This window comes from Roseateles sp. P1_C1_2, assembly GCF_056406535.1.
The window spans coordinates 55,365-218,274 of sequence record NZ_JBFUAB010000007.1; the positions used below are offsets into that span (position 1 = coordinate 55,365).

General features: G+C 67.7%; 142 protein-coding genes, 7 tRNA genes and 1 pseudogene (1 of these 150 running past the window's edge). 62 read left to right on the forward strand and 88 right to left on the reverse strand.

Annotated features, from left to right (window positions below):
* From tpiA to rpsO, 4 genes are all read right to left on the reverse strand, one after another.
* Nucleotides 1-508, reverse strand: the 5' portion of a protein-coding gene (gene tpiA / locus AC1D2H_RS08445) for a triose-phosphate isomerase (RefSeq protein ID WP_478010624.1). The gene continues 236 nt to the left of window position 1, outside the view; 508 of the gene's 744 nt are visible here — the first part of the coding sequence; it begins with the start codon at nt 506-508; its stop codon lies beyond the left edge, outside the window.
* 10 nt (nt 509-518) lie between these two features.
* A complete protein-coding gene (locus tag AC1D2H_RS08450; protein ID WP_478010625.1) occupies nt 519-1,505 on the reverse strand; it encodes an NAD(P)H-quinone oxidoreductase in 987 nt (328 codons plus the stop codon).
* 11 nt (nt 1,506-1,516) lie between these two features.
* The gene (pnp, locus tag AC1D2H_RS08455) at nt 1,517-3,661 is read right to left on the reverse strand and encodes a polyribonucleotide nucleotidyltransferase (protein ID WP_478010626.1); all 2,145 of its coding nucleotides are present in this window, start codon (nt 3,659-3,661) and stop codon (nt 1,517-1,519) included.
* 205 nt (nt 3,662-3,866) lie between these two features.
* A complete protein-coding gene (gene rpsO, locus AC1D2H_RS08460; protein WP_477934120.1) occupies nt 3,867-4,133 on the reverse strand; it encodes a 30S ribosomal protein S15 in 267 nt (88 codons plus the stop codon).
* A 378-nt stretch (nt 4,134-4,511) separates the two neighbouring features.
* On the opposite strand from rpsO, the gene AC1D2H_RS08465 reads away from it, so the two are divergent.
* Nucleotides 4,512-4,907, forward strand: a complete 396-nt coding sequence (locus AC1D2H_RS08465) for an Hsp20/alpha crystallin family protein (protein ID WP_477934118.1) — start codon at nt 4,512-4,514, stop codon at nt 4,905-4,907.
* Here the strand turns inward: AC1D2H_RS08465 and tsaD are convergent.
* The 9 genes from tsaD to uvrB form a co-directional block, all read right to left on the reverse strand.
* Nucleotides 4,904-5,938 carry a tRNA (adenosine(37)-N6)-threonylcarbamoyltransferase complex transferase subunit TsaD gene (tsaD, locus tag AC1D2H_RS08470; RefSeq protein ID WP_478010719.1) on the reverse strand — a complete coding sequence of 345 codons (1,035 nt, stop codon included), beginning with the start codon at nt 5,936-5,938 and terminating at the stop codon, nt 4,904-4,906. The two genes, AC1D2H_RS08465 and tsaD, sit on opposite strands and share 4 nt — an antisense overlap.
* Before the next feature lie 5 nt (nt 5,939-5,943).
* Nucleotides 5,944-6,282 carry an ISC system 2Fe-2S type ferredoxin gene (gene fdx / locus AC1D2H_RS08475; RefSeq protein ID WP_056196904.1) on the reverse strand — a complete coding sequence of 113 codons (339 nt, stop codon included), beginning with the start codon at nt 6,280-6,282 and terminating at the stop codon, nt 5,944-5,946.
* 8 nt (nt 6,283-6,290) lie between these two features.
* Entirely contained in the window at nt 6,291-8,135 is a 1,845-nt protein-coding gene (hscA, locus tag AC1D2H_RS08480; protein WP_478010627.1) for a Fe-S protein assembly chaperone HscA, read from the reverse strand.
* A gap of 5 nt (nt 8,136-8,140) precedes the next feature.
* Nucleotides 8,141-8,659 (reverse strand): Fe-S protein assembly co-chaperone HscB, encoded by a 519-nt coding sequence (gene hscB / locus AC1D2H_RS08485; protein WP_477934114.1) that lies wholly within the window; start codon nt 8,657-8,659, stop codon nt 8,141-8,143.
* 59 nt (nt 8,660-8,718) lie between these two features.
* Nucleotides 8,719-9,042 carry an iron-sulfur cluster assembly protein IscA gene (iscA, locus tag AC1D2H_RS08490; protein WP_057299626.1) on the reverse strand — a complete coding sequence of 108 codons (324 nt, stop codon included), beginning with the start codon at nt 9,040-9,042 and terminating at the stop codon, nt 8,719-8,721.
* 1 nt (nt 9,043) lies between these two features.
* Nucleotides 9,044-9,430 (reverse strand): Fe-S cluster assembly scaffold IscU, encoded by a 387-nt coding sequence (gene iscU / locus AC1D2H_RS08495; protein WP_477934112.1) that lies wholly within the window; start codon nt 9,428-9,430, stop codon nt 9,044-9,046.
* A 21-nt stretch (nt 9,431-9,451) separates the two neighbouring features.
* On the reverse strand, nt 9,452-10,672 hold the full coding sequence (locus AC1D2H_RS08500; RefSeq protein WP_478010628.1) for an IscS subfamily cysteine desulfurase: 1,221 nt from the start codon (nt 10,670-10,672) through the stop codon (nt 9,452-9,454).
* Nucleotides 10,673-10,704: 32 nt separating this feature from the next.
* Entirely contained in the window at nt 10,705-11,238 is a 534-nt protein-coding gene (iscR, locus tag AC1D2H_RS08505) for a Fe-S cluster assembly transcriptional regulator IscR (RefSeq protein ID WP_025563988.1), read from the reverse strand.
* 189 nt (nt 11,239-11,427) lie between these two features.
* Nucleotides 11,428-13,554, reverse strand: coding sequence for an excinuclease ABC subunit UvrB (gene uvrB / locus AC1D2H_RS08510; protein ID WP_477934108.1), 2,127 nt, complete (start codon nt 13,552-13,554; stop codon nt 11,428-11,430).
* 115 nt (nt 13,555-13,669) lie between these two features.
* On the opposite strand from uvrB, the gene AC1D2H_RS08515 reads away from it, so the two are divergent.
* The 8 genes from AC1D2H_RS08515 (at nt 13,670) to AC1D2H_RS08550 (ending at nt 19,602) form a co-directional block, all read left to right on the forward strand.
* On the forward strand, nt 13,670-14,857 hold the full coding sequence (locus AC1D2H_RS08515; protein ID WP_478010629.1) for an amino acid aminotransferase: 1,188 nt from the start codon (nt 13,670-13,672) through the stop codon (nt 14,855-14,857).
* Nucleotides 14,858-14,979: 122 nt separating this feature from the next.
* Nucleotides 14,980-16,302 carry a polyhydroxyalkanoate depolymerase gene (locus AC1D2H_RS08520; protein WP_478010630.1) on the forward strand — a complete coding sequence of 441 codons (1,323 nt, stop codon included), beginning with the start codon at nt 14,980-14,982 and terminating at the stop codon, nt 16,300-16,302.
* Nucleotides 16,299-16,943, forward strand: coding sequence for an electron transport complex subunit RsxB (gene rsxB / locus AC1D2H_RS08525; RefSeq protein WP_478010631.1), 645 nt, complete (start codon nt 16,299-16,301; stop codon nt 16,941-16,943). Before AC1D2H_RS08520 ends, rsxB begins: the two co-directional genes overlap by 4 nt.
* Before the next feature lie 10 nt (nt 16,944-16,953).
* Entirely contained in the window at nt 16,954-17,598 is a 645-nt protein-coding gene (gene nth / locus AC1D2H_RS08530) for an endonuclease III (protein ID WP_478010632.1), read from the forward strand.
* A 13-nt stretch (nt 17,599-17,611) separates the two neighbouring features.
* A complete protein-coding gene (locus tag AC1D2H_RS08535; protein ID WP_477934098.1) occupies nt 17,612-17,821 on the forward strand; it encodes a DUF904 domain-containing protein in 210 nt (69 codons plus the stop codon).
* Entirely contained in the window at nt 17,818-18,105 is a 288-nt protein-coding gene (locus AC1D2H_RS08540; protein WP_477934096.1) for a cell division protein ZapA, read from the forward strand. Before AC1D2H_RS08535 ends, AC1D2H_RS08540 begins: the two co-directional genes overlap by 4 nt.
* A 229-nt stretch (nt 18,106-18,334) precedes the next feature.
* On the forward strand, nt 18,335-18,793 hold the full coding sequence (locus tag AC1D2H_RS08545; RefSeq protein WP_478010633.1) for an EVE domain-containing protein: 459 nt from the start codon (nt 18,335-18,337) through the stop codon (nt 18,791-18,793).
* Complete coding sequence (locus AC1D2H_RS08550) at nt 18,790-19,602, forward strand: sulfite exporter TauE/SafE family protein (protein WP_478010634.1); 813 nt, start codon at nt 18,790-18,792, stop codon at nt 19,600-19,602. Before AC1D2H_RS08545 ends, AC1D2H_RS08550 begins: the two co-directional genes overlap by 4 nt.
* On the opposite strand, the gene AC1D2H_RS08555 is transcribed toward AC1D2H_RS08550, so the two are convergent.
* The gene (locus AC1D2H_RS08555) at nt 19,599-20,612 is read right to left on the reverse strand and encodes a GGDEF domain-containing protein (protein WP_477934090.1); all 1,014 of its coding nucleotides are present in this window, start codon (nt 20,610-20,612) and stop codon (nt 19,599-19,601) included. The two genes, AC1D2H_RS08550 and AC1D2H_RS08555, sit on opposite strands and share 4 nt — an antisense overlap.
* 214 nt (nt 20,613-20,826) lie before the next feature.
* Between AC1D2H_RS08555 and AC1D2H_RS08560 the strand changes: the two genes are divergently transcribed.
* The 6 genes from AC1D2H_RS08560 (at nt 20,827) to AC1D2H_RS08585 (ending at nt 25,602) form a co-directional block, all read left to right on the forward strand.
* Nucleotides 20,827-22,056, forward strand: a complete 1,230-nt coding sequence (locus tag AC1D2H_RS08560) for a BaiN/RdsA family NAD(P)/FAD-dependent oxidoreductase (protein WP_478010635.1) — start codon at nt 20,827-20,829, stop codon at nt 22,054-22,056.
* A gap of 165 nt (nt 22,057-22,221) precedes the next feature.
* Nucleotides 22,222-22,434: a 30S ribosomal protein S21 gene (rpsU, locus tag AC1D2H_RS08565; protein WP_012346814.1), complete on the forward strand. Its 213-nt coding sequence runs from the start codon at nt 22,222-22,224 to the stop codon at nt 22,432-22,434.
* Between the two features lie 99 nt (nt 22,435-22,533).
* Entirely contained in the window at nt 22,534-22,980 is a 447-nt protein-coding gene (locus AC1D2H_RS08570; protein WP_478010636.1) for a GatB/YqeY domain-containing protein, read from the forward strand.
* A gap of 9 nt (nt 22,981-22,989) precedes the next feature.
* Nucleotides 22,990-23,334: a TIGR01244 family sulfur transferase gene (locus AC1D2H_RS08575; protein ID WP_477934082.1), complete on the forward strand. Its 345-nt coding sequence runs from the start codon at nt 22,990-22,992 to the stop codon at nt 23,332-23,334.
* A 100-nt stretch (nt 23,335-23,434) separates the two neighbouring features.
* Nucleotides 23,435-24,043 (forward strand): TRAP transporter small permease subunit, encoded by a 609-nt coding sequence (locus tag AC1D2H_RS08580; protein WP_478010637.1) that lies wholly within the window; start codon nt 23,435-23,437, stop codon nt 24,041-24,043.
* On the forward strand, nt 24,043-25,602 hold the full coding sequence (locus AC1D2H_RS08585) for a TRAP transporter large permease (protein ID WP_478010720.1): 1,560 nt from the start codon (nt 24,043-24,045) through the stop codon (nt 25,600-25,602). Before AC1D2H_RS08580 ends, AC1D2H_RS08585 begins: the two co-directional genes overlap by 1 nt.
* Nucleotides 25,603-25,663: 61 nt before the next feature.
* Here AC1D2H_RS08585 and AC1D2H_RS08590 read toward each other — a convergent pair whose 3' ends face one another.
* Both AC1D2H_RS08590 and pmbA read right to left on the reverse strand, forming a co-directional pair.
* Nucleotides 25,664-26,746, reverse strand: coding sequence for a TRAP transporter substrate-binding protein (locus tag AC1D2H_RS08590; protein WP_477934078.1), 1,083 nt, complete (start codon nt 26,744-26,746; stop codon nt 25,664-25,666).
* 117 nt (nt 26,747-26,863) lie between these two features.
* Entirely contained in the window at nt 26,864-28,231 is a 1,368-nt protein-coding gene (gene pmbA / locus AC1D2H_RS08595) for a metalloprotease PmbA (protein WP_477934076.1), read from the reverse strand.
* Between the two features lie 58 nt (nt 28,232-28,289).
* On the opposite strand from pmbA, the gene yjgA reads away from it, so the two are divergent.
* Nucleotides 28,290-28,826 (forward strand): ribosome biogenesis factor YjgA, encoded by a 537-nt coding sequence (yjgA, locus tag AC1D2H_RS08600; protein WP_477934074.1) that lies wholly within the window; start codon nt 28,290-28,292, stop codon nt 28,824-28,826.
* Entirely contained in the window at nt 28,819-29,385 is a 567-nt protein-coding gene (gene mog / locus AC1D2H_RS08605; RefSeq protein ID WP_478010638.1) for a molybdopterin adenylyltransferase, read from the forward strand. Before yjgA ends, mog begins: the two co-directional genes overlap by 8 nt.
* Here the strand turns inward: mog and AC1D2H_RS08610 are convergent.
* From AC1D2H_RS08610 to AC1D2H_RS08625, 4 genes are all read right to left on the reverse strand, one after another.
* Entirely contained in the window at nt 29,382-32,594 is a 3,213-nt protein-coding gene (locus AC1D2H_RS08610; protein ID WP_478010639.1) for a two-component regulator propeller domain-containing protein, read from the reverse strand. The two genes, mog and AC1D2H_RS08610, sit on opposite strands and share 4 nt — an antisense overlap.
* Before the next feature lie 174 nt (nt 32,595-32,768).
* On the reverse strand, nt 32,769-33,416 hold the full coding sequence (locus AC1D2H_RS08615) for a hypothetical protein (protein WP_478010640.1): 648 nt from the start codon (nt 33,414-33,416) through the stop codon (nt 32,769-32,771).
* 29 nt (nt 33,417-33,445) lie between these two features.
* On the reverse strand, nt 33,446-34,222 hold the full coding sequence (gene cysE / locus AC1D2H_RS08620; RefSeq protein WP_477934066.1) for a serine O-acetyltransferase: 777 nt from the start codon (nt 34,220-34,222) through the stop codon (nt 33,446-33,448).
* Nucleotides 34,223-34,232: 10 nt separating this feature from the next.
* Complete coding sequence (locus tag AC1D2H_RS08625) at nt 34,233-34,979, reverse strand: RNA methyltransferase (RefSeq protein WP_477934064.1); 747 nt, start codon at nt 34,977-34,979, stop codon at nt 34,233-34,235.
* 109 nt (nt 34,980-35,088) lie between these two features.
* Here AC1D2H_RS08625 and AC1D2H_RS08630 point away from each other — a divergent pair, with 109 nt between their 5' ends.
* On the forward strand, nt 35,089-36,021 hold the full coding sequence (locus AC1D2H_RS08630) for an inositol monophosphatase family protein (protein ID WP_477934062.1): 933 nt from the start codon (nt 35,089-35,091) through the stop codon (nt 36,019-36,021).
* Between the two features lie 229 nt (nt 36,022-36,250).
* Nucleotides 36,251-36,565 carry an energy transducer TonB gene (locus AC1D2H_RS08635; RefSeq protein WP_477934060.1) on the forward strand — a complete coding sequence of 105 codons (315 nt, stop codon included), beginning with the start codon at nt 36,251-36,253 and terminating at the stop codon, nt 36,563-36,565.
* Between the two features lie 65 nt (nt 36,566-36,630).
* Here AC1D2H_RS08635 and AC1D2H_RS08640 read toward each other — a convergent pair whose 3' ends face one another.
* Together AC1D2H_RS08640 and AC1D2H_RS08645 are read right to left on the reverse strand one after the other, a co-directional pair.
* A complete protein-coding gene (locus AC1D2H_RS08640) occupies nt 36,631-37,923 on the reverse strand; it encodes a hypothetical protein (RefSeq protein ID WP_478010721.1) in 1,293 nt (430 codons plus the stop codon).
* Between the two features lie 52 nt (nt 37,924-37,975).
* Nucleotides 37,976-39,046 (reverse strand): porin, encoded by a 1,071-nt coding sequence (locus AC1D2H_RS08645; RefSeq protein WP_478010641.1) that lies wholly within the window; start codon nt 39,044-39,046, stop codon nt 37,976-37,978.
* Between the two features lie 114 nt (nt 39,047-39,160).
* On the opposite strand from AC1D2H_RS08645, the gene AC1D2H_RS08650 reads away from it, so the two are divergent.
* Both AC1D2H_RS08650 and AC1D2H_RS08655 read left to right on the forward strand, forming a co-directional pair.
* Nucleotides 39,161-40,081, forward strand: a complete 921-nt coding sequence (locus tag AC1D2H_RS08650) for a LysR family transcriptional regulator (RefSeq protein WP_477934057.1) — start codon at nt 39,161-39,163, stop codon at nt 40,079-40,081.
* A complete protein-coding gene (locus tag AC1D2H_RS08655) occupies nt 40,074-41,042 on the forward strand; it encodes a Bug family tripartite tricarboxylate transporter substrate binding protein (RefSeq protein ID WP_478010642.1) in 969 nt (322 codons plus the stop codon). The genes AC1D2H_RS08650 and AC1D2H_RS08655 overlap by 8 nt, the downstream gene beginning before the upstream one ends.
* On the opposite strand, the gene AC1D2H_RS08660 is transcribed toward AC1D2H_RS08655, so the two are convergent.
* Nucleotides 41,039-42,091: a hypothetical protein gene (locus AC1D2H_RS08660; protein WP_478010643.1), complete on the reverse strand. Its 1,053-nt coding sequence runs from the start codon at nt 42,089-42,091 to the stop codon at nt 41,039-41,041. The two genes, AC1D2H_RS08655 and AC1D2H_RS08660, sit on opposite strands and share 4 nt — an antisense overlap.
* A 93-nt stretch (nt 42,092-42,184) precedes the next feature.
* Here AC1D2H_RS08660 and mutS point away from each other — a divergent pair, with 93 nt between their 5' ends.
* From mutS to AC1D2H_RS08720, 12 genes are all read left to right on the forward strand, one after another.
* The gene (gene mutS, locus AC1D2H_RS08665; protein WP_478010644.1) at nt 42,185-44,746 is read left to right on the forward strand and encodes a DNA mismatch repair protein MutS; all 2,562 of its coding nucleotides are present in this window, start codon (nt 42,185-42,187) and stop codon (nt 44,744-44,746) included.
* A gap of 5 nt (nt 44,747-44,751) precedes the next feature.
* The gene (locus AC1D2H_RS08670; protein WP_478010645.1) at nt 44,752-45,570 is read left to right on the forward strand and encodes a substrate-binding periplasmic protein; all 819 of its coding nucleotides are present in this window, start codon (nt 44,752-44,754) and stop codon (nt 45,568-45,570) included.
* A 58-nt stretch (nt 45,571-45,628) separates the two neighbouring features.
* The gene (locus AC1D2H_RS08675) at nt 45,629-46,426 is read left to right on the forward strand and encodes an alpha/beta fold hydrolase (RefSeq protein ID WP_478010646.1); all 798 of its coding nucleotides are present in this window, start codon (nt 45,629-45,631) and stop codon (nt 46,424-46,426) included.
* Nucleotides 46,427-46,621: 195 nt separating this feature from the next.
* Complete coding sequence (locus AC1D2H_RS08680) at nt 46,622-48,253, forward strand: CTP synthase (protein ID WP_478010647.1); 1,632 nt, start codon at nt 46,622-46,624, stop codon at nt 48,251-48,253.
* Nucleotides 48,254-48,264: 11 nt separating this feature from the next.
* Complete coding sequence (gene kdsA, locus AC1D2H_RS08685) at nt 48,265-49,122, forward strand: 3-deoxy-8-phosphooctulonate synthase (protein WP_478010648.1); 858 nt, start codon at nt 48,265-48,267, stop codon at nt 49,120-49,122.
* A gap of 73 nt (nt 49,123-49,195) precedes the next feature.
* Complete coding sequence (locus AC1D2H_RS08690; RefSeq protein WP_478010649.1) at nt 49,196-49,483, forward strand: DUF1330 domain-containing protein; 288 nt, start codon at nt 49,196-49,198, stop codon at nt 49,481-49,483.
* Nucleotides 49,484-49,488: 5 nt separating this feature from the next.
* Nucleotides 49,489-52,206: a DUF2339 domain-containing protein gene (locus AC1D2H_RS08695; protein WP_478010650.1), complete on the forward strand. Its 2,718-nt coding sequence runs from the start codon at nt 49,489-49,491 to the stop codon at nt 52,204-52,206.
* A complete protein-coding gene (locus tag AC1D2H_RS08700; RefSeq protein ID WP_478010651.1) occupies nt 52,199-53,455 on the forward strand; it encodes a DUF3999 family protein in 1,257 nt (418 codons plus the stop codon). Before AC1D2H_RS08695 ends, AC1D2H_RS08700 begins: the two co-directional genes overlap by 8 nt.
* A gap of 96 nt (nt 53,456-53,551) precedes the next feature.
* Entirely contained in the window at nt 53,552-54,838 is a 1,287-nt protein-coding gene (gene eno / locus AC1D2H_RS08705) for a phosphopyruvate hydratase (protein WP_478010652.1), read from the forward strand.
* 3 nt (nt 54,839-54,841) lie between these two features.
* Nucleotides 54,842-55,147 (forward strand): septum formation initiator family protein, encoded by a 306-nt coding sequence (locus tag AC1D2H_RS08710; RefSeq protein WP_478010653.1) that lies wholly within the window; start codon nt 54,842-54,844, stop codon nt 55,145-55,147.
* Nucleotides 55,147-55,755, forward strand: coding sequence for a nicotinamide riboside transporter PnuC (pnuC, locus tag AC1D2H_RS08715; RefSeq protein WP_477934031.1), 609 nt, complete (start codon nt 55,147-55,149; stop codon nt 55,753-55,755). Before AC1D2H_RS08710 ends, pnuC begins: the two co-directional genes overlap by 1 nt.
* Nucleotides 55,756-55,888: 133 nt before the next feature.
* Entirely contained in the window at nt 55,889-56,407 is a 519-nt protein-coding gene (locus tag AC1D2H_RS08720; RefSeq protein WP_477934029.1) for an AAA family ATPase, read from the forward strand.
* Nucleotides 56,408-56,422: 15 nt separating this feature from the next.
* Here AC1D2H_RS08720 and AC1D2H_RS08725 read toward each other — a convergent pair whose 3' ends face one another.
* Together AC1D2H_RS08725 and AC1D2H_RS08730 are read right to left on the reverse strand one after the other, a co-directional pair.
* Nucleotides 56,423-56,893: a hypothetical protein gene (locus AC1D2H_RS08725; RefSeq protein ID WP_477934027.1), complete on the reverse strand. Its 471-nt coding sequence runs from the start codon at nt 56,891-56,893 to the stop codon at nt 56,423-56,425.
* A 438-nt stretch (nt 56,894-57,331) separates the two neighbouring features.
* Nucleotides 57,332-58,183 carry an NAD(P)H-binding protein gene (locus AC1D2H_RS08730; RefSeq protein WP_478010654.1) on the reverse strand — a complete coding sequence of 284 codons (852 nt, stop codon included), beginning with the start codon at nt 58,181-58,183 and terminating at the stop codon, nt 57,332-57,334.
* A 109-nt stretch (nt 58,184-58,292) separates the two neighbouring features.
* Here AC1D2H_RS08730 and AC1D2H_RS08735 point away from each other — a divergent pair, with 109 nt between their 5' ends.
* On the forward strand, nt 58,293-59,279 hold the full coding sequence (locus tag AC1D2H_RS08735; protein WP_477934023.1) for a LysR family transcriptional regulator: 987 nt from the start codon (nt 58,293-58,295) through the stop codon (nt 59,277-59,279).
* On the opposite strand, the gene AC1D2H_RS08740 is transcribed toward AC1D2H_RS08735, so the two are convergent.
* The 3 genes from AC1D2H_RS08740 to AC1D2H_RS08750 form a co-directional block, all read right to left on the reverse strand.
* A complete protein-coding gene (locus tag AC1D2H_RS08740; RefSeq protein WP_478010655.1) occupies nt 59,206-62,712 on the reverse strand; it encodes a hypothetical protein in 3,507 nt (1,168 codons plus the stop codon). The genes AC1D2H_RS08735 and AC1D2H_RS08740 overlap by 74 nt on opposite strands.
* Before the next feature lie 130 nt (nt 62,713-62,842).
* Entirely contained in the window at nt 62,843-63,877 is a 1,035-nt protein-coding gene (hslO, locus tag AC1D2H_RS08745; RefSeq protein WP_478010656.1) for an Hsp33 family molecular chaperone HslO, read from the reverse strand.
* Nucleotides 63,874-64,398, reverse strand: coding sequence for a gamma carbonic anhydrase family protein (locus AC1D2H_RS08750; protein ID WP_478010657.1), 525 nt, complete (start codon nt 64,396-64,398; stop codon nt 63,874-63,876). Before AC1D2H_RS08750 ends, hslO begins: the two co-directional genes overlap by 4 nt.
* Before the next feature lie 42 nt (nt 64,399-64,440).
* Between AC1D2H_RS08750 and AC1D2H_RS08755 the strand changes: the two genes are divergently transcribed.
* Genes AC1D2H_RS08755 through AC1D2H_RS08795 form a run of 9 tightly spaced genes read left to right on the forward strand, consistent with a single transcriptional unit; the run spans nt 64,441 to nt 72,810 of the window.
* Nucleotides 64,441-65,229, forward strand: coding sequence for a ferritin-like domain-containing protein (locus tag AC1D2H_RS08755; RefSeq protein WP_478010658.1), 789 nt, complete (start codon nt 64,441-64,443; stop codon nt 65,227-65,229).
* A complete protein-coding gene (locus AC1D2H_RS08760) occupies nt 65,229-66,146 on the forward strand; it encodes a DMT family transporter (protein WP_478010659.1) in 918 nt (305 codons plus the stop codon). The genes AC1D2H_RS08755 and AC1D2H_RS08760 overlap by 1 nt, the downstream gene beginning before the upstream one ends.
* A gap of 35 nt (nt 66,147-66,181) precedes the next feature.
* The gene (gene aptA / locus AC1D2H_RS08765) at nt 66,182-67,498 is read left to right on the forward strand and encodes an omega-aminotransferase AptA (protein WP_478010660.1); all 1,317 of its coding nucleotides are present in this window, start codon (nt 66,182-66,184) and stop codon (nt 67,496-67,498) included.
* Between the two features lie 60 nt (nt 67,499-67,558).
* The gene (locus AC1D2H_RS08770; protein WP_478010661.1) at nt 67,559-68,740 is read left to right on the forward strand and encodes an esterase-like activity of phytase family protein; all 1,182 of its coding nucleotides are present in this window, start codon (nt 67,559-67,561) and stop codon (nt 68,738-68,740) included.
* A 2-nt stretch (nt 68,741-68,742) separates the two neighbouring features.
* Nucleotides 68,743-69,630, forward strand: coding sequence for a DMT family transporter (locus AC1D2H_RS08775; RefSeq protein ID WP_477936875.1), 888 nt, complete (start codon nt 68,743-68,745; stop codon nt 69,628-69,630).
* Between the two features lie 9 nt (nt 69,631-69,639).
* On the forward strand, nt 69,640-70,491 hold the full coding sequence (locus tag AC1D2H_RS08780; protein WP_478010662.1) for a PIG-L deacetylase family protein: 852 nt from the start codon (nt 69,640-69,642) through the stop codon (nt 70,489-70,491).
* Nucleotides 70,488-71,465 carry a succinylglutamate desuccinylase/aspartoacylase family protein gene (locus tag AC1D2H_RS08785; RefSeq protein ID WP_478010663.1) on the forward strand — a complete coding sequence of 326 codons (978 nt, stop codon included), beginning with the start codon at nt 70,488-70,490 and terminating at the stop codon, nt 71,463-71,465. The genes AC1D2H_RS08780 and AC1D2H_RS08785 overlap by 4 nt, the downstream gene beginning before the upstream one ends.
* 26 nt (nt 71,466-71,491) lie before the next feature.
* Nucleotides 71,492-72,388, forward strand: coding sequence for a hypothetical protein (locus AC1D2H_RS08790; protein WP_477936869.1), 897 nt, complete (start codon nt 71,492-71,494; stop codon nt 72,386-72,388).
* A 26-nt stretch (nt 72,389-72,414) separates the two neighbouring features.
* On the forward strand, nt 72,415-72,810 hold the full coding sequence (locus AC1D2H_RS08795) for a ribosomal maturation YjgA family protein (protein ID WP_478010664.1): 396 nt from the start codon (nt 72,415-72,417) through the stop codon (nt 72,808-72,810).
* Here AC1D2H_RS08795 and AC1D2H_RS08800 read toward each other — a convergent pair.
* Complete coding sequence (locus tag AC1D2H_RS08800; protein ID WP_478010665.1) at nt 72,794-73,132, reverse strand: hypothetical protein; 339 nt, start codon at nt 73,130-73,132, stop codon at nt 72,794-72,796. The two genes, AC1D2H_RS08795 and AC1D2H_RS08800, sit on opposite strands and share 17 nt — an antisense overlap.
* A gap of 492 nt (nt 73,133-73,624) precedes the next feature.
* Here AC1D2H_RS08800 and AC1D2H_RS08805 point away from each other — a divergent pair, with 492 nt between their 5' ends.
* Nucleotides 73,625-73,807, forward strand: coding sequence for a hypothetical protein (locus AC1D2H_RS08805; protein WP_477936864.1), 183 nt, complete (start codon nt 73,625-73,627; stop codon nt 73,805-73,807).
* A 99-nt stretch (nt 73,808-73,906) separates the two neighbouring features.
* Here the strand turns inward: AC1D2H_RS08805 and AC1D2H_RS08810 are convergent, their stop codons facing one another.
* The 5 genes from AC1D2H_RS08810 to AC1D2H_RS08830 all read right to left on the reverse strand — a co-directional run bounded on the left by AC1D2H_RS08810 (nt 73,907) and on the right by AC1D2H_RS08830 (nt 78,866).
* A complete protein-coding gene (locus tag AC1D2H_RS08810) occupies nt 73,907-74,536 on the reverse strand; it encodes a glutathione S-transferase family protein (RefSeq protein ID WP_478010666.1) in 630 nt (209 codons plus the stop codon).
* The gene (gene yghU / locus AC1D2H_RS08815) at nt 74,533-75,396 is read right to left on the reverse strand and encodes a glutathione-dependent disulfide-bond oxidoreductase (RefSeq protein ID WP_478010667.1); all 864 of its coding nucleotides are present in this window, start codon (nt 75,394-75,396) and stop codon (nt 74,533-74,535) included. The genes AC1D2H_RS08810 and yghU overlap by 4 nt, the downstream gene beginning before the upstream one ends.
* Nucleotides 75,397-75,568: 172 nt before the next feature.
* Nucleotides 75,569-77,182: a diguanylate cyclase domain-containing protein gene (locus tag AC1D2H_RS08820; RefSeq protein ID WP_478010668.1), complete on the reverse strand. Its 1,614-nt coding sequence runs from the start codon at nt 77,180-77,182 to the stop codon at nt 75,569-75,571.
* Nucleotides 77,179-77,625 (reverse strand): hypothetical protein, encoded by a 447-nt coding sequence (locus AC1D2H_RS08825; protein ID WP_478010669.1) that lies wholly within the window; start codon nt 77,623-77,625, stop codon nt 77,179-77,181. Before AC1D2H_RS08825 ends, AC1D2H_RS08820 begins: the two co-directional genes overlap by 4 nt.
* Nucleotides 77,626-77,630: 5 nt before the next feature.
* Nucleotides 77,631-78,866, reverse strand: coding sequence for a hypothetical protein (locus AC1D2H_RS08830; protein WP_478010670.1), 1,236 nt, complete (start codon nt 78,864-78,866; stop codon nt 77,631-77,633).
* 210 nt (nt 78,867-79,076) lie between these two features.
* Between AC1D2H_RS08830 and AC1D2H_RS08835 the strand changes: the two genes are divergently transcribed.
* The 3 genes from AC1D2H_RS08835 to AC1D2H_RS08845 all read left to right on the forward strand — a co-directional run bounded on the left by AC1D2H_RS08835 (nt 79,077) and on the right by AC1D2H_RS08845 (nt 82,182).
* Nucleotides 79,077-79,727, forward strand: a complete 651-nt coding sequence (locus AC1D2H_RS08835; RefSeq protein WP_478010671.1) for a DsbA family oxidoreductase — start codon at nt 79,077-79,079, stop codon at nt 79,725-79,727.
* 81 nt (nt 79,728-79,808) lie between these two features.
* Nucleotides 79,809-81,140: a PEP-CTERM sorting domain-containing protein gene (locus AC1D2H_RS08840; protein ID WP_478010672.1), complete on the forward strand. Its 1,332-nt coding sequence runs from the start codon at nt 79,809-79,811 to the stop codon at nt 81,138-81,140.
* Between the two features lie 61 nt (nt 81,141-81,201).
* On the forward strand, nt 81,202-82,182 hold the full coding sequence (locus AC1D2H_RS08845) for a recombination-associated protein RdgC (RefSeq protein ID WP_478010673.1): 981 nt from the start codon (nt 81,202-81,204) through the stop codon (nt 82,180-82,182).
* Here AC1D2H_RS08845 and AC1D2H_RS08850 read toward each other — a convergent pair.
* On the reverse strand, nt 82,168-83,619 hold the full coding sequence (locus tag AC1D2H_RS08850) for a heavy metal sensor histidine kinase (protein ID WP_478010674.1): 1,452 nt from the start codon (nt 83,617-83,619) through the stop codon (nt 82,168-82,170). The genes AC1D2H_RS08845 and AC1D2H_RS08850 overlap by 15 nt on opposite strands.
* Nucleotides 83,619-84,308 (reverse strand): heavy metal response regulator transcription factor, encoded by a 690-nt coding sequence (locus AC1D2H_RS08855; protein ID WP_478010675.1) that lies wholly within the window; start codon nt 84,306-84,308, stop codon nt 83,619-83,621. The genes AC1D2H_RS08850 and AC1D2H_RS08855 overlap by 1 nt, the downstream gene beginning before the upstream one ends.
* 120 nt (nt 84,309-84,428) lie before the next feature.
* Between AC1D2H_RS08855 and AC1D2H_RS08860 the strand changes: the two genes are divergently transcribed.
* Nucleotides 84,429-84,929, forward strand: a complete 501-nt coding sequence (locus AC1D2H_RS08860; RefSeq protein WP_477936843.1) for a DUF2306 domain-containing protein — start codon at nt 84,429-84,431, stop codon at nt 84,927-84,929.
* On the opposite strand, the gene AC1D2H_RS08865 is transcribed toward AC1D2H_RS08860, so the two are convergent.
* The 17 genes and pseudogenes from AC1D2H_RS08865 to rimP all read right to left on the reverse strand — a co-directional run.
* A complete protein-coding gene (locus AC1D2H_RS08865) occupies nt 84,913-87,006 on the reverse strand; it encodes a TonB-dependent receptor (RefSeq protein WP_478010676.1) in 2,094 nt (697 codons plus the stop codon). The two genes, AC1D2H_RS08860 and AC1D2H_RS08865, sit on opposite strands and share 17 nt — an antisense overlap.
* A gap of 94 nt (nt 87,007-87,100) precedes the next feature.
* Entirely contained in the window at nt 87,101-87,601 is a 501-nt protein-coding gene (locus AC1D2H_RS08870) for a hypothetical protein (protein WP_478010677.1), read from the reverse strand.
* A gap of 158 nt (nt 87,602-87,759) precedes the next feature.
* The gene (locus AC1D2H_RS08875; protein WP_478010678.1) at nt 87,760-89,592 is read right to left on the reverse strand and encodes a M23 family metallopeptidase; all 1,833 of its coding nucleotides are present in this window, start codon (nt 89,590-89,592) and stop codon (nt 87,760-87,762) included.
* An 89-nt stretch (nt 89,593-89,681) separates the two neighbouring features.
* The gene (locus AC1D2H_RS08880) at nt 89,682-90,146 is read right to left on the reverse strand and encodes a CYTH domain-containing protein (protein ID WP_478010679.1); all 465 of its coding nucleotides are present in this window, start codon (nt 90,144-90,146) and stop codon (nt 89,682-89,684) included.
* A gap of 3 nt (nt 90,147-90,149) precedes the next feature.
* Entirely contained in the window at nt 90,150-91,382 is a 1,233-nt protein-coding gene (locus tag AC1D2H_RS08885; RefSeq protein ID WP_478010680.1) for a DEAD/DEAH box helicase, read from the reverse strand.
* A 59-nt stretch (nt 91,383-91,441) separates the two neighbouring features.
* Nucleotides 91,442-92,032: a methylated-DNA--[protein]-cysteine S-methyltransferase gene (locus AC1D2H_RS08890; RefSeq protein ID WP_478010681.1), complete on the reverse strand. Its 591-nt coding sequence runs from the start codon at nt 92,030-92,032 to the stop codon at nt 91,442-91,444.
* Nucleotides 92,029-93,543, reverse strand: a complete 1,515-nt coding sequence (locus AC1D2H_RS08895; RefSeq protein ID WP_478010682.1) for a serine hydrolase domain-containing protein — start codon at nt 93,541-93,543, stop codon at nt 92,029-92,031. The genes AC1D2H_RS08890 and AC1D2H_RS08895 overlap by 4 nt, the downstream gene beginning before the upstream one ends.
* Before the next feature lie 2 nt (nt 93,544-93,545).
* Nucleotides 93,546-94,559 carry a tRNA dihydrouridine(20/20a) synthase DusA gene (gene dusA, locus AC1D2H_RS08900; protein WP_478010722.1) on the reverse strand — a complete coding sequence of 338 codons (1,014 nt, stop codon included), beginning with the start codon at nt 94,557-94,559 and terminating at the stop codon, nt 93,546-93,548.
* Nucleotides 94,560-94,631: 72 nt separating this feature from the next.
* Entirely contained in the window at nt 94,632-95,210 is a 579-nt protein-coding gene (locus AC1D2H_RS08905; protein ID WP_477936828.1) for a C-type lectin domain-containing protein, read from the reverse strand.
* Nucleotides 95,211-95,290: 80 nt separating this feature from the next.
* Complete coding sequence (locus AC1D2H_RS08910; RefSeq protein ID WP_478010683.1) at nt 95,291-96,406, reverse strand: enoyl-CoA hydratase/isomerase family protein; 1,116 nt, start codon at nt 96,404-96,406, stop codon at nt 95,291-95,293.
* A complete protein-coding gene (locus tag AC1D2H_RS08915; RefSeq protein ID WP_478010684.1) occupies nt 96,403-97,275 on the reverse strand; it encodes a DMT family transporter in 873 nt (290 codons plus the stop codon). Before AC1D2H_RS08915 ends, AC1D2H_RS08910 begins: the two co-directional genes overlap by 4 nt.
* A 178-nt stretch (nt 97,276-97,453) precedes the next feature.
* Nucleotides 97,454-99,277, reverse strand: coding sequence for a translational GTPase TypA (typA, locus tag AC1D2H_RS08920; protein WP_477936822.1), 1,824 nt, complete (start codon nt 99,275-99,277; stop codon nt 97,454-97,456).
* Nucleotides 99,278-99,302: 25 nt separating this feature from the next.
* Nucleotides 99,303-100,268, reverse strand: coding sequence for a tRNA pseudouridine(55) synthase TruB (truB, locus tag AC1D2H_RS08925; protein WP_477936820.1), 966 nt, complete (start codon nt 100,266-100,268; stop codon nt 99,303-99,305).
* A complete protein-coding gene (gene rbfA, locus AC1D2H_RS08930; RefSeq protein ID WP_477936818.1) occupies nt 100,261-100,641 on the reverse strand; it encodes a 30S ribosome-binding factor RbfA in 381 nt (126 codons plus the stop codon). The genes truB and rbfA overlap by 8 nt, the downstream gene beginning before the upstream one ends.
* Before the next feature lie 62 nt (nt 100,642-100,703).
* Nucleotides 100,704-103,721 carry a translation initiation factor IF-2 gene (gene infB, locus AC1D2H_RS08935; protein WP_478010685.1) on the reverse strand — a complete coding sequence of 1,006 codons (3,018 nt, stop codon included), beginning with the start codon at nt 103,719-103,721 and terminating at the stop codon, nt 100,704-100,706.
* A 47-nt stretch (nt 103,722-103,768) separates the two neighbouring features.
* Nucleotides 103,769-105,247 carry a transcription termination factor NusA gene (gene nusA / locus AC1D2H_RS08940; protein ID WP_477936814.1) on the reverse strand — a complete coding sequence of 493 codons (1,479 nt, stop codon included), beginning with the start codon at nt 105,245-105,247 and terminating at the stop codon, nt 103,769-103,771.
* A gap of 128 nt (nt 105,248-105,375) precedes the next feature.
* Nucleotides 105,376-105,882 (reverse strand): annotated as a pseudogene (rimP, locus tag AC1D2H_RS08945) (ribosome maturation factor RimP); the annotation flags it as partial.
* A gap of 248 nt (nt 105,883-106,130) precedes the next feature.
* Here rimP and fabI point away from each other — a divergent pair.
* The 5 genes from fabI to AC1D2H_RS08970 all read left to right on the forward strand — a co-directional run bounded on the left by fabI (nt 106,131) and on the right by AC1D2H_RS08970 (nt 112,728).
* On the forward strand, nt 106,131-106,910 hold the full coding sequence (gene fabI, locus AC1D2H_RS08950; RefSeq protein WP_478010686.1) for an enoyl-ACP reductase FabI: 780 nt from the start codon (nt 106,131-106,133) through the stop codon (nt 106,908-106,910).
* 217 nt (nt 106,911-107,127) lie between these two features.
* Complete coding sequence (locus AC1D2H_RS08955) at nt 107,128-109,290, forward strand: DUF1800 domain-containing protein (protein WP_478010687.1); 2,163 nt, start codon at nt 107,128-107,130, stop codon at nt 109,288-109,290.
* A 10-nt stretch (nt 109,291-109,300) separates the two neighbouring features.
* On the forward strand, nt 109,301-110,632 hold the full coding sequence (locus AC1D2H_RS08960; protein WP_478010688.1) for a DUF1501 domain-containing protein: 1,332 nt from the start codon (nt 109,301-109,303) through the stop codon (nt 110,630-110,632).
* Nucleotides 110,632-111,456 carry an AraC family transcriptional regulator gene (locus AC1D2H_RS08965; protein WP_478010689.1) on the forward strand — a complete coding sequence of 275 codons (825 nt, stop codon included), beginning with the start codon at nt 110,632-110,634 and terminating at the stop codon, nt 111,454-111,456. Before AC1D2H_RS08960 ends, AC1D2H_RS08965 begins: the two co-directional genes overlap by 1 nt.
* 66 nt (nt 111,457-111,522) lie before the next feature.
* Nucleotides 111,523-112,728 (forward strand): glycoside hydrolase family 88/105 protein, encoded by a 1,206-nt coding sequence (locus tag AC1D2H_RS08970; RefSeq protein ID WP_478010690.1) that lies wholly within the window; start codon nt 111,523-111,525, stop codon nt 112,726-112,728.
* Nucleotides 112,729-112,735: 7 nt separating this feature from the next.
* On the opposite strand, the gene AC1D2H_RS08975 is transcribed toward AC1D2H_RS08970, so the two are convergent.
* A complete protein-coding gene (locus tag AC1D2H_RS08975) occupies nt 112,736-115,009 on the reverse strand; it encodes an Orn/Lys/Arg family decarboxylase (RefSeq protein ID WP_477937860.1) in 2,274 nt (757 codons plus the stop codon).
* Between the two features lie 119 nt (nt 115,010-115,128).
* On the opposite strand from AC1D2H_RS08975, the gene AC1D2H_RS08980 reads away from it, so the two are divergent.
* Both AC1D2H_RS08980 and AC1D2H_RS08985 read left to right on the forward strand, forming a co-directional pair.
* The gene (locus tag AC1D2H_RS08980; RefSeq protein ID WP_478010691.1) at nt 115,129-115,557 is read left to right on the forward strand and encodes an NfeD family protein; all 429 of its coding nucleotides are present in this window, start codon (nt 115,129-115,131) and stop codon (nt 115,555-115,557) included.
* A gap of 37 nt (nt 115,558-115,594) precedes the next feature.
* Nucleotides 115,595-116,506 carry an SPFH domain-containing protein gene (locus AC1D2H_RS08985; RefSeq protein WP_478010692.1) on the forward strand — a complete coding sequence of 304 codons (912 nt, stop codon included), beginning with the start codon at nt 115,595-115,597 and terminating at the stop codon, nt 116,504-116,506.
* Nucleotides 116,507-116,785: 279 nt separating this feature from the next.
* Here AC1D2H_RS08985 and AC1D2H_RS08990 read toward each other — a convergent pair whose 3' ends face one another.
* Nucleotides 116,786-117,496 carry an autoinducer binding domain-containing protein gene (locus AC1D2H_RS08990; RefSeq protein ID WP_477937866.1) on the reverse strand — a complete coding sequence of 237 codons (711 nt, stop codon included), beginning with the start codon at nt 117,494-117,496 and terminating at the stop codon, nt 116,786-116,788.
* Between the two features lie 78 nt (nt 117,497-117,574).
* On the opposite strand from AC1D2H_RS08990, the gene AC1D2H_RS08995 reads away from it, so the two are divergent.
* From AC1D2H_RS08995 to AC1D2H_RS09005, 3 genes are all read left to right on the forward strand, one after another.
* Nucleotides 117,575-117,949, forward strand: a complete 375-nt coding sequence (locus AC1D2H_RS08995) for a hypothetical protein (RefSeq protein WP_477937868.1) — start codon at nt 117,575-117,577, stop codon at nt 117,947-117,949.
* A gap of 51 nt (nt 117,950-118,000) precedes the next feature.
* A tRNA-Ser gene (locus AC1D2H_RS09000) sits at nt 118,001-118,090 on the forward strand.
* Nucleotides 118,091-118,293: 203 nt separating this feature from the next.
* A complete protein-coding gene (locus tag AC1D2H_RS09005) occupies nt 118,294-118,518 on the forward strand; it encodes a hypothetical protein (RefSeq protein WP_478010693.1) in 225 nt (74 codons plus the stop codon).
* 53 nt (nt 118,519-118,571) lie between these two features.
* Here the strand turns inward: AC1D2H_RS09005 and AC1D2H_RS09010 are convergent.
* From AC1D2H_RS09010 to AC1D2H_RS09125, 24 genes are all read right to left on the reverse strand, one after another.
* Nucleotides 118,572-118,648 (reverse strand) — tRNA-Asp (locus AC1D2H_RS09010).
* A gap of 109 nt (nt 118,649-118,757) precedes the next feature.
* Nucleotides 118,758-118,833 (reverse strand) — tRNA-Glu (locus AC1D2H_RS09015).
* A 50-nt stretch (nt 118,834-118,883) separates the two neighbouring features.
* Nucleotides 118,884-118,959, reverse strand: a tRNA-Ala gene (locus AC1D2H_RS09020).
* A gap of 75 nt (nt 118,960-119,034) precedes the next feature.
* Nucleotides 119,035-119,111 (reverse strand) — tRNA-Asp (locus AC1D2H_RS09025).
* A 52-nt stretch (nt 119,112-119,163) separates the two neighbouring features.
* Nucleotides 119,164-119,239, reverse strand: a tRNA-Glu gene (locus AC1D2H_RS09030).
* 48 nt (nt 119,240-119,287) lie between these two features.
* Nucleotides 119,288-119,363 (reverse strand) — tRNA-Ala (locus AC1D2H_RS09035).
* A gap of 88 nt (nt 119,364-119,451) precedes the next feature.
* Nucleotides 119,452-120,855, reverse strand: a complete 1,404-nt coding sequence (gltX, locus tag AC1D2H_RS09040; RefSeq protein ID WP_478010694.1) for a glutamate--tRNA ligase — start codon at nt 120,853-120,855, stop codon at nt 119,452-119,454.
* A complete protein-coding gene (locus AC1D2H_RS09045) occupies nt 120,855-122,081 on the reverse strand; it encodes an O-succinylhomoserine sulfhydrylase (protein ID WP_478010695.1) in 1,227 nt (408 codons plus the stop codon). The genes gltX and AC1D2H_RS09045 overlap by 1 nt, the downstream gene beginning before the upstream one ends.
* A 4-nt stretch (nt 122,082-122,085) precedes the next feature.
* Entirely contained in the window at nt 122,086-123,597 is a 1,512-nt protein-coding gene (gene purF / locus AC1D2H_RS09050; protein ID WP_477937846.1) for an amidophosphoribosyltransferase, read from the reverse strand.
* A gap of 11 nt (nt 123,598-123,608) precedes the next feature.
* A complete protein-coding gene (locus AC1D2H_RS09055) occupies nt 123,609-124,151 on the reverse strand; it encodes a CvpA family protein (RefSeq protein ID WP_477937844.1) in 543 nt (180 codons plus the stop codon).
* A gap of 11 nt (nt 124,152-124,162) precedes the next feature.
* Nucleotides 124,163-124,933: an SPOR domain-containing protein gene (locus AC1D2H_RS09060; RefSeq protein WP_478010696.1), complete on the reverse strand. Its 771-nt coding sequence runs from the start codon at nt 124,931-124,933 to the stop codon at nt 124,163-124,165.
* 15 nt (nt 124,934-124,948) lie between these two features.
* A complete protein-coding gene (folC, locus tag AC1D2H_RS09065; protein ID WP_478010697.1) occupies nt 124,949-126,259 on the reverse strand; it encodes a bifunctional tetrahydrofolate synthase/dihydrofolate synthase in 1,311 nt (436 codons plus the stop codon).
* Between the two features lie 60 nt (nt 126,260-126,319).
* Nucleotides 126,320-127,192, reverse strand: a complete 873-nt coding sequence (gene accD, locus AC1D2H_RS09070) for an acetyl-CoA carboxylase, carboxyltransferase subunit beta (protein ID WP_477937838.1) — start codon at nt 127,190-127,192, stop codon at nt 126,320-126,322.
* Between the two features lie 3 nt (nt 127,193-127,195).
* Nucleotides 127,196-127,996, reverse strand: coding sequence for a tryptophan synthase subunit alpha (gene trpA, locus AC1D2H_RS09075; RefSeq protein ID WP_477937836.1), 801 nt, complete (start codon nt 127,994-127,996; stop codon nt 127,196-127,198).
* Nucleotides 127,993-129,246 carry a tryptophan synthase subunit beta gene (gene trpB, locus AC1D2H_RS09080; RefSeq protein WP_478010698.1) on the reverse strand — a complete coding sequence of 418 codons (1,254 nt, stop codon included), beginning with the start codon at nt 129,244-129,246 and terminating at the stop codon, nt 127,993-127,995. Before trpB ends, trpA begins: the two co-directional genes overlap by 4 nt.
* 9 nt (nt 129,247-129,255) lie before the next feature.
* Complete coding sequence (locus AC1D2H_RS09085; RefSeq protein WP_478010723.1) at nt 129,256-129,894, reverse strand: phosphoribosylanthranilate isomerase; 639 nt, start codon at nt 129,892-129,894, stop codon at nt 129,256-129,258.
* Between the two features lie 79 nt (nt 129,895-129,973).
* Nucleotides 129,974-130,756 carry a tRNA pseudouridine(38-40) synthase TruA gene (gene truA / locus AC1D2H_RS09090; RefSeq protein ID WP_478010699.1) on the reverse strand — a complete coding sequence of 261 codons (783 nt, stop codon included), beginning with the start codon at nt 130,754-130,756 and terminating at the stop codon, nt 129,974-129,976.
* Between the two features lie 58 nt (nt 130,757-130,814).
* Complete coding sequence (locus AC1D2H_RS09095) at nt 130,815-133,328, reverse strand: FimV/HubP family polar landmark protein (RefSeq protein ID WP_478010700.1); 2,514 nt, start codon at nt 133,326-133,328, stop codon at nt 130,815-130,817.
* A 325-nt stretch (nt 133,329-133,653) separates the two neighbouring features.
* Nucleotides 133,654-134,766 carry an aspartate-semialdehyde dehydrogenase gene (asd, locus tag AC1D2H_RS09100; RefSeq protein ID WP_478010701.1) on the reverse strand — a complete coding sequence of 371 codons (1,113 nt, stop codon included), beginning with the start codon at nt 134,764-134,766 and terminating at the stop codon, nt 133,654-133,656.
* Between the two features lie 87 nt (nt 134,767-134,853).
* Nucleotides 134,854-135,948, reverse strand: a complete 1,095-nt coding sequence (gene leuB, locus AC1D2H_RS09105) for a 3-isopropylmalate dehydrogenase (protein WP_478010702.1) — start codon at nt 135,946-135,948, stop codon at nt 134,854-134,856.
* A gap of 1 nt (nt 135,949) precedes the next feature.
* Entirely contained in the window at nt 135,950-136,597 is a 648-nt protein-coding gene (gene leuD, locus AC1D2H_RS09110; RefSeq protein WP_478010703.1) for a 3-isopropylmalate dehydratase small subunit, read from the reverse strand.
* 5 nt (nt 136,598-136,602) lie between these two features.
* Nucleotides 136,603-138,018, reverse strand: coding sequence for a 3-isopropylmalate dehydratase large subunit (leuC, locus tag AC1D2H_RS09115; protein WP_478010704.1), 1,416 nt, complete (start codon nt 138,016-138,018; stop codon nt 136,603-136,605).
* A 112-nt stretch (nt 138,019-138,130) separates the two neighbouring features.
* Nucleotides 138,131-139,024, reverse strand: coding sequence for a LysR family transcriptional regulator (locus tag AC1D2H_RS09120; protein ID WP_477934002.1), 894 nt, complete (start codon nt 139,022-139,024; stop codon nt 138,131-138,133).
* An 84-nt stretch (nt 139,025-139,108) separates the two neighbouring features.
* On the reverse strand, nt 139,109-140,443 hold the full coding sequence (locus AC1D2H_RS09125) for a hypothetical protein (protein ID WP_478010705.1): 1,335 nt from the start codon (nt 140,441-140,443) through the stop codon (nt 139,109-139,111).
* Between the two features lie 308 nt (nt 140,444-140,751).
* On the opposite strand from AC1D2H_RS09125, the gene AC1D2H_RS09130 reads away from it, so the two are divergent.
* Together AC1D2H_RS09130 and AC1D2H_RS09135 are read left to right on the forward strand one after the other, a co-directional pair.
* Nucleotides 140,752-141,984, forward strand: coding sequence for a Yip1 family protein (locus AC1D2H_RS09130; protein ID WP_478010706.1), 1,233 nt, complete (start codon nt 140,752-140,754; stop codon nt 141,982-141,984).
* A gap of 109 nt (nt 141,985-142,093) precedes the next feature.
* Nucleotides 142,094-142,864 carry a substrate-binding periplasmic protein gene (locus AC1D2H_RS09135; RefSeq protein ID WP_478010707.1) on the forward strand — a complete coding sequence of 257 codons (771 nt, stop codon included), beginning with the start codon at nt 142,094-142,096 and terminating at the stop codon, nt 142,862-142,864.
* On the opposite strand, the gene AC1D2H_RS09140 is transcribed toward AC1D2H_RS09135, so the two are convergent.
* Genes AC1D2H_RS09140 through scpA form a run of 9 tightly spaced genes read right to left on the reverse strand, consistent with a single transcriptional unit; the run spans nt 142,845 to nt 151,862 of the window.
* Complete coding sequence (locus AC1D2H_RS09140) at nt 142,845-143,309, reverse strand: VOC family protein (RefSeq protein WP_478010708.1); 465 nt, start codon at nt 143,307-143,309, stop codon at nt 142,845-142,847. The genes AC1D2H_RS09135 and AC1D2H_RS09140 overlap by 20 nt on opposite strands.
* Complete coding sequence (gene accC / locus AC1D2H_RS09145; RefSeq protein ID WP_478010709.1) at nt 143,309-145,354, reverse strand: acetyl-CoA carboxylase biotin carboxylase subunit; 2,046 nt, start codon at nt 145,352-145,354, stop codon at nt 143,309-143,311. The genes AC1D2H_RS09140 and accC overlap by 1 nt, the downstream gene beginning before the upstream one ends.
* A gap of 11 nt (nt 145,355-145,365) precedes the next feature.
* Nucleotides 145,366-145,656, reverse strand: coding sequence for a helix-hairpin-helix domain-containing protein (locus tag AC1D2H_RS09150; protein ID WP_478010710.1), 291 nt, complete (start codon nt 145,654-145,656; stop codon nt 145,366-145,368).
* A 1-nt stretch (nt 145,657) separates the two neighbouring features.
* Nucleotides 145,658-146,350 (reverse strand): YwqG family protein, encoded by a 693-nt coding sequence (locus AC1D2H_RS09155; protein WP_478010711.1) that lies wholly within the window; start codon nt 146,348-146,350, stop codon nt 145,658-145,660.
* Nucleotides 146,351-146,357: 7 nt separating this feature from the next.
* Entirely contained in the window at nt 146,358-147,890 is a 1,533-nt protein-coding gene (locus tag AC1D2H_RS09160; protein WP_478010712.1) for an acyl-CoA carboxylase subunit beta, read from the reverse strand.
* A 6-nt stretch (nt 147,891-147,896) separates the two neighbouring features.
* A complete protein-coding gene (locus tag AC1D2H_RS09165; protein ID WP_478010713.1) occupies nt 147,897-148,292 on the reverse strand; it encodes a VOC family protein in 396 nt (131 codons plus the stop codon).
* Nucleotides 148,289-149,254 carry a methylmalonyl Co-A mutase-associated GTPase MeaB gene (gene meaB / locus AC1D2H_RS09170; RefSeq protein ID WP_478010714.1) on the reverse strand — a complete coding sequence of 322 codons (966 nt, stop codon included), beginning with the start codon at nt 149,252-149,254 and terminating at the stop codon, nt 148,289-148,291. Before meaB ends, AC1D2H_RS09165 begins: the two co-directional genes overlap by 4 nt.
* The gene (locus AC1D2H_RS09175) at nt 149,251-149,676 is read right to left on the reverse strand and encodes a GNAT family N-acetyltransferase (protein WP_477933980.1); all 426 of its coding nucleotides are present in this window, start codon (nt 149,674-149,676) and stop codon (nt 149,251-149,253) included. The genes meaB and AC1D2H_RS09175 overlap by 4 nt, the downstream gene beginning before the upstream one ends.
* On the reverse strand, nt 149,676-151,862 hold the full coding sequence (gene scpA / locus AC1D2H_RS09180; RefSeq protein WP_478010715.1) for a methylmalonyl-CoA mutase: 2,187 nt from the start codon (nt 151,860-151,862) through the stop codon (nt 149,676-149,678). The genes AC1D2H_RS09175 and scpA overlap by 1 nt, the downstream gene beginning before the upstream one ends.
* Before the next feature lie 83 nt (nt 151,863-151,945).
* On the opposite strand from scpA, the gene AC1D2H_RS09185 reads away from it, so the two are divergent.
* Nucleotides 151,946-152,599 carry a GntR family transcriptional regulator gene (locus AC1D2H_RS09185; protein WP_478010716.1) on the forward strand — a complete coding sequence of 218 codons (654 nt, stop codon included), beginning with the start codon at nt 151,946-151,948 and terminating at the stop codon, nt 152,597-152,599.
* A 408-nt stretch (nt 152,600-153,007) separates the two neighbouring features.
* Nucleotides 153,008-162,910: hypothetical protein (locus AC1D2H_RS09190; RefSeq protein WP_478010717.1), on the forward strand; the 9,903-nt coding region annotated here is incomplete at its 3' end.

Genomic DNA, 162,910 nt, shown 5'->3' on the forward strand with positions numbered 1-162,910 from the left:
CGATGGCCCAGACGGGCTCGTAGGCGACGACCATTTCGCCGGTGCAGTGACCCAGCGTGTGGATGACCGCCGCCAGCTGGCGCTTGACGACGGCTTCAGTCTGGCCAGCCTCGCGCTCGGCGCGGGTTTCGCCGACGCAGACGATGGGCGTCACGCCATGGGCCAGCGCAGCCTTGGCCTTGTCGGCAACGAGCTGGTCACTCTCCGCGTGATAGGCACGGCGCTCCGAATGACCCACGATGGCGTAGCGGCAGCCGACGTCGGCCAGCATCGCGCTGGACACCTCGCCGGTGTAGGCGCCCTGCTCGTGCGAGGAGCAGTCCTGCGAGCCGTAGGCAATGGACGCGCCGGTCAGCGCGAGCGCCGTCTCGGCGATGTAGAGAAACGGCACGCAGACGGCGACGTCGGCGTTCCAGGGGCCGGCTTCCTTGAGGCCGGCGAGCAGCTGGGCATTGGCAGCGCGGCTGCCATGCATCTTCCAGTTACCCACGACGAGTTTTCTTCTCATGTCGACTCCATCACCAGTTCAGCACGATCTTGCCGACGTGCTGGTTCGATTCCATCAGCGCATGCGCCTCGGCCGCGTTGGCAGCCGGCAGCTCGCGATACACCACGGGTTTGACAAGCCCCGCCTCGATCAGCGGCCAGACCTTGTCGCGCAACGAGCGCGCGAGCTGGGCCTTGAAGGCCGCGGAACGCGGGCGCAGCGTCGAGCCGGTGATCGTGAGGCGCTTGCGAAGCACGAGGCCGGCATCGATCTCAGCCTTCACACCGCCCTGCACGGCGATCAATGCCAGGCGACCATCCTCGGCCAGCGCCTGCACGCCGCGGCCAATGTAGTCGCCAGCCACCATGTCCAGGATCACGTCGACACCGCGACCGCCGGTGGCGGCCTTGGCTTCGGCGACGAAATCATGTTCGCGGTAGTTGATCGCCACATCGGCACCCAGCGCCTTGCAGGCTTCGGCCTTGTCGGCGCTGCCCACCGTCACCAGCACACGCGCACCCAGCGCCTTGGCGATCTGGATGGCCGTCACGCCGATGCCGCTGGAGCCGCCATGGATCAGCAGCGTCTCGCCCGATTGCAGACCCGCGCGGTCGAACACGTTCGCCCAGACGGTGAAGCAGGTTTCAGGCAGCGTCGCCGCCTGCGTCAGCGTCCAACCCTTGGGCGCCGGCAGGCATTGGCCGACAGGCGCGGTGCACAGCTCGGCATAGCCGCCGCCGTTGACCAGCGCGCAGACTTTGTCACCCAGCTTGAAGCCATGCGCGGCCAGCGCCTGGACATCGCCCGCGACGATCTCGCCAGCAACCTCCAGCCCTGGCAGATCGCTCGCGCCGGGCGGCGGCGGGTAAGCGCCCTTGCGCTGCAGCACGTCCGGCCGATTGATGCCGGAAGCTGCAACGCGGATCAGGCACTCGCCCGAGCCCGCGACTGGATCTGGCCGTTCGGCCAGTTCCAGCACCTCGGGCCCGCCGGGGCGGGTGATCGCGATGGCTTTCATCGCTGCAGCGTTTACTCCGCGGCCGGGGCGTCAGCAGCCGGAGCCGCCGGAGCCGGTGCGGCCTCGCGGTCGATCAGCGCCTTCATCGACAGCTTGATGCGACCCTTCTCGTCCGTCTCCAGCACCTTGACCTTGACGATCTGGCCTTCGCTCAGGAAGTCCGTGACCTTCTCGACGCGCTGGTGGGCGATCTGGCTGATGTGCAGCAGGCCGTCCTTGCCGGGCAGCAGGTTCACGAGAGCACCGAAGTCCAGGATCTTGGTGATCGGGCCTTCGTAGACCTTGCCGACTTCGACTTCGGCCGTGATTTCCTGGATGCGCTTCTTGGCCAGTTCGGCCTTGTCAGCGTCCGTCGAGGCGATGGTGATGGTGCCGTCTTCGCCGATGTCGATGGTCGTGCCGGTCTCTTCGGTCAGCGCACGGATGGTCGAGCCGCCCTTGCCGATGACGTCACGGATCTTCTCCGGGTTGATCTTCATCGTGTACAGACGCGGCGCGAACTGCGACACCTCGGTATTGGCGCTGCCCATGGCTTCGGTCATCTTGCCGAGGATGTGCAGGCGGGCTTCCTTGGCTTGCGCCAGGGCGACCTGCATGATTTCCTTGGTGATGCCCTGGATCTTGATGTCCATCTGCAGGGCGGTGATGCCGGTCGTCGTGCCGGCCACCTTGAAGTCCATGTCGCCCAGGTGATCTTCGTCACCCAGGATGTCGGTCAGCACGGCGAAGCGGTTGGCGTCCTTGATCAGGCCCATGGCGATGCCGGCCACGTGGGCCTTCATCGGCACGCCGGCGTCCATCAGTGCCAGGCAGCCGCCGCAGACGGAAGCCATCGACGAAGAGCCGTTGGACTCGGTGATTTCGGAGACGACGCGCAGCGAGTAGGGGAAGTCTTCCTTGCTCGGCAGCGCGGCGATCAGCGCGCGCTTGGCCAGGCGGCCGTGGCCGATTTCGCGGCGCTTCGGCGAACCCACACGACCCGTCTCGCCGGTGGCGAAGGGGGGCATGTTGTAGTGCATCATGAAGCGGTCTTCGAACTCGCCGTCCAGCGCGTCGATGCGCTGGGCGTCACGGTCTGTGCCCAGGGTCGCGATGACCAGGGCCTGCGTCTCGCCGCGCGTGAACAGCGCCGAGCCGTGGGTGCGCGGCAGGATGCCGTTGCGGATTTCGATGGGACGCACGGTGCGGGTGTCGCGGCCGTCGATGCGCGGCTCGCCGGCCAGGATCTGGCTGCGGACGATGCGGGCTTCGATCTCGAACAGCAGACCTTCGACCTCGACCTTGTCGAAAGCGACGCCTTCGTCCTTCAGCGCGGCGAAGACGCTGGACGTCACGGCGCGGCAGGCTTGCGTGCGGGCCTGCTTGGAGCGGATCTGGTAGGCCTCGCGCAGCGGGCCTTCGGCGAGGCCGTTGACCTTGGCGATGAAGGCTTCGTCCTTGGCGGGCGCGGTCCAGGTCCAGGTCGGCTTGCCGGCGTCGCGCACCAGGTCGTTGATCGCGGCGATGGCGACATTGCCTTGCTCGTGACCGAAGACAACGGCGCCGAGCATGATTTCTTCCGACAGGCCCGAAGCTTCGGATTCAACCATCAGCACGGCGCTTTGCGTGCCGGCGACGACCAGGTCCATCTGGCTGTTGACCAGCTCCGACTTGGCGGGGTTCAGCAGGTACTCGCCGTTCACATAGCCCACGCGGGCGGCGCCGATCGGGCCGTTGAACGGGATGCCGGAGATGGCCAGCGCGGCGGACGTGCCGATCAGGGCGGCGATGTCGGCCTGCACTTCAGGGTTCAGGCTCACCACGTGGATGACGACCTGGACTTCATTGAAGAAGCCTTCCGGGAACAGCGGGCGGATCGGGCGGTCGATCAAGCGGCTGGTCAGCGTCTCATGCTCGCTGGGGCGGCCTTCACGCTTGAAGAAGCTGCCGGGGATCTTGCCGGCGGCGTAGGTCTTTTCGAGGTAGTCGACGGTCAGCGGGAAGAAGTCCTGGCCGGCCTTGGCTTCGGTCTTGGCGACCACGGTGGCCAGCACGACGGTGCCTTCGATGTTGACGAGGACGGCGCCGGTGGACTGGCGGGCGACTTCACCCGTTTCCAGCACGACGTTGTGGCGGCCCCATTGGAAGGACTTCGTGACCTTGTTGAAAATGGACATGCTCATCTCCTGGTTGTGGTGGGTGCGGGGGCACCCGAGGGAACCGGGAACGAGACTGGGTTTGGTCCAGATGCCATTCCAGGGCGGCTCAACAAACCGTCTTGGAATGATCCGACACCACGTCAGCTCGGTTCCGGCAGATAGATGGACAAAGAGCCTGTACTGGGCTAATGGACCAGACAGGCTCCTCGTGGATTGGCGGGAATTACTTGCGCAGGCCCAGCTTGGCGATCAGCGCGACATAACGGCTGGAGTCAACGCGCTTCAGGTAGGCCAGCAGGCTCTTGCGGGTGTTGACCATCTTCAGCAGACCGCGACGACCGTGGTGGTCCTTGGCGTGGGTCTTGAAGTGGGGGGTCAGATCGTTGATGCGGGCGGTCAGCAGGGCGACCTGGACTTCCGGCGAGCCGGTGTCATTGGCGCTGCGCGCGTTGGCCTTGACGATTTCGGCCTTCTTGTCGGCGACGGACATTTTGTTTTCCAAAAGGTTTCGGAAGTCCGGCCGGGCAAGGCACAACTGCTGGTGCTGCCGCAGACGGTTTCCGGGGTTGACTTGCGGACAAGGGGGAAACCGCCCCTAGCCGTGCTAAATGTTCTGCACCGTGAAGCGCAAAACCTGCGGATTCTAGCCCAAAGCGGCAGGAGACCCAAACCGCGGCAGGCCAAGCGGGCGGACGTGGGGCAGCCAACGAGGGTTTCAAGAGCCCAAACCGCCCTGCCCTGCAAATGCGTGACATCTCTGCGCCAACGCAAAAACAGGCCTTGAAGCGCCCTCGCATCGCCACATCTCTGGGTCATCGGGTGCTGCTCCCGACTGGTTCAGCAGCGCAACCACTGGAGTTTCTTCACCATGTTCTATCTGACCCACCCCCGCCACGTTGCCCGCGCCCTGCGCCAGTTCGACGCCGACAGCAATGCCGCCCGCAGCCCGGCGCTGGACGTTTCTGAGGACGACAAGGCCTACCGCGTCACCGTCGACATGCCCGGCGTGGCCAAGGAGGCCGTCAAGGTTCGCATCGAAGGCCGCCGCGTGAACGTCGAAACCGTCACGCCGGAGAGCGAAGCCGCCACCGACGGCTCGCGCCTGCTGTACAGCGAGCGCCGCGCCGCCCGCTACGCCCGCAGCTTCTCGCTGCCGGTCGAGATCGACCAGACGCAATCGGAAGCCCGCTTCGAGAACGGCGTGCTGACGCTGAACCTGGTCAAGCGTGTCGCCGAGAACGGCGGCCAGCTGACGGTCAACTAAGCCGACGTCAGTTCCCAGCGCGGACGGACTTCAAAGCCGCCGTCCTGCCTCGGGTTGGCCATGCCGCGCTGCACCCGCAGCGCGGCGGCCATCGCGATCATGGCGCCGTTGTCGGTGCACAGAGCCAGCTCGGGGTAGTGCACACGCACGCCCCGTTTGGCACAGGCGGCGTTCAGTTGCTCACGCAGCTTCGTGTTTGCACCGACACCGCCGGCAACGACGAGGCGCTTCAGGCCGGTCATCTTCAAGGCCAGCAGCGATTTCTTCACCAGCACCTCGACGATGGCTTCCTGCGTCGCCGCAGCGAGATCGGCCTTGGTCTGCTCGCAGGGTGAATCACCGATCTTCTTCACCTGCGTCAGCACTGCCGTCTTCAGGCCGGCAAAGCTGAAGTCCGGCTTGCCGCTGTGCAGCAGCGGGCGCGGCAGCGTGAAAGCCGCGGGGTTGCCGAACTCGGCCATGCGCGCCAGGTGCGGGCCACCCGGGTAAGGCAGGCCGAGCAGCTTGGCGCTCTTGTCAAAGGCCTCGCCGGCGGCGTCATCGATGGTTTCGCCAAGGATCTCGTAGCTGCCCACATCGTCCACGCGCATCAACTGCGTGTGACCGCCGCTGACGAGCAGCGCGACGAAAGGGAATTCCGGCGGATCGGCCGACAGGAAGGGCGACAGCAGATGCCCTTCCAGGTGATGGATGGGCAAGGCCGGCACGTCCAGCGCGGCGGCCAGCGACACGGCCACGCCAGCGCCGACAAGCAAAGCGCCTGCGAGGCCAGGGCCCTGCGTGTAGGCGATCAGGTCGATGTCATGCAGCGCCAGGCCGGCCTGCGACAGCACCTCGCGCGTCAGCGGCAGCACGCGGCGCACATGGTCGCGCGAGGCGAGCTCCGGCACGACGCCGCCATAGGCCTGGTGCATCGTGATCTGGCTGTGCAGCGCCTGCGCCACCAGCTTCGGCGGCACATTGCCATCGATCTCGACAAGCGCAACCCCGGTCTCGTCGCAGGACGACTCGAACCCGAGGATGCGCCGCACGGAGGTCACTTGCCTTCCTTGGCGTGGTTGATCGAGTACTTGGGAATCTCGACCGTCACATCCTGCTGGCGCAGCAGCGCCTGGCAGGACAGGCGCGAGTCGGGCTCAAGCCCCCAGGCGCGGTCGAGCATGTCCTCTTCGTCTTCTTCCATCTCGCTCAGCGAACGGCCGCCTTCACGCACGATGACGTGGCAGGTCGTGCAGGCGCAGACCTGGTCGCAGGCATGCTCGATGTGGATATCGTTGGCCAGCAGGGCTTCGCAGATCGACGTGCCGGGCGTCGCCGTGATGCTGGCGCCGTCGGGGCAGTACTCAGCGTGGGGAAGGATCTTGATGACGGGCATGTCAGTTCTCAAATCTGGTTGACGGCACGGCCGGTCAGCGCGCGGGCGATGGAGCGGTTCATGCGCTCGGCGGCAAAGCCTTCGGTCGCCTCGGCCAGCGCCTTGACGGCGGCGTCGAGGGCATCGGCATCGCCGTCCATCGCGGCCAGGTCCTTGAGGCGCGCTTCCAGCGCGTCGCGCTCCGCCGCCGGCAGCAGGTCGCCATCGGCAGCCAGCGCGCTGCGCGTCGCCAGGACCATGCGCTCGGCCTCGACCTTGGCTTCGCGCAGCTTGCGCGCCGCCATGTCGCCCTCGGCGCTGGCAAAACCATCCTTCAGCATGTTGGCAATCTCGTCGTCGCCAAGGCCGTAGCTCGGCTTGACGGTGATGGCTGCCTGCACGCCCGAGGTCAGCTCCTCGGCGGACACGCTGAGCAACCCGTCCGCGTCGACCTGGAAGCTGACACGGATGCGGGCCGCACCGGCCACCATGGGCGGGATGCCGCGCAACTCGAAGCGCGCCAGCGAACGGCATTCGCTGACCAGCTCGCGCTCGCCCTGCACGACATGGATGGCCAGCGCGGTCTGGCCATCCTTGAAGGTCGTGAAGTCCTGGGCCTTGGCGACGGGGATGGTCGAGTTGCGCTCGATGACACGCTCGGCCAGGCCGCCCATGGTTTCGAGGCCGAGGGACAGCGGGATCACGTCCAGCAGCAGGATTTCGCCGTCGGCGGCATTGCCTGCCAGCTGGTTGGCCTGGATGGCGGCGCCCAGCGCGACGACCTCATCCGGGTTCAGGTTGGTCAGCACCTCGCGGCCGAACAGCTCGCTCACCGCGCCGCGAACGACGGGCATGCGCGTGGAGCCGCCAACCATGACCGTGCCCACCACGTCGACTGCCTTGACCTTGGCGTCGCGCAGCACGCGCTTCACGGACGACAGCGTCTTGGCGATCAGCGGCTGGACGAGCTCTTCGAATTGAGCGCGGGTGACGGCCACACGCAGCTCGCCGGCATCCAGCGCGGCCACCAGCTCGGTCGAGTCCGCGTCAGACAGGGCCTCCTTGGCGGCACGCGCCGCGACGAGGACAGCGCGCTTGTCGTGGGCCGATTCCATGGCACGGCCCGCGAGCGCCCAGTCGGCCAACACGCGATCGAAGTCGTCGCCCCCCAGGGCCGCATCGCCGCCCGTCGCGACAACCTCGAACACGCCGCGCGTCAGGCGCAGCAGCGAGATGTCAAAGGTGCCGCCGCCCAGGTCGTAGACGGCGTAGAGGCCTTCGCTGGCGTTGTCCAGCCCATAGGCGATGGCCGCTGCCGTGGGTTCGTTGATGAGGCGCAGCACCTTGAGGCCGGCCAGTTCGGCGGCGTCCTTGGTGGCCTGGCGCTGGGCGTCGTCGAAATAGGCCGGCACCGTGATGACGGCGCCGAACAGGTCGTCGACGAAGCTGTCCTCGGCGCGAAAGCGCAGCGTGGCCAGGATCTCGGCGGACACCTCGACCGGGCTCTTCACGCCATCGCGCGTGGCGATGGCCAGCATGCCGGGACGGTCTTCGAACTGGTAGGGCAGCTGCTCACGGTTGGCCACGTCAGCCAGGCCACGGCCCATGAAGCGCTTGACCGAGACGATGGTGTTCTCGGGRTCGTCGGCCTGCGCGGCGAGCGCGTCGGCACCAATCTGGCGACGGCCTTCGGGCAGGTAGCGCACGGCGGACGGCAGGATCACCCTGCCCTGTTCGTCGGGCAGGCATTCGGCCACGCCGTGACGCACGGCGGCGACGAGGGAGTGCGTCGTGCCGAGGTCGATGCCGACGGCGATGCGGCGCTGGTGCGGGTCGGGCGACGCGCCGGGTTCGGAAATCTGGAGAAGGGCCATGGTGTTCAGGCATCCAGCGCGGCGAGGCGCTGGTCGATATCGGCACGGAAGCGCTGGATGAACATCAGCGCGCGGACCTGGGATGCGGCAGCCGGCGCGTTGCCGGCTTCATCGAGCAGGCGCTGCACGGTGGCGAGCGCAGTGGTTTCGGCTTGCGCCGCGTCGTCGTCCAGCGCCTGGAGAGCGGCTTCGCCATCGGCGTCGTCAAGCGCCTCTCGCCATTCCATCTGCTGCATCAGGAAGGCCGCGGGCATCTGCGTGTTGTTCTCGGCTTGAACCGGCGCACCACGCAGCTCGCACAGATAGGCGGCGCGCCTGAGCGGGTCGCGCAGGCGCTGGTGGGCTTCGTTGACACGCATGGCCCACTGCATGGCCACGCGCTGGGCGGCGGCGCCTTCCGATGCGAAGCGGTCGGGGTGGACCTCGGCTTGCAGCGACTTCCAGCGCGCATCGATGTCGGCGCGCACCTGGGCTTGCCGTTCAGGCAGGCCAAAGAGCTGGAAGTCGTTGTCGGTGAGGCGCATGGCGGGTGGAAAAGCAAAAGGCGCGGTTCACACCGCGCCTGTCATGGAGTCAGCGAGTTTCAGACACGGAAGGACTCGCCGCAACCGCACTTGTCCTTCTCGCGCGGATTGCGGAACTTGAAGCCTTCGTTCAGGCCTTCGCGAACGAAGTCCAGCTCGGTGCCGTCGAGGTAGGGCAGGCTCTTGGGGTCGATGAGGATCTTGACCTCATGACCTTCGAAGACCACATCCTCGGGCGCCACGTCGTCGGCGTATTCGAGCTTGTAGGCCAGGCCCGAGCAGCCGGTCGTCTTCACGCCCAGCCGCACGCCCACGCCCTTGCCGCGCTTGGCGATGTAGCGCTTGACGTGGCGGGCCGCAGCTTCGGTCAGCGTGACGGACATGTCAGTTGGCGTGCTTGGCGCGGTAGTCGTCCACCGCGGCTTTGATGGCGTCTTCGGCCAGGATGGAGCAGTGGATCTTGACCGGTGGCAGGGCCAGCTCCTCGGCGATCTGCGTGTTCTTGATCGTCAGCGCCTGATCCAGCGTCTTGCCCTTGACCCATTCGGTCACGAGGGAGCTGGAGGCGATGGCCGAGCCGCAGCCATAGGTCTTGAACTTGGCGTCCTCGATGAGGCCGGTCGCCGGGTTGACCTTGATCTGCAGTTTCATCACGTCGCCGCAGGCCGGTGCGCCGACCATGCCGGTGCCGATGTCGTCATCGCCGTTGTCGAACTTGCCGACGTTGCGGGGGTTCTCGTAGTGGTCAACGACCTTTTCGCTGTATGCCATGGTGTTCTCCTGTGTCGACGCTCAGTGGGCAGCCCACTGGATGGTCGAGATGTCGATGCCGTCCTTGTACATGTCCCAAAGCGGGGACAGTTCGCGCAGCTTGGCCACGCGGTCGGTCAGCACGCTGATCGCGTAGTCGATTTCTTCTTCGGTCGTGAAGCGGCCGATGGTCATGCGCAGCGAGCTGTGGGCCAGCTCGTCGCTGCGGCCCAGCGCGCGCAGCACATAGCTGGGCTCCAGGCTGGCCGAGGTGCAGGCCGAACCCGACGACACCGCCAGGCCCTTCACGCCCATGATCAGGGACTCACCCTCGACGTAATTGAACGAGATGTTCAGGTTGTGCGGCACACGGTGCTCGAGGTCACCGTTGATGAAGGTCTGCTCGATACCGGACAGGCCCTTGATCAGCTTGTTGTGCAGCGCGCGGATGCGTTCGTTCTCGGCACCCATCTCCTCGCGGGCGATGCGGAAGGCCTCGCCCATGCCGACGATCTGGTGCACGGGCAGCGTGCCGGAGCGCATGCCGCGCTCGTGGCCACCGCCGTGCATCTGCGCTTCCAGGCGGATGCGCGGCTTGCGGCGCACGTAGAGGGCGCCGATGCCCTTGGGACCATAGCTCTTGTGCGAGGCCAGGCTCATCAGGTCGATGGGCAGCTTGGCCATGTCGATCTCGACCTTGCCGGTGGCCTGGGCCGCATCGACGTGGAAGATGATGCCGCGCTCGCGGCACAGATTGCCCAGCGCGACGACGTCCTGGACGACACCGATCTCGTTGTTCACGAACATGACCGAAGCCAGGATGGTGTCGGCGCGCAGCGCGGCCTTGAAGGCTTCCAGGTCGACGAGGCCGTTCTCCAGCACATCGAGATAGGTCACGTCGAAGCCCTGGCGCTCCAGTTCACGCATGGTGTCGAGCACGGCCTTGTGCTCGGTCTTCACGGTGATCAGGTGCTTGCCGCGGGTCTTGTAGAACTGGGCGGCGCCCTTGAGTGCCAGGTTGTTCGACTCGGTGGCGCCGGACGTCCAGACGATCTCGCGCGGGTCGGCGCCGATCAGCTCGGCGACCTGCACACGCGCCTTCTCAACCGCCTCTTCCGCTTCCCAGCCCCAGGCGTGGCTGCGCGATGCCGGGTTGCCGAAATGCTCGCGCAACCAGGGAATCATCGCGTCCACCACGCGGGGATCGCACGGCGTCGTTGCGCCGTAGTCGAGGTAGATCGGGAAGTGCGGGGTCATGTCCATGGAACGACTTCTTTTGAGTTCTTCTGAAAGACTTACTTGCTGAACGCGCCACCCAGGGCAAAGACCGAATTCGGCGCCGTCACGCGGATGGGCTTGAGCACCGGCTGGCTGGAGATGGCCCGCTTGACCGGCGCCGCCTCGACCTCGAAGCCCTTGGCGAGTTGCTCGTCGGCGAGCTTGCGCAGCGAGACCGAATCGAGGTACTCGATCATCTTGGCGTTCAGATTGGTCCAGAGTTCATGGGTGATGCAGCGACCGCTGTCCTCACCCATGCAGTTTTCCTTGCCGCCACAGCCGGTGGCGTCCAGCGCCTCGTCCACGGCGACGATGATGTCGGCAACGGTGATGTCCTCGGCCTTGCGACCGAGCGAGTAACCGCCGCCCGGGCCGCGGGTGCTTTCCACCAGCTCATGGCGGCGCAGCTTGCCGAACAGCTGCTCCAGGTAGGAGAGGGAAATCTGCTGGCGTTGGCTGATCGCCGCCAGCGCGACCGGACCCGTGTTCTCGCGCAGCGCCAAGTCCAACATCGCGGTGACTGCAAACCGGCCTTTGGTGGTGAGACGCATACGAAACTCCTTTGCGAGGTGCCTGAACACGATTTGTCCAGGTCAAATGATTGGGGGTTAACCCGGAATAACCGGGACAATAGCCGAGCAAATCATTTCCGATCATTTTACTCGACTAATCGAGCCTCTCCCAGGGTTACTCACTAGCCCCTAGGTTTGGACGGGTTTCTTTGCTGCGCCGCAGCAGCCTCAGCGCGCCCCCACCTTGCGAGCACTGTCCAGAGGCACGATGTTGTCGTGGACGCGGGCCCCGAAGGCCTGCTCGCGAAGTTGCCCCAGTTGATCCCGAATGCGGGCCGCCTGCTCGAACTCCAGGTTGCGGGCGTGCTCCAGCATCTGCTTTTCGAGCTGGGCAATACGTTTGGCCAGATCCTTCTCCGACAAGTCCTCGATCTTGGCCGCTGCCAGCAATTTCGCGTCGTCGCGGCCGGATTCGGCGGAGTACACCCCGTCGATGAGGTCCTTGATGCGCTTGGTCACGCTGCGCGGCGTGATGCCGTTTTCCTCGTTGAAAGCCACCTGCTTGGCGCGGCGACGTTCGGTCTCGCCGATGGCCTTGCGCATCGACTCGGTGATGCGGTCGCCGTAGAGGATGGCCTTGCCGTTCAGGTTGCGGGCTGCGCGGCCAATGGTCTGGATCAGGCTGCGCTCGGCGCGCAGAAAGCCTTCCTTGTCGGCATCCAGGATGGCGACCAGCGACACCTCGGGGATGTCCAGGCCTTCGCGCAGCAGGTTGATGCCCACCAGCACGTCAAAGGCGCCCAGGCGCAAGTCGCGCAGGATCTCGACCCGCTCCACCGTGTCCACGTCGGAGTGCAGATAGCGCACCTTGACGCCGTTGTCGCTGAGGTAGTCTGTCAATTGTTCGGCCATGCGCTTGGTCAGCGTCGTGATCAGCACCCGCTCATTAACCTCGACGCGCAGGCGGATCTCCTGCAGCACATCGTCCACCTGCTGGGTGGCCGGGCGAACCTCGACGATGGGGTCGACGAGGCCGGTCGGCCGCACCACCTGCTCGACCACCTGGCCGGCGTTGTCCTGCTCGTATTGGGCCGGCGTGGCCGACACGAACACGGCCTGGCGCATCTTGCGTTCGAACTCGGCGAACTTCAGCGGCCGGTTGTCCAGCGCCGACGGCAGGCGGAAGCCGTACTCCACCAGCGTCGTCTTGCGCGCCCGGTCGCCGTTGTACATGCCGCCGAACTGGCCGATCAGCACATGGCTCTCGTCCAGGAACATGATGGCGTCCTTGGGCAGGTAGTCCACCAGCGTCGGCGGTGGGTCGCCAGGCTGGGCGCCGGACAGGTGCCGGGTGTAGTTCTCGATGCCCTTGCAGTGCCCCACCTCCTGCAGCATCTCGAGGTCGAAGCGAGTGCGCTGCTCGACGCGCTGCGCCTCGACCAGCTTGCCCTCCTTGACGAAGAAGTCGACGCGCTCGCGCAGCTCCGCCTTGATCGCGTCCGTCGCCGCCAGCACGCGGTCCCGCGGCGTCACGTAGTGGCTGCTCGGGTAGACGGTGAAACGCGGGATCTTCTGGCGGATCTGGCCCGTCAACGGGTCGAACAGCGACAGCGCCTCGATCTCGTCATCGAACAGCTCGATGCGGATGGCCAGCTCGGAGTGCTCGGCCGGAAACACGTCGATGGTGTCGCCGCGCACGCGGAAATGCCCACGCACGAACTCCATCTCGTTGCGCGTGTACTGCATGCGGATCAGGTGGGCGATGACGTCACGCTGGCCCATCTTGTCGCCCACGCGCAGCGTCATCACCATCTGGTGGTAGTCGCTGGGGTTGCCGATACCGTAGATGGCCGACACCGAGGCCACGATGATCACGTCGCGCCGCTCCAGCAGGCTCTTGGTGCAGGACAGGCGCAACTGCTCGATGTGCTCGTTGATCGCGCTGTCCTTCTCGATGAAGAGGTCGCGCTGCGGCACATAGGCCTCGGGCTGGTAATAGTCGTAATAGCTGACGAAGTATTCGACCGCGTTGTTCGGAAAGAAGTCCCGGAACTCGCTGTAGAGCTGCGCCGCCAGCGTCTTGTTGGGCGCAAAGATGATGGCCGGGCGGCCCAGGCGGGCGATGACATTGGCCATCGTGAAGGTCTTGCCCGAGCCCGTCACGCCCAGCAGCGTCTGGTAGCTGAGGCCATCGTTGATGCCCTCGATCAGCTGGGCAATGGCCGTGGGTTGATCCCCCGCCGGAGGGAAAGGCTGGAACAGTTGGAACGGCGAGCCTTCGAAGCTGACGAATTCGCCCTTGCGTTCCTCCGAGTCACTTTCGGAGCCGGGCATGGCGTTCAAGGCTTCTTGCATGGGGAATTCCCTGGGTTCACGGGCAAAATTGCTGCGCTGCGAAACCAAACAGGTTAGCGCAGACCCTGATTCTTCAAGCCTCCCCTCCTGCCAACGTCCTTTCAGGAATGCCGTCATGTCTTTGTTCGCCGATGTCGCCCTTGCCCCTCGTGATCCCATCCTCGGCCTGAACGAGCAGTTCAATGCCGACACCCGCCCGGGCAAGGTCAACCTCGGCGTCGGCGTCTATTACGACGAGAACGGCAAGCTCCCGCTGCTGAAATGCGTTCGCGAGGCCGAAGCCGCCATGGCCGCCGCCCCCAAGCCGCGCGGCTACCTGCCCATCGACGGCATCGCCGCCTATGACAAGGCCGTGCAGAAGCTGGTCTTCGGCGCTGAGCTGAAGAAGGTCGCCACCGTGCAGGCCATCGGCGGCACCGGCGCGCTGAAGATCGGTGCCGACTTCCTGAAGCAGCTCAACCCCGGCGCCAAGGTGCTGATCTCTGACCCGAGCTGGGAGAACCACCGCGCGCTGTTCACCCAGGCCGGCTTCACGGTCGAAACCTACCCCTATTACGACGCCACCAACAAGGGCGTCAACTTCGACGGCATGCTGGCCGCGCTGAACAGCGCGCCGGCCGGCACGGTCGTGGTGTTGCATGCCTGCTGCCACAACCCGACCGGCTATGACATCACCGCCGCCCAATGGGCCCAGGTCGTCACCGCCGTCAAGGCCAAGGGCCTGACGCCCTTCCTGGACATGGCCTACCAGGGCTTCGGTTTCGGCCTGAAGGAAGACGGCGAGGCCGTGCGCCAGTTCATGGCGGCCGGCGTGGGCTTCTTCGTGTCGACCAGTTTCTCCAAGAGCTTCTCGCTGTACGGCGAGCGCTGCGGTGCGCTGAGCGTCGTCTGCAGCAGCGACGAGGAAGCCGTGCGCGTGCTGTCGCAGCTGAAGATCATGATCCGCACCAACTATTCCAATCCGCCCACCCATGGTGCTCAGGTCGTCGCCCAGGTGCTGTCCGACGACAAGCTGCGCGGCCTGTGGGAGGAGGAACTGGCCGGCATGCGCGTGCGCATCAAGGCGATGCGCGGTGCACTGGTGGCGGCGCTGAAGGCTGCCGGTGTGACCCAGGACCTCTCCTTCGTCACCGAACAGCTGGGCATGTTCAGCTATTCGGGCCTCACCGCCGCCCAGATGCAGCGGCTGCGCGATGAGTTCGGTGTCTATGGCGTGGACTCGGGCCGCATCTGCGTCGCCRCACTGAACGAGGGCAATTTGCCCACTGTCGCCAGTGCGATGGCGGCCGTCATCAAGGGCTGAATGCACCTTTGAAGTGCGCAGGATTGGCGGTTTGACCGGCAATCGAATGTTGCAGCGCACAAGGCCGAAAGCGTTTTCTGGCACCATCGGGGCATCCCAGGCCCCCTAGTTCAAGGTTTGCCATGCTGTATCAGTTCTTCGAAACCCAGCGCGCGCTGATGAGTCCCTTCTCGGAATTCGCAGCCGCGTCGGCCAAGCTTTACAGCCATCCACTGTCGCCGTTTGCGCACACGCCGATGGCGCAGCGCCTGTCGGCCGGCCTGGACCTGATGCACCGTCTGGCAAAGGACTACGAGAAGCCCGAGTTCGACATCAAGTCGGTCGAGGTCGATGGTGTCGACGTGGCGGTGCAGGAGCTGGTGGCGCTGGAGAAGCCCTTCTGCCGCCTGCTGCGCTTCAAGCGCTACACGGACGATCTGAAGGTGCTGTCCAAGATGAAGGACCAGCCCACCGTCCTGGTCGTGGCGCCGCTGTCGGGCCACCACAGCACGCTGCTGCGCGAGACCGTCAAGCAGCTGCTGAAGGACCACAAGGTCTACATCACCGACTGGACCGACGCCCGCATGGTGCCGCTGGACGTCGGCCCCTTCCATCTGGACGACTACATCGCCTATGTGCGTGAGTTCATCGGCCACGTCGGCGGTGCCGACTGCCATGTGATGTCCGTCTGCCAGCCCACCGTGCCCGTGCTGGCCGCCATCTCGCTGATGGCCAGCGCCGGCGAGCCCACGCCGCGCAGCATGACCATGATGGGCGGCCCCATCGACGCCCGCAAGAGCCCGACGGCCGTCAACAACCTGGCCATGAACCGCAGCTACAGCTGGTTCGAGAACAACGTCATCTACCGCGTGCCGACCAACTTTCCCGGCGCCGGCCGCGAGGTCTACCCCGGCTTCCTGCAGCACACCGGCTTCGTTGCGATGAACCCGGACCGCCACCTGTCCTCGCACTACGACTACTTCCTGGACCTGGTGCGCGGCGACGATGACAGCGCTGAAGCCCACCGCAAGTTCTACGACGAGTACAACGCCGTGCTGGACATGCCTGCCGAGTACTACCTCGACACCATCAAGACGGTGTTCCAGGACTTCGCGCTGGTCAACGGCACCTGGGAGGTCGACGGCCACTTCGTGCGCCCGCAGGACATCACGACCACGGCACTGTTCACCGTCGAAGGCGAGCTGGACGACATTTCCGGCGCCGGCCAGACCAAGGCGGCGCACGACATCTGCTCCGGCGTGCCCAAGGCCCACCAGTTCCACTACGACGCCATCGGCGCGGGTCACTACGGCATCTTCTCGGGCCGCCGCTGGCGCGAGAAGGTCTACCCCGAGGTGCGCGACTTCATCGCCAAGTACGAGGCTGCGCCGCTGAAGAAGACCGCCAAGGTCACCGTGGCCAAGACCGCAGCCAAGCCGGCCGCCAAGCGAACACGCAAGGCGTGAAGCTCGCCGAGCTGATCGACGCCGCACTGCCGCAGACCCAATGCACGCGCTGCGGCTACCCGGACTGCCGCCGCTACGCCGATGCCATTGCCGCGGGTGAGGCCGAGATCAACCAATGCCCGCCCGGCGGAGCCGAGGGCGTGGTCAGGCTTTCCGAAATCACCGGCCGCCCTGCCCTGGCCCTGAATCCCGCCAACGGCATCGAAGCCACGCGCGGCGTCGCCGTCATCGACGAAGCCTGGTGCATAGGCTGCACGCTGTGCATCAAGGCCTGCCCGGCGGACTGCATCGTCGGCGCCCCCAAGGCCATGCATGTCGTCGTCACCGCCCAGTGCACGGGCTGTGAGCTCTGCGTGCCGGCCTGCCCGGTGGACTGCATCTCCATGCCCGAGGTGACGGCCACGACGGGATGGGCGGCCTGGAGCCCGCCCCAGGCCAGCGAGGCCCGCGAGCGCTACGCCTTCCGCCAGTTCCGCCGCCATCGCGAGGCCGAAGAGAACGAAGCACGCCTGGCCGAGAAGGCTCAAGCCAAGCTGGCTGATCTCCCGGCAGCGTCGGCAATCACCGACCCTGCCCAACTCGACCGCAAGCGCGCCGCCATCGAAGCCGCCCTGGCCCGTGCGAGAGCTAAACGGACATGACAATCGCGGCATGAACGCTGCGCAAGTCGAACGCTTCTTCGCTACCCTGAAGGCCGCCAATCCGGCTCCGCAGACCGAGCTGGAGTTCTCCAGCGTCTTCGAACTGCTGACCGCCGTGCTGCTGTCCGCCCAGGCCACCGACGTCGGCGTCAACAAGGCGACAAAACGCCTCTTCGCCGTCGCCAACACGCCGGCCCGGATCCTGGCGCTGGGCACCGCAGGCCTGGAGAGCTACATCAAGACCATCGGCCTGTACCGCAGCAAGGCCAAGCATCTGCTGCAGACCTGCCAGAGGCTGATCGATCTGCATGGCGGCGAGGTGCCGCGCTCGCGCGCCGAACTGGAAGCCCTGCCCGGCGTCGGCCGCAAGACGGCCAATGTCGTGCTCAACGTCGCCTTCGGCGAGCCGACGATGGCCGTCGACACCCACATCTTCCGCGTCAGCAACCGCACGGGCCTGGCGCCCGGCAAGACGCCGCTGGCCGTCGAGCTCGGCCTGCTGGACCGTGTGCCGACGGACTATCTCGTCGACGCCCATCACTGGCTGATCCTGCACGGCCGCTACATCTGCCAGGCGCGCAAGCCGCTGTGCAATGTTTGCGCCGTCGTCAACGAATGTGACTACGGCCGGAACCTAAAATCCGCCGCTGCCTGAACCCTCACACGCCATGGCCCAACTCAGCGATCTCCTTGAACGCGTCGAACGCCTGCTGTTGCGCCACGACGAGTTGACCCGCACCAACACCCTGCTGCTCGAGCAGGTGGCGGCCCTGACTCAGGAGCGCGACAGCCTGCGCTCGCGCCTGAACGCAGCGCGCGCCCGCGTGGACGCGCTGTTGGAGCGCCTGCCCGTCGAGACGCCCAAGGAAGACGCATGAAGCAGATGGAAGTAACCATCATGGGCCAGAGCTATCTGCTCGGCTGCCCCGAAGGCGGCGAGGCCGCCCTGACCTCGGCCGTGGCCCAGGTGGACCGCGAGATGAGCGCCATCCGCGACGCCGGCAAGGTCAAGGCGCGCGAGCGCATCGCCGTGCTGGCGGCCTTGAACCTCGCTTATCAGCTCGCCGACACCTCGCGCGAAACGCCAATGTCAACGCCCGAGCTCGATGCCCTCGTCAAGCGCCTGGATGAAGCACTCGGACACGATGGGCAACTGCTCTGAGTCGTAGAATTGCCCCCGTCCATCGCTTTCCCCGGGGCTTTATTTCCTTCATCCGATGCTCTATGAGCAAGGGCTTGGAAAATGCCGGACGGGCGTGATCGTCTCGCGTCAGATGAACCCGAAGTCCGGTTGACCTCGCCCACCTGATTACCCCTGGGTGTTCAGGATCTCGGCCCCCAGGATTGCGGTGGACACCTTCTTCTCAGCGGCTCGCCGTTAGCATCAGCGCATGAACTACTGGCTGATGAAGTCGGAGCCCGACGAGGCTTCCATCCTCGATCTGCAGCGCGCCGGCACCCTGCCCTGGACGGGTGTGCGCAACTACCAGGCGCGCAACTTCATGCGCGATGACATGCAGCTCGGCGACGGCGTGCTCTTCTATCACTCGTCATGCCCCGAGCCCGGCATCGCCGGCCTCGCCGAGGTCTGCAGCGCGGCCTATCCGGATGCGACGCAGTTCGATCCCGAAAGCCATTACTACGATCCCAAGTCCAAGCGCGAAACGCCACGCTGGGTGCATGTCGACGTGCGCTGGCGCGAGACAACGAGGCTGCTGAGCCTGAAGGAAATGCGCGAGGCGCCCGAGCTTGCATCCATGCGGGTGCTGGAACGCGGCAGCCGCTTGTCGATCACGCCGGTCACGCCGGCCGAATGGCAGGCGGTGCTGAAGCGACTGCACGTCAAATGACGCTCACCCTCGTCGCGGAGCTGCTCGCTCTCGGGCTGGCGGCCGGCTTCCTCGCGGGCCTGCTCGGCATCGGCGGCGGCATGCTGATGGTGCCCATCCTGACCTTCATCCTGAGTGGGCGCGGCGTCGAGCCGAGCCTGGCGGTGAAGATGGCCATTGCCACGTCGATGGCCACCATCATCTTCACGTCGTTGTCCAGCGTGCGCGCCCACCACCAGCGCGGCGCGGTGCGCTGGGATCTGGTCAAGGGCCTGGCGCCTGGCATCCTGATCGGTGGCCTGCTGGCGGGAGCGGGTCTGTTCGCCCTTCTCAAGGGCGCCTGGCTGGCCCTGCTCTTCGCGGCCTTCGTCAGTTTTTCGGGCTGGCAGATGCTGCGCAACAGGCGACCGGCGCCCAGCCGCCAGATGCCCGGCACGGCGGGCCAGTTCGGCGCCGGCGCGGGCATCGGCCTGCTGTCGGGCATGGTGGGCGCCGGAGGCGGCTTTGTCAGCGTGCCCTTCATGGTCTGGTGCAATGTGCCGGTGCACCTCGCCGTCGCGACCAGCGCCGCGCTGGGCTTCCCGATCGCGGTCGCCAACACGCTGGGCTATGTCATCGGTGGCTGGGGGCTGACGCCGGCCTTGCCCGGCACGGTGGGCTATCTCTATCTGCCGGCGCTGGGGTTGATTGCCGCCACCAGCGTGACGATGGCGCCGCTGGGCGCCCGCGCGGCGCATGCGATGGACGTGGCCCAGCTGAAGAAGGTCTTCGCGATGCTGCTGTTCGCGCTCGCGGCCTACATGCTCTACAAAGGACTCAGCGAGATCTAGCCGAAGGCGATGGAAGCCAGCACGACCTGGTTGCCGCCACGGCGCTGGGCTTCATGCACAGCGGCTTCGCTGGCGGCCATCAGCTCGTCCTGGCGCGAAGCCGTGTGCGGGAAGCTGGACACGCCCATCGAGATGGACAAGCCCAGGTCCTGGCCGTTCAGCACGACGATCTGGGCCGCGCACTGCCGGCGCAGTTGCTCCATGCGGGCATGGGCCGTGGCCAGACCCACGCCGGACAGCAGCACGGCAAAGCGCTGCGGCCCGATGCGGCAGGCCGAGTCCATCGCCCGCGTGTTGGCGCGCAGCATGCGGCCAATGCCTTCCAGCAGGCGCTGCTGGGCATCGTCACCCAGGCCGGTGATGACCGATGAGGCGTCCAACGCGATGATGACGAGGGCGAACTCCCGGTGCTCGCGCGACGACAGGTCGATCTCGCGCAGCAACTGGTCGTCGAACTGGGCCCGCATATAGAGGCCCGAGACGTCGTCGCGGCCCGAGCCCTGCTGCAGCTCGCGGCGGATCTGCTCGATGGAGGACTGCTGCTGCTCGATCTGGGCCAGGGCGCGCTGCAGATGCGCTTCGCGGTGGCGCTCCTCGGTGCGTTCATGCCAGACCGAAAGCAGGAAATCCTGACTCAAGGCCAGACGGGTCACGCTGAACTCGCGGCGGCGGTTGTTGATTTCCAGCTTGTGCTCGCTGACCACCGGATGGCGCTGGGCCATGACCGTCTGCTCGACGCGACGCAAGGCCGTCGTCTCGTCGGCCTTGAGCAGTTCGGCGTCCGTGTGGCCGACGACGGCTTCACGCTCGAACAGCTGCGCCAGGCCCGCCGTGGCGAACACATAGCGACCGGTGGACACCGCCTTGATGGCCGCCTGGCTGCCCAGCGGCTCGATCAGGGACACCAGGCCAACGAGCGTCTCGCCGCCCAACTCGCCGTGGTCCGCCAGCCAATGCGCCAGGCTGCCTGGTGGCGGCTGCATCGCGGTCTGGTCAGCGGTCATGTCCATGAAATCGTTTTGATGCGATCGCGCATTCGCAACAAAAAGTAGCGAATGCCAAGGGTGTCGGGGGACTGTAGTGGGGGCCAAGCAGCGCCAGCAAGACCGCGCCACCCCATGAATCGGGCCTCCCCCCTAGAAGACCCGTTTGCCGGCTGAGCTGAATCCTAACGAGTTTCGATGCGCTCACCTACGACAATGCCGCCCCATTCACGGGAGGTCTATGCAGGGATTCGATGCGGTGGTGGTGGGCGCCGGGGCGGCAGGCCTTTTCTGCGCTGCCCTCGCGGGCCAGCGCGGGCTCAAGGTGCTGCTGGTCGACCACTCGCCCAAGCTGGCAGAAAAGATTCGTATATCGGGTGGCGGGCGGTGCAATTTCACGAATCGCGAAGCCGGCCCGGCCAATTTCCTGTCCGAGAACCCGGCCTTCTGCCGCTCGGCCCTGGCTCGCTACACGCCCCAGGACTTCATCAAGCTCGTCCAGAGCCACGGCATCGCCTTCCATGAAAAGCACAAGGGCCAGTTGTTCTGCGACGACTCCGCCGAGCAGATCATCCAGATGCTGGTCAGGGAATGCGAAGCCGGCGGCGTGATCCGCTGGCAACCCTGCACGGTGGCCGACGTGCGAAGGCTTGCAGACGGCGGCTTCGAGCTGGACACCAGCCAGGGTCCCGTCAGCGCGCCGCGTGTCGTCGTCGCAACAGGTGGCCTCCCGGTCCCCAAGATCGGCGCCAGCGACTGGGGACTGCGGCTGGCCAAGCGCTTCGAACACGCCATCGTCGAGCCGCGCCCCGCGCTGGTGCCATTGACCTTCGATGCCGAGGCCTGGAGTCCCTTCGCCGCGCTGGCCGGCCTGTCGCTGCCGGTGGAGGTCAGCGTCGGCAGCGGCAAGGCCCGCATGCGCTTCCTCGAGGACCTGCTGTTCACGCATAGAGGCCTCAGCGGCCCGGCCATCCTGCAGATTTCCAGCTATCGCGCCGATGGACAGGCGCTGCAACTCAACCTGGCGCCCGATCTGCAGTTGGACAAGGCCCTCGTCGACGCCAAGAGCACCTCGCGCCGCCAGCTCGGCAATGAATTCGCCAACCGGCTGCCCCAGCGCCTTGCAGCGGCCTGGCTGGAGCGCGCCGGCCTGGACGCCGCCCGCTCCTTGCCGGATTGCCGCGACGCCGACCTGCAACGCCTGGGCCGCAGCGTGCATGACTGGCAATTGATGCCCAGCGGCGACGAGGGCTGGCGCAAGGCCGAAGTCATGCGGGGCGGCGTCTCGACCCGCGACCTGAGCTCGCAGACGCTGGAAAGCAAGCGCGTGCCGGGCCTGTACTTCATCGGCGAGGTGGTCGATGTGACCGGCTGGCTGGGGGGCTACAACTTCCAGTGGGCCTGGGCCAGCGCCGCCGCCTGCGCCGAGGCCATGGCCACCGCCTCAAGAGAGGCTTCAATCAGGGCCTGAGCAAATCTTGGCAAGTCCTTGATTTCCCGGCTACAATCCTTGGCTTTGCTGGCAAACCCGCGCGTCGATTCGCTGCACTTCTCGAAGAAGATTGAAGAGAAGCAGTAATCCGGAACCTGCTGCTGATCTCAGCCGCGAATACCGAGCGCAATCTGAAGGAAATACATGACCACCATCCGCGTCAAGGAAAACGAGCCGTTCGACGTCGCCCTGCGTCGCTTCAAGCGCACCATCGAAAAGCTGGGCCTGCTGACCGAACTCCGCGCCCGCGAGTTCTACGAGAAGCCCACCGCCGAGCGCAAGCGCAAGAAGGCTGCCGCCGTCAAGCGCCACTACAAGCGCGTGCGCAGCATGCAGCTGCCCAAGAAGCTGTACTGATCGTTTCTGACGCCATCCGGAGCCTCGGCTCTGGTTGAACTCCAAGACCCGCCACAGGACGCTGTTGCGGGTTTTTGTCTTTTTGAACCGGATCTCCCCATGAGCCTGAAAGACCGCATCACCGAAGACATGAAGGCCGCGATGCGCGCCAAGGAAGCCGACCGCCTGCTGACCATCCGTGGCCTGCTGGCTGCCGTCAAGCAGAAGGAAGTGGACGAGCGCGTCGTCGTGGACGACACCGCCCTCGTCGCCATCGTCGACAAGCTGATCAAGCAGCGCAAGGACTCGATCAGCCAGTTCGCCGCCGCCGGCCGCGACGACCTCGTCGCCAAGGAAACCGCCGAGCTGGCCATCCTGCAGGTCTATCTGCCCGAGCGCCTGTCCGCCGAGGCGGTGGCCGAGAAGGTGGCCGCCATCGTGGCCGAGCTGGGTGCCAGCGGCCCCGGCGACATGGGCAAAGTCATGGCAGCTGCCAAGGCCGCACTCGGCGGCGTGGCCGAGATGAGCACGGTCTCCAGCGCGGTCAAGGCCGCGCTGGCCAAGTAAGGAGGCACCATGAGCCTGCCCATGCAATCCATCGCCCCCGACATCTGCGCCGCCCCCCAATTGACGCCCGAAGCCATGGCTGAAGCCGCGGCCATGGGCTTCAAGAGCGTTGTCAACAACCGGCCCGACTTCGAACACGGCCCCGACCAGCCCACATCGGCCGCCATCCAGGCCGCCGCCGAGGCCGCTGGCATGGAGTACCGCCACCTGCCCGTCGCCGGCGGCTACCAGTCGCCCGCGGAGATCGAAGCCTTCGCCCAACTGCTGGAAGAACTGCCGCGCCCGCTGCTGCTGTTCTGCCGTTCGGGCGCGCGCTCGACGCGCCTCTTCCTGCAGGCCCAGCAACTGGGCTGAACCCACCCGGGGCTTACCCTGAACGACGGCTCAAAGAAGCCGACGCCCCTCCAGCGGTCGCTACATTGGCGGCCGCTTCGCTTTTCTCCTGCCCAGTCCCATGAACGCCCTGCTCTCCCTGGCGCGGCGCATCGACAGCCTCAACGACCGCTTCGGCAAGCTTGCCGCCTGGGCCGTCTTGCTGTCCTGCTTCATCAGTGCCGCCAACGCCGTCGTCCGCTACAGCCTCGACTACAGCTCCAACTCCTTCCTCGAAATCCAGTGGTATCTGTTCGCGGCCTGCGTGATGCTGGGCGCCGCGCAGGTCCTCAGGCTCAACGAGCATGTGCGCGTCGACCTGGTCTACAGCCGGCTCACGGGCCATGGCAAGGTCTACGTCGACCTGTTCGGCCTCGTCGTCTTCCTGATGCCGGTCATCTGCTATCTGGCCTGGCTGTCCTGGGGCTTCTTCTACGTCAAGCTCAGCACCGGCATGGCGCCTGGTGATTMCGTCGCCAGCCTGGGCTTCATGCGCTACGCCACCAAGCTGCTGACGTCGGGTGAGCTGTCAAGCAACGCCGGCGGCCTGATCCGGTGGCCGGCTGCAATGGTGCTGCCGCTAGGCTTCGCCCTCGTCGCGCTCCAGGGGTGCGCCGAAATCATCAAGCGCGTGGCCTGGCTCGCGCACAAGTTCGACATGGACATCCATTACGAGAGGCCCCTGCAATGATCTCGATGGAGAGCTTCCCGCCGCTGATGTTCGCGGGGCTGATCGTGATCATGCTGATCGGCTTCCCCGTCGCCTTCTCACTGGCGGCGCTGGGCCTGGCTTGCGGCTTCTTCGCGGTGAGCCAGGGCTGGTTCCCGCCGGAGTTCATGAGCGCGCTGCCGCAGAACGTCTTCGGCATCCTGTCAAACGACCTGCTGCTGGCCATCCCCTTCTTCACGCTGATGGGCTCGCTGCTGGAAAAGTGCGGCCTCGCGGAGGACATGCTCGACTCCATGGGCCAGCTCTTCGGCCCGGTGCGCGGTGGCCTGGGCTACTCGGTCATCATCGTCGGCTTCATCCTCGGCGCCATCACCGGCACCGTGGCCGGCCAGGTCATCGCGATGGCGATGATCTCGCTGCCGGTGATGATGCGCTACGGCTACAACATGCGCTACGCGACCGGCGTGCTGGCCGCGTCGGGCACGATCACGCAACTCGTGCCGCCCTCGCTCGTGCTCGTCGTGCTGGCCGACCAGCTCGGCCGCTCGGTGGGCGATATGTACAAGGGCGCCTGGGGCCCTTCCATCCTGCAGGTGCTGATCTTCGCCCTCTACACCTTCGTGCTGAGCCGCGTGAAGCCCCACCACGTGCCGGGCGTGCCCAAGGAGGCGCGCACGCTGCAGGGCTGGGCGCTGTGGAAGAAGTGCCTGCGCGGCATCGTCCCGTCGGCCGTGCTGATCTTTGCGGTGCTGGGCTCCATGGGCGGCCTGCCCGGCATCAACACCGCCATCTGCACGCCGACCGAAGCCGGTGCGATGGGCGCGGTGGGCGCCTTCATCCTGGCCGGCCTGCACAAGCGGCTGAACTGGCCGCTGATCAAGGAGACCATGCTGGGCACCATGCGCATCACGGCCATGGTGGTCTTCATCCTGATCGGCTCGCGCACCTTCTCGCTGGTGTTCCAGGGCGTGGAAGGCGGCCGCTGGATCGAGCACATGCTCAGCGACCTGCCAGGCGGCCAGATCGGCTTCCTCATCGTCGTCAACCTCTTCATCTTCTTCCTGGCCTTCTTCCTCGACTTCTTCGAGATCGCCTTCATCATCCTGCCGCTGCTGGGGCCTGTGGCGGACAAGATGGGCATCGACCTGGTCTGGTTCGGCGTCATGCTGTGCGTGAACATGCAGACAAGCTTCATGCACCCGCCCTTCGGCTTCGCGTTGTTCTATCTGCGCGGCATCTCGGACACGCTGTTCAAGAACGGCTCGATCCCGAAGAAGGTCCTCTCCAGCGACATCTACCTGGGCTCCATCCCCTGGGTGTTCATGCAGCTCATCCTCGTGGCCATCGTCATCTTCTTCCCGCAGACCGTGACGGTCTTCCTCGACAAGGAGAAGGCGGTCGACCTGAACCAGGCGTCGGAGCTGCTGCAGCAGATGGGCGGCCACGACAAGCCGGCGGACATGAGCTCCGACGATGCCAGCAAGCTGTTCGCGCCGGAGCCGGCTGCGTCGGCGGCCAGCGCACCAGCGGATGATGGCGACGCGGTGCGCCGCGCGCTGGAGGAAGCGGCGAAGAAGTAGGCGCCTGGAGCGCCAAGAAAAAAGCCCCGCGATGCGGGGCTTTGTTTTGAGGCTCGCTGGTTTACAGCTTCTGCGCCTGCATGAAGTCGTCGAAGCCGGCTTCCGAGAAGCGGAACCACAGGTTCTGGTCGCGGCGGAAGTTGGAATAGTCCTCGTAGACCTTCTTCCAGTTCGGGTTCTTGGCCGACAGCTCGGCGTAGATGGCCATGGACTCCTTGAAGGCCGCGTCCATCGTGTCCTTGGGGAAGCGGAACAGCTTGGTGCCCGAGCCCACCAGTTGCTTGAGCGCACCCGGGTTCTTGGCGTCGTACTTGGCCTGCATGTCGATGTGGGCCATCGCGGATGCAGCCTCGACGACGGCCTTGTACTCGCTGGAGAGCGCGTCATACGCCTTGGTGTTGATGAAGAAGTCCAGCTGCGGGCCGCCCTCCCACCAGCCGGGGTAGTAGTAGTTCGGCGCGACCTTGTTGAAGCCCAGCTTCAGGTCGTCGTAGGGGCCGACCCACTCGGCCGCGTCGATGGTGCCCTTCTCCAGTGCGGAGTAGATCTCGCCGCCGGCGATCTGCTGCGGCACGGCGCCCATGCGCTCCATGACCCGGCCCGCGAAGCCGCCGATGCGGATCTTCAGGCCCTTCATGTCGGCAACGCTCTTGATCTCCTTGCGATACCAGCCGCCCATCTGCGCACCGGTATTGCCACCGAGGAAGTTGACGATGTTGTAGTTGCGGTAGAACTCGCGCATCAGCTTCATGCCGTTGCCTTCCACCATCCAGGCCGTCATCTGGCGGCTGTTCAGGCCGAAGGGGATGGCGCAGCCCAGCGCGAAGGTCTCGTCCTTGCCGAAGAAGTAGTAGGGCGCCGTGTGGGCGATCTCGACGGTGCCGCCTTGCACGGCGTCAACCACCTGCAGGGCCGGCACGATCTCGCCGCCGGCGTGCACGGAGATCTGGAACTTGCCGCCGGTCATTTCGGAGACCTTCTTTGCGAACACGTCGGCCGCGCCGAAGATGGTGTCCAGCGACTTCGGGAAGCTCGACGCGAGGCGCCAGCGCACCTGCGCCTGGGCGTGCACGACGGCCGGGGCAGCGCCTGCAGCCAGCACACCTGCCAGGCCGGCGTGGCGCACAAAGGAACGACGTTCCATGGTCATTGAAGTCTCCTGTTTTCGGGTTTGCGAAGAGAAATATGCCGGGCGATTCTAGGAATCGCTCCATCGCCAGCCGGCCGGGATTTACCCAGGCGCTGACGCGTCAGATGCACGTCAGTTCCCCGCGAGCTTCATGCCGGTGACGAGCACCGAACCGATGGTCTTGGTGCCCATCGTGTACTCGTCGGCGCCGATGCCGACGATGTTGAGCAGCATGTCCTTGAGGTTGCCGGCGATGGTCACTTCATGCACCGGGTAGGCGATCTCGCCGTTCTCGACCCAGTAGCCGCTGGCGCCACGCGAATAGTCGCCGGTCACGTAGTTGACGCCCTGGCCCATCAGCTCGGTGACGAGCAGACCGGTCCCAAGGCGCCGGATCATCGTCGGCAGGTCGTCGCCGGGCGCCGTGGCGCGGCTCGTCATGCGCAGGTTGTGCGACCCACCGGCATGGCCGGTCGTCTTCATGCCCAGCTTGCGGGCCGAGTAGCTGGACAGGAAATAGCCCTGCAGCACGCCGCCTTCCACGACGGAGCGAGCGCGTGTGATCACGCCCTCGTCGTCGAAGGGCGAGCTGCCCTTGCCCTTCTTCACGTGCGGGTCCTCGGCGATGTCGATGTGCGACGCCGTGACCGGCTTGCCCAGGCTGTCGAGCAGGAAGGTGGTGCGGCGATAGAGCGCACCGCCACTGGTGGCCTGCACAAGGGCGCCCAGCAGGCCGATGGCGACCGTGCTCTCGAACAGCACCGGCACCTCAGCCGTCGCCACCTTGCGTGCCTTCAGGCGCGACAAGGCACGCTCGGACGCGTAACGGCCCACCGCCTCGGCCGAGGCCAGGTCGGCGGCGTCGCGCATGGAGCTGTACCAGGCGTCGCGCTGCATGCCCGCACCGCGGCCGGCAATCGGCGCGACCGACAGCGAGTGGCGCGAGCTGGCATAGCCGCCACGAAAGCCCCGCGTGTTGCCCATCCAGAAATGCGACTGCTGGGCCGATACGGCCGCACCCTCGCTGTTGGTGATGCGCTTGTCCACACCCAGCGCCGCGGCCTCGCAGCGCAACGCGATCTCGGCCGCAGCGGCGGCGTCGACGGCCCAGGGGTGGAAGAGGTCCAGCTCGGGCCGCTGCGCCGCGTCCAGGGCCAGGTCGTCCGCATCGGGCAGGCCGGCGAACTCGTCCTCGGCCGTGAAGCGGGCGATGTCATAGGCCGCGCGCACCGTGTCGCGGATGGCCTGGGGAGAGAAGTCCGAGGTGCTGGCATTGCCGCGGCGCTGGCCGAGATAGACCGAGATGCCGAGCGACTTGTCGCGGTTGCGCTCGACGTTCTCCAATTGGCCGAGTCGCGCGGACACCGACAGGCCGCAGCCCTCGGACACCTCGGCGCCGGCATCCGTCGCGCCGATCTTCTTCGCTTCGCCGAGCGCATCCTCGATCCATTGCTGGAACTGCTCGGGGCTGTAGGCAAAACCGTCTTTGGCTTGGGACATGAAAAGCGCTGAATTCGAGTGGGCGACAATCATAGGACTCGCCCGAACACGTCCACAGATGCAAGACAACACCCCCGAACACGACGCCGAGGACGACTTCGACGGCCCCAGCAAGTCCCAGCTCAAGCGCGACATGACCGCGCTGCAGAAGCTGGGCGACGAATTGCTGGCCCTGCCAGAGAGCCGCTGGGAGCCACTGGCCCTGCCCGAGATCCTGTACGACGCGCTGCGCGCCGCCAAGAAGATCACCAATTTCGAGGGCAAGCGCCGGCAGATGCAGTACATCGGCAAGCTGATGCGCAAGATCGACCCCGAGCCCATCCGCGAGGCGGTGGCGGCGTTCAAGCTCGGCCACGCCCAGGACAGCCTGAAGCTGCACCAGTCCGAACGCTGGCGCGAGCGCCTGCTGGCCAGTGACGACGCGCTGCAGGAATTCCTCGCGGCCCATGCCGAGGTCGACATCCAGCAGCTGCGCAGCCTCGTGCGCGCCGCGCGCAAGGACGCCGCCAACGAGCCCGAAAAGCGCAGCGGCCGCGCCTTCCGCGAGCTGTTCCAGTTCATCAAGGCTTCTGAGGTCGCGGCCGAAGATGAGTGAACCGGTTCGCATCGGTATCGTCTCGATCAGCGACCGCGCATCGACCGGCGTCTACGAGGACAAGGGCCTGCCGGCACTGCAAGGTTGGCTGACGAGCGCGCTGCACAACCCCATCGCCTTCGTGCCGCGCTTGATTCCCGACGAGCAGACCGGCATCTCCGCGGCGTTGATCGAGCTCGTCGACACCGAGCACTGCGACCTGGTGCTGACGACCGGCGGCACCGGCCCGGCGCCGCGCGACGTGACGCCCGAGGCGACGCTGGCCGTCGCCGACCGCGTGATGCCGGGCTTTGGCGAGCAGATGCGGCAGATCTCGCTGCACTTCGTGCCGACGGCCATCCTGTCGCGCCAGGTCGCCGTCATCCGCGGCAAGGCGCTGATCATCAACCTGCCCGGCCAGCCCAAGGCCATCGCCGAGACCCTGGCCGGCCACGAGAAGGCCAGCGGCATCTTCGCGGCCGTGCCCTATTGCATCGATCTGATCGGCGGGCCCTACCTCGAGACCCGTGACGAGGTCTGCAAGTCCTTCAGGCCCAAGAGCGCGCAGCGCCCCGTCTAGCCTTCGACCGTTCCCGGCTCGGCCAGCGCCGCCGCCACATCGTCCAGGTTGCGATTGCTGCTGAGGCCGAAGCCGCCGACGATGCGCTGACCCCTGGCGCCCCGCCCGACGGCGGTGTGCACGCCCACCCAGGCATTGCGCCCGGACCGCTTGGCGGCATAGAGCCCCAGGTCGGCCAGATTGACGACCTGCTGCCAGCTGCGCGCCTGCGGCCGCTCCAGCTCGAAGGGCACGCAGGCGAACCCGATCGAGCAACTGACGGCGATCTCACCGCCGTCATCGAGTGCAAAAGGCGTGGCCGTGATGACGGCGCGCATGCGTTCGGCGAGTTCCTCGGCACGCAGGCGGTCGGTGTCGCGCGCAACGGCCAGAAACTCCTCGCCGCCCCAGCGCACCAGATAGTCGGACTCGCGCAGCACCGAGCGCAGCCGCGCGCCGAACTGCACCAGCACCGCATCACCCGATGCGTGCCCATGCCGGTCGTTGATGCGCTTGAAGGCGTCGATGTCGAGCAGCAGGAAGACGTTGTCGGTGTCCAGCGGTTGGCCGCCCGCGGCCAGCGTCTCCTGGGATCGGCGCAGGCCAGCCGCCAGGTCCTGCTCGATGTGCTCGCTCAGGAAGCGGCGGTTGTGCAGGCCCGTCAACGGGTCGGTCACGCTGCTCAGCTGCAACTGCGCCGATTTCTCTTCCAGCGCATGGTGCATCGCCCGCAGTTCGACCGTGCGCTCGCGCACCCGGTGCTCCAGCTCCAGCTGGCGGTGGCGCAGCAGCCGCGTGCGCGCCGCCACGGTCAACAGCACCAGCAGGCCCAAGGTCAGCGCCAAGGCGACGCGGAACCACCAGGTCTGATGCCAGGCTGGCCTCACCGTCACCGGCAGGGCCAGCTCACGTTCGCCCCATTGCCCGTCGCGGTTGGAGGCGCGCAGGCGCAGCTTGTAGTCGCCCGGCGGCAGATTCGTGTAGGCCGCCAGCCGCCGCGCCGCATCCGCCGCCACCCAGCCGCTGTCGTAGCCCTCCAGCTTGTAGGCATAGCGGTTGCGCTCGGGGGCCGAGAAGTCGCTGGACGCGAACTCGACCGCCAGGCTGTTGCCGTCGGCGGGCACGTCCAGCAGCGCGCCGCTGCCCGACGCGAGCGGCACCGAACTGCCGGCGATCTGCACGTCCACCACCAGCACCTGGGGGCGGTAGTTCCAGGTCTGCAGCTTCTCGGGCAGCACGACCGTCATGCCGCCCGCGCCGCCGAACAGCAGTTCGCCGCGCTCGGTGCGCGCCGCCGCCCCGGTCCAGTAGGTCGGGAAGACGACGCCTTCGGCACGCCGCAGCGCATGCGCGGTCATGCGAACGGGGTCGATGCGTGCCAGCCCGTTGTCGGTGCTGGCCCAGACCTGGCCCTGCAGGTCTTGCAGCAGTGCATTGACGGTGCCATCCGGCAGGCCCCGGGCCGTGCCGACGCGCAGGATGGAGTCGCCGCGGCCCGGTGCCGGCAGCACATCGATGCCGCCGCCATAGCTGCCCACCCAGAGCCGCCCCTCGGCGTCCAGCATCAGCGCCGTGACGAAACCCGCCGACAAGCCGCGGGCCAACGTCGGCCCGGCCGGGTATTGCACGGTCGCGCCGCTGAGGGGATCGAGCCGGTTGAGGCCGTTGCGCGTCCCGACCCAGAGTTCGCCGGCCGCACCGCGCGCCAGCACCATGATGCGCTGATCGGTCAGGCCCGGCGCCGCCGGTGCCACGGGCGCGGCGCGGCCGCTGGCCAGGTCCAGCCGCCACAGGCCATCGAACTGCCCGCCTATCCACAGCGTGTCGCCGTCGGCCAGCAGGGCCCAGGTGGAGGCGGCAGGGTCGCGGCCCGCCAGGTTCACGCGGCGCAGACGGCGCCCGTCGACATCGGTCCGATAGAGGCCGCGCTTGGTGGCGATGAAGACGCCGCCATCCGCCACGCGCGCCATCCCGAGCACGATGTCCGGCGGCAGCGCGGCTTCGGGCCGGCTGGCGTCGGGCCGCAGCGCGCCGGTGCGGGCGCCGGTCGCGTCGAGGATGTCGATGCCGCTCTTGTGCGTGGCCAGCCACAGCCGGCCGCCGGGCATCGGCAGGATCCAGCTGATCTCGGCGCTGATGAAGCGCGAATCCAGCGCCTCGTCGACCCCGGCGCTGGCACCCAGGCGCGTCAGCACGCCGCCCTGGCGCGGGTCGTAGCGGCTCAGGCCGCGGTTGGAGGCCACCCAGACCAGGCCGGCCCGGTCACGGTAGAGGGTGCGCAGCGCGTTGTCCGCCAGGCTGACGGGCCAGGCCGGCACATGGCGGATGCGGCGCGTGTCACGGCTCTCGATGTCGACGGCCACGGCGCCCTGCCCCAGCGTTGCCACCCACATCTCGCCCGCTTGCACCTCCAGCAGGCTGGCGATCTGGTTGTTGAAGAGCAGATCGTCCTTGTCGGGCACGCCGGCCTCGCGCACGTCGATGGCGGGCGCGTCGCCCTCGTGCCCGAGCACGAAGACGCCTTCGTGCAGGCTGCCGACCCAGATCTGGCCGGCGCTGTCCTGGGCCAGGGCCTGGGGCTGCACCGCACGGCCGGGGGCCAGCGGCACGGCTTGCAGCGGCGCGCCCGCGGCGGGGCGGCGGAACAGGCCCGCGGCGCTGCCGATCCAGAGCTGGCCACGCCGGTCGCGCAGCACCGACCAGACCTGGGCGCCGGCGCCTTCGGCCCAACCGCCGGCGGCACTGGCATGCTCGATGCGGCCACTGTCGGGGTCCAGGTGATCCAACCCGCCGTCGGTGACGACCCACAGCCCGCTGGCGCCGTCGTCGGCGATCTGCCGCACGCTGACATGGCTCAGGCCTTCTGCGCCACCGACCGGGATGGCGACGAAACGGTCCGTCGCCGGGTCATGCCTGAGCAGGCCCGCGGCGCTCGTGCCGACCCAGAGCCGCCCCTTGGCATCGCCATGCAGGGACTGCACATAGTTGTCCGGCAAGGCACCGGGCCGCTGCGCATCGGCCTTGTAGACCTTGAAGTGATAGCCGTCCCAGCGCGCCAGGCCGCCGAGCGTGCCGACCCACAGGAAACCCTGACCATCCTCGGCCATGGCCGTCGCGATGGCATTGGGCAGGCCCTGCTCCTGGGTCAGATGCTGGAAGCTGATGTCGGCCAGGCTGGACCAGCGCTTGGCGGCCGGCGCCGCCTGCGTGGCGAGGCAGGATGCGGCCATCGCCAGGCCAAGCGCCACGCGCCAGCCGGAGGAAAGCCACAGTCGGAACTCGCTCAGAAGCACAGCAGGGCGATCACAGGAGGCGGACCGTCACGGCCCGGAATCTGTGATTCTCATCCACGCCGACCCGGCCAGACCACAAGGCGGCGGCGGGTCTGGGCCTGTTCGGTCGCCTTAATCGGCGTATTGCGTCCAGTTGACCGGGCAGGCGGCGACCTTGGTGGCCTTGTTGGATGCACTGTCGGCCACCCAGCACTCCTCGAACACCGAGCAATAGCAGACCTTGACGCTGACCTTGGCCGGCAGCGCGTTGACGCGCGCCCACAGCGCCGCATCCTCGTGCCTGTTGAGGTGCAGGAAGTGCTTTTCCTCGCCCGGCCTCAGGATCTCGCCATTGGCCGTCGACAGCCGCCAGGTCAGGCCCGCCGCGTTGCCGTCGGTGCTGCAGCAATCCTTCAGCAGATCGCGAACACTCTTCACCGGCTTGCCGTCGTAGCGGACCTCCATGCCCTGGATGCTCGCCGGGCCGATGCCCTTGTTCGTCAGCGAGAAGCGGATCAGGGAGGGCTGGCCGCGCTCATCGACATTGCTTGTCGAGTAACTGACCCGCGGCCAGGAGGTGGCCGTGACCATGCGCGTATTCGCCTCTGCCATCTGCTGCATCACGTGGCCATGATGGATGGCGAGATACAGAGAGGCGAAGGACACCACCATGGCGCAGACCGAAGCCGTGATGTCGAACCAGCGGTGGCCGCTGTGGCTGCCGTGGTGATGCGAATGGACTTCCGGCTCTTCCATGGCTGCGTCTCCCTCATTTTTCATGGGGGCGCAGTCTAAGGGTCAGAAGGACCCTACTTGACCAACCGGTTCATCTCCGCCGCATCAAAGGCCTCGTCGCGCTGGGCGTCGTCCGGCACGCAATCGCCCACCGGCTTGCCCATCTGCGTCGACAGCTTGCAGACCGCATTCCAGATCAGCGCAATCTGGTGCTCGTGGCCGGAGGCGCTGTCGATGAGGCCGCGCATGGCCAGCGCGACCGGGTCGTCGCCCTGGGTCACGCCATAGGCCGAGAAGCCCATCTTGGCGGCCGCCTCCTCGCGGGCCTGCTCGCTCTCGGCCTCGATGATGCGGGCCGGGTTGCCGACGGCCGTCGCACCGGCCGGCACCGGCTTGGTCACGACGGCGCCCGAGCCGATGCGCGCACCGGCCCCCACCGTGAAGCCGCCCAGCACGCTGGCATTGGCACCGACGATGACGCCGGGGCCCAGCGTCGGGTGGCGCTTGGCGCCCTTGACGAGTGACGTACCCCCCAGCGTCACGCCCTGGTAGATGGTGCAGCCCTCGCCGATCTCGGCCATCTCGCCGACGACGATGCCCATGCCGTGATCGATGAAGACCTTGCGACCGATGCGCGCGCCGGGGTGGATCTCGATGCCGGTGAAGAACCGGCCCCAGTGCGAGATCCAGCGGCCCAGCCACTTGAAGCCGCGCTGCCAGAACCAGTGGGCGCGGCGATGGAACATCAGCGCATGCAGGCCCGGGTAACAGGTCAGCACCTCCCACGCCGACCGGGCGGCCGGGTCGCGTTCCAGGATGAGGGCGATGTCTTCGCGCAGGCGTTGAAACATGGCGCGCAGTCTAGGAGCCCTGGCTTGGGCCTGCTGAGGCTGAGGTCTTCTGCATCTGCCGCGCGATGCCGCGCAGGATGTGGATTTCCTCGTTCGTCAGGCCCGCCCGGTTGAAGAGCTGGTTGAGCCGCGGCATCAGCTTGCGTGGCGCGGCAGGGTCGAGATAGCCGATGTCGGTCAGTGCGGCCTGCAAATGCTCGAGCAGGCCCTGCACGGCGCGGGCATCGGCCAGTTCGGGGTCGGGCGTGCGGGCCTGCACGCCAAAGCCGCCCACGGCCTGGCGCAGGTCGTAGGCCAGCAGCTGCACGGCCTGGGCGAGGTTGAGCGAACCGTAGTCCGGGTGGGTCGGGATGCTCAGCACGGCGTGGCAGCGGTAGACATCCTCGTTGCTCATGCCGTAGCGCTCGGAACCGAACACCAGGGCCAGGCGCGGTGCAGCCTCGCGGGTGGCCAGTTCGGCGAACAGCGAGCGCGGTTCGCGCGTCGGCGGGCCGAAGTCGCGCGGCGTCATCGCGGTGGCGCAGGCGAAGTCCACGCCGTCCAAGGCCTCGGCCAGCGTGTCGACGACGCGGGCCCGGGCCAGGATGTCGGCCGCGCCGCTGGCCATGGCCACAGCCTCCTCGTGGCAGAGCACGTCGGCAAAGCGTGGCGCGACCAGCACCAAGTCCTTGAAGCCCATCACCTTCATCGCCCGCGCGGTAGCGCCCACGTTGCCGGCGTGGCTGGTATGGATGAGAACGAAGCGTGTGGATTCCACGGGTTTGTACGGAGCAGGCGGCTAGAATCGCGCGATTATCCGGGCCACCCTCGTGGCGGCCCGTCGCTCTTTCCTCCCGTCAGCCCCTTCTTCCCAGCGAGTGCCACGCATGCTGCAAACGTCTCACCATCCCATGCTCAATGTCGCCATCAAGGCGGCGCGTGCGGCTGGCGCCATCATCAACCGCGCCTCGCTGGACCTCGAAGCTCTGCGCATCAACACCAAGAGCCCGAACGACTTCGTGACCGAGGTCGACCACGCCGCAGAAGGGGTGATCATCGAGACGCTGCTGGGCGCCTACCCGGACCACGGCATCCTCGCCGAAGAGTCGGGCCGCACCCACGGCGCCAAGCATTCCGAGTTCGTCTGGATCATCGATCCGCTGGACGGCACCACCAACTTCATCCACGGCCTGCCGATGTACTGCGTGTCCATCGCGCTGGCGCATCGCGGCGTCGTGCAGCAGGCCGTCGTCTACGACCCGACCCGCAACGACCTTTTCTACGCCAGCAAGGGCCGTGGCGCCTTCCTGAACGACCGCCGCCTGCGCGTGTCCAAGCGCACCCGCATGAGCGACGCGCTGATCGGCACCGGCTTTCCCTTCCGCCGCGGTGACAACTTCAAGCGCTACGTGAAGATGTTCGAGGAAGTCATGCAGCACTGCGCCGGCCTGCGCCGCCCGGGCGCCGCGGCCCTGGACCTCTGCTACGTCGCCGCAGGCTACTACGACGCCTTCTTCGAGACCGGCCTGCAGCCCTGGGACCTGGCGGCCGGTTCGCTGATCATCACCGAGGCCGGTGGCCTGGTGGGCAACTTCACGGGTGAAGCCGACTTCCTGCACCAGCGCGAAGTGGTGGCCGGCAACCCCAAGATCTACGCCCAGCTCGTGACCATGCTGGCGCCCTACACCCGCGTCATCAAGGAAGAAGACGCCGCGGCACCGGCCGCACCGGTCGTCGAAATGGTGCCGGCGGCGGCCGCGCCGAAAAAGCGTGCCGCGGTGCGCATCAAGAAGGACGAGAACGGCGACGCGCCGGTCTGAGCGACGCGCCGATCCCCGAAACAAGCCCTCTCGCGAGGGCTTTTTCATTGGATCGGCGTGAAGGAGTTGGCGTCAGCCGCCTCCACGGGCTAACCCGGTCATCGGTGCGTGACTTCTGCACGGCCATACCCCTTACCTGTGGGGGCCCGACTGGCCAGAATGCGTGCTGCAACGCGGTCACAAGCCGCTTCGTTTCGCCCCCAATCAACCAGACCGAAAGACGCTACTGATGTTTGCCCGTTCCGCTGTCGCCCTCGCCCTCGTCGCCGCTGCTTCCCTGGCCCATGCCGATGCCAAGGTCCTGAAGAAGGTTGCCCCCGAGTACCCCAGCGAGGCCGTGAAGAAGAACATCAGCGCCGGCAGCGTGCGCGCCAAGATGACCATTGCTGGTGACGGCAAGGTTTCGGATGTCGCGATCGTCGAAGCCGAACCCAAGCGCGTCTTCGACCGCGCTGCCACGGAAGCCTTGAGCCAGTGGAAGTTCGAAGGCACGGGCGCCGCCCAGACGCACGAAGTCAAGCTGGTGTTCAAGTCGGAAGACTAATTAGACGCTTCGATAGTTCGAAGCTTCGCTGAATCAACAAGGCCCGCATTGCGGGCCTTGTTCTTTTATGGCTTTGCCCGTGATGGCACGCGGGTGTCGAGCGGCTTGGGCACATAGCCCGGCTCGAACCGGCAGGTCGACCCCAGCACCGCCCTCGCCTTCTCGCAGCCCGCCGCAATGCCGTCCGGCGTGGGCTTCTTCCCCTGCGTTGCCCACGTCGACAGCGCCTCCATCAAAGCCGCATAGGTTGGATCGCTGAGATAGCTGTGATCGCGGTCGCCGGTGTAGGTCTGCACCAGCGCCGCATCACGACCGGCCGTCGCCATGGCGCGGCCAAAGCTCTCCTGCAGCTCGACCATGGCCGTGGGGTCGTGGATGGCATGCACCGTCAGCACCGGCACGGGGATGCGCCCGCTCAGGTCCGCGTCCGTCGCCAACGTGGCCACCGCCTGGGGATCGGCCGCGTAGCGCAGCACGCCCGCGTTCAGTGCGACGTCATCCGCCGAGCCCGTGTAGGCAACGCCGACATTGCCGAAGGGGCTGGCGCCGCCGGTGCGCTTGAGCACAACGTCCTGGAAATGCCAGGTCGCCCAGTTCAGATGGGACTGGATGCTGCGCTCCGGAATGCGGATCACGTCGACAAGCGTCTTGACCTTGGCTGCCTGCTCCGGCGTGCGTTCGGCCGGCTTGCCCAGGCAGTCGTCGACCCGCCGCGCCAGCTCAGCCTGCGTCAGCTTCGCATCGGCAGGCAGACCCGTGTTCAGCGGGTATTGAGGCTCGCTGGGCAGCGGATGGTTGTGGCAGAGGTATTGGTAGACGACGCGCAGATCAAGCCGGAAGTCGTAGCTGCGCGTGCCGCCGCCGAGCACACCGGCCGTCAGCAGCACGGCGGCGTACGGCTTGCCTTCGGTGAACAGCTCCGCTCCCTTGGCCGCGACGCTCGCGCCCCAGGACTGGCCGTGCAGCCAGACATGCCTGGGCTTGGCCACCTTGGCGATGAAGAGTTGCCGCAGCCTCTCGGTGTCTTCCGCCGCGGCGGTCACCGCGACGCCGCCCTGGCGGTAGCTCGACGCCGCCCAGGCATAACCCAGGCGGGGCATGACGGACCAGCGCTCCAGGTCCTCGACAACGCGCTTGGCCGTCGGCGCGCCGAGAAATGGCCCGCCGTGAGCATGCAGCACCAGATCGCCGTTCCAGGCCTTGGGCATGGCGATCAGATAGAAGGCGCCGGCACCGTCCCGCCCGGCCAGGCAGGTGGTGCCCTCACCGACGTTGTGCGGGCAGGCCGTCGCCACGGGCGGGGTCTCGGCCGCGGTGTCGAAAGCCGCGGCGGGAGAGAGGCCCGCCGCCAGCGCCATCCATGCGCCCAGCCGCTTCATCGTCATCGTCCTCATCTCGCTGTCTTCCTGCTCAGAAGCTGTGGCGAACGCCGAGCTCGACGCCGCTGCTGTTGCCACCGGGCACCGTCGTCGCCACGCCCACATTGAAGCGCACGCCGGTRCCCTTGTTGTCGATGCGGGCGACGTTGCCATAGAGCGCCGTGCGCTTGGACAGATCATGCACATAGCCGAGGGCGATATGCGTCGCGTCGCTGGCCACGCCCTTGGCAGTCAAGGTCGTGTAGGCAAGGCGGAGCTCGCCCTGCGGGCTCACCTGCCACTGCGTGCCGACCATGCGCGCCGTCGTCTTCGTGGTGCCAACCTTGTTCTCGCCCCACAGGCCCATCAGCTTGACCGGCCCGATCTGCCAGGCCATGCCGACATTGCTCTGCGTGTAGTCACCCGTCGCATAGCGCGTCTTCGAGGTCGCCACCGAGGCGTTGAAGGCCTCGTTGCGCCAGCCGATGCGGATGCCCTGCAACCGGCCGTCCTTGTGCGTCGGGCCGTCACCCTGCTCGCCCAGGGCCAGCATCACATGGGCATAGACACCGCCCAGACCCGCGGGCAGGAAATAGCCGATGGAATTGGATGCCCGCACATTGGTGCGTGCCGTCGTGCCGTTGGCGGGCGCCGGATAGAACATCAGCCCCGAACTGCCGACGCCATTGGTACCGAAGGGATGCATGGACGTCGTCAGGTTGCCGAAGGACGGCACATAGTCGCGGCCCAGCCGCAACTCGCCCCAGTCGCCCGAGACCTGCACGGTCGCGCGGCGGCCCCAGGTCAGGCCGCCGCTGACGGAGTCCTTGTTGTTGCTGCTGGTCGCGCCGCTGGTGCCGTCGTCGACGGCCACGGCCGACTCCAGCCAGAAGCCGACCTTGAGACCGCCCCCCAGGTCCTCGGTGCCGCGCACGCCGAAGCGGCTGGACGTGTTGCCATCGCTGTTGACCAGCCAGCGCTTGCCCACGCCGTCGGCCTTGAGCTGCTGCACGCCGATGTCCATCAGGCCGAACAGCTGCACGCTGCTGTTGCTCTGCGCCTGCGCGCCCATGGCCGCGGCGGCCAGGGCCAGCAAGCCCACCCTCGAAAGTCTTGTCGTCATCCTCGTCTCCATGTGGTTGTTGTGTGGAATCCGGGGCGGACCTTAGTGACGGCACTCCATAGCGTCAAATACAGTAAACACACGAACTGAAGACATTAAAAGTATGGAGACAAGATGGAGCTGCGGCATCTGCGCTATTTCGTGACCGTGGCCGAGACCGGCCACATGACACGCGCCGCGGGGCTGCTCGGCATGCAGCAGCCGCCGCTGAGTCAACAAATCAAGGCGCTGGAGCAGGAGCTCGGCCTGGTGCTGCTGCACCGGCATCCCAAGGGCGTCAGCCTCACCGACGGCGGCCGCCAGTTCCTCGAGGAAGCCAAGCGCCTGCTGCGCGACTTCGGCGACATGCGCGACCGCATGGACCGCCTCGCCGGCGGCCAGTACGGCCTGCTGACGGTGGGCTTCACCAGCTCGGCCGCGGCCCACGCCTTCACGCCGGCGGTGTTGCGCGCCTGCCGCAGCGAACAGCCTGGCATCGCGCTGACCATGACCGAGGACAACGCCGCCGGCCTCATCGACGCCATCGCCAAGAGCCGGCTGCATTGCGGCTTCCTGCGCGTGCCCGTGGCCCAGCCCGAGGGCGTCAGTTTCGAGACCCTGCTGACCGAGCCGGCGCTGCTGGCCCTGCCCTTGGACCATCGGCTCGCAGCCGTGCCGCGGGCGTCGACGACGCCGGTGCCACTGGCCGAGCTGGAGAACGAGGACCTCATCCTGGTGCGCCGCCCCGGCGCGCCCGGCCTCTACGCCAACCTGCTGGACCTGTGCGAACGCCATGGCGTGAGGCCGCGCAGCTTCATCGAGGTCGACCGCATGATGATGAACATGAACCTCGTCGCGGCCGGCGCCGGCATCTCCGTCGTGCCCGCTTCGATGCGCGGCATGCATGCCCATTCCATCGTCTGCCGGCCGCTGGAGAAGCATGCCCAGCTTGAAGCGCCGCTGACGCTGGCCTACCGCGCGCACGACCAGGCCGGCCCGACGGGCACCTTCATCGCTCTGGCCCGCCGCATCGCCCAGGCCCACCGCGATGCGTAGGCGGTCGTTGTGGGCGCTCGCCGGGGCGGCCCTGTGCTGCGTCGCCCATGCCGCGCCAGAGCCCTGGCCCACGCGGCCCATCCACCTCGTCGTGGCCTACCCGCCCGGCGGCGTCAGCGACGACACCGCACGCGGGCTGGCGCACTTCATGAGCGCGCGGCTCAAGGTACCCGTCCTCGTCGAGAGCCGCGCCGGCGCCGGTGGCCTGGTGGCCCTGGAGTCGCTGACGCACGCCGCGCCCGACGGCTACACGCTGGCCTATTGCGCCATCTCGCCGCTGGTCTTCGCACCGGCCGCGTCGGCCTCTGTGCCATCGGGGCGAGGCAGCGACGCCCTGCTGCATGACGTCGCGCCCGTGGTCAGCCTCATGGACACGCCGGTGCTGGTGCTGGCGCACCCGTCGTTCAAGCCAGCGACCTTTGCCGCCATGCTCGCGGCCGCGCGCGCAGCGCCGGGCCGGCTGCGCTGGGCGACCTCAGGCCAGGCCACGGTCGGGCACATGGTGCTGGCGCAGATACGCACCGCGGCAGGCGTCGACATCATCCACATCCCCTACAAGGGCGGCGGCCAGCAACTGACCGACGCCCTGGCCGGGCAATTCGAGCTGCTGTCGTCCAACGTGGCCGCACAGCAGCTGCAATACGTGCGGCAGGGGCTGCTGAAGCCGCTCGCCATCGGATCACCCACCCGACTGCCGGTGCTGCCCGATGTGCCAACGCTGGTGGAGCTGGGCTTTCCGGAGGCCAACCTGGTCTCGACCTTCGGCCTGTTCGCGCCGCGTGGCGTGCCCGAGGACAGGCTGAGGCTGATCAACGCCGTCGTCAACGAGGCCCTGCGCCAGCCCGAGATCCGCTCGAAGATCCTGGACGTCAGCAATCTGCCGACGGGTGGCAGTGCGGCAGACTTTGCGGCGCGTATCGCCAAGGAGCGCGAGCGGGCGCTCAGGGTGCCGGCAGACTAAGGGCGCGCATCGGTCGCCACCGCCCCCAGCAGACTGACGGGCCGGGTGCGGAACTGGTACGACGCCACGCCATCGCCCGGCCGCCCTGGCGGCATGAACATCGCCACCAGCACGGCGTCGCCCTCCCGCCAACCCACACCAGCGCGACCCACGACGGCCAGCCACCAGCGGCCATCAATGAACACCGGCAGGCGGCGCGGGTCGGCGTTGGAGAAGGTTGTCAGCATCGGGTCCAGCCGCTTGTCATCGGCTCCAAACAGCGGAAATGGCGGGTTCATGTCGCCGATCGCACCGGGCGTGGCCAACGGTGGGTTCAGCGCGGCGACGACGACCGCGTCGGGGGAGTGGCCGCCGGCAAACGCCTGGGCATCGAACGGCACCTTGGAGGCACGGTCCGCTTCATAGGCCTGCGCCAGCTTCTCCGCCACGGCCTGGCCCGCGGCGCAGACCTGAGCGCCAGGTGCACAGAAGCGTTTTTCTGGCGCCATCGCAGTGCCGCGCCTCAGCTTCAGACCGCAGGCATGACCCCAGCCCTGCCCCGTCCATGCCGCGACGCGGTAGTGCAGATCCGGGCTGACCATGGACGGCGCGCCGCCCGCGATGAACGCCGGCTGGCCAAGCACCTGGGCGAGGCCGGCGGACTGGGTCATGCACAGGTCCATGTGCTCCAGATCGAAAGGCGGAGGCAGCCGCCGCGCCGGCCGGCCGGGCCGCGCCTCGACCAGCACCAACGACTGGCAGTTCGCCGTGCCGGCGAAGGCTTCGACCAGATACACCGGCGCACCTTCCAGCTGCTGCACACCCACGGATTGCCCCTCAGTCACGGCGAGCAGCTCACGCCAATGCGCGTCATTCGCCAGCGAGGTCACGGTGGGGGACTGTCTTGCGCTCCCAGTGGGCTTCACCCAGGCTGCCAAAGGATCGGGTGTTGCCCAGACTTCAGACGGCGCCCGCCGAGCTTCATCGGCCAGCCGCGCGCAGAGCGAAGGTTCGGCCGCTACGGCAGTGAGGCTGGTCAGCGCCAAGCCGGCCAGCAAAGCCTTGTTCATCGTGATCTCCCTGGGGTCGGCACCGGCCGCCGCGTAAACTGCCGCCCATTCTGAAGCCCTCCGCCGGGGGGCTTTGCTATTTGCCAGACGCCGATGACCCAGACCGCTGACTTCAGCGCCCATACACCCATGATGAGCCAGTATCTAGGGCTCAAGGCGGACTTCCCGGACACGCTGCTGCTGTACCGGATGGGCGATTTCTACGAAGTCTTCTACGACGATGCGCGCAAGTGCAATGCGCTGCTGGACATCACGCTGACGCAGCGCGGCCAGAGCGCCGGCCAGCCCGTCGTCATGGCCGGCGTGCCGGTGCATGCACTGGAGAGCTATCTCGCCAAGCTGATCAAGCTGGGCGAGGCGGTCGCGATCGCCGAGCAGGTGGGCGAAGTCGGCGCCAGCAAGGGGCCGGTGGAGCGCAAGGTCGTGCGCGTCGTCACGCCCGGCACCATCACCGACACCGAGCTGCTGGCCGACAAGCAGGACGCCGTGCTGCTGGCCGTCTCCGGCCACGGCCGCCGCCATGGCCTGGCCTGGCTGTCGCTGACCCAGGGCGAGATCGGCCTGGCCGAATGCAGCGACGTCGAGCTGCCGGCCTGGCTGGCGCGGCTGGCGCCGGCCGAGGTGCTGGTCAACCGTGAGCAGCAGCCGGCCGGCGTCATGAAGGCGCGCTTCCCGGTCACGAACCGGCCGAGCTGGCAGTTCGACGCGACGCTGGGCCAACGCAAACTGTGCGAGCAGCTGGCCGTTGCCAGCCTGCAGGGCTTCAATGCCCACGAGCTGCCCATCGCCCATGCTGCCGCCAGCGCCCTGCTGGCGTTTGCCGAGCACACGCAAGGTCGCGCCCTCGCCCATGTGCGCAGCCTGCGCGTGCAGCGCAGCGGCGACTTGCTGGACCTGCCGCCCGCCACCCAGCGCAATCTGGAGCTGACGCAGACGCTGCGCGGCGAAGCCAGCCCCACCCTCTTCTCGCTGCTGGACAGCTGCAAGAGCGGCATGGGCAGCCGCACGCTGCGCCAGTGGCTGCTGCATCCCAAGCGCGACCGGGCGGAAGCCATGTCGCGGCACGACGCCATCGCGGCGCTGCATGCCGAAGGCTTCGAACCGCTGCGGGAGGCGCTGAAGTCGGTCAGCGACGTCGAGCGGATCTCCGCCCGCATCGCCTTGCGCCAGGTGCGCCCGCGCGAGCTGACCGGCCTGCGCGCGACGCTGCAGGCCTTGCCCCAGCTGCGCGCCACCACGCCCGCTTCATTGCGCGACGCGAGCCTGAACCCGCCCGCCGACATCCAGGAACTGCTGGAACGCGCCATCGCGCTCGAGCCCGCCATCCTGACGCGCGACGGTGGCGTCATCGCCGACGGTTTCGACGCCGACCTGGACGAGCTGCGCGGCATCCAGCAGAACTGCGACGGCTTCCTGCTCGACCTGGAAACGCGCGAGCGTGCCCGCACCGGCATCGCCAACCTGCGTGTGCAGTTCAACCGCGTGCACGGCTTCTACATCGAGGTCACACAGGGCCAGGTCGACAAGGTGCCGATGGACTACCAGCGCCGCCAGACGCTGAAGAACGCCGAGCGCTACATCACGCCGGAGCTGAAGGCGTTTGAAGACAAGGCCCTGTCCGCCAACGAGCGGGCATTGGCGCGCGAAAAGCTGCTGTACGAGCAGGTCATCGACGCCCTCATCAGCCGTCTGGAGCCGCTGACGGCGCTGGGCCGCACGCTGGCGGGGCTGGATGCGCTCGCGGCCCTGGCCGAACGCGCCATCACGCTGAACTGGTGCCGCCCCGAGTTCGTGTCGCAGCCCTGCCTGGAGATCGAGGCCGGCCGCCATCCCGTCGTGCAGGCGCGCCTGCACGAGACCGGCGGTACGGAGTTCATGCCCAACGACTGCAAGCTCGACGCGCGCACCCGGCTGCTGGTCATCACCGGCCCGAACATGGGCGGCAAGAGCACCTTCATGCGCCAGGTGGCGCTGATCGCGCTGCTGGCCGCCATCGGCTCCTATGTGCCGGCGACGAGCTGCCGCCTCGGGCCGATGGATGCCATCCACACCCGCATCGGCGCGGCCGACGACCTCGCCAATGCCCAGTCCACCTTCATGCTCGAAATGACCGAGGGCGCGGCCATCCTGCATTCGGCGACCGACCAGTCGCTGGTGCTGATGGACGAGATCGGGCGGGGCACGTCGACCTTCGACGGCCTGGCGCTGGCATCGGCCATTGCCAGCCATCTGCACGACAAGACGCGCGCCTTCACGCTGTTCGCGACGCACTACTTCGAGCTGACGGAGTTCCCCGCCAAGCACACGCTGGCGCAGAACTGGCACGTCTCGGCCGTGGAGAGCGGCGAGGACATCGTCTTCCTGCACGAGCTGCAGCCCGGCCCGGCCAGCCGCAGCTATGGCGTGCAGGTCGCCAAGCTGGCCGGCATGCCCGCCAGCCTGGTGCGCCAGGCGCGCGCCACGCTGGAGGCGCTGGAAGCGCGCCAGAACGCGGCGGACGACCAGTTCGACCTTTTCGCCGCCCCGCCCGCGCCACCGCCGCTGCCCGAGCCCAGCGAACTGCTGCAGGCCTTGGCCAAGGTCGACCCGGACGCGCTGTCGCCACGCGAGGCGCTGGAAGCGCTGTACCAGCTCAAGCGTCTGGCAAACGGCTGAACTTCATGACCCGGCGCCGCGCCGCCCTGGCCCTGCTGTCCACGCTCGGCCTGCCCGCCGCCCGGGCCGCGGAGCCCTTGCGTGTCACCATTCCGCAGCTGGCGCCCAGCGCGCAGGAGCACGCCAGCTATTTCCCGCAACTGCTGCGGCTGGCGCTGGAGAAGACGCGCGCCAGCGACGGCCCCTTCGAGATCCGGCACTACGACGAGGCCATGAGCGGCCCGCGCCAGTTCGCCGAGCTGAAGAACAACGGGGCCCTCAACCTGGTCTGGGACGGGACCGATCCCAGGCGCGAAGCCGAGCTGCTGCCGGTGCGCATCTCGCTGGTGCGCGAGCTCAACGACTACCGCGTCTTCCTGATCCGCAAGGACGACCAGGCGCGCTTCCGCGCCGTGCGCAGCCTGGCGGACCTGAGCCGCATGACGGCCGGCGCCGGCGAGACCTGGCCGTCAACCGCCGTGCTGCGCGCCAACGGCCTGCCGGTAGTGACGTCGATCGGCTACGAACAGCTCTTCGCGATGCTGGACGCCCGGCGCTTCGACTACATGCCGCGCGGCGTCTACGAAGCCTGGTACGAACAGCACCAGCACGCCGGCCTGGCCATCGAGCAGAGCCTGTTCCTGCACTACAGCGTGCCCTTCTACTTCTTCACCAGCCGCAAGAACCCGGCCCTGGCCGACCGCATCGAGCGCGGCCTGCGGGCGGCCCTGGCGGACGGCAGCTTCGACCGCCTGTTCCACAGCATTCCCGGCTTCAGGCGCAGCCTCGACGAAATCCGTGCCGGCAAGCGCCGTGTGCTGGAACTTCAGTTGCCGCCCGGCTGACCGTTCTGGACTCTGCACTCCAAAACGACCGCCAGCCACGCAGGCAAACTGCCGGTCCATGACAACAACGCCCACGCTGGTCTTCTCCCACGCCAACAGCTATCCGGCTGGCTGCTACCGCGTGCTGTTCGAGCGCTGGCGCGCTGCCGGCTGGCGCGTCGAGGCGCTGGACCGCTTCGGCCACGATCCGCGTTTCCCCGTCACCGGCGACTGGCGCCGCTTGCGCGACCAGTTGATCCATTTCATCGAGCACGACGTCAAGCCCAAGGGCCAGGTTGCCCTGGTCGGCCATTCCCTGGGCGGCATGCTGAGCCTGATGGCCACCTGCCGCCGGCCCGACCTCATCGACCGCCTGGTCATGCTGGACTCACCCGTCGTCTCCGGCATGAAGGCCGCCGCCGTGGCGATGGCCAAGACGACGGGATTGATCCACCGCTACGGCCCGTCCAAGATCGCCCGCGAGCGCCGCCATGTCTGGCCGGATCGCGAAGCCGTTCACAAGCATTTCTCGGCCAAGAAGCTCTTCGCCCGCTGGGACCCGCGCGTGCTGGCCGACTACATCGCCGCCGGCTTCGAGGAGGCCGAAGGTCAGATGCAGCTGCGGTTTCGGCGCGAGGTCGAGGCTCACGTCTACCGCACCCTTCCCCACCACCTGCCTTTGCTGCTGCGCCTGCGCCCGCCGCAATGCCCGGTCGCCTTCGTCGGCGGCACGCGCTCGGCCGAGCTGCGCCAGGCGGGTGCCGCGGCGTCCATGAAGCTGGCCGGCGAGAACTGGCGCTGGATGGAGGGCTCGCACCTCTTCCCGTTCGAGAAGCCCGAGGAAACCGCGGATCTCGTGCTGGAGTTGCTGGCTTAAGCGCGGGCCGAGCGCCGAGCCGCTCCCAAGCCGGCCCGCGGGCGATGTGCTTTTGGCTCAAAGCCAAAAGCATCGCCGTCCCCTCGGGGGACCGACTGGAATCGCCCGCGTTCAGCGCGGCGAGGCCAGGCGAGGGGCACACCATTTACAATCGCAATTTCCACCTCAGCAGGCTGTTCTGGCCTGCTGCACGACATGACCAAATACGTCTTCGTCACCGGCGGTGTGGTGTCCTCCTTGGGCAAGGGCATCGCGTCGGCCTCCCTGGCTGCCATCCTCGAATCGCGCGGCCTCAAAGTCACCCTGATCAAGCTGGACCCCTACATCAACGTCGACCCCGGCACGATGTCGCCCTTCCAGCACGGTGAAGTCTTCGTCACCGACGACGGCGCCGAAACCGACCTCGATCTGGGCCACTACGAGCGCTTCATCACGACAAGGATGAAGAAGGCCAACAACTTCACGACCGGCCAGATCTACAAGACCGTGCTCGAGAAGGAACGCCGCGGCGACTATCTCGGCAAGACGGTGCAGGTGATTCCGCACATCACCAACGAGATCCAGGAATACATCAAGCGCGGCGCCGAGGGCGTCGACGTGGCGATCGTAGAAATCGGCGGCACGGTGGGCGACATCGAGTCCCTGCCCTTCCTCGAGGCCGTGCGCCAGATGAGCCTGCGCGCCGGCCCGACCAACACCGCCTATGTGCACCTGACCTATGTGCCCTGGATCGCCGCGGCCGGTGAACTCAAGACCAAGCCGACCCAGCACACGGTGCAGAAGCTGCGCGAGATCGGCATCCAGCCCGACGCGCTGCTGTGCCGCGCTGACCGCCGCATCCCCGACGACGAGCGCGAGAAGATCTCGCTGTTCACCAACGTCGCCGAGTACGGCGTGATTTCGATGTGGGACGTGAACACCATCTACAAGGTGCCGCGCATGCTGCACGAGCAGGGCCTGGACCAGCTCATCTGCACCAAGCTCCAGCTCAACACCAAGAGCACCGACCTGAAGCGCTGGGACACCCTGGTCTACGAGGTCGAGAACCCCAAGACCGAGATCAAGATCGCGATGTGCGGCAAGTACACCGACCTGTCGGACTCGTACAAGTCGCTCAACGAAGCGCTGCGCCACGCCGGCATCCACAACCACGCCGGCGTGAAGATCGAATACGTCGACAGCGAGACGCTGACGCCCGAGACGGTCGACACCCTGGCCAAGTTCGACGCCATCCTCGTGCCCGGCGGCTTCGGCAAGCGCGGCGTGGAAGGCAAGATCCTGGCTGCGCAATACGCCCGCGAGCACAAGCTGCCCTATCTGGGCATCTGCCTTGGCATGCAGGTCGCGACCATCGAGTACGCCCGCCACATGGCTGGCCTCGAGAACGCCAACTCCACCGAGTTCGACCCCGCGACGCCCCATCCCGTCATCGCGCTGATCGACGAGTGGCAGGACGCCGACGGCAGCATCCAGAAGCGTGACGAGAAGAGCGACCTCGGCGGCACGATGCGCCTGGGCGCGCAGAGTTCCGACGTCAAGCCGGGCACGCTGGCCGCGAACATCTACGGCCCCGTCGTCACCGAGCGCCACCGCCACCGCTACGAGGCCAACGAGCACTATCTCGACCGCCTGCAGAAGGCCGGCCTCGTCATCTCGGCCATCACCCAGCGCGAGAAGCTGACCGAGATGGTCGAACTGCCGCAAGAGGTGCACCCCTGGTTCGTCGGCGTGCAATTCCACCCCGAGTTCAAGTCCACGCCCTGGGGCGGCCATCCGCTGTTCACGGCCTTCATCAAGGCCGCGCTGGAACACCATCAAAAGGCCTGAGGGGACAAGTCATGAAGCTCTGCGGATTCGATGTCGGCATCGACAAGCCCTTCTTCCTGATCGCCGGGACCTGCTCCATCGAGGGCCTGCAGATGTCGCTCGACGTCGCAGGCCTGCTGAAGGAAGCCTGCACCACCCTCGGCATTCCGCTGATCTACAAGGGCTCCTTCGACAAGGCCAACCGCTCGTCCGGCACCACCAAGCGCGGTGTCGGCATGGAAGCCGGCCTGAAGATCCTCGACGAGGTGCGCCGCCAGACCGGCCTGCCGGTGCTGACCGACGTGCACGACGCTGGCCAAGTGGCCGAGGTCGCCAGCGTCGTGGACGTGCTGCAGACCCCGGCCTTCCTGTGCCGCCAGACGGACTTCATCCGTGCCGTCGCGCAAAGCGGCAAGCCGGTCAACATCAAGAAGGGCCAGTTCCTCGCCCCCTGGGATATGAAGAACGTCATCGACAAGGCCCGCGCCGCCGCGCGCGAGGTGGGCCTGTCCGAAGACCTCTTCCTGGCCTGCGAGCGCGGCGTCAGCTTTGGCTACAACAACCTGGTCGCCGACATGACCAGCCTGGCCGAGATGCGCAACACTGGCGCACCCGTGGTCTTCGACGTCACCCACTCGGTGCAGAAGCCCGGCGGCCTCGGTGGCTCCAGCGGAGGCGCCCGCGAGATGGTGCCCGTGCTGGCCCGCGCCGGCGTGGGTGTCGGCGTAGCCGGTCTCTTCATGGAGACCCACCCCAACCCGGCCGAGGCCTTCAGCGACGGCCCCAACGCCGTGCCGCTCAAGCACATGAAGACGCTGCTGGAGCAACTGGTGGCGCTGGATCGCGTCGTCAAGCAACAGCCTCTCTTGGAGAATGATTTCTCCTGCTAAGGGGAAATCGTTCCGACGAACTGGCATGCATTGACTTGCACCTCCGTCAAAACGACTTTTCCTGCTGAGAAACATGGCCGCCTACATCCTCGCCAACGTCAAGGTCACCAACCCCACGCAATACGAGGATTACCGGCGGCTCTCGACGCTGGCGATGAAGGAACACGGCGCCGAAGTGCTGGTGCGCGGCGGCAAGACGACCGTGCTCGAAGGCGACTGGACGCCCGAGCGCGTCGTGCTGCTGAAGTTCCCGACGCCGGAAGCCGCGCAGGCCTTCTACGACTCGCCCGAGTACGGCGCGGCGCGCGAGGCCCGTGAGGGCATCGCCGTCATGCGCATGGTCTTGATCGAAGGCGTCTGAGCGGCGTGGCCATCGTCGTCGCACTGCTGCTGGGCGCGCTGGTTGGCGGCCTGGCCCTGGAAAGCGCGGGGGGCGCGCTTCTCGGTGCCGCCATCGCCTGGCTGGGCTGGCGTCAGATTCAGCAAGGGCGGCGCATCGCCAGCCTGGAGCAGCAGCTGACAGCACGCACCCCCGCGAACCTGCCGACGACCGCAGCCGCGCCGGCGGTGGTGCTTCCCCAGCCCGTCCCGATACCCTCGCCCAGCGCCGAGGCCGCGCCACCGCGGGATGAAGCGGCAGCCGCCGTGCCGGAAGCGCCGGTCATCACGACACCCGTCGTCGCCGCACCGCCGCCTCCTCGTCCCCAAGCCGAGCCCGCCCCACCTGCCCCGGCGCAGGCACCGCGCCGACCCATCCCCATGCCCGCCTGGGCCCAGCGCATCGCGGCCGCCAACACCATCGTCAAGGTCGGGCTGGCGATGCTCTTCCTCGGTCTCGTCTTCCTGGCCCGCTTCGCGGCGGAGAACGTCACCGTGCCGCTGGAAGTGCGCCTGGCCGGCATCGGCGCGACGGGCGTCGCGCTGCTGGTGGTCGGCTGGCGGCTGCGCCTGCGCTCGCGCGGCTACGGCTTGCTGCTGCAGGGCGGCGGCGTGGCGGTCGTCTACCTGACGCTGTTTGCCGCCGTGAAGCTGGCTGGCCTGCAGCCGCTGGCCCTGGTGTTCGCGCTGATGCTGGCCGTCTCGCTGCTGGCGGCACTGCTGGCCGTGAAGCAGGACGCGCAAGCACTGGCCGTTGTCGCCGCCCTGGGCGGCTATGCGACGCCGCTGCTACTGTCCACCGGCGGCGGCGCCATCGCCATGCTGCTGGGCTATGACTTCGTGCTTGGCCTGGGCGTGGCGCTGGTCGCCTGGTTCAAGCACTGGCCGCGCCTGAACCTGATCGCCTTTGGCTTCACGGCCCTCATTGCCAGCGCCTGGGGACTGACGGCCTATACGCCCGCCGACTACGCCGTCGCCCAGGGCTTTTTGATCGCCTTCTGGCTGCTGTTCACCGCCGTGCTGTTGATGCCGGGCCGCCGCGCGAAAAACCCGATTCAGCCCGAGGTCTGGCTGCAGGCCACGCTGCTGTTCGGTGTGCCCGTCTTCGGCTCAGGGATGCAGTACGCGCTGCTCAAGCCCGATTCCATGGCCATCGCCCTGGCTGCGCTGCTGGTCGGCGGCGCCTATGTGGGCCTGGCGGCCTGGGCGCGGCGCCGCCCGGCCCACGCCCTCGTGTTCGAGGCCTTCATCGCGCTGGGCGCCGTCTTCGGCACGCTGGTCATTCCATTCGCCCTCAGCGCCGAGGCCACGGCGGGCGCCTGGGCGCTGGAAGGCCTGGGCGCCGTGTGGCTGGGCCTGCGCCAGGCCCGGCTGCGCGTGCTGGCCACCGGCCTGGCGCTGATGGTGCTGGGCGGCTTCACGCTGATGATGGCCCTGTCCCGCGGCGACCCCGCCGGCCTGCATGCCCCGTCACAGCTGCTGAACGCTGTGCTGATCGCGGCGGCCGGCCTGGGTGCGGCGCGTTTCCTGGGCCGCGACGACAGCCGGCCCCTGCATGCGCCGGGGGCCTTCGCGCTGGTGGGCTGGGGCACGGTGTGGCTCGCGGTCGCTGCAGGCGTCGTGCTCGATCGATGGGTGCCTGAGCCTCACGTCTGGGCCGTCAGCCTTGCGCTGATCGCCGCTGCCAGCTTGCTGCTGCTGGGCTTGCAGGCGCTGTGGCGCTGGCCCACGGTGGCCTGGCCGACGGCACTGCTGCTGCCCGCCTGGGCCGTGCTCGGCGCCCTCGGCGCCTTCCTGCATGACGCACCGCTGTCGGCCGGCGGCGTGTGGGCGCTGCCGCTGGCCTGGGTCGCGCAGGCGCTGGTGCTGCAGCGCACGGCGCCGCATTGGCCCAAGCCGCTGCGCGAAGCCACGCACGCCGGCAGCCTGCTGGCCTTCGCGCTGCTCGGTGCGCTGCAGGGCAGCTACTGGACGGCCGACCTCGGCGACCCTGGCAGTGCCTGGGGCTGGCTGGGCTGGCTGCTGGTGCCAGCGCTGCTGCTGGCCGTCGTGCTGCGCCAGCAGCGCAAGGCCCCCGACCAGCAAGCCTGGCCGCTGCGCCTGGCGCCCACGGCCTATGCCCAGGTGGGTGCCGCCGTGCTGAGCCTGGCGCTGTGCGCCTGGGTGCTGATCGCCAACTGGGCCAGCCCCGGCAATGCCCAGCCGCTGCCCTACATCCCGGTGCTGAACCCGCTGGACCTCGGTATTGCCGCCGCGCTGCTGGCCGTCGTCGCCTGGCTGCGCAGCCCGGCCGCGGCCGCCGTCGGGCTGCCACCCGCCTCGCTGGCCGTACCGGCGGGCCTGGCCTTTCTGTGGCTCAACGGCATGCTGATCCGCAGCTTCCACCACTGGGGCGGCGTGCCCTACCACGTCGACGGCTGGCTCGAGTCGCGCGGCGTGCAGACCGGCCTGGCCCTGCTGTGGAGCACGCTGGCCCTGGTGTTGATGCTGCTGGGCACGCGCCGCCATCAACGCATGCCCTGGCTGGCCGGCGCGGTGCTGCTGGGCGGCGTCGTGCTGAAGCTGATGCTGTTCGACCTGCAGGGCAGCGGCACCGTGCTGCGCATCGTCTCCTTCATCGGCGTGGGCGTGTTGATGCTGGTCATCGGCTACGTCGCGCCCCTGCCCGGGTCTTCTTCACACGATGAGAAAAAGCCTGTTGCTTGAGCTGCTGGTGCTGCTGGCGGCCACTTCGGCCGCCGCCGCCCCGTACCGCGCGCCGGTGCAGATCACCCAGCCCGCGCCCTTCCTGACGCTGGAGGCCACGGCCGAGGCCTGGCAGCACAGCCTGGGCAGCGACCTGCGCGACTGGCAGTTGCTCGACGCCCAGGGCCGCCGCGTGCCGTTCGCGCTGCTGCCTGACAACCTGCTCGCCACACCCGAGCGCGAGTTGAAGCTGTTCGCGTTGCCCCCCGCTCCCACCACGGTCGCCTCCGCACCCCCCAGCCGCGCGCCCGCCGGCTGGCTGCTGGACCTGGGCGAGCCCGCAGCCTGGCCCGCCGAACCCCGCCAGCTGCGGCTGCGCTGGCCCGAGGCCTCCGCGCCCTTCCAGGCCGGCTACCGGCTGGAAACCAGCGCCGACCTGCAGTCCTGGCAATGGCTGGGCACCGGCCAGCTGCTGGGCCTGCGCACGACCGAGGGCGCGCCGCTGGCCCAGCCCCTGGTGGCCCTGCCGGGCCGCCCGCTGCGCTATCTGCGGCTGGTGTGGGACGACGCCGCACGCGCCGTGCAGCCTGAAGCCGCCACGCTGCTGGCCCAGCCCGCGGGCGTCGGCCCCCAGCAGACGACCCGCACTGCCGCCCTGCCCGCGCCCGACGCCGACGGCGGCTGGGTCATCCCCCTCGGCGGCCCGCAGCCGCTCATGAGCCTGACACTGGCCGGCAATCAGGGCACCTGGGTGTTGCCCGTGCAGATCCAGACACGCGCCAGCGCCAAGTCGCCCTGGCAGACGGTGGCCCGCAGCGTCTTCTACCGCGTCGACCGCGGCCCCGCGCCGGCCGACACGGCGCCCGCCCTGGCCTTGGGGCTGGGCGCCAGCGAGCTGCGCCTGCTGCCGCCGCGGGGCACCGCGCTGCCGCCGGCCGACAGCCTGCGCCTGGACTGGAGCGTGCGTGTGACCCGCGTCGTCTGGGCCGCCCAGGGCGAGCCGCCGTTCAGCCTGCAGGTGGGTGCCGCAGCGCCCGAGACCGGCCCGCGCCCGCTGGCCGACGTTGTGCCCGACTGGTCGCGCGAGCAGTCGCGCCTGGGCCAGTCTCAGCTGGGGGCGTTCACGCCGCAGGCGACGACAGCCAGCGCTGAACCCGCCCTGCCCCCACGCCGCCTGCTGCTGTGGGCGGTGCTGGGCGTAGGCGTCGTGCTGCTCGCGGCCGTCACCTGGCGACTGTGGCGCCAGGGCCCGACGCAGACCAGCACTTAAACTCCGGCCCCAACGCCCCGGCCGCTTGTTGTGACACGGTAACGCCCGCTTGGCACACTTCTGCCCGCCCGATTTTTCACTTCCTGGAGACACTGAATGAGCGCCATCGTTGACATCGTCGGTCGAGAAATCCTCGACAGCCGCGGCAACCCCACCGTCGAATGCGACGTGCTGCTGGAGTCCGGCGTCATGGGCCGTGCGGCCGTGCCCTCGGGTGCATCCACGGGTTCGCGTGAAGCCATCGAGCTGCGCGACGGCGACAAGAGCCGCTACCTGGGCAAGGGCGTGCTGAAGGCCGTCGAGCACATCAACACCGAGATCTCCGAGGCCGTGCTGGGCCTGGACGCCTCCGAGCAGGCCTTCCTGGACAAGACGCTGATCGACCTGGACGGCACCGAGAACAAGAGCCGCCTGGGCGCCAACGCCATGCTGGCCGTGTCGATGGCCGTGGCCCGCGCCGCAGCCGAAGAGTCCGGCCTGCCGCTGTACCGCTACTTCGGCGGCATGAATGGCTGCCAGCTGCCGGTGCCGATGATGAACGTCATCAACGGCGGTGCCCACGCGAACAACTCGCTGGACCTGCAGGAGCTGATGATCGTCCCCGTGGGCGCGCCGAGCTTCCGCGAGGCCCTGCGCTGGGGCGCCGAGGTCTTCCACGCGCTGAAGAAGATCCTGCACGACAAGCACATCTCCACCGCCGTCGGCGACGAAGGCGGTTTCGCGCCCAGCGTCGAAAGCCATGAGGCGGCCATCCAGCTGATCCTGCAGGCCATCGACAAGGCCGGCTACCGCGCCGGCGACCAGATCGCCATCGCCCTGGACTGCGCCGCCAGCGAGTTCTACAAGGACGGCAAATACGTGCTCGAAGGCGAAGGCGGCATCCAGCTGAGCTCGCAGGAGTGGACCGACATGCTGGCCACCTGGGTCGACAAATACCCCATCATCTCCATCGAAGACGGCATGGCCGAAGGCGACTGGGACGGCTGGAAGATCCTGACCGACCGCCTGGGCAAGAACGTGCAGATCGTCGGCGACGACCTGTTCGTCACCAACACCAAGATCCTGCAGGAAGGCATTGCCAAGGGCATCGCCAACTCCATCCTGATCAAGATCAACCAGATCGGCACGCTGACCGAGACCTTCGCCGCCATCGAGATGGCCAAGCGCGCCGGCTACACGGCCGTCATCTCGCACCGCTCGGGCGAGACCGAGGACAGCACCATCTCCGACATCGCCGTCGGCCTCAACGCCGGCCAGATCAAGACGGGCTCGCTGTCGCGCTCGGACCGCATGGCCAAGTACAACCAGCTGCTGCGCATCGAAGAAGACCTGGGCGACGTCGCCGTCTACCCCGGCCGTGCTGCCTTCTACAACCTCAAGTAAATCTTGAAGGTTCTTGCCGCGGTCCTGGCCATCTTCCTGATCGCCATCCAAGCCCAGCTCTGGGTGGGCCGGGGCAGCATTCCGCACGTCGCTCAGCTCCGCACGGAGCTGAGCAAGGCCCAGGCCGACAACGACAAGGCCCGGGCCCGCAATGCCCAGCTGCAGGCCGAACTGCGTGATCTGCGCGAGGGCCTGGAGATGGTCGAGGAGAAGGCCCGCTTCGAGCTGGGCATGATCAAGTCCGACGAAGTCTTCGTGCCTATCGCGGCAGGTACAGCACCGACCGCCGCCTCGTCAGTCAAGCGCTGATGCTTGCCACCCTCTGGGCGGCGCTGCTCGCGCCGGCCTTTTCAGCCTTCGGCAGCCCCATCTCCTGGCTGGAGCTGGTGGCCTTCGTGCTGGCCGTCTGGATGGTGGTCTGCAATATGCGCGTCCACCTGCTGGCCTGGCCGCTGGCCCTGATCAGCTCGCTGATGTATTTCGCGCTGTTCTGGGACGGCAAGCTCTATGGCGAGGCCGCACTGCAACTGGTGTTCGCCGCACTGGCGCTGTGGGGCTGGTGGCAATGGCGTTTTGGCCGCACCCGCGAGGGCGAGGTCCTGAAGGTGCGGCGCCTCGGCTTGGCAGGCCTGCTCAGGCCCGCGCTGCTGACGCTGGCGGCCTGGCCGCTGCTCGGCCTCTTCCTGGCCAAGGTGACCGACAGCCCCCTGCCCTATTGGGACGCCTTCCCGACCGTGGCCAGCCTGCTCGGCCAGTGGTTGCTGGCGCGCAAATACGAAGAGAACTGGCCGACCTGGATCGTCGTCAACGTGGTCAGCGTCGTGCTGTTCGGCCTCAAGGGCTATTGGCTGACGGTCATCCTCTATGCCGGCTTCATCCCGATGAGTGTCATCGGCTGGCGTGCGTGGAGAAAATGAGCTCACCCCCTACGCGCTACGCGCGCCCCCTTCGAGGGGGCACTGCCAGTGGCCCGGCAAAGCCGGTTCCACGGCAGTCGCTTGGCCAGTCACCGCACGGCAAGCTTGGTCACGCGCAACTTGCGGAGTCGGCATGGCAAGAGTGATTGCCTTGTTGGGCGCGGAATGCACCGGAAAATCCACGCTGGCCCCGGCGCTGGCGCGGCATTTCGGCGCCGGTCTCGTCACCGAATACCTGCGCGAATGGTGCGACAGCCATGGCCGCACGCCGCTGCAGCACGAGCAGGCCCACATCGCCGCCGAGCAGGCCGCGCGCATAGCGGCCGCATCGCGCGAGCATGAGCTGGTGATCTGCGACACGACGCCGCTGATCACCGCGCTGTGCAGCCAGCATTACTTCAATGATGACGCGCTGCTGGCCGACGCCCTCGCCTTCCAGCGCCGCTGCGATCTGACCTTGCTGTGCGCACCTGATCTGCCGTGGGAGGCCGATGGCTTCCTGCGCGACGGGCCGGAGGTACGGGCGCGCTTCGACGCCCGCCTGCGTGCAGCCCTGGCGGGCCAGGGCCTGCCATGGATCGATATCCACGGCAGCACGCAGGCCGAGCGACTGGCGCTGGCCGTGCATGCCGTGAAGGGATCCCCCGGCTGAAGCGACCGGAAGGCCTCACTGCGCCCGCAACTGCCCCAGCGCGTCGACGGAGCGATTGACGGCGCGGTCCAGCGTCGCGGCCAGTGGGGTGCCGGCATGGTCGGCCGAGATCGCCGACAGCTTGGCTGCAAAACCCAGATGCAGTTCCGCATACCAGTTGGGGTGAGGATCGGGCTCGGGCACCGGCGGCCAGTGGATGGGCCACTTGATCTTGCGCGGCTGCGTCGGGCACCAGTCGTCCAGGTCCTGGTTCATCGTCTTCCAGGCCAGGCCAAGGCGGTCGCTCACCCAGGCCATGTGGGCGAATTCCTGCGCCAGCGCGGCGCCGATGAGCTCGGGCGGCCCGGGCGGTAGCGGCTGGGGATTCAGCGCCACGGCGCTGAAGCGATCGTGCAGCGACAAGCCCTGGGGCCCGCGCGGGATGACGTCGAAGATGGCCGGGATGCGGCGACCGATGAGGGCTAGCAGTCTTTGATCGGAGGTCATGTCCACTCCAGTGACCGGCATGGAACGGCGATACCGGGGCGCCCGACGGGGGCCTCATGGGCCTGTTACCGCCATGGCAACGGGTCGCGTTGTTCCCAGAAAGGCCGCGAGCAAGGCGCAGACCGCAGCCGGGTTGGACACCCGGCGAGGATTTGCAACGCTGCGCGCGACCTTTCTGTGAACAACCCTTCGGGAAGGCTCGCCGCCAAGGGCACTCCGCGTTGCGCCACTTGCCCGCACACCAGTGCGGGCGGCGCGCCGCGCCTTGATTGCCCCTGGCGGCGGGCCTTCGCGACTCATTGCCATGGCGTTAACAGGCCCTTAGGGCGGCCGCTCCTAACAAGCTAGTCGCTGGGGCTGCAAACAACCATCGTATGGGCGGAGGACGGCGAGCCGCTGCGGCCAACGACCTAGGGCTTGTATTTGCCGTCAGGCGCTTCAGTCCACCAGCTTGCGAACGACCTGTTCCAGCGTCGTGCACCCCTTGCGCGACGTAGCCACGCTGAAATCTATCCAGCCTTCGTTGAAGCCGTCCAGCATGCGCATGCGGGGCTCCGGGTTGCGCATGCCGTCGCGGCGAAAGCGCGCCTCCCAGCGCTCGCGGGGCACCACTTCGGCGTGCACCGGCCGGCCCAGTGCGCTGGCCAGCGCATCCGCCAGATCCGCAGGCGCCAGACGGCGTGGCCCTTCCAGATCGACGATGCGCCGGCCCGCCCAGTTCTCCTGCAGCAGCTCAGCCGCCGCTTCGGCGACATCGGCCGTCGCCACCATGGCGACCGGCCGGTCCAGCGGCTGCAGACAGGAGGCCAGCAGGCCTGTGTCGCGCGCCGGAGCCACGTCCCAGACCAGGTTCTCGATGAACCAGGCGGCCCGAAGGAAGGTGACCGGCAGGCCCAGGCCACCCAGCATGTCCTCCATCAAGCCCAGTTGGCTCAGCAGATTGGGCTCGTCAGCCTGCGCACCGATGGTGGACAGTGCGACGACGCGACCCGGCCGGGCCACTGACAAGGCCTCGGCCAGCGCGCCGACATGCCGGCGGGTTTCGTCGAAATCCGGCGCTGGATCGAACACCGGCGGCAGCAGCACGAAGACGGCCGTCGCACCGCGAAAGGCCTCGGTCAACGCCGTGGCGTCATGCATCGCCGCCAAGGCCACTTGGCAGCCCCGCGCCCGCCAGGCCTCGGCCTTGTCTGCATCGCGCACAACCGCCCTGACCGGCAGGCCTGCCGCCAGCAAATGCGCCGCCAGCTGGCCGCCTACCTGCCCCGTGATTCCCGTGACTACAAACATCGCTCTCTCCTTGCCGCCCACCACGGGCCGCGTTGGAGCGGATTCTTCGGAATCCGGCGCCTCGAAGCGATAGCATGAATGTCATTTGATTCATGCTTGGCAAGCATCCATGAATTCACTGACACCGCAACTGCTGGACGGCTTTCGCGTCATGGTGGCCATCGTCGACGCGCGCAACTTCGGGCGCGCCGGCGAGGCGCTGGACATGTCGCAGTCGGGGGTCAGCCGCGCCGTGGCGCGCCTGGAGCAGCGCCTGGCCATCCGCCTGTTCGACCGCACGACGCGCTCCGTGCGCCTCACCGACGAAGGCCGGCGCTTCTACGAACGTGTGCTGCCGCTGCTGGGCGAGCTGGCCGAGGCCGCGGAGACGGCCAGCGGCTCGGCCGCCGCCGTGCGCGGCAAGCTGCGCGTCAATATCGACCCCTTCTTCTCCCGCCTCATCCTCGGCCCGCACCTGGGCGCCTTTCTCGACACCCATCCCGAATTGGAGCTGGAGCTGCGCACGCGCGACGACCTCGGCGACCTGGTGGCCGAAGGGTTCGACCTCGCCATCCGCTTCGGCCATCCGCAGACCTCTTCGCTGGTGGCGCGCAAGCTGCTGGAGGCGCGTGTGCTGACGGTGGCGTCACCGGCCTATCTGCGCCGCTTCGGCCGGCCCGAGCACCCGCGCGACCTGCAGGCCGGCCATCGCTGTATCCTGTTTCGCGATCCGGCGACCGGCCGCCCCTTCGACTGGGAGTTCCATCAGGGTCGACGCAAGCTCGTCGTGCCCGTCGAGGGCGTGCTGACGCTCAACGATGCCGGCACCTTGCAAAGCACCTGCCTGGCCGGCCATGGCATTGCGCAGATGTTCGAGCTGGCCGAGGACGAGCTGCTGGCCGGCGGCCAGCTCGTCAACCTCTTCCCGGACTGGTCGGATGAGCGCTTTCCGCTCTATGCCTACCACCCGTCGCGCCGGCACATGCCGGCCAAGACGCGGGCCATGCTGGACTTCATCGTCGGCCTGGCGGCTTCTTCGGCCGTCAGCGGCCGAGCAGCAGGTAGTCGAACAGCTGCGTCCCGCCCGCGCCGCCCAGCGGCACCAGGATGGCCTTGAGCAGGGGCTGGTCGAAGAAGGACGCGAAGGCGCCGTGCTGCTCGTTCTCGACCTGCGCGATCAGCCGCTTGAAGGGCTCCACCAGGCCGGTCAGCGGCGCGCCGCTGCCGGCCATCCAGCGCAGGTCGGCCTGCATGGATTCGAGGGCGCGGCGGCGCGTGTTCTCGGCCGCCTGCTTGAGCAAAAAGGTCAGCCCGACCAAGACTGCGATGTAGAAGCTCACGCCCACGGCGATGGCCGGCGTCAGCGCCCAGTTGTCGAACAGCCGGCTGCGCGCCACCACCAGCAGCGCCAGCACGACGAAGGGGCCGATCACCAGCCGCGAGATGGGTGCGCTGCGCCGGGCCACCACCTGCACGTCGACCCAGTCGTCCAGCAGCGTGTGCATGGTGAAGCCGCTGCCGTCCTTGTTGCGGTCTTCCGGCTTGGCGCAGAAGCGCTGCGCCCACAAGGCCTTGTGCTCGTCGCCCAGCGCATTGGCGAACTGCGCGATGGTGTCGGGTGGGTAGTAGGTGCGGCCGGCGTTCAGATGGCGCACGAAGCGCGTCAGCAGCACCGTCGAGTCGGCCACCGCCACGATGAGCAGGGGCAGCAGCAGCATGGCCGCGTACAGCGTCACGCGCACCAGGCTGCGATGCTCCTTGCCGCGCGCCGGCACCTCGGGGATCTGGCCGTCGTTGATGCCGAAGAACAGCAGCAGCATGATGGCCAGCGTCAGCACATACCAGAACAGCGTGCGGATGAGGCGCGGCGTGGCCTCGCCGCGTTCGCCGTACTCGACCCACAGCTGCTTGAAGTCGCAGCTGAAGCCCACACCCGGCTTCCAGAACATCACGCTGGCATGGGCGAACCAGCCGCCCAGCAGCACCTTCAGGCCATGTGGCTCGGGCGGGGACAGCTTCAGCCAGTAGGAGTCGCGCTTGAGCTGCTCCTGCGTGGCGGCCCAGGTCCAGTCCAGCGTCCACAGCAGCGTGAACAGCGCCAGCAGATGAAGGAGGTGGGACGGCCAGGCACTGACGCCCTCCAGCCAGGCCGTGGGCTCGCAAGTCAGGCAAGGGGCCTTGCCCGGCAACCAGCCGCCGTGCGGCCAGGCCAGCCACATCCACGCACCGGCAATGCCCAGCAGCAGCGCGGCCAGCACGCCCACCAGCTGCCGCCGCTCGCCGGCTTTCCAGGCCGTGAGGCCCAGCATCAAGGCGCCACCCGCCGCCAAGGCGGCCAGCAGCCGCGCGTGGCTGAAGTTCATGCGGCCGGGCAGCACGAATTCGATGAGGCTGGCCATGGCATAGGACAGCAGCACCGCATGCAGGGTGACCAGGGCGATGGCGGTGAGGTCCATGGTGCGCGGCGGGCCGCCGCTGGCACCCAGCAACACCCGGCGGGCCTGGCGCATGGAAGGCGTCGAGGGCCAGGCGAACAGCATGCAGCCGATCAGCGCCGCCATCAGCAGCGCGACGAAGATGCGCCCCGGCGCCGCCTGGTGCGGTCTGTCCAGCAAGGCATACCCCGCCAGCGGCACCATCTCCGAACGGCCCATCTCATAGACCGAGGTGTTCTTCAGCACGCGGTCCAGGGCCCTGGCTTCGCCGGCCTTGCAGGCGTCGCTGCGGCAGCCGGCACGGCGCGCGGCGGCGTAGGTGCTGGTCTGGTAGATGTCGCGCAGCGGCGGCGTGCCGGCCTGCAGGTCGACCTCGCCCTGGGACGGCGGGTAGAAGGCCAGCGGCAGGCTGCTGGCCACCACCAGATTGCGCGTGAAGGACTGCGTGCGCGGGTGCAGATAGCGCGCGTCCATGTCCGTGGTGAAGAACATGCGATCCGAGAAGGTCTCGTGCAGGGCCTGCAGCACCAGCAGCTTGTCGTGCACGTCGTTGGCGAAGATGCCGATGGCGCCGATGGGCAGGCTGTCGTCCACGGCTTCACTGCGCTTGAGCTCGCCGCTCAGCCGGCGCAGATAGTCCAGCTGGTCGCGGCTTTCGGGCCACTCCAGCGGTGGCGCCTTGGCCGCCGCCGTGGCGAGCGCGGCAGCGGCGCTGGCTTCCTTGGTGGTGACGCCGTCGATGCCGCGAAAGAAATAGATGACCTTGAGGCTGTCCTGCAGCGCTGGCGGCAGGCAGTCGCGCAGCTGCTCCACCAGCGCCTGGGCATAGATGGAGTCGCGCTCGGCCACCACGACGATGCGGCGGTGCTTCTGCGGCAGGCGCAGCCGCACCTCCTTCACCAGGTTCTCGATCAGGTCCGCGTCGCTGCCCACGGTGCGCACCATGTGCACGGGCTGCGGCTTGCCCTTGCTGCCGACCAGGCGGCTGAAGTGCTGCGTCAGGAAGGCGTCCAGCCCGTCGTCCACCCCGGTCACGTCGCGGGCGTACTGCTGCAGCTCCGGCAGCATGCGCTCGGGCGCCGTGGACGAGGGGTTGTAGAACTCGGCCCGGGCCAGCAGGCGGTAGCCGTCCAGCACGTCGTCGGGAAGCACCTGCCTGGCGTCGATGTCCTCGCCGCGCCGCGCGCAGCGGGCGGCGTCGCTGCGCGCCACGCCGCCACCGGCGATGCCCGCGGCGTTGTTCAGGTCGGCGGCGCAGCGCAGGTCGCGCAGCGCGGTGCGCAAGGCGTCGGTGGACGATGGGCCGATGATGGCCAGGCGCGGCAGCGCGTCCTGGTGATCGTCGGCAAAGCGCACCTTGGCGCGGGTGCGGGCGGCCTTGCCCATCAGCTGCTCGGTCAGCCGGGCCACCGCGTCCAGCTTGCGCAACGGCAAGGCGGTTTCATCGACCCACAGCAAGGCCACCTGGGCGTAGCGCGACGGCGGCTCGGTGCCGTTCTCGCGGCGCAGCGACAGCAGCTCGTAGGGCACCAGATAGCCGGCGCCGACCGCCGCCTTGTCGACAGGGGCAGCCTTGCCCTCGGTATTGCCAACATTGCCGTCCAGCAGCTTGAACTCCAGCAGGCTCAGACGCTCGGCGTTGTCGGGCACGTAGTCCTGCGCCAGCAGGCCCGCCAGCGTCGCGTAGCGGATGCGACGCCGCGCCTCTTCGGCGCCGACGAAATCGGCCCCCGGCATCAGCGCCAGCACGATCAGCGTGTCGTCGATGCGCTTGTTCTGGTCGCCATCCAGCCTGGACAGCAGATTGCGCGGGTCGCGCAGCTTGGGCATCAGGTTGCCGCAGTCGCCGTCCACCTGTTGCGCGGCCTTGCGCTGGCGCTCGCAGCGTTCGGAACGCTCCACCTCATAGCGGCGCAGCGCGGCGAAGGGGTCTTCCCAGAGCCGGGCATTGATCTCCAGGTCGGGGTCCAGCGGCGCCTGCGCGCGCGCCTTCTCGGCCGGGCGCAGCGCGTCGAAGGCATGCGGCACCAGCTGCGTGCTGGCGACGAAGGCCATCAGCACGGCCACGCTGGCCCACGGGAAACTCCCGAACACGCCGCCCTTGGAATCCGCCATCAGTGCCTCCCGGCTCCCGCAAAACGGCGCCAGGAGGCGAAAGTCTCAGCTCGCCGGGGTGGCGTCAATCACTAGGACGGCGAACATCCTCAGAAGTCGGGATGCCCGTTGCCCCGTGGCGACCGCGGGCCTACTGCATCGTGGGGAAACCGCCGGTTGGATGGGTCCGTTCGTCGAACAGCGCGCCCAYGTCCACCGCGTCGAAGCGGTAGTGGCGACCACAGAAATCGCAGCCGATCTCGACGTCACCGCGCTCGGCCAGCACGCTGTCGACCTCATCCCGGCCCAGGCCGCGCAGCATCTGCCCGACGCGCTCGCGCGAGCAGGTGCAGGCAAAGCGCGGCTGCTGGGGCTCGAAGCGCGTCACCGTCTCCTCCCAGAACAGGCGGCGCAGCACCGTGTCGGCGTCCAGCGTCAGCAGTTCCTCGGCGGTCAGCGTGGCGGCCAGGATGGAGATGCGGTTGAAGGCGTCGGACAGGCCGATGTCGTCTTCGTTGCTGGAACGCTGCCCCCACGCCGGCAGAGCCGGCTGCCCCCCCGGGGGGCTCGCCTCGGCTTGGGACGGCCCGGCGCCGCGTCGGCCCTCCAGATTGCCCTCCCCTTGGATGGGCAGGCGCTGGATCAGCAGGCCGGCGGCGATGTCGCCGTTGGCCGCCAGCACGAGCTTGGTGTCGAGCTGCTCGGATTGCAGCATGTAGTGCTCCAGCACCTCGCTGACCTTCTGCAGCGGCTCGCGCTGGTCGCCGTGCAACGGCACGACGCCCTGGTAGGGCTGCTGGCCGGGGAATTTGTCCTTGGGGTCCAGCGTGATCGCGCAGCGGCCCTGGCCGTTCACATTGACCATGGCCTCCAGCGTCGCACCCGGCTCGACCGTGCCGACGCACTTGGCTGTGGCACGGAAGGCCAGGTCGGGCTGAACCTCGGCCACGGCCAGCTTGACGGGGCCGTCGCCGAACACCTGCAGCACCAGCGCACCGTTGAACTTGATGTTGGCCTGCATCAGCACGGCGGCCGCGCTCATCTCGCCGAGCAGATTGCGCAGCTCGGGCGGGTATTCGGCGCCGGGCTCGCGGCGCGACAGCACCTCTTGCCAGCCTTCGGTCAGGCGCACCAGCATGCCGCGCACCGGCAGGCCGTCAAACAGGAATTTGTGAAGCTCGCTCATCGGATTCTTTTCAGGCCGGCCGCATAGCGGCGGCCGTTGTTGACATAGTGGGCCGCGCTGGCCTTCAGCCCGGCGATCTGGGCCTCGGTCAGTTCCCTCACCACCTTGGCCGGGGCGCCGACGATCAGCGAGCCGTCGGGGAATTCCTTGCCCTCGGTCACCAACGCACCGGCGCCGACGACACAGTTGCGGCCGATGCGTGCGCCATTCAAGACCACGGCACCGATGCCGATGAGGCTTTCGTTACCGACCGTGCAGCCATGCAGCATGACCTGATGGCCGACCGTCACGTTCTGGCCGATGACCAGAGGAAAGCCGTGGTCGGCATGCAGCACCGAGCCGTCCTGGATGTTGCTGCCGGCGCCGATGGTGAGCGTGTCGCTGTCGCCGCGCAGCACGGCGTTGAACCAGATGCTGACGCCCTCACCCAGCGTCACGCGGCCGATGACCTCGGCGCTGTCGGCGACCCAGGCCGATTCGGCCACGTCGGGGAGGTGCTCGTCGAGCTGGTAGATCGCCATCGCGGCCTCGTGCAAAAGAGGCGGATTTTAGAATCCCGCCCAATGTCCGACCTTCGCTTGGCCACGCTCGGCCCCCTCTTGATCGCCGACGCGCCCGCCAAGGCGCGCGCGACGCTGGCGCTCGACGCCTCGCTGCCCGTTGATGCGACCGCCGTCATCGCCGAGCCGGCCGGCATTCCCGGTCGCCCGGAGCGCCCCTGCCTTGTCGAGCATGTCAGGCTCAAGCCACCGTCGATGCGCACCCCGGCCGGCATTGCGGCCCTGGTGCACGCCATCGCCCACATCGAGCTCAATGCCATCGACCTGGCCCTGGACATCTGCTGGCGCTTTCCCGGCATGCCCGAGGCCTTCTACCGCGACTGGCTGCGCATCGCCCAGGAAGAGGCCAAGCACTTCACGCTGCTGCGCGAGCACCTGCTGACCCTGGGCTTCGACTACGGCGATTTCGACGCCCACAACGCGCTGTGGGACATGGCCGAGCGCACCCGGCACGATCTGCTGGCCCGCATCGCGCTGGTGCCGCGCACGCTGGAGGCTCGCGGCCTGGACGCGTCGCCGGCCGTCAAGCGCAAGCTCGTCGGTGCCGGCGACCACCGCGCCGGCGAGATCCTGGACATCATCCTGCGCGACGAGATCGGCCATGTCGCGGCGGGCAACCGCTGGTATCGCTTCCTCTGCGAGCAGCGCGGGCTGGACCCGATTGCCACCTATGCCGAGCTCGCCGACCGCCACCAGGCACCCAAGCTGCGCGCGCCCTTCAACCTCGAAGCCCGCCGCGCCGCCGGCTTCGACGAGGCGGAACTGACCGCCCTCCAGCAAACCTCCTCCTGATGTCCCGCGTCCAAGCCAATCTGCTGCTCACCCTCGTCGCGCTGATCTGGGGCTCGGCCTTCGTCGCCCAGAGCCGGGRCATGGCCGACGTCGGCCCCCTGCTCTTCACCGGCGTGCGCTTCCTGATCGGTGCGGCCGTCGTGCTGCCGCTGGCGGTGCTGGAGTGGCGCCGCCTCGGTCGCGAGGGCCGGCCGTTGTCGGGGCTCGACGGCTGGCATATCGCCGGCCTGGGCGGCCTGATGACGCTGGGCGCCGTCATGCAGCAGGTCGGCATCCAGACCACCAGCGTGACCAACGCCGGCTTCCTGACCGCCGTCTACGTGCCGCTGGTGCCGGTGCTGGCCTGGCTGCTGCTGCGCCAGATCGCGCACTGGTCGGTCTGGCCGGCCGCGGCGGGCTGCCTGGTGGGGGCCTTCCTGCTGTCCGGCGCGCACGAGCTGAGCATCGGCCTGGGCGACCTCTGGGTGGCCGGCTCGGCCATTCCCTGGGCCCTGCATGTGCTGATGGTGGGCCGCTGGGCCGACCGCATGGGCGCGCCCTTCCTCGTCGCCAGCGGCCAGTTCGCGATTTGCGGCGGGCTGTCGCTGATCGCCGCCTTCGTCATGGAGCCGGTGCGCTGGGCCGGCATCGCAGCGGCGGCCTGGCCGATCGCCTACACCGGCGTCTTGTCGGTCGGCATCGCCTTCACGGCCCAGGTCGTGGCCCAGCGCTACGCGCAGGCCGCAGACGCCGCCATCATCCTGTCGTCCGAGACGCTGTTCGCCGCCGCCTGCGGCTATCTGCTGCTGGGCGAGCGCCTGAACACCGCCGGCCTGATCGGCTGCGGCCTGATGCTCGCCTGCATCCTGCTGGTGCAACTGTTGCCTCTGGTGGGAACCCTGAGACGTCGGCAAATTCTTACAAGGCCGTCAAATTAGCTTTTAGACTTCGCTGTGCTGCACAGGAGCCCCGCATGAGCGCTGACGTTTCCAAGCTTGACGCCTACTGGATGCCGTTCACGGCCAACCGCCAGTTCAAGCAGTCCCCCCGCCTGCTGACCCAGGCCGACGGCATGTTCTTCCGCGACGACAAGGGTCGCGAGATCCTCGACGGCATCGCGGGCCTGTGGTGCGTGAACGCGGGGCACAACCGCAGCAAGATCGTCAAGGCCATCCAGGACCAGGCCGCCGAGCTCGACTTCGCGCCGCCCTTCCAGATGGGCCATCCCAAGGCCTTCGAGCTCGCCGAGCGCCTTGCCGCAATCGCACCCACGGGCATGAACCGCGTCTTCTTCACCAACTCGGGCTCCGAGTCGGTGGACACCGCGCTGAAGATGGCCATCGCCTACCACCGCGTACGCGGCGAAGGCGCCCGCACCCGCCTGATCGGCCGCGAGCGCGGCTACCACGGCGTCAACTTCGGCGGCATCTCGGTGGGCGGCATGGTCGCCAACCGCAAGATGTTCGGCAGCCTGCTGGCCGGCGTCGACCACATCCGCCACACCCACGACCCGGCGCGCAACGCCTTCTCGGTCGGCATCCCCCAGCATGGCGCCGACTTCGCGGACGACCTGGAGCGCCTGGTCGCCTTGCATGACGCCAGCACCATCGCCGCCGTCATCGTCGAGCCGGTGGCCGGCTCCACCGGCGTGCTGATTCCGCCCCAGGGCTATCTGCAGCGCCTGCGCGACATCTGCGACAAGCACGGCATCCTGCTGATCTTCGACGAGGTCATCACCGGGTTCGGCCGCACCGGCAAGCCCTTCGGCGCCCAGACCTTCGGCGTGACGCCCGACCTGATGACGGTGGCCAAGGGCATCACCAATGGCTGCGTGCCCATGGGTGCCGTGTTCGCCCAGCAGAAGATCCACGACGCCTTCATGACCGGGCCCGAGCACCTCATCGAGTTCTTCCACGGCTACACCTACTCGGCCCACCCGCTGGCCTGCGCGGCCGGCATCGCCACGCTGGACACCTATGCCGACGACGACCTGCTGACGCGCGCGGCGCGCATGGAAGGCGAGTTCGCCAAGGCCCTGCACTCGCTGCGCGACGAGCCCAATGTCATCGACGTGCGCAACATCGGCCTGGTCGGCGGCGTCGAGCTGAAGCCCCTGGACGGCCAGCCGGCCAAGCGCGCCTTCAACGTCTTCCTGGACTGCTGGGACAAGGGCCTGCTGGTGCGCACCACCGGCGACACCGTCGCGCTGTCACCGCCGCTGATCATCGAGAGCGGCCACATCGAACGCATCATCGACACGCTGCGCGGCGCCCTGCGGCGGGCTGCCTGAGCGGTCCGACTAGACTGCGCGCCGCCGCCGCGGCCCATGCCGCCCTCGAGGATCGAGTTGATGAAGTTGTTCGCCCGCTGTGCCGCCGTCGCGGCCTCCCTGCTGCTGTCCCTGCCCGCCGTCGCCCAGACGCTGAACTATCTCGGCCAGCAGATCGTGCAGGGCAGCCCGAGCTTCAAAGGCGCGCCGGTCGGCGGCCTGTCCAGCATCGACTACGTGCCGGCCACGGGCCGCTACCTCGCCATCTGCGATGACCGCAGCGACCGTGCCCCGGCGCGCTACTACGAGCTGAGCCTGGACCTGGCCAAGTTCCGCCGCAGCGCCAGCCCGGGTGACGCCGGCGTGGCCTGGGTCAACATGACGACCATCCTCGACCTCGACGGCCAGCCCTTCGGCCGCAACCAGGTCGACCCCGAGAGCCTGCGCCTGGACGCCAAGCGCAACCTCATCTACTGGGCCAACGAGGGCCAACGCGTGTCGGGCGCCCTGCAGAACCCGACCATCCGGCGCATGAGCCCCGAGGGCAGGCCGGCCGGCGAATTCCCCGTGCCGAGCTATTACCACCCTGCGGGCAGCGCCAGCGGCATCGCGGCCGGTGACGTCGGCGTCTACAACAACCTGGCCTTCGAGAGCATCGCCATCACGCCCGACGGCAAGACGCTGTGGACGATGAGCGAGAACGGCCTGGCCCAGGACAGCCTGCCCACCGCCGTGGGCCGCGGCAGCCGCGCGYGCATGCTGTCCTTCGACCTCGACAGCGGCAAGGCGGGTGCCGAATACATCTACGACGTCGGCCCCGTGCCCTTCCCGCCGGCGCGCCAGGGCGACTTCGCCACCAACGGCGTGCCCGACATGCTGGCCCTGTCGGCCCACGAGTTCATCGTCATCGAGCGCGCCTTCGCCGTCGGTGCCGTGACACCGGGCGTCGCCGCGCTGACCAAGCAGCCCACCAGCAACACCATCAAGCTCTACCTGATCGACACCCGCGGCGCGACCGATGTGTCGGGCTGGCCCAGCATCAAGGGCCGCGAGGTCGTGCCCGTCAAGCGCGCCATGCTGCTGGACCTGTCCTCGCTGAAGAACGACGACGGCAGCGTGCTGGCCCTGGACAACATCGAAGGCATCACCTTTGGCCCGATGCACGAGGGCAAGCGCACGCTGATCCTCGTCTCCGACAACAACTTCAACCCGGCCCAGTTCACGCAGTTCATCGCCTTCACGCTCGATGGCGCTCTGAACTGAGCATGCACCCCATCCCCTGGCGCGCCTACGCGCTGCTCGCGGCCAGCACCAGCCTGGTCGGCAGCTATGTCGGCCTGTCCAAGCTGCTGGTGGCGGCCTTTCCCGTCTTCCTGCTGGCCGGCCTGCGCTTCGGCTTCGCGGCGCTGCTGATGCTGCCCTGGCTGAAGAAGCCTGCCCAGGAGGCGCCGCTGGATGCGCGCTCGCGCTGGCTGCTCTTCCTCGAGTCCTTCCTCGGCAACTTCCTGTTCTCCATCTGCATGCTGTTCGGCCTGCGGCAGAGCTCGGCCGTGGTCGCCGGCGTCATCCTGGCCGGCATCCCGGCGGCGGTGGCGCTGCTGAGCTGGGCCTTGCTGCGCGAGCGCCTGAGCGGCCGCGTGCTGGCCGGCATCGCCTGCGCGGTCGGCGGCATCGCGCTGGTGGCCGGCGGCAAGCAGGGCGGCGCGCAAACGACGCCGCTGGGCGCCCTGCTGCTGCTGGCGGCCGTGTTCTGCGAGGGCTGCTATGTCGTCATCGGCAAGAAGCTGACCGCCGGCCTGGGCCCCAAGCGCATCAGCGCGCTGATCAACCTCTGGGGCCTGGTGCTGGTCGCGCCGCTGGCGATCTGGCAGGCGCTGAGCTTCGACTTCGGCGCACCGCGCGTGCTGGATTGGGCGCTGCTGGCCTATTACGCCGCCACGGCCAGCGTCATCACCGTCTGGCTGTGGATGGCCGGCCTGAAGGGCCTGCCGGCGGCCAAGGCGGGTGTCTTCATGGTCTTCCTGCCCATCAGCACGGCCCTGATCGGCCTGGCGCTCGGCGAATCGATTTCCGCCGTGCAGGCCCTCGCCTATGGCCTGGCCTTATTGGGTGTGCTGCTGGCGACATGGCCCGGGAATTCCAGTGTTCGTTAGCATGCCGGCATGTCCCTGGAAGCCGACCTCGCCCGCTGGCGCGAGCACCTGAACCGTTTCGCCGCCCTGCTGGGCGACCCGCCCGACGGCCATGCCGCGCCCGCGCCCGAGGCCCGGCCGGGCAACTGCCTGATTTTTGCGCCCCACCCGGACGATGAATGCATCGTCGGCGCGCTGCCGCTGCGCCTGCAGCAGGAGGCGGGCTGGCGCGTCAGCAATGTCGCCGTCACGCTGGGCAGCAATCCCGAGCGCCGCGAGTCGCGCTGGGCCGAGCTGGTGGATGCCTGCGGCGTGCTGGGCTTCGACTGCATCCGCATCGGCGCAGACGGCCTGTCGGACGTGCGCGCCGACACGGCCGAGCGTGAGCCCGCCCTGTGGGCCGAACATGTGGCCACCATCGCCACCCTGCTCACCCAGCATCGCCCTGCCCTGGTGCTGGCGCCGCATGCGCTGGACGACAACCCCAGCCATCGCGGCGTCTACCGCCTCGTCGCCGAGGCGATCACGGCGGCGCAGCTGGACACCGTGCTGGCCCACACCGAGTTCTGGTCCACCCAGGCCGAGCCCAACGCCTTGGTGCAGACCAGCATCGCCGACACGGCCCGCCTCATCGCCGCGCTGGAGCGCCATACCGGCGAGATCGAGCGCAATCCCTATCACCTGCGCCTGCCCGCCTTCCTGGCCGACGCCGTGCGCCGTGGCGGCGAGCTGGTGCTGGGCGCCGGCGAGGAAGTGCCCAACTTCGCCTTCGCCACCCTCTACCGCCTCGTCGCCTATCGCGCCGGCCAAGTCGTGGCCGACCTGCCGCGCCGCGTCCTCTCCGCCGACCAGGCCCTGTCTTCCGCTCTTCTCAAGTCATGACTCATCCGACCCATATCCGCGTTCACCAGTTCGCCGGCCTGCAGACAGGCCCGCGCCTGCTCGTCACCGGCGCCGTGCACGGCAACGAAGTCCACGGCACCCAAGCGATGGCCGAGATCATTCGCCAGCTGGACGCGGGCGAGCTGACGCTGAAGCGCGGCACGCTGACGCTGGTGCCCATCGTCAACCCGCTGGCCCATCAGCTGAACCGCCGCGAGGGCGACCGCAACCTGAACCGCAACCTGCGCCCGCCCGTCATCGCGCATGACTTCGAGGACCGCATTGCGCGCGTGCTCTGCCCGTTGATCGCGCAGCATGACGGCATCCTCGACCTGCACAGCTTCCAGGGCCAGGGCCCGGCCTTCGCGATGATCGGCCCGCGCAACAACAGCGACGAGCTGGAGCCCTTCTCGCAGGAAGCGACCGAATCGGCGCTCGCCGCGCGCCTGGGCGTGGGCCGCATCGTCGAGGGCTGGCTGTCCACCTATGCGCTGGGCCTGCAGCGCCGCCAGCAGCGCGAGCACGACGGCTCGCGCCGTTCCTCGTTGATCTCCGACCCGCACTACGGCGTCGGCACCACCGAATACATGCGCTCTACCGGCGGCTGGGCCATCACGCTGGAATGCGGCCAGCATCTGGACCCGAACGGCCCGACGGTGGCCCGCCTGGCCATCCTGCGCACGCTGGTCTTCCTCGGCATGCTGGACGAGAGCGCCGTCGAACCGCACCGCCCCACGCAGGCGCCCGAGCTGCTGCAGCTCTACGACGTCATCGACCGCGAGGACATGGGCGACAGCTTCGAACGCGAATGGGCCAGCTTCGACACCCTCGCGCAGGGCCAGCGCATCGGCACCCGCGCCAGCGGCGAGGCGGTGCTGGCGCCCAGCGAGGGGCGCATCGTGTTCCCGAACGTGAAGTCGCAGCCCGGCACGGAATGGTTCTACCTGGCCAGGCCGAGCAACCGCCAGCTCTGAGCGGGCCGCCCGCATCAGGCTCCGGCATGCGCCTGCTGTGGGCACTGTCATGGGCGCTGGCCTGCCTGCCCGCGCTGGGCGCGGACGTCGGCATGCCCCTGGTCGTCACCATTCCCTACATGGAGCGCGAGGCGTCCCATCGCGCCTACGCCGACAAACTGCTCGCCCTTGCGCTGGAGCTGTCACGCGACAAGTACGGGGCTTACCGCGTCGTCCAGCAACGCGAGGAGACCGTCATCCGCCGCCAGCTGCTGGAGCTGGAGAAAGGCAGCAGCCTGTCCGTCGCCGTGGCCATGCCGACGCAGGAATGGCTGGACGGTGCGCTGCCGGTGCGCGTGCCCATCATGCGCGGCCTGGCCAGCTTCAGGTTCTTCCTGGGGCGGCAAAGCGAGCTGCCGCTCTACGAATCGGTCAGCACGGTCAATGACCTGCGCGCGCTGAGCATCGGCCAGGGCCCGGGCTGGTCCACCGCACGCATCCTCGAGGACAACGGCTTCAAGGTCGTCTACGGCGGCGCCCACCCCACGCTGATCCCGATGCTGCATTCGGGGCGCTTTCAGTTGCTGATGCGCGGCATCTACGAGGTCGAACCCGAGCTGCAGGCCCAGCAACAGGCCCACCCCGGCCTGCTCGTCGTCAACCAGTTCGCCGTCTACACCTATATGCCGATGTATTTCTTCGTCGCCAGGAACCAGCCCGAGCTGGCCCAGCGGCTGGAGTACGGCCTGAAGAAGGCCTATGCCAACGGGCAGGCCGACCGGCTCTTCAAGAGCAGCTTCGGCGACAGCCTCAAGCTGTTGCGCAACAAGCGCCTGAAGATCTTCCGCCTGCCCAACACCAACATCGACAAGAGCTTCTTCGAGAACGACAGGCCCTGGCTGCTGGATGCCGTCGTGGCGCTGGAAACGGCGGGGCGGCCTTAGGCCCATCTACACAGCTGCCCACCGAGATGCATAGAAGCCGACCCCTGTATGCGCTGCTGGTATTGGCCGTCATTGCCGCGGGGCTGGCGTCGCGCCGATACCCCTGGCTGCTACCGGCGCAGTTCGGCAAATACCCGGGCGATGCGCTGTGGGCGCTGATGGTGATGCTGCTCTACGGGCTGGCCCGGCCCGGCTGGTCGATCGCACGCGCGGCGGCGGCCGCGCTGGCGACTTCATTCGCGGTCGAGTGCAGCCAGCTTTATCAGGCGGACTGGATCAACGCGGTGCGGCACACGACGCTCGGGCACCTGGTGCTGGGCTCAGGCTTTCATGCCCTGGATCTGCTGGCCTACAGCGTGGGTGTGGTCATAGGCGCGGCGGCTGAGTTGCTGCTGCTGCACCGGCCTAGTACTGCCCGATGAACTGGAAGTGAAGCTCGGGCGATTGCTGGAATTCCGCGGCTCTCAGCTTGGCCTGAACGTCGGCGGCGAGGGCCGAAAGCTGCTCGACGGATTGCGTCACGTATTGATCATGCTCGATGCCCAGCGAGGCCAGCCTTGTGCCGATGTACAGGAAGTAGTCCTCGCCGTCTGTCATGCGCCCGGTATAGGTTTCCAGGCCGACATGCCGCGCCTTCAGGCAGCGGGCATCGGCGCCCGTATCGCAGGCGTCGAGCCCGTCCTCATCGTCGGGATCGAGCTCGAACTTGATGCCGTAGAAGGCGATGAATGCGTCTGCGCCCATGGTGTCGTCTTTCAGTGATGCGACCTGTCGAAGTTCAACGGGCGCAACAACCGATCAGTTGGTGTGCGCGCTCTCGTGAGACGCGATAATTTTCCCGGGGTTGTTCAAACATCTTGCATGAACTCACGCACGCTTTGCATTTTTCTCATTCTGGCTGGCACTCACGCTGTCGCCGACGCGCAGGTGTTCAAGTGCAAGGCCGCGGACGGTCGCCAGGTCTTCCAGGGTTTCCCTTGCGGCCCTGGCACGACAGACGCGGACCCGCGACCCGCTGCGAAACCCCTAGTGCTCCGGGAGAGAGACAGCGGGCCAGGCGCGAATTGGAACGTCGGGCCACGACCAGCCAGTCCGAGCTATCCATCCCAAACCGTGGCGCCGACGCGGTCCGCGCCGCTTCAGCGCCCGCCCCAGGTTGCGACCGAGTCGCGGCCGAGGCCGCAGAGCGCAGCCGAGAGGCTGCTAGCCGAGCAAAGGAGGGCCGAAGACGACAAAGTGGATGCATTCAATCGAATGCAGCGATGCAACTACGCCCGGCAGCAGTTGGGGGTGGTCAAGACGGAGGGGGCGAAGATTTACGCCCATGACAACAAAGGCGAACGTCAGTACGTCAAGGACGAGAACCGCCAAGCCACCATCGCGGCCGCTGAAAGGCGGGTAGCCGCAGAATGCAATTAGCGCTGCTCTTGCCCTCGTCTCCTCGCGAGGTCGATCGGCCGCGCGAGCGCCAGCGCCTCACGCACTACAGCCTGCGCACCGAAGCGCTCTATGGGCCGCCTAACCCATCGTCCCGCGCGCCTGCATCGCTTCGCGCCAGCGACGCAAGTACGGGTGTTCCTCGCCCGGCTTGACCTTCACGACCCGTGCGAAGTCCACCGCGACGACGGCCGTGATGTCGGCGATGCTGAACTGCCCCGCGGCAATGAAGTCACGCTCGGCCAGGTGCTCGTTCAGCACCGCAAAGAAGGCCTGCACCCGCGCCAAGCCCCGCTCGGCCAATGCCGGGATCTGCACATAGTCGACCGGCCCGGACAAGGCGCGCCCGACCATCGCCGGGCTGCTGTTGCGAAAGGCCTCGGCAATCGCCAGCAGGCCCTCGAACTCGACACGCCATTGCCAGCCCGCAATCTGCGCCTTCTCCAGCGGGCTGCGGCCCAGCAGCGGTGGCTCGGGGTAGCGTGCCTCGACATAGGCCGCGATGGCCGCGTTGTCGGTCAGCACGGCGCCCTCCTCGGTCACGAGCGCCGGCACCGTGCACCGCGGGTTGATGCGCCGGAAGGCCTCGCCCATCTGCTCGCCGCTGCGCAGGTCCACCTGCACGGTCTCGTGGGGCGCGCCCTTCTCCGCCAGCAGGATGCGGGCACGGCGCGGGCTCGGCGCGGTGGCGCAGTCGTAGAGCGTCATCATGGCGCGAGCCTGTCCTGCGTCTTCAGATCGAAGTCGCTGGCCTCGTGGCGCTCATGCAGCTGGCTGGCCGGCTCACCCCAGGTGCGGTTGACCTTGCGGCCGCGCTTGACGGCGGGCCGCTGGGCGATCTCGTCGGCCCAGCGGATGACGTGGGTGTATTCGTGCACCGACAGGAACTCGCCCGCGCCGTAGAGCTGGCCCTTGGCCAAGGCGCCATACCAGGGCCAGGTGGCCATGTCGGCAATGGAGTACTGCTCACCCGCCAGATACGGGCGCTCGGCCAGATGGCGGTTCAGCACGTCGAGCTGGCGCTTGACCTCCATCGCGTAGCGGTCGATGGGGTATTCCTGCTTGGTCGGTGCATAGGCATAGAAGTGGCCGAAGCCACCGCCGAGGAAGGGCGCACTGCCCATCTGCCAGAACAGCCAGCTCAGGGCCTCGGCACGCGCCGCCCCGCCTTCGGGCAGGAAGGCGCCGCCGAACTTCTCGGACAGGTAGAGGAGGATGGCCGCGGACTCGAACACCCGCACGGGCTGCGCACCGCTGTGATCCATCAGCGCGGGGATCTTGGAGTTGGGGTTGGCCTCGACGAAGCCGCTGCCGAACTGCTCGCCCTCGTTGATGCGGATGAGCCAGGCGTCGTATTCCGCACCGGCGTGACCCAGGGCCAGCAGTTCCTCCAGCATCACGGTGACCTTGACGCCGTTGGGCGTGGCCAATGAATAGAGCTGCAGCGGATGGCGGCCCACCGGCAGGGCCTTGTCGTGTGTCGGCCCGGCGATGGGTCGGTTGATGCTGGCGAACTGGCCGCCGTTGGCTTTGTCCCAGGTCCAGACCTGGGGTGGGGTGTAGTCGGTCATGAGAATTCCAGTTTTTTGGGCAGGCGTATTTCGGGCCGAGCGCCGGGCCGCTCCCTAGCCGGCCCGCGATGGCGATGTGCGTGCGGCTCAAAGCCGCATGCATCGCCGTCCCCTCGGGGGGACCGACCAGCCTGGCCCGCGTTCAGCGCGGCCAGTCTGGGCGAGGGGTTGCTCAACCCGTCAACGCTAGCGCAAAAGCCAATTTCCCGTTCCGCTTGACGTGATAGAGCGCCTCGTCCGCCGCACGCACCAGACCTTGCGGGTCGGTGCCGTGCGTCGGCAGGCAGGCCACGCCGATGCTGACGCCGACCCTGACCTCCTCGCCCGTGGACAGCCGAATAGGCAGGGACAACCCGTCGAGCAGGCCGCGCATGACCTGGATCAGCACCGCATCCGCGGGACCGACGTCGCGCAGCGCGATGAGAAATTCGTCGCCGCCCAGGCGCGCAACCAGGTCGGAGGAGCGTCGCACCGCGGTGCGCATGCGGTCGGCACAGGCAACGAGGACTTCATCGCCGCTGGCATGGCCATGGGTGTCGTTGATCTGCTTGAAGCCGTCCAGGTCGACGCAGGCCACGCAGACGGACGTGCCGCGCGCCTGCGCATCGGCCAGGAAGCGTTCCAGCGTCGCCTGGCCCGCCGCGCGGTTCTTCAGCTGCGTCAGCGCATCGTGCTCGGCACGGTGGCGCACCTCGTTCTCGTCGCTCTTGCGCTCGGTGATGTCGTAGATGACGCCCTCGACCGTGCGCCCGTCGACATGCTGCACGGAGATCAGGCAGTGCACCCAGCGCCTCTCGTCGCCCTGCTGCACCAGTTCCAGGTCCGCCGACACCGTCTCGCCGCGCTTCACCGCGTCGTCGACCATCTGCCGGACCTGCTCGGGCCGGCTGAAGACGCGGGTGATGAAGTCGTCCTCGCTGAGATTGCGCAGATCGGCCATGCTGAGGCCGACCACGCGCGATACCGTCGGATTGCCGTTGATGAGGCGGCCTCTCTCGTCGAGCACGAAGATGCCGGCGCTGCTGGAGTCGAAGATCTGGCGGTACTGGGCCTCCATGGACTCGACCTCGGCGCGCAGCTTGCGTTCGACCTGCAGCTGGCGCTCGTTGCTGTCCAGCAGTTCGTTGGCGCCCGCGATCAGCACGCCGATCTCGTCGCGGGCATGGCCGGGAGGCGCCTCCAGCCGCTGGGCCGAGCCCGGCGTCATGCGCCGCAGCGCGCTGGCCAGGCGCACGATGGGGCTGGACACCATGCGTGCCGCCACCAGGTAAAGGACGAAAGCCAGCAGCGCCGCCTGCCCCGCCATGGCAGCCGCCAGCGTGTAGGCCTCACGGTCCGCATCGGACCTGACCTTGGCGTCGTTCAGGTGGATGCGCAACTGGCCCAGGCCTTCCTTGGCGTCGAAGGGCGACATCAGCGGGCGCGTCAGCAAGGTGGCGGCCTGACGTTCGACGGCGCCTGGGCGTACCACCTTGGCCAGCGCGCTGCCGTCGGCGGCCACGACGGCCACCACGTCCACCAGCTCGTTGCGCACCAGGCCCCCGGCCACCTCCTGCAACAACACGGCGTCGCGGGCATAGGCACCGATGGCCAGGGTTTTCTCGACGRCCGTGGCCAGCGCCTCCACGCTGCTGCGGCCACTGGCCAGCGCACGCGCCTGGCTGAGCTGGTAGGCGACGGTGGCCACGACGAGGGCCAGCAGCGTGGCGCTGGCAAACACCACCAGCATGAAACGCAGCTGCAGGCTGTTCGCGCCGCGGACCCGGGGCGCTGCGGTCTGCGTCATGGGCTCGTGGCTTCCTTGATGACCAGCACGGAGCGCAGGCCCGGCTCGGTCGGCTCGCGACTCAGCCAGCCCAGCGCGCCGGGGTTGCGGCGCAGCATGGCCGCCATGGCGGTTTCGTCCGGCAGCGATCGCGGCGGTGCGCTCTGGCCGGAGAACATCAGCCGCGACCAGTAGCTGTTGACCTGGGCCACGCTCATGCCGGTCAGTGCCAGGTAGAAGGCGCCGCGGCGTGGGTTGTCGCGCGGCAGGTCGAAGATCAGCGCGAAGTCACCGTTGGCGAAGGCGCGGCTGCGCCCCATGAAGAGGTCGACGGCTTCCTTCTGCGTCAGGCTGTGCTGCGGGTTGCTGGCGTGCACGACGATGTAGAAGTCGGCGTGCGCCGGCAAGGCCAGGCCCCCGACGGCAACAGCCGCGGCGAGGGTGAGGACATTGCGGATGCCCATGGCCTTCAGAAGATGAAGTCCACGACGGCGGTCGCGACGTTGGCGCGGCCGGCCGTGTTGTCGGTGCCCGTCCACAGGCCGGTGCCATTGGCGTCGACGCGGATGCGGTCCCATTGCAGCTTGAGCGCGGCCTGGGGGTGGAAGTCCCAGCGCGCGCCGATCGACGCCGTCGATTGCTGCACGCGCGAGCCGTTCACCGAGGCCGTGACCGCGCTGCCCAGGATCTGGGCGCCGGCCGCGGCCGGCAGGCCGATGACCGGCGTCAGCACCGCCTGCCAGGCGGGCATGGCCAGCGCGGGCATGGCATCGCGCGTGCGGCCGTAGGCGACGTAGGGCGTCCAGTCGCCGAAGCGCCGCCCCACGGTCACATAGGCCGAGGTCTGATCGATCAGCGGCTTGGCCTGGATGCGCACGATCTCGGCGCTCCACTGCCAGTCCGCCATCTCGTGGCGCAGGCCGAGCTCCCAGAAGGTGGCCCAGAGGGCCGAGGCGCCCAGGCGGTCGCGCAGCACGCGGGCCTGATCAGCCACCGCGGGGATGGGCAGGCTGCTGAGCTGGACCAGGCCGGCCACCGCCTCCTGGGCGCTGGACAGGTCGATGTCGATGCGGGTGCGGGCGACGCTGGCACGCAGCAGCAGGCCGCCCTCCTCGCGTGACAGCATGCCGCCCATCACGCGGCGCACGCGGCTGGGCTTGGCGGTGTGCAGGTCGCCGATTTGCGCCGTGCCGGTCATCAGCTTGGCGCGCCACTGCGCGTCGCCCTGGATCCAGCTGCGCGCCACGTCGGCACCGTCCAGCGTCGTGGGCAGGATGGCGTAGAGCTCACCCGGCGGGCGGGCCGTCATGAAGCCGTAGCCGACGTTGCGGTAGTCGGCCATCAGAAAGGCGTCGAGATTGACGCGGCCGACACGCAGCGCCCATTCGGCGTTGGGACGCCAGGCCGCATAGGCCCACTCCAGCACGTCGCTGTCGGCCGCGTAATAACCACGCTTCTTGGCAATGGCCTGGGCCACGAGTTCGAACTTCGTGCCCAGGCTGTAGTTCAGCTGCGCACCCAGGCGGGTGTCGATGTCGGGGCGCCAGCCATCGCCATTGGCTGACTGGCCCAGCTCGCGCCGAAAGCCCCAGCCGTCGGGCGCCTCCACATGGCTCAGCCCGAGGCTGCCGAAACCGCTGAACCGCAGAGCCGAACCACCGGCCGGTCTGTCGGCCTCCTGGGCCTGGGCGGCCCCGATCGTCACAAAGGCGCCCAGGCCTGAGAGCAGGCCATGTTTCCAGCGGCAGAATCTTTTGCAGGTCTGGGCGGGCATGACGGGGTGGGTGCGGCAAAGCCATTATTAGCCTCGCACCGCGCAGCGCAACAACTGCCACCGCAATCAATTGCAACCCCATCACGCTTGTCTCAAGCCTGCAAACCCCAGGGTCATCCAGGGCCCGCGAAAATGCCGCCCATGCGTATCGACTTCATCTCCGACATCGTCTGCCCCTGGTGTGCCATCGGCCTGTATTCGCTCGAAGCGGCCGCGGCCCGCATCCCCGGGCTGGAACTGGACCTGCACTTCCACCCTTTCGAGCTGAACCCGGGCATGGGCCCCGAAGGCCAGGACATCGGCGAGCACCTGGCCGAGAAGTACGGCGCCAGCCCGGCCCAGCTGGCCGGCACGCGCCAGGCCATCAGCGAGCGCGGCGCAGCCCTGGGTTTTGACTTCAGGCCCGGCGCGCGCAGCCGCATCTACAACACGCGCGACGCCCACCGCCTGCTGCATTGGGCCGACGAGGCCTTCGGTGGCGCCACGCAGCGCAGCTTGAAGGTCGCCATGCTGAAGGCCTATTTCACCGAAGGCCGCGACGTGTCCAACCACGCGGTGCTGCTGGAGCTGGCCACCGCCGCCGGCCTGCCCGAGGCCGAGGCGCGCGAACTGCTGGCGAGCCAGCGCTATGCCGAAGAGGTCGCTGCTGCCGAGGCCGAGGTGCATGCCCAGGGCATCCACGCCGTGCCGGCCATCGTCGTCAACCAGCGCCATCTGATCCAGGGCGGCCAGTCGGTCGAGGTCTTCGAACAGTTGCTGCGCCAGGTCATGGACGAACCCCGGCTCGCCTGAGCGATAGCCATGCCCCCTCCGGAGGGGGTATCCCGGTGCAGGACGCCCGGCTAGGCTGCCCTGGTCTCAGGGAGCCCCCAAATGAAAGCCTTTGCCTGCACCAGCCTCGGCCTGCTCACGGCCGCCTGCGCCCTGGCCGCGCCGCCCACGGCCGAGACCACTTTCCACATTCGCCAGGCCAACAGCGCCAACAGCGGCAATTTCGCGACGGGCGACATCGCCGTCATGGGCATCCTCAACGTGCAGCCGCCCGTGGGCACCCCGGGCGCCTATGTCTACGGCTTCGTGGCCAACTGCCCGACCGGCCTGAGCTGCGACTCCCTCGCCACCGACCCGGACTGGCGCAAGCTGGGCCTGTACGAGCGCGACTGGACGTACTACCCGCACCAGTACTTCGCCTCCACGCCCTACAACCCGGCGCTGACCGGCAGCTGGCGGCTGCTGCTGTCCACCGCCGCCAACTACACCGCGGGCAACACGCTGATCGTGCAGACGCCCGAGCTGGGCAACGTGGGCATGATGCCCTTCGTGCAGTCCATGACGATCAGCGGCGCGGGCCTGACGCCCAAGGTCAGTTGGACATTGCCGGCCAGCACACCGGACGGCATCGACCAGATGCGCATCCGCGTGCAGGACAACACCCACCCGGTCACCGTCGAGTCCCGCGGCAGCGTGCAGCGCAGCTTCCAGCAGTCCGACATGATCTGGCAGAGCCCCGTGATCGCCAGCCCCGACTTCACGCTGCCCACCGGCTTGCTGAACTACGGCACCAGCTACTCCATCAGCATCGACCTGATCCACACCCGCGCCGACGGCTCGCCGCTCTCGCGCTCCAGCTCCTACTTCGACTTCACGCCCATCAACCCGGCCACCCTGCCCGCCGGCGTCAGCAACATCGCCCTGCCCACGCTGACCCCGGTGCCAACCACCAGCGGCCTGCTCGCCGGCCCCCTCTACGGCTTCAACATCGGCAACGTCGGGCCCAACCAGATCACCTTCATCGACCCCGTCGTCGCCACCGGCTTCAGCTACACGACGGGCGCGGGCGACCCCAACTTCAAGGCCGTGCAGGTGGCCAGCAATGTCGGCGATGGCCTCTACGAAGTCTGGACCTGGAGCGGCGGCGCCTGGCAGCAGAGCGCCGGCGCCGTGGCGGCCGGCGCGAGCTTCGACTTCACGGCCCATGGCTTTGCGGCGGGCGTGGATCGCTTCCAGATCCGCGGCATCGAATCGTCTGCCAACGTCAACGCCTTCGACGTGACCGGCTTCGTCACCGGCCTCACCTTTGTGGCCGACGGCAGCTTCACGGGCACCATGCAGGCCATCACGACCGCCGTGCCGGAACCTGCGACTTGCTGGCTCTGGATGGCGGGAGCCGGCGCCTTGCTGACATGGCGCCGCCGCCGGACCTGAGACAATAGGCACTCAGTTTCCGAAGCCCGCCGCTGGCGGGCTTCTCGTTTCTCCAGCGCCCATGTTCAAGAACCTGATCACCTACCGCATCGGCGAAGGCTGGACGGCCGACGCCAAGCTGCTCGCCGAACAGCTCGCCAAGGAACCCTTCCTCGCCTGCGCCCCCACCCAGCCCCTGGCCGTCGGCTGGGCACCGCCCCGCGGTATCGAGCACGCGCCCCTCGTCGAAGTCGTCGACGGCCACTGGCTCGTCAAGCTCAAGCGCGAGCAGCGCCTGCTGCCCTCCTCCGTCGTGCAGGAGCGCATCGACGAGCTGGCCGAGCACATCGAGGCCACGACCGGCCGCAAGCCCGGCAAGAAGGCCAAGAAGGATCTGAAGGAGCAGGCCACGCACGAGCTGCTGCCGCGCGCCTTCACCAAGACCTCGGCCACGCAGGTCTGGATTGCGCCCAAGGAAGGCCTGCTCTTCGTCGACGCCGGCTCCAGCAGCCGGGCCGATGAAGTCGTCACGCTGCTGATCCAGGCCAGCCCGGGTCTGAGCCTGCAGCTCGTGCAGACCGCCGAGAGCCCCGCCGCCTGCATGGCGGCCTGGCTGCTGGACGGCGTGACGCCCGAGGGCTTCCAGATCGAACGCGAATGCGAGCTCAAGGGCAGCGACGACGAGAAGCCCGTCGTGCGCTACGCCCGCCACCCGCTGGACATCGACGAGGTGCGCGCCCATCTGACCAGCGGCAAGATGCCGACCCGCCTGGCCCTGAGCTGGAACGAGCGCGTCGCCTTCACGCTGACCGAGGGTTTCACGATCAAGAAGATCAGCTTCCTGGACCTGGCCTTCGAAGGCAAGCCCGAAGCCAGCGGCGACGAGGCCTTTGATGCCGACCTGGCCCTGGCCACCGGCGAGCTGAGCCGGCTGATCCCGGCGCTGATCGAAGGCCTGGGCGGCGAGCATGACTTCGCCGCCGGCCCTGCACCGGCCCCGGTGCCGGCCGCCCTGCCCGCCAACGTGCCCGAGGAAGCCCTCAGCGAGTCACCGCCCTGGTGAGTGGCCGGGCCGCGCGGGGAAATTCAGATACCCCGTCTGCGCGGGGAAGCGCAGCTCGAAACGGATCGTCCCCGCCGGCGTGCATGACACCCGCGCCTGGCCACCGTGCAGGGCCATGATGGCCTTGACGATGGCCAGGCCCAGCCCGCTGGACTCTGCCGGCCGGCCGCGCGCCGCATCGGCGCGGTAGAAGCGGTCGAACAGCCGCTCCAGCTGCTCGGCCGGAATGGGCAGGCCGTCGTTCTCCACCGCCAGCGTGGAGCCGGCCTCGTCCTGGGTGCCGATCAGGCGGATCGTCGTGCCCGGTGTGCTGTAGCGCAGCGCGTTGACCACCAGGTTGTGGACGGCGCGCCGGCACAGCGGCAGGTTGACGAGGGCGGCCCCGCTGGCCTGCACGTCGAAACGCAAGCCGGYCTCGTCCGCCGGCCCCTCGAAATACTCGGCGATCTTCTGCAACTCATCGGCCATCACCAGCGGTGAGCGCTCGAGCTCCAGCGTCGCGTGATCGGCCTGGGCAAGGAAGAGGATGTTGTCGATGGTCAGGCGCAGCCGGTTCAGCTCTTCCAGGTTGGACTCCAGCAGCTGCTGGTAGTCCGCGGCGCTGCGCGGGCGGTTCAGCGCCACCTGCGTCTGCCCGATCAGCACCCCGACGGGGGTGCGGATCTCGTGCGCCAGGTCCGCGGAGAACTGCGACAACCGCTCGTAGCCGCTGGACACACGGTCCAGCATCGCGTTGAACACGGCCACCATGTCCTGCAACTCCTGCGGGGCGTCCTTGTCGGGCAGGCGCAGGGCCAGGTTGATCGGGTTGATCAGCGCCGCCTGCTCGGCCACGCGGCGCAGCGGCCGCAGCCCGTGGCGCAGCACCAGCCAGACCAGCAGCGTGCAGGCGCCCATCGCCATGAAGGTGCCGATGAGCGCCTGGTTGCGGGCGTTGACGATCATCTGCATCTCGCTGACGAGAGGATGGCCCGCGACGACCTCGATCAGCGCCCCATCCTGGCCGGAGCGCGCCTGGGCCGAGACCCAATGCATGCGCGGCTGGCCCCGCACCTGGTCGTCACGCACGTGCTGAGGGTCGAGGGCGCGGTCAGCCGCCACGGGCGCGAAGGCCGCGGGCACCGGCGCATGGTCGGGGTTGACCTCGACCAGCGGCGCCTCGCCGGCGCGGCGCAGGATCAGCACGTCGCTGGCCGTGCCCAGCAGCGCCTCGAACAGCAGGGAACGGTCACGCAGATCGGCAATGGTCTGCGCATCCGCGACGAGGCGACGGAAATGTTCGGCGCGTGCGATCAGCTGTTCATCGGCATGCGCGGTGATGCCGGTGCGTGCGGCGAAGAAGAAATACATGCCCAGCATGCCGGTCGTCCAGACGGCGATCAGAGCGCACAGCAGCGTGACGCGGACCGCCAGTGAGCGCGGCAACCAGCGGGTCATCATTCGATGACCCCATCGCCAAACGCATAGCCGATGCTGCGCACAGTGTGAATCAACGGCGTTGCGAAAGGCTTGTCCACCTTGGCGCGCAGGCGCTTGATGGCGACGTCGACGACGTTGGTGTCGCTGTCGAAGTTCATATTCCACACTTCGGAAGCGATCAGCGTGCGCGACAGCGCCTCGCCCTGGCGCTTTACCAGCAGGTGCAGCAGCAGGAACTCCTTGTTCGTCAGCGCGATCTCGGTGCCCTCGCGCGTCACCCGGCGGCGCAGCACGTCGAGCTTGAGGTCGGCCACTTCGTAGACATCCACCTCGCGCGCCGGACCGCGCCGCAGCAGCGTGCGGATGCGCAGCACCAGCTCGGTGAAGGAGAAGGGCTTGACGAGGTAGTCGTCGGCCCCGAGCTCCAGGCCACGGATGCGGTCGCCGAGCTGGTCGCGCGCGGTCAGGAAGAGCACGCGCATGTCGCCCCTCTCGCCCCCTTTGCTGCGCAGGGTCGGCATGATCTGCCAGCCATCGATGCCGGGCAGCGTGACGTCCAGCACCACCAGGTCGTAGGCGTTGGCCAGCGCCATCTGCAGGCCGTCGGTGCCGGTGCGGGCCAGGTCGACCGCATAGCCGCTCTCGCGCAGCCCCTTCTTCAGGTAGTCGCCGGTCTTGGGATCGTCTTCGATGACGAGGATCTTCATGCGGGCGGATTTTGCGCACTTGCGGCGCCCGGCAGATGACGTTTTTGTCATCCACATGTCACCCCCAAGCGGCGCCTGGATTTCTAGAGTTCAGCCCTCCGAACTTTCGCAGCGCCTCCCATGCCTCACCCCCTGTCCACGCTGGGCATCGCCCACACCGCCATCAGCCTGCTGCCCCTCGTCGCCGGCCTCTACGCCTTCGCCCGCCATCGCCGCATCGCCCCCGGCACGCGCTCCGGCCGTGTCTATGTGGCCGGGCTGGTGCTGTCGGTGCTGACGGCCTTTGGCCTGTCGAGCACGGGCGGCTTCAACCCCGGCCATGCGCTGGGCATCCTGGCGCTGCTGGCGGTGACCGGCTCGCTGCTGGCGCCCCGCCTGGCCTTCCTGGGCCGCGCGCGCCCCTATCTGGCCGACTTCGGGCTGTCCTTCAGCTTCTTCCTGCTGCTGGTGCCGGGCATCAACGAGACGCTGACCCGCCTGCCCGCCGGCCAACCGCTGGCCAGCGGGCCGGAGTCGCCGCTGGTGAAGTCGGCGCTGCTGGCCTGGCTGCTGCTCTTCCTGGCCGGCTCGGTGCTGCAGGCGCTCGCACGGCGACAGCGCACGCTCAGAACCCCAGCTTGAAGGTCACGCGCACCGTGCGCGGCTCGGCGGGGTGGACATGTCTGTCGGCCACCGGTGCGGCCTCGCCCGGCAGCTGCGACTCGTAGAAATACTCGATGTCGTTGACCTTGCGGTTGCCGAGATTGAAGACGTCGAAGGTCACTTCGCTGCCCTTCCACAGCTTGCGGCTGACGCGCAGATTGGTCGTCAGCGAAGAGCGGGAGCGCACGCTGTTGTCCTCGACCAACGAGCCCGAACCCAGATAGCGCCACTGCACACTGGCCGACCAGGGGCCGAGGTCACGCACGGTGACGGCGATGGAGCCGACCTTGTCGACGGCATTGGGGATGCGGTTGCCAACCGGATCCGCGTTGGCGAAGCGCGCATGCGTCCAGGCCAGGTCGGCGTCGATGAGCAGCCAGGGCAGCGGGATGTAGCGGTTGTTCCACTCGACGCCGCTGCGCTTGCTGGGCCGGTTGGCCTCGGTGGCGCCGGCGTCGCCGACGTAGACGAGCTCCGAGTCGAAGTCGAGCTTCCAGAGCGCGACCGACGACTGCAAGCCCGGCACCCATTCGGTCCGCGCACCCAGTTCCATGCCACGCGCGGCCACCAGGCCCGGCACCTTGTCGACCGCGTCGCCCGTCTTGGGATCGACAGTGGCCGTCGTGCCGCGTGCGTCGTTGCTGTGGAAACCCCGGCCGGCGTTGAAGAAGAACTCCGTCTTCGCCCACGGACCGGCGATCAGCGAGAACTTGGGCGACAGCAGATGGGCCGAGGCGCTGCCGGAGTTGGCGGCATTGCTGTAGCTGTGTACCTTGAAGCGCGCCTCGTCCGCGCGCAGGCCGACGACGGCGCGCAGCCAGGGCGCCAGCTCGACCGACGTCTGGCCATAGAGGCCGGCCAGCGTCTCGCGCACATCGTCGTCGCGCGTGGTGGCGGTGATGCGGCGCTCGACGGCATCGAACAGGCCGACGCGGGCACGGTCATGGCGCAGCTGCAGGCCGATCTCGCTGCGGGCGGGCAACCCGCCCAGCGCGTGATCGACCGCATGGCTGGCGTTGAAGCCGTGGACGCTGCGCCTGTCCTGCTGCGAGAACTGGTCGCCGTCATCGGGCCGCTCCAGCGCGTAGGTGAAGTTGGAGAACAGCTTGAGGCGGTAGTTCATCGCGTACGCGGCGACGCGCGTGCTGCCGCCGTCGCCGTTGCGATGCCACTCGCCGGACAGGCTGCTGCGCTGGGTCTCGCCGCCGTCGCTGGTGTCGACCGCGTCGAAGCGGCCGAAGGATTTGCCGTTGAAGGTGCCGGTGGCCATGAGTCGCTCGGGCACCTGGTCGGTCGAGTTCCACCTGGCGTCATAGGCCATCAGGCTGGCGCTCCAGCCTTCGGCCTGCGTGCCGCCGGACAGCGTCAGCACGCCATTGCGCTTGCGCAGGCGTTCGGGCAGCTTCCAGGGCCCGTCGTTGTGCTGCACCTCGATGGCGCCCAGCAGATGCATGTCGCCCAGATGCGTGGAGCCCGCGCCGACAAAGCGCTGGAACTGGCGCTGGCCCAGCGTCAGCGCGGCGAAGCTCTCGTCCAGCGTGCTGCGGTAGGCGATGTCGGCCGAGCCGGCCGCGGCGAAGTCGCCGTTCCTCGCAAAGTAAGGTCCCTTGCGGTACTCGATGCGGTCGACCAGTTCGGGGATGAGGAAGTTCAGGTCCGAATAGCCCTGGCCATGGCCGTGCGAGGGCATGTTGACGGGCAGGCCATTCACGCTGGTCGCGAAGTCGGTGCCGTGGTCGAGGTTGAAGCCACGCAGGAAGTACTGGTTGGCCTTGCCGTCGCCGGAGTGCTGGGTGACGATGAGGCCGGGCACGAACTCCAGCACCTCGCCAGGGCGCAGCGCGGGGCGGCTCTTCAGCAGTTCGGCGCGGATGCTGCCTTGCGAGGCAGCGTCACTGCTGCCGATGGCGTTGTCGTAGTGGCGGCCCGTGATCTCGACCTTTTCCAGCACGGCGGCAGCGACGATGACCGGCGCCTCGGCCTGGGCCTGGGCATGGGCGATGGAAGCGACGAGCAGGCTGGCGGTGGCCAGCAGCGTCAAACGATGCTTGGGCATGGAGATCTCGGAAAGCGCGGGAGCACGCCGCCTGTCGACTCGGGACGGGCGGAAGGCGGGAGAGCGTCGGGGCGGCGCAAGTGCGCCGGCATGCTCAGCCGCGGGGCGGCGTCAGCGGCGGCGCGATGGCGTGGTCACGCCAGTCGAGATCGACCGCAACGGGGTGGTCGTCACCCCGAGCGGCGGGCAAGGTCAGGCTCACGGGGAGCCAGGCCAGGAAGGCCGTCACACCGCCTTGCGCGGTGTCGTCGCTTGCGTCCCCGACGTCCAGCACGTCGGCGGTGTCAGCCGCGTGCTTGTGAAAGACGCCACCATGTTCATGCATGCCGGCAGCCGGCCCCTTGTTCGCCAGCCAGGTGGCCCTGGACCCGGTCAAGCGCTGGTCCTGGGCGGCGTGCAGCTGATCCAGCAGGGCTCGCAGCGGCTGGGCCAGGCCGGACAGCAGGGAATCATGGGCAGCGCCCGTGTGCACATGCCGATGCCCCTGGAGGCCGGCCACGAGTTGCACCACGCCCTGCAGCGGCAACACGACGAGCAGCAGCGCCAGGACGGCGGCGCGCGTTCGTTGCAGCAGCGATGACAGGGCGATTGGCACGGGCGTGATGACGGAGGAGCGTGACCGACAGGAGAAAGCAAACGGCGCATCTTCGGCTGCAAGGATTGCCAGCGTATGACACCCGCTCCTGTCCTCTTACGCAGGCAAGCCCCAACTGGATCACGCCGACCCGTCTTCAATCGTGGGGGACGGTCTGCCTAGGCCGGTTCGATGACGTTCATCGCCCGCCAGCCATGCTCACCCGCGCTCTGCCACAGGCCGTCGCCGGTGATGCCGATGACGAAAGGCTGGCCGTCGCTGACGCAGATCTCGCGCGCCCGCCCGCCGCCCGGATGCTCATCCCAGCCCGATGCACCCTGGTAGGACCAGATGCCGTCGTTCGTCCCGACGGCCCAGAACTTGCCGGTATCGGCATCCACCGTGAGGCGCTTGCCACTGCCTCCACCGGCGAACGGCGCCCAGCCGTTGGCGCCATCGCTCTTCATCATGGCGCCATTGGCGTGGCAGATGAATGGCCGGCCCTGGTAGACGCACAAGTCCTGCGCGACAGCGTTGCCGGGGTGGGCGCTCCAGGTGTGGGTGCTGGACGAGTAGCTCTTGACCGCGCCGCCTGTCGTCAGGCACCAGAGCTGGCCGCTTTCGGCGTCGACGGCCAGGCGCTTGGCCGAGGGGCTGCCGGGCAGCCGCTCCCAATGATCCACCCGCCCCTCCCAGACGGCGTCGTCGCTGCCGATGACCCAGACCTGGCTGCCGCGCACGGCAATGGCCTTGGCGTTGCCGCCGGGGTTCTGGTCCAGCCAGACGCCCACGAAGCCGCGCGCCGGCAGTGCCTGGCTGCTCAGGCGCACAGCCCCGTCGGGCTTGCGCACCACCCAGACCTGCCGGGTCGAGCTGATCGCGAACTGGCTCACCGCAGCCGCACGCGTCGTGACCACCGGGTTGTCCGATGGCCAGATCGCGCTTTCACCCGTCGGCACGCCGCGGCCGGCCAGCGGCACCCAGGGCGGATGGGCCTGGCTCAGCTGATTCCGGGCGACGGCGCGGGCATGCACCCAGGTCAGGGGCCTGGGTGCATCGACCCAGAACAAGGGCCCCGTATTGCGGCGGTTGCTGTGGATGTGCATGTGCGGGTTGGTGGAGCTCCCCGAATTGCCCGCCAGGCCGAGAAAGTCGCCAGCCTTCACGTGGCGGCCGGCGGCCGCCAGGTCGGGGTTCAGCGAGCCCTTCTGCATATGGGCGTACAGCACCGACTCGTCGCCACCGTCGGTCGCGATCATGAAGAAGTTGCCATTGCCGTCGCCGATGGATTCGATCCGGTCCAGCACCGTCTGGCTGAGCGGATTCTTGGCGTCGGCGTTGTTCGGGAAGTTGCTCCGGCAAGCCTGCACCACACCATCGGCGACCGCGTAGATGGGCTTGCCGAAGATGCGGTAGTCCTCGTTGCGGTGCTGGTCGCCGCCCGGCAACAGCGGCGACAACGGGTTGCCGCCGGTGACGCCCACGTCATAGGCATGCACCTGGGCAGGGTTGTCGTGGCTGTGGCCCAGTCCGCTGACGGCCCAGAACTCGCCGGGCCGCATATCGCGCACGTCCGACCAGAAACGGTAGGCCCCGCCGGGGCTGGCGGCGCGTTCCAGCGACAGCACCAGCTCCAGCGGCTGGCTGGCCGTGCTCGACGTGATGGCCACGCGCACGCTCAGCGTGCCGGTGGGGATGCTGAAGACATGGCTCTGTGGCAAGGGACACCAGCCTCTGTCGGTCGCCGCTCCGTTGGCATTGACGCTGCCCTCGGGCTGGAAGGTCCAGGACACCACCATGTCCTGCTGCGCCGTGCTGCTGCTCAGCACCTTGACGGAAACACCCACGATGTGGATGGCCTTGGAAGAGGTGTTGGTGATGTACAGCGCCAGGTTCATCAGGCCCTCGTCGGCACCGCCGGCATTCGGCGCGCTGCGCAGGTAGCGCACCGAGCCGCCCACCCTGGGCTGCACTTCGACCGAAATCTGAGGCTTGAGTGCGACGACAAGCATGGCGAGGCTCCCGGACGAAAAGGCCGATGCTGCGCCGCCGGGTTGGGCGCCACAAGCCGCTCGGCGGCCTCAGACGTGGGGGGCCTGCGTCACCAACTCGTGAAGGGCCGCACCGCGAGGTTGGCGTTGACGTAGCGCGCGTCACCCGTGACCTCGACGCCCAGCCATGCCGGCTTGCCGAAGACCTGCCCCTCGGATTCGAGCTCGATCTCCGCGACGACGAGGCCGGCATTGGCACCGAGGAACTCATCGACCTCCCAGGTCATGCCCTCGTACGGGCAGAGGTGGCGGATCTTCTCGACGACCGGGCCATCGCACATCGCCAGCAGCGCTTGCGCGTCGGCCAGCGGCACCTCGTACTCGAACTCGGCCCGCGTCGCGCCGGTCGTGGCGCCCTTGATGGTCAGGAAGGCGTTCTCACCGGCGATGCGCACGCGCACCGTGCGCGCCGGGTCGCGGCTGAGGTAGCCCTGGCTGAAGTGGGTCTGCGCCGAAGCCGGCTGGCGCCAGCCGTCGCCGGTGACGAGAAACTTGCGTTCGATCTCAATGCCCATCGCTCATTCCCCGCGAGCGGCGGCCTCGCGCAGCTTGTCCTTCTTGCTCTTGCGCGTCGTGCTCTTGATGCCGCCCGTGGCCTGGGCCTCGGTCGCCACGGCCTCGGGCTCGAAGCCGGCCAAGCGCTCTCGCTCCACACGCTGGCCCTGGCGCTTCTCGATGAGACGGAAATGGCTCTCGGCGTTCTCGGGGCTGTCTGCGCAGATGAAGCTGATGGCCACGCCTTGCGCGCCCGCGCGGCCGGTGCGGCCGATGCGGTGGGTGTAGTCGGCGGCCGAGCGCGGCAGCTCGTAGTTGATGACGGCGTCCAGCGCATCGACATGCAGGCCGCGCGCGGCGACGTCGGTGGCCACCAGCACCTTGACGCTGCCATCCTTCAAGGCCGCCAGCACATCGCTGCGCGCGCCCTGGCTGAGCTCGCCATGCAGGGCCCCGGCCTTGAAGCCGTGGGCGAAGAGCTTGTCCGACACCAGCTCGGCCGTGTAGCGGCTGGCCACGAAGACCAGCGCCCGCGGCCAATCCTGCTCGGCCAGCAGCTGGCGCAGCGCAGGCAGGCGCTGGGCGCGGTCGAGCTGGATGGCGCGCTGGGTGATCTGCGGCGGCGCTTCCTCGATGGTGATGCGCACGGGGTCGTGCAGCAGCGCGTCGGCCAGGGCCTGCACCGCCGGCGGGAAGGTGGCGGAGAACAGCAGCGACTGGCGCTGCGCGGGCAACTGCGCCAGCACGCGCTGCAGCTCTTCGGCAAAGCCCTGGCTGAGCAGGCGGTCGGCCTCGTCCAGCACCAGGCACTGCACACCGGCGAGGGTCAGGCCGTTGTGGTCCAGCAGGTCCAGCAGCCGGCCCGGCGTGGCCACCATGACGTCGCAGCCACCGCGCAAGGCCATCAGCTGCGGGTTGATGGACACACCGCCAAAGGCCAGGGCGATCTTGGGGCGGTGCATCAGCAGGGCCGCGACATTGCGCAGCAACTCGGCCGTCTGCGCCGCCAGCTCACGGGTCGGTGCCAGCACCAGCGCGCGTGGGCCCGGGCGTGGCGGCGAGGCGACCAGGCGCTGCAGCAGCGGCAGTGCGAAGGCCGCGGTCTTGCCGGAGCCGGTCTGCGCCAGCGCCAGCACATCACGGCCGGCCAGGATGGGCGGCAGCGCGGCCGACTGGACGGCGGTGGGGGCGTGATAGCCCTGTTCGCGCACGGCGCGCAGCAGGGCGGGCGAGAGGCCCAGGGAAGCGAAGGACATAGTGGGTGATTTTGCGGGACAGACCTTGGAGCGAAGCGAAAAGCTCTGTCCCCAACTGATTAAAAAAGCGGCTGCTGATCACCCGCCAGCTGGCCGACCGCACGCGCCTCGATCAGCAGCATGCGCCGCTTGGTCTCGACGCCGCCCGGCGCCGAGAAGCCCGTCGGCTCGCCGCCGGCGCCCATCACGCGATGGCAGGGCACGATGGGCGGAAACGGGTTGTCGCCCTCCGCCCGCCCCACGGCGCGCGCGGCACCGGGCTGGCCGAGGGCGTTGGCGATCTCGCCATAGGTGCGCGTCTGGCCGGGCGGGATGGCGCGGGTCAGCGCATGGACCTGGCGGCGGAACTCGGGGATGCCGCGCTCGTCGAGGACGATGTCGCTGAGGTCGCGCACCTCGCCGGCCAGCAGCGCACGGATACCCTCGACGGCGTGGGCGATGGGGGTCGGCAGTTCGTCGGTCGACTGCGCGCTCGGGTGGCGGCGCTTCAGGCGTGCCGGGCTGGCATCGGGCAGCAACGACGCGACGATGCCGCGCTCGCTCCATACGACGCCGCAGCAGCCCAGCGCCGTGTCGAAGCTGTGGCTCCACAACGGCTCGTCGGGCGGCAGGACGGGCCCGATATCCGGGCTGTCTACAAATTCGCTCACGGCGAGTTCTCGCGAATGCCCTGGTCGCCGTAGAGATGCATCGTCACCGCGCCGGCCTCGCCGCGCTGGAAGCCGACACGCACACCGGTGGGGTGGATGAACTGCAGCGGCGCGCCATCGACGCTGATGGGCGTCAGCGCCAGGCGGTCGCCGTTGGGGAACACCAGGGTCAGTTGCGCCTGCGCCTGCTCCACCTGCACGCGCACCCCCATGCTGGCGAAGAAGTAGCGGCCCGCGAGACCCTGGACGGCTGCCTCGCTCACCTCGGCCCGGCGCACCCGCGTCTCGCGGAATTGCGTCCAGCCATAGGCACGCGACACGGCCGCCATCAGTTCGCTGCTCAGCTCGCGGCCCGCCTCCGCGTTGGCCAGGTAGACCAGCCCATCGCCCGTGTGCAGATTGATGGCCATGCCGGCGTTGTAGCCCGCCGTGCCGCCGTAGTGGACGAGGAACTGCTGCTGGCCTTCGCCAGCGAGCCTGAATCCATAGAGATGCCCTTCGACCGGCGTGCCCAGCAGCTCGCGCAGGCTGGACTGGCGGAACACCGTGCTGCGGCCCTGCCAGCCCTTGCGCAGCTCGATGAGCAGCGTGGCGAGGTCGCCCGCGTTCGACCACAGCCCGGCCGCCGCGCTTTCAGGCAGGTGAAGCCAGCCGCCGGGCACCGGCTTGGCACCGCCCTGATGGCCGGCCGCCACGTCGCCGCCGCTGCCGAGCCGCTGCAGCGCGAAGGTGGCGCGGCGCAGGCCGAGGGGCTGCAACAGCCAACGCTGCATCAACGGCTCGAAGGCCAGCTTCTGGCTGTCCTGCAAGGCGAGCTGGGCCAGCGTGTAGCCGCCGCCGGAATAGCGCAGCGCTTCGCCGGGCCGCCGCACGACCTCGGGCCGCGGCGTGTTCGTGCCCGGCGCCGCGATCGCTACCTCGATCGGCGTGGGCACCGGCCCATGCTGGGCGTAGCCGGGGTAGCCCCCTGGCGTGATGCCCGCGGTATGCGCCAGCAAGCCGCGCAGCGTGACGGGGTACTCGGGCGTCTGCTTGCCCGCAGGCAGCTGCAGCGACGTGAGCAGGCCATCGATGTCGCTGTCCCAATCCAGCCGGCCGGCGTCCTGCAGGCGTAGCGCGGCTAGCACCGTGACGGGCTTGGCCAGCGAGCCGGCCTGGAACAGCGTGGCGCAGCCCACCGCCGGCGCCTGCGCCTCTGATGTGCGGCGGCCGTAGACGGCGATCCAGTCCACCTCGCCGCCGCGCAGCACCGCCACGGCCAGCCCCGGCACGCCGTGCTCGGCCATGCGGGCGGCCAGGGTCTGCGGCCGCGTTTCGCCTTCGAACACCACCGCCGGCAACAGGCCCTGCTCGACGACTTGCCGGCGAGCGGCCGCGCCTGGCTTGTCCTGGCAGGGCGTGGCTTGGGCGTGGCCCGCCACGGCGAGGCACAACGCCAGGGCGGCGGTCCGGGTCAGGCAAACATGCATGCGCGCATGCTCGCCGAGGGCCCCGACGCAGCCGGTCGTCATGCTCAGGCAGCGACGGCGATGCCGGACAGGCGCGCGACCGTGGCCTGCGCGGCCACCTCGCGTGGCGCCAGCGTCTTCAGGCGGTGATCGCTCCAGACCTGGCGCCAGCGCCGCGCGCCGGGCGTGCCATTCCACAGGCCCAGGGCGTGGCGCATCGCATACGACCAGGAACGGCCGGTGGCATGCACGCGCTCGAGGTAGGCTAGCCAGGCCTCTTCGACCTGCTCGCGCCCGGCCGTCGAGTTCGGCGCCGGGTCGGGCTGGCCGAAGAAGCGCGAGTCCCACTCGACCATGCTCCAGGGCTCGTGATAGGCCTCGCGGCCGATCATGACGCCGTCCAGCACGGCCAGCTGCCCGGCAATCTGGTCGGGCGTCTTCAGGCCGCCGTTGATGGCGATGGTCAGTTGCGGGAACTCGCGCTTGAGCTGCTCCACGAGTTCGTAGCGCAGCGGCGGGATCTCGCGGTTTTCCTTGGGCGACAGGCCCTGCAACCAGGCATTGCGGGCATGCACGATGAAGACTTCGCAGCCGGCCTCGGCGACGGTGGCGACGAAGTCGCGCACGAAGTCGTAGCTCTCGATCTTGTCGATACCGATGCGGTGCTTGATGGTGACCGGCAGCGCGGTCGCGTCACGCATGGCCTTCACGCAATCGGCCACCAACTGGGGCTCGGCCATCAGGCAGGCACCGAAGGCGCCCTTTTGCACGCGCTCGCTGGGGCAGCCGCAGTTCAGGTTGACTTCGTCATAGCCCCAGCGCTCGGCCAGCCTGGCACAGGCGGCCAGGTCGGCGGGCTCGCTGCCGCCCAGCTGCAGCGCGACCGGATGCTCCTCGGCATTGAAGTCGAGATGGCGTGGCTGGTCGCCATGCAACAGCGCCCCGGTCGTCACCATCTCGGTGTACAGCAGGGTCTGGCGGGTGATGAGCCGATGGAAATAGCGGCAATGGCGATCGGTCCAGTCCATCATCGGAGCGACGGACAGGCGCCAGGGAGAGAAGGCAGTCACGGGCGTGATTATCCCGGCCCGCAAATGGCAACGCCCGCGTCGGGCTGACGCGGGCGTTGAGAAATGCTGGAGGGCGAGGGCTCAGCGGCCGCGACGGCGTGCGACGCCGACACCGGCCAGGGCCGCTGCCATCACGAGCGCCAGGCTGGCCGGCTCGGGCACGTTGTTGGGCGCATTGAACTCGACCAGGAAGCCATTGATCTGGCCGCCATTGCCCGGGCCGCCATGATCGTTCCAGCCCATGGCGACGCCGAAGTTGGTCTGCAGGTAGTTCTCGCCACCGCAGCAGTTGTTCGGCTCACCCGGATTCCAGTTGGTGTAGGTCAGGGCCTGGCCGACCTCGGGGCCATCACGCCAGGTGAAGTTGCCTTCACTGCCGGCGTCCGACGCGCCCAGCCATGCCAGCACACTGCCCGCCACGGTGACGGAGGCAAAGCGGTTCTCGCCCGCGCTGGTGATGGTGGCCAGATAGCCGGTCTGGCCCATGAAGCTCATGGCCTGGGCGGCCTTGAAGGCGTCGTCCCAGCTGACATTGGAGTCGATGAAATCGTAGTAGTGGCCATTGCCACCGGAGCCAACGCTCCACAGCGTCGGAGCCGCGTTGGCGGCCTGGCCGATCAGGCCGGTAGCCAGCAGGGCAGTCATGAGCAGCTTGCGCATCGAGGTCTCCGTCGAAGAATTTTCGCGAGTGTCTGGAGACAGGCCTTGCCGGCCAACCCCCAATCCGGGGGGCGACAGCTTCAGCTCAGGTCGCGCAGGGGATGCTCGGCCGCGCGCCACGGGCTGGTGAAGAAGGCCGCCACCTCGGCGGCACTGACGTCGGCAATCGCCGCCGGCTGCCAGCGCGGGGCGTGGTCCTTGTCCACGGCCAAGGCACGGATGCCCTCGACCGTCTCGCTGCGCGCCGCACCGCGCATGTGGAAGGCGTGATGAACGAGATCACGCTCCAGGCGCAGGTCATCGGCGAGGCTGAGCTGGCGGCCGCGGCGCACCAGTTCCAGCGTCACGGCCAGCATCGTCGGCGAACGCGTCAGCAGGGTCTCGCGCGTCTGGTGCGCCCAATCGTCAGGGGCGGCAGCCAGGGAGGCGAGGATGCCTGCCAGCGTCGGCTCGCCGAAGTGGCGGTCGATGCGCTCCGCCGCGGCCTTGGGGTCGGCGGCCGGCGCGAGGTCGGCGCGTTCCATGATCGTCGCGACGACATGTTCGGCGCTGGGCTGCGGGCTGGCCCGCAGCGCTTCAACGAGGTCGGCCCATTGCGACGCCGGCACATAGACGTCGCCCAGGCCCCACTCGATGGCGTCGCCGGCGGCGATGGCCTGGCCGGTCAGCGCCAGCCATTCGCCGACATGGCCGGGGCACTGCGCCAGGAAGTAGCCGCCACCGACGTCGGGAAAGAGGCCGATGCCGGTCTCGGGCATGGCGAGCTTGGAGCGCTCGGACAGCACGCGCAGCTTGGCGCCCTGGCTGATGCCCATGCCGCCGCCCATGACGATGCCGTCCATCAGCGCGATATAGGGCTTGGGGAAGTGGTGGATCAGGTGGTTGAGGCGGTATTCCTCGGTGAAGAAATCCTCCAGCGCCGCATCGCCGGCGTGGGCGGCCTGGTGGAAGAAGCGGATGTCGCCGCCGGCACAAAAGGCCGGCGCCTTGCCCTCGCGCGCGGCGCCGAGCACCGCCACGGCCTCAATCTCGGGCGACGCGGCCCAGTGGCGCAGCAAGGCCGTCATGTCGCGGATCATGGCCAGCGAAAGGGCGTTCAATGCCTGCGGTCGGTTCAGCGTGATGAGGCCAAGGCAGCCGTTGACCTCGGCCAGGATCTGGCCGTCGGCACCCAAAGGCGGGATCAGGTCTTTCATGCGTTCTTCAGGACGGATTTGACGGAAGGGGGAGCCAGCGCTTCGTTGGCGATCAGCGCCGCAAGCACGAGGCTACCGCCGATCAGGGCCGCGCTGCCTGGGTGTTCGCCCGCAAAAGCCCAGGCCCACAGCACGCCGAGCAGGGTTTCGGCCTGGCCGAGCAGGGCCAGTTCTTGACCCGGCAGCTCGCGCGCCAAGCGCACCGCCAGCAGGCAGGGAACGGCGAGTTGGAAGACGCCCAGGAAGGCCAGCAGCCCCAGGTCATGCGCGCCGGCCTGCATCGGCCAGGCCAATGGCAGCATGGCGGCCATCGAGATCAGCGCGCCGATGAGGACGGCGGGCAGCATGTCGGTGCCGGCGCCCTGCCCGACTTTCTGCAGCAGGCACCAGTTGGACGCCGCAGCCAACGGCACGCCCAGCGCCACGAAGACGCCCAGCAGCGGCCCGCCCAACTGGCCGCCAAACATCCAGGCGATGCCTGCACCGGCCACGGCAATCGCCCACCAGGTGCGCGCCGGAATCGGTTGATGCAGGAAGAGCCTTGCCAACACCGCCGTGAACAGCGGCGACAGCGACATCGTGACCAGCACATTGGCCACTGTCGTCAGCGACAGCGCCACCATGAAGGCCGTGAACATGACGGCCCAGCACAGGCCCGACGCCCAGACCGCGCCGCCCTTCAAGCTGCCCAGCAGCGCCCTGCCCCGCATCATGCCGAGGATGACGATGAGCGCCAGCGCATTGAAGCTGCTGCGCCAGAACGTGATCTCGAACCCACGCGCCGCATCCAGATGCCGCGTGACCACGCCCGCCGAACTCCACATCAGCGTGACCAGCAGCATCAGCAAGACGGCCGTTCGGTGACTCATGGCAGAGCGCCCCTCGAAAGGGGCGCGGGCAATCAACTGACTAGAACCCCCTCCTGGAGGGGGCTGAGCCCGGACTTGAACAGTCCTGAGGACTGTTCACGCCTGGCGAAGGACGGGGCCTCCGTGCCCCGGCATGGGGGAGCGCCACATTCAGCGCTCCGCGCTTGGGCGCTTGCGCTCAAGCGCGCGACGCACGCTTGCGGTCGTTTTCCGACAAGTGACGCTTGCGCAGACGCACGCTCTTCGGCGTGATCTCGACCAGCTCGTCGTCCTCGATGAACTCGACGCCGTATTCCAGCGTCAGGTCGATCGGCGGCGTGATCTTGATCGCGTCTTCCTTGCCGGAAACGCGGAAGTTGGTCAGCTGCTTGGTGCGCGTCGCGTTGACGACCAGGTCGTTGTCGCGGCTGTGGATGCCGACGATCATGCCTTCGTAGACCGGATCGTTGGGCTTGACGAACATGCGGCCGCGGTCGTCCAGCTTGCCCAGGGCGTAGGTGAAGATCTCACCGGCGTCCATGGAGATCAGCACGCCGTTCTTGCGGCTGGCGATGTCGCCCTTGTGCGGCTCGTAGCCGTCGAAGATGTTGCTGATCAGGCCCGAACCACGGGTCAGGTTCAGGAACTCGTTCGTGAAGCCGATCAGGCCACGCGCCGGGATGCGGTACTCCAGGCGCACGCGGCCACGGCCGTCCGGCTCCATGTTGACCAGCTCGCCCTTGCGCTCGCCCAGGGCCTGCATGACGCCGCCCTGGTGGTTTTCTTCCACGTCGGCCGTCACCAGCTCGATGGGCTCGTGCTTCTCGCCGTCGATGGTACGGAACACCACGCGCGGCTTGGAGACGGCCAGCTCGTAGCCTTCACGGCGCATGTTCTCCAGCAGGATGGTCAGGTGCAGTTCGCCGCGGCCCATGACTTCGAAGATGCCGTCTTCGTCGGTTTCCGAGACGCGCAGCGCCACGTTGCTCTGCAGTTCCTTCTGCAGGCGGTCCCAGATCTGGCGGCTGGTGACGAACTTGCCTTCGCGGCCGGCCAGCGGACTGGTGTTGACGCAGAAGTTCATCGTCAGCGTCGGCTCGTCGACCTTGAGCATGGGCAGCGGGGCCGGCTCGGTCAGGCTGGTTACGGTCACGCCGATGCTGATGTCGTCGATGCCGTTGATCAGCACGATGTCGCCCGGGCCGGCCGAGTTGGTCTGCACGCGGTCCAGGCCTTGGAAGGTCAGCACGTTGTTGACGCGACCCTTGTAGGTCTTGCCGTCCGGGCCTTCCATGACGGCCACGTCCATGCCGGGCTTGATGGTGCCCTGGCTGATGCGGCCCACGCCGATGCGACCGACGAAGGTGGAGTAGTCCAGCGCCGAGATCTGCAGCTGCAGCGGCGCTTCGGGGTCACCCTTTTGCGCGGGCACGTGCTTCAGGATGGTGTTGAACAGGGCCGACATGTCGGGGCCCCACTGCTCGCCCGGCGCGCCCTCTTCCAGCGAGGTCCAGCCGTTGATGCCGGAGGCGTAGACGACGGGGAAGTCGAGCTGCTCGTCGTTGGCGCCCAGCTTGTCGAACAGGTCAAAGGCGGCGTTGATGACGGCATCGGGCTTGGCGCCCGGCTTGTCGACCTTGTTGACGACGACGATGGGCTTCAGACCCAGGGCCAGCGCCTTCTTGGTCACGAAGCGCGTCTGCGGCATCGGGCCTTCCTGGGCGTCGATCAGCAGCACCACGCCGTCGACCATGGACAGCGCGCGTTCGACTTCACCGCCGAAGTCCGCGTGGCCCGGGGTGTCGACGATGTTGATGTGGGTGCCTTCCCAGCTGACCGCGCAGTTCTTGGCCAGGATGGTGATGCCGCGTTCGCGTTCGATGGCATTGCTGTCCATGACGGTGTCGACGACCTTCTCGTGCTCGGCGAAGGTGCCGCTCTGGCGCAGGAGCTGGTCCACCATGGTGGTTTTGCCGTGGTCGACGTGGGCAATGATGGCGATGTTGCGGATCGGGGTGGTCATGGTGATGCTTGGAAAGAAAACCGGGTCAGGCGGAAAGCAGAGCCTGGACCTCCGGCGGGGTCAACAGGCGGTCGGCGATCAGTTCGCCAGAAGTGATGTGGGCGCTGCCGAGGAAGGCGCGCGGCTCGGGGCCGTAGACGCGCACGCGCTCGGCGTCGGGCACGGCCACGCGGCGGCGCAGGCCCGACAGGAAGCGGGTGGCTTCGTCGGCAGGCAGGCGCAGTTCGGGGGCTTCGGCCAGCAGGCGGTCGGGCGAGGTCAGCAGCGCGGCGCGTTCTTCATCGGGCATGGCCTCGATCTGCGCCAGCGTGACGGCACCGTCCAGCGTCAGGCCACCGGAACCGGTGCGACGCAGCGCCGCCAGCGACGCGCCACAGCCCAGCTTGGCGCCGATGTCTTCGGCCAGCGTGCGGATATAGGTGCCTTTGGTGCAACGGACGTCGAGGGTCACGGTGCCAGCCTGCACGCCGACGATGTCGACGGCATGAATCGTCACGCGACGGCTCTTGCGCTCGATCTCGATGCCGGCACGCGCGTATTCGTACAGCGCCTTGCCTTCGTGCTTCAACGCCGAATACATCGGTGGCATCTGGTCGATCTCGCCGGTGAAGGCGGCGCAGGCGGCAGCGATCTGCTCTTGCGTGATGCCATCAGCGTCGCGGCGCTCCAGCACCTCGCCTTCGGCATCGCCGGTCGTCGTGCGGATGCCCAGCGCGAGCGTGGCCAGGTAGCGCTTGTCGGCGTCCAGGCTGACCTGGCTGAACTTGGTCGCGGCGCCGAAGCACAGCGGCAGCAGGCCGGTGGCCAGCGGATCCAGCGTGCCGGTGTGGCCGGCCTTCTCGGCACGCAGCAGCCACTTGGCCTTCTGCAACGCATCGTTGCTCGACAASCCCAGCGGCTTGTCGAGCAACAACACGCCATGCAGCGGGCGACGCTGGATGCGTACCCGGGCAGGCTTGGCAGCAGAAGCTGTGACGACGGCCTCAGTCATTCGGCTCCTCGTCCTCGATCGCCCGCGTGGCATTGGCCCGGTTGATGAGCGCACTCATCTCGGCCGCACGCTCGGTGGTGCGGTCGAACTGGAAATGCAGCGTCGGCACGGTATGGATCTGCAGCCGCTTGAACAGGCCGTTGCGCAGGAAGCCGGCGGCCTCGTTCAGCGCTTCCTGCGTCTCTTTCGGGTCACCGACCAGCACCGAGAAGAACACCTTGGCATGGGCGTAGTCCGGCGTGACGTCGATCGCATTGATCGTCGCCATGCCGATGCGCGGATCCTTGAGCTCGCGGATCAGCTCCGCCAGATCGCGCTGGATCTGGTCGGCGACACGGAAGGCTCGGTTGGGGATGGCGCGTTTATGTCTCATGGCGGTTTCCTGAAAGAACAAACCCCGCCCCGAGGGGCGGGGTTAACCCTCGGGACTGAAGTTCAGAGCGTGCGGGCCACTTCCTTGATTTCGAAGAACTCGAGCTGATCACCTTCCTTGATGTCGCTGTAGTTCTTCAGCTTGATACCGCACTCGAAGCCTTCCTTGACCTCGCGGACGTCGTCCTTCTCGCGGCGCACGGAGTCCACCTCGCCCGTGTAGATGACGGTGTTCTCGCGCAGCAGGCGGAACTTGGCGCCACGGCGGACCAGGCCGCTGGTGACCATGGAACCGGCCACCGTGCCGATCTTGGAAGCGACGAACACGACGCGGATCTCGGCCGTACCCAGCGCTTCTTCGCGCTGCTCGGGCGCCAGCATGCCGGACATTGCCTTGGTCACGTCATCCACAGCGTCGTAAATGATGCTGTAGTAACGCAGATCGACGGCATTGCCCTCGGCCAGCTTGCGCGCACCGGCGTCGGCCCGCACGTTGAAGCCGATGATGACGGCCTTGGACGCGATGGCGAGGTTGACGTCGCTTTCGCTGATGCCACCGACCGCCGCGTGGACGATCTGCACCTTGACCTCGGCGTTGCTGAGCTTGAGCAGCGAAGCGGCCAGCGCTTCCTGCGAGCCCTGCACGTCGCTCTTGATGATCAGCGGCAGGGTCTGCACGTCGCCGGCGCCCATTTCGCTGAACATGTTCTCGAGCTTGGCGGCTTGCTGCTTGGCCAGCTTGACGTCGCGGTACTTGCCTTGACGGAAGGTCGCGACTTCACGGGCGCGGCGCTCATCGCCCAGCACCATGAACTCGTCGCCGGCTTGCGGCACTTCGGTCAGGCCCTGGATCTCGACCGGGATGGACGGGCCAGCCTCGTTCGTGGCCTTGCCATCTTCGTCCAGCATGGCGCGCACGCGGCCGAAGGTGGAGCCGGCCAGCACGACGTCGCCGCGCTTGAGCGTGCCGCTCTGCACCAGCACCGTCGCGACCGGGCCGCGGCCCTTGTCCAGCTTGGCTTCGATGACCAGGCCCTTGGCCATGGACTCGACCGGCGCCTTCAGTTCCAGCACTTCGGCCTGCAGCAGCACCTGCTCCAGCAGGTCGTCGATGCCTTGGCCGGTCTTGGACGACACACCGATGAAGGGTGCGTCGCCGCCGAATTCTTCCGGCACGACCTGTTCGGCCACGAGCTCGCTCTTGACGCGCTCGACGTTGGCATCGGGCTTGTCGATCTTGGTCATCGCGACCACGATCGGCACGCCAGCGGCCTTCGCGTGGTGGATGGCTTCCTTGGTCTGGGGCATGACGCCGTCGTCGGCCGCACAGACCAGGATGACGATGTCGGTGGCCTTGGCGCCGCGGGCACGCATGGCCGTGAAGGCCGCGTGACCCGGGGTGTCCAGGAAGGTGATCATGCCGCGCGGCGTGTCGACGTGATAGGCGCCGATGTGCTGCGTGATGCCACCGGCTTCACCCGCGGCCACACGGGCACGGCGGATGTAGTCCAGCAGCGAGGTCTTGCCGTGGTCGACGTGGCCCATGACGGTGACGACCGGGGCGCGCGACAGCGATTCGTGCTGCTGCTCGGTGGTGCCCTCTTCTTCGAGGAAGGCGTCCGGATCGTCCAGCTTGGCGGGGAAGGCCTTGTGGCCCATTTCCTCGACCAGGATCATGGCCGTCTCTTGGTCCAGCTGCTGGTTGATGGTGACCATCTGGCCCAGCTTCATCAATTGCTTGATGACCTCGGCGGCCTTGACCGACATCTTGTGGGCGAGGTCGGCCACCGAGATGGTCTCGGGGACGTGCACCTCTTGGGTCTGCTGTTCGGCAGGCGCCTGGAAGTTGGACTGGTTGCCACCACGGTCACCACGGCGGCCGCCGGCACCACCGCGCGCCGGAGCGCGCCAGTTGCCACCGCCACCCGGGCGACCGGCGCCGGCGGGGCCGGCACCGATGGTCTTGAGGCCGCGCTTCTTGGCGGCGTCGTCGGCCCAGCTGGACGACAGCTTCTCGGACTTGACCGACTTCTTGTCGCCCGGCTTGCCGGCACCTGCGCCGGCACCCGCTGCAGCAGGTGCTGCACCCGGTGCGCCAGCCTTCTTGTGGATGGTGCCCTTGATGCCCGCGGCGGCTTCGGCCGGCTTGGGCTCTTCCTTCTTGGCCGCGACGAGCACCTTCTTGGGCGCATTCATCATGGCGCGGATCTTGGCGGCCTCGTCCTCGGCAGCCTTGCGGCGGCGGGCCAGGTCGTCCTGCTTCTGCTTCTCTTCGGCAGCCGCGTCCACGGCCTTGACGACACGCAGGGCCGGCTTCGCCACCTCGKGGGCAGGCGGCGGCGGGGCGACGACTTCAGGGGCGGGCGCGGGGGCGGGCGGCGGCGGGGCGACGACTTCGGGCTCGGGTGCCGGCGCGGCGGCCTTGGAACCACGCTTGGAAGCGGCCTTGTTGATGGCAGCGGCCTCCGCAGCGGCAGCAGCAGCGTTGCGCTGGCGAGCCTCGGCCACTTCTTCCGTCTTGTCCTCGGTCTTCGCGGCAGCAGCAGCGGCAGCAGCGACTTCGGCGGCAGCCTTGGCGGCGGCTTCGGCGGCGGCCTGCTCTTCGGCGCGGCGCGCTTCGGCGGCTTCACGTGCGGCGCGTTCGGCGTCCTCACGGGCCTTCACCTTGGCGGCCAGCTCCTCCTCCTGGGCGCGCAACGCGGCGGCCTGGGCCTGGGCTTCTTCCTCGCGGCGCACCAGGTCGGCTTCTTCGGCGCCGGCGGTGGACTCGTCGGAGGCATCGTCACGCTTGACGAAGGTGCGCTTCTTGCGCACTTCGACCTGGATCGTGCGGGCCTTGCCGGAGGCATCGGCCTGCTTGATCTCGGTGGTCGACTTCTTGACGAGGGTGATCTTCTTGCGCTCACCACCGGCAGTGCCATGGGAGGTGCGCAGGTGGTCGAGCAGGCTTTCCTTGTCGGTCTCGCTCAGCGAGTCGTCAACGGAAGACTTCTTGACGCCCGCGGCTTGCAGCTGCTCCAGCAGCGTGCTCGCCGGCTTGCTCAGCTCGGCGGCGAATTGGGCGACGGTAGTCACGGCCATGTGGGGATCCTTCAAATTACTTTCGGTGCGGCGCGGCGTGTGGTCGATCAGGCGTTGAACCAATGTTCACGGGCCTTCATGATCAGCGCGCGCGCAGCGGCCTCATCCTGGCTGGTCAGTTCGACCAGTTCATCCACGGCCAGGTCGGCCAGGTCATCACGGGTGTTGATGCCGCCTTCGGCCAGCTTGCTCAGCAGCTCGGGCGTCACGCCTTCGAGATCGCGCAGGTCTTGCGAGACCTCCTCGACCTTCTCTTCGCGGGCGATTTCCATGGTCAACAGCGCGTCCTTGGCTCGGGTGCGCAGCTCGTTGACCGTGTCCTCGTCGAAGGCTTCGATCTCGAGCATTTCCTGCATCGGGACGTAGGCCACTTCCTCGAGGCTGGTGAAGCCCTCGGCGATCAGGATATCGGCGACTTCGGCATCGACGTCGAGCTTGTCGACGAAGAGCTTGCGCACCGATTCGCTTTCCTGCTCGTGCTTGGCGGCCGACTCCTCGGCCGACATGATGTTGATGCGCCAGCCGGTCAGTTCGGACGCGAGGCGCACGTTCTGGCCGCCACGGCCGATGGCGATGGCGAGGTTTTCCTCGTCGACGACGACGTCCATGGCGTGGCGCTCTTCATCGACGACGATGGATTGCACATTGGCCGGGGCCAGCGCGCCGATGACGAACTGGGCCGGGTCTTCGCTCCACAGCACGATGTCGACGCGCTCGCCGGCCAGTTCGGTCGTCACGCCATTGACGCGCGAACCGCGCACGCCGACGCAGGTGCCGATGGGATCGACGCGGCGGTCATGGCTGACGACGGCGATCTTGGCGCGCGAACCGCTGTCGCGGGCGCAGCTCTTGATCTCCAGCAGGCCCTGCTCGATTTCCGGCACTTCCTGGGCGAAGAGTTCCTTCATGAACTCGGGGCTGGAGCGCGACAGCATGATCTGCGGGCCACGCTGCGTCGGGTCCACGCCGAGGATGACGGCACGCACGCGGTCGCCGGTACGCAGGTTCTCTTTCGAGATCATCTCGCCGCGCTTCAGGCGTCCTTCGACGCGACCGCTCTCGACAATGATGTCGCCCTTGTCCAGGCGCTTGACGGTGCCGACGAAGATCCTCTCGCCGCGCGACATGAAGTCGTTCAGCAGCTGCTCGCGCTCGGCGTCGCGGATCTTCTGCAGGATGACCTGCTTGGCGGCCTGGGCACCGATACGGCCGATGGGCAGGGACTCGACCGGCTCCTCGATGTGGTCGTCCACCTCGATGTCGGCGATCTGTTCCTGGGCTTCGAACAGCAGGATTTCAGCGTCGGCGTTCTGCAGGCCGGCCTCGTTGGGCACGACATGCCAGCGGCGGAAGGTCTCGTACTCGCCCGATTCGCGATCCACACTGACGCGGATGTCGGCTTCAGCGCCGTAAATCTTCTTGGTGGCCGAGGCCAGTGCGGCTTCCACCGCACCGAACACGACATCGCGCTCCACGCTCTTCTCGCGCGAGATCGCGTCCACCAGCATCAACATTTCGCGGTTCATTGCTTGAGACCTCCGTCAACCTTGTCTTGGCCGGGCGCCGCATCACTGGGCTCGCCCGCTTGTTTCTTGAGTGCTGCCTCTTTTGGCTGCTTCTTGGGCTTGATGACGCCACGCTGGCCCGGCTTGCGGTCGGGCGCCGGTTCGCCGCCTCGACCCTTGAAGCTGAACGACGGCACGAGGCGTGCCTCGCGCACCTCGTCGAGCGTGAAATCGAGCGCCTGGTCAGCCTCGCCGTCGTCGAACACCAGGCGCCAGGCCTGGTCGCTCGGCGCATCCGGCTGGGCGCTGACGACGCCGCGGTATTTCTTGCGGCCCTGGAATGGCGCCTTCAACGTGATGTCGATTTCCTGGCCAGCGAAGCGCGTGTAATGCGCGGCATTCTTCAGCGGCCGGTCCAGCCCCGGCGAGGACACCTCGAGCCGGGAATACTCCAGACCTTCGACCTCCAGCACATACTGCAGCTGGCGCGTGACCTTTTCGCAGTCCTCCACCGTGACCAACTCACCGGCAGCCGCGTCGGCAGCCAGCCTGTCGATCGTCACGCGCAGCGTTCCACCACTGGCACTGCGTTCGCAGTCCACGAGTTCGTAACCGAGGCCGGTCACGGTCGTTTCCACAGCGGTTTGCCAACTCATGCGGGGATGGGATTCGGGTCGGAAGAAAATCGAAAAAGCAAAAAAAATGGGCTGGATGAATCCGCCCAATCGTTCACCAGAATCCTGCGCCGGGGGATGTCGTCCGCCGCTCGTTGAGAAGCCGCCTGAATGGCAACCCTCATTTCCAGTGAAGCTCGTATTGTACTGTGCAAGTCCTGTGCCGGCAAGCCGCTACGCCCGGCGCGTGCCAGAATCTGAGGCTGTTTGAGACCTCACAGGAGACAAGAATGGGCTTTCTCGCCGGCAAACGGCTGCTGATCACGGGCGTACTGTCCAACCGCTCCATCGCCTACGGCATTGCCCGTGCCTGCCACCGCGAGGGCGCGGAGCTGGCTTTCAGCTATCAAGGTGAGCGTTTCAAGGAGCGCATCACCGAATTCGCCGCCGAGTTTGATTCCAAGCTCGTCTATGACTGCGATGTGACCAGCGACGAACAGATGGCAGCGCTGTTCAACCAGCTCGGCGAGGTCTGGCCGGAGTTCGACGGTTTCGTCCATTCCATCGGTTTCGCGCCGCGCGAGGCGATTGCCGGTGATTTTCTCGAAGGCATGACGCGCGAGAACTTCCGCATCGCCCACGACATCTCGGCCTACAGCTTCCCGGCCATGGCCAAGCTGGCGGCGCCGCGCCTGCGCCAGGGTGCGGCCCTGCTGACGCTGAGCTACCTCGGCGCCCTGCGCATCGTGCCCAACTACAACACCATGGGTCTGGCCAAGGCCAGCCTGGAAGCCAGCGTGCGCTACCTGGCGTCGGCCCTCGGCCCCAAGGGTGTGCGGGTCAACGGCATCTCGGCCGGCCCGATCAAGACGCTGGCCGCCTCCGGCATCAAGGACTTCGGCAAATTGCTGGGACAGTTCGCGGCCCAGGCGCCCATCCGTCGCAACGTGACCATCGACGACGTCGGCAACACCGCCGCCTTCCTGCTGTCCGACCTGTCGGCCGGCATCAGCGCCGAGATCACCTATGTGGACGGCGGTTTCAGCCACACGGCGATGGCGATGGATTGAGCTGATCGAGCCCGCGGCGTCACGTACAACTCGTGACATTTGCAAGAATCAGCCACGCAAGTGGTTGAAAGACTGACAGGCTTGGTCACGTTGAGCGCAAATCGTCAGTTCGCATGACACCCGGGCCCTGAGAAACGACGCACGGCGTCAGTTTTGAGGGATGCCAGCCATGGCATGAGCGTTGCAGCATGGAGTTGCCCTAGTCAGGAGCGACTCCATGATTTGCCCTCCTCCCCATATCGTCCGCGTCGCCGCGCTGGCTTTCGCCAGCAGCCTGGCCGCCGGCCCGGTGATCGCCCAGACGATCACCGTCTACAGCAGCGGCAATCTGCCGATTGCCACCACACGCCAGCTCACCGCCTATGTGCCGCTGTCGCCCAACACCGTCACCTGGACCGTCAACGGCATTGCCGGCGGCAACACGACGGTCGGCACGGTCAGCGACCGCGGCCTCTACACCGCGCCGGCCGCCGTGCCCATGCAGAGTGATGTCACCGTCACGGCAACGAGCACGGCCTTCCCGGCCAAGTCCGGCAGCATCACGCTGAGCATCACGCAGATCCAGCCACGGCTGTGGAGCATCAGCCCCGCCGCCGTGCCCGCTGGCGCCTTCACGCTGAAGCTCAACGGCGCGTCCTTCCCGACCAACGTGGCGGTGAAGGTCGGCGACCTGAATGCGACGGTCACCCGCGTGTCAGCGACGCAGCTGCTGGCCTCGGCAACGGCACCCAGCACCTGGCTGGGCAAGACGCAGCCGGTGCAGGTCTGGGCGACGGGCCTGGGCACCATCGGATCCGACGTCGTCAACCTGTCCGTCTCCGCCTCGGCACCCGCGCCCACGCCGGCGCCCTCCCCCGCCCCTTCGCCCAGCCCTGCGCCGAGCCCGGCCCCCACACCCGCGCCAGCGCCCTCTCCTGCGCCTGCCCCTTCGCCGGTGCCCGGCCCCGGCCAAGGCACGGCCAATCTGGCGGCCGCGCGCTTCCTTGAGCAGGCCAGCTTCGGCCCCAACGCCGCCAGCGTCACCCGCGTGCAGAGCCTGGGCCAGGACGCCTGGCTGACCGAGCAGTTCGACCTGGCCGAGACGACGGTGGCGACGCCATCGGATGGCACGACGTCGACCGTGGCGGCCCAGATGCTGAACCGGCTCACCGACGCCCCCGACCAGTTGCGCCAGCGCGTGGCCTATGCGCTGGCCCAGGTCATCGTCATCTCGGCCAACAAGAACATCTACGCCGAGGAGATCGCGCCACATCTGCGCACGCTGAGCAAGAACGCCTTCGGCAACTACCGCACGCTGCTGGAGGAGGTGGCGCGCAGCCCGCAGATGGGCAAATACCTGGACTTGGCCAACAGCAACAAGCCGCTGGGCGGCTCGGCCGCCAACGAGAACTTCGCGCGCGAGCTGATGCAGCTCTTCACCATTGGCCTCGTCAAACTGAATGCCGACGGCACGCCGCAGCTCGACCTGTCCGGCCGCACCATCCCGACCTATGACCAGTCGACCATCCAGCAGGTGGCGCTGGCGCTGACCGGCTGGACCTATGTCGGCACGGGCACCAACAACTGGGAGAACTTCAGCGGCGCCATGGTGCTGCGTGAGGTCAACCACGACCAGCGCGCCAAGAGCTTCCTCGGCTGCAGCCTCGCGGCCAGCCAGGGCACCGATGCCGACCTGAAGGCGACGCTGGACTGCCTCTTCCAGCATCCCAACACGCCGCCCTTCGTCGCGCAGCGGCTGATCCGCCAGCTCGTCAAGAGCAACCCCAGCCCGGCCTATGTGCAGCGCGTCGCCACCGTGTTCACCAACAACGGCAGCGGCGTGCGCGGCGACCTGCGCGCCGTCGTGCGCGCCATCCTGCTCGACACCGAGGCCCGCAACGACACGGCCGGCACCAATGACGGCCGGTTGCGCGACCCGATGCAGCACATCGCGGCCACGCTGCGCGCGCTCAACGGTGGCTTCCAGCCCGGCAACAACCTCGGCTGGGAGATCGGCCGCACCGGCCAGACGCCGCTGACACCGCCCTCGGTCTTCGGCCACTACTCGCAGCTCTTCCGCCTGCCGCAAACGACGTTGAACGCGCCGGAGTTCCAGATCTACACGCCTACCGAGGCGACGCTGCGCGGCAACTTCCTGTGGGCGCTGCTGACCCAGCCGGGCAGCAATATGCGCGTCAATCTGCAGCCCTTCACCGCGGTCGCCAATGACACGACGGCGCTGATCAACGCGGTCGACCAGGCGCTGCTGTGGGGCCGCATGTCAACCGCCATGCGCCAGAGCCTCGCGAACGCGATCAATGCCCAGTCCGACGCCACCCAGCGCGCGCAGGTGGCGCTGTACCTGACGCTGCTGTCCGGCCAGCACGCCATCCAACATTGAGGAGGACGCCATGACCGCTCACCACACCACCCGCCGCGCGCTGCTGCGCGCCGCCTGCGCCCTCACCGCCGCACCGGCCCTGCCCAGCCTCGCGCAGACCACCGAGGACTACCGCGCCCTCGTCTGCGTCTTCCTGGCCGGTGGCTGCGACGGCCACAACGTGCTGATCCCGCAGAGCCCGGCCGCCTATGCCGCCTACCGCAGCCTGCGCGGCGGCCTGGCCCTGCCCGACCAGTCCGCCAGCCTGCTGCCCGTCACGACGACCGATGGCGTGGCCTATGCGCTGAACTCGGGCCTGCAGGCCGTCCACCCGCTTTGGGCCCAGGGCAAGCTGGGGGCAATAGCCAACGTCGGCCCGCTGCTGGCGCCGACGACGCGCGCCCAGATCACGGCCGGTACGGCGACGCTGCCCGCCAACCTGTTCTCCCACTCCGACCAGATGCAGCAGACCCAAGCCGGCAACGGCAGTGGCGGCGGCACGGGCTGGGGTGGGCGCACGGCGGACGCGCTGGTTGCGCGCAACGGCAGCTCGCGTTTCCCGGCAGCCGTCTCCATGGCCGGCGGCGCGCTGTTCGCCAACGGCGCCCAGGTCCCCAGCGCCAGTCTGGTGCCCGGCTTCAATCTCGACGTCAGCGGCATGAGCACCTGGCCGGCCTCGGCCACCACGGCGCGCAGCCAGGCCTTGAACGAGATCCTGGCGCTGGACGGTGGCGTGCGCCTGATCCAGGCCGCCAACCAGGTGAGGCGCGATGCCCTCAGCCTCGGCGCCCTGCTGCGCAGCAGCGGCGCGGGCACGGTCGGCACCGTCTTTCCCGGCACCGACCTTGGCCGCCAGCTGCAACAGGTCGCCCGCGTCATCGCACTGCGCGGCAGCGTCGGCGTGAAGCGCCAGGTTTTCTTCGTGCAGCTCGGCGGTTTCGACACCCACAGCGGCCAGAGCTGGCAGCAGTGGGACCTGCTGCGCCAGCTCGGTGACGCGATGGGCGCCTTCTACAACGCCACCGTCGAGCTCGGTGTGTCGCAGATGGTCACCAGCTTCACGCAGAGCGAGTTCGGTCGCTCGCTGCAGCCCAGCGGCTCGGGCAGCGACCATGGCTGGGGCAACCATCACCTCATCCTGGGCGGCGCGGTCAAGGGCGGCCAGGTCTATGGCCGCTTCCCCTACCCGGCTCTGGGCGGTGCGGACGACTCTGGCAGCCGTGGGGCGCTGATCCCGTCCACCTCGCTGGAGCAGTTCGGCGCGACACTCGCGCGCTGGTTCGGCGTCGACGCCGCCGGCCTCAACACGGCCTTCCCGGCGCTGGCCGCCTTCACGCCACAGGACCTGGGATTCATGGCCTGATGCCCGCGAGTCGCACCCAACTGCTGCCGCCCAGCCCGGCGCTGGCGCCTTACGTCCAGGCCATCGCCGTGCGGCGGCCCAGCCCGGACGGACCGGCATTGCCGGCGGTCCAATGCTTTCCCGCCAATGTGCAGGGCGCCCTCACCGTGCTGCACCGCGGGGATTGGGTCGACGCCGACTCCGGCCATTCGCTCGCCGATCTGGAGCTGGCCGGCCCCCGCCTCAGGCCCGCAAGGCGCGCCTATGCAAACGACCCGGCCATCACGACGGTGCTGCTGCACCCAGGCGTGCTGAGCTGGCTGTTCGACCTGCCGGCCGCGGAATGGGTGAATCGGCGCGGGCCGGCGGCCGAGGTCATTGGCTGGCCGACGGCCGAGGTGCTGCTGTCGCAACTGCGCCGCGCCAGCAGCACGGCGGCCCAGGTCTGGATCATCGAACAGCAGTTGCACTGCTGGGTGGAGAAGGCCCAGGCGCGCCGCGCCTGGCAGCCGCCGCCGCGCGCGCCGACAGCGGCCTTGAGCGTGGGCGACTGGGCCGACGTGGCCACGTCCAGCGCCAGACAGTTGCAGCGCCGTGTCGGCGACGCCCTGGGACTGTCGCCCAAGGCGCTGCTGCGCATCGAGCGCCTGAACGAAGGCCTGCGCCGACTCGCCGACGGCGAAGCACTGGCCGACGTGGCGGCGCAATGCGGCTTCAGCCACACGGCTCACATGGTGCGTGAGTTCCGCGCGCTGACCGGCCTGAGCCCCGCCGGCGTGCGCCGCGACCTGACCCGCCACGAGGGCCTGCCTTGGCGCCTGGGCGAGGCCCTCACTTCAGCCTAGGGCCGCCCCGCTGCGGCGGCGCCTTGAAAGCGCTTACATTCCGGCCGACTCTGACGAGGAGACTCGATGAAGACGGCCCTCCTGTACGCCACCGGCCTGCTGGCCTTGTTGCCTCTCGCAGCCCTGGCCGAGCCGGCAATGCCGCCGCTCTCGGCCGCTGCAGCCGATGCCGTGCCCTGGAAGCCAGCGGCCGTCATCGCGCTGGCCGAGAAGGCCGGCCGCTGGCAGCTGAAGGCGCTGGAGCGCGGCGAGCACCCGCGCTCCGTCAAGTCCATGCCCGACCCCAGGGGCTGGGAACAGGGCGCCCTCTTCGTCGGCCTCGTGGCGCTCGCCGACCACAGCAAGCAGCCGGAGTTCGCCAATGCCATCCTGCAGCGCGGCAAGGACAACGGCTGGCAGCCCGGCAGCCGCCCCTATCACGCCGACGACCACACCATCGGCGCGGCTTATCTGTGGGCGGCGCGCCATGGCGCGAGTGCTGCGGCGATGGCCCCGCTGCGGGAGCGCTTCGACCAGATCCTGGCGAACCCAAGCAGCGTCGACCTGCACTTCGTAGAAATGCCGGACCGCAGCGTGCCGTCGGTGGACCGCTGGTCCTGGTGCGACGCCATCTTCATGGCGCCACCCGTCTGGCTCGAGCTGGCCAAAGCAACGGGCGAGGTGAAGTACGCCGACTTCGCCAAGCAGGAGTTCTGGGCGACGACGGCGCTGCTCTACGACAAGGAGGAGCAGCTCTACTTCCGCGACAGCCGCTTCTTCGACCGCCGCGACATCAACGGCCGCAAGGTCTTCTGGTCGCGCGGCGACGGCTGGGTCTTCGCCGGCCTGGCGCGGATGCTGGAGCAACTGCCCAGGAACGACCCCGATCGTGGCCGCATCACCGCCATCTTCAAGGACATGGCGGTGAAGCTGAAGGCCATCCAGAAGCCCGATGGATTCTGGGCGCCGTCACTGCTGGGAGATCCAGAGACGGCGCTGCCCGAGTCGAGCGGCACGGGCTTCTACACCTACGGCTTCGCATGGGGCATCAAGGCCGGGCTGCTGGACCGCAAGACCTACGAGCCCGTGGTGCGCAAAGGCTGGGCGGCGCTGACGCGGGCCGTGCACGCCGACGGCAAGGTCGGCTATGTGCAACCGGTCGGGGACAGGCCGGACGCCGTCGAATACGACGACACCCAGCACTACGGCGTCGGCGCCTTCCTGCTGGCCGCCACGGCGGTGGCCGACCTGAACCTGGCGCCGGTCACGCCACCGAAAGCGTCAACGAAGTAGCGCCTGCTCAGGCCCTCACGCAATCCACGTAGTAGCGGCCGCGACCCGTTTCCTCGTCCACCTCGTGCACGAGGCCGTGCACGTCGGTCGCGAAGCCCGGGAACTTGGCATTGAAGCTGCGCGTGAACTTCAGGTAGTCGACGATCTTCTTGTTGAAGCGCTCGCCCGGGACCAGCAGCGGGATGCCGGGCGGGTAAGGCGTCAGAAGCGAGGTGGTGATGCGGCCTTCGAGTTCGTCGATGCCGACGCGCTCGGTACGGCGCTGCGCGATGTGCGCGTAGGCGTCGCTCGGCGTCATGGCCGGTTGCAGATTGGACAGATACATGTCCGTCGTCAGGCGGGCGATGTCGCCCTCGGCGTAGGCCTGGTGGATGCTCTGGCAGAGGTCGCGCAGGCCCATGCGCTCGTACTTCGGGAACTGCGCGACGAACTCCGGCAGGATGCGCCACAGCGGCGCATTCTTGTCGTAGTCGTCCTTGAACTGCTGCAGCGCCGTCAGCAGCGTGTTCCAGCGGCCCTTGGTGATGCCGATGGTGAACATGATGAAGAAGGAATACAGCCCGGTCTTCTCCACCACGACACCATGCTCGACGAGGAACTTGGTGACCACCGAGGCCGGGATACCCGTGGCGGCGAAGCGCCCTTCCATGTCCAGCCCGGGCGTGATGATGGTGGACTTGATCGGGTCCAGCATGTTGAAGCCTTCGGCCAATGCGCCGAAGCCATGCCAGTCCTCGTCGGCATGCAGCATCCAGTCGGCCGACACGGGGTGGCTGCCCTGGTCGTCCTGCGCACGCAGGAAGTCGGGGCCCCAGACCTTGAACCACCAATCGTCGCCGTAGTCGCCCTCGACCTTGCGCATCGCGCGGCGGAAGTCCAGCGACTCCCTGATGCTCTCCTCCACCAGCGCTGTGCCGCCCGGGGGCTCCATCATGGCCGCAGCCACGTCGCAGCTCGCGATGATGGAGTACTGCGGGCTGGTGCTGGTGTGCATCAGATAGGCCTCGTTGAAGAGGTGCTTGTCGAGCTTGACGCTCTGCGAGTCCTGCACGAGCACCTGCGAGGCCTGCGAGATGCCGGCCAGCAGCTTGTGCGTGGACTGGGTCGCGTAGACCATGGCCTCCTTGGGGCGCGGACGGTTCTTGCCCATCGCGTGGAACTGGCCGTAGAAGTCGTGGAAAGCCGCGTGCGGCAGCCAGGCTTCGTCGAAGTGCAGCGTCGGGATGTAGCCGTCGAGCTTCTTCTTGATGGTCTCGGTGTTGTAGAGCACGCCGTCATAGGTGCTCTGCGTCAGCGTGACGATGGAAGGCCTGACGGTCTCGGGGTCGACATGCGCCAGCAGCGGGTTGGCCGCGATCTTGGCGCGAATGGCCTCGGGGCTGAACTCGCTCTCGGGGATGGGGCCGATGATGCCGTAGTGGTTGCGCGTCGGCGTCATGAAGACGGGGATGGCGCCGCACATGATGATGGCGTGCAGATTGCTCTTGTGGCAGTTGCGGTCGATGACGACCACATCGCCCGGCGCCACCGTGTGGTGCCAGACCATCTTGTTGGACGTGCTGGTGCCGTTGGTGACGAAGAAGCAGTGGTCGGCATTGAAGATGCGCGCGGCATTCTTCTCGCTGGCGGCAACCGGGCCGGTGTGGTCGAGCAGCTGGCCAAGTTCCTCGACGGCATTGCAGACGTCGGCGCGCAGCATGTTCTCGCCGAAGAACTGGTGGAACATCTGGCCCACCGGGCTCTTCAGGAAAGCCACGCCGCCGGAGTGGCCGGGGCAGTGCCAGGAGTAGGAGCCATCCTGCGCGTAGTCCATCAACGCCTTGAAGAAGGGCGGCGCCAGCCCGTCCAGATAGCTCTTGGCCTCGCGGATGATGTGGCGAGCCACGAACTCCGGCGTGTCCTCGAACATGTGGATGAAGCCATGCAGCTCACGCAGCACGTCGTTGGGCAAGTGCTGGCTGGTACGCGTCTCGCCGTAGACGTAGATCGGGATGTCCGGGTTGCGGTTGCGGATCTCCTGGATGAACTTGCGCAGGTTCAGCACCACGGGGTCCATCTCCGGGCCGGCGGTGAACTCCTCGTCGTCGATGGACAGGATGAAGGCCGAGGCGCGGCTTTGCTGCTGGGCGAACTGCGACAGGTCGCCATAGCTCGTCACGCCCAGGACGTCCATGCCCTCCTTCTGGATGGCCTCGGCCAGCGCGCGGATGCCCAGGCCCGAGGTGTTCTCGGAGCGGTAGTCCTCGTCGATGATGACGACGGGAAAGTGAAAACGGATCATCGGCAGCCTCCAGCGGGCGGGCATCAAAAAACGAAGCGGCGAAGTGTAGGGCCGCAGCGTGTCCCGGCCATGTCGTACGGGGTCTAAACTGGGTCGACACCACAGCCTTGGGAGGCGAGATGGATTGGAACTGGGCCACTGTCTGGTGGATCGCGGCCGGCGCGCTGGTCGCCGCCGAACTGGCGACCGGGAGCTTCTATCTGCTGATGCTGGCCGTGGGCGCCGCTGCGGGTGCCATCGCGGCTCATCTCGGCTTGGGGCCGGCAGGGCAAATGCTGGCCTCGGCCGTCATCGGCGGCGTGGGGGTTTTCGCGTTGCATCGGCAGCGTGCCAAGGCGCCCAAAGCGGCGCCGGCATCCAGCAACCCGGATGTCAACCTCGACATCGGCCAGACCGTGCAGGTGGACACCTGGTCCAACGATGGCCTGGCCCAGGTGAAATACCGCGGCGCCGCCTGGCAAGCCCGCTTCATCGGCAGCGCGCCGGCCCAGAGCGGCAGACACGTGATCCGCGCCGTCGAAGGCAGTTGCCTGCTGCTGGATCGCTGAGCACCCTTCCCTGTTCGCAACCGCCCCGAGAGTCTCCATGGAAATCGCACTCGTCATCCTCGTCATCGCCGCCATCTTCGTGGTCCGCTCGATCAAGGTCGTGCCCCAGCAGCACGCCTGGGTCGTCGAGCGCCTCGGCAAATACCACGCAACGTTGACGCCGGGGCTGAACTTCCTCGTGCCCTTTGTCGACCGCCTGGCCTACAAGCACTCGCTGAAGGAGATTCCGCTGGACGTGCCCAGCCAGGTCTGCATCACGAGGGACAACACCCAGCTGACCGTCGACGGCATCCTCTATTTCCAGGTCACCGACCCGATGCGCGCCAGCTATGGCGCCAGCAACTACGTCATCGCGATCACGCAGCTGGCCCAGACCACGCTGCGCTCGGTCATCGGCCGCATGGAGCTGGATCGCACCTTCGAGGAACGTGCCGTCATCAACACCTCGGTCGTCGAAGCCCTGGACGAAGCGGCGTTGAACTGGGGCGTCAAGGTGCTGCGCTACGAGATCAAGGACCTGACGCCGCCGCCGGCCATCCTGCATTCCATGCAGGCCCAGATCACCGCGGAGCGCGAGAAGCGCGCACTGATCGCCGCGTCGGAAGGCCGGCGCCAGGAGCAGATCAATATCGCCACGGGCGAGCGCGAGGCGGCCATTGCGCGCTCAGAAGGCGAGAAACAGCGCGAGATCAATCAGGCCCAAGGTCAAGCCTCAGCCATCACGGCAGTGGCCGACGCCACGTCCGACGCCATCCGCAAGATCGCAGCAGCCATCCAGCAACCCGGTGGCGACCAGGCCGTGCAGCTGAAGGTCGCCGAGAAAGCCGTCGAGGCCTACGCACAGCTCGCGCAGAAGAACAACACGATGATCGTGCCGGGCAATATGACGGAAGTCGCTGGCCTGATCGGCACCGCGATGGYGCTGCTCAAGGGCGGCGCGCGGCCGTAAAAACAAAAAAGCCCGCGAGGGCCCTGAGTCAGGGCGGTCGCGGGCGCAAGACGTTCGGGGGGCGCCGAACGAAAGCGATGGAGGTGTCGCTTTTCCTAAGAACTCTTCAAAAGCGCTCAGCTGCCCGTGATGGGGAAACCGAACAGTTCCGCGACAACTTCCCAGAAAGAAAACTGTTCCATTTGCACCATCCGTCAAGCAGCGTTGAGATGGCGCGCAGTGTGTAGGACAGCTCGAAAACGGTGAACTACAAACCCTGGTAGGGGGCCGCTGGTCTGGTCAGATGATTCCCAGCTCCATGGCCTTCAAGACGGCCTGATGCTTGGTCGACACGTCGAGCGACTTGAACAGTTGCTTCATGTGGTAGTTGACCGTGTTCTCGCTGATGCCAAGCAGGCTTCCAACGACCCATGCACTCTTGCCTTCCATGGTCAGCTTCAGAATTTCGAGCTGGCGCGATGGGAGCCCAAGCGGCGTCGATCTCTTCGGCGCCCACAAACGACCCGCGGCGTCCTGCGCATGGACGGCGAGCAACTGAAGGTCCGCAATCATCCGGTTCAGCTTGATCGGATCCTTGGGCAAGGGATCCTCGCGATCGACCCCGAGCAACAAGCGGCGATAGCCAGGCATCTGGACGCCGACGGCGACACCGGTTCGATAGCCGAAAGGCGCGTACATCTCCCACAACTCGCCTGCACCGGCCTCGGCATAGAACGCCTGGTCGTAGATCAGCGGCTTGGTCAGATTCATCAAGCGCTGATGCACAGGGTCGCGCCGGGCGTAGCTGTTGTCCTTTTGGATCTCCAAAAACGCCTCAGGCGTATTGCCCACGGCGTGATATTCCGTCTTGGCACCTGGACCGCGTTGTTCAACGACCAGTAGACCGACGACCAGACCGAAATCCAGGTCGTTCGCGAAGTCGATCAGGCCCTGTCGAAAGGACGTGAGATCTTCCGCTTGACTGACTTGTTCGTACCGCTGGAGGTTCATGCGCTACTAGGGTTGGTAGGAGCACAGCGGCGTCGACGAACGCAAACTGCAAGCCATCCAAATGACGGGGAGATCCGAATGCAGATGGCAGCTTGGCAACTGATGGCCTGCGATACGGTCGTTAAGACTGTAAACGAGTTTGAAAAGGTGACTCACGACCTACGCCAAATCGGGAGCAGCGTGCAAGTGCACGATGCACGTTCCGGGCTGCGTTGTGGTCAGGAAGTCTGGGCCGCGCTTGCCGACGGCGAAGCGATCCAGATCGCCTGGGAATGGACCGAGATCCAGCCCGACGTCGTGGCGCTGTTCGACCCGATGAACATCCTGTGCAACGTCGCGCTGATCGATGGCCATGGGCACGAGCTCGCACGCGCGCGCCGCATGCTGCACCTCAACAACGTCGTGCATCAACTCGATTGGCGCGGCGCGCTGGATTGGCGCACCGCCAACTGACTGAACGTTTCCCTCCAGGGGTCTGCAATAGGTTATGATGGCAGGCTTGCAGGAGAGGTGGATGAGCGGTTTAAGTCGCACGCCTGGAAAGCGTGTGTGGGCTAATACCCACCGCGGGTTCGAATCCCGCCCTCTCCGCCAAGCATGATCGGGCCCTCAGGGGCCCGTTTTGCTTTTCGGGCTTGGCGATTGATCGACATTCGGTCGCAGTTCAGCCCCCTGAAAACGCAGTTCGTCGCGCCGCACTGGCCCACCGCCCAACCTTGTTCAACACTTCAGTCTGCGCCTTGCCAACTGCAAGGCTGGAGTCGGAGATGCCAACAGTGAAAAAGGGATGGTTGTGCTTGAGCCTCGCCCTCGGGATGCTCGCCACAGGCCTGCCGGCCGAGGCCAGCGAGGTCGTGAAGCTCGCCCGCCTGGTGGTCAGCGGCAAGCGCAGTCCCGTTGAAACGCCGCGAGCCGCCCCGGCCGAACAGCGCCCTGCGCCAACCAGCCCCCAGGCTCATGGCAGCGGTGGAAATGACGACGCCGGCACTGCCCCGGCGCCCGCACGCGGCCTGGTTTCCTGAACGCCCAAATGGAAATGCGCCGAAACCGTGAGGTTTCGGCGCATTATTATTTTTGGCGGAGTGGACGGGGCTCGAACCCGCGACCCCCGGCGTGACAGGCCGGTATTCTAACCAACTGAACTACCACTCCGCGTGGTGATGCATTTTCGAATATCTCTCGATATTCTCAAGCCACATCAAACTTGCCCGTCTTGCGACAGGATTGCCAATCCCATCTTGCGATGGAATTGCCAATAACTTGGCGTCCCCTAGGGGATTCGAACCCCTGTAATCACCGTGAAAGGGTGGTGTCCTAGGCCTCTAGACGAAGGGGACTCAATCTTTCAAATCCAAACTGCGTGCCACCTGAATATCCCTGGAGATATTGGTGGAGGTAAGCGGGATCGAACCGCTGACCTCTTGCATGCCATGCAAGCGCTCTCCCAGCTGAGCTATACCCCCGGCATAAACCGGTCGCAAAAAACAAACGGCCAACGAATTGGCCGTTCTTTTATCGGGCGAACCCGATGGAATCCTTGGCGGAGTGGACGGGGCTCGAACCCGCGACCCCCGGCGTGACAGGCCGGTATTCTAACCAACTGAACTACCACTCCGCGTGGGATGAATTTGATACCGTCTTTCGACAATATCCAAGCTCATCAAACTTGGCGTCCCCTAGGGGATTCGAACCCCTGTAATCACCGTGAAAGGGTGGTGTCCTAGGCCTCTAGACGAAGGGGACTAATCCTTCGCAACTTGAACCGCGCGCCATCCAATAAGCCGAGACTTTTGGTGGAGGTAAGCGGGATCGAACCGCTGACCTCTTGCATGCCATGCAAGCGCTCTCCCAGCTGAGCTATACCCCCGTGTTTTCGATTTGGCCTATCAACTTTCGTCTTTCGGCTTCTTCGTTAACAGCGCTGTTCAAGCGAGACCAAGAGTATATGACGAAAATCAGGCCGCTTGCAAGCGTTCGAGGACTTTTTTCTTGTCGAAGTGCTCCAGCACAGCGTCCAGCGACGGCGTTTGTGCGCGGCCGCACACGAGAACGCGCACGGGTACGGCGAGTTGCGGCATCTTGAGGCCGGTCGCGGCGAGAGTTTCTTTCAAGGCCTGCTGAATGCTCGCCTTGCTCCAGTCGGTCACCGCAGCCAGGCGTTCGGCGAGTGCCGCCAGCGCCGGGCGAACGGCGTCGGTGATGTGGCTCGTGAGGTCTTCTGCCGACGGCGCGACCGGCACGAAGTACATCGCCAGCCAGTCGGCCAGCGCAGCGACCGTCGCGCAGCGATCCTTGAACAGGCCAACCTTGGGCTGGATCTGGTCGGGCGTCGCTGCGATGCCCTTGGCGGCCAATTGCTCGACCACCAGGCCGGCCAGCCGCGCCTCGTCGACCTGCTTCACATAGTGGCCGTTGACCCAATCCAGCTTGGCCGGGTCCCACTGAGCCGGGCTCTTGGACAGGTGCGAGCCATCGAACCAGCTCACCATCTGCTCGGCCGAGAACAGTTCGTCGTCGCCATGGCTCCAGCCCAGCCGGGCCAGGTAGTTCAGCATGCCCTCAGGCAGATAGCCGTTGGCGGCGTAGTCCATCACGCTGACCGCGCCACGGCGCTTGGACAGCTTCAGGCCGTCGTCGCCGAGGATGATGGGCAGATGGCCGAAGGCCGGCAGCGGTGCGCCCAGCGCATTGAAGATGTTGATCTGCCAGGGCGTGTTGTTGACGTGCTCGTCGCCGCGGAAGACGTGGCTGATGCGCATGTCCCAGTCATCAACGACGACGGCGAAGTTGTAGGTCGGCACGCCATCCGTGCGGGCAATGATCAGGTCGTCGATCTCTCGGTTGTTGATCGTGATCCGGCCTTTGACGACATCGTCCCAGGTCACATCGCCTTCCACCGGGTTGGCGAAGCGCACGACCGGCTTCACGCCCTCCGGCGGCGTGGGCAGCGTCTTGCCCGGCTCGGGGCGCCAGCGGCGGTCGTAGAGCGTCTTCTCACCGCGCGCCTTCTGGGCCTCGCGCATCTCGGTCAGCTCTTCAGGCGTCGCATAGCAGCGGTAGGCCAAGCCTGCCGCAATCAGTTGGTCGATGACGGCCTGGTAGCGGTCCAGGCGTTGCATCTGGTAGATCGGACCCTCGTCATACGAAAGGCCCAGCCAGTTCATCGCCGCGATGATCTGCTCCACCGAGTCCTGCGTGGAACGCGCGACGTCGGTGTCCTCGATGCGCAGCACGAACTCGCCGCCATGGTGGCGGGCATAGGCCCAGGAGTAGAGAGCCGTGCGGGCCGTGCCCAGGTGCAGGAAACCGGTCGGCGACGGCGCGATGCGCGTGCGGACCTTGTCGAAGTTGGAGCTCATCAGGTTTTCAGAGTGGAAAGGCCAATCAATCCACGACGCAGGTCGTCGGTGATGTCGTCGACGTGTTCGAGGCCGACAGCCAGGCGGATCAGGCCCTGTCCGATGCCGGCGGCCTGGCGCTGGTCTTCGGTCAGGCGGCCGTGCGAGGTCGTGGCGGGATGGGTGATGATGGTTTTGGTGTCGCCAAGGTTGGTGGCGATGGACACGACGCGGGTGCTGTCGATGACGTGGAAGGCCGCAGCGCGCGCGGCTTCAGGCGAGCCGGCCTTCAAGTCGAAGGACAGCACCGCCCCGCCCTGCCCGCTTTGCTGGCGCATGGCCAGCTCATGCTGAGGATGGGACGTCAGCGACGGGTAGTGGACGCGTGCCACCTCGGGACGCGCCTCCAGCCAGCGCGCCACAGCCAGGGTCTGCTCGCTCTGGGCCTTCATGCGCAGGGACAGCGTTTCCAAGCCCTTGAGCACGACCCAGGCGTTGAACGGTGCCAGCGTCATGCCCACGGTGCGCAGGATGGGGCCGAAGACATCGCGGATCAGCCGGTTCGGCCCGCACAGGGCGCCGGCCATCACGCGGCCCTGGCCGTCCATGTACTTGGTGGCCGAGTGCATGACGATGTCGGCGCCCATCTCGGCCGGGCGTTGCAGGGCCGGCGTCGAATAGGTGTTGTCGACGGCGAGGATGGCACCGGCACCATGGGCGATGTCGGCCAGCGCGCGGATGTCGCAGACCTCGGTCAGCGGGTTGGTCGGTGTCTCGGCGAACAGCAGCCGGGTCGTCGGCTTGAGGGCCGCGCGCCATTCGGCGAGATCGGTCTGCGAGACAAAACTCGTCTCGACGCCAAACTTGGCGAACTCCTTGGCGAAGAGGTTGATCGTCGAACCAAACACCGAGCGCGAGCAGACGACATGGTCGCCGGCCTTCAGCACGCCCATGCCGAGCAGCAGGATGGCGCTCATGCCCGTGGATGTGGCGATGGCCCCCTCGGTGCCTTCCAGCGCCGCCAGGCGGGCTTCCAGGCTGCGCACGGTCGGGTTGCTGGTGCGCGAGTAGGTGAAGTCCTCGGAATTGGAGAACTTGCGCGCCGAGGTCTCGGCATCCGGCTGGACGTAGGCCGTCGTCAGGAACAGCGCTTCCGAGTTCTCGCCGTGCTGGCTGGGCGCGAGCGATGTGCGAACAGCCAGCGTCTCGGGGCGCAGGCCGTCGGGCAGGCGTCGCTCCTCACTCATGCGCTCAACCCTCGCCGCCGCCCTGCAGCGCCAGGCGGCCGCGTGCGTCGGCCTCTTCCTCGGTGGACTGGCTGGTGCGCTGCTCGCGCATGGCTTCGAAGTCGGCCAGGCTGACGTCGCCGGTCACATAGTGGCCATCGAAGCAGCTCGCCTCGAAGCCGGCGAGGCCGGGCCGCAGCGCGGCGACGACACGCTTCATCGCATCCACGTCCTGGTAGATCAGCGCGTCGGCGCCGATGTACTGGCGGATCTCCTCGACGCTGCGGCCATGGGCGATGAGCTCTTCCTTGGTCGGCATGTCGATGCCGTAGACATTGGGATAGCGCACCGGCGGCGCGGCAGAGGCGAGATAGACCTTGCGTGCACCGGCCTCGCGGGCCATCTGGACGATTTCCTTGGACGTCGTGCCGCGCACGATGGAATCATCCACCAGCAGCACATTGCGGTCCTTGAACTCGACGCCGATGGCGTTGAGCTTCTGGCGCACGCTCTTCTTGCGCGCGCCCTGCCCCGGCATGATGAAGGTGCGGCCGACATAGCGGTTCTTCACGAAGCCCTCGCGGTAGGGCTTGCCGATGCGGTGGGCCAGTTGCATGGCGGAAGGCCGGCTGCTCTCGGGGATCGGGATGACGACGTCGATCTCATTGGGCGGCATCGTGGAGATGACGCGCTGTGCCAGCGTCTCGCCCATGTTCAGGCGCGCCTGGTAGACCGAGATGCCATCCATGACCGAGTCCGGGCGGGCCAGGTAGACGAACTCGAACATGCAGGGGTTCAGCGACGGGTTGTCGTTGCACTGCTCGCTGTGCACCTTGCCGGTCATGTCGACGAACAGCGCCTCGCCGGGCGCCAGGTCGCGCTCCAGCTGGTGGCCGGTGCCTTCGAGGGCCACGCTTTCGCTGGCGACCATGAACTCGCCGTTGGCCGAGCGGCCGAAGCACAGCGGACGGATGCCGAAGGGGTCACGGAAGGCCAGCAGGCCCTGGCCGGCGATCAGCGCGATGACGGCATAGCTGCCCTTGATGCGCTTCTGCACGGCGCGCACGGCGTTGAAGATCTCCTTGGGCGTCAGCGGCAGGTCGCGCGCGGCCAGCTCCAGCTCGTGGGCCAGCACATTGATCAGCACCTCGGTGTCGCTCTCGGTGTTGATGTGACGGCGATCGATGTCGAAGAGCTCGTCCTTCAGCGACAGCGCGTTCGTCAGGTTGCCGTTGTGCACAAGCACGATGCCGAAGGGCGCGTTCACGTAGAAGGGCTGGGCCTCTTCCTCGCTGTAGGCATTGCCGGCCGTCGGGTAGCGCACCTGGCCCAGGCCGATCGTGCCCGGCAGGGCTCGCATATTGCGGGTGCGGAAGACGTCGCGCACCATGCCGCGCGCCTTGTGCATGAAGCACTTCTGGCCCTGCATGGTGACGATGCCGGCGGCGTCCTGGCCGCGATGCTGCAAGAGCAGCAGCGCGTCATAGAGGAGCTGGTTGACGGGAGAGGCAGCGAGAGCGCCGACGATGCCGCACATGGCGAGGGTCCTTAGTCAGTAGCGTCCGCTTCAGATGGGGTCATCGAGCGGGAAATAAATCGGGCAACGGGTTCGGGCAGCAGTGGCGCCGCGTCCTGCAGCACGCCGGTCAGCACCGGGGCGGCGCGCGAGGCCCGCCAGGTGGAGGATTCGGCCAGCGGCGATGCGCCAATGATGAGCACCAGCAGCAGCGCGATGAAGACGCCGCGCAGCGCGCCGAAGCCGGCACCGCCCAGGCGGTCGATGACCGACAGCGGTGTGGCGTGGATCAGCATCTTGATGAGGCGCGATGCCAGGCCCCAGACCAGCAGCACGAAGAAGAAAGCGATGGCCAGCGCGACGACATGCAGCGCAGCCGGGCTGAACTGGCTGGTGAAGGATGCCGGCAGCAGGTCTTCGACAACGGGTGCCAGCGGCGAGGCCGCGAAATAGGCGACGACCCAACCCGCCAGGGACATGACCTCGAAGACGAGGCCGCGCCAGATGCCGAGCGCAATCGAGATCACCAGCACCCCGACGAGTGCGAGATCGACCCAGCTCAGCGCGACGTCCATGGTGACAGCCTTCAGAGGGTGAGGATGGCGCCGGGCAGGCCGGCACCCTTGAGCTTGGACGCCGCACGTTCGGCCTCGTCGCGGCTCGCGAAAGGCCCGAGTCGCACACGCACGCGGCGGCCGTCGGCCGTGTCCACGGCCTGGGCATAGGTCTTGAGGCCAAGCTTCTCGACCTTGGCACGCACTTCCTGCGCGGTCTTGTTCTCGCCATAGGCGCCCACCTGGACGATGAAGCGCGCCGCCGCAGCGGGCGTGCTGGCCGGGGTGGCCTCCTTGCCCTCGAGCAGTGCCTGGGCTCGGGCGCCATCGTTGGCGCGGGGCTTGGGCTTGTCGGTGGGCTTGTCCGCCGGCTTTTCAGCAGGTTTCTCGGCAACCCTGGCGGGCGGCTTCTCGGCAGCCGGCTTCTCGGCCACCTGCGTCTCGGTCGGCACGGGCGCCGGCGCGCTGGCGACGGGCGTTGGCGCCGCCTCGGTCGCGATCGGCTTGTCGGCCTGCGTCAGCGGCTCGCGCGTGGGCACTGTCAGCGGCGGCGCGGTCTCCTTGCGCGGAATGTCTATCGGCAGGTCCACGGGGATGGGCCGTGGCTGGGTCTCGAAGATCAGCGGGAAGCCGACGACGCCGGCGGCCACCAGCACGGCCGCGCCGATGAGGCGGCGGCGGGCGCGGATGCGCAGCACCTGCACGTCTTCGGCCGCGCTGGCCTTGGTGCCGGCCTTGGCCGACTTCTTGGGCGCCGCCGCGGCGGCGGCGTCATCGCGCTTGAGGAAGGAAAACAGGCCCATTGGCGGCGTCTGGCGTCAGTGGAGGGTAGGAGGCTGGGGCGCCGTAGCGCCGGCCGTCACGCGTGGCAGGCCCTGCTGGAGCACCCCGCCCACGGTGTAGAAGGAACCGAAGACGAGGATTCTATCGGCCGTGGTCGCCCCGGCAGCCGCGGCGTTCAGGGCGTCGAGGGGGTTGGCGTGGGTATGCGTGGCCACATCGGGCGGCGTCTTCAGGCCGGCGGCGAGGAAGGCTGCCTGGAGCTGCTCAGCCTTGGCGGCGCGGGGAATGGCCAGGTCGGTGAAATGCCAGACGTCCACCAGCGGCGCGATGCGGCCGAGCATGCCCGCCAGGTCCTTGTCCGCCATCGCGCCGAAGACGGCGTGGGTGCGCGGGAAGAAGCCCATCTGGTCGAGGTTCTGCGCCAGCGCCGCCACCGCGTGGGGGTTGTGGGCCACGTCGAGCACGACGGCCGGCTGGCCAGCCAGCACCTGGAAGCGGCCGGGCAGTTCGACCAGGGCCAGGCCGGTACGCACAGCCTGGGCGCTGATGGGCAGGCGGTCATGCAGCGCTTCGAAGGCCGCCAGCACACCCGAGGCATTCAGCAGCTGGTTCACACCACGCAGCGCCGGGTAGGCCATGCCGGAGAAACGCTTGGCGCGCCCGGCCCATTGCCATTGCGTGCGGTCGCCGCTGAAGGTGAAGTCGCGGCCGAGCTGGCGCAGGTCGGCGCCGATCTCCATGGCCCGCTCCGCCAGCGAGGCCGGCGGCATGGGGTCGCTGACGACGACGGGCCGGCCGGTGCGCATGATGCCGGCCTTCTCGCGGCCGACGCTGTCGCGGTCGGTGCCCAGGAACTCGGTGTGGTCGAGGTCGATGCTGGTGATGACGGCGCAGTCGCTGTCGATGACGTTGACGGCATCCAGCCGGCCACCCAAGCCCACTTCGAGGATGACGAGATCCAGCGGCTCATGCTGCAGCCGCCGCATGATGGCCAGCGTCGTGAACTCGAAATAGGTCAGCGTGATGTCGCCGCGCGCGGCTTCGACGGCTTCGAAATGCGGCTCCAGCGTTTCGGCCGCCACCGGTGCACCGCCGACGCGGCAGCGCTCCTGGAAGTGCACGAGATGGGGCTTGATGTAGAGGCCCACCCGGTAGCCGGCGTGCAGAGCGATGGACTCCAGCATGGCGCAGGTCGAGCCCTTGCCGTTGGTGCCGGCAACGACGATGGTCGGGCAGTCGAAGGCGAGCCCCAAGCGCTGCTTCACCGTCGCAACGCGGTCCAGCGTCATGTCGATGCTCTTGGGGTGCAGGCGCTCGCAGTGGGCGAGCCAGTCTTCAAGCGTCATGGCGGTCATCAAAAACAAAAGCCAGGCACGGGGCCTGGCTTGGATTTTCGCGGGCGGCGTTCAGGCGACGGCGTCCGCGCTCTGGCGCTGCAGCATGGCGAGCTGGCGGGCGATGGTCTCGCGCAGCTGGCGGCGGTCGGTGATCATGTCAACGGCGCCCTTCTCAAGCAGGAACTCGGCGCGCTGGAAGCCCGGGGGCAGCTTCTCGCGCACGGTGTTCTCGATGACGCGCGGGCCGGCAAAGCCGATCAGCGCCTTGGGCTCGGCGATGACGATGTCGCCGACGAAGGCGAAGCTGGCGGACACGCCACCCATGGTCGGGTCGGTCAGCACGCTGATATAGGGCAGCTTGGCCTTGGCCAGGCGCGTCAGCGACGCGTTGGTCTTGGCCATCTGCATCAGGCTCAGCAGCCCTTCCTGCATGCGCGCGCCACCGGTGGCGGTGAAGCAGATGAAGGGCGTCTTCTGCTCGATGGCGGTCTCGACGCCACGCACGAAGCGCTCGCCGACCACCGAACCCATGGAACCGCCCATGAAGTCGAACTCGAAGCAGGCGGTCACGACGGGCACGCTCATGACGGCACCGCCCATGACGACCAGCGCGTCGGTCTCGCCGGTGGACTCCAGCGCTTCCTTCAGGCGGTCGGGGTACTTCTTGCTGTCCTTGAACTTCAGCGCGTCGACCGGCAGCACTTCCTGGCCGATCTCGTAACGGCCTTCACCGTCCAGGAAAGCGTCCAGGCGCGCGCGGGCGCCGATGCGGTGGTGGTGCGAGCACTTGGGGCAGACATTGATGTTCTGCTCCAGGTCGGTCTTGTAGAGCACCGTCTCGCAGCTCGGGCACTTGATCCACAGGCCTTCAGGCACCGTGCGCCGGTCGGCGGGGTCGCCTTGCTGGATCTTGGGCGGGAGCAGTTTGTCGAGCCAACTCATGTGTCAGTCCTTGTCGAGTGCCGCGCGAATTTCACGGATGAAGGCCGCGCCAGTCAAGGCGACATTATCGACCGACTGAAGTTCAAGCAGCTCGACCAGCTTGGAGCCGATGACGACCGCGTCCGAAACGTCGGCCACCGCCCGCGCCGTGGCACCGTCGCGGATGCCGAAACCCACCCCCACAGGCGTGCTGACGTGGCGGCGGATGCGCGGCACGGCCTCGGCCACGGCGGCCGTGTTCAGGTGGCCGGCGCCGGTCACGCCCTTCAGCGACACGTAGTAGACGTAGCCGCTGGCAAGCTTGCCGACCTGGGCCATGCGCGCCTCGGTGGACGTGGGCGCCAGCAGGAAGATCGCGTCCATATTCGCGGCACGCAGCTTGGCGGCGAACTCCTCGCACTCCTCGGGCGGGTAGTCGACGATGAGCACGCCATCGACACCCGCCGCCGAAGCATCGGCCACGAAGGCGTCCAGGCCATAGCGCTCCACCGGGTTGGCATAGCCCATCAGCACCAGCGGCGTCTTGTCGTTGCGGGCGCGGAACTCGCGCACATAGGCCAGCACCTTGCGCAGGCCGATGCCATTCTTCAGTGCACGTTCACCGGCGCGCTGGATGACGGGGCCGTCGGCCATCGGGTCGGAGAAAGGCACGCCCAGCTCGATGACGTCGGCACCGGCCTCGGCCATGGCCAGCAGCAGGTCGACGGTCGCCGTCGGATGCGGGTCACCGGCCGTGACGAAGGGGATCAGCGCCTTGCGGCCATCGGCCTTGAGCTGGTCGAAAGTGGTCTTGATGCGGCTCATTGCTTGACCTTCTCACCGGCTTGCGACGGGCGGTCGAAGTAGGCGGCGCCGGACAGGTCGGCCACCGTGCCGATGTCCTTGTCGCCGCGCCCGCTGAGGTTGATCAGCAGCACCTTGTCCTGGCCCAGCGTCGGCGCCAGCTTGATGGCATGCGCGACGGCGTGGCTGGATTCCAGCGCGGGGATGATGCCCTCGGTGCGGCACAGCCGATGGAAGGCGGACAGCGCCTCAGCGTCCGTGACACCGACGTACTCGGCGCGGCCGATGTCCTTCAGGTGGGCATGCTCGGGGCCGACGCCGGGGTAGTCCAGGCCAGCCGAGATGGAATGCGTCTCGATGATCTGGCCGTCGGCGTCCTGCAGCAGGTAGGTGCGGTTGCCATGCAGCACGCCGGGGCTGCCGGCGGTCAGCGTCGCGGCATGCTTGCCGCTGGCCACGCCCTGCCCTTCGGCCTCGACGCCAATCAGGCGAACGTTCTCGTGCGGAATGTAGGGGTGGAAGATGCCGATGGCGTTGGAGCCACCGCCCACGCAGGCGATGACGGCGTCCGGCTGCCGGCCCGCCAGTTCGGGCATCTGCTCCAGGCACTCCAGGCCGATGACGCGCTGGAAGTCGCGCACCATCATCGGGTAGGGATGCGGGCCGGCGACGGTGCCGATGATGTAGAAGGTGTTCTCGACGTTGGTGACCCAGTCGCGCATCGCCTCGTTGAGCGCGTCCTTCAGCGTCTTGCTGCCGCTCTCCACCGGCACAACCGTCGCGCCGAGCAGCTTCATGCGGTAGACATTGGGCGACTGGCGCTTGACGTCCTCGCTGCCCATGTAGACGACGCACTCCAGGCCGTAGCGCGCACAGATGGTGGCCGTGGCCACACCATGCTGGCCGGCACCGGTCTCGGCGATGACGCGCGGCTTGCCCATGCGCTTGGCCAGCAGCGCCTGGCCGATGACGTTGTTGATCTTGTGCGCGCCGGTGTGGTTGAGGTCCTCGCGCTTCAGGTAGATCTGTGCGCCACCCAGTTCACGGCTCAGGCGGTCGGCGTGGTAGATCGGGCTCGGGCGGCCGACGAAGTGCTTGAGCTCGCGCTGGTACTCGGCGACGAACTCGGCGTCGTTGCGGTAGTGCGCGTAGGCGTCCTTGAGCTGGTCCAGCGCGTGGACAAGGGTCTCGGAGACGAAGCTGCCGCCGAAGGTCGGCGTGCCCGCATGGCGGAAATGCCCGGTCGCATCGGGCTGGTCGTACTGGAACATGGTCTTCCCCTACTGGGAGAGTGCTGCATCGGCGCGCTTGACCGCGCGGCAGAACTCATGGATCAGGTCGGCGCTCTTGATGCCCTTGGGAAACCCCGCAGGCTCGACGCCGGAACTCACATCAACGGCCCAGGGCCGCACCGTCGCGATGCCATCGGCGACGTTTGCTGCATTCAACCCACCAGACAAAACGAGGCGAGAGCTGACGCTTGGAGGAATGAGTGACCAATCGAAGACCTTGCCGCCACCGCCGTAGCCGTCGACATGGGCGTCGAGCAGCAGGGCCTGGGCGTTGGGAAATTGAGTGGCGAAGTCTAGCAAATCGACCCCGGGCGCCATGCGGGCGGCGCGCAGATAGGGGCGACCGATGCGGTCGCAGTCGGCTGGGGTCTCGTCGCCATGAAACTGGACCAGCATGTTCGGCAGCGCATCGAAGCCGGCCTGCAGTTCGGCATCGGTCGCGTTGACGAACAAGCCCACCGGCGTCACGAACGGCGGCAGCAGCCTGGCGAGCGCCCTCGCCCGCTCGGGCGTCACGGCGCGCGGGCTCCTGGCGTAGAACACAAAGCCGATGGCGTCAGCGCCGGCCGCGACGGCCACTTCCACATCGGCCTCGCGGGTCAGGCCGCAAATCTTGATTCGGGTCATTGGTGCCCCTCGTTTGGCGAATACGCCAACCGATCCCCCGAGGGGATGCAAGCCAGCTTGGGACGGCCCGGCGCTCGGCTCACGGGAGCCAGTCCAAAGCCGCGACTTCACGCGGGATGTCGAGTTCGGCATCGTAGGTCGGGCCGAGGAAATACAGGCCGTCGGGGGCAAAGGTCGGCGCCGCCACTTTGCGGTCACGCGCGGCCAGCACTTCGGACACCCAGTCCGGCGAGCGCGTGCCACTGCCGACGGCCAGGATGCAGCCCATCAGGTTGCGCACCATGTGGTGCAGAAAGGCGCTGGCCTCGAATTCGAAGCGCCAATAGGCGCCGCGGCGCTGTACGCGGATATCGCGCAGCGTCTTGATGGGCGACGCGGCCTGGCACTCCGAGGAGCGGAAGGACGAGAAGTCGTGCTCGCCGAGCAGGCGCGCAGCGGCGGCTTCGAGCGCGGCCTGCTCGAGGGGGCGGAACACCCAGCCGCACTGGCCGGATTCAATGGCCGGCCGCACCGCGGACTCCAGCAGCAGATAGGCATAACGCCGGCCGCGTGCGGAGTTGCGGGCGTGGAAGCTGTCGCCCGGAAAGCGGCACCACTGGATGGCGATGTCGGGCGGCAGATAGCGGTTGCTGCCGCGCACCCAGGAGAAGAGTTCGCGCTCGACCTCGGTGTCGAAATGGACGACCTGGTTGATGCCGTGCACGCCGGCATCCGTGCGGCCGGCGCAGATCGTGCGGATGGGCCGGGCAGCAAAGGCGGACAGGCCTTTTTCGAGGGCGTCCTGCACCGTGCGGCCGCTCGGCTGACTCTGCCAGCCGTTGTAGCCGCCACCGCGGTAGCTCACGCCAAGTGCAACTCTCATCGGGCTCGGAAAGTAAAAACGCCCGGCCTAGCCGGGCGTCGAAGTATCGCGGTTGCGCTTATCGCAGTTCGTTCAACATCGCCTGCGCCTTGTCGCGCAGCGGGCCGGTGGCGCGCTGGACCAGTTCCTGCAGCACCTCGCGAGCGCCTTCGGTGTCACCGATCTGGCGGAACTCGTCGGCCAGCTCGAGCTGGCGCATCAGCGGATCGCCTTCATCGTCACCCAGGGCTTCGAGCGCCTGGCCGACGTGGTCGGGATTCGTCTCGCCCGGCTGGGTGGGCTCACCAAAGTCGAAGTCCAGGTCGGTCGACGCAGTTGCCGGCGTGGCCGGCGTGGCCGACAGGCCACCCATGCTGCTGAGGTCGAAGTTCAGGTCGGGCGCGGGCGGTGCCGTGCGGGTGCCGCGGCTGGAGATGTCGAAATCCATCGTCAGCGGCGCCTGCTCGATCGAGGCCGGCATGGCCTGGGTCGCGGCCATGGCGTTGGGCGAAACCGGCTCGGGAGCGTCGAGATCGAGGTCCAGGGCGAGGTCGAAACCGCTCACGGGGCCGGTATCCGGGCCACCACCACGCATCGCGTCGGTTGCCAGATGAGCCGCCGCGGCCGCATGGGCGCCACTGGGCAGCGCCGTCTGCGGCAGCGTGCTGGCGTTCATGGGCTCGGGACGCAGTTCGGGACCGTCCTCGACATGGGCGGGCGCGCCGCCAGGCTGGTAGAGGGGGTTGTCCGGGTCGATGCCGCGGCCGAGTTCCTGGGCCTTGCCCCAGTCCTCGCCGGCACCCTTGGTCTCGGCATAGAGCTGGACGGCGAGTTGCTCGAAGCCCTTGGTGTCGCGGCGCTTGGCGTAGACCTCCAGCAGCTTGAGGCGGATGGCCAGACGCGTCGGATTGGCGCGCAGGGCTTCCTTGAGGATTTCCTCGGCCTGCAGGTCCCGACCATAGGCCAGGTAGACGTCGGCCTCGGCGACCGGGTCCACGTCGCCGATGGCGTCGAGCTGGCTGAGCGAATAGCTCATCGACGACTGGCCGCTGTTCTGGGCGTCGCGCGTGTCGACGCGCTGGCCACCGGTACCGCCGAAGAAGGAGTCCGGCTGCAGGCGGCTTTCGTGGAAGCCGGTCTCGGACGCATTGGGCGGACGGCGCGAACGCAGGCGATACAAGCCCAGGCCACCGAGCACCGCGACGAGAACGCCGGCCAGCGGCAGCACGATGGGGCTGTCGAGCAACTGCTCGATGAAGCCGGGCGGTTCGGCAGCGGGCGGCGGCGCCAGCGGGGCGCTGGCACGGGCGGCAGGTCGGGACGCTGCGGCACTCGCCGCAGCCACGACGGCAGGCGCGGAAGCCGCCACCGATGCAGGTTCGGCGGTGGCCACGACCGGCGCCGGCAGCGGCGTCGCTGCCGTGGGCGTCGGTGCAGCGGCGGAGGCCACGGCCGCACCCGGCTTGGCGGCGCTGGAGAGCTTCTTCAGCTCTTCGACGTTGCGGGTCAGCTCGGCGACGCGGGCGGCGGCGTCCTTCTTCTCGGTGTCCTTGGACAGCTTGGCTTCGGCGGCGCTGGCGGCGGCGCCACCGGCCTTGCTGAGCGTGAGCTTGTCGGGCGTCGCGGCGGCCGCGGGCTTGCGGTCTTCGACAGCGGCCTGCACCTGGCCCTTGGATTGGCGTTCGCTCTCGGTGTTCTGCAGCGTCGGCGCGGCGGAAGCGAGGCGCTGGCGATAGGCCGAGAAGTCGGCGCTCTGGGCCAGGATGATGCGGCGCGCCTCGGGCGCGGGCACCGTGGCCAGCGAGTCGCTGGACGGGACCTGCAACACCGTACCCGCCTTCAGCAGGTTCATGTTGCCGTCGATGAAGGCGTCGGGGTTGTTGCGGAACAGGCCGACCAGCATCTGGTCGAGCGAGATGCCGCTGACCTGGGTCTTGGCCGCAATCTTGGACAGCGAGTCGCCCGGACGTACCGCGTACTCGGAGCCCGCCGTGGTGGCTGGCCGGATGGGGGCGGGTGCCGGCGCTGCCGGGCGGGCCGCGGCAACTGACGCAGGGGCGGATGCGGAGCCGTTGCGCGGCAGTGCCGTCGTCACGGCCGGCGCCGGTGCGGGCACGGCCTCGCTCGACGCAGCGGTGGCCGGAGCCGGCGCGGCGGCCACTGCCGGCGGCGCGGTGATGATGGGGGCGGGCTTGGGCAGGCTCGGCGGGTCGAACAGCAGCGTGTATTCGCGCACCAGGCGGCCGCTGGACCACGTCAGCTCGAGGATGACGTCGACAAAGGGCTCCTGCACCGAGCGATCGCTGCTGACACGCAGCACGGTGCGGCCGTTGTTGCGAACGACCTGGACCTGGGCCGAAGTCAGCACCGGGTTGTATTCGACACCGGTGGCGCGGTAGGACTCGGGTGGCGCGACACGCACCTTGAGGGTGGCGGCTTCCTCGGGCGTCAGGCTGCTGACGTCGATCTCGGCGCGCATGGTCTCGCCAAGGGCCGACTGGACGCTCAGCTTGCCCAGGCCCAGGGCCTGCGCACCGCTACCGGCCACGAGCAGCGCTGCAGCAAGGGCGAGATGGTGGCGAGCAAATCCCATGGGTCGAACTCCCTCGAATGCGTCGCGGATGTAATCTTTCAAGGCATTCCCCAAAGCAACAAGGCGGGGCATCGGGCCCCGCCTGTCTCGATCTTCAGCAATCGCTGCACGAACCTGGTCTGCACGCTGGTTTGCACGTCATAGCCTGCGTCGAGTTTCGAATCAAAAACACAACGGCATCAAGCATATACGCGGAAATGCTCACGCGATACCTGATGTGTCGCTTCGTTCCAATATCGACGCTCGGGTGAACCCTAGGTCAAACCGTAAAAGACCGTAAGCAAATCATGCCCTGCGCCATCCGGAACGCAGGGCATGTCGGGCGTCAGCGCTCGAGCAGGATGCGCAGCATGCGGCGCAGCGGCTCGGCAGCGCCCCACAGCAGTTGGTCGCCGATGGTGAAGGCGCCCAGGTACTCGGGACCCATGGCCAGCTTGCGCAGGCGACCGACCGGGATGGTCATGGTGCCGGTGACGGCCACCGGCGTCAGGTCGCGGATGGTGGCTTCGCGCGTGTTCGGCACCACCTTCACCCAGGCGTTGTCGGCGGCGATCATGGCCTCGATGTCGGCCAGGGGCACGTCCTTCTTCAGCTTGAAGGTCAGGGCCTGGCTGTGGCAGCGCATGGCGCCGACGCGCACGCAGAAGCCGTCCACGGGAATGGCGCCCGAGCCGAGGATCTTGTTGGTCTCGGCCATGCCCTTCCACTCTTCCTTGGATTGGCCGTTGCCGAGGTCCTTGTCGATCCAGGGGATCAGCGAGCCGCCCAGCGGTACGCCGAAGTTGGCCACCTCGTCGGGCGACAGGCTGCGCTGCTTCTCGGCCAACAGGCGGTCGATGTCGAGGATGGCGCTCTTGGGGTCGTCCAGCAGCGACTTGACCGAGGCGTTCAGCGTGCCGTACTGCGTCAGCAGTTCGCGCATGTGCTGGGCACCACCGCCGCTGGCGGCCTGGTAGGTCTGGGTGGACATCCACTCGACGAGGCCGGCCTTGTACAGCGCGCCCACGCCCATCAGCATGCAGCTGACGGTGCAGTTGCCGCCGATCCAGTTCTTGCCGCCGTTGCTCAGCGCCTGGTCAATGACCTGGCGATTGACGGGGTCCAGGATGATGACGGCGTCGTCAGCCATGCGCAGCGTGGAGGCCGCGTCGATCCAGTGGCCGTTCCAGCCCGCGGCGCGCAGCTTGGGATAGACCTCGGTCGTGTAGTCGCCGCCCTGGGCGGTGATGACGATGTCGCAGCGCTTGAGCTGTTCGATGTCGAAGGCGTTCTGCAGCGACTTCTCGTTCTTGGCCTGGGCCGGGGCAGCGCCACCGGCGTTGGAGGTCGAGAAGAACAGCGGCTCGATCAGGTCGAAGTCGCGCTCGGCGGTCATGCGCTCCATCAACACGGAGCCAACCATTCCACGCCAGCCGACAAGGCCTACCAAAGTCGTCATCATCATTCCTTTGTCATTCACCAAACCCCATCCACTTTGGGCCCCGGCTCGTTCGCCGGGTTTGGAGGGGCGAGACGAGACGGAGCTTTAGCTCTTGATGGTTTTCGTGGTCGTAATGGCTTTGACGACAGCGTCGCCCATCTCGATGGTCGTGACCTTCGAGGTGCCTTCGGACCAGATGTCGGCAGTGCGCAAGCCCTGGGCCAGCACCGACTGCACGGCCGTCTCGATACGAGCGGCAGCGTCGGCTTGGTTGAGGGAGAACTTGAGCATCATGGCAGCGGACAGGATTGTAGCCAGAGGATTGGCAATCCCCTTGCCGGCGATGTCCGGCGCACTGCCGTGACTGGGCTCATACAGACCCTTGTTGTTGGCATCGAGCGAGGCGGACGGCAGCATGCCGATGGAACCGGTCAGCATCGCGGCTTCATCCGACAGGATGTCGCCGAACATATTGCCTGTCACGACGACGTCGAACTTCTTCGGCTCCTTGACGAGTTGCATGGCGGCGTTGTCCACGTACATGTGGTCCAGCTCGACGTCCGGGTAGCTCGCGTGGACTTCAATGACGATGTCCTTCCAGAACTGCGAGGTCTCCAGCACATTGGCCTTGTCGACGCTGGTCAGGCGCTTGCCACGCTTGCGGGCGGCCTGGAAGGCGACGTGGGCGATGCGCTCGATCTCGGGGCGCGAGTAACGCATCGTGTCGAAGGCTTCATCGGCACCGGGGAAGTGGCCGTCCACGGCCGTGCGGCGGCCGCGCGGCTGGCCGAAATAGATGTCGCCGGTCAGCTCGCGGATGAGCAGGATGTCCAGGCCTGCAACCAGCTCGGGCTTCAGTGACGACGCATGCGTCAGCTGCTCGTAGCAGATGGCGGGGCGGAAGTTGGCGAACAGGCCCAGGGCCTTGCGCAGGCCGAGGATGGCCTGCTCGGGACGCAGCGAGCGCTCCAGCTTGTCGTACTTCCAGTCGCCCACGGCGCCGAACAGCACGGCGTCGGCTTCCTGGGCCAGCTTCAGCGTGGCGGGCGGCAGCGGGTGGCCGCTGGTCTCGTAGGCCTTGCCGCCGACGTCGGCCCAGTCGAGTTGCAAAGGCAGGTCCAGCGCCTTCAGCACCTTGACGGCCTCGGCCATGATCTCTGGGCCGATACCGTCGCCCGGCAGTACTGCAATCTTCTTCATCTCAAATCACTCGGTTATTGAGCCAAGGCTTCGCAGCAATGCGGGCAGCCTCATAGGCGCGGATCTTGTCGGTGTGCTGCAGCGTCAGGCCGATCTCGTCGAGACCGCCGATCAGGCATTCCTTGCGGAAGGGCTCGATGTCGAAGGGCAGTTCGGCTCCGTCGGGCTTGACGACGACCTGGCGCGGCAGGTCGACGACGAGCTGATAGCCCGGGAAGGCATAGACCTCATCGAACAGGCGAGCGATGGCGCTCTCTGGCAACACGATGGGCAGCAGGCCGTTCTTGAAGCAGTTGTTGAAGAAGATGTCGGCGAAGCTCGGCGCCAGGATGGCGCGGAAGCCGTACTGCTGCAGCGCCCAGGGCGCGTGCTCGCGGCTGGAGCCGCAGCCAAAGTTGCTGCGCGCGACCAGCACGCTGGCACCGGCATAGCGCGGCAGGTTCAGCACGAAGTCGGGGTTGGGCTTGCGGCTGGCCGGGTCCTGGCCGGGCTCGCCGTGGTCCAGGTAGCGCCACTCGTCGAACAGATTGGGGCCGAAGCCGCTGCGCTTGATCGACTTCAGGAACTGCTTGGGGATGATGGCGTCGGTGTCGACGTTGTCGCGGTCCATGGGCGCGACCAGGCCCTTGTGGATGGTGAACTTGTCCATGACTCTCAGCTCAATGTGCGGACGTCGACAAAGTGACCGGTCATCGCGGCCGCGGCGGCCATCGCCGGGCTGACGAGGTGGGTGCGGCCACCCGCGCCCTGGCGGCCTTCGAAGTTGCGGTTGCTGGTGGAGGCGCAGCGCTCGCCCGGCTCCAGCCGATCGGCGTTCATCGCCAGGCACATGGAGCAACCCGGCTCGCGCCATTCAAAGCCGGCGGCCTTGAAGACCTGGTCCAGGCCTTCGGCCTCGGCCTGCGCCTTGACGAGGCCGGAGCCCGGCACGACCAGGGCCAGCTTGATGTTCTTGGCCAGGCGCCCACCCACGCGGCGCACGACGGCCGCGGCCTCGCGCATGTCCTCGATGCGGCTGTTGGTGCAGGAGCCGATGAAGACCTTGTCGACATGGATGTCGCTGATGGCCTTGTTGGGTTCCAGCGCCATATAGGTCAGCGCGCGCTCGATGGCGCCGCGCTTGACGGCGTCCCTTTCCTTGTCGGGGTCGGGCACGCGCTCGTCGATGGCCAGCACCATCTCGGGCGAGGTACCCCAGCTGACTTGCGGGCGGATCTGTGCAGCGTCGAGCTCAACAACCTTGTCGAAATGCGCGCCGGGGTCGGAATGCAGCGTGCGCCAGTAGGCGACGGCCTGATCCCACTCCACGCCCTGCGGCGAGAAGGGGCGGCCACGCACGTACTGGATGGTCGTCTCGTCCACGCCGATCAGGCCGGCGCGGGCGCCGGCTTCGATGGCCATGTTGCAGACGGTCATGCGACCTTCCATCGACAGCGAGCGGATGGCCGCGCCCGCGAATTCGATGGTGTAGCCATTGCCGCCGGCAGTGCCGATCTTGCCGATGATGGCCAGCACGATGTCCTTGGCACCAACGCCCTTGGGGCATTGACCTTCGACCTTGACGAGCAGGTTCTTAGCCTTCTTGGCCGACAGCGTCTGCGTGGCCAGCACATGCTCGACCTCGCTGGTGCCGATGCCATGCGCCAGCGCGCCAAACGCGCCGTGCGTGGACGTGTGGCTGTCGCCGCAGACGACCGTCATGCCGGGCAGCGTGGCGCCCTGCTCCGGGCCGATGACATGCACGATGCCCTGGCGCTTGTCGTTCATCTTGAACTGCGTGATGCCGACGCGGTCGCAGTTGGCGTCCAGCGTGTCGACCTGCAGGCGCGAGATCGGGTCGGCGATGCCCTGGCTGCGGTCCGTCGTCGGCACGTTGTGGTCGCTGACGGCGAGATTCGCGCTCAGGCGCCAGACCTTGCGGCTGGCCAGGTCCAGGCCTTCGAAGGCCTGGGGGCTGGTCACCTCATGGACGAGGTGGCGGTCGATGTAGAGCAGCGCCGTGCCATCGGGCTCGGTGTGCACGACATGCTCATCCCAGAGCTTGTCGTAAAGCGTTCTAGAGGTGGTCATGTCTGCCCCTCGTCTGGCGAGTACACCAGCCGATCCCCCGGGGGGATACGGGCCGGCTGGGGAGCGGCCCGGCGCTCGGCCCGGCACGCGCCGTGAACGGCGTGAAATGGAATCATTGCTTGTCTCGAGGAATCAAGGTGTCCACGAAGCGTTGCACCACGGTGGGCAGACGCTGCTGGCGCAACACACCCAATACATATTCGCGCTCGGCCCAGGGCTCTTCAAGGCGCAGGCAGCGCACACCGAAGACGCGGGTGAAGCGCTCGGCCGGCTGCTCGGGCAGCACGGCCACGCCGAGGCCCGCCTCGACGAGCTGGGCGATGGCGTCGAAGCCGCGCACCTGCCAGCGCGCATTCAGCGTCTTGCCACGCGCCGCGGCCTGTTCGCGCATCAGCTCCTGGGCGCTGGCGCCGGCATGCAGGCCGATGAGGTCATAGGCCAGCAGGTCGTCGAAGGTGACTTCCTCGCGCGTGCTCAAGGGGTGCTTCAGCGGCACGAGGGCAGCCAGGCGGCCGTGGCCGACCACCCAGGTCTGCAGGCGGTTGTCCACCAGCGGCGGCGTGAAGACGCCGACGTCCGCGCGCCCTTCAGCCACCGCGGCTTGCACCTCGGCGCTGGTCAGGTCTTCCATGCTGATGCGGATCTGCGAGTGCGCCTGCGAGAAGCCCACCAGATGGGGCGGCAACGCCTCGGTGATGGCGCTGCTGTTGGCGGCAATGCGCAGATGGCCCTTGATGCCGCGCGAAAACTCCATGACCTCGGTTTCGAGGGCATAGAGGGAGGCGTGCAGCGAACGGATGTGACGCACCAGTGCACGGCCCGCTTCGGTGGGCTCGACGCCCCGGGCGCGCCGCTCGAAGAGCTGCACGCCGAGGCGGCTTTCCAGGTCGGACAGGCGCTTGCTGGCAGCCGCCAGCGCCAGGTGTTCCTGGGCGGCGCCGCGGGTGATCGAGCGGGTCTGCTCGATGGCGAGCACGAGATTGAGTGTGGTGAGGTCGTGGCGCATGGTGATCGTCCAACTCGAGCATAGCCTTCGTGAAGAAGGAGATTCTGCGCCAGAAAACGACTTTTGTTTCGTCCTTTGCGAAGCTCAGCGTGCCGCCGGCCCGGCCTGTTTCAGCATGCCGCGCAGGGCGTTGCGGCTGTGCGCACCGAAATGGCCCAGCAGTTCGGCAATCTGGCCCTGCAGGGCTTCACGCTGGCCCTGCAGGTCCCGCGCGAGCTCCGGCCCGAGCTGGGCCTCGTTGGCGGCGAAGTCGAAATTGGGGTCAGTGACGAATTTCGCCAGTGCGCCGACGACGACGGCCGCGTCGGTGGCCGGGCCGGCCGCGAAAGCCTCTGCGGCGACGACGTCACGCACATAGCCGAAGTCCCACGCCGGGTAGCGCGCGTCGCGGGCCGCGTCACGCAGGGCCAGCTCCAGCGGCCCATCGCGGCGCTGGCGCGCGGCCTCGATGATCCAGCGCGTCTGGAACTGCTCGAGCACGAAATGGCGGTTGCCCTGCAGCACGACCAGGCCCTGCCGGTCCGCCGGCGCGCCGACCTGGGCCTTGAAGTTGACCCACATCATGTGGCCCAGCGTCGCGCCCGGCGCCGCGCTGGCGTGATAGGGCTGGGTCAGGTCTTCGACATGGTGCAGGGCCATGCCGGCGAAGCGCCAGCCCCAGTAGGCGTGCCCAGTCTGCCAGGCCAGCACGGCCAAGCCGCTGTACTGCTGCACGCGCAGTTCGGCGAAGGTGCGGGCGAAGCTCGGCGCCAGCGTGTTGAAGACGCCGCCCTGATGGAAGAAGCCCATGTGGAAAGGCGCCTGCGAACCGATGGCGACGGCCGCGTTACCGAAGGGCTGCTTGCCGAAGCCGTAACCTGGCGTCGGTCGGCCGGGGTTGTCGTCGAACAGGTTGAGGTCGTGACCGTAGTCGGGTTCGTCACAGGCCGAGGCCAGCACGGCCAGCGGCGCAACAGCCTCGCCGGGTTGCAGCGCCACGAAGCGCTGCGTGGCACCCGCGCCCGGCTTCACAGCGGTGACAAGGGCGGCGTCGATGGGCGGCAGTGTTGATTCGACATCGCGCGGATCAACCTGCAGATACAGCGCCAGCTTGGATTGCGGCGAGAGGCGCAGAGCGCGCAGGAAAGCGGTGCGGCGTTCGACGTCGCTGCGTTTGGCGTCGGCGACAAAGCGCAGCAAGTCCGGACGGGGCGCGTGGTTTTTCAGACGCTCACGGGCCCAGGCCTCTTGCGCATCGAGTGCACGCCTGATGGCCACCTCCTGGTCGCGCAGGAAATCGACCAGGGGTTCGGCCTTCACGGCCGCGGCATTCGCGACCTCGGGCATGCGCTCGAAGGCGCGGTAGCACATGGGGGTGTGATTGCCCCAGGCCTGGGCGAGCGTCGGCAGCAGGGCCAGCAGGAAAAGGAAGGGGCGCATCGGGCGGCTTGTCGGACGAAGGCGCCGATTCTGGCCCCGAGCGCGGGCAAAGCCTTGCGACCGAACTCGCGAAGCGGCTTGTGGCCTCCCCGCCTTCCGGTGTGCCACGGGCCGGTGAGCCCAGCGCGGCACGCGCAAGTTTTGCTGCTGCGCAGGTTACGGGCGGGTACGGTTTCGCAGAAGCGGTGATTCGGGAAGCGCGGCTTCGCCAACGCCAAAGACGCGGCGCCGCGAGGCGCTTCATGAAAGCCCCATGTGTGACGCAGAGGGGCGGCTTCTACGATGGGTCATCTCACCCGGAGAACGCAATGAATCTTGTCCAGCGCATCCAAGACATCCTGCTCAAGCCCAAGGAAACCTGGCCGCAGATCGCCCAGGAGGCCGCCACGGTGCAGTCCCTGTACAAGGAATGGCTGCTCATCCTGGCGGCGATACCGGCGGTGGCGGCCTTCATCGGCTTGTCGGTGGTGGGGGTAGGCGCCTTCGGCGTCAGCTACCGCATGCCTTTCCTGAGTGGCCTGGTGCATATGGTGGTGAGCTATGCGCTGTCGCTGGGCATGGTCTATCTGCTGTCGCTGCTGGTGAATGCACTGGCGCCCACGTTCGGCGGCACGCCCGATCCCCTGGCCGCGCTCAAGCTGGTGGCCTATGGCTGCACGGCCGGCTTTGTCGGTGGGGTGTTCCAGCTGCTGCCCTCGCTGGGCGTGCTGGGCCTGCTTTGCGGGCTCTACTCCATCTACCTTATCTACCTCGGGCTGCCGGTGCTGATGCGCAACCCGCCGGAGAAGTCCGCCGGCTACACCGCTGTGATCGTGGTGGTGGGCATCGTGGCGGGGCTGGTGGTGGGTGCGGTGACCACCGCGGTGGTCGGCGTCGGCAGCTGGGGCGGCGGGCATCCCGGTGGCGGCGCGGTGACGATCAAGGGCCCGAATGGCGACGTCACCCTGGACACCAGCAAGATGGAGGCGGCCGCCAAGCGCATGGAGGCCCTGGGCAAACGCATGGAGGAGGCCCAGGCCAAGGGTGACAGCGCCGCTGCCGGCAAGGCGCTCGGCGAGATGATGGGCGCGGTGAGCGGTGCCACCGGGGGCGGCAAGCCGATGCCGGCCGCCGATCTGAAGGCGCTGCTGCCCGAGAATTTCGGCGACTTCAAGCGCACCAGCGTCGAGGCCCAGAGTGGCGGCGCGATGGGCTTCAACTCGTCCTCTGCCAAGGCCCGCTACGGCAATGGCGACAAGTCCTTCGGCCTGGACATCACCGACATGGGCAGCCTCGCCGGCATGGCCGGCCTGGCCGGTTGGGCCAATATGACGCTCGACAAGGAGACCGATGGCCGCATCGAACGCGTGTTCAAGCAGGGCGACCGCACGGTGCGCGAGGAGTATCGAAAGGATGGCTCGCACGCCGAGTTGACGGTGCTGCTGCCCAATGGCGTCATCGTCGAGGCCAAGGGCGACCAGGTCGGCATCGAACAGCTGCGCAGTGCCATCGGCAGCGTCGACCTCAACAAGCTCGCCAGCACGCCGCGCCAGCCCGGCTGAGCGCAGCCACCGCTCAGCCAGCGCCGCGATGACCGCGGCTCGATCGGCACGCCCTCGCCGCGCCCAAGCCTGTGCGACGATGCCGCATCCCCGCCGACCCCCTGCATCCATGCGACGACAGCCGGCCTGGCTCGCGAACCTCCTCACAACCCCGCTGCTTCTCGCGGCCATGCATCCGGCGCAGGCCGACCGCTTCGTCATCGGTGTCGAGGACGTCGATTACGCCCCCATCATGAGCAGCGGCGGCAATGGCGAGTTCCGCGGCTATGTGCGCGAGATGCTCGACCTCTTCGCCCGCCGCCACGGGCACAGCTTCAACTACGTCAGCTTGCCCACCAAGCGGCTGACGGCCGAGCATGTGGCCGACCGCCTGGATGGCGTCTTTCCCGACAACCAGAGCTGGGAGGCCGAAGCCAAGCGCGGTCGCACGCTCTTCTATTCGGAGCCCGCCGTGCCGTTCCAGGACGTGGTCATGGTGCCTGCGGCCAAGCGCGACCAGCCGGTGCACAACCTTGGCATCGTGCGCGGCTACACGCCCAAGCGCTTCCTGCCCCTCGTGCAGGCCGGCAGCCTGACGCTGACCGAAGCCGGCGACCCTTCGCGGCTGATGCGCATGGCCCTGGCCGGCCGCGTCGACGGCGTGCAACTGGCCCTGCCGGTGGCGCTGTACCAGCTCAAGCAGTTGGGGCAGCCCGAGGCTCTCCTGCCCTCTGCGACGCTGCTGCCCACGCCCTACGCCTACCACTACCGGCTCTCAAGCATCCGGCATGCCGGGCTGATCGCCCAGTTCAACCGCTTCCTGCGCGACGAGCAACCCGCGCTGGCCGCCCTGCAGCGCCGCTACGGCCTGGAAGAAAAGCTCAGCCCAGCGCCGCGATGACCTCGGGCGGCGCCTGCACCAGCTCGATCAGCACGCCTTCGCCACCAATGGGGAACTCGTCGTTGCTCTTGGGGTGGATGAAGCAGATGTCGTAGCCGGCGGCGCCCTTGCGGATGCCGCCCGGCGCGAAGCGCACGCCATGGGCGCTCATCCACTCGAACGCCTTGGCCAGATCATCCACCCACAGACCCACGTGGTTCAGCGGCGTGGTGTGCACGGCGGGCTTCTTGTCGGGATCCAGCGGCTGCATCAGGTCCACCTCGACCTTGTGCGGCCCGCTGCCGATGGCGCAGATGTCCTCGTCCACGTTCTCGCGCTCGGAGACGAAGTTGCCGGTCACGCTCAGACCCAGCACGTCCACCCACAGGCGGCGCAGCGCCTGCTTGTCGGGGCCGCCGATGGCGATCTGCTGGATGCCAAGGATCCTGTAAGGCTTGCTGCTCATCACGCGAACCTCAGGATGGGCTGGTCCACCGCCAGGCTCTCGCCCGGCTTGGCCAGCACCTCGGCCACCGTCACGTCCTGCGACGCGTTGAGGATGTTCTCCATCTTCATCGCCTCGATGACGGCCAGGCGTTCGCCGGCCTGCACGGTCTGGCCCACCTGCGCGGCGAGGTGCACGAGCAGGCCCGGCATCGGCGACAACAGGAACTTGCTCGTGTCCGGCGGCGCCTTGTAGGGCATCAGTGCCTGCAAATCGGCGGCGCGCGGGCTCAGCACCGTCAGCTCGATGGAGAGGCCGCCGTGCTGGATGCGGTAGGCCAGCGGATTCTTGGCCGCGCCGCGCTCGGCCTGGGCGGTGAAGGGCTCGCCGTTCACGGTGCCGGTGATGCGTACATCGTTCAGCCGCGAGCGCGACACGATCCGGTAGTCCTTGCCGCCCACCTGCACACGCGCCTCGCCGAGAGCACCGCCGAACTCACTGATATGCATCGCATGCTGCTCGCTGCGACCACCGCCGAGGTTCACGACGGCAACATAGTCATGCTCGATCTGCACCTCGTGGCCGCGCAGCTGGCCACTGATGCCGGCCTCGCGCTCGCGCGCCTTGCGGCGGATGAAGCCGGCCAGCGCGACCAGGAAGAGCGGGTCGGCGTGCGGCACGTCCTCGGCCTTGAAGCCGCCGGCGTAATGCTGGGCGATGAAGCCGGTGTTGAAGTTGCCGGTCGCGAAGTCCGGATGAGCCAGCAGGGCCGCCTGGAAGGGGATGTTGCTGGACACGCCGCGGATGACGAAGCCGTTCAGCGCCTCGCGCATCTTGGCGATAGCCTCGGCACGGTCCTTCCCGTGCACGATGAGCTTGGCGATCATCGAGTCATAGAACATCGGGATCTCGCCGCCCTCGTAGACGCCGGTGTCCACGCGCACGCCGAAGCGCTCCGGCTCGGCCTGCGCCATGCTCGTTTCCGGCGGCTGATAGCGCACCAGGCGGCCGGTGGAGGGCAGGAAGTTGCGGAACGGGTCTTCCGCGTTGATGCGGCATTCGATGGCCCAGCCATCGCGCCTGATCTGGTCCTGCGTGAACGACAACGGCTCGCCGGCGGCGACGCGGATCATCTGCTCGACGAGGTCCAGGCCGGTGATGCACTCGGTGACCGGGTGCTCGACCTGCAGCCGGGTATTCATCTCCAGGAAATAGAAGTCCTGGTCCTTGCCGACGACGAACTCCACCGTGCCGGCACTCTGGTACTTCACGGCCTTGGCCAGGGCGACGGCCTGCTCGCCCATGGCCTTGCGCGTGGCCTCGCTGATAAAGGGCGACGGCGCTTCCTCGATGACCTTCTGGTGGCGGCGCTGGATGGAGCACTCGCGCTCGTGCAGATAGACGACGTTGCCTTGCGAGTCGCCGAGCACCTGGATCTCGATGTGGCGCGGCTGCTCGACGAACTTCTCCATGAAGACGCGGTCGTCGCCGAAGCTGTTGCGCGCCTCGTTGCGGCAGGACGTGAAGCCCTCGAAGCATTCCTTGTCGTTGAAGGCCACCCGCAGGCCCTTGCCGCCGCCGCCGGCGCTGGCCTTGATCATGACGGGGTAGCCGATGCGCTTGGCGATCTCTACCGCCTCTTCCGCCGACAGGATGGGTTCGTTGTGGCCGGGAATGGTGCTGACGCTGGCCTCGTTGGCCAGCTTCTTGGAAGCGATCTTGTCGCCCATCGCCGCGATGCTGTAGTGCTTGGGCCCGATGAAGACGATGCCCTCCTCCTCGCAGCGCCGGGCGAAGTCTTCGTTCTCGGACAGGAAGCCATAGCCGGGGTGCAGCGCCTGCGCGCCGGTCTGCTTGCAGGCGGCAATGATCTTGTCGGCGACGAGGTAGCTCTCGCGTGACGGCGCCGGGCCGAGCAGCACGGCCTCGTCGGCCAGCTCGACATGGCGGGCATCCTTGTCGGCTTCCGAATACACGGCGACGGTGGCGATGCCCATCTTCCTTGCCGTGGCAATCACGCGGCAAGCGATCTCGCCACGGTTCGCAATCAGGATCTTCGTGAACATGCAGTACCTCGTTATTTCGTCTTGCCCAGCAGCTTCTTGCGCTGCCCGGTGAAGTGCCACCACGGCTGGGCGGGCCCGCCGTTCATGAAGTCGTGGGCGGCCATGAAGGTGTCCAGCACGCAGGGATCGTGCAGACGGCCCTGGGCGTCGCGCAGACGGTCATAGGTCTTGAAGGGGTCCATGGCCTTCACATGCGCGGGCGTGGGCAGGCCCAGCTGGACGAGATCGGCGGCCATGGCCTTGCCGATGTTGGGGATGTCGGTGAGTTGGCGCGCTTCGGCGGCGCAGTTGGCCTTACCCATATCAGCGGTTGATGAACATCGAATAAGTGGGAGGAACCGTCGCCCGGTCAACGAACACGTATGCCGTTCCGTCGGAACACAAGTTCGCAATCTCGGCGGTGTCGCCGCCTTCAAGCTCAAGCCAGTTGTCGATCTGAAGCAGCAGGCGGCCGGGCGGAATGTCGGGCTGTGCCTGAGCGCCGTTCGCCGTCCAGTAAGGCACACCACCGCTCTTCGTTCGCCAGGCGCTCGCCCAATCGTGCGGATGCGCGATGTCGCCGGGCAGGTCGTCAAACGCGCCGTAGCTATAGAACGCCGCTTCCAGCTCGGGCGGTGCGCCGTCGTCCTTCGCGTCCCAGCCAACGATGCCGATCTCGCGCAGCAACGTGGGCGGCGGGCCGTCGTGAGCGGGCGGCGTCATCGCGCCGTCTCCAAGCTCCGCACGGAGAATCTCCAAAACGACGTTCGCGCCACCGTCGTGCTCCCAAAAGCTGCAGACGTCGTCACCCTCGCACTTGAAGATGAACAACACGCGGCCTTCGCCGATGGGCATGGCCTGCGGCTCGTGCGGCAACTGAGCCAGATGGCTCATCAGGCCGCCGCACTCTTCGCAGACTGGCCACAGGCGCTGCGGCAGCCCCCAGGGCAGGCCGCCGAATTTAGGCACGAGGCCCGGGCCCGCACCGTCGCGCAATCGCGGGTAGTGGGCAATCATGGCGCGCTCACAGCGGGATGTTCCCGTGCTTGCGCCACGGGTTCTCCAGCTTCTTGTCCTTCAGCATCGACAGGCTGCGGCAGATGCGCTTCCTCGTCTCGTGCGGCTGGATGACGTCGTCGATGAAGCCGCGCGCGCCGGCCACGAAGGGGTTGGCGAAGCGGGCCTTGTATTCGGCCTCACGCTCGGCCAGCTTGGCCGGGTCCTTCTTGTCCTCGCGGAAGATGATTTCCACCGCGCCCTTGGCGCCCATCACGGCGATCTCGGCGTTGGGCCAGGCGAAGTTGACGTCACCGCGCAGATGCTTGGAGGCCATCACGTCATAGGCGCCGCCATAGGCCTTGCGGGTGATGACGGTGATCTTGGGCACCGTGCATTCGGCATAGGCGTACAGCAGCTTGGCGCCATGCTTGATGATGCCGCCGTACTCCTGCGAGGTGCCGGGCATGAAGCCGGGCACGTCGACGAAGGTGACGACGGGGATGTTGAAGGCATCGCAGAAGCGCACGAAACGTGCGGCCTTGATGCTGCTCTTGATGTCGAGGCAGCCGGCCAGCACCAGCGGCTGGTTGGCGACGATGCCGACCGTCTGGCCTTCCATGCGGCCGAAGCCGGTGACGATGTTCTTGGCGTAGTCGGGCTGCAGCTCGAAGAAGTCGCCATCGTCCACGACCTTGAGGATCAGTTCCTTGATGTCGTAAGGCTTGTTCGGGTTGTCGGGCACCAGCGTGTCCAGCGACATGTCCAGCCGGCTGGCGGGGTCACCACTCGGGCGGCACGGCGCCTTCTCACGGTTGGACAGCGGCAGGTAGTTGAAGAAGCGCCTCAGCATCAACAGTGCCTCGACGTCGTTCTCGAAAGCCAGGTCAGCCACGCCGCTGCGGCTGTTGTGCGTGGTCGCGCCGCCCAGTTCCTCGGCCGTCACTTCCTCGTGCGTCACCGTCTTCACGACCTCGGGGCCGGTGACGAACATATAGGAGCTGTCCTTCACCATGAAGATGAAGTCCGTCATCGCCGGCGAGTAGACGGCGCCGCCGGCACAGGGGCCCATGATCATGCTGATCTGCGGGATGACGCCGGAGGCCATCACGTTCTTCTGGAAGACGTCGGCATAACCCCCCAGCGACGCGACACCTTCCTGGATTCGCGCACCGCCCGAGTCGTTCAGGCCGATGACCGGGGCGCCGACCTTCATGGCCTGGTCCATCACCTTGCAGATCTTCTCCGCATGGGCCTCGGACAGCGCGCCGCCGAAGACGGTGAAGTCCTGGCTGAAGGCGAAGGCGAGGCGGCCGTTGATCATGCCGTAGCCGGTCACGACGCCGTCACCGGGGATCTTGTTGTCCTGCATGCCGAAGTCCACGCAGCGGTGCTCGACGAACATGTCCCATTCCTCGAAGCTGCCTTCATCGAACAGCAGCTCCAGCCGTTCGCGGGCGGTCAGCTTGCCCTTGGCGTGCTGGGCGGCGATGCGCTTCTCGCCACCGCCGAGCCGCGCACGGGCGCGCTTGGCTTCGAGTGCTTGCAGGATGTCTTGCATGTCGGTTCAACCCTCGAACGGGAAATTGATCTCCACGCCGTTGCCGGCGGGATCTTGGAAGAAGAACTGGTGCTGGCCGGTGACGGGCGAGCGGGATTCGTGGAAGGCCACGCCGCACTCGCGCAGGTGCACCGCGGTGGCCACCGGGTCGGTGCCAAAGAAGGCGGTGTGGTCGTAGGTCGTCGGCGCGGCAGGGTTCACCGGGCCGCGCAGTGGCTCATCGGCCCTCTGCGTGGACAGGTGGACTACCGGGTGGCCGCCCGCATAAAGCCAATAGCCCGGGCTGCCGAAATCGGGCCGCGGGCCTTGCTCCAGACCGAGCACGTCGCGATAGAAATCGCGCAGCGTGGCCAGCAGCTCGGCCGGTGCGCGCAGGTTGATGTGATGCAGGCCGGTGATCATGACGAAGTGTTCCTGAAGGCGGCCAGCAACTGGCGCGCGGCGGTGGAGGCCGGCGTGCGGCCTTCGCGCACGGCCGCGGTGGCGGCGTCGAGTTGAGCTTGTACGCCGGGATGCGTGACGAAGGCCAGCTTCAACCCCGACTGGATGCGCGCCCACATCCACGCCAGCGACTGCTCGCGGCGCTTGGCCGCCCAGGCGCCGCTGGCTTCACTCGCCGTGCGCAGGGCCGTCAGCGCCTCCCACACCGGCGCGATGCCGTCGGCCTTCAGCGCGCTGACCTTCATGACGCGATGGTTGGCGTGAGCATGCGTGGGCAGCAGCCGCAGCGCGGACGTGATCTGGGCCTGCGCGCGCGTGGCGGCCACGTCGTCCAGGTCGGCCTTGTTGATGACGACGAGGTCGGCCAGCTCCATGACGCCCTTCTTGATCGCCTGCAGGTCGTCGCCCGCGTTGGGCAGTTGCAGCAGCAGATAGAGGTCGGTCATGCCGGCCACGGCCGTCTCGCTCTGGCCGACGCCGACGGTCTCGACGATGACGACGTCATAGCCCGCCGCCTCGCACAGCAGCATGGCCTCGCGCGTCTTCTCGGCCACGCCGCCCAGGGTGCCACTGCTCGGGCTGGGGCGGATGAAGGCGCGCTGGTCCATGGAGAGCCTTTCCATGCGCGTCTTGTCGCCCAGGATGGCGCCGCCGGACAAGGTGCTGGACGGGTCCACCGTCAGCACCGCCACGCGGTGGCCGCGCTCCAGCAGGAACATGCCGAAGGCCTCGATGAAGGTGCTCTTGCCGACGCCCGGCACGCCGGAGATGCCCAGGCGCAGCGCACTGCCGGTGGCAGGCATCAGTGCGGTCAGCAGCACATCGGCCTGCTCGCGGTGGTCGGCCCGGGTGGACTCGATCAGCGTGATGGCCTTGGCCAGCGCACGGCGGTCGCCGGCTTGCAAGGGTGCCGCGAGGCTCACGCAGCCTCCCAGCGGTATTCGATGTCGAAGTCCTGCTCCTCGACGACCTGGAAGCCGTGGCGACGGTAGAAATCGTTGGCGCGGCTCTCGCGCAGCGCGGCCAGCGTGATCGGCAGGCCTTGCGACTTGATCTGGTCGAGCACCCAGGCGCCCACGCCCTGCCCTTGCGCGGCGGGCCGCAGATAGAGGTGATGCAGCCGCAGTTCGCCCTCGCGCGGCTCGACGGTGAAATAGCCGACGCGCTCTCCGTCCACCACAAGGTGCTGCATCCACTCCGGCCGGAACTGGCTCTTCAGCCGCGCCCGCGCCACCTCGGGGTTGAAGCGGCCGAGCCGCTCCAGGCTCTCGCGCAGCGCTTCCATGCGGATGCTGAGCATGGCCTCGAAGTCGGCGTCGGCGACAGGCGCCAGCGTCGGTGTCATCAGGCGGTCACCTGCGCGCGGATCTGCTCCAGCACGTCCTTGGCGCTGGCCGGGATGGGCGTGCCCGGACCGTAGATGCCCTTCACGCCCGCCGCGTACAGCATGTCGTAGTCCTGGGCCGGAATCACGCCGCCCACGAACACGATGATGTCGTCCGCGCCCTGCTTCTTCAGCTCGGCAATGATGGCCGGCACCAGCGTCTTGTGGCCGGCCGCCAGCGTCGAGATGCCCACCGCATGCACGTCGTTCTCGATGGCCTGGCGGGCGCATTCCTCGGGGGTCTGGAACAGCGGGCCGATGTCGACGTCGAAGCCCAGGTCCGCAAAGGCGGTCGCGACGACCTTGGCGCCGCGGTCGTGGCCGTCCTGGCCCAGCTTGGCGATCATCACGCGCGGACGCCGGCCTTGATCGTCACCAAAGGCGGCGATCTCCGCCTGCAGCTTGGCCCAGCCTTCGGCCGAGTCGTAGGCGGCCGCGTAGACACCGCTGACCTTGTGCGTGTCGGCGCGGTGGCGGCCGAAGACGGCTTCCAGCGCGTCGGAGACTTCGCCCACCGTCGCACGCAGGCGCACGGCCTTGATGGAGAGGTCGAGCAGATTGCCTTCACCCGTCTCGGCGGCCTGGGTCAGCGCGGCCAGTGCGGCCTGCACGGCGGCGGTGTCGCGCGCGGCCTTGATGCGGTTCAGGCGCTCGATCTGGCCGTCGCGCACCTTGACGTTGTCCACGTCCAGGATGTCGATGGGATCTTCCTTGGCCAGCTTGTACTTGTTGACGCCGACGATGACGTCCTGGCCGGAGTCGATGCGCGCCTGCTTCTCGGCCGCACTCGCCTCGATCTTCAGCTTGGCCCAGCCCGAGTCCACCGACTTGATCATGCCGCCCTGGGCGTTGACCTCCTCGATGATCTCCCAGGCCTTGTCGGCCATGTCCTGGGTGAGCTTCTCCATCATGTAGCTGCCGGCCCAGGGGTCGACGACGCTGGTGATGTGGGTCTCTTCCTGGATGATGAGCTGGGTGTTGCGCGCGATGCGGCTGCTGAACTCGGTGGGCAGGGCGATGGCCTCATCCAGCGAGTTGGTGTGCAGGCTCTGCGTGCCGCCGAAGACGGCGGCCATGGCTTCGATGGTGGTGCGCACCACGTTGTTGTACGGGTCCTGGGCGGTCAGGCTCCATCCCGAGGTCTGGCAGTGGGTGCGCAGCATCAGGCTCTTGGGGCTGGTCGCGCCGAAGCTCTTCATGATGCGGGTCCACAAGAGGCGCGCCGCACGCATCTTGGCGATCTCGAGGTAGAAGTTCATCCCGATGGCCCAGAAGAAGCTCAGGCGCGGGGCGAAGTCGTCCACGCTCAGGCCCTTGGCCATGGCCGTCTTCACATACTCCTGGCCGTCGGCCAGCGTGAAGGCCAGCTCCAGCGCCTGGTTGGCGCCCGCCTCCTGCATGTGATAGCCGGAGATGGAGATGGAGTTGAACTTGGGCATCTCCCGCGCCGTGTATTCGATGATGTCGCCGACGATGCGCATCGACGGCTCGGGCGGGTAGATATAGGTGTTGCGGACCATGAACTCCTTGAGGATGTCGTTCTGGATGGTCCCGGCCAGCTTGTCCTGCGACACGCCCTGCTCTTCCGCCGCCACCACATAACCGGCCAGCACCGGCAACACGGCGCCGTTCATGGTCATGGAGACCGATACCTTGTCCAGCGGGATGCCGTCGAACAGGATCTTCATGTCCTCCACCGAGTCGATGGCCACGCCGGCCTTGCCGACGTCGCCCGTCACGCGCGGGTGGTCGCTGTCGTAGCCGCGGTGGGTGGCGAGGTCGAAGGCCACCGACACGCCCTGGCCGCCGGCGGCGAGCGCTTTTCTATAGAAGGCGTTGCTCTCCTCTGCGGTGGAGAAGCCGGCGTACTGGCGGATGGTCCAGGGCCGGGCGGCGTACATGGTCGCCTGCGGGCCGCGCAGGAAGGGCTCGAAGCCGGGCAGTGTGTCGGCGTACGGCAGATCCGCCACGTCGGCAGCGGTGTAGAGCGGCTTGACCGTCAGCCCCTCGGGCGTGACCCAGTTCAGCGCAGCCACGTCCCCACCGGGGGCCGACTTGGCCGCAGCTTTGGCCCACTGATCCAGCGTGGCAGTCTTGAACTCCGGGGCGTCCCCCCTGCTGCTGTGATCCTGGCTGCCGTCCGACATCGAAACTCTCCTGTAACTGGGCCAGCATCTTAGCCGACCGATTATTCATAATTATGAATTCAGAATCGCTACACTCGGCCGCTATGCCCGGTTCGCTCGACCACGCCCCCCTCGCCGCCTCCGCTCTGTATGAGCAGGTGGCCGACCGGCTGCGCCAGCAGATCCTGGCGCGGGAGTTGGAGCCTGGGTCCTGGATTGATGAACTCAAGCTCTGCGCCGAACTGGGCATCAGCCGCACACCCATGCGCGAGGCGCTGAAGGTGCTGGCCTCCGAAGGCCTGGTGACGATGAAGCTGCGCCGCGGTGCCTATGTGACGGAGATGAGCGAGCGGGACGTGCGGGAAGCCTATCAACTGCTTTCCCTTCTAGAAAGTGACGCCGCCGCCGAAATCGCCACCCAGGCGACCGACGCCGAACTGAACGAGCTGGGCGAACTGCATCGGGCCCTGGAAGAGGCTTTGCCCGACCGGGACGCCTTCTTCGCCGCCAATGAACGCTTCCACCTGCGCGTGCTGGAGATCGACGGCAACCGCTGGCGGCTGCAGATCGTGGGCGACCTGCGCCGGCTGATGAAGCTCAACCGCCACCATTCGCTGTTCCGGGAGGGACGGCTGGCGGAGTCTTTGGACGAGCACCGCGCCATCGTGAAGGCGCTGCTGTCGCGGGATGCGACGGCCTGCCGGGCCCTGGTCAAAGCCCATTTTTGTAACGGCCTGAGCGCGACGCAGACAGCCTAGCGAAAGCAAATGGGGCGGCCGTGAACTGCCACCGAAAGCCCGCCCTTATCGGCTCGTGAATTCGCTAAGTGCTTACTAGCATAGCGATTACTGGGAAAACCACCCCCGGTCTGAGTGTTCGGACCGGGAGCGGCAGGCCAGATTTCGAGCCCCAAGGGCCGATTTGAGACTTTGTTCCTCAAGTCAAGCCCAAGGGTCCCGATAACCGATCGAAGCACTTGAAATCTAGGGATACGAGTCCGCCATGAGAACGGCGGGTTTTCCCGGATTCAGCCCGCTGCAGGGCCGGACAGGGATGGTCTGGCAGGCCCCGCAGACAACGAGATAGCGCCCCGCGTCGAGGCCCCCATTCGACGCAGGCCGTCGCCTTTCACGAGGCGGTGGCCGTCAGCACAGCAGGTAAAAACCATGGCAAGCATCGTCCCCTTTATTCCGGTTTCGAAGATCCCCGGCCTGACGACGACGACGATCCGGGACTTCACGACCGAGGACTGGGCTGCCTTCAGCACCGACCAGCTGATCGCGCTGACCACCGTGCAGGCCGCTGTGATCACCTCCAGCGGCCTTTCTGTCTTGAGCAGCGACCAGCTCCGGTCCTTCCAGACCGAAGACCTGCGCGCCATCTCGACCGCTGCCATCGGCGGCTTCAATTCCGACCAGATCGGCGTCCTGACGACCGACCAGTTGCAGGCCCTGAGCACCGGCCAGATCCTGCAGCTCAGCACCGCCCAGTTGCGCGGCTTCAACGCCGCCGACATGGTGGCCCTGACGACCGCCCAGGTCGGTGCGCTGACCTCGGCCCAGGCCAAGGGCTTCTCGACGGATCAACTGTCGTCGCTGGAAGCGAGCGACGTCCGCTACATCACCACCGCGGCGCTGCGCGCCCTGAGCAGCACCCAGCTGGACGGCCTGACCAGCGACCAGCTGCGCGGCCTGTCGTCCAGCCAGGTCATCGCGCTGACCACCGACCAGGTCCGCACCCTGAACACGGACGACCTCAACACGCTGACGTCGGACCAGTTCAACAAGTTCTCCACCGCCCAGGTGCTGTCGCTGACGACGGCCCAGCTCAGCCACCTGACGACGGACAGCCTCAACGCGATGGGTTCTTCCCAGTTCGCCTCGCTGTCGTCCACCCAGATCGGTTCGCTGACCAGCGACCAACTGCCCAAGATGGAGACGGCCGACCTGCGCGCCGTCACCACCGCCGCGCTGCGCGGCCTCTCCTCTGACCAGATCCTGACGCTGACCAGCGACGAGGTCGCCAGCCTCAGCACCGCCCAGATCGGCTCGCTGACCACGGCCCAGGTCCAGGGCCTGACCGCCGGTGACATGACGGCACTGGACACCGCCCAGGTGGCCGTGCTGAGCTCGGCCCAGGTGCAGAACCTGTCGACCGACCAGCTGTCGGCCATCGACGCGGCCGACATGAAGTCGCTGACGACGGCCGCCCTGCGCGCGCTGTCCAGCACCCAGCTCGACGGCCTGACCAGCGACCAGCTGCGCGCCCTGTCCTCCGGCCAGATCAACTCGCTGACCACCGACCAGGTCCGCACGCTGAACACGGACGACCTGAACAGCCTGACGTCCGACCAGTTCAACAAGCTCTCCACCGCCCAGGTCGCCGTGCTGACGGCGTCCCAGCTGAGCCATCTGACGAGCGACAGCCTCAACGCGATGGGCTCGTCCCAGTTCGCGACGCTGAACTCCACGCAGTTCAGCGCGCTGACGTCTGACCAGCTGCCGACGATGGAGACGGCCGACCTGCGCGCCGTCTCGACCAATGCGCTGCGCGGCCTGAGCTCGGACCAGATCCTGACGCTGACCTCCGACGAGGTCGGCGCCCTGACGACCGGCCAGATCGCCGCGCTGACGACGGCCCAGGTCAAGGGCCTGACGGCCGGCGACATGACGGCCCTGGGCACGGCCCAGATCGCCGCTCTCGGTTCGGCCCAGGTGTCCGCACTGAACACCGACCAGCTGTCGGCCATCGACGCGGCCGACATGAAGTCGCTGAGCACGGCTGCCCTGCGCGGCCTGACCAGCACCCAGCTCGACGGCCTGACTTCCGACCAGCTGCGCGCCCTGACCTCCAGCCAGATCAACGCGCTGACGACGGACCAGATCCGCACGCTGAACACGGACGACCTAAACAGCTTCTCGTCCGACCAGTTCAACAAGCTCTCCACCGCCCAGGTCGCCGTGCTGACGACGGCCCAGCTGAGCAACCTGACGACGGACAGCCTCAACGCGATGGGTTCGTCCCAGTTCGCGACACTGAGTTCCACGCAATTCGGTTCGCTGACCAGCGACCAACTGCCCAAGATGGAGACGGCCGACCTGCGCGCCGTCACCACCGCGGCCCTGCGTGGCCTGTCTTCCGACCAGATCCTGACGCTGAGCTCCGACGAGGTGTCCAGCCTCACGACCGCCCAGATCGGCTCGCTGACGACGGCCCAGGTGCAAGGCCTGACGGCCGGCGACATGACAGCCCTGGGCACGGCCCAGATCGCCGCACTCGGCTCGGCCCAGGTGTCCGCGCTGAACACCGATCAGCTGTCGGCCATCGAAGCCGCCGACATGAAGTCGCTGAGCACGGCCGCCCTGCGTGGCTTGACCAGCACCCAGCTCGACGGCCTGACCTCCGACCAGCTGCGCGCCCTGTCCTCCAGCCAGATCAATGCGCTGTCGACGGACCAGGTCCGCACGCTGAACACCGACGACCTGAACAGCCTGACGTCGGACCAGTTCAACAAGCTGTCGACGGCCCAGGTCGCGGTGCTGACGACGGCGCAGCTGAGCAACCTGACCACCGACAGCCTGAACGCCATGGGCTCGGCCCAGTTCGCGACGCTGTCGTCCACGCAATTCGGTTCGCTGACCAGCGACCAGTTGCCCAAGATGGAGACGGCCGACCTGCGCGCCGTCACCACCGCAGCCCTGCGTGGCCTGTCTTCCGACCAGATCCTGACGCTGAGCTCCGACGAGGTGTCCAGCCTCACGACCGCCCAGATCGGTTCGTTGACGACGAGCCAGGTGCAAGGCCTGACGGCCGGCGACATGACGGCCCTGGGCACCGCCCAGGTTGGCGTGCTGAGCTCGGTACAAGCCGCGGCGCTGAACACCGACCAGCTGGCCGCCATCGAGACCGGTGACGTCCGCTTCATCAGCACCGCCGCCCTGCGCGCGCTGACCAGTACCCAACTCGACGGCCTGACCTCCGACCAGCTGCGCGCCCTGTCCTCCGGCCAGATCAACTCGCTGACCACCGCCCAGGTCAGCACGCTGAACACCGACGACCTGAACAGCCTGACGTCCGACCAGTTCAACAAGCTGTCCACGGCCCAGGTCCAGGTCCTGACGACCAACCAGCTCAGCCATCTGGCGACGGACAACCTCAACGCGATGGGCTCGTCCCAGTTCGCGACGCTGTCCTCGGCCCAGTTCGGTTCGCTGACATCCGACCAGCTGCCCAAGCTGGAGACGGCCGACCTGCGCGCCGTCACGACGGCCGCCCTGGCCGGCCTGACGTCCGACCAGATCCTGACGCTGACCAGCGACGAAGTGGGCAGCCTGTCCACCGGCCAGATCGCTTCGCTGTCGGCCACCCAGGTCAAGGGCCTGACGGCCGGCGACATGACCGCACTGAGCAGCGGCCAGGTGGCCGCGCTGAGCTCGGTACAAACCGCGGCGCTGAGCACCGACCAGCTGTCGGCCATCGATGCCGCCGACATGAAGTCCATGACGACGGCGGCCCTGCGCGCCCTGTCCAGCACCCAGATCGACGGCCTGACCAGCGACCAACTGCGCGCCCTCACCAGCGCCCAGCTGAACGCGCTGACCACCGCGCCGCAGATCGTCGGCCTGAACACCGACGACCTCAACGTGCTGACGACGGACCAGATCGCGCGCCTGTCGACGGCGCAGGTCCAGGCGCTCACGACGACGCAGCTGAGCAACCTCGTCACCGACAGCCTCAACGCGATGGGCTCGGCCCAGTTCGCGACGCTGAACTCCAGCCAGTTCGGTTCGCTGACCACCGACCAACTCTCCAAGATGGAGACGGCCGACCTGCGCTCGGTCACGACCAATGCACTGCGCGGCCTCAGCTCGGATCAAGTCCAGTCGCTGACCTCGGATGAGGTGTCCAGCCTGTCGACCGGCCAGATCGCCGCGCTGACGACGGCCCAGGTCAAGGGCCTGACCGCCGCCGACATGACGGCCCTGGGCACCGCCCAGGTGGCGGCCCTGAGCTCGGCCCAGGCCCAGAACCTGTCGACCGACCAGCTGTCGGCCATCGACGCGGCCGACATGAAGTCGCTGACGACGGCGGCCCTGCGCGCCTTGTCCAGCACCCAGCTCGACGGCCTGACCTCGGACCAGCTGCGCGCCCTCACATCGGCCCAGATCAACTCGCTGACGACCGACCAGGTCCGCACGCTGAACACCGACGACCTCAACAGCCTGACGTCCGACCAGTTCAACAAGCTCTCCACGGCCCAGGTCGCCGTGCTGACGACGGCCCAGCTGAGCAGCCTGGCCACCGACAACCTCAACGCCATGGGCTCGGCCCAGTTCGCGACGCTGAACTCGAGCCAGTTCGGTTCGCTGACCAGCGACCAACTGCCCAAGATGGAGACGGCCGACCTGCGCGCCGTCACCACCGCCGCGCTGCGCGGCCTGTCCTCGGACCAGGTCCTGACGCTGACTTCGGATGAGGTCTCCAGCCTCAGCACCGCCCAGATCGGCTCGCTGACGACCAGCCAGGTGCAAGGCCTGACGGCGGGCGACATGACGGCTCTGGGCACCGCCCAGATTGCCGTGCTGAGCTCGGCTCAGGCGGCAGCGCTGAACACCGACCAGCTCGCCGCCATCGAGACCGGCGACATCCGCTTCATCACCACGGCCGCCCTGCGCGCCCTGTCCAGCACCCAGTTGGACGGCCTCACCAGCGACCAACTGCGTGCGCTGTCGTCCAGCCAGATCACCTCGCTGACGACCGACCAGGTCCGCACCCTGAACACGGACGACCTCAACAGCCTCGCGTCCGACCAGTTCAACAAGCTGTCCACCGCCCAGATCCAGGTGCTGACGACCAACCAGCTCAGCCACCTCGGCACGGACAGCCTCAACGCCCTGGGCTCGGCCCAGTTCGCGACGCTGAATTCAGCCCAGTTCGCTTCGCTGACTTCGGATCAGTTGCCCAAGCTGGAGACGGCCGACCTGCGCGCCGTCACCACGGCCGCCCTGGCGGGTCTGTCCTCCGACCAGATCCAGATGCTGACCACCGACGAGGTGGCCGGCCTGTCGACGGGCCAGATCGCCTCGCTGTCGGCCAACCAGGTCAAGGGCCTGACGGCCGGCGACATGACGGCCCTGTCCACGGGCCAGGTCGGCGTGCTGAACTCGACCCAGGCCCAGGCGCTGAGCACCGACCAGTTGTCGGCCATCGACGCGTCCGACATGAAGTCGCTGACCACGGCCACGCTGCGTGCCCTCAGCAGCACCCAACTGGACGGCCTGACCTCGGACCAACTGCGCGGCCTCACCAGCACCCAGCTGAATGCGCTGACCACCAACCCGCAGGTCATCAGCCTCAACACCGATGACCTCAACGTCCTGACGACGGACCAGATCGCGCGCCTGTCGACCTCGCAGGTACAGGCGCTGACGACGACGCAGCTGAGCAACCTCGTCACCGACAGCCTCAACGCGATGGGCTCGGCCCAGTTCGCGACGCTGAACTCCAGCCAGTTCGGCTCGCTGACGACCGACCAGCTCTCCAAGATGGAGACGGCCGACCTGCGCTCGGTCACGACCAGCGCGCTGCGCGGCCTGTCCTCCGACCAGGTTCAGTCCCTGACCTCGGACGAGGTGTCCAGCCTCACCACCGGCCAGATCGCCGCACTGACGACGGCCCAGGTCAAGGGCCTGACCGCCGCCGACATGACGGCCCTGGGCACCGCCCAGGTGGCGGCGCTGAGCTCGGCCCAGGCCCAGAACCTGTCGACCGACCAGCTGTCGGCCATCGATGCCGCCGACATGAAGGCGATGACGACGGCCACGCTGCGCGCCCTGTCCAGCGCCCAGATCGACGGCCTGACCAGCGACCAGCTGCGTGCCCTCACCAGCACCCAGCTCAATGCGCTGACCACGGCGCCGCAGGTCATCAGCCTCAGCACGGACGACCTCAACGTGCTGACCACCGACCAGATCGCGCGCCTGTCGACCGGCCAGGTCCAGGCGCTGACGACCTCGCAGCTGAGCAACCTCGTCACCGACAGCCTCAACGCGATGGGCTCGGCCCAGTTCGCGACGCTGAATTCCGGCCAGTTCGGTTCGCTGACCACCGACCAGCTCTCCAAGATGGAGACGGCCGACCTGCGCGCCGTCACGACCAATGCGCTGCGCGGCCTGTCGTCTGACCAGGTCCAGTCGCTGACGTCCGATGAAGTCGGGTCGATGTCGACGGCACAGATCAACACGCTGACGACGGCCCAGGTCAAGGGCCTGACGGCCGGCGACATGACGGCCCTGGGCACCGCCCAGGTGGCCGCGCTGACCTCGGCGCAGGCCGCGGCGCTGAACACCGACCAGCTGTCCGCCATCGACGCCGCCGACATGAAGTCGCTGACGACGGCGGCCCTGCGCGCCTTGTCCAGCACCCAGATCGACGGCCTCACGTCGGACCAGCTGCGCGCCCTCACGTCGGCCCAGATCAACTCGCTGACGACCGACCAGGTCCGCACGCTGAACACCGACGACCTCAACAGCCTGACGTCCGACCAGTTCAACAAGCTCTCCACGGCTCAGGTCCAGGTGCTGACGACGGCCCAGCTGAGCAGCCTGGCCACCGACAACCTCAACGCCATGGGCTCGGCCCAGTTCGCGACGCTGAACTCCACGCAGTTCGCTTCGCTGACGACCGACCAGCTGCCCAAGATGGAGACGGCCGACCTGCGTGCCGTGACCACCGCGGCGCTGCGCGGCTTGTCGTCCGACCAGATCAACACGCTGACCTCCGATGAGGTGTCCAGCCTCAGCACCGCCCAGATCGGCGCGCTGACGACGGTCCAGGTGCAAGGCCTGACGGCCGCCGACATGACCGCCATGGGCACGGCCCAGATCGGCGTGCTCAGCTCGGCCCAGGCCCAGGCGCTGAACACCGACCAGCTGTCCGCCATCGAAACCGGCGACATGCGTTTCATCAGCACGGCCGCCCTGCGTGCGCTGTCCAGCACCCAGCTGGACGGCCTGACCTCGGATCAGCTGCGCGCCCTGAGCTCCGGCCAGGTCACGGCCCTGACCACCGACCAGGTCCGTACGCTGAACACCGACGACCTGAACAGCCTGTCGTCCGACCAGTTCAACAAGCTGTCGACGGCGCAAGTGCAGGTGCTGACGACCAACCAGCTCAGCCATCTGGGCACGGACAGCCTCAACGCCCTCGGCTCGGCGCAGTTCGCGACGCTGAACTCGGCCCAGTTCTCTTCGCTGACGTCCGACCAACTGCCCAAGCTCGAGACGGCCGACCTGCGCGCCGTCACGACGGCCGCCCTGGCCGGCCTGTCCTCCGACCAGATCCTGACGCTGACCAGCGATGAAGTGGCCAGCCTGTCCACCGGCCAGATCGCCTCGCTGTCCGCGGCCCAGGTCAAGGGCCTGACGGCTGCCGACATGACGGCCCTGGGCACCGCCCAGGTGGCCGTGCTCAGCTCGACCCAGGTCCAGGCGCTGAGCACCGACCAGTTGTCGGCCATCGACGCGTCCGACATGAAGTCGCTGACGACGGCGGCCCTGCGTGCCCTGTCCAGCACCCAGCTGGATGGCCTGACCTCGGACCAGCTGCGCGGCCTCACCAGCACCCAGCTGAACGCGCTGACCACCAACCCGCAGGTCATCAGCCTCAACACCGACGACCTGAACGTGCTGACCACGGACCAGATCGCGCGCCTGTCGACCGGCCAGATCCAGGCCCTGACGACCTCGCAGCTGAGCAACCTGGCCACCGACAGCCTCAACGCGATGGGCTCGGCCCAGTTCGCGACGCTGAACTCCGGCCAGTTCGCCGCGCTGACGACCGACCAGCTCTCCAAGCTGGAGACGGCCGACCTGCGCGCGGTCACGACCAATGCGTTGCGTGGCCTGAGCTCGGACCAGGTCCAGTCCCTGACCTCGGATGAGGTGTCCAGCCTGTCCACGGCCCAGGTGGCCGCGTTCACGACGGCCCAGGTCAAGGGCCTGACCGCCGCCGACATGACGGCCCTGTCCACGGGCCAGGTCGCTGCGCTGAGCTCGGCCCAGGCCCAGAACCTGTCGACCGATCAGCTGTCGGCCATCGACGCGTCGGACATGAAGTCGCTGACGACCTCGTCCCTGCGTGCTCTCTCCAGCACCCAGATCGACGGCCTGACTTCGGATCAGCTGCGCGCCCTCACGTCGGCCCAGATCAACTCGCTGACGACCGACCAGGTCCGCACGCTGAACACGGACGACCTCAACAGCCTGACGTCCGACCAGTTCAACAAGCTCTCCACCGCCCAGGTCGCCGTGCTGACGACGGCCCAGCTGAGCAATCTGACCTCGGACAGCCTGAACGCGATGGGCTCGGCCCAGTTCGCGACGCTGAACTCCAGCCAGTTCGGCTCGCTGACGACCGACCAGCTGCCCAAGATGGAGACGGCCGACCTGCGTGCCGTCACCACCGCGGCGCTGCGTGGCTTGTCGTCCGACCAGATCAACATCCTGACTTCGGATGAGGTGTCCAGCCTCAGCACCGCCCAGATCGGCTCGCTGACGACGGTCCAGGTGCAAGGCCTGACGGCCGCCGACATGACGGCCCTGGGCACCGCCCAGGTCGCCGTGCTGAGCTCGGCCCAGGCGTTTGCGCTGAACACGGATCAACTCGCCGCCATCGAGACCGGTGACATCCGCTTCCTGACCACGACGGCCCTGCGTGCGCTGTCCAGCACCCAGCTGGACGGCCTCACCAGCGACCAGCTGCAGTCGCTGACCTCGGCCCAGGTCAACTCGCTGACGACGGCCCAGCTGTCGACGATGAACAGCGACGACCTGAACGCCTTCACGACCGACCAGTTCTCGCGCATGAGCACGGGCCAGGTGCAGGCGCTGACGGCCAGCCAGATGTCGCATCTGACGACGGACGACCTGACCGCCCTCGGCACCCAGCATTACGCGGTGATGAGCTCGGCCCAGTTCGGCGCGCTGACGACCGACCAGCTGCCCAATCTGCAGACGGCCGACCTGCGCGCGGTGACGACGGCGGCCCTGTCCGGCCTGAACTCCGACCAGATCGCCTCGCTGCAGACCGAGCACGTCGCGGCGCTGAGCACGGCACAGGTGATGTCGCTGACCACCGCCCAGATCAAGGGCCTGGACGCCAGCGACATGACGGCCATGGGCTCGGCCCAGATCGCCGTGCTGACGACGGCCCAGGTGAATTCGCTGTCCACCGACCAGATCGTGGCCATCGATTCCGACGACCTGGCCAAGCTGACCTCGGCCTCGCTGCAGGCCATCACCAACACCCAGCTGGGTGCGCTGACGACCGACCAGCTGACCGGTCTGGGCAGCCGCGTCTCGGTGCTGACGACCGGCCAGATCAACAACCTGGCCACCGATGACCTGAACGCCTTCACGAGCGCCCAGTTCGCGGCCCTGACGACCAACCAGGTCAAGGCCTTCACGAACGCCCAGGTCGCGGCGCTGGAGACCGACGACCTGCGCGCGCTGACCACGGCCCATGTCGCCGCGATGAGCAATGCGCAGATCCAGGCCATCACCAGCGACCAGTTCGGCACGCTGAAGGCCACGCAGATCACGGCGCTGACGACGGCACAGGCCGCGGCCCTGACGACGGACCAGGTCCACAGCCTGACGACGGACCAGATCTCGGGCCTTGAAACCCGCGACATCTCCGCCATGAGCATGGCCCAGCTCGACGCGCTGCAAGGCACGACCTTCGGCGAGATGAGCGCGGCGCAGATGAACGCCTACTTCAACGTCACGCCCATCGTGCTGGACCTGGACGGCCATGGCGTCAACACGCTGGCGGCGGCCCAGGGCGTCAACTTCGACCTGCTGGGCACCGGCCAGAGCCACAAGGTGGGCTGGGTGGCCGGCGGCGACGGCCTGCTGGTGATGGACCGCAACCACGACGGCCTCATCAACAACGGCGGCGAGCTCTTCGGCATGGGCACCGTGCTGGCCAATGGCAAGCACGCCAAGGACGGCTATGTGGCCATGGCCGAGCAGGACAGCAACCACGACGGCAAGCTCGACAGCCACGAC

What these genes read in the sequence shown, in the direction of transcription:
- AC1D2H_RS08725 (WP_477934027.1), bottom strand. Translation starts at nt 56,893, where the DNA reads ATGACCTCCGATCAAAGACTGCTAGCCCTCATCGGTCGCCGCATCCCG.
- AC1D2H_RS08670 (WP_478010645.1), top strand. Translation starts at nt 44,752, where the DNA reads ATGACCCGGCGCCGCGCCGCCCTGGCCCTGCTGTCCACGCTCGGCCTG.
- AC1D2H_RS08825 (WP_478010669.1), bottom strand. Translation starts at nt 77,625, where the DNA reads ATGGGCATCCGCAATGTCCTCACCCTCGCCGCGGCTGTTGCCGTCGGG.
- nth (WP_478010632.1), top strand. Translation starts at nt 16,954, where the DNA reads ATGAACGCTGCGCAAGTCGAACGCTTCTTCGCTACCCTGAAGGCCGCC.
- AC1D2H_RS08780 (WP_478010662.1), top strand. Translation starts at nt 69,640, where the DNA reads ATGTCCCTGGAAGCCGACCTCGCCCGCTGGCGCGAGCACCTGAACCGT.
- iscU (WP_477934112.1), bottom strand. Translation starts at nt 9,430, where the DNA reads ATGGCATACAGCGAAAAGGTCGTTGACCACTACGAGAACCCCCGCAAC.
- AC1D2H_RS08560 (WP_478010635.1), top strand. Translation starts at nt 20,827, where the DNA reads ATGCAGGGATTCGATGCGGTGGTGGTGGGCGCCGGGGCGGCAGGCCTT.
- AC1D2H_RS08775 (WP_477936875.1), top strand. Translation starts at nt 68,743, where the DNA reads ATGCACCCCATCCCCTGGCGCGCCTACGCGCTGCTCGCGGCCAGCACC.
- AC1D2H_RS09165 (WP_478010713.1), bottom strand. Translation starts at nt 148,292, where the DNA reads ATGATCACCGGCCTGCATCACATCAACCTGCGCGCACCGGCCGAGCTG.
- trpB (WP_478010698.1), bottom strand. Translation starts at nt 129,246, where the DNA reads ATGTTCCAGTACGACCAGCCCGATGCGACCGGGCATTTCCGCCATGCG.
- AC1D2H_RS08915 (WP_478010684.1), bottom strand. Translation starts at nt 97,275, where the DNA reads ATGAGTCACCGAACGGCCGTCTTGCTGATGCTGCTGGTCACGCTGATG.
- AC1D2H_RS09120 (WP_477934002.1), bottom strand. Translation starts at nt 139,024, where the DNA reads ATGCGCCACGACCTCACCACACTCAATCTCGTGCTCGCCATCGAGCAG.
- fabI (WP_478010686.1), top strand. Translation starts at nt 106,131, where the DNA reads ATGGGCTTTCTCGCCGGCAAACGGCTGCTGATCACGGGCGTACTGTCC.
- gltX (WP_478010694.1), bottom strand. Translation starts at nt 120,855, where the DNA reads ATGAGCTCCAACTTCGACAAGGTCCGCACGCGCATCGCGCCGTCGCCG.
- AC1D2H_RS08615 (WP_478010640.1), bottom strand. Translation starts at nt 33,416, where the DNA reads ATGAAAAATGAGGGAGACGCAGCCATGGAAGAGCCGGAAGTCCATTCG.
- AC1D2H_RS08980 (WP_478010691.1), top strand. Translation starts at nt 115,129, where the DNA reads ATGGATTGGAACTGGGCCACTGTCTGGTGGATCGCGGCCGGCGCGCTG.
- AC1D2H_RS08845 (WP_478010673.1), top strand. Translation starts at nt 81,202, where the DNA reads ATGTTCAAGAACCTGATCACCTACCGCATCGGCGAAGGCTGGACGGCC.
- scpA (WP_478010715.1), bottom strand. Translation starts at nt 151,862, where the DNA reads ATGTCGGACGGCAGCCAGGATCACAGCAGCAGGGGGGACGCCCCGGAG.
- AC1D2H_RS08720 (WP_477934029.1), top strand. Translation starts at nt 55,889, where the DNA reads ATGGCAAGAGTGATTGCCTTGTTGGGCGCGGAATGCACCGGAAAATCC.
- AC1D2H_RS09140 (WP_478010708.1), bottom strand. Translation starts at nt 143,309, where the DNA reads ATGAGCAGCAAGCCTTACAGGATCCTTGGCATCCAGCAGATCGCCATC.
- mog (WP_478010638.1), top strand. Translation starts at nt 28,819, where the DNA reads ATGAGTGAACCGGTTCGCATCGGTATCGTCTCGATCAGCGACCGCGCA.
- hscB (WP_477934114.1), bottom strand. Translation starts at nt 8,659, where the DNA reads ATGCGCCTCACCGACAACGACTTCCAGCTCTTTGGCCTGCCTGAACGG.
- asd (WP_478010701.1), bottom strand. Translation starts at nt 134,766, where the DNA reads ATGACGACTTTGGTAGGCCTTGTCGGCTGGCGTGGAATGGTTGGCTCC.
- AC1D2H_RS08735 (WP_477934023.1), top strand. Translation starts at nt 58,293, where the DNA reads ATGAATTCACTGACACCGCAACTGCTGGACGGCTTTCGCGTCATGGTG.
- AC1D2H_RS08555 (WP_477934090.1), bottom strand. Translation starts at nt 20,612, where the DNA reads ATGGACATGACCGCTGACCAGACCGCGATGCAGCCGCCACCAGGCAGC.
- AC1D2H_RS09130 (WP_478010706.1), top strand. Translation starts at nt 140,752, where the DNA reads ATGAATCTTGTCCAGCGCATCCAAGACATCCTGCTCAAGCCCAAGGAA.
- AC1D2H_RS08635 (WP_477934060.1), top strand. Translation starts at nt 36,251, where the DNA reads ATGTTTGCCCGTTCCGCTGTCGCCCTCGCCCTCGTCGCCGCTGCTTCC.
- AC1D2H_RS09055 (WP_477937844.1), bottom strand. Translation starts at nt 124,151, where the DNA reads ATGGACGTCGCGCTGAGCTGGGTCGATCTCGCACTCGTCGGGGTGCTG.
- AC1D2H_RS09125 (WP_478010705.1), bottom strand. Translation starts at nt 140,443, where the DNA reads ATGCGCCCCTTCCTTTTCCTGCTGGCCCTGCTGCCGACGCTCGCCCAG.
- AC1D2H_RS08885 (WP_478010680.1), bottom strand. Translation starts at nt 91,382, where the DNA reads ATGTCCTTCGCTTCCCTGGGCCTCTCGCCCGCCCTGCTGCGCGCCGTG.
- AC1D2H_RS08450 (WP_478010625.1), bottom strand. Translation starts at nt 1,505, where the DNA reads ATGAAAGCCATCGCGATCACCCGCCCCGGCGGGCCCGAGGTGCTGGAA.
- trpA (WP_477937836.1), bottom strand. Translation starts at nt 127,996, where the DNA reads ATGAGCCGCATCAAGACCACTTTCGACCAGCTCAAGGCCGATGGCCGC.
- AC1D2H_RS08855 (WP_478010675.1), bottom strand. Translation starts at nt 84,308, where the DNA reads ATGAAGATCCTCGTCATCGAAGACGATCCCAAGACCGGCGACTACCTG.
- AC1D2H_RS08800 (WP_478010665.1), bottom strand. Translation starts at nt 73,132, where the DNA reads ATGGGCGCAGACGCATTCATCGCCTTCTACGGCATCAAGTTCGAGCTC.
- AC1D2H_RS08545 (WP_478010633.1), top strand. Translation starts at nt 18,335, where the DNA reads ATGAACTACTGGCTGATGAAGTCGGAGCCCGACGAGGCTTCCATCCTC.
- aptA (WP_478010660.1), top strand. Translation starts at nt 66,182, where the DNA reads ATGAGCGCTGACGTTTCCAAGCTTGACGCCTACTGGATGCCGTTCACG.
- AC1D2H_RS08785 (WP_478010663.1), top strand. Translation starts at nt 70,488, where the DNA reads ATGACTCATCCGACCCATATCCGCGTTCACCAGTTCGCCGGCCTGCAG.
- AC1D2H_RS08960 (WP_478010688.1), top strand. Translation starts at nt 109,301, where the DNA reads ATGACCGCTCACCACACCACCCGCCGCGCGCTGCTGCGCGCCGCCTGC.
- AC1D2H_RS08865 (WP_478010676.1), bottom strand. Translation starts at nt 87,006, where the DNA reads ATGCCCAAGCATCGTTTGACGCTGCTGGCCACCGCCAGCCTGCTCGTC.
- AC1D2H_RS08910 (WP_478010683.1), bottom strand. Translation starts at nt 96,406, where the DNA reads ATGAAAGACCTGATCCCGCCTTTGGGTGCCGACGGCCAGATCCTGGCC.
- AC1D2H_RS08840 (WP_478010672.1), top strand. Translation starts at nt 79,809, where the DNA reads ATGAAAGCCTTTGCCTGCACCAGCCTCGGCCTGCTCACGGCCGCCTGC.
- AC1D2H_RS08660 (WP_478010643.1), bottom strand. Translation starts at nt 42,091, where the DNA reads ATGAACAAGGCTTTGCTGGCCGGCTTGGCGCTGACCAGCCTCACTGCC.
- AC1D2H_RS08465 (WP_477934118.1), top strand. Translation starts at nt 4,512, where the DNA reads ATGTTCTATCTGACCCACCCCCGCCACGTTGCCCGCGCCCTGCGCCAG.
- AC1D2H_RS09135 (WP_478010707.1), top strand. Translation starts at nt 142,094, where the DNA reads ATGCGACGACAGCCGGCCTGGCTCGCGAACCTCCTCACAACCCCGCTG.
- leuB (WP_478010702.1), bottom strand. Translation starts at nt 135,948, where the DNA reads ATGAAGAAGATTGCAGTACTGCCGGGCGACGGTATCGGCCCAGAGATC.
- AC1D2H_RS08835 (WP_478010671.1), top strand. Translation starts at nt 79,077, where the DNA reads ATGCGTATCGACTTCATCTCCGACATCGTCTGCCCCTGGTGTGCCATC.
- AC1D2H_RS08905 (WP_477936828.1), bottom strand. Translation starts at nt 95,210, where the DNA reads ATGCGCAAGCTGCTCATGACTGCCCTGCTGGCTACCGGCCTGATCGGC.
- accC (WP_478010709.1), bottom strand. Translation starts at nt 145,354, where the DNA reads ATGTTCACGAAGATCCTGATTGCGAACCGTGGCGAGATCGCTTGCCGC.
- folC (WP_478010697.1), bottom strand. Translation starts at nt 126,259, where the DNA reads ATGACGCTTGAAGACTGGCTCGCCCACTGCGAGCGCCTGCACCCCAAG.
- AC1D2H_RS08570 (WP_478010636.1), top strand. Translation starts at nt 22,534, where the DNA reads ATGAGCCTGAAAGACCGCATCACCGAAGACATGAAGGCCGCGATGCGC.
- AC1D2H_RS08995 (WP_477937868.1), top strand. Translation starts at nt 117,575, where the DNA reads ATGCAGATGGCAGCTTGGCAACTGATGGCCTGCGATACGGTCGTTAAG.
- typA (WP_477936822.1), bottom strand. Translation starts at nt 99,277, where the DNA reads ATGACCACCCCGATCCGCAACATCGCCATCATTGCCCACGTCGACCAC.
- AC1D2H_RS08955 (WP_478010687.1), top strand. Translation starts at nt 107,128, where the DNA reads ATGATTTGCCCTCCTCCCCATATCGTCCGCGTCGCCGCGCTGGCTTTC.
- AC1D2H_RS09160 (WP_478010712.1), bottom strand. Translation starts at nt 147,890, where the DNA reads ATGCAAGACATCCTGCAAGCACTCGAAGCCAAGCGCGCCCGTGCGCGG.
- AC1D2H_RS08740 (WP_478010655.1), bottom strand. Translation starts at nt 62,712, where the DNA reads ATGGCGGATTCCAAGGGCGGCGTGTTCGGGAGTTTCCCGTGGGCCAGC.
- pnp (WP_478010626.1), bottom strand. Translation starts at nt 3,661, where the DNA reads ATGTCCATTTTCAACAAGGTCACGAAGTCCTTCCAATGGGGCCGCCAC.
- fdx (WP_056196904.1), bottom strand. Translation starts at nt 6,282, where the DNA reads ATGCCCGTCATCAAGATCCTTCCCCACGCTGAGTACTGCCCCGACGGC.
- AC1D2H_RS08875 (WP_478010678.1), bottom strand. Translation starts at nt 89,592, where the DNA reads ATGCTTGTCGTCGCACTCAAGCCTCAGATTTCGGTCGAAGTGCAGCCC.
- uvrB (WP_477934108.1), bottom strand. Translation starts at nt 13,554, where the DNA reads ATGCAAGAAGCCTTGAACGCCATGCCCGGCTCCGAAAGTGACTCGGAG.
- AC1D2H_RS08690 (WP_478010649.1), top strand. Translation starts at nt 49,196, where the DNA reads ATGGCCGCCTACATCCTCGCCAACGTCAAGGTCACCAACCCCACGCAA.
- iscR (WP_025563988.1), bottom strand. Translation starts at nt 11,238, where the DNA reads ATGCGTCTCACCACCAAAGGCCGGTTTGCAGTCACCGCGATGTTGGAC.
- AC1D2H_RS08550 (WP_478010634.1), top strand. Translation starts at nt 18,790, where the DNA reads ATGACGCTCACCCTCGTCGCGGAGCTGCTCGCTCTCGGGCTGGCGGCC.
- AC1D2H_RS09095 (WP_478010700.1), bottom strand. Translation starts at nt 133,328, where the DNA reads ATGGGATTTGCTCGCCACCATCTCGCCCTTGCTGCAGCGCTGCTCGTG.
- AC1D2H_RS09150 (WP_478010710.1), bottom strand. Translation starts at nt 145,656, where the DNA reads ATGGGTAAGGCCAACTGCGCCGCCGAAGCGCGCCAACTCACCGACATC.
- AC1D2H_RS08860 (WP_477936843.1), top strand. Translation starts at nt 84,429, where the DNA reads ATGCCTCACCCCCTGTCCACGCTGGGCATCGCCCACACCGCCATCAGC.
- AC1D2H_RS09060 (WP_478010696.1), bottom strand. Translation starts at nt 124,933, where the DNA reads ATGGGCCTGTTTTCCTTCCTCAAGCGCGATGACGCCGCCGCCGCGGCG.
- accD (WP_477937838.1), bottom strand. Translation starts at nt 127,192, where the DNA reads ATGAGTTGGCTCGACAAACTGCTCCCGCCCAAGATCCAGCAAGGCGAC.
- AC1D2H_RS08540 (WP_477934096.1), top strand. Translation starts at nt 17,818, where the DNA reads ATGAAGCAGATGGAAGTAACCATCATGGGCCAGAGCTATCTGCTCGGC.
- rpsO (WP_477934120.1), bottom strand. Translation starts at nt 4,133, where the DNA reads ATGTCCGTCGCCGACAAGAAGGCCGAAATCGTCAAGGCCAACGCGCGC.
- AC1D2H_RS08680 (WP_478010647.1), top strand. Translation starts at nt 46,622, where the DNA reads ATGACCAAATACGTCTTCGTCACCGGCGGTGTGGTGTCCTCCTTGGGC.
- leuD (WP_478010703.1), bottom strand. Translation starts at nt 136,597, where the DNA reads ATGGACAAGTTCACCATCCACAAGGGCCTGGTCGCGCCCATGGACCGC.
- leuC (WP_478010704.1), bottom strand. Translation starts at nt 138,018, where the DNA reads ATGACCACCTCTAGAACGCTTTACGACAAGCTCTGGGATGAGCATGTC.
- AC1D2H_RS08750 (WP_478010657.1), bottom strand. Translation starts at nt 64,398, where the DNA reads ATGGCGATCTACCAGCTCGACGAGCACCTCCCCGACGTGGCCGAATCG.
- AC1D2H_RS09175 (WP_477933980.1), bottom strand. Translation starts at nt 149,676, where the DNA reads ATGACACCGACGCTGGCGCCTGTCGCCGACGCCGACTTCGAGGCCATG.
- iscA (WP_057299626.1), bottom strand. Translation starts at nt 9,042, where the DNA reads ATGTCCGTCACGCTGACCGAAGCTGCGGCCCGCCACGTCAAGCGCTAC.
- AC1D2H_RS08990 (WP_477937866.1), bottom strand. Translation starts at nt 117,496, where the DNA reads ATGAACCTCCAGCGGTACGAACAAGTCAGTCAAGCGGAAGATCTCACG.
- nusA (WP_477936814.1), bottom strand. Translation starts at nt 105,247, where the DNA reads ATGAACCGCGAAATGTTGATGCTGGTGGACGCGATCTCGCGCGAGAAG.
- AC1D2H_RS09185 (WP_478010716.1), top strand. Translation starts at nt 151,946, where the DNA reads ATGCCCGGTTCGCTCGACCACGCCCCCCTCGCCGCCTCCGCTCTGTAT.
- kdsA (WP_478010648.1), top strand. Translation starts at nt 48,265, where the DNA reads ATGAAGCTCTGCGGATTCGATGTCGGCATCGACAAGCCCTTCTTCCTG.
- AC1D2H_RS09155 (WP_478010711.1), bottom strand. Translation starts at nt 146,350, where the DNA reads ATGATTGCCCACTACCCGCGATTGCGCGACGGTGCGGGCCCGGGCCTC.
- AC1D2H_RS08895 (WP_478010682.1), bottom strand. Translation starts at nt 93,543, where the DNA reads ATGACGACCGGCTGCGTCGGGGCCCTCGGCGAGCATGCGCGCATGCAT.
- pmbA (WP_477934076.1), bottom strand. Translation starts at nt 28,231, where the DNA reads ATGTCCCAAGCCAAAGACGGTTTTGCCTACAGCCCCGAGCAGTTCCAG.
- AC1D2H_RS08575 (WP_477934082.1), top strand. Translation starts at nt 22,990, where the DNA reads ATGAGCCTGCCCATGCAATCCATCGCCCCCGACATCTGCGCCGCCCCC.
- AC1D2H_RS08965 (WP_478010689.1), top strand. Translation starts at nt 110,632, where the DNA reads ATGCCCGCGAGTCGCACCCAACTGCTGCCGCCCAGCCCGGCGCTGGCG.
- AC1D2H_RS09045 (WP_478010695.1), bottom strand. Translation starts at nt 122,081, where the DNA reads ATGAGTGAGGAGCGACGCCTGCCCGACGGCCTGCGCCCCGAGACGCTG.
- yjgA (WP_477934074.1), top strand. Translation starts at nt 28,290, where the DNA reads ATGCAAGACAACACCCCCGAACACGACGCCGAGGACGACTTCGACGGC.
- AC1D2H_RS08880 (WP_478010679.1), bottom strand. Translation starts at nt 90,146, where the DNA reads ATGGGCATTGAGATCGAACGCAAGTTTCTCGTCACCGGCGACGGCTGG.
- yghU (WP_478010667.1), bottom strand. Translation starts at nt 75,396, where the DNA reads ATGACCGACTACACCCCACCCCAGGTCTGGACCTGGGACAAAGCCAAC.
- AC1D2H_RS09085 (WP_478010723.1), bottom strand. Translation starts at nt 129,894, where the DNA reads ATGACCCGAATCAAGATTTGCGGCCTGACCCGCGAGGCCGATGTGGAA.
- AC1D2H_RS08755 (WP_478010658.1), top strand. Translation starts at nt 64,441, where the DNA reads ATGTCCGACCTTCGCTTGGCCACGCTCGGCCCCCTCTTGATCGCCGAC.
- AC1D2H_RS08650 (WP_477934057.1), top strand. Translation starts at nt 39,161, where the DNA reads ATGGAGCTGCGGCATCTGCGCTATTTCGTGACCGTGGCCGAGACCGGC.
- rbfA (WP_477936818.1), bottom strand. Translation starts at nt 100,641, where the DNA reads ATGAGACATAAACGCGCCATCCCCAACCGAGCCTTCCGTGTCGCCGAC.
- AC1D2H_RS08640 (WP_478010721.1), bottom strand. Translation starts at nt 37,923, where the DNA reads ATGGCGCTGGCGGCGGGCCTCTCTCCCGCCGCGGCTTTCGACACCGCG.
- AC1D2H_RS08810 (WP_478010666.1), bottom strand. Translation starts at nt 74,536, where the DNA reads ATGATGACGCTCTACGACTGCGCCACCGCGCCGAGCCCGCGCCGTGCC.
- AC1D2H_RS08630 (WP_477934062.1), top strand. Translation starts at nt 35,089, where the DNA reads ATGCTGCAAACGTCTCACCATCCCATGCTCAATGTCGCCATCAAGGCG.
- truA (WP_478010699.1), bottom strand. Translation starts at nt 130,756, where the DNA reads ATGAGAGTTGCACTTGGCGTGAGCTACCGCGGTGGCGGCTACAACGGC.
- AC1D2H_RS08730 (WP_478010654.1), bottom strand. Translation starts at nt 58,183, where the DNA reads ATGTTTGTAGTCACGGGAATCACGGGGCAGGTAGGCGGCCAGCTGGCG.
- AC1D2H_RS08675 (WP_478010646.1), top strand. Translation starts at nt 45,629, where the DNA reads ATGACAACAACGCCCACGCTGGTCTTCTCCCACGCCAACAGCTATCCG.
- cysE (WP_477934066.1), bottom strand. Translation starts at nt 34,222, where the DNA reads ATGTTTCAACGCCTGCGCGAAGACATCGCCCTCATCCTGGAACGCGAC.
- AC1D2H_RS08970 (WP_478010690.1), top strand. Translation starts at nt 111,523, where the DNA reads ATGAAGACGGCCCTCCTGTACGCCACCGGCCTGCTGGCCTTGTTGCCT.
- AC1D2H_RS08610 (WP_478010639.1), bottom strand. Translation starts at nt 32,594, where the DNA reads ATGGCCGCATCCTGCCTCGCCACGCAGGCGGCGCCGGCCGCCAAGCGC.
- AC1D2H_RS08975 (WP_477937860.1), bottom strand. Translation starts at nt 115,009, where the DNA reads ATGATCCGTTTTCACTTTCCCGTCGTCATCATCGACGAGGACTACCGC.
- pnuC (WP_477934031.1), top strand. Translation starts at nt 55,147, where the DNA reads ATGCTTGCCACCCTCTGGGCGGCGCTGCTCGCGCCGGCCTTTTCAGCC.
- eno (WP_478010652.1), top strand. Translation starts at nt 53,552, where the DNA reads ATGAGCGCCATCGTTGACATCGTCGGTCGAGAAATCCTCGACAGCCGC.
- mutS (WP_478010644.1), top strand. Translation starts at nt 42,185, where the DNA reads ATGACCCAGACCGCTGACTTCAGCGCCCATACACCCATGATGAGCCAG.
- AC1D2H_RS08590 (WP_477934078.1), bottom strand. Translation starts at nt 26,746, where the DNA reads ATGGAACGTCGTTCCTTTGTGCGCCACGCCGGCCTGGCAGGTGTGCTG.
- rpsU (WP_012346814.1), top strand. Translation starts at nt 22,222, where the DNA reads ATGACCACCATCCGCGTCAAGGAAAACGAGCCGTTCGACGTCGCCCTG.
- AC1D2H_RS08535 (WP_477934098.1), top strand. Translation starts at nt 17,612, where the DNA reads ATGGCCCAACTCAGCGATCTCCTTGAACGCGTCGAACGCCTGCTGTTG.
- AC1D2H_RS08795 (WP_478010664.1), top strand. Translation starts at nt 72,415, where the DNA reads ATGCATAGAAGCCGACCCCTGTATGCGCTGCTGGTATTGGCCGTCATT.
- AC1D2H_RS08790 (WP_477936869.1), top strand. Translation starts at nt 71,492, where the DNA reads ATGCGCCTGCTGTGGGCACTGTCATGGGCGCTGGCCTGCCTGCCCGCG.
- AC1D2H_RS08655 (WP_478010642.1), top strand. Translation starts at nt 40,074, where the DNA reads ATGCGTAGGCGGTCGTTGTGGGCGCTCGCCGGGGCGGCCCTGTGCTGC.
- purF (WP_477937846.1), bottom strand. Translation starts at nt 123,597, where the DNA reads ATGTGCGGCATCGTCGGCGCTCTCGCTGCCTCTCCCGTCAACCAGCTC.
- AC1D2H_RS08500 (WP_478010628.1), bottom strand. Translation starts at nt 10,672, where the DNA reads ATGGACATGACCCCGCACTTCCCGATCTACCTCGACTACGGCGCAACG.
- AC1D2H_RS08520 (WP_478010630.1), top strand. Translation starts at nt 14,980, where the DNA reads ATGCTGTATCAGTTCTTCGAAACCCAGCGCGCGCTGATGAGTCCCTTC.